The organism is Bradyrhizobium sp. 141 (genome assembly GCF_023074055.1).
Classification (GTDB): Bacteria; Pseudomonadota; Alphaproteobacteria; order Rhizobiales; family Xanthobacteraceae; genus Bradyrhizobium.
The window spans coordinates 1-230686 of sequence record NZ_JADPKR010000082.1 but is presented as its reverse complement, the minus strand read 5'-3'; the positions used below and the strand labels follow the sequence as shown (position 1 = coordinate 230686).

The window sequence follows — 230686 nt, the reverse complement described above, 5'->3', positions numbered from 1 at the left end:
CCCGCACGTAACTGGTTCCCGGCGTAACGTGCCTTGAGGATCGATCGATGACCCACGTCACCTTGCGAAGCGAGTTCGAGACCCTGATCGACCCCTATGCGCCGGTCGCGCAGATCGGCACCGGCTTCGACTTCACGGAGGGGCCGATCTGGCATCCGGTCGATCATTATTTGCTGTTCTCCGACATGCCCGGCGACGTGCGCCGGCGCTGGGATGCGCGGCGCGGCGTCGTGGAGGTCAAGCGCCCCTCCAACAAGTGCAACGGCATGACCTATGATGCCGAGCTCAATCTCATCGTCTGCGAGCACGCGACATCGTCGCTGATCCGCGAGCGGCCGGACGGGCGACGCGAGGTGCTGGCGTCGCATTTTGGGGGACAGGAGCTGAACAGCCCGAACGACGTCTGCGTGCACTCCTCCGGCGCGATCTATTTCTCGGACCCCTGGTACGGCCGCATGCCGGTCTATGGCGTCGAGCGGCCGCGCCAGCTCGGCTTCCAGGGCGTCTATCGCGTCGTGCCCGGCGGCGAGCCGCGACTCGTGGTCGAGCGCAATCTGTTCGACCAGCCCAACGGCCTATGCTTCTCGCCGGACGAGACGCTGCTCTATGTCAACGACACCGTGCAAGCGCTGATCCGCGTCTTCGACGTCAATGCCGACGGTTCGCTGTCGAATGCGCGGGTGTTCGCAAGCGGCATTCGCTCCGAGCTGGAGCCCGGCTTGCCCGACGGCATGAAGTGTGATCAGCACGGCAATATCTGGGTCACCGCGCCCGGCGGCGTCTGGGTCTATTCGCCGCGCGGCGAGCTGCTCGGCAAAGTCCGCGTCCCCGAGATGGTCGCCAACCTCGCCTGGGGCGGGCCGGATTTCCGCACGCTTTACCTGACCTCGACCCATTCGGTGTACGCGATCCCGACCAAGGTCGGCCCGCGGCACGAGCCCTATATGAGCGGCCGGCGAAGCGGCGGCGGCGCGACCGCAAGCGCCGCGCCGGCGGCGCCCATCCTCGCCGATGGCGAGATGCGGCTCGATCCGCAGCGCTGCGCCATGATCATCCAGGACCTGCAGAACGACGTCATCATGGACGGTGGCGCCTTCGCCGATTCCGGCGCGCCCGGCCACGCGAAGCAACAGCATGTCGTCGAGAATGTCCGGCGCCTGGCGGAGACCGCGCGCGCCCGCGGCGTCGCCGTCATCCATGTCTGGTTCGTGGTCGAGCCCGGCGCGCCCGGCGTCACGCTGAATGCGCCGCTGTTCGAGGGCCTGGTCGACAGCAAGGCGATGGTGCGCGGAAGCTGGGGCGCGGCGCCCGTGTCCGGGCTCGAGCCGCGGCCCGGCGATTTCGTCGTCGAGAAGATGCGTATGAGCGCCTGGGAAGGCACGCGGCTGGAGACGATCCTGAAAGCGACCGGGCGCGACATGATCATCAACACCGGTGCGTGGACCAACATGTCGGTCGAGCACACCGCCCGCACCGGCGCGGACAAGGGCTATTTCATGATCGTGCCCGAGGATTGCTGCTCGACCATGAACGCCGACTGGCACAACGCCTCGATCAATTTCGCCATGCAAAACGTCGCGATTGTCACCCGGGCGGATGCCGTGATCCGGGCGTTGGGATGAACGCTGGTGAAGCTCCTGCACCTGTGCTGCTCGCCCCGCGCCGACTCCTTCTCGAGTGCCGGCGCGCGCGTCTTTCTTGACAGCTTTGGCCGGGCCCGGCCGGACTGGGATCTCGACGTCATGGACATCTGGCGCGAGCGGATGCCTGAATTCTCGGGTCCCATCGTCGAGGCCAAATATGCGCGGATGAAGGGGCAAGCCTTCAACGATGCGCAACGCGACGGCTTTGCCGAGGCCGAGCGAATGGCGCTGCGCTTGTCCTTGGCCGATCGCGTGCTGATCTCCACGCCGATGTGGAACTTCAGCATTCCCTACAAGCTCAAGCAATGGTTCGACATCATCGTCCAGCCGGGGCTGACCTTTCGGTTCGACCCGTCACAGGGCTATCTCCCGCTGCTCAAGGACCGACCGACGCTGGTGATTCTCGCCAGCGGCAGCGACTTTGCCACCGGCATGAACCGTGGCCGCATCGACATGGCAACGCCCTACCTGCGGGACATCCTGCGCTTCATCGGTATCGATGACGTCCGTTTCGTGCCGATCGGGCCAACCACCGGACCGCAGCAGCCGATCGAGGCTGCGCGGGAAAGGGCCCATCGACGTCTGGCTGCAATGGCCAGAAATTTCTAAGCTCCCGCAACGCGAGCCCGGTTAGAGAGACCCGGTTTGCGCCGCCGAGCCTTGGGCCTCCCCTGATCGGGCCTGACGATAGACGTGCCCTGGCTCTGCCCACAGGAAGCCATTCGCGAAGGGAACACTGGGATAGGCCGCAGCAAGTCGGCGGCTGCCGCCGTCCGCGTCCTCACGACCGTCCAACACGTCACGAAAGGTCCTGGCGACGACGACCATGTCGCAATCCTGCGGCGACAGGCGCAGCGAGCCAACGCTGCTCTCGTGCAATAGGCCGGCCTCGCCGAGCAAATTGGCGCAGGTGTGAGACAGGGTTTGCACCCCGTTGATGGTCAGGAAATCCTGCTGCTCCAGCGTCTTCAGGAGAAGACCGTCCGGATCCTTCTCGCAGACGAAGCGGCAATTGTCCTTGGCGAGCTTGTGAAGGCGGGCATGATAGCAGCGGGCAGAGATCGCCAGCGGCACCCTGCCGAACGCGAACACCTCGGTCGTGACGTCCGGGATCGCCTTCGCGATCGCCGCCACCGAGGTCAGCGGCAATTCCGGCGGCAGGCAGATGCGCCTCGCCCCGCGCGCGGCGTGAAAGGCCGCGCTCGCCTCGTTGTAGATGTTGACGAAGGGCCCGATGGCGTGCGGCCGACCTGCAAGCGCCCTGAGACAGGTCAGATCATTCACCTCGACCAGCACGCCCTCAGCCGCCGCGAGCTCTTCGGTCTGGCGACGCTCGCGCCGCAGCGAGACCAGGATCAGCGAGCCCAGCAGCACCTGCTTGCCTGCGCTTTGCAGCCGCTCGACCACGGCCGGGATGTGATCTGCGAAGAACGGCGAGCGTTTCGAGCAGACGATCTCGCCGACGGACACGACGTCTACGGGCGCTTCGTCGGCGATACGGAAATAGAAGTCGCGCCAGCGTTCCGGCGCCCAATTGTACAGAACTGGACCGAGGCTGAGTTGCATCGCTGGACCTCACATATTCGAAAAGACTAACGCCAGGCCTTCCGATAGGCGCCGAGCGTGGAGGCCTGCCCTTCGGTGAACGGCTTCAAGCTCGCAATGTCGGTCTCACTCCCGCTCTCGAGCGCCGCGAGCGCATGACGGAAATGGCGCACCACGCTTTCGACATAGGCGCGGCCGCGCTGGCGGCCCTCGATCTTGAGCGCGGTCACCCCGGCATCGCGCAAGCCCCTGAGCAGGGTCGTCGCATCCAGGCTGACGGGATCCTCGAAAATGTAGCCGGCGCCCTGCGCGGTCGAGAAGCGGCCCTTGCACAGCGTCGGATAGCCCGCAGGCTCGCTTGCCGCGAACCGGTTGATGGTGAAGCCGCCGAGGCTGGACTTGGTCCCCTCCGCGGTCTGCTCATAGACTACATGGCTCGGGGGCGAGCAGACGCCCTGCATGTTCGGTGACTTGCCGGTGGCATAGGACGACAGCGAACAGCGCCCTTCGGCCATCACGCAGAGGCCGCCGAACACGAAGACCTCGGTTTCGCAGGCCGACTCCCGGGTGATCTCGGCAATCTCCGGCACGCTCAGGACGCGCGGCAGCACGACGCGCCGCGCTCCGAAATTCTCGGCATAGAAGGCGATGGCATCCGGATTCGCGGCCGCGGCCTGAACCGAGACGTGCAAGCGCTGGTTCGGATGGCGCCTCGCCGCGTAGTCCATCACTCCGATATCGGCGAGGATCAGCGCGTCGGCTCCGGCGTTCACCGCATCGTCCACTGCGCGATGCCAGATATCGACGGCGGAGGCGCGCGGGAAAGTATTGATGGCGACCAGGACTCTGGCGCCGCGGCCATGCGCCAGCGCGATCCCCTTACGCAGCTCGTCGCGGCTGAAATTCAGCCCCGGAAAATTGCGCGCATTGGTCTCATCGTTGAAGCCGCAATAGATCGCGTCGGCGCCGGCATCAATGGCGCTCTTCAGCGCCGCCGGCGTCCCGGCAGGACAGATCAATTCCATCATCTCGATTGCTCGCCTTGGCCTGATGAACCGATCACGCGGCCACGGGCGGCCTCGAAGGCGCGCCTTGCCGGCGCCCCCAACGGGCCAAACAGCGAGGACAGCTCAGTGGCGAGATCGAGCTGGGCGTCGTCGATCGCATTGCGCAGCGCCAGCACCGCTTCGACGTCGCCCTCGACGACGAGCTCGCGCGAGAACATCAAGGCATCGCCATCGAGCCTGCCTTCGAGCAGCGCCAACAGATTGGCGAGCGAGGCCGAGATCCGCGCATCCAGACCGTGCGGCAAACTGCGCACGACGGAAAGGCGCGGCGGCCTGGCCTCGACCACGAAGGCAAACGGCAGATCGATTGGCTTGATACCGAACCGCGCGCGCGCGTGATCGCCAAGCCGGTCGAATATCGCAGGGTTGCGCCGATGGATCCGCTGCAGGACGCCGGCGAGGACGAGCTGCAACGGCGACAGCGGCAGGGGACGCATGGCAAGTGCGACAAGTGGCGGAATCGTCGGCAACGGGCCGGGCGATGCGGCGGACGGATCATTCATGACCACACATCTGAACGGATTGCACGCCGCTGTATTTGAGCCGGAACAATGAAGACCGAAATCAACCCGGCTAGCTGTAATTTTTTGGGAGCTGTTCAGTTGCAACGTGATGTGCCGCGCTTTCGCGACTTGTCCGACTTCCTGCGGTTCATCGAAAGCCGGGGGCAGTTGCGACGCATTCGCGAGAAGATCTCCGTCGTCCACGAGATCACGGAGATCCACCGGCGTGTGCTCGGCACACACGGACCGGCACTATTGTTCGAGCAGCCCGTCAAGGCCGACGGCAGCCCGTCGGAGATGCCGCTCCTCACCAACCTGTTTGGAACGGTCGAGCGGATCGCATGGGGAATGGGCATCACGCCCGACCGTCTCGAAGAGCTCGGCGCGCTGATGACCGAACTGCGCGCGCCACGCCCACCGAACAGCATCAGGGATGCCTTCGGCAAGCTTCCGCTCGCGCGCGCCGCGCTGGCGACGCGCCCGCGCACACGCGCGGCGGCGCCGGTCCAGGACTGCGTCACGATGGGGCCCGACATCGATCTTGCAAGATTGCCGGTCCAGATCTGCTGGCCCGGCGAGCCGGCGCCGCTTATCACCTGGCCACTCGTGATCACCGTGCCGCCGGAATCCGCGACGGCCGACCAGGAGGAAAATGTCGGCGTCTACCGCATGCAGGTGCTCGGTCGCGACCGCGCCATCATCCGCTGGCTCGCGCATCGCGGTGGCGCCCGCCACCACCAGCAATGGAAGGCGATCGGGCGCGATATGCCGGTCGCGATCGTCATCGGAGCCGATCCCGCGACGATCCTTGCCGCGGTGCTGCCGCTGCCGGAGACGCTGTCGGAGCTGCGCTTCGCCGGGATCCTGCGCGGCGAACGGCCCGACCTCGCGCCATGCCTCACCGTCCCGCTCGCGATACCGGCCGAGGCCGAAATCGTCATCGAGGGCTTCGTCTCCGCGACCGAGACCGCGCCCGAGGGGCCGTATGGCGATCACACCGGGTACTATAATTCCGTCGAGGAATTCCCCGTGATGCGCGTGACGGCGATCACCAGCCGGCGTCAGCCCGTCTACCTCTCGACCTTCACGGGCCGGCCGCCGGACGAGCCGTCGCGGATCGGCGAGGCGCTCAATCGCCTGTTCGTGCCGCTCATCCGTCAGCAATTCCCCGAGGTGACGGACTGCTGGCTGCCGCCGGAGGCTTGCTCCTACCGCATCGCGGTCGCTGCGATCAGGAAGCGTTATCCCGGCCAGGCGCGGCGCCTGATGCTGGGCCTGTGGTCGATGCTGCCGCAGTTCAGCTACACGAAACTCCTGATCGTGGTCGACGACGACATCGACATCCGCGACTGGCGCGCCGTGATGTGGGCCGTCTCCACCCGCAGCGACCCCTCGCGCGATCTCGTGACGCTCACCGACACGCCGATCGACTATCTCGACTTCGCCTCGCCGAAATCGGGGCTCGGCGGCAAGCTCGGCATCGACGCCACCGCGAAGATTCCGCCGGAGACGGATCGGGAATGGGGCGTTCCGCTGGCCATGGATCCCGCCGTGGTCGCGCGTGTCGATGCGATGTGGTCGAACTTCGGCCTGCACCAGTCCTGACATGAGCGGGCGCCAAGGCATCATCGTCGGCATCAGCGGTGCCTCGGGCGCCGCGATCGGCATGCGCATCGTCGAGCTGCTGGCCGACAATCCGCACTACGCGGTGCACCTCGTGGTTTCGCCCGCGGCAGAACGTACGCTGAGCGAGGAAGTGGGGAGCGATGCGCTCGCGCGGCTGCGCGCGCTCGCCTTCCGCCACCATCTTCATTCGGACATTGGCGCCGCGATCGCCAGCGGCTCGTATCCGGTCGCGGGCATGATCGTCGCGCCGTGCTCGATCCGTACGCTCTCGGCCATCGCCTGGGGGCAGCTCGACAACCTTCTGACGCGCGCGGCCGACGTGCAGCTCAAGGAACGGCGCCGGCTGGTGTTGCTGGTCCGCGAGAGCCCGCTGCATCTCGGCCATTTGCGAGCAATGCTGCAGGCGACCGAGATCGGCGCGATCATCGCCCCCCCGATGCCGGCCTTCTATCTCAAGCCCCAGTCGTTGGATGAGGTAGTCGACCAGATCGCCGCCCGTGCGATCAACCTGCTCGACCTGACGAAGCTTCGCGCACCCGCAAAGGTCTGGTCCGGCCCAGGCTCCGAAGGCGTCTAGCCGGCGGAGCGGCTTCGGTCACGGCAGCTTCACCGGATCAATTCACCTCGGCAAATCCGAGCGACGACCTGACACCCGGCGAGATCATTGAGGGTTGCCAGGGCGGCTCGAACGTCATGGTGACGTCGACCGATTCCACGCCCGGAACGAGACACGCGCTGCTCGCGACACCCTCCTTGAGAAAGAACGCGGCGGGACAGCCTAGTGTCGTTGCGGTCATGATGATGTGCACGACGCCGTCGTCGACCGACACGTCATAGATAAAGCCGAGGTCGACGATGTTATGCCCGAGCTCCGGGTCGATCACGACCTTCAGCGCCTGCCTTATCCGGGCCACGAGATCATCATCGTCGATCGTCATGCGGGCACCCTCACCGTCAGTTGATAGGCATCCTTCTGCGGCGTGAAGTCGCCACGCCACTGGTGGCCACGCTTGGTCAGCTCCCGAAACAGGAAGACCGGTTCACGGCTGAGCAAGGCGAAGAGGGTTTGGCCCGGTGCGAGCCGCTCCAGGGCTGTCAGAATCCGAACCATCGGCTCCGGCGGATCGAGGTCGCGGTTGTCGAGATGAACCATTGGCTCCGGCCAATCGCCATCGCTCGACGCAGCGGAGGCCGGTTCAGCGGCTTCGACCGCGCCGTCGTTCGGCAAGAACCGGATCTCCCATTCGCCGCCTTCGAGCTCGGCTTCCCGATGCGCAAAGCCCCTGCTCGCCATGACGTCGAACAGAGGAACCGGCTTGAAGGGAGCATAGAGCCGCAGCCCCTCCCCGGGCTCGAGCCGCTCGAGCGCGGCCATGATGATCGAGAACGGCTCGCCGCCTGCACGCAGGATCGGCCGGACATCGACGTCGATAAATTCGGTCATTGCAGTCTCCTTTCAGTTTCGTGAGACCAGGAGATGGGGCATGGCCGCTCCGGTCGGCAGGCGCAGCGGCTCCGCCACATCCGCAAGCCGCCGGGCCCTGATGAACTCCTCGCTCAGGCCGAGCGTCGCAAGCATCACGGCCGCGACAGCGACGCGGAAGCCGAGTGCCGCATCCAACAGGAGCATCAACGTTGCCGCCCAACTTCCGGCAAAGAACACGACGAACCACTTCAACGCGCGGCGCTCGGCAACGAGATCTTGCACGCGAGGCGTCGGCATTCTGCCCATCACCGGACCATAGGTTTCAAGCCAGGTCAGGAACGGGACGATCTTGTAGAGATTCGCGAGCACGAGGCCAGTGAGCCAGCCGAACGCGACGAGAAAGGCGAGCGCGCCGACATGCGATTGGAAAAAGCCGATCGCCAGAAGCGCGGCGCCAAGGATTGCGGCTGCGGCAAGGCTCACCAGCGCAGCAAGGCTCATGCGCGTGTTGAGCTCGAGCGCGCGACGTTTGCGGGTTCTGTACAGGCCGAGCACGTCGCGGCCGTAGGCGGCCAACGATAGCAACGCCGCCGGTCCTGCAAGCAGAAGCGCCAAATTCAACCCGGTCATGCGCCAGAATGTAAGCACGCCGCCGACAAGTCCGACGGCCAGCGCGGTGATACCGGCAAGCCAGGCAAGCCGGCCGAGCCTCACATCGCCGTCGGGCGCGAGCATGAACATCGCAAGCAAGCGATAGCTGACGCCCATGGCAGTGAACGTCAGCCATCCGCCAAGCCCCGCAATCGCGTGGATCGGAACGCCCGAGATCAACAGGTCCGGCCATTGCGCACCGGCGGCGGTTCCGGACAGCACCAGCGAGAACATGCCGCCGAAGGCCGTCGTGACACAGATGCAGGCAAGCCCGCCTGCGACGAACCGCGCCGGCCCCGGCAGCGGACGGGCCGACCAGAGCGTCATGCTGAGATTGACAACGACCAACGCGAAACCGGCAATCAGCAGGACAGCTCCAACGGGAAGCAGCCAGGCCGGTCCGTTGAAGTGCCCGCCCAGAGCCAGAAAGCCTGCGAGCAGGACAGTCAGCCCAAGCGTCAGCAGCGCCAGAGCCGGCAGCGTCCAGCGCTCCGCGTAGAGCGGCCTTGCGACCAGCACCGGCACGAACTGGAACAGCGCGCCACACAGGGCCATGCTCAACCAGCCGACGCAAACCATATGGACGATGACGAGCGTATCCGGGCCGCCGATGTCGTGGTTTGGAAAACCGAACCCGGCGACCATCAGTCCTTCCGCGAGCAGCAACCATGCGATCGCGACCGCGCAGTAGCTGATGGCCCATCTACAGAGGCTGGTTCCGATCACGGCGTACTTCCCATCGCCTGCACACGAAATTTCGTGTCAGCGCTGGAAAACGGTAAGGGGTTGCAGTCACGACCACTTTGTCGAGGCGCAAACTCCGACGCCATTCGCGACAAGGGACAGGATCGCTGCAATGGGCGGCCACCCCTTACCTTTGCCCGGCTGCCCGTGCCGCAATCAGGCGGCGACCGGCTCGTTCTCAGGGACGGCGAGATCGCTTCTCACGCCACGCGGGTCTCACGAATATTTGGCGCTGACGCTGCCGAACGGTCCGAAATCGCCAATGAAGGTCTCACCTGCCTTCGGCCGCAACATGCCCGTCAGCGTGCCCGTGCTGACCATCTGTCCTGCCTTCATGCCGATACCCGTGCGCGAAAGTTCATTGGCAAGCCAAGTCAGCGGCATGACCGGATGATCCAGCAAATCGGCAGCCCTGCCTTTGCGACGCAGAGTGCCGTTGCAAATGAGGCTGACCTCCTGCCCGGCAATGTCGCGCTTTTGCCAGTCCGCAATGGCAGGGCCATAGACGATCGTCCCGGAGCCGGCACCGTCGGCGAGAATCGCCGGCAATGGCGGGAATGCCGCATCATGAACAAAGCGGCACTCTGCCAGTTCGATTCCAGGATGCAGCGACGCGACAGCCGCGGTCACTTCCTGCACCGTATAGGGCTCGGCGCGCGGCGGCAGATCGATGCCGAGGACCGCTTGATACTCCACTTCCGGAATCGGACTACATTGTCTGGCGTGCTCGACGCGCCCGGGCGACTCCATGATGGACGGTGCGAAGACGCGACCATAGATCGGCGAGTCGGTACGGAGCTCCCGTTGCAGCCCTTCCTTCATCGCGGCGATTTTCCACCCCGCGACGGTCCAGCCGAGCTCCTCCTCCACCATGCGCGCGATGCGGTAGGCTGTCGCCTTATCGGGCGGCACGAGACGCTGGTCGAGACCGCTCTGCTGGCGTCCTTCACGGCGCAGGCCAGCGAGCAGACGGGCGAGTTCACGTTGGGTCGACGGATCCATCCAGATTACTCCACCAGCAACGCGGCCGCGCGGGACAATGGCACGGGCGCTTCGCCCAGCAGCAAGTCGATTGCCTCGTCCTCCCAGCGCTGGCTCTCCAGGTTCAGCGCGTTCGGCTCCTGCAAACGGTGCTCGAGCACGAAGCGGGCGAGCAGCAGGCGGCGGGCATCGCCGCCGGATGCCCCCAGGCGAAAACCCTCCTGGATCAGCAGCGCCGCAGTGACGGCATGATAGAGCTTGCCGGCTGCGGCACGGCAGAAGCGCTCGTTCTCCTTGCGTGCGGCGACCTTTTCCGCAAAGCGCAGTGCGCCATTGATCGCATTGTCAAGCCGCGTGCGAAATTGGCCGGGAACACCCTGCGTGTCACCGAGCCGGGTCGCGAGATCGTCGCGCAGGGCAGCATGCGCGCCGACCTTTCCGACGGCGCGCTGCACGGCATCGAGCGCGTTGATGTTGCTGGTGCCCTCCCAGATCAGGCCAAGATGGGCGTCGCGCACCAGCCGCGCGTTCGGCCAGTCCTCGATATAGCCATTGCCGCCGCGCGCCTCCATCGCGCCGGTCGCCACCGTGACGTTGTCGCGGCAAGCGCGGTATTTGACGATCGGCGTCAGCAGCCGCAGCACCTTCTCCGGCGCGGTCGCCGAATAGAGCAGCGCGGACAGCGCCTGCTCGGTCGGCACCATCAGCTTGACGAGCTGCCGGCGCATCAGCGGATGATCGATCACCGCGCAGCCGAAGGCGCTGCGGTGACGCGAGGCCTGGAGTGCCTCGTTCAGGCAGCGGCGCATCATGCCGGCAGCGCGCGCCAAGTGCGAGACGCGGCTCGAATTCACCATCACCAGCATCTGCTTCAGGCCCTGATCGAGCGCGCCGAGCTGGTAGGCCACGGCGCCCTCGAACACGATCTCCCCGCTCGCCATGGTGCGGCTGCCGAGCTTGTCCTTCAGACGTACGATGCGATATGCGTTGCGACTGCCGTCCGGCAGCGTTTTCGGCATCAGGAACAGGCCGAGGCCACGCCCGCCTTCCGGCGCGCCTTCGGGCCGCGCAAGCAATACAGCCAGCTCCGCATCCGCGTTGGAGCAGAACCACTTCTCGCCGTAGAGCCTCCAATGCTCGCCGTCGCGCGCCGCGGTCAGTTCGGCCGCCCCGACATCGGAGCCGCCGGTCTTCTCGGTCATAAACTGCGCGCATTTGAACAGCGTGGCCGGATCCTGGCTCCACATCCGCGACAGATAGCGCTCCCGCAACTCATCAGAGCCGAACCGGCGCACCAGCTCCGAGGAACTGTCGGTGAGGTTCACTGGGCACAGCAGCCCGAACTCGGCCTGCGAGAACAGGTAATGAAACACGTATTTCGCGATCGGCGGCATGGCCGAGGGCCAGCCCAGCACGCCGCTGCGGTTGCACATCGCGTGCATACCGAATTGTCCGAACGCGATCCGCTCCATCTCCCGGTAGGCGGGATGGTACTCGACCCACTCCTCGTCGCGGCCATAGCCATCGCGGAGATGCAACACCGGCTGATGGCGCTCGGCCTGATCGGACAGATCATAAAGCTTGCTTCCAGCGAGCGCGCCGAGCTCGGCAAGATGCGGCTCGAGATGTGCGAGCAGTGGCGCTTCCATGTACAGCGGAAGCAAATCCCGAACGCTCCGGTCGACGGAATAGTAGTTCAGCCCACGACAGGTGGGCGCCAAAGCCTCGGAGCGTCGAGACGACGCTTCGCGACGAGCCAAACCGGCATGAGCGGTCATGAGCTTCCTCTCCAGATTGTCGCTCTTGGGGCCGGGGCGGAGCCGGCCAGACTTCGGGTATGACTTGACAGCGCCTCGCGCAAACGACTTCTTGGGCGGGGGCCTTGAGCGAGAGTCAAGGCTCGGTCATCCCGCGGGGCGTGCCATCATGGCTTCACGACGACTTCCTCCGCTGCATGCCGTACGAGCCTTCGAAGCGGCCGCGCGACATCTGTCGATCACGCGCGCCGCCGACGAGCTGAACGTCACGGTTGGAGCCGTCAGCAGGCACGTCCGCGCCCTCGAGGTGCGGATGGGCACGGCGCTGTTCCTGCGGGGATCGCGGGGCCTGGTTCTGACCTCCGCCGGCAAAGCCTTCGCCGATTCCACGCGCGAAGCGCTGGACCGCATTGCGGACGCGGCCGAAGGCCTGCACCTGCGGCAGTTCCGGCGCCTGTCCGTCGGCGTCTACGGATTTTTCTTGTCGCGTTTTCTGCTGCCGAGGTGGCTCGCGCTCAAGACAGCGCATCCTGAATTGGAGATCGATCTGCACACCAGCGCCAACCCTGTGGACCTTCTTGCCAGCCGCTACGATGCCGTCATTGCCGTCTCGGACGGAGAACCCAGAGCCGGCCTCGTCACCCGGCCGCTGCTGCCGATCGCGACCGTGCCGGTCTGCTCGCCAGCCTTGCTGAAGGATGGCGCGCTGGACTTCACGTCCGTACCATTGCTGCACAACAGGCCGCGACCGGACGATTGGCGGCGCTGGCTCGACCACGCGCAGCTCACCAAGGTGCCCGTTCGCGGCGGGAGCAGCTTTGAAAGCCTCGGTCTGGCCATCGAAGCTGCGACCGCCGGGCTTGGCGCCGCGATCGCAATCGAGAGCCTGCTCGCTCCGGATCTTGCTCACCTCAGTCTTGTCAGAGCGCATCCCATCGTTCGGCCGACGCGGCGTCACTTCGTGCTCGAATACGAGCAACGCATGGCCGACGACCCGGCCGTCGCCGCGTTTGCCGCGTGGTTGTCTGATGCCTGCAAACAGCAGGGTGGCAACAAGGCGGCAGCCGGGACATCCCCCCGGAAGCGTACGGTCGGGACTGAGCGTTGAGTTTCCGGCACGGGCCAAGATGCCGATGGCAGATTTCGCACCAGCGACGTCATCAGGGCTGAATGAGGCAGGCCCTTAGCCGGACTTGCCCAAAGCTTTCAGGATAAAGACAATTTGGGCGCGCATGCTTGCTTCGGTGTCTTCGCCGTGTACAGCGCAGTGCTCGATCAGAATTGGATGGAAGAAGGGCACGAACGCGGACCTGACCGCACGGGCGGCTTCCGCGGCGTCTTCGACGTCGAACTCGCCCGCGTCAGCGCCCTCGCGTATGATCGCCTCCAAGATCATCAGCATCCGCTCGATGTGCACCTGAATGATCGGCCAGTTCTCCTGCATGGCGGCGACGATCAGATCGTGCATGGGCTTTGCCTTGACCAGCATCATCTTGGTGTGGTGGTGAACACTGGTCAGCAGTTGATCGAGTTTCTCCGTCGCCGGCGCGTCCGAGCGTGCGATCGCAAAGGCGCTGTCGGCAACCTCGTTGATGAGACGCCCGCAGATGGACTCGTTGATTGCATTCCTGGAAGGAAAGAAGCGGTAGATATTCGCCGGGCTCATGCCGAGTTCAGCGGCGATGTCGGCCACCGACGTCCTGTGGTGACCGACACGCCGAAAGCGCTCTTCCGCCGCGCCCAGGATCCGGGCGCGGGCCTCGTCGGACTCTCTTCCCGTGCGGACCGGACGATCCATTGGAGCAACAGAGCCTTATTCGGCAGCCAATGCCGGTTGCAATTCCGGCTTCTCGGGCGTCACCTCATGGATCTCATCTGCGGTCGGCTTGATCCGGAACCACGTGGCATAAAGCGCGGGAAGGAACAGCAAGATCAGAACCGTGCCGACCGCCGTGCCGCCGATCAGCGTGTATGCCATCGATCCCCAGAAGACAGAATGCGTGAGAGGGATGAACGCGAGCACGGCAGCCAATGCGGTCAGGATCACGGGCCTGGTGCGTTGCACCGTGGCCTCGATGACGGCGTGATATTCATCCAGGCCAGCGGCAAGGTTCTCCTTGATTTGATCGGTCAAGATCAGAGTGTTGCGCATCAGGATGCCCGCCAGCCCAATCAGGCCCAGGATGGCGTTGAATCCGAAGGGCTGATGAAAGATCAGCAACGTCGGCACGACGCCGGCGAGGCCAAGCGGTCCGGTCAGCACGACCAAGGTCATCATCGAGAACGATCGCACCTGAAGCATGATGACGATCAGCATGGCGGCAATCATGACCGGGAAGATCGTCGCCAGCGCGTCATTGGCCTTGGTTGCCTCCTCGATCGATCCGCCCAGCTCGATACGATAGCCAGCCGGAAGAGATGCGATCAGCGGCTGAAGGGCCGTCTTGATGTCCTTGGAGACCTCCGGAGGCTGGGTCGCCTCATTGATGTCCGAGCGAATCGTGACGACCGGGGTGCGATCGCGCCGCTTCATGATCGGCTCTTCAAGTTGGACTTCCGAATGGCCGACCTGGTCGAGCGGAACCGCGCGGCCATCCCGGCTCATCAATGAGAAATCCGCCAGCCGCGTCGGATCCAGCCGCTCTCCGCCGGCGCTGCGCGCCACGATGGGGACATTGCGAATGTCCTCGCGGACCTGCGTCACGGCGATGCCGGTGAGAAGGAACTGGAGTTGCCTTCCCACCTCCGCCGGTGAAAGACCGATGAGGTTCAGGCGATCCTGATCCGGGATGAAGCGGAGCACGGGCGTGCGATCACCCCAATCACGGTTTGCCTGGCGCACATCTGGAACGCCACGCATGATACCAAGCGCCTTTTCAGAGATGGCGTACAATTCCGCCGGGTCGGGTCCCATGATCCGAAACTCGACAGGGAATGGCGTGTAGGGTCCGAACACAAGCTGCGTCACGCGCACATTGGCCTCAGGCGCAAGCCCGTCCGACACTGCCTGTCGGAGCCGATGCTTCAAGACCTCGCGCGCTTCCGCATCCGGCGTCAGCACGACGATCTTTGCGAAGGCCGGATCGGGCAGCTCCGGCGCCATCGCGAAGAAGAAGCGCGGCGCACCCTGACCGACATAGCTCGTGACGATCTTGGCCTCCGACTGGCCTTCCAGCCAGCGTTCAAGCTTTGCGACAGTGGCGGTCGTCGTCCCGATGCTGGTGCCTTCCGGCAGACGAACCTCCACCAGCACTTCAGGGCGGTCGGACGTCGGGAAGAACTGCTGTTTGAGGCCACCCATGCCGACGACGGAAAGCCCGAAAGCGACGGCGACGATGCCGCAGGTCACGAACTTGTGGCGCACGACGAAGGTGATGATCGCGCGCAGGCGTTGATAATTTGGCGTGCCGTAAATCGCGTGGTGGCCACCTTCGATCGGTTTGATCGCGGGCAGCATCTTGACGCCGAGATAGGGCGTGAACACCACGGCGACGATCCAGGAGACGATAAGAGCGAACCCCACGACCCAGAAGATGTTGCCGGCGTATTCGCCCGCCGTCGAGCGCGCGAAGCCCACCGGCAGGAAGCCTGCGATGGTCACGAGTGTTCCCGACAGCATCGGCGCCGCAGTGTGGCTCCACGCATAGGCCGCCGCCGAGATGCGGTCCATGCCCTCTTCCATTTTCACCACCATCACCTCGATGGCGATGATGGCATCGTCCACGAGAAGGCCAAGCGCCAGGATGAGGGCGCCGAGCGTGATGCGGTCGAAGAAACGGCCGGTTTCCAGCATGATGAGAAACACGACGGCAAGCGTCAGGGGGACGGCCGCCGCGACCACGATGCCGACGCGCCAACCGAGGCTGAGCAGGCTCACCAGCAGCACCACGCCGAGCGCCATCGCGAACTTCATCATGAATTCGTCAACCGATGAGGAAATGTTGACGGCCTGGTCGCTGACCTTGGCCAGCGTCATCCCGAGTGGCAGCGTCTGGGAGATCGTTCCGGACCTCTCCTCTAGCGCCTTGCCGAGCGCGAGACCATTCCAGCCCTCCTGCATGACCGCCGCGAGCATGATGGTGGGCTCCCCCTGGTGCCGGATGAGGTAGGTGGGAGGATCTTCGTAACCGCGACGGACTTCGGCGATGTCGGAAAGCTTCAGCGTTCGCCCGGCTGCGACGATCGGAGTGTCGGCGATCGCCTGGACGCTGTCATAGGCCCCCTCGACCCGGATGAAAACCTGCGGCCCCTTGGTGTCGATCGAACCTGCCGGTGTGACGGTGTTCTGCCGCTGCAAAGCGGCGACGATATCCGTTGCCGATACGCCGAGGGTTGCCAACTTGGGATAGGAGAACTCGACAAATATCTGCTCGGGGCGTTCACCGAGGATGTTGATCTTCTTGACGCCAGGCACGTGCAGAAGATCCTGGCGAATGGTCTCGGCTTGCCTGGCGAGCTCCCGCATCGGCATGCCCTTGGCCTTGAGGGCATAAAGGGCGAAGCTCACGTCCGAATATTCGTCATTGACGAAGGGGCCGAGCACACCAGAGGGCAGCTTGCGCGCTTCATCCCCGAGCTTCTTGCGGGCCTGGTAGAACTCTTCCTGCACGACGGATGGCGGTGTGTTGTCCTTCAGCGTCACGGTCATGTATGCATAACCCGGCCGTGTGGTCGTCTCCACCCGGTCGTACCACGTCAGCTCCTGAATCCGCTTCTCCAGGGGTTCGGCGACCTGGTCTTGCATCTCGCGTGCCGTCGCACCCGGCCACACGGTCGTGACCGTCAGGGTCTTGATGGTGAAGGAGGGATCCTCGGCCCGTCCGAGCATGAGGAAGGCGTAGGCGCCTGCGGCCGCCAGCAAAAGTAAGAAGAACAGCGTTGCGGCCCGTTCACGGACTGCGATCGCGGAAAGATTGAAGCGCATCAGTTGCTCCTGTCTTGAGAGGCTGTCCTGACGTGAGCGCCGTCCTGCAGGAGGTGCGCGCCCAGCGAGACAACCCGATCACCTGAGCTCAGCCCGGAGATCACGGCATTTTCGCTGGTCACACGCACAAGCTTGATGGGCTGAAAGCGTACGGCCGAGGTGCCGCTGTCGAACACCCAAACGCCAGTCTTTCTGCCGTCGTCGAGCACGGCTCCCAGCGGCACCTGGACTTCCGGCTGACTCCCCTGGCTTGCAAGCCGAATGGTGACCGTCGCGCCAAGCGGTGCCGCCGCGGCCTCACCATCGAGCACATAACGAGCCTCGTAAGTGCGGGTCTGGACATCGGCGGAATCTGACAATTGCCGGAGATGCGCAGTAAAGCGCCCATCGCTCCCATACAGGCTTGCATCGGCAGGCGAACCAATCGCCGGCCGGATCGTTTCGGGAAGCGCCACCACGGCTTCGCGAGGACCGGACTGCGCCAGCCGAACGACCGCCTGGCCGGCGGAGACAACTTGTCCCGGCTCACCAAGCGTTTGGGTCACCGTTCCGTCCGCGTCCGCCACCAGGACGGAATAGGTTGCCTGATTCTCGGCGACCCCTGCGTCGGCTTCCGCCGCGGCAAGCTGCGCTTTGGCTGTATCCGACGCGGCCTTCGCCTGCTCGTAGCGCTGCTTGGAAGTCCATCCGTCGCTGACGAGGTTGGCGTATCGCCGCTCATCGGCGTCGGTCTGAACGACAACTGCACGCGCAGCGGCGACGGCGTTGCGCTTCGCTGCGACCGCCAGGCGGAGGTCGGTCTCGTCGATCCGCATCAGCGGCTGCCCGGCTTTGACCTGCTCACCGACATTCACGAGCCGTTCGACGATCTTACCGGCGACGCGGAAACCGAGATTGCTTTCCACTCTCGCGCCGATGGTCCCGGTAAACCCTCGTTCGGATCCACTGACCGGCGCGGCGGTCACGAGACGGACCATCGGGGGCTCTTGCCTGGGGTCGCCGACCGCGGAGGCTTCTCGGGGTGGGATCCCAAGAGCAACGAAGGTCGCCACCCCTGCCGGGATCAGAATACCGGCCAAAACCGCAAAACCCCGCATCTTCATTGTCAGTCTCCGATTTAGATTTCGTGCGAACTCTATATCTCGTTTAGATTTCGAACGCAATCTAAAAAGGAGGAGGAGCAACGAAAATGTGATTATGGCCTTTCGCGAGACCTAAAAGGGGTGAAAGGGCTCCCCGCCCAACGGATTTCTCTTTGGGCCTCTTGATAGATTGCGTTCAGCTTCTATCTGCCGTAATAGAGTTCGAATGAAATCTAAATTTGGAGGGTGCCGATGCGAGTCAGTCGCGTCCAGGCCGCGGAGAACCGCAAAACCGTGATCGATGTGGCAAGTCGCCTCTTCAGGGAGCGCGGCTTTGATGGCATCGGGCTCAAGGACCTGATGGAAGGGGCCGGGCTAACCCAGGGCGCCTTCTACAAGCAATTCGCGTCAAAAGAGGATTTGGCAGTAGAGGCGTCCAGGCGCGCATTGGAGAGCGCGTCCGGCCGATGGTCGGATGCAGCCGCTCAGAATCCTGATGATCCGCTCGGCGCGGTGATCGGGTTTTACCTCAGCGGCGACCATCGCGGAGAAAAGATGGACGGCTGCCCGATCGTGGCGCTCGGCTCAGATGCCGCCCGACAGGGCCCCGACGTGAAGGCGGAGTTCGAAGCAGGAATCAAAGCGCATCTCGATGTGCTCGGCCGCTACATCGCCGGGACCGGCGACGAGGCCTCCCGCGGCAAGGCCATGGCGATTCTCGCGACGATGGTCGGCGCGGTGACGCTCTCGCGCGTCATCAACGACCCCGATCTGGCTCAGGCGCTTTTGGATGCCGCGGCCGAACAGGTTCGCGACGCCGCTGCTGCTGCTTGAAAGGATGGGCCGGCGTTCTGATTGAGAATGTGGCCGAGCCCCACTCGCTGATCAAATAGATGAGGACGAGAACGATGTCGAATGAAGCAATGAACAGCTTCGCCGGAAAATGGGCTCTGATCACGGGGGCCTCGAGCGGCTTCGGCCTTGAATTCGCAGATCTGCTGGCGGCGCAGAAAGTCAATCTCGTCTTGGCGGCTCGACGGCAGGAGCCGATGGAAAAGCTTGCCTCCGATCTCCGTCGCAAATACGGGGTGGATGTGCTGGTCGAAGCGATCGATCTTGCGGCGCCGGGCGCGGCCAGCCGCCTGAAAAGCAATCTCGACGCGAAGTCGGTGGCGATCGACATCTTGCTGAACAATGCCGGATACGGTCTGCACGGCGATTTTTTGGACACGCCAATCGAGCGCACCGCGGACATGATCCAGCTCAACATCACGACCGTCACGGAGCTGACTTATCTGTTCGGCCGCGATATGGCCAAGCGGCGATCTGGACATATCCTTCTCATTGCCAGCCTTCTGGCCTTCCAAGCCGTTCCCAGCTATGCGGCCTATGCGGCGACCAAGGCTTATGTACTCGCCTTTGGCGAGGCCCTGCATGAAGAGCTTCGCCCGCACGGGGTGGTCGTTACCAGCCTCTGCCCGGGGCACACCGCGACGGGTTTCGATGCGGCAGCCGGCGCAACCACGTCGGCCATGCTGCGCCTCCTCACCATGAAGCCGCGTCCGGTCGCCGAGACGGGCATTCGGGCGCTCATGCAAGGAAAAGCCATGGTGATCCCGGGCCTGGCGAACAACATGGCTGCCTTTTCAAATCGCCTGACGCCGCGATCGATGCAAAGGGCCACGATGAAAAGAATAATGGACGCTTGACGCCTGGAGCGGTTGCGTGTGGGCGCCTATCGAAAAAGCGTTAGGCCTCTCGACAATCCGTCGGAGCTGGCTCGCCTGGTATTGGCGGCAGCGCATCCATGAACAGCGATAGCGAACGCCGTTAATCCGGCGACGGCAACTGGCGCGATTTAACTCTTCAGCACGTCGCGGAGACCCAACGTGCTGAGATGCCGACTCGAACTTGAATGATGATCATAATATAATGCCCGATGATCGGGCGGCTTATGGGAGGAAGAAATGCGCAGGACTGGTGTACATAACTTTCCGGCAATTGACCGTGTCATCTATGGCAAACCCGCCTCTGAAGCTATCCGCGACGAGGCGGAGAGACTTGACGCAAAGCGCATCTTCCTCATCGCCAGTCGAACCCTGAACTCCACGACCGACGAGATCGAGAAGATCCGGCGCACGCTTGGCGACAAGCATGCAGCGACCTTCGACGGCATTGCGCAGCATACGACGCGCAAGCAGGCTGCCGAGGTCGCCCTTCACGCAAAGGAGACGCGAGCCGATCTCGTCGTGGCCGTCGGCGGAGGATCTGCGGTCGATCTCGCCAAGATCGTCATCATGGCGATGGAGCACGATATCCGCGATGAAGCTGGCTTCGATCCCTTTCCGATGGGACCGGGCGTCAGCCAATCACCCTTCCGCTCGCCGACAGTTCGGCAAATCGCGGTGCCGTCGACGCTGAATGGCGGCGAATACAATGCCGCAGCGCTCGTCACCGATGAACGCCAGAAGCTGAAGCAGATCTTCTTTCACCCCCAAATGATGCCGGTGGCGATCATTCTCGACCCCGCCCTCACGCTTCATACACCAACAAAGCTCTGGATGGGATCGGGCACACGCTCGATGGATCACGGCATCGAAGCATTGTGCTCGCCGGCCGGCACTCCCTTGGCTGACGAAGTCATCCTGGCGGGCATCCGCACGTTGCGTGAGGGAATGCTCCAGACCCTGCAACAACCTGATGATCTCGAGGCACGCCGAATGTCACAATACGGCTCATGGCTCGCGTCGTTCGGGCTGCAGGCCCGCGTCCCCATGGGCGCAAGTCACGGCATTGGCCACGTGCTTGGCGGGACCTTCGACGTTCCCCACTATTATTGCACGCCCGTCATCATGCCGAGCCTTCTTCGCTACAACAAGCCGTTCACCAAGGATGCGCAGAAGCGTCTGGCGACGGCTTTGGGCGCTCCGGGTGGCGAAGCCGCAGATGCCTTTGCGGAATTCACCAGGAGACTTGGACTGCCTGGGCGGCTCGCCGAGGTCGGCATCGGTGAAGACAAGTTCGATCGGATCAGCAAGATCGCGATCAATCATCGCTTCGTAAAGGCCAACCCGCGCCCCTTCAAAGACGAAGCCGATATCGTCGCTCTGCTGCGAATGGCCGCGTAGCCAGCGGCACTGGGAAGGCAAGGGAAGCGAGGCGATCCCGCCTCGCTCGTGGGGCCTCTAAGCCGGGAAGCGCGCGTTCGTTAGTTCAGACAGGCTCTACGAAGGAAAACGCCAAACATGATCGCCTCCGCTCCAACGGCCGAACAACGACACGCCGATATTCCAGGGCGTTCGCAGGAGAACTCTGTGGCGAGCGGCAATATCCGCAGGCGGACGGTTCACGCCAACGGGCTCGATTTCCCGATTCTGGAGGCTGGACATGGTCCCCTCGTGCTCTGCCTGCATGGCTTTCCCGATCATGCGCAGAGTTGGATCCCCTTTCTCGATCGTCTCGCGCAGGAAGGATATTGGGCGGTGGCGCCGGCGCTCCGCGGATATTGGGTCGGCGGCGCGGCGCCCGACGGGTCGTACCGGGCCTCGGCAACCGGTCGCGACGTATTAGCGCTCATCGAACTGCTTGGAGCTGAGCAAGCCGTTCTCGTCGGCCATGATTTGGGGGCACGTGCAGCCTACGCCGCGGCAAGCCTCGATGCGGGACGCGTCCGCAAGCTCGTCGGGCTGGCGGTGCCCTATGGAAAGGGACCGGCATCGGCATTCGTTGCCGACGGTGATCAGCAGCGACGAAGCTGGTACATGTTCTTCTTCCAGACACGTCTGGCCGAGATGGCCGTTCAGCTGAACGACTTTGCATTCCTCGACCGCCTCTGGCGGGAATGGTCACCGGGGTACGTGCTGCCAGCTCCGGCTCGTTCTGCACTCAACGAGACCTTTGCCCAGCCCGGCGTCCTCGCGCAGGCTCTGGCCTATTATCGACAGTTGTTCACCCCGCCATCCGACGCGTCGGCCCAAGCTCTTGAGGCTCTCGCGAGTGGCCCAATTGCGGTCCCGTCGCTCTATCTTCATGGGGCAGACGACGGCTGCATGTCAGCCCGGCTTAGCGAAGGCATGGAGGCGGCGTTCACGCGCGGACTCGAGCGTGTCGTCATGCCCAAAGCGGGGCATTTTCTGCATCTTGAACAACCCGAAGCAGTCTTCGACCATGTCCTCCGCTTCCTGAGGACCTAACCGGTCTCGCGCGCCGCAATCGCGAGAATCTGATCCGCCCAGAACCACTCAGTCACTCAGCCAAGAGGACGAAGCGATGTCGATGCGGCCCCCAATATTGATCACTGGCGCCGGTGGCGAGGTTGGCTCCGTAAGCAGGACGATGATCAAGATGCTGCTGTCGCAGCAATATCCGGTGCGCGCCTTCGTGAGGAGGAACGACGAGCGGGCTGAGGCGCTTCGACAGGCAGGAGCCGAGGTATTCGTCGGCGATCTTCTCAATGTCGCCGATGTCGCGGCTGCCTTGAAAGGTTGCCGGCGGATCTACTTCAGCATGAGCTTGAACCCCTACTATAGCGACGCAACCATCCTGATGGCCGCCGCTGCGCGTGCGCAAGGCGGCATCGAGGTTTTCGTGAACATCTCGGAGTTCGAGCAGACCTTCATGACGTTCGATCGAATGACCGCAGAGCGGGAGGCGCGAATAGCCTGGCTCGGAGGATCTGTCGCCGAATGGTCGCCGCAACAGCGGGCACATTGGGCGTCGGAGCAGGCGCTGCAATGGTCCGGTCTCCCGGTCGTTAACATCCGAGCGACGATGTTCGCCGAGAACCCGATCCTTTCGTGGTTTCCGCTCAAGCAATTGCTGAGCGCGGGCGAACTTCATCTGCCGTTCGGCACGCAGAAGATCGCGCCAATCGCTGCCTATGACGTTGCGGAGATTTGCGCGAAGGTCCTGATCGACCCGTCGTCACACATATCAATGTCATATGCGCTCACCGGACCGGTGTTGAAGGACATGCACGGCTTTGCGGAGGATTACGGCGCCACCCTCGGGCGCAAGATTTCCTATATACCCCAGGATCTGGATGCCTGGATCGACGCGTACATCAACTCTGCTCTGGCATCTCGCAATCCGCACATTGCGGACCACCTGAACACCATCACCCGCCTGGTCGCAGGCGGACGATACGACGTTGTCAACGACGAACTCGAAAGATTGCTTGGACGCGCTCCGAAGACCGTCCAATGGGCTCTCGAACAAAATCCGCGTATTCGCAAGGCACTAGAGGACGCACGGTCGCAGTAACCGCGGCTCGATCACCAAATCAAACCGAAGCCTCTCACCACACGCACGCGCGGGGATCGGCGCTTGACGCGCCGATCCCGAGCCGTGTCTTCAATCAAGCGACCTTCCGCGCGGCCCCGCTGTCGGCGTCAAGGAATCCGGTCAGCCTGCCCCTGATCAGGCGCTCGGCATCCGCCATGATGCGGTCGATCAGTTCCTTCACGGTTGGAATGTCGTGAATGAGCCCGACGACCATGCCGCAGCTCCAGGCGCCCGCGTCCATGTCGCCGTCGATCATCACCTTGGGATAGACGCCCGCCACCTGGTCGTGAATGTCCTCGATCTTGAGGCTCTTGCCCTTCTCTCGCTCGATCTCGAGCAGGTTCTCGACACCCTTGTTGTTGAGGACCCGTTCGGTGTTGCGGAGCGCGCGCATAACGAGCCTGGTGTCGAGCTCCGACGCCGCGACCAGCGCCTTCTTGACGTTCTCGTGCACCGGCGCTTCCTTGGTGGCGATGAAGCGCGTGCCCATGTTCATGCCCGCAGCGCCCATCGCCAGCGCCGCAACGAGGCTGCGCGCGTCCGCCATGCCGCCCGAGGCGACGAACGGGATCTTCAGCTCCTCGGCCGCGCGCGGCAACAGGATCATGTTCGGCATGTCATCCTCCCCGGGATGACCGCCGCACTCGAAGCCGTCGACGCTGACGGCATCGCAGCCGATCTGCTCCGCCTTCAGCGAGTGCCGGACGGAGGTGCATTTGTGGATCACCTTGATGCCGCCCGCCTTCAGGGCCGACATGTACTGTTCGGGGCTGCGCCCGGCGGTTTCGACGATCCTGACGCCGCCCTCCCTGATGGCAGCGATATATTCCGGATAAGGCGGCGCGCTGAAGGTCGGCAGGAACGTGAGGTTCACGCCGAACGGCTTGTCCGTCATGTCGCGGCAGCGCGCGATCTCCTTGGCCAGCAATTCCGGCGTTCTCTGCGTCAGGCCAGTGATCAAGCCGAGCCCGCCTGCGTTGGAGACGGCCGCCGCCATTTCGGCGAAGCCGACAAAATGCATTCCGCCCTGGATGATCGGGTGCTCGATGCCGAACAGTTCAGTAATCGCTGTCTTCACGAATGATCTCCCCGCGTTTCCGCTCAGTGGATGATTTCAAACAGGCCGGCGGCACCCATGCCGCCGCCGATGCACATGGTCACCACGCCGTATTTCGCCTTGCGCCGCCGGCCCTCGATCAGGATGTGGCCGGTGAGCCGCGCGCCCGTCATGCCATAGGGATGACCGATCGCGATCGAGCCGCCGTTGACGTTGAGCTTTTCCGGGTCGATGCCGAGCTTGTCGCGGCAATAGATCACCTGCACCGCGTAAGCTTCGTTGAGCTCCCAGAGATCGATGTCGTCGATCTTCAGGTTATGGCGCTTGAGCAGGCGCGGGATCGCGGCGACCGGGCCGACGCCCATCTCGTCCGGCTCGACGCCGGCGGCGACGAAGCCGCGGAAGATGCCGAGCGGCTTGAGTCCCTTCCTGGCTGCAATCTTGTCGCTCATGATCACGCAGGCCGAGGCACCGTCCGAAAGCTGGCTGGCATTTCCTGCGCTGATTGTCTTGCCCTCGAACACCGGCTTGATCTTGGCGAGGCCTTCGGCGGTGGTTTCGGGACGTGGGCCTTCGTCTTTTGTGAGCGTCACCTGCTCGTAGGTGACCTCCTTGGTGTCCTTGTTGACCAGCGCCATCCTGGTCGTGAACGGCACGATCTCGTCGTTGAAGCGACCGGCCTGCAACGCAGCGCCGACGCGGCGCTGGGACTCGAGGCTGTATTCGTCCTGCTTGTCGCGGCCGATCTTGTAGCGCTCGGCGACGACCTCCGCCGTATCGAGCATCGACATGTACATTTCCGGCTTCATTGCCATCAGCTCGTCGTCGACGGCGTGGAATCTGTTCATGTGCTCGTTCTGCACGAGACTGATCGACTCTATGCCGCCACCGATCGCGACCTCGACGCCGTCGAGCATCACCGAGCGCGCGGCAACCGCGATGGCCTGGAGGCCGGACGCACATTGCCGATCGATGGTGGTGCCGGCAACTGTCGCTGGCAGGCCGGCGCGGATCGCGCCCTTGCGCGCCACGTTCATCACCATGGTGCCCTGCTGCATCGCGCAGCCCATGACCACATCTTCCACCTCGCCCGGCGCGATGCCGGCGCGTTTCACCGCTTCGGCCATCACGTGCCCGGCCATGGTCGGGCCGTCCGTGTTGTTGAGCGCGCCGCGGTAGGCCTTGCCGACGGCCGTCCTTGCGGTGGAAACGATGACTGCTTCTGTCGTCATGCTGGCCTCTCTGCTTACGCGGCCGCGTCCAGCTGCGCGTAACGCAGCACATGGAACGCGGGATCGCCGAACTGGATGTTGATGGAGGAGATCCGCTTGAAATAGTGCCCGACGTTGAGCTCGTCGGTCATTCCCATGCCGCCGTGAAGCTGCACCGCCTGGTCGGCGACGAACTTGCCGGCATAGCCGATCTTCGACTTGGCGCCGGAGGCGAGCCGCGACAGTGCGGAATCGCCGGCGCTGAGACTGAGGCTCAGATGCTGCATCAGGGAGAGCGCTTCCTGATGGGCGATGAACATGTCGACCATCCGATGCTGCAGCACCTGGAACGAGCCGATGGTGGTGCCGAATTGCTTGCGGGTCTTGGAATAGTCCAGCGTCGCCGCGTTCAGCTCACCAATCGCGCCGACGGTTTCCGCGCAGAGCGCGCCGATGGCGCGGTCGCGGCAGGCTTCCAGCGCGGCGACGCCCTCGCCTTCTGCTCCCAGCAATTGCCCCCGAGCATCGCGCAGGCTGACCTCGGCAGCCCGGCGGCCGTCGATGGTCTTGAAGCTCTGGAGATCAACGCCCGTCGCGCGGCGATCGACCACGAACAGGCTCACGCCGCCGCGGTCACGGTCGTCGCCGGCGGTCCGCGCCGAGACGATGAGATAGTCGGCCCAGGGCGCGGCGATCACCATGGTCTTCGCGCCGGTCAGGACGTAGTCGCTCCCCTCGCGCCGCGCCCTCGTCGTGACATTGGCAAAATCGAAGCGCGACGCCTTCTCCGTCCAGGCCAGCGTCCAGACTTTCGAGCCGTCGACGATTTCAGGGATAAAGCTTTGCTGCTGCTCCGGCGTGCCCACGTGCTCGATCAGTCCGCCGGCCAGCACCACCGTCTCGACGAAAGGCTCGACCACGAGGTGACGGCCGAACTCATGCATGACGATCATGGTCGACAGCGGACCGCCGCCGAGACCGCCGGCGGCCTCGGAGAACGGCGCAGCCAGCAGGCCGAGTTCGGCGAAAGCTGCCCACTGCTTCCGGCTAAAGCCTTCCTCGCTCGCCGCGATCTTGCGCCGCGCCTCGAAATCGTACTGGTCGCGCAGCAGGCGCTGGACGCTCGATCGCAGCAGTTCCTGCTCTTCCGTGAACTGAATATCCATCCGATCCTCCCGATCCGCTTGGCTAGAGCCCGAGCACGGCCTTGGCGATGATGTTTCGCTGGATCTCGTTGGATCCGCCGTAGATGCTGAGCTTGCGCGCGTTCAGATATTTCTCCGACGCGGTATGGCCGTAATCGGGGCCGGGCATGAAGCGATTGGCGCTGACCGGATGCTCGCGGATGGCCAGGCCGTAATTGCCGATCGCGCGATGGGTGAGCTCGGTGATATCCTGAAATATCTCGGTGCCGCGGATCTTGAACAGCGAGGCCGCCGGACCAGGATCTATGCCGCGCGCCATCTGGGCGACGACCCGCAGCTCCGTCGCCTCCAGCGCCAGCACGTCGAGCTCGATGCGGGCAATGTCCCGCAGAAATTCGAGATGCGCGGGATCGTCGGCCGGTATCTCGGCCTTCACGATCTGCTTCAGCCTGGTGATGTAGCGGGTGGACCGACCGATGCCGGCCATGCTGGTGCGCTCGTTGCCGAGCAGGAACTTGGCGTAGGTCCAGCCCTTGTTCTCCTCGCCGACCAGGTTTTCGACGGGGACGCGGACGTCTTCGAGGAAGACGTCGTTGACCTCGTGGCTGCCATCGATCGTGATGATCGGCCGCACGGTGACGCCGGGCGACTTCATGTCGATCAGCAGAAAGGAGATTCCGGATTGCGGCTTCGCGTTCGGGTCGGTGCGCACGAGGCAGAAGATCCAGTCGGCGTGCTGCGCCAGCGTGGTCCAGGTCTTGTGACCGTTGACGATGTAGTGGTCGCCGTCACGCACCGCCTTGGTTCTGACGGTTGCGAGGTCCGAGCCTGAGCCCGGCTCCGAATAGCCCTGGCACCACCAATCCTCGCCGGCCAGAATCCGCGGCAGAAACTTCTTCTTCTGCACCTCGTTGCCGAAGGTGTAGATCACCGGCCCGACCATGGTGACGCTGAACGCGAGCGGCGGCAGCGTGCCGGCGCGAGAGGTTTCCTGCTCGAAGATGAAGCGCTGCGTGACGGACCAGCCCGGGCCGCCATACTCCCTAGGCCAGAGCGGCGCGATCCAACCCCTCTTGTGGAGAATCCGGTGCCAGAGCAGCGACTGCTCCTTGGTCAGGTCGGTCTCCGGATTCGGAACGCGCATTTCCTGCGGATAGTTCTCCGCAATAAAAGTGCGCACCTCGTCACGAAACGCCGCGTCCTCGCGGGAAAGGTTGAGCTCCATCGCAATAGGCTCCGCTACCACTTCTCGCCGAAGGGGCGGATCTCGAGCTCGAAGGTCCAGGCGCTCCGCGGCTGCTGGTACAGCAGCCAATAGGATTCTGCGACCGACGACGGCGGCATCAGCAGGTCAGGATCGTCGAGCGCGTTCGGGCCGAGCGCCTCGATCCGCCGCTGGCGTACCCATTCTGTGTCGACCCCGGAGTCGATGATGAGATGCGCAACGTGAATGTTCTTCGGCCCCAACTCGCGCGCGGTCGCCTGCGCAACAGCCCGCAAACCGAACTTGGCACTGGCGAAGGCTGCATAACCTGCTCCGCCGCGCAGGCTCGCCGTTGCGCCGGTGAAGAAGATATTGCCCTTGCCACGAGGCAGCATCAGCCGCGCGGCTTCGCGGCCGGCAAGAAAGCCGGAATAACAGGCCATTTCCCAGACCTTGCGGAAGACGCGTTCAGTCGTGTCGAGGATGGGAAAGTTCACGTTGGCGCCGATGTTAAAGATGCAGACTTCGAGCGGCGCATGCTTGTCGGCGTCTCCCAGGAAGGAGATGATCTCCTCCTCCTTGCGCGCATCGAGCGAACGCGCGTGAATTTCGCCCCCGGCCGCCTCGATATCCTTGACGAGCGGCTCGAGCTTGGCGCCGTTGCGGCGCCCGGCAAACACCGTGAAGCCCTCGGAGGCAAACTTCTTGGCAATCTCGCCGCCGATATAATCGCCGGCGCCGATCACCGCGACGGTTGCGTTTCTCTTTTGCAAGGCTCGTCTCCCGGTTAGGTTGGATCTGTTAAAGCTATTCCGCCGACGCCGGAGCGCCTAGCCCAATGCGGCATTCGCCGGCGCATGAGCATGCGGCTGCCTGCGATATCGGTTGCGCTTGAAAGGGTCGCCACTGCCAACCTCCCGGGTGAAGAGCGCATGTCCTTTGCCGCAGCGCATTCATGAATCCGATCTAACGTTCTTTTTTAGAACTCGTCAATTGCTAATTTGCTACCCCCGCCATGACACGGAGAAGAGGAAGGGTAGCTGTCATTTCGAGTATTCTTTACAACGCCGTGGAGAACAATTACCAATACGTTCCAAATAAGAACGCACGGGAGGAAAGAGCATGGGCGAGAGCCGCGGCGTGGCGATCCTGGTGGGCGCAGGTGATGCGATCGGCGCTGCCGTCGCGCGGCGTTTTGCCGAGGGCGGCTATACGGTTTGCATCTGCCGGCGCGACGCCGCCAAGTCGCAAGGGCTGGTGGATGAACTGACCGCCGCCGGCCATCGCATCCACGCATTCAGCGTCGATGCGCGCCAGGAGGCCGAGGTCCAGAAGCTCTTTTCCGACGTCGAAAGCAATATCGGACCGATCGAGGTCTGCCTTTTCAATGCCGGCTCGAACGTCAACAAGCCCCTTTTGGACACCACGGAAAAGCTGTTCTTCAAGGCCTGGGAGCTGGCCTGCTACGCCGGATTCCTCGTGGGCCGCGAAGCCGCACGCGTCATGCTGCCGCGCGGGCGCGGCACCATTTTCTTTACCGGCGCGACTGCGAGCATTCGTGGCGGCCAGGGGTTTGCCGCGTTTTCCTCGGCGAAATTCGCACTTCGCGCCGTGGCCCAGGCCATGGCGCGCGAGCTTGGACCGAAGAATATCCATGTCGTCCATCTCATCATCGACGCCGGCGTCGATAGCGAGGCCATCCACCAGCGCATGAAGGCGGCAAAGGGGATCGAGGCTAGCGAGATCCCACCGGACAGCCTGACGAAGACCTCCTCGATCGCGGAAGCCTATTGGTTCGCTCACCAGCAGAGCCGCGACGGCTGGACCCATGAACTCGATCTTCGTCCGTCGGTGGAGAAGTGGTGATGAGCGCGACACCCGATCTCACGCTGTGGGGCGCCGGCACCAGCCGCACCGTCCGTGCACACTGGGCGATGCACGAACTCGGCTTATCCTACCAGGTCAAGCCAATCGGGCCGCGGACAGGCGAGACCAAGACCGCTGAATACACCAGGCTCAATCCCCGCCAGAAGATTCCGCTGTTGCAGGACGGCGACTTCTGCATCGGGGAAAGCGCCGCGATCGTCGCCTATCTATCGCGCATGTATTCCACGCCGGAACGCTCGCTGATTCCTGAAGCTCCCCGCGAATACGCCGCATGGCTCGAATGGTGCTTCTTTGTCGTAGCCGAGCTCGATTCGACCAGCCTTTACGTCATGCGCCGCCACCGCGCGGACGCGCTGGGACATATCTATGGCGTTGCGCCAGAGGTCGTCGCTCAAGCCGCGGAATATTTCCGCGGGCAGTTGCGCCACGTCGAAGTCGCCTTGGCTGATGGCCGGCCGTTTCTCATGGGCGAGCGCTTCAGTAGCGCGGACATCCTCCTGACAACGTGCCTCGACTGGGCCATCGCTTACGGCGTCGGCATTTGCGACAATGCGCTGCCCTATCTCGAACGTATCCATCGGCGGGAGGCCTATCAGCAAGCGGTCGCGGCAAATGCTGCGGTAGCTCCCGTTGCGGCGGTGCCGGCAAAAGCCTGAAAGAGCCGATCGCCGCCGGACCAAGGCCTCGGCCTTAGACGGCCACGCGCAGGGCGCGCTCCGCGACCATCTTGTCGATGGCGCGGTCGTCATACCCGAGATCGCGCAGCACCTCGCGCGAGTGCTCGCCGACCCGGGGAGCCGGCCCGCCGATCTCGGCCTGGTTGACCTCGAAGCGGGCCGCCGGCTTCGGCTGCCGCACCCGGCCGACCTTCGGCTGATCGAATTCGGCGATGATGCCGCGCGCGACGACCTGTTCATTGTGAATGATTTCACCGCGGCGCAGGATCGGCGCGCAAGGCACATCCGCGGCGTCCAGGCGCTCCAGCCACTCGGCTGTCGTATGCTGGCTGATGTAATCCGCCATCTTGTTGATCCGCGCGGTGGCATTGACCGAACGCGCCGCTGGCGTCGCGAAGCGAGGATCCTCGGCGAGCTCGGGATCGCCGCAAGCGCGGCAAAAACCCTGCCATTCGGAATCGGAAATGGTGCCCGCGGTGATGTAGCCGTCGCTCGTCTTGAACACGAGATCCGGCCGATCATTTGGATCGGCCGCGGCCGCCTCGGCGCCGACCACGGTGTACTGCATCATGCCTTCCGGCCAGAGATAGGAGATCATCGCATCCAGCATCGCCACCTGGATGTGGTCGCCCTGCCCCGTCTTCTCGCGCGCATAGAGCGCTGCCGCCACCGCCTGCGCGGTGAACACCGCGGTGGTCTTGTCACAGACGATGGTGCGGATCATCTGGGGCCGGTTCGTCACCGGCTGCGACTGAATATCGGCGAAGCCGGAGAGACCCTGAACGATCGGATCATAGACGCGCTTCTTGACATACGGACCGGTATCGCCGACCCCGCTGATCGAGACGTAGATCAGGCGCGGATGGCGCTGGCGCAATTCCTGAACGCCAAGACCCAGACGTTCCATGGTACCTGGCCGGAAATTCTGCACCAGGACATCGGCCTGCGCGACCAACCGGGTGAGCACCTCGCGCCCGGACGCACTCTTGACGTCGAGCGACAGCGAGCGCTTGCCGCGGTTCGAGGAGATGAACAGCGCGGAGAACTCGCCCTCCTTGTCGATGGTGGCACGGCTGCGGCGGGTAATGTCGCCGCCGATCGGCTCGATCTTCAGCACGTCGGCGCCCTGATCCGCCAGAAACATGGTCGCAAACGGGCCCGACACCACGCCGGTCAAATCGAGCACGCGAACGCCGTGAAGTGGACCGGGCATAGGACTCTCCCTGAATTTTACGTTTGTTTTGGGTCCGAGAATGGCTTTCGCCACTCGACCCGGACAGTCGGCGCCGTCAGGCCCTCTTGGGAACAGGTTGTCTGGTTTGCTCGACGATGGACTCCTCGACGTCGCGGATCTGGTCCTTGCCGAAGAACATTTCCTTTCCAACGAAAAAGGTCGGAGAGCCGAATGCTCCTCGGTTGACTGCGTCGGTGGTCAGATCAATCAGCCGCTTCTTGACGTCATCCTGCTGTGCACGCGCCATCAGCCGATCGATATCGAGGCCCGAGGAAACAAACGCGCTGCGGAAGATTTCGAGATCGTCCATTTTCTTCGGCTCTTCCCACATATGATGATAGGCGGCGCGAAAATAAGGCTCGAACACGCCTTCGAACTGGGCGGCGACAGCGCCGCGCATCAGCATCAGAGTGTTGACTGGAAAGAAGGGATTCTGGCGAAATTTCGTGATGTTGTGGCGTCGGATAAACCGCTGGGTCTCCAGCGCCTGATATTCCGGCTTGTTCTTGATTCCGCGAAGCGATTCGAACGGCGACATGTTGCCGGTCGCCTTGTAAATGCCACCGAGCAGAACCGGGACGTACGCGAATTTAACGCCGGTCCGCTGCTCAATGCCCGGAATGGCCGCTTCCGCCAGATAGGCGTTCGGACTACCGAAATCGAACTGGAATTCAACTTTCAAGGTCATCGCAGCTTCTCCCGGAGATCGCATGGCAGGCACTGGCGATCCACTCGCCAGCCTCATTTCGCATACCTTATAGTTCTAAAATAGAACTGTCAAATGTGACCGCAATCTGCTGGTTTCCCCCGCCTGGAGGGGATTGTTTGGAATTTAGTACCTATCTAGAATGGAACGGACCGCGCCGGCCTCCGCGAAGATTCGGAGCGGCCCATGCCGACACGACTGGAGTGTGTGGATGAAGTGGAAAGAACTCGAGGAAGAGCCGTGTTCGATGGCCCGAACCATCGGCGTGATCGGCGATCGCTGGACGCTTCTGATCCTGCGCGAGTGCTTCCTGCGCACGCGCCGCTTCGAGGGATTTCAGTCGGCGCTGGGAATCACACGGCACTTGCTGGCCGAGCGGCTGAAAAAACTGGTTCGTCAGGGCATCTTGCGCCGCATTCCCTATCAGGAATCGCCCAAGCGCCACGAATATATCCTGACCCAGAAAGGCCTCGACCTCTATCCGATCATGATGGCGATCGTGCATTGGGGTGATACTCATATGGTCGACGAGCGCGGCCGCCCCTTGCTGCACCAGCATCGCAAATGCGGAAAGGACTTCGATCCGGTCATCGTGTGCTCCGAATGCGGCGAACCGCTGTCGGCCAAGGAGGTTCATACTCACCCGGGGCCGGGCGCCCGCGGCCTCCCGGAGAAAAGCGCGCCGGAGGTCCGGAAGACAAAGACGCGCTCACGCGCCGCTTGAGACGGCAGCGCGCACCATGCTGCGGCAACGCTGAATCCGCTCTTACACCAAGACCACATCGGGGTTCGGTTCGTTGGCGTAGAGACGCTCAACCTGTTCGGAGCGAACCTTCAGCACGGCACGTTGGTTGACGTAGGCCTTGTCGGTGATTTCTCCTGCGGCCATTGATGGCGGATCCTTCAGCAGAGAGAAGGAACAGATTCTCTCGCTGCTCCCGACGGTCTCGTTATATTCCCGAAAACGATCCTTCAGAAATTGAATCACGAGAGGATCGCAGGTCAAATCGGCGGCTTGGCCGTTCGAAATTCGTGCCGCCTCGGTCGGATTCAGCCAGCAGAGCAGCGCGCACGCCTCGCGATTTTCGCCCGCAACGACGATGTCGAGCAAGACGCCGCGGGTCGCGGCCAGGATTGCCGCGCGCATATTGCCAATCGAGACCCAGGTGCCGTTTGCGAGCTTGAAGTTCTCGGAAATTCTCCCGGTAAAGCGAAGACCCCGCTCCGGCTTCTGCGGATCCAGAAACGAGACGGTATCGCCGATACGGTAGAAACCCTCTTCATCGAAAGCCTTTTCCGTCAACTCCGGTTGGCCGAGGTAACCAGGGGTGACGTTGGGTCCCTTGACCCTGACCTCGTAAGTATCGGTAACGGGAATCAGCTTGAGCCGAAGTCCCGGCGCGGGAAGACCAATCTCCCCCGGCTGATCCGTTGCCCAGTGGGTCGTACTGATCGTCGGGGCGGTTTCGGTCGTGCCGTAGCCTGACATCACCGGAATTGACCGTCCCGTGATCGACGATGTCAACCGGTACAGTTTTTCAAGCGTGCCTTGCGAAATTGCAGCTCCGGCGTAGCTCAAACGATCCATCCGCTTGAACACGGCGGCGCCGAGGTCGGGGTCTTTCTCGATCGCGTCGCATAAGAGATTGTAGCCGGCGGGTACATTGAACATCGCGGTCGGTGAAATCTCCCTGAGATTGGCAATCGTCTTGTGAAACAGCTGCGGCAGCGGCCGGCCATCGTCGATATAGAGCGTTCCGCCATTCTTGAGGATGCTGTGAAGGATGACATTGCTGCCCATCGTATGATGCCAGGGCAGCCATTCAACCTGCACCGGCGCAGCCGGAGGTGACACGAGCAGGCTCCCCATTTGCAGGGAGCTTGCCATCATCCGGTGGGTGTTGAGCACTCCTTTGGGAAAGCCGGTCGAACCGGAGGTGAAGAGGATCTTCGCGACGGCGTCGCAAGGCACCTCACGCGAGGCGCGCTCGAATCCGTCGCTCCCGGTTCGGGCGGTCAGGGTATGGAAAGGCACCGTCTCCGGCGCCCCATCAACGCTTATCCAGGTCGCGGCTGCCAATTCAGGAATGGCGCGGGCAGCAGAAAAGTCGCGGCCGCTTTGGACGAACACGAAACTCGGGCGCAGCACTTCCGCGATGTCCTTGAGGCGTGCGAGGCCCCCCGGCATCAGCGTGTAGTTTGGCGATATCGGCGCCAGAACGACCCCGATCGACATCGCCGCAAACGAGATCACCGCGTTCTCGATGGAGTTTCCGGACAGGACCGCAAGCTTGTCGGCCGGCTTCGCGCCCATGTCGATCAGGCTTTGGCCGGCCGCCTGGACCTGCGACCATGCATCACCATAGGTGATCTCGTCCCATCCTCCCTTCGCATTGCGCTGCGCCAGGAAAACCCGATCCGGAACGGCATCGGCCCAGCGTGGAAGAAAATCGGTGATGCGCCAGTCGCACGGCTCCCACTCAAGCGGCGAGTTCAAGATAAGCGTGCCATCCGCTCGACGCTCGATGGAAACCTCACGTGGTGCAAACGTCAGTGCCGTCGTCGACATCGAAAATGATCTCCCGAATTGCTGAAAGGCGACCGCACGCGGTGCATTCCTGTGGTGCCCGCCGGCGGCCTGCCGGCGCAAAGCAAGCTCGGACGCAGCTCACGCCGCGTCCGCTGCTCTGGTTGTCGCGAATTCATTCGGACTTGGCGTCCAACACCTCGCTGAAGGCTTCCCAGGTCGAGCCGGTCCACCGCTGCAGCCGCATCTGCGTCCAGATCATGTTCTCGGACTCGCTGGTGTTCACCTTGATGCCCGGCAGCGCGGTCGGGACGATGAAGTCCCTGAGGTTCTTGGCCTGCGCCAGAACGTTCTTGCGGGACAGATCATTGCCGCATTGCTGCAGGATCTGCTCGAGCAGGATGCCTTGCTGGTAGCCGGTGAGATAGCTGCCGTTGGTGATATCGACGCCGGGCAGGTACTTGTCGAGAAACGCCCGATATGCCTGCACGGGGGGATCGTCTTTCCAACTCGGATCCACGACATCCTTGTTGGTCGTCCCGACGATCACGCCGACTGATTTGTCGAGGCCAGCCGGCGCGAGCGTGCCGCCGACAGAACCGGACGGAAAGTTGATGATCACAGTTGCTTTCCAGCCGATCACAGAAGCTTGGCGGATCGCCTGCGCGGCGAATTTCGGCGTTCCCGCGATCATCAGGGCGTCGGCACCGGAGCTTTTCAGAGTTGTGATCTGCGAATCGACGGTCGGCTCCGTGACCTCATAGGACGCGCTGACGACCTTTCGATCGTAGTCCTTGCCCAGAAAGGCCTTGAAGGCATTGACGTAATCTTTGCCGAGATCGTCGTTCTGATAGAGGATCGCGTATTTGGCGTTCGGCAGCGTCTTGGTCAGATACTTGGCGTAGATTTTTCCTTCGGTGTCGTAGCTGACAAGGCCGGTCGTCGTCAGCGGGTAGCTGGCGACGTCAGTGAACTTGGACGAGCCGCTGATGATGGCGATGCTGGGCACCCCCTTCGCCCTCAGGTACTTTGCCGTGGCCGAAAGGCCGGGCGTGCCGAGCTGGCCGAACATGAACGCCACTTCATCGCTCTCGACGAGCTTGCGGACGTGCTCCACCGCTTTAGGAGGGCTGTAGGCGTCGTCATAGGCGATGTAGTTGATCTTGCGGCCGTTGATGCCGCCGCGGTCATTTATCGATTGAATGTAGGCGATAAGGCCCTTGCCTACGAGACCAATCGATGACGCCGGTCCGCTGAACGGAAACACCCCGCCGATCTTGATTTCGGTCGCGGTAACTCCGGGCTCGTCAGCTGCGAGCGCCGGACTGCTCAAAAGCAAAGCCAGAGCCGCAAGACTCTTCCATTTCGCCAACATGGCTCGTTCTCCCTGATGCGCACCCATCCGGGCACGTCATTGTGTTTCGTTGCGTCACCCGGCTGCTCGCCCGGCATTTGTGCCGCGCGAACTGCGCGCCTCGCTGTCCAAGACGTATTGGCCAGTGCGCGCGGTGAGCCCTGCGGCCGTTGAGCTCGGCCATCTCGCTGGTGAAACCTACAGTTCTTTTTCAGAACTAGTCAAGCGCATAGATGCGATCGGTTGACGCGGAGCCGCGCGGCTGCGTTCGGTAAGAAGTGCCACTTTTGGCTTCGCTGGACAAAGCAACATCAGCCGGGAAGCCGCGAGAGAAAAAGCAAGGCGCGGAGCACTCAAATATATCAATTCTATTATTGAACTTATGCGATACCGTTACGGTCCGGCGGGCGCAGGCATCGGAGCGCGAACAGTTACGCACCCGCTGAAGCCGCATTTCAGATCATGGTGCCCCGCATGAAGCAGCGGACCCGGGGATGGCCGTCGATGTAGTATTTCCACACCATGGTCCGTCCGGTCTTGTTCGGCTGTGTGACCACGGCGCCATCAGGCACCATCACCCACTCGCCATCGATGCGCACCCGGTAGTGCCCATGGTCGGATTCCCAATCGATGTCGGCGACCATGTAGCCATCAGCGTCCGAACAGCATGGCCCGAAGTCGCTGGACAGGCTCTCGAACCATTCCTTCAGCGGTGAATTGGCATAGCGCCCATCGTCGCGCGCCGGCGCGGACGTCGCCAGCATGATCAGGGCCAGGGACCAACCGATCCGCTTCATGGCTGGGATTCCTGGCTCCCAGCCCTGTACATAGCGGCGTGTCGCAGGACGAAGTCGTAAACGCCGAGCGGCGGCGTGCCGGTGACTTTCTCCACATCCGACGTCAAGCGGTCATAGCGGTTCTGCTGCTTGAGAAGGGCCATCGTGGCGAGATGGGCGAGTGCATGTGGTGATAACCTCCCGCTAGCCTCGAGCTGCTTACGCCAGGGTTCCCAAGGCACGTTCACGTAGTTGATCGGATGACCGAGGGCCCTGGAAAACTCTTCAGCAACCCCGTTCATGTCCTGCGACCGCGGTCCGGTGAGTTCGTAGATGTTGCCGATGTGTCGGCCGGGGTCTTCGAGGATCGCGGCGATCACCCGCGCGACGTCTTCACTCGCGATCGGCGAGGTCTTTCCGTCGCCGAAGGGTAGTCGAATCTGGCGATGCTCACGGATTGAATTCGCCGACAGCAGGAGGAAGAACGTATCGAGGAAGGACGTCGGGCGGACGTGCACAACTGGCACCCCGGACCAGTTCAGCGCCTGCTCCGCCAGCCAGTGCAGCTTCTGCTGTGGACTGTCGGTGGTCGCGTTGATGCCCATTTGCGACACGGTCATCTGCGAGATGTTGACGAACGCACTCACATTGTGGTGCTTCGCCACGGCGGCGGCATTGACTGTCGCTTCGAGATAGGACGCCGACACCGTCATGCCGAAGTAGACCCGCCCGCAACCTTCGATCGCGCGATGCATCGCGTGCAGGTCGAGAAGATCGCCGACGACGACCTCGGCTCCGAGTTCGGCGAGTTTGGCTGATCGAACGTCCTCGTTGCGAACGAGGGCCCTCACCTTGGATCCCCGTCGAATCAGCAGCTCGCATACGGCATGACCGACGGTTCCCGCGGCACCCGTGATCAAGATGCGAGATTCCATGTCTTCCTCCTCCGCCTGTGCCGGCGACCTGAGCGGCTGCGTTGAAAGCCCGGATCGTCGCCTCGTCCGACAATAGGGGCATATCAAACTATCTCGGATATATAGCAGGAAGCCCTAGCGCGCAACGCTTCCTCGCGCGCGCGGTTTTGGAACTATCGACAGCAGACGGAAGCCGTGTGATATCTTGGGTTTGAGAGGGGTATTGATGCCGAGAGCAGCAGCAAAATCATCCGATCTGGTCGATGACCCAGCGCGCTGTAACTGCAACCAAGTCCGCCGCGCAGCCAGGCGTCTCTCCCGGTACTATGATCTCGCGCTGGCGCCGAGCGGGCTCAAATCGACGCAATATAGTCTGTTGAGTTATCTCGTGACCTCAGCACCGATGACCATGGCCCGGCTCGCCAAGCTGATGTCGATGGATCGTGCGACCACGGGACATAACCTGAGGCCGCTCGTGCGTGACGGTTTCGTTGAGATTTCAGTCGGCGAGAATGACCGGCGGGAGCGCATCGTCACCGTCACAAAACAGGGACATAAGACGCATGCCCGAGCCTTGGCTGCATGGCGGCGCGCGCAAACAGCCTTTGAAGGAGCCATGGGCGAACGGGAAGCCGCCGATCTACGCGATTTGATGAACCGGGTCGTTGACGTCCCTCTCCCCCGCCCTGAGTAGGTCGCATGGCGCAATGTGGCCCAGCATCCAGCGCCCGACTTCGCTTATGCGCCGGCAATGCGGCCTTTGGACAATGAGGCGGCCTCCACTAGCGATCAGGCCTCGCGGATATGAGCTCGCCCGTCTTGGGGTCGGCGTGAAACTTCATCTTCTGACCATCCTTGATGCCTTCGCCCTCCCAACGGCCGTCATCGGCTTCGATCTTGCTGACCAGCGTAAAGCCCGACTTGAGAACCTTCTCGACAACTTGCTGGATGGGCATCCAATCAGCCCCCGGCCGGTCGGCACGCGCGACGCTTACGGCAACTGCCGACAGAACGACTGCGAGAACAACAGGTGCACTCCTATTCATGCGAACCTCCTTGCTGCGGGTGCCGACACCACCGGCTGTGATATAAGCGAAGCGGGCCTCCAATCGCACCGTTGTTCGGCCGGCGGTCTCTCAGGGCGCCACCAATTTCTTGCGGATGGCGTAACGGACCAGTTCAGCGGTCGACGACATCCCCAGCTTGCGCATCGCCGAAGCGCGATGGGTCTCGACGGTCTTCACGCTCAACTGCAAAATGACGCTTATGGACCTGTTGGTATGTCCTTCCGCTATCAATTGGACCACGCTCTGCTCGCGCGAGGTGAGCAGCATATCCGACTTGTTCAGCTTGTTGAGCTGGTAGTCGTGGAGCAATTTCTCCAGCAACACGCTGGTGAAATAAGGTCTGCGATCCAGCAGCGCTTCGACGGCGGACAGCAGGTGCTTCCTTGCATCCGACTTGAACAAGAAGCCACGGACACCCGCCAGAATGGCCTCGGTCAGCAGCTCTTCGTTTTCGTGCATCGTCAGAATCAGAACTTCACTGCGTAGGCGAAGTGACTTCAATCGGCGGCTGACCTCCAACCCATTCATGAGGGGCATCGAATAGTCGACGATCACGACGTCCGGTTTCGTCTCCAAAGCCAATGCGACGGCCTGCTCGCCATTCATTGCTTCGCCGACAACGATCCAGTCGGAGCGCGTGTCGATGATCGCGCGCAGCCCTGAACGCACGACTTCATGATCATCCGCAATCAAGATGCGCTTCACGGCATCGTTCTCCTATCCGACCGCAATCGGCGGAGATAATCGGCAGCAGAACAGTCGAGCGATCATACCGATCGCGGGCCAGAGCATTATCCTGCAAAACCCCGAGATGGCCGGGCGAATGTACCAACGCGGCCGCGACCATCAAACCCCGGCAAGGCATTGTCATGCCTCGACCAGCTGCGCGCGGACGGCGTATCGGACCAGGCCCGCAGTCGAACTCACGTCCAGCTTGCGCATCGCGGCGGCCCGATGAGCCTCAGTGGTCTTGACACTGAGGTTGAGGATCGCACTGATGCCCTTATTGCTGTAGCCTTCTGCAACCAGTTTGACGACGAGTTGCTCGCGCGGAGTGAGCCCCGGGTGCCTGTCTGCATTGCTGCCAGATCCGCCGTTCAGTTCGTTCCGGCACTTTTCGGTACAGAACCGCTTGTGCGCCAGAAGAGAGTCGACGGCCGCCATCAACAACCTGTTTGCGTCCGATTTCACCAGGAAAGCGCTCGCACCGGCCTCAAATGCCTGCTGAGCGAGTAGACCGGAGTTGTGCACCGTGAAAATCAGGACCTCGGTCTGCAGCGGATATTCCCTGATCCGCCGCGCGACCTCCAGTCCGGTCATTCGCGGCATGGAAAAATCGACGATGGCCACGTGAGGTCGGCTTTCGATCGCCGCTGTCAGCGCCTTGCCGCCGTCGTTCGCCTCGGCGACCACTTCCCAATCCGCTCGTTGTTCGAGCACCGCCCGCAAGCCCGACCGTACCGCCTCGTGGTCATCAGCGATGAGAAAACGCTTCATGGCGAGCACTCCAGTGTCCGTACTCGGCGGCTGGGGCCGAACGAACTCGTTTCCACCTGCCGCGGTGATCAGTGTTTTTCTTCCCTCAGTGGGTGCCTGCGGGGACTCCCATGACAGTGGCGTCCTTTCGCCGGTTTCGCCTGTTCGTGACCAAGGCATGCGGAAAGACTGCGCACAGAACGGTGCCGGAGCGATGCGTTGCCGGATCGGAGCGGATCTCCAGCGAACCTCCGATCTGCTCAAGTCTTGCTCTCATGGCTGGAATTCCAACGCCGGTCGATATCGCCCGGTTCGCGCGGCCGGCCTGAAGCCCGCGCCCGTTGTCGCTGACGGTCAGCCGAAAATGGCGGCCGGTCCCGTCAATGACGATGCTCACCTCCGTTGCCTTTGCATGGCGGAATACGTTGGTGAGAGCTTCCTGAACAACCCGAAGCAGCGAGCGCTGCTTCTCGTAGGGCAATCGATCGACGCCGGCCAGGATCCTGGTTGTGACCCGCAACGACGTGCGCGCCGCGAATCCATCGGCATAATGCTCGATCGTGGCCTTGAGCCCTTCCGCTGTCAGATTCTGCGGGTGCAGCAGGTAGGCAAAAGCGCGGATTTCCCTGAGCGCTTCGTCGATCGACGCGTCGATCTCATCGCAGAGGCGCTCGGCCCCGACGGGATCGCCAATGGTCCGCCGGATCCGCATCAGACCGAGGCTCGCGGCGATCAGATGCTGACACGTCGAGTCATGCAGATCGGACGCAATCCGTTGCTGGATATCCTCCTGAATGGACAGCAGATTGACGCTCGCCTGCGCGGCGTCCGATCGTTCAACGCCGTTTTCGAAAAGTCCATTGCGCGCGACGCGATGGCTGCCGATCAACCGGACCGCCCCTCCGGTCGCGGCGTCCATGATCGGAACGATGGTCGTTTCCATGTTCTGGCGCTGGCCGCCAAACGCAAGGCGATGGCGAATCCTGACCTCCGTTCCTTCTGCGAGACACGCGCGGAGAGCTTCGCTGACGGCTCTGGCGTCGTCCCTGCCGAGACAGTTGGAAACGTCCATCTCCCGGATGTCTTCCGACGAGACGCCGAGACGAAGCTCGAACGCCGGATTGATCCCCTCATACAAGAAGTGCCCTCCAAACGAAGGGCGTGCTGCAAAAAGAAGATCGGGTGAGAAGGCCCAGTACAGGCGTTCGCTGGTTTCTTCCGAGCCAAGTCGCAACCACCCTCTGACACTGGTTCCACTCGGCTCACAGGCGGGCGAGCTATGTAACTTCACGGTACGCACTCACTATTGACCGGTGACGCCCGACATCGAAGCTCAACATATTGAAGCTCAATACATTGAAGCTGAACGTCGAGAGCCTCCTCCCTGCCCCGCCGGCGAGGTATCCATCAACGGATCAGGAGACGCGCCGTTGGGGTCTGCGGAGTATACACCGTCAGGTAGGTCACACCACCAGGTAGTGTTGCTGACAGAATAAAATCTTGCATCGGTGAGGCGACATCGGGAGGGATCGGATGTGAAGTTTTTGCCAGATTATCCCGTTGCAATTCAAATATGGTGCAACAGATACTCAAGCGCAGCAAACAGCTTTCAGGATTACGCCGAGGCGATCGCCCCATGGCGGGGACCCAATGTGATCGCGCTGGTACAAGAGGGGTCGGAGCGGCGCTTCGCCCTGACACGCCGGCCTCACGACCGAACCTCGTCGATCCGCATGGTCTAGTAGTCCGCCGGATCCCTGGTGATCGGACAGGTCATGCAATGACCACCTCCCCGGCCCCGCCCGAGCTCTGCCCCGACGATGGTGATCACCTCGATCCCTTCCTTGCGCAGCAGGGTGTTGGTATAGGTATTGCGGTCATAGGCGAACACCACGCCCGGGGAGGCGCAAACCAGATTGGCGCCGCTGTCCCACTGTGTGCGTTCGCGCATATAGGCGTTGCCCCCGGTCTCGATCACACGCAACTTCTTTAGGCCAAGGGCTTGCGCCACGACATCCACGAACGGCTTTTCATCCCTGCGCAGCTCGAGGCCGGCCGAATTGTCGGCTGGCCGGTAGGAAAAGGCCGCGATGTTGTTGACGATGTCGGGATACAGCAGAACACAATCCCTGTCCGCGAACGTGAAGACGGTATCGAGATGCATCGCGGCACGGAGCTTCGGCATCGCAGCCACGATCACGCGCTCCGCCGCCTTCTTCTTGAACAAGGCCGCGGCGACCTGGCTGATCGCCTGCCGCGAGGTGCGCTCGCTCAACCCGATCAGCACGTTGCCCTTGCCGATCGGCATCACGTCGCCGCCTTCCAGCGTCGCAAGACCGTGGTCCCGTGTCGGATCGCCCCACCAGACATTGACCTTGCCGGCGAAATCCGGATGGAACATGTAGATGGCTGTCGCGAGGATCGGCTCTTCGTGCCGCGCCGGCCAGTAGAGCGAGTTCAGCGTGACCCCGCCGTAGATCCAGCAGGTCGTGTCCCGCGTATACAGCGTGTTGGGAAGCGGCGGCAGCAGATACTCGGTCATACCGGCGGCCTCGCGGACGAGCTTGAGCATCTCGCCGCCGTGGGTGTCCGGGAAGTCATGGGTCGAAACGCCCCCAATCAGCGTTTCGGCCAGATCGCGCGGCTTGAGGCTTTCCAAATAGCCCCGCAGCTCATCGACGAGGCCGAGGCCGACCTGATCGGGAACGACCTGGTTGTCGAGAATCCACTTCCTGGCCTCGGGGATCGCGACCGTCTCCGCCAGCAGATTGTGCATCTCGACGACTTCGATACCGCGATCGCGCATCTTCTGCACGAAGTCGAAGTGATCGCGCTTGGCATTTTCGACCCATAGCACGTCGTCGAACAGCAGGGTGTCGCAATTGGACGGCGTGAGACGCTGATGGGCGCGACCGGGTGAGCAGACCATCACCTTCCGGAGTTGACCAACTTCCGAATGGACCCCGAAGGAAACCGAGCTGTCCGACGCCTGCTTTGCCATGGGAATTCTCCCGGGAGTTTTCTTGCCTAGATGGTGATGTAGCCGGTGGCCAAGCCGTGGATCCCGACAGCAGCGCCGATGGCGGCGGCGATGAAGATGACCCACTCGACGGCCGTGAACACCCTCGCCCTCTGTTCCAGGCGCGCCCAGAAGTAGAGTGCCGTACCGGGTGCATAGAGGATCAAGGACAGCAGCAGGAACTTCATTCCGGCGGCGTAGATCAGGAATAGCGTGTAGACGACGGCGATGCCTGCAAAGATCATGTCGCGTGTTCTGACGCGGCTGTCCTTCCCATAGGTCTCGCCCCGCCTGGCAAGGAGGAGCCCATAGGCTGCGACGAGGAAGAACGGAATCAGCGACATCACGCTCGTCAGATTGAGCATCAACGCGAACGCATCCTGCGACCAATAGGTGCTGATGACGAAGAGCTGAACGATCGCATTGGTGAGCCAAAGCGCCGCAGCCGGCACCTTGTTCGCATTTTCCGTGCCGAACAGGGCCGGCATGTCCCTGGTCCGGCCGGCGGCGGAGAGCACTTCGGCGCAGATCAGCGACCAGGCGAGATAGGCCCCCAACACCGAAACCAGAAGCCCGACGCTGACGAAGATCGCGCCCCAATGTCCGACGACCGCCTCAAGCACCGTCGCCATCGACGGCTGCCGCATGCCGGCGATCTCGGCGCGGGGAAGCACGGCATAGGGCAGCATGGTCACGAGCACCATCAGGCTCGTCACGAGCGCAAATCCCAGAATGGTCGCAGCGCCGACATGCGCGCGTTCCTTGGCATAGCGCGAATAGACGCTGGCGCCCTCGATGCCGAGAAAGACAAACACGGTGACCAGCATGGTCGCACGAATCTGCTCGAACAAACCCTTGTCCGGCATGCCCTCTCCGCCCCAGAAATTCGTTCGAAACAGGTCCGCCTTGAACCCAACGATGAGGATGACGATGAAGACGAGGATCGGCACGATCTTCGCGATCGTCACGATCGTGTTGATCGCGGCCGCCTGCTGCACACCGCGCAGGATCATGAAATGGAACAGCCATATGCCAATCGAAGCGACGACGATCGCGATCACGGTGTTCCCGTCCCCGAAGACCGGAAAGAAAGCGCCCAGCGTCGATTTGATCAGCACCCAATAGGAGACGTTGCCGATGCAGCTGCCTATCCAGTATCCGAATGCCGACAGGAAGCCGGGGTAGTCGCCAAACCCCTCCTTTGCATAGGCATAGACGCCGGCATCGAGCTCAGGCTTTCGTTCCGCCAACGCCTGGAATACCCGCGCGAGGGTGTACATGCCGCCGCCGGCGATGCACCAGGCGAAGATGGCTCCGAACGGTCCGGTGGCGATACCGAAGGTTCTCGGCAGCGAAAAGATCCCCGAGCCGACCATCGAGCCGACCACCATCGCGGTCAACGCGAACAGCGAGAGCTTTTGGATTGACGACGTCTCAGCCATGTGAAGACCTCGCGACACGAGAGTTGCATCCCGGTCGATCGACTTGCCCGCCGGCTGCACCATGCGCCTTGCGCCGGGGCTGGAGTATCGGGTGATTACCTAGTCGAGGATCGGGATTCTCCTCGCCGGTGAAGGAGCGCTCACAATGAGACGCTTTTCGCCGCCCTTGGGGGCGTCGCGCTGGCAATCCTGCTCACGCCGTCGTCGCAGCCGCTTGCCTCTTCGCGCTAGGCGCTGCCGTTCAGTGTGTCGATGCCTTTGGCCGTGTGAGGCGGGCAACCATCGGTTGGCAATGGATCGGATCCGTCTCCCTCCATAGGAGATGATCAGGAACATTCATCCCTATGTCCCTAGGGTTTTCTCCGATGCCGCGCCGGGGGGCCGGCAGCTAAACTTTCAGCGTATCCCGCCGGGCCTCACCAGGCTTGGGCCGGCGGAACTCGACCCAGCAGGAGGCTTGCATGTCCGATCTAGTAGCGATCGTGTATCCATCCGAGGCGAAGGCCGAAGAAGTACGTCAACGGCTCCTCAGGCTGCAAAAGGAATATCTGATCACGCTCAGCGACGCGGTGATCGCCGTGAAAACCGATTCCGGCGGCATCAAGCTCAATCAACTCGTCAACACGACGGCGATGGGCGCGATGACCGGAAGTTTCTGGGGCCTCCTGATCGGCGTGATCTTCCTCAATCCGATCCTCGGTGTTGCGGTCGGGGCGGCATCCGGCGCGCTCGGCGGCGCCCTGTCCGATTTCGGCATCGACGACGCCTTCATGAAGGAATTGTCTACCTCGCTCCACACCGGCAACGCCGCCTTGTTCGTCCTGATCAAGAACATGACGGCGGACAAGGTGCTGAAGGAGATCAAGGACGCCGGGGGGACCGTGCTGAAGACGTCCCTGAATGACACCAAGGAACAGGCCCTGCGCGACGCGCTCGCAAGTGCGGCGGAACGGCCGGCGGCCTGAACGGCCGCCATTGGCCCGCTCAGCGCCGACCACCGGCGAGGCGCAGCAGCATCATGAACAGGTTGATGAAGTTGAGGTAGAGCGACAGCGCCGAAATCACCGACTTGCGGCCGGCCGACGTTTCATCATCCCTGCTGTCGTACATCGCCTTAATCCGCTGCGTGTCGTAGGCCGTGAGTCCGGCGAAGACACCGACGCCCACGACCGAGATCAGCCAGTCCAGCCCGGAAGACTGCAGGAAGAGGTTGACCAGGCTGGCAATGATGACGCCGATCAGGCCCATGAACAAGAAGGTGCCGAGACCGGACAGGTCGCGCCGTGTGGTGTAGCCGAATACGCTGAGCGCCCCGAAGGTCGCCGCCGCGATGAAGAAGACGCGTGTGATCGACGCACTGGTGTAGATGTGGAGCAGCGTCGAGAGCGACACGCCGACCAGGGCGGCATAGATGAAGAACAGAAGCCGTGCCGTTGAGACCGACAGCGTATTGATGCGCGAACCGAGGAAGAAGACCAGCCCAAGCGGCGCCAGGATGAACACCCACATCAACGGGCTCTGCAGCAAGGCGGGACCGGTCAGCTGATAGGTCAGCCACGCGACAACGGCGGTCAGGCCGACGCCGGCGGACATGTAATTGTAGATGCGCAGCATGTAGTCACGCAGTCCGGTGTCCACTGCGATTGTGCCACCACCGCCCGCACTCGAGGCTGCCAGGTCCTGGTCGTAATTTGACATTGCTCGTCTCCTCTCAGAGCTTGCTGACGGCGCCTACGCTATCCCTCGGGCTCAGAGGACGGCATCGGACAACCACCCGAATGCCGGCGGGGAAACCACCCTGTTGCCCCTGCAACTTTCCGGCGATCCGCAGCGACCGTCCTGCCCATTACAAAGCGGCAACCTGCAACCGCCGCTCACCCTTCCTCCTTTTGGAGGGGGCGCCTTACGCGTTTGTCACTAGGAGATGATCGCGGCGCGGCCTAATCGGCTGGCATGCGCTTCTATTTCCACATCGTCGACAAATACGGTCTCACTCCCGATGGGACCGGATGCGAATACGCCGATCAGGATACGGCAGTTCTGCATGCCCAACGCATTGCGGCCGAGCTCGCGAAGGCCGGCGAATTCTGCCGTTCCGGCGTCGTGCTTTTGGCTGCCGTTCCCGGGCCATCATCCAGTCCCGGCGAAGGCGCGACCGACCCCACGGCAAAGGCCTGAAGGCGGCGCGCAGAACCGCTTGGCAATTTCCTGCCCCTTCTTCCTACAGAGAATCCCTGATGTGCGACGGGGAAAGCCGCCTCTAAGGTCTTCGCCGGGATTGGCCGGCATCAGTGCCCGCCGATCGCGGATTGGAAGGCCATCTTGCCATGGCTCCGTCAACGAACGAGGTCGATCAAAAACTTTCGCGCAATGCGCTCATCGCACTCGTGGTGGGGTCGATGGTCGGCTCCGGCATCTTCGCCCTCCCCGCATCGTTCGGGCGGACCACGGGTGCGCTCGGCGCGATGATCGCCTGGACGATCGCAGGCACCGGCATGCTGATGCTGGCCTTCGTGTTCCAGACCTTGTCACACCGCAAACCGGACCTCGATGCCGGCATCTATGCCTACGCCAGGGCCGGGTTCGGCGAGTATATAGGCTTTGCTTCCGCCGTAGGATACTGGATCGGATGCTGCCTTGCGGATGTCGCCTGTCTCGTCTTGATCAAGGCAACGCTCGGACAGTTTTTCCCTGTCTTCGGTGACGGCACAACGGCCGTGGCAATCGCTTCGGCCTCCGTCCTGCTGTGGGCGGTGCACGTTCTGCTGCTGCGCGGCATCAAGAATGCCGCCGCGCTCAATACGATCGCGACCTACGCCAAGATCATCCCGATCCTGCTGTTCATTGCAGCCGCCGCCATCGCTTTCGACGGCAGGCTTTTCTCCATGAACTTCGCGGGAACGGAGCAGCCGGAGCATTCAAATGTGCTCACTCAGGTTCGCGGCACGATGCTGCTGACCGTGTTCGTGTTCGTCGGGATAGAAGGCGCCAGCGTCTATTCCCGTTATGCCCTGAACCGCACCGACGTCGGATTCGCAACCATTGCCGGTTTCCTGACGGTGCTCAGCCTGCTCGTCCTCGTGACACTGCTCTCCTATGGCGTGCTGCTGCGACCGGAACTGGCGGATCTGCCGACGCCGTCCATGGCCGGCGTCATGGAAGCGATCGTCGGCCACTGGGGCGGCATGTTCATCAGCGTGGCACTCCTGATCTCGGTCCTCGGCAACTATTTGTCCTGGTCACTGCTGGCGGCTGAAGTGCTGCATTCCGCCGCGGTTCACCGCACCATGCCGTCGTTTCTCGCAACAGTGAACGCGTACAAGGTTCCTGCTGGAGCGCTTTGGCTCACCAACTGCGTGATCCAGACCTTCCTTCTCGTCACCTGGTTTGCGGAATACGCATTCACGCTCGCCTTGAAGATGACGAGCGCGATGACGCTGATCCCGTATTTCTTTGTTGCGGCCTACGGTCTCAAGCTCGCCTGGACCGGCGAGACTTACCACGCCGGCGAGCGGGCCCGCGTTGGCGACTGGATCCGCTCGGCCGTCGCGACAATCTACGCGGCCGCGATGATCTACGCAGGCGGGCCGAAATTTCTCCTGCTGTCGTCGATCCTCTATGCACCCGGCACGCTGCTGTTCCTCCTCGCCAAGCGCGAGCGCAAGGAAGCGCCGTTCAGGCCATTCGAGGCGATCCTCTTCGCGGCGATCACGGTCGCCGCATGTGCCGGCGTCTACGCATTGTCCACCGGAGCCATCTCGATTTGAGTCCTTGTCCTTGGCTGCATGGAGGCGAATATGAGCATTCGAACCATCTGGGGCGCCCTGATCCTGGGCGGGTTGACGGCGGTTGCCGCGTCTCCAACCCCGTCGCTGGCCCAATCGACTGACACGGGGGTGCTGGCGCCGAAGGACTCCGGCGTATCGGCGCCGAAGAACGTGGCGCCCAATACGAATACGAACCCGACCAAGCACCGTTACTGGCGTCATCGCGGCGGAAAGCATCCGCACTTTGGCAGCCGGCGCGTCCGCACCTAGGTGCGGCGAACCATCATCCACCCTCGCGATTGGACCGATCCATGAGCGATTCCAGGACAGGGCCGGAGCGGCTTCGCGAACTCCTTCCACACGACGATTCCACCGACCTGCAGGAGCACGCCGGGCGCGGCGTTCTCGCGACCGGGCTCAGCCTGCTCGCTGCCTGTGTCTTCCTGTTTTTGGCGTGGCAGACAGTGTCCAGTCTCCTGCTCATCTTTGCAGGCGTGTTGTTCGGCGCATTTCTGGATGCCTGCGCAAGGGCGCTGGCCCCGGTCCTTCCGCTCGCTCGCGCCTGGCGGCTGACGCTGGTCCTGCTGCTGTTCTCCGCTCTGTCGGGATTTGGACTGGTATGGGGCGCGGGCAAGCTACCGGAGCAGACACGCCTCCTGCTGAAGGTCATGGACAGCCAGATCGACGTCCTGCAGGAGCACCTCCTGTCATACGGCGTCGACCTGCTCGGCCCGGAATGGGGCCGCGACTTTGCGCAATGGCTGTTCTCGGATCAGGGGCGTTTTCTCAGCCACGCTCAATTCGTGCTCGGCGGAGCATCGAGTCTTCTGACCGGCGCGCTGGTCATCGTGTTCCTCGGAATCCTCTTCGCCTTCGATCCGACCAGCCATCGCGAGAGCCTGGTCATGTTGGTGAAGCGACCCTACCGCGCGCGAACAAGAGCGGTCATGGACGAGATGGGCAGCGTGATGCGGCTGTGGCTGATCGGACAGTTCATCCGGATCATTCTCATGACGCTGTGCGTCTGGGTCGCACTCTATCTAGTTGGACTGCCCGGACCTCTCGTACTCGGGTTGCAGGCAGGCTTGTCGAACTTCATTCCATACCTCGGGCCGATCGTGGCGGCGGTTCCGATCGCGCTGGTCGCAATGCCACTCGGCGGCTCGCTGCTGATCTGGGCCGTGCTCATCTACACAATCATCCAGTCGATCGAAGGCTATGTGATTGGCCCGCTGATCCAACGTCAGGCGGTCGAGATCCCCCCTGCCTGGACGCTGGTCGCGATCGTCATGCTTGGCGCGCTGTTCGGCGTCCTCGGCATCGCGATGGCCATGCCCCTGGTCGCGATCGGCCGTGTCGCAATCATCCGGTTCTACGTCGAGGACTATCTCGGCGACGACCCCAAGCTGACGTTCAGCAGCAACAGATCGTGAGTGGATGGCCCATGAGCGAGACCGATCTACAACGGAACGAGGGTACGGAGCCTCCCCCGTCTCAATTCAGGATGACCCGTTTCCTGTGGCAGCAACTCCCTTATGTGGTGGCGCTGGTGCTCGCCGTCGCAGGCGTCGCCTACACCAACGTCTCCCACCAGCCTCTCGTCGGCTACTGGGAGTTCCTGGCGCTCGCCATCGGCGTGGTCTGCGTCGTCACGAAATGGCCGGAGACGCAAGGCAAGGAGGCCCAGCTCCGATTGATCTGGACCCAGGCGCTGCACTGGATCGCCGTCCTGGTCACGATGAACGTCATGCTGATGTCGGGTGTCCAGCAATTGCTTCCGACACCGGCAACCGGCTTGGTCCTGCTGACGTTGCTCGCGCTCGGCACGTTCCTCGCGGGCGTCAGCCTTCTGTCGCTACAAATCTCGTTTCTCGGCCTTGCGATGGGCGTGACCGTCCCGGCGATATCCTGGCTGAAGCAATCTGTCTTCTTCTTCCTGCTTGGCGCAGTGCTGCTGATCGGCCTCGGCATCACGTTCTGGCTTCGCCAGGACCGCCGGCCGGTGGCCGCGTCCATGAACAACCAGATGGAGGCTTGAATGCCAATGATACGGTTCCTCTGCATTGCCGCATGCGCGTTGCTTTGCACCGCCGCCTCGCCCGCCCGCGCCGACGCATTCCGGGTCGGCAGACTGTCATGCCTCAGCTCCCCGCGCGTGGGCTTGGTCCTTGGATCGGCTCAGTCGCTGCGCTGTACTTTCTTCTATGCACGCAGACCCCCTCGACAATATATCTATGAGGGACGCATAAGGCGCGTTGGGCTCGACTTGGGAGTGACCTCGGCGGGTACTCTCTCCTGGGCCGTCTTCGCCAAGAATTCGCGGATCGGCCCCGGTACGCTGCGCGGAAACTATGTAGGCGCGAGCGGCAGTGTCGCGTTCGGCCCCGGCCTCGGGGCCAATGTCCTGATTGGAGGCTCGCGCCGGAGCGTGATGTTGCAGCCGCTGTCGATCGAGCGATCCATCGGAATCAATCTCGCGGCGGGCGTGACCAACCTGACTCTGGGTCCGCGCGGCAGGCGATAGCGCCGTTCACGGGATCCCTCCCGAGACTCCATGCGAACATTCCCGCCCGGTCGCTCAGGGTTTCGTCGGATGTCGACGCTCCGCCTCCGAAGCTATCGTCGCGTCGGGGCGGCGATCTTTGGTAGATCAGGAGCGTGGCATGACAGTCTATGACAGCCGGTCCGGCATCGCAGCTCTGGGCCCTCCACCCCTGTGGGTCTGCGCTCTCCTTGGCGTCGTCATGATTGCCGCCGGTATCGCAGCTCTCAGCGACGTGGCGTTCGCGACCATCATCAGCGTGAAGTTGATCGGACTGACCGCGATCGCGGCCGGCGCATTCGAGATCGTCCACGCTTTCTGGACCAAAGGATGGGGCGGCTTTCTGTGGCAGATCCTGCTCGGCGCCCTCTACGTCGCCTTCGGGCTCGTGCTGCTGACTCAGCCCGCCTCCGGCGCCCTGATCCTCACTTATTTCCTCGGCGCGATCCTGATCGCCTCAGGCGTGATCCGCTGCATGCTGAGCTTCGCCCATTGGCGCCAGAACGGATGGATGATGCTGATCTCCGGTGTGTTCGGGTTGGTCGCTGGCGCGCTGATCCTGTTCAGCTTCCCCACCATGAGCCTGTGGGTCCTCGGATTCCTGCTTGGGGTCGACCTGATCTCGCACGGCCTCGCGTGGCTGCTTTACGCGCTTCAGGCCGTGCGGCGGACTGCGTAACTTAAGGAGAAGAAGATGATGGACACCCCCAACCGTCGCGCTTTCCTTGGCCTTGCCAAAAATGCCGTAGCTGCCGCGGCGATCGGCACCATCGGCGTCCGGTTCATTGCGGTCGCGGAAGCAATGCCGATCGCACCCAAGCTCGGCCAGACCGACCGGCCGTCGGATCTCCTGACGCAGGCCCAATGGGGACCGCCGCCTCATCCTGGCTGGCGCCGTCGGCGACCGCGCAGCCGCCGCTGGGTTTGCTGGTGGCATCGCGGTCGTCGCCACTGCGGATGGCGGTGGCGCTAGGCCCGCCCTTGCGCAATCCGCAAGGCGGCCGAGGGGTGCGAAGGCCATGCACCCCCAATCAGACGATGGAGGAGATCGTGCGCCACACCAACCTATGGCTTCTCGGAGCGATTCTCACAGCGCTTCTTGTTGTGGCGACTTGGTACTCCGTGGCGGTATGGCAGGAAACACCATCAATGCCGTTTTACCGCAACGCTATCCTGGCGGGGGCTGCAATCCTGATGCTGGTGTCCGGCTGTGGCCTGATCGCACTGATGTTCTATAGCCGTCGCAAGGGTTACGATGAGCCCCTGCGCAGCGATCGAACACCGCGGGAGTAACGAGGCGCCGGTGAACCACCGGCCCGATCTCAAGCCCGGTGCAAGGAGCGGACAATGAACCTTGCTGGCATCTCGATCAGGCTGCTGGCGGCAACTCTCCTGACGATCATCGCCGGCGGGGTGGCCCGCACCCAACCCGCCGCGCCGGGCCCACCCGCGGTCGGCGTCGTGGAGGCGGCAAGGCGACCGATCACCGAAAGCAGTGAATTTCTCGGGCGGATCGAGGCGATCAACCGGGTCGGTGTCATCGCGCGCGTCACCGCATTTCTGGAACGGCGCCTGTTCGAGGAAGGCGCCGAAATCAGCAAAGGTGATGAGCTTTACCGGCTGGAGCGCGGTCCGTTCGAAGCGGATCTGGCATCGAAACAGGCGCAGGTGGCGCAGCTTCAGGCGACACTCGAGAATGCCAAACAGACGACGGAACGTGCGCGGACCCTGCTCGGAGGCCCTGCCGGGCAACAGTCCAATTACGACGCCGCCATCGCGAACCAGCTCGGCCTCGAAGCCCAGGTCCAAGCCGCGCAAGCCCAGGTCCAGGCCTCCCGGATCAACCTCGACTACACCAGGATCAGCGCACCGATCGCCGGCAAGATCGGACGCACGGCATTGACGGAAGGCAACGTCGTCGGCCCAAGCTCGGGCGTGCTGACCACCATCGTTAGCCAGGACCCGATGCACGTCACATTCCCCGTGCCGCTGCGCCAAGGACTGGAACTGCGAGAACGATACGGGGCGCAAGGCGGCCTGGAAGCCGTCGTCATCAGGCTGCGACTGCCCGACGGCCGCATGTACGGCCAGTCCGGTAAACTGAATTTCGTCGACAACACCATTGCCCAGAACACCGACACGATCACCGTGCGCGGCGAGATCGGCAATCCTATCCTGGGGGCGTCCTCGGCGGCCGGCGTCACCGTTCACGAACTGACCGACGGCGAGTTCGTGACGGTCGTGCTGGAGGGCGTCCAGCCGATCGAGGTGCTGGCGATCCCGCGCTCCGCCGTGCTCTCCGATCAGCAGGGCGATTATGTTCTCGCCGTCGGCGCCGACGACAAGGCCGAGCAGCGCCGCATCCAGCTCGGGCAATCGACCCCGACCATCGCGGCGGTCATCGCCGGACTCGCGGCCGGCGACAGGGTGATCGTCGAAGGCCTGCAGCGGGTTCGCTCCGGCCAGGTCGTTGCGCCGGGGCCGGCAAGTCCACTGATCCTGTCGAGCATGAAGGCTGCGGATGGTGCGGCTCCGCAAGCAGCTCCCAGCACCTCCGGCAAGGCCGGCCGGGCGGACGACAAGCCATGATGTCCGCGGTCTTCATCGATCGTCCCCGGCTCGCGATGGTGATCGCCTTCATCATCACCATTGCCGGTGCGCTCGCGCTGATGCAGATCCCGGTGGCGCAATTTCCGGACATCGTGCCGCCACAAGTCACGGTCTCAGGTACCTTCCCGGGCGCGTCCGCCGAAGTCGTCGAGAGCAGCGTCGCCCAGCCCTTGGAGGCACAGATCGTCGGCGTCGACCGCGCGCTCTACATGAAATCGACCAGCGCCAGCGACGGTAGCTACACACTGACGGTTTCGTTCGCGCTCGGCACGAACCCCGACATCAACACCGTCAATGTCAACAACCGCGTGCAGAGCGCGCTGTCGCAATTGCCGACCGAAGTGCAGCAGCAGGGGGTGACGGTCCGCAAGCGGTCCTCGTCGATCCTGCAATTCCTCGTGCTCTACAGCGCCAATGGCGAGCAGGATCCGCTGTTCATCACGAACTACGCCATCATCAACGTGCTCGATGCGATCGCGAGCACCCCGGGGGTCGGCCAGGCCAATTTGTTCGCCAAGATGAACTACTCGATGCGGATCTGGTTCGACACGCAGCGACTCACGAGCCTCAATCTCACGCCGTCGGACGTCATTGCCGCCATTCGCACGCAAAGCGTCCAGGCACCGGTCGGCCGCATCGGCGCGCGCCCGATCAGCGAGGACCAGCAATTCCAGTTCAACGTGCAGACCCTGGGCAGGCTCGCCACCGTCGATCAATTCGCCAATATCGTGCTGCGCGCCAACCCGGACGGCTCGTCGCTGCTGGTGAAGGACGTTGCCCGTGTCGAGATGGGCGCGCAAAACCTCGACAGCGAAGCGCGGATCGACGGACGCGCGGCCGTTCCGGTCGCGATCTATCTGGCGCCGGGCGCCAATGCGGTGACCACCGCACAGGCCGTAGCGGCGACGATGCAGCGGCTGTCGCAGCACTTCCCCACCGGGCTGAGCTACCTCGTGCAATACGATTCCACGAGCTTCGTGCGCGACACCATCGCGGAGGTGTTGAAGACGCTGGGCGAGGCCTTCGTGCTGGTCGTGATCGTGGTGTACCTCTTCCTCGGCAATCTCCGGGCCACGGTGATCCCGGCGGTCGCGGTTCCGGTGAGCCTGATCGGCACTTTCGCCGTCCTGCTCGTGCTGGGTTATTCGGCGAATACGGTGTCCCTGCTGGCGATGGTGCTCGCCATCGGCATTGTCGTGGACGATGCCATCGTCGTCGTCGAGAACGTCGAACGGGTCATGCAGGATGAGCCGGACCTTTCCCCCACCGAGGCCAGCAAGAAGGCCATGACCCAGATCACCGCGCCGATCATCGCGATCACCCTGGTGCTGCTGTCGGTCTTCGTACCCATCGCATTCATTCCCGGCGTTTCCGGAACGCTGTTCCGCCAGTTCGCGGTGACGATCAGCGCCGCGATGATCATTTCCGCGTTGAACGCCCTGACGCTGTCGCCCGCTCTGTGCGCGCTGCTCCTGCGCCACACCGGGCCCAGGCGCGGCATCATGGGGCGCGTCCTCGGCTCCATCGACTGGATTCGTGACCGCTACAGCGGCGGCGTCCGCCGCCTGGTGCGCGTGGCCGGCGTCTCCGTGCTGCTCGTCGCGCTCCTGGCCGCCGGCATCTTCGGCATGTCGCTGATCACGCCGACGGGTTTCCTGCCCGAGGAAGATCAGGGCGCCTTCTTCACCTCGGTCCAACTGCCGGACGGCGCGTCGGTGGCGCGAACCAGCGAGGTCACCCAGCAGGTCGAAGACATCCTGAAGCAGATGCCGGCTGTGGACCACGTTCTTGCTATCGTCGGTTTCTCCCTGCTCGACGGCGCCTCGGAATCGAACAGCGCGCTGGTCGTCACGCGTCTGAAGCCATTTGCCAATCGCAAGGCAGCAACGGAGTCTGCACAAGCGCTGATCCGGCAGACTTTCGCGGCCGGCGCGCAGATCCGGCAGGCCAATGTGCTGCCGTTCAACCTGCCACCGATCATCGGACTCTCCACCGGCGGCGGATTCGAATACCAGCTCCAGGCATTGGAAGGACAGAGCCCGGCCGAAATCTCGAGCGTCACAAACGCGCTGATCGGCGCCGCCAACGCCGATCCGCGTTTGGCGCGCGTCTTTTCTACCTTCACTGCGACCAATCCGTCGATCCATCTCGACATCGACCGCGGCAAGGCGCAGGCGCTTGGAGTGACGGTCAGCGACATCTTCACCGCCCTGCAGGCGACGCTCGGCGGCATCTACGTCAACAACTTCAACCGGTTTGGCCGCACCTGGCAGGTCAACGTCCAGGGCGAAGCGTTCGATCGCAGCGATATCTCGGACATCTGGCGCATCTATCTGCGCAACGCCACCGGGCAGATGGTACCGATCAGATCACTCGCCGGGATCAGGATCGTGACCGGGCCCCAGGTGATCACCCGCTACAACAATTACCGCTCGGTGACGGTGAACGGCAGCCCGGCGCCCGGAATCTCGTCAGGCACCGCGATGGCCGCGATGGCCGATGTCTCAAACGCCGTACTGCCTGCGGGTTATAGTTTTGCGTGGACCGGCACCGCCTATCAGGAGCAGCAGGCCGCCGGCCAGACCGGTACCGTGCTGATGCTTGCGGTGCTGTTTGCCTATCTGTTCCTGGTGGCGCTCTATGAGAGCACGGTGATCCCGATCCCGGTGCTGCTGTCCGTCATCGTCGGCGTGCTGGGCTCCTATGTCGGCATCAAGCTCGCCGGCCTCAATCTCGACCTCTACGGCCAGATCGGGCTGGTGGTTCTGATTGCGCTCGCCGCCAAGAACGGAATTCTGATCGTCGAATTCGCCAAGGAGCAGCGCGAAGCTGGCGTGGCGCTCGAGGACGCCGCGGTCCAGGGCGCCCATATGCGCTTCCGCGCGGTCATGATGACCTCCGTCGCCTTCATCCTTGGTCTCGTGCCGCTCGTGATCGCGACCGGCGCTGCGGAGCTCAGCCGCAGGGCTGTCGGTACAGCCGTGTTCGCGGGCATGCTCGCCGCGAGCTCGATCGGAATCTTCCTGGTGCCGATGCTCTACGTGACGTTCCAGCGTCTGCGGGAACTGATGAAGGGCAAGCCATTGCCTGCCCATTGAGTTGACCCGGCGAAAGTCCGGAAAGGCCGGGCAAGCGCCCCAGGCTCTTCGCCGCCTCGCCGCGCCCCAATCTCCTGAAGCTATCCTTAGAACGGCTCACGCCCGCGGCCCGGCGCCTTTTCCGTTCCGATTGATCGAATCCTCGGGTACCCTATTCCATCCGCGTCGGCAGAACTGCTGAAGTTGACAGATGGCTCCATGGAGAACGGGGATGAGCCGGCTCGATAAGCAGATGGATCCCTTCCACCCTGCCGCTCATCTGACTACGGGGGATCGCGTCCCCGAGGACCTGGAGCTTGAGCAAGTCGACACGGCGTCGTTAGTTGATCCGGCCCGAGAGGAAGCCGCCTCGTCGCCCGCGCATTTTGGGTCGGGCCGGGCGGCGGCCGGCGTAACGGGCTCTACAGACTGGATGGACCGAGCACGCCGCATCTGGCGGAGCCATCTCCAGCGCGATCAACTCCCCCGGACAGCCGGAGGGTCGATGGGAAACTTTGAGCGGTGGTTGATCGCATTGCTGAGCGTCGGCTTTGTCGTGAGCAGCGTTTGCGCGATCATTGTCTTCATGCAGGTCAACTCGCGCAAATTGGAGATCGCAACACTGCAACGTGACATCATAGCGCTCAAGCTACGCGTAGCCAGCCTCGATCAGATCGCAAGCGCCAATGAGACAAAGGCAAGCAGTGAAACATCCAAGCCGCCGTCGGAGACCCGTCCTGACCAGGCTCCGCTCATCCTGTCACGTGAAGAGATTCAGCTTGTCCGAGACTATATCAAGCCTGCACCAGTTGCAGGCTCCGCGACTGAGACGATCAAGGTCGGCGATCCCGTCGCAGGAGAAGCCGTGCCCTTTCCTTTTCCGATCACGGAGAAGGTGCGGAAACTGCTCGGCGCGCGATTTACCGTTCGCAATGGCATCATTGTCATCATCCGCAGCGGCAGCCGTCACGCTGATGCCGTGATCGGGCCAAATTGACGAGAACTGGCCGTGATCGCAGTATCCGGTCGACTACTTATGGCTGGTTGTTTGGTGGTCTTTCAATGAACCGCCGGCTGCCATTGAGAAGCTCGAGGTTATTGGCGATGACCGGATTGCCTGGGTCCAGCGAATAGGCCTTCTCGAACTTCCGTCGCGCCGCACTCAGGTTGCCGCGCAGCATGTACGAATATCCCTGGTCATTCAGGATCTGAACGGTTTCGCCTCCCAGCCGGATCGCTTGCGCATAGGCCTGATCGGCCAGGTCGAAACGACGCAGCTTGTCGTAGCTCGCTGCGAGACCAATCCAGGCCGTGACGTCCTTGGGTGATTTCTCGACGGCGTCCTTGAAATAGCGCTGTGAGAGCCCGTAACTGCCGCGATTGTAATGCTCCAGGCCCAGCCGCACAGGCTCGTCCGACGGGTAGTACTTGACGTCGGTCGGCTCCTGCACCGGGTCCCCACCCGGTGGCTCGACCGGAGCCACGATGGCAGCCTCCCTCGTGGTATAGTCACATCCCGCAAGGCCTGGCGCCAGCCAGCAACAGGTCAGCAGTAGAATGGCACGTCGCATAATCTTTGTCCCCCGCCCGGCCCAGCGGACTCACTGCACCGCACGCAAATGTCCCTCGTAAACTCAACTACCAAAAGCCGCTACCTGCCCGCTGCCCCGCCCACTGGCACCGATACTCCCGCCGATGCTCCCGCACCCAATCCAGTTACGTTGACATTCTGCGTGACCGGAGGCCGCTGGCCCATGAGTTTCGTCGGATCGCCCATGTCGGGAAGCTGATCCACCGGCTGTTGCTGGTTGCCGTATCGCGTTACGGCGGCACCCACGCGCCGCGCGTCGTATGCAATCCGGCGATCGCCGACGTATCGCGGCCATGGATGGATTGTATGGGTGACGGCGTTGACCTGCTTGGCATCGCCGGCGGTCATCGTGATGGTGTCGGAACGCTGAAAGTAGCGGTCCACCTCGTCATGACCGGCGACGCCGTAACATCCCCCGAGCAGGATGGGCGCAAACAGAACCAGATACCTGATCGTCATTTCGCGCGTCCTCTAGTTTAGAGTTTTGACGACCGTCTGATCGGCACTAGCGGCCGGGACGACGACGGGGGCCCGGACTTCAGGCGCGATGATGTGGCCATACGGTCCCTTCACCTCGCCTCCGGAATTGACGTAGTCATGGTACCGCTTGCGGACTTCCATCTGGCCATTGAGGAAGAAATCGACGTCGTTGGCCGGCAGGCGGGAGTCGAGTGGCGAGGCCAGTTGCTGACCGGGTGCCGCCGGCGCGACCAGGCGCGGCGTCACGATGATCACCAGATCGGTTTCTTCCTGCTGATACGATTTGCTGCTGAACAGGCTTCCAATCACCGGCACCGAGCCGATCCAAGGCAGTTGCGAGACGTCCTGGCGATTACGGGTCTGCAACAGGCCGGCGATGGCAAAGCTCTGGCCATCGCGCAACTCAACCGTGGTTCGCGCGTCGCGACGGGTCAGCGCGGGAACGGTCGTCCCCTGGATCGTCACCGCGTTGGCGAAATCAAGTTCGCTGACCGACGGCTCGACCCGAAGATTGATCACACCGCGCGAGAGCACAGTGGGGACGAAGGCGAGCTCAACACCGAACTTCTTGTAGTCAATGGTGATGGTGGGAAAGCCGTTTGTCGTCTGGGTCGGTATCGGTACTGGAAACTCACCGCCGGCAAGAAAGCGGGCGGCATCGCCGGACAGCGTGGTCAGGTTTGGCTCCGCCAGCCGGCGTGCCAATCCTTTGGTTTCCAGCGCCGAGATCAATAGGTCCACCGAGCCGCCGCTGCTGGTCCTGACAATGCTGGTCAACAAGCTTCCGAACGGGGCCGGCGCGATGCCTCCTGCTGTACCGGCGAGCGTTCCCAAAGTTCCGAGTATCGGAAGGCTCCCCGTCGGGGGCGCGCCGACAGCCCCTCCTCCAGCACCGAGGGGACCATTGCTGGTATTGATACCACCAATCGGTGATCGACCCGCGGCGGTCACACGACCCAGCCCGGTATTGCCGACGTTGGTCCCATTTGCGTTCGCTCCATAGAGGTTGACGCCCAGGTTGCGTCCAGCCTCCCGGCTTACCTCGAGAAAGCGCACCTCGAGCATCACCTGTTGCGGCGCCGCGACGCTCATCGCATTGACGACGACGCCACCTTTCGCGACCGTGCTGGTGGCGATCGCCATGGCCCGCTCCGCCGTAACTGCGTCGGCAGCGGTTCCGCTGAGCACCACCTGGCCCTCGGAAGCCGACACGCGGATACCCTGCCCGCCGGTGCTGGTCCGGATGTTCTGCTGCAGATTGCCGGTATCGATCACGACCTCGACGTCGAGGATCCCGATCTGCTTCATCGAGCTGTCGAACAGGATCACGTTGGTGGTGCCGGTCTGCTTGCCCTGCACGTAGATGAGGTGATCGCTCAACGACTTCACGTCGACGATGTCAGACGATCCCGCCACGATCGTCGCAAAGGCCGTGTCGACCTTGAAGGTACGTGACTTGTTGACGACGAGCTTGACCCGCTGAACGTCGTTCATTTCGCTGACGATGACGCCGCTGGAGGAGCCCCGCCGGTCTGCAGCCGCCGCGCGGTCAGTGAACCCAGACGAGGCGAGCGCCGCGCCCAAACTCATCACGCCGAAGGCGAGAAGCCTCCCGACCTTGTTTCCCGAAACGCGACCGCCACTCATCCGAGTCCCCCCACCGCGATCCACGGAGATCCCCGCAAATCTACGTGCTCGATGTCCTCAACATTTCCCCTCTGCGCAACACGTCGCAGAGCTTACATTCTGTCCCACTACAATTCGTTACTTCGTGTCTCCAAGATCATCCTCCCTCATGCAGGCAGGTTGCAAGACGTGATACTTACCGCACCGCCGCAAGCAGAAAGAAAACTCTTCAATGTTGCCAACGCGCATCATTCCCACTGGCTGTGGGGAACTATCCCGCAGCACGACCGCCGTTGGCGCGCGCTCGCGTCGCGGCTTTGCTATCGAAGGACATTCGGTCGCACGCTTGGAGATTCGCCTGGGCGATCGCAAATCACTCTGATGCAACTCCGCACCCGCGCGTTTGGCCAGACTCGACCAAGTTAGTTCTCGATCGAAACGTGTCAGGCATGCTGCCATATTCGCGCTAGAAGGGGATCTGGTTGGAGGCGCTCGGCGCATTGAGCGTTGTGCCCCATATCGGCATCAGCATCGTAAAGTTTGCCTGGGAAGCTGTAACACTCAAGCTGTTGCTGTTGGCCCCCACGGTAAGCGTTGGCGTGAGTCCTCCGAAAAACAGGAAGGGGGCCGCGTTCTGCTTGGCGGAGGTGGACAGGGGATCCCCGGTGCAGCCGGCCGGCGACTGCGGCGGACTTTGAAGCAAGGCAGGCGTATAGCAGCTGATCATGACCGCACGGGCGCCAGCACTCGCGAGCGTCCGCAAGGATTGCATCGTGATGGCATAGCGCCCAAGATCGAAGATGACGAACATCAATGTGAAAAGCGCCACGGCCACCATTATAAATTCAAACGGCGCCATACCGCGATTGTCGAGCTTTCTCATCATTGCACCAAAGCGACAACTTGGGTGTAGACGATGGTGGCCGGATCACAGCCTTGCGTGCTGAGGTAGCCGCCACCGCTCATGTCGATCGTTTTCGCGATCACTTGCGAACAGGTCGTATTCGCACTTGAAGTCGTACCGGCCCAGCTAACGTCGACCTTTGGGAAGTAGATAGCCCCGCCAAGGCTAACCTGACCGCCACCGTTTATGGTGACCTTGTTGCTGGTCTTGCTCGGAGCCTGATCATCAATCAGGACGCCATTCAGATCAGAAGAGAACGTGTTAGTGGCAGGTGCGGAGAGATCAGCCGTACCCCCGTTTATGGTAAGCTGCGAGTCTCCGAGCAACACCAGGGTTACGCCTGTACCTTTCAGTTGTCCGCCGGTCATCTTTATATTTGCTTTGTAGAAGAAATATGTTCCCGGGTCCAAAACGTACTTGTCCCCGTTCTGCACCGTGAAACTGCCGTAAGCTCCAGTCCCGGCGCTATTTGGCGCGCAATGTTTCCACCCGTCCGCCTGAAGGGTGCATGGCATATTTGTATTGCCCGTCCTGCTGTTGAACGATGCGGTGTCCAGTTTGCTGAGCGGATTGCTAGCGTACGTCATAAAATAATTGTGCGGCACGCCAATATTACTGCAACTGCCTGAGGGGGTGCAGCCACTTACACCATAAACCGCCCATCCCGAGCCGGTGAACGTTGGAGTGCTGGCAAGTTGAACACTGGTATCCGACATCAGAGCGCAGCCGGTTCCGTTGTTGCTGAGGTTACCAGCAAGCTTGAGTGCGCCTGAGTCAGGTCCAAGTGCCAGGACGCAGGCCTTGGTCGGCTGCTGGACCATTGCAATGGCTTGGGCGGGGATGTTGACGGTGGTCAAGCCAAGCACGGCCGCCAGGTACGCCGGTTGTTGCTGGCTGACTCTGGCGCGAACGGCGTTGCCCGTGCCCGCAACGGGCGTTGTAAACGTGCCCGCACTGTAGTTGCCGATATCGATCTGCACGGCCCGCGAGACTCTGCTGGGAAGACTAGGTAAACACGTGGTGCCAGGATAGGGCGTGCTGTCATTCGGGCTGGAGTTGCAGAACCCATTTTGTGCCGCGAATTCCTTGCCGCGATAATCCACTGACTGCGCGTCGCAGGCCGCACCCGCCATCGTACATGAAAGCCGCAATGCGCCCGAATAGGCCGCTGAGTCGGCGGCGTTCTGCGCGTGCTGGCGGGTGACGTACCACGATCCCGCCTCGGCCCCGAGTGCGACTACTCCGATCAGTGGCACGAGAGCGATGACTGTTGCGAATGCGACGGAGCCTCGTTGGGAATGAAGCAGACTACGCATGGAAGCCCCCTACTGGAAGCGCTCTGAGAAAGGCAGCGTGTAGGTACACGTGGTCGGACACAGCACCCCTCTCCACACAATTGGAGCCAAAGTGATGGTTGTAGAAAATGTAATGTACTTGGGAGAAGCTAGATTGCCCGGCGAACAGGCGGCCCCTGCGTCTCCGCACAAAACCTGAATGTTGCTGATCGCATGACCAGCGACTGTCGTCTGTAGCCCTGTGTTCCAGCTCACCGTGCCGTCAGGGGCGAGCGGATTAGCGTACTGCACATACTGCCCGAAGGAGCGCAACGCGCTCCATGCGGAGATATACTGGAAGCCCGCAGCAGCCAGGTCGGCGAGCGGCATGAGCAGGAACGCCACCAAAACCGGGTAGACGATCAATGTCTCAAACGCGACGGCGCCGCGTTGATCCACGATGAACGACTTCTTGTGTCTCATGAGTTGACCTCGACCGACACTCACCCTTCCGGTCGTCGACCGGAACAGCACTCACCAAACGTAAGGGATCACTCTCCAGCGCGATGCTTCGTAAGCGGAATATTCCGGGCAGTTGCGCCGAAGCAGATCCTCTTCGTAATAAATTCGGCAAACCTGAACGCCGATATGCAAGACGAGCAAGACCGCTGTCAGCGGTGTCGGGCTTCTCAGCACCACACCCAACACCGCGATTTCTTCCGCGAGGTAGAGCGGGTGCTTGATCCACCGATACGGACCCGTTTGCACCACGTTGCGCGCCTGTGGCACCAGACTGAACGACCTGCCAAGATGTCGGATGGTGACCAGCATCATGATCATGCCGATCAACACGCACGCGGTGGACGCCAGGTTCGGCAACGCCTTATTGGTTTCGCCGAAGAAGGCGATCGTCCACGGCATATAGGTGCCGACGAACGCCGCGATCCTTGGGAGACGACCCTTCGCTTGCGCCTTCGCCGGAGGCCGCGTGATGATCAACACCGCCAGGAGCACATAGAAGACAGCGAGGCAAACACTCGACAGGATCGACGGCCAGGGATCGTGAGCCGATGATCCGATCTTGATGGCCACGCCAACCGCCAGCAACATGAACCACATGCCGCCGAATAGTTGCATTGTTCGATCGTAAGAGGACGGTTTCGAAAGGGCAATCGTGCTCATGGCTACTTACCGAAGCTGGCGAACGAACGCATGAGGTGCAGAATGGGACTTCCTCCCAAAATGACGAACATGGCTGGAAGCAGGAACAACACCATCGGAATGGTCAGCTTGGCGCCCAACTTGTGTGCTCTTTCTTCAAGCTTGGTAATACGTTCGCGCCGGAGGTCGACAGCGACACTCCGCAGAGCCTGGCCCACGGGCGTTCCGTATTGCAGGCTTTGGCCGACCATGATTCCGAATCGGCGAAGCCCATCCGAAGTAGCTCCCAGTTTCTCGAATGTGTCGCTGCGGCTTGGCAGGATCCGGAGATCATCAAGAAGGCTGCTCATGACCCGGGCTATGGCGGGATTGGTCTCCTGCATTTCCTGCGCTACACGTGCCAGCCCGCTTTCCAGACCCATTCCCGCTTCGCTGCACACAACCAGCAAATCGATCATGTCCGGCGTGCCCAGCCGAATGGCGGCATCAAACCGCCGCTTCAGCACCGCCAGTATCAATCGCGGCGCCAAAATCCCGATCGCCACGCCGATAAGCGTGAAGACCAGCACATCCAGCAGTGCCTTCCCGAACAGCTGAGCGACACCCCCGGCGATGATCGGGCATAGGGCCATGCTGACGGCTTTGATACCGATCCAGGTCGGCAGGGCTCGATGATGATTGAAACCTGACGATTGAAGGATGGTTCGCAGCTGATCCAGGTTTTCCTCAGCATAGAAGCGACGATACCGCATGCCGAGTGACGAAAACCATCCGGTCACGTCCTGGAAGGGTGCGGACCGGCCAGCAACGCCCATCACGGCGTTCGACACCCGGGCGTCCAATGCACGAACGTGTATCTCGCGGATAATCAACATGCAGGACGCAGTCCCAGCTGCCATCGCGAGGGCCACCAGACCAAGACCAAACGTCATAGCTCCGTTTCCCTTCTGACCATCCAACTTATGACCAGGGCTCCGACAAGCACCGAAAGGACTGCGTAAGCCAGCAGCTTGTTTCCAACCGGATCGGTGAACAACAGATCAACCGTTTGCGGATTGGATGCGTATAGGACCCCACCTGCAATCAAGGGCGAGACTGTCAGCGCTCGTGAGGAAAAGATCACCTCTCCCGCGAGCGCCTTGGCGCGAGCAGCCAGCGCAACACGTTGCCTGACAGTGTCTCCCAGGTTCTGCAAGGTCTCGGCCAGACTGCCACCGGACTTCAACTGCACGGCAAGTGTCACCGCAAAGATCGCATACTCCGCCACCTGCGTTCGCCGATAGACAGCTTGGACAGCTTCCTCTGGAGGCCTACCCAGATTCACTTCGCTGCATACGATGGCGAACTGCCCGGCCGTTGGCTGCGGCATATCGCGCGCGAGCGCACGAAATGCCTCGTGCACAGGCAGACCCGATCGCACGGTACTCGTCACCAGTTGGATCGCATCAGGCAGCTGTCGAAAAAGCTGAAGAGCGAAGCGACGTTGCTGCCAGCCGAACAGGCCTCGTATCACAATGAGGGCCGCGATTGCGGCGACAATGGACATGTAGACAATGGAATATTCCAGCTGGCTGTTCGCATAAAGGACCGCTGCTGCTCCGAATGCACCGGCAAGCAGCACATAGGCCGGACGCAACGTGTAAGGTACATCGGGATTGTAGTTGGAGAGCCGATTGAGAAACTGATCCTGAGACCCGCCCTCCAAGCGGCGAATGGATGGCAAGTTAGCCGGATGCGACGTTGGCAGAGCAACCGCCAATTGGCGATTGATGCGTCTTTCCCGAGCGTCAAGCCACAACGAGACGGCTGCTGCGCACGTCGCGAGCGCCAGAACACTGACGATCACGGACTCCAGCATCATATTTGCCTCATGGCCTCGGCCCAAGCACCATCCAGCCCGAAATAGACAAGACGGCTCTTGAACTTCGGAGTTGCAAGGTTGGACTTATAGCTGCCCGATATCCGTCCGTTCACATCCTCCTCTTGATACTCGAAGGCTGCGATGTCATTGGTGGTGATCACCTCCCCTTCAAGGCCGATCACCTCGCTGATCTGAACGATGCGGCGCTGTCCGTCCCGCATGCGTTCGACCTGCACAATGAGATCCAGCGCAGCGACGATCTGACTTCGAATGGCGCGCGACGGTAGATTGACCTGTCCCATCTGCACCATGTTCTCGATGCGGGTCAGGGCATCCCGGGTACTATTCGCGTGTACCGTGGAGATCGAGCCATCATGGCCGGTGTTCATCGCCTGCAGCATGTCGAATGCTTCGGAACTGCGCACCTCGCCAACGACGATCCGGTCGGGACGCATGCGCAGGGCATTCACCAGCAGATCGCGCTGTGTCACCTGCCCTGTGCCCTCGAGGCTGGGAGGCCGGGTCTCCAGGCTGATCACGTGCGGCTGCTGAAGCTGCAGCTCAGCCGCGTCCTCGATCGTGACAATGCGTTCGGTGTGATCGATGAACTGACTCATCGCGTTCAGGAGCGTCGTCTTGCCGGATCCGGTGCCGCCGGAGACCAGAACATTGAGCCGCGAGCGGGCGGCGATCTCCAGCAATTGTCCGATGGCCGCGGTCATCGAGCCGTTCTCGATCAATCCGGCGATGTCCAAACGATGGCTTGGAAATTTCCGGATGGAAATGCACGGACTATGGATCGCCAGCGGCGGGAGGATGATGTTGACCCGGCTGCCATCCAGCAGGCGACAATCCACCATCGGACTGGATTCGTCGACGCGCCGACCAACCTGCGCGGCAATCTTCTGAGCGACGGAGGCGATGTGATCATTGTCGCGGAATCGCACCGCAACTCGTTCCAGCTTGCCGCTTCGCTCCACGTAGATATTGCTTGGACCGTTCACCATGATATCGCTGATCGACTGGTCCAGCAGCAGCGGACGGAGCGGCCCGTAACCCGTCATGTCGTCGGCAATTTCGTCCGCGAGCTGCAGCTGCTCGCGGCCCGACAGCTCGAGCCGTTCCTGGTTGGCAATGTGATGGATGATCTCTTCAATCTGCCGCCGGAGAACCTCCCGCGAGACGGTTGCGGCCACCGCGGGTTCGATCTGCTCAATCACCCGTTCGCGCAACGAAGGCGGGATGATGGGTTGGTGGATTGCTGGTTCGTCGCGCCTTGGCGCAGGTGACGGCACGCTCGGTGCGGATGCAGCCGCGCTGGCCGACGGCAACGGCAAGCCTATCGCGGATGCAGGGAGGCCTGCCGCCAATACGTGAGCTGGTGCGTCGTCTTCACGTCTACCGAACTTTTTCATCGCAGATGTGCTGTGAGCACCCTCCTCCACCAGCCACTTCGCTCGGCAGCGACACCGCTGATCTCCCGTACGATCGGTGCCAGGTGACGCCGCAATTTTCTGACGTGCTTCAGGGCTGGAATTCCCAGATTGAGCGCCTCGGTCATGCCCTTGCCGAGATCGGGAACGACGATGTCGGGCTCTGCACCCAACGCCTTGACAACCGCTGCCCTCGGAAGGCCCCCGGGACGACCGGCCCGATTGAGCAAGGTAAAGACCCGGTCCTTGCCCGCGATGTTGATCACGGCGGTGCGTAGCGCATGGGCATTGCGAAGTCCGGTCACCTCGGATTCGAGCAGCACCATCACATGACGGGAAAGCGTAATCACGGGATAGATCGACGGCGGAAACGGGACGGGTACATCGACGACGATGTAGTTGAACCGTTGACGCAGCAGACCCAGCACGTGTCGTATGCCAGCTTCCGTAATTTCGAGCTGCGCATCGAGGTCCTCGTCGGCCGAAACCAGGCAAACCCTTTCGTTGACTTCGATTGCCGCGCGCTCGAGGAAGAGTGTGTCCGCCCGCATCGGATTCTCCAGAGCGATACGCAGCCCCGGCCCGGGACGAACACCCAGCATCACGGCGGCCTCGCCGCCCTGCAAATGAAGATCAAGCAGCGCCACCTTGGCCTTGGTCGTCTCGGCAAGCTGCAGCGCCAGATTGATCGCGATGCTCGTGGCGCCGGCGCCGCCCTGCGCCCCGCAGATCGAGACCACATGCCCGCCACGATCGATCTGGTTGGCTGCCACGTCGCCGAGCAGCTTGGGGCGCAACTTGTCCAGCACCATATCGCGCGTGAGCGGCCGCGGCAGATACTCGGTCAAGCCGAGCTCCAGGAGCTCACGGTAGAAGGTGATCTCCCTGTTATCGCCGATCACGGCTACGCGGACATCGGGTGGACAGACGCCGGCCAGCCTTTCCAGTTCGGTAAATGGATCATCGATGCCACTGATGTCTACCACCAGCGCAAACAGGTCGGTGTCGGTTTCAAGCATCCGTATGGCATTGCGGATCGTGCCGCGCCTGATCGAGAGGTTGGCGCCTTCGAGCCCCTTGCGCAACGCCGCGGCGCTGAGCTCATCATTTACGTAACCGACGATGCGGTTACGCGTGACGATCGACGTCGATTCTTCAGGCGGAGTGGCTATGGCGATGTTCATCAACGTTTCTCCGACAACCTGTTATCGTAACCCACCGCCGTTGCAGTCGGGCGTACGGCTTCCGATGCACCGTCGCAGCTGACGAGAGCGTCTTCCTCTTGCTTCCTGACCGTGTATTGCTTGACCTCACCGCCCGAATGAACGACCACGGCCGTTCTCTGTGCGGAAATTGCATACTGGCGGGCAAGTTCAGGCGACACATCACAGCTCGACATCGCGCCGGTGTCTGCCTTGTCCCACTGATCGACTGCTGCGCGTACGGCCATGGAGAGCGTCCCGAGCTGCTTTGCGACGGTGACCTTCTTGACCTGGACCGGCGTAAGCTCCAGTGACACGGTCTGCGTTAGCTTGCCTGCCATCCCGCTAATGGGTCGCGCGCCCTGCACGATCTCCTGATCAATCGCGATGACTCGGACATTGCGCAGAACGGTTTCGCTCAGGGCGCGACGGGCGGTATCGACTTTCTCGAAGACCTGGGTCAGCACGACGTCCACGTGATCGCCCGGTCTGATGAGGCCCGAGACACCGGCCTCCTCGTCAACCTTGATGCTGATGGCACGGCTGTCTGGCGCCAGGACACTGGCGAGAAAACCCCGGTCCCGCGGACGCAGGATATCCTGCAACGTAACGGGACTGCCCGCTTCGACGAAGTTGCGGATGAGAGAACCCGGAAGTCCGGCCTTGGACTCGGGTGCGTCAAGGATAGCCCCCGGGGGAACGCGCTCCGGCGGCACCGTGCGCACGGTGAAATCCTCTTCGCGGGCCAACGTCCCCCTCGGCAATGGCCGTGCCGCGACAAAGTATCCGGCGGTCGCGGGCGCCGCCGGCGCCAGGGGCATCGCTGTCACTTGTACCGGGACCGGAGGCTGCGCCTTCGGCAGGTTCATGCTGTAGGCAATCAGTCCAAACGCTGTGGTTGCAAGCAAAAGCACCACGATGATCGACAGACGCAGCGCGGATGACATTTCACGATCCTTTGCTCAAAATGGTCCAGATGCCGCCACACGCGATAGCAACTCCGTAAGGCAGCGGGGCGTGTCGCAAATGGCGCCAACGCTCGATCGCGTAGATCCGCCGTGCGAGCGACGATCCGGCGGGTGCCAACCTGGGATACGGCAGGTGACGCATCATCAGATGCACCAAGGCAAGAACGCCGCCCGCCAGCACGGTGACCGTCAGCAACTGCATGACGTCGCTCGGCGAGAGACCGACCGCCAGGGCAACCAGCAGCTTGACGTCACCGCCACCAATTCCTCCGCGCGCATAGAGGACAAAGAGCAGCAGGAAGAGGATCGCGGCTGTGATCAGCGACACAGCGACTTCTATCGAGCCGGGCAATTGACCGGCGATCCCAAGGAGCGCCAGCGCGAGACAAAATTCGTTTGGGATCGAGCGCGTCGCGATATCTATCGTTGCGACATAGAGCAACAACAAGATTTGCAGGACCGAGATTGTGGGAGCAATCCAACTCATGAAATGCACGTTTCAAAAAAGTGGAAGGCAAACTAGCGGGGCACTCCTGCACGAGGGGGGCAGCTTGGGTTGCCCCCCTCTGGAGTCAAAATGGCTGTATCAACCAGCGAGGGCCGTAGTGAAAGCGTCGGTGATCTTTGAGATCCCGTCGGTCAGCGCTGCCCCGATCTTACCACCAGCTCCACCCCCGAACACAGCACCGACTGCGCCAACGATGCAAACCGCGACGATGATGTACTCGAATGACACCACGCCATCCTGGTCCGTTCGCAAACGCTTCAACGCTTCCCTGGTCTCGATGTAATATTGCAACATTGCAAGAATCCTTCTTTTAAGATGAATTTGCAGACACCTCGGCAACTTCCAGCGGCTGCGGATTTATGTCCGGCCCCGCCAGCGATAAACTATCCATTAAATGTTTATTATCGTCAACATTTAATATATAATGTCTTTTGGATTAACCTTACCCGGAACGAGAGCTCGGCGAAAATTAAAGACGGGCGAAAATCGGCAAAAACGTTGTAATACAAGGACGATAGCAGACCTCACAATTGAAGCTTGGGCAGAGCGCCGGCTGAGAGCCGATATTGAATTCACCGGAATAGTACGGGTGATCGCGGTAAATTTTATTATTCCGGGATTCAATAATTATGTGATGACAAAATGAACTGGCAACCGGTCAATCCACTCGCAGAATCGAGCGGATGCTGCGACCAGGCCGGCGCGCATAGAGCAGATTTCGCGACATGCGGAGGGCGCGAAGCGAGACATCTTTCCACGACGATTGAGGCGATCCCTCCCAGCACCTTGAGCCATCGCCTCGCAGCGCGTCAGACCAGATACTCGTGGTAGCTGATAAGCGTTCCCATGTTCTTGTCTGCCTCAGTCTGGAAGCTCGCGGGATCGTATTGGCCCAACAGGCTGATATTGGCGGTATGAACGCCGTCAGTCACTGAAAGGATTCCTCCAGTGCCGGCCTGATTTGCGACATAACTAGCGGTCGTGCCGTCCCCGAATGCGACGTCGAGGAGATCCAGGTGGTCATTTCCGTCAAACCCCGACACGACTCCGCTGAAGTCGAAGGAGTCATGGAGCACGATTGTCCCGGTCGCTGCGGCATCGAGCGCGACATGCGCAGATGATGCCGCTCCGAACTCGATCGTTGCCACGCCATCCATCAGTGCCGTGCCGCTGCCGCTTACACTGCCATTGAGAGTGATGTTGGCTCCATGCGCCCACAGCAGCCCTGAATTATCCACGTTGCTGTCGATGACCAGACCGCCGCTGCCGCTGGCCGCAATCGTCCCGGAATTGACGACGGTGTTGTCGCCGGTGTCAATCTCGAGTGCGTTGGTGCCCGTCGCGATGATTGTACCTTGGTTGACAAGGATCAATGTCCCTTCGCCGAGCTGTCCGGCTCCGGAAATGGTGTTGTCGACGTTGGTCAGCGTGACATCGGAAACAGCTCCACTGACGGTGTTCTCGCTATTGTCGGACAACAGCACCTGACCGCCACCTTCAAGCAAAACGCCGTGCTCGACAAGTTGGAGGTCGGTCTCCGCGCCAGTCGAATTCAACGAGATCGTGCCTGTATTGTGGATGTTACCGGACAACGGCAGCAATGCGCCGTTGCCGATTGTCATTGTGGCGGCATTGTCGACTATGGGCTTGAAGTCGAACACGAAGTCGTCCGCTGCGAGCGAGCCGGCATCGACGCCATCTAAAGTGATCGTTTGACCGTCGGCCAGCGCAATGACGGCATTACCGTCATAGTCGGTAGACAGATGCGTCTGGACGTCGGCGAAGGTCTTGAAGCTGTCGTAGCCAATCAGGTCGATCTGATCATGCGCAATCTCGAAATTGTAGACGACGTCATGGCCGATCGGCTGTGAGAAGACAAGCAGATCACTGCCACTTGACGCTGTGAGATAGTCGTCGCCGGAAATGGCGATGATGGCGGAGCCCGCTGCAAAAGCTTCAACATTGTCGGCGAATGTCTCGATTACGGCCGAGCCATCCGGCTGCATCCGAGTGACGGTCACGTCGAGGTGCAAAGCTCCGGCGAAACTGACTGGCGATGTCACCGTTAGCGAGCTGACGTCGGTCGTCTCGATCGTCCACTTGCCATCGGGGAGCAGCGTCCCACCATTTAGTGTCCAGCCGGCGGGCATGCTGGCAACAGTGACCGTGGCGAATTGCCCCTCGTTGGCGGGCGAGTCGGTCAGACCCAGATTGATGGGCTGCCCCGATACGCCCGCAGGAGCAAGCGCCGTTCCAAACGCAAAGTCCGCCGCGCTAAAAGCACCGGTTATGCTAGCCAGAGTGGTCAGGTTGTCCAAATCGGCAACGAGTATCGCGCCGCCTGCGACGCTCGGATTGGGATCGTAGTAAACTTGCGCGTGGCCCACCGTCGAATTGTGGAATACGAACAGAGCTCCTGTGGTGATATTGGAATAACCGTTGATCGTTGATTGAACTGTCGCCGTCGTCACGGATGCGTCTGTTTTGACGCCGACCTCCGTGTTGGCGAGATTTATCGCAGCGTTGTTGCCCGTTCTGACGTTTTCAACGCTTGTATCGACATCACCAATGACGAATCGCCCAGCGGTTACCGTAAATTCCAGCTTATCCCCGGACGTGCTGAAGTCGGTGATGTGGTCACCCGCGTCGGTGACAGCAAGATAGGCGAATGTATCGTTCCCGCCACCACCAGTAAGCGCGTCTGCGCCACCACCGCCCACGATCCTGTCCGCGCCAGTGCCTGCGCCACCGTTGATCGTGTCGTTACTTGAACCGCCCTTGAGGGTATCATCACCACCGTTTCCTGAGCTGCCGATGATGACAAACGATCCAGACGTGACTGCGCTAGCATCTACGACCAGGTCGCCGTTACCAGTGATGCCGGATCCGTCAATCGTGAGCGTTCCTCCGTTTTGGAATGTCGAAAGGAATGTCAGGGCGTCGGTGTGATTTCCGCTGTTGGCGTCACTGAGACTTATTGTTTCGAAGTTTGTCAGGCCAATGCTTCCTGCACCATCGCCGAAGGTGAATGGCCCCAGACCACCGCCACTGAGGGCGAGAGTGTCCGAACCGCTTCCCCCAGTCAGCATGTCACCGTTGTTTAGCGTTAGGGGAGATTGCGTCCCGGTCACGGTATTGGTGCCCGATACATAGAAGACAGTATCGGTGCCAGTCGTGAGAGCGAAGGGGCTGGGGCTCGTGACCGAAATGGTCACCGTATCGACATCGGTCAATGCCCCACCCGCTCCGGTGTGGCCATTGTCGTTTGTCGTCATGGTCAGAGTGCTAGTTCCGGCAAAGTTCGATGTCGGAACGTAGTTGACCGTCGAGGCCAGGGTAGAATTGATGGCGCTGACTGTTCCGGTCAGCGTCACCGTCGACGTTCCGCTGCCGCTGATCCCTGCGGTACCTCCTGAAACGGTCAAGGTGCCGTTGGTTACCGACAACGTGATCGTTTCGCTGGCGCCGTCCGAGTCGGCATCGATGATGCTAAGTCCAGTGATCGCCTTTGTCGTGTTGACGTTTGTCGTCTGTGCTCCCGGAACCGTATTCACCGGCGCGTCGTTGGCCGGGATGACCGCGACTGTCGAGCTCACGATATTGCTGGCGTGGCTGGCCGTCTGCCCGTCGTCAACCTGGTAGCTGATGGTGCGGGTCGCGCCCGACGGATTGTCACTCGAGTTCGAATATGTCACGGAGCGCAGAGCCGCCTGGTAGTTCGCCGCACTTGACGAACCCGTCAGGGTCAGCACCCCAGTGCTGGCGTTATAGCTGCCGGTGATGCCGTTCTGATTGGTAAAACCGAGCACATCCTGGCCGGAGGCGAAATTGCCTGTGATCGAGACCGTCGCGCCGGTCAGATTCGTGCTGTCAACGTCCGACACGATCAGCGCCGTATCGATCGCGGTCGCCACCTGACCCTCGGTATAGGACAGTGAACCGCCATTGGCGTTCAGCACCGGCGCATCGTTGCTGCCGGTGATGGTGACCGTAACGATGCCAGAGGCGGTGCCGTCCTGGCTGGTGACCGTGAACTGGTCCTGCACCTGCTGGCCAGCGGTGAGCTCATCGTGGGCGCCGTTGCCGGTGTAGCTCCAGGCCCCGTTGGCATCGATCGTGAAGTCGCCATAGGTCCCGTGGACGTTCGATTGCGCCACGACGTGGGCTTCGCCGCTGTCGGGATCCACAATCGTCAGCTGGCCGGAGGCGTTCAATGCGGCGGCGGTATCGCCTTCGGTGACGGACTTCGAGTCCGAACTGACGGTCGCCGCGTCGTTGCTGCCGGTGATGGTGACCGTGACGATGCCAGAGGCGGTGCCGTCCTGGCTGGTGACCGTGAACTGGTCCTGGACCTGCTGGCCGGCAGTGAGCTCATCGTGGGCGCCGTTGCCGGTGTAGCTCCAGGCGCCATTGGCATCGATCGTGAAGTCGCCGTAGGTCCCGTGGACGTTGGTCTGGGCCACGACATGGGCTTCGCCGCTGTCGGGATCCACAATCGTCAAGAGGCCGCTGGTGTTGAGGGCGGCGGAGGTGTCGCCTTCCGTGACGGACTTCGAGTCCGACGAGACCGTGGCCGCATCGTTGCTGCCGGTGATGGTCACCGTAACGATGCCGCTCGCGGTGCCGTCCTGGCTGGTGACCGTGAACTGATCCTGCACCTGCTGGCCGGCAGTGAGCTCATCGTGGGCGCCGTTGCCGGTGTAGCTCCAGGCCCCGTTGGCATCGATCGTGAAGTCGCCGTAGGTCCCGTGGACGTTCGATTGCGCCACGACATGGGCTTCGCCGCTGTCGGGATCCACGATCGTCAGCTGGCCGGAGGCGTTCAATGCGGCGGCAGTGTCGCCTTCCGTGACGGACTTCGAGTCCGACGAGACCGTGGCCGCGTCGTTGCTGCCGGTGATCGTGACCGTGACGATGCCGGAGGCGGTGCCGTCCTGGCTGGTGACCGTGAACTGATCCTGCACCTGCTGGCCGGCGGTGAGCTCGTCGTGGGCGCCATTGCCGGTGTAGCTCCAGGCGCCGTTGGCATCGATCGTGAAGTCGCCATAGGCGCCGTGGACGTTGGTCTGCGCCACGACATGGGCTTCACCCGTATCCGGGTCGGTGATGGTGAGCTGGCCGCTGGTGTTGAGCGCCGCCGCGATGTCGCCCTCGCTGACAGACTTCGAGTCCGACGAGACCGTGGCCGCATCATTGGTGCCGGTGATGGTCACCGTCACGATGCCGCTCGCGGTGCCGTCCTGGCTGATCACCGTGAACTGGTCCTGCACCTGCTGGCCGGCGGTGAGCTCGTCGTGAGCGCCGTCGCCGGTGTAGCTCCAGGCCCCGTTGGCATCGATCGTGAAGTCGCCGTAGCTCCCGTGGACGTTCGATTGCGCCACGACATGGGCTTCACCCGTGTCCGCGTCGGTGATGCTGAGCTGGCCGCTGGTGTTGAGCGCGGAGGCGGCATTCCCCTCAGTGACGGACTTCGCCTCGGAAGAGACCGTGGCCGCATCATTGGTGCCGGTGATGGTGACCGTGACGATGCCAGAGGCGGTGCCGTCCTGGCTGGCCACGGTGAACTGGTCCTGCACCTGCTGGCCGGCGGTGAGCTCGTCGTGAGCGCCGTTGCCGGTGTAGCTCCAGGCCCCGTTGGCATCGATCGTGAAGTCGCCGTAGGTCCCGTGGACGTTCGATTGCGCCACGACATGGGCCTGGCCCGTATCCGGGTCGGTGATGCTGAGCTGGCCGCTCGTGTTGAGCGCGGAGGCGGCATTACCCTCGGTGACGGACTTCGCCTCGGAAGAGACCGTGGCCGCATCGTTGCTGCCGGTGATGGTCACCGTCACGGTACCGGTGGCGGTGCCGTCCTGGCTGGTCACCGTGAACTGATCCTGGACCTGCTGGCCGGCGGTGAGCTCGTCATGCGTGCCGTTGCCGGTGTAGGTCCAGGCGCCGTTGGCATCGATCGTGAAGTCGCCGTAGGTCCCGTGGACGTTCGATTGCGCCACGACATGGGCTTCGCCGCTGTCGGGATCCTCGATCGTCAGCTGACCGCTGGTGTTGAGCGCCGCCGCGGTATCGCCTTCGGTGACGGACTTCGAGTCCGACGAGACCGTGGCCGCATCATTGCTGCCGGTGATGGTGACCGTAACGATGCCAGAGGCGGTGCCGTCCTGGCTGGTCACCGTGAACTGGTCCTGCACCTGCTGGCCGGCGGTGAGCTCATCGTGGGCGCCATTGCCGGTGTAGCTCCAGGCCCCATTGGCATCGATCGAGAAATCGCCGTAGGTCCCGTGGACGTTCGATTGCGCCACGACATGGGCTTCACCCGTATCCGGGTCGGTGATGGTGAGCTGGCCGCTGGTGTTGAGCGCCGCCGCGATGTCGCCCTCGCTGACAGACTTCGAGTCCGACGAGACCGTGGCCGCATCATTGGTGCCGGTGATGGTCACCGTCACGATGCCGCTCGCGGTGCCGTCCTGGCTGATCACCGTGAACTGGTCCTGCACCTGCTGGCCGGCGGTGAGCTCGTCGTGAGCGCCGTCGCCGGTGTAGCTCCAGGCCCCGTTGGCATCGATCGTGAAGTCGCCGTAGCTCCCGTGGACGTTCGATTGCGCCACGACATGGGCTTCACCCGTGTCCGCGTCGGTGATGCTGAGCTGGCCGCTGGTGTTGAGCGCGGAGGCGGCATTCCCCTCAGTGACGGACTTCGCCTCGGAAGAGACCGTGGCCGCATCATTGGTGCCGGTGATGGTGACCGTGACGATGCCAGAGGCGGTGCCGTCCTGGCTGGCCACGGTGAACTGGTCCTGCACCTGCTGGCCGGCGGTGAGCTCGTCGTGAGCGCCGTTGCCGGTGTAGCTCCAGGCCCCGTTGGCATCGATCGTGAAGTCGCCGTAGGTCCCGTGGACGTTCGATTGCGCCACGACATGGGCCTGGCCCGTATCCGGGTCGGTGATGCTGAGCTGGCCGCTCGTGTTGAGCGCGGAGGCGGCATTACCCTCGGTGACGGACTTCGCCTCGGAAGAGACCGTGGCCGCATCGTTGCTGCCGGTGATGGTCACCGTCACGGTACCGGTGGCGGTGCCGTCCTGGCTGGTCACCGTGAACTGATCCTGGACCTGCTGGCCGGCGGTGAGCTCGTCATGCGTGCCGTTGCCGGTGTAGGTCCAGGCGCCGTTGGCATCGATCGTGAAGTCGCCGTAGGTCCCGTGGACGTTCGATTGCGCCACGACATGGGCTTCGCCGCTGTCGGGATCCTCGATCGTCAGCTGACCGCTGGTGTTGAGCGCCGCCGCGGTATCGCCTTCGGTGACGGACTTCGAGTCCGACGAGACCGTGGCCGCATCATTGCTGCCGGTGATGGTGACCGTAACGATGCCAGAGGCGGTGCCGTCCTGGCTGGTCACCGTGAACTGGTCCTGCACCTGCTGGCCGGCGGTGAGCTCATCGTGGGCGCCATTGCCGGTGTAGCTCCAGGCCCCATTGGCATCGATCGAGAAATCGCCGTAGGTCCCGTGGACGTTCGATTGCGCCACGACATGGGCCTGGCCCGTATCCGGGTCGGTGATGGTGAGCTGGCCGCTCGTGTTGAGCGCGGAGGCGGCATTGCCCTCGGTGACCGACTTCGCCTCGGAAGAGACCGTGGCCGCATCATTGGTGCCGGTGATGGTGACCGTGACGATGCCAGAGGCGGTGCCGTCCTGGCTGGTCACGGTGAACTGATCCTGCACCTGCTGGCCGGCGGTGAGCTCGTCGTGAGCGCCGTTGCCGGTGTAGCTCCAGGCCCCGTTGGCATCGATCGTGAAGTCGCCATAGGTCCCGTGCGCGTTGCTCTGGGCCACGACATGGGCTTCGCCCGTATCCGGGTCGGTGATGCTGAGCTGGCCGCTCGTGTTGAGCGCCGCCGCGGTATCGCCTTCGGTGACGGACTTCGAGTCCGAACTGACGGTCGCCGCGTCGTTGCTGCCGGTGATGGTGACCGTGACGATGCCAGAGGCGGTGCCGTCCTGGCTGGTGACCGTGAACTGGTCCTGCACCTGCTGGCCGGCGGTGAGCTCGTCGTGGGCGCCGTTGCCGGTGTAGCTCCAGGCCCCGTTGGCATCGATCGTGAAGTCGCCATAGGTCCCGTGGACGTTCGATTGCGCCACGACATGGGCTTCGCCAGTGTCGGGATCCACAATCGTCAGCTGGCCGGAGGCGTTCAATGCGGCGGCGGTATCGCCTTCGGTGACGGACTTCGAGTCCGAACTGACGATCGCCGCGTCGTTGGTGCCGGTGATCGTGACCGTCACGATGCCGCTCGCGGTGCCGTCCTGGCTGGTCACCGTGAACTGATCCTGCACCTGCTGCCCGGCGGTGAGCTCATCGTGGGCGCCATTACCGCTGTAGCTCCAGGCGCCGTTGGCATCGATGCTGAAGTCGCCATAGGCGCCGTGGACGTTCGATTGCGCCACGACATGGGCCTGGCCCGTATCCGGGTCGGTGATGATGAGCTGACCGCTGGTGTTGAGCGCCGACGCGGTATCGCCTTCGGTGACGGACTTCGAGTCCGAAGAGACCGTGGCCGCATCGTTGCTGCCGGTGATTGTCACCGTGACGATGCCGCTCGCGGTGCCGTCCTGGCTGATCACCGTGAACTGGTCCTGCACCTGCTGGCCAGCGGTGAGCTCATCGTGGGCGCCGTTGCCGGTGTAGCTCCAGGCCCCGTTGGCATCGATCGTGAAGTCGCCATAGGCGCCGTGGACGTTGGTCTGGGCCACGACATGGGCTTCGCCGCTGTCGGGATCCACGATCGTCAGCTGGCCGGAGGCGTTCAATGCGGCGGCAGTGTCGCCTTCGGTGACAGACTTCGAGTCCGACGAGACCGTGGCCGCATCATTGCTGCCGGTGATGGTGACCGTGACGATGCCGCTGGCGGTGCCATCCTGGCTGGTCACGGTGAACTGATCCTGCACCTGCTGGCCGGCAGTGAGCTCGTCATGGGCACCGTTGCCGGTGTAGCTCCAGGCCCCGTTGGCATCGATCGTGAAGTCGCCGTAGGTCCCGTGGGCATTGGTCTGGGCCACGACATGGGCTTCGCCCGTATCCGGGTCGGTGATGCTGAGCTGGCCGCTGGTGTTGAGCGCCGCCGCGGTGTCGCCTTCCGTGACGGACTTCGAGTCCGACGAGACCGTGGCCGCATCATTGGTGCCGGTGATGGTGACCGTGACGATGCCAGAGGCGGTGCCGTCCTGGCTGGCCACCGTGAACTGATCCTGCACCTGCTGGCCGGCAGTGAGCTCGTCGTGAGCGCCGTTGCCGGTGTAGCTCCAGGCGCCGTTGGCATCGATGCTGAAGTCGCCATAGGTCCCGTGGACGTTCGATTGCGCCACGACATGGGCTTCGCCCGTATCCGGGTCGGTGATGCTGAGCTGGCCGCTGGTGTTGAGCGCGGAGGCGGCATCGCCTTCGGTGACGGACTTCGAGTCCGACGAGACCGTGGCCGCATCATTGGTGCCGGTGATCGTGACCGTGACGATGCCGGAGGCGGTGCCGTCCTGGCTGGTCACGGTGAACTGGTCCTGGACCTGCTGGCCGGCAGTGAGCTCATCGTGGGCGCCGTTGCCGGTGTAGCTCCAGGCCCCGTTGGCATCGATCGTGAAGTCGCCGTAGGTCCCGTGAACGTTCGGTTGCGCCACGACGTGGGCCTCGCCCGTATCCGGGTCGGTGATGGTGAGCTGGCCGCTGGTGTTGAGCGCGGAGGCGGCATTGCCCTCAGTGACGGACTTCGAGTCCGAGCTCACGGTCGCCGCGTCGTTGCTGCCGGTGATGGTGACCGTGACGATGCCGGAGGCGGTGCCGTCCTGGCTGGTGACCGTGAACTGGTCCTGGACCTGCTGGCCGGCAGTGAGCTCATCGTGGGCGCCGTTGCCGGTGTAGCTCCAGGCCCCGTTGGCATCGATCGAGAAATCGCCGTAGGTCCCGTGGACGTTCGATTGCGCCACGACATGGGCCTGGCCCGTATCCGGGTCGGTGATGGTGAGCTGGCCGCTCGTGTTGAGCGCGGAGGCGGCATTGCCCTCGGTGACGGCCTTCGCCTCGGAAGAGACCGTGGCCGCATCATTGGTGCCGGTGATCGTGACCGTCACCGTCTGGGTAGCTGTCGAGCCGTGGCCGTCATTGATCGTCACCACGAAGCTCTCGGTGACGGTCTGGCCCGCAGCGAGGTATTGCGCAGCCGCGTTGTTCAAATTGTAGTGCCACTGCACCGCGCCGTTGGCGGCATTGGCCGCCTCGTTGACAGGATCGAGCGAGAAGGCGCCGAGCGAAGTAGTGTTGGAAGAGGCTGCCGCGAACGAGGCCGAATGCGTGTCGCTGAGATCGGCGTCGTTAAAACTGATAGTGCCGGCCGCGCCCTGCGAATCCGAGAGATCGGGCGTAGCATTCGCGTCTTCTACCACCGAGCCGCTCTGCGGACTTGATGTAATGAAGACCGAATCGTTTGCGCCATTGAACTGGAGTGTCACGGTCGCCCAACTGAGCGTACCATTGCCCAGCTGGATAGCGTAGGTGAATGTGTCAGTCAGCGTTTGCCCGGTCGCCAGCGCCTGAAGCTGAACGTTGATGTCGCCCTTGTCGTAATGAACGGTGCCGTCCGCTTCGATCCAGATGCGTGCTCCGAGGGCGCTGCGGTCACCGGTTGCGGCCATTCCGGCGGCATCACTGCTGTACGCTACATCTTTGACCAGCAAGTCCGCCGGTGCGTAGTTCTTGGTGGACGCGGAGGAGCTCGTTCCATTGTCCAGGGAGAACAGCGTCTTGGCCGCGCCCCCAAGGTCATTTGCCAGCACGTTCAAGATGAGAATGTTGCCGGCGTCTTCCGTAAACGAGAAAATGTCCGTGTTGGCTTGCGGAGTATTGCCGAACGAAACCGTGCTGCCGCCGCCCGTTGTCTGCGTCGCCATAGCTTAAATCCTCTGGGTGATGCGCCGTCCGCATTCACGGACCGGCACAAATTGCACAATGGCGCGGGGATGATCGGCCGTTGCCTTGCCTATGCTGCTGAAGAAAAATGCCGAGCTGCTCAGCATGCCTACCGTCCTGCTCAGCGCTTCGAAAATGTGCAAAGGGAACACGTGCCGCTCAAGCCTGTTTGGGGCTAGAGTCGCTCCGAGCTCGCGAGCGGATGTCGTGTGCACGGTCGCGCGCCTGACGGCCGCCATGTTTGCAAACCGCAAACTTGGCTGGATCGAAAGATCGCAAATTGACGGAGAAGAATTCGAAATTGCCCGAGCCCGAGTGAACATTGCTACAAAATGCGTGCACGTCATTCGCAACCCTCGTCTGCCAATGCAGAGCAGAGAGCGTCGCCGCAAATTCAATTCACGCAAATTGGTAGCGCGCGCTCGGACGGCGATAGGTCCGCCAGCGACAATCCCTGCCAAGTTACGCGAAAGAACTAGCGGTATCCCCTGCCCATCGTGGCCGGTGCTTGGCCGCCCACGTTTTGGCAATTATTGATTCTGCAATATCGCGGCTCAGAAGCGACAACCGTGATCAAGAAGCGCCACGTTCATTCACTCCTGATTAAATCAAACCTATTTTAAATTAAAGCGCACGTCCATTTATTTATTCATGCGCTCGATTTAATCATTAATACATCGAAATCAACAACAAAGAGGCTCTTGCGCCCCTCCTTGCCAGGCGACACCGGAATTTTACGGCTTGTCTCCCAGATGCACTCGGTCCTCGAGATGATCTTTGCTTCGCGTGGATCGGCAGTCGCAGGGAGCCAACTGGAGCCGAAACTCAGCCCTATCTGCGAAGACGAGGCATGAAAGCAGGTCTCGCAATACTTTGCGCCACCCCTGTGATTGTTGATTTGCGCACCCGACGCGATCCAGGCCCACCCGCCGTGAAGCGGCGAACGTGGCTTTCAATGTGTTGCTGGTCATCCTCATCAGGTCAGTGTAGCCGTCCTTGTCGAGCCATACCCAGCCATTGGATTGCATCAGCGGCCTGGCTACGCGCCTCACTCTTGGAGCGCACCACCATTAGTCCCGCGATGGTCTCACGCTCTGGAGCGTGCGCCCGGTCCGTGCCCTGGAGTGCGACGAGAAGAGTCCTCACGATGCTCGCGCACGAAGCTTCGCATCCCGTGCTGCTGTCCGCGCACGTTTCTCGTTCGCTTTACCGCGCAACCGGGCCCCGGCGAGCAAGCATTCGAAATCGATGTGAAGCTTGAACCGAAACCAGTTCCCGGTTGGCTCGCGAAGGGAACCAAATTGACCGCCATTAAATGGTAAATTTGATTATTGCATATAATCATGATGACTCCATCGCAAAATTGAAAAATATGTTGGGGAAAAGAAAACATGGGAGGTTGAAATGGAAGCTGCCCGCCGCTTTCGCGCAATGGCGTTGCTTTGCCGACAGACTGCCGCACTCCAACCTGAGAGAAGCTGGAAACTGCTTGCAGAGGCAGAGTACTGGGAGCATCTGGCGGCTGCGGCTTCAGCTCATTGAGCTTCGGTCGAGCGGTCTTTGTCTTTCGCTCTTCGTCGACTTCTCAATCATTTTCTGAGGCATGTGATGTCGAGTACGCGTCAGATTTTTTCTAGTGCTGTTCTGAGCGAACGGCACCAGGCGCTTCTGGAGGAGCTTAGAGAGGTGGAGAAGCTTCGAAGTAAGCTCCGACATGTAGAAGCAAGAACAATCGGCAGAAGACGGCGTACCAAAGCGAGCGGCAAAGCAAGAGCCGTTTAGAGAGCCGCCGGGTCCGAAGGTTGACCCGCGTTGGCTCACTCGCGCGATTCGATGCACGGATTGCCCGCGTTCCTCGCATCTGCCATTATCGGTAGCGAGCCTCGGCGACGTCGCTGCGACGCGTTAACTGCGACTTTCATTCGACGTTGTTGCTTCGGAACACAGCAACGAGTCGATCGCCTTCCCAAAGCTCAACGTCATGCTCGTCATGCATTTGCTCGGCTCGGCGTCTCGCCGCCTGCTCGTCAATGCAGTCGAGCTTTGCAGCGCAGATCACTTGCCGGCTGCCGTCCACCACGAACACCTTGTACCGCATAATGCAGTCCGATCCCAAAGGCGACCGTCATCGTACTCTAATGTCCGTCTAAGGCAGTGCCAAACTAGGTGTGGCGCACGGAAACCTTTGTACGTGTGGCAATTCGGCTATACCAGTTCGAGAAATCCACCGATCGCGCGGCGGCTGTACCTCGCATCTAAGCTACCTCAGTGGCGTAATCTCCACGCGTGCCGAAGCGTGCGGCTCGAGCTTAAGAGCGAGAGGCCACCAAGCGTCATCAGCAGCACACCGAACCAGGCCGTCCAGCTGCGCGCTTCGTCGTGCGCCTCTGCAGTGCGTACGCCCAGCGGCATATCTTGAGGTGAGTCGGCGGGCGCGGCGGCGAGAAGCTGCCCAACGTCGACTTGGCCCGGCACGGAGTGTTCGGGCGTGAGCTGGTTGGGAAGGTCGACAATGGGGGCTGCCGACATCAGGGCGGGGCCCGTGCCGAGATTGGAAGTGGCGTCAGCTACCTTCATTTCCGGTACAGGCGGCAGAGATTGCTCGGGCGGTGCGGAGCGCGGCAACTCCGCGCGCGCATCAACGACCGCGCTCCGCTTCGTCCCGTTCTCGTCCAAACTGGCGCTGCGGTCTTTGGCCACGCGAGCCCGAACGGGCTTCTTCACCGTCGCGATGCCCTCGGCCAGGAACCAGCATTTGCGGCGACCGTCCCTTCGGTAGACCCAATGCTGTCCACCAGTGGTCGAGGTACCGGGACGCGGCACGCATTCGGCTTGCGGCGGAGAGGTTACCGTAGGTTGGGACGTAGCAGTATTGAAGAAGTCGGCAAGAGGATTGGAAGACGCGGGCGCCGCCGAAAAACCTCCGACAAGGACCAAACTGGCGAAGTACAATCGCAAATGACCGGACATCGAAAACTCCCGGGTGCGCCCCACCCCCGCTCGAGCCTTAGCGGCGACAACGGCTCCCATGCGGCTTAAATCGGGCAGCGCGATGAATTAATTGTACTCCGGGCCACCTAATTAATATGCCGCTCCAGCACTCCAGGGCTGCAACACGAGGCAGCGCAATCGATTCATCGAGCCACCTGAGCTGCGCCGGGCCTCGCTCCCGCCCGCGATCCACGGCGCCGCCGCCCGGTCGATCGCCATCGTTGCGCTCGTCCCCGAACACGAAAGCGCAACTGGCCGAGGGGTGAGTTTGTGGATGTCACGATACGTGGATACCCCTCGCAGCGGATTAAATACTCTGCCACGATATTACCTCTGTCGCGCCTTTCTCCCTGCTCCTCTCGCATTTAAATGTGGATTGCACGATCAATATTTAACTGACGGCTTGTCTGCTCCCGGATTCCCGACTTGTCTGCCTGGGCCTTTTGCCCAAGATTCGGATGAAGCCATGAACACCGCGCATTTCAATTCGCTCTCCGTTGACGAGCTCTGGATACTTCACCAAGAGGTCGCCGCCAAACTCACTCAGAAAATGTTGGTGCAAAAAGCACATTTGGAGGAAAGGCTCCACAGGATTGGACTGGCCAACGAGGCCACGCGGTTTAATCGTAAGCGCCGTCCATACCCGCCCGTTCGTCCCAAATATCGCAATCCGAAGAACCCAGCGGAGACATGGTCGGGTCGCGGCAGGCTGCCGCGATGGCTGCGGCCGCAGCTTCGAGGCGGCCGAGATTTGGACGATTTCCTGATCGATCGGGCTTCAGCCCAAAAGCGGTAGACAACTTGAGCGCCGATCGCGGCATTTTGGGATGGGAATGCTGGCGCCGGCTGTTACCCTGGGGCTCTGGGCTATTCACATCATCATTCAAACGCGGGTCATAACCATGCTTGGCGGCATCGCCATAGCGAGCGCGCTGGCGATCTGGCTGATGGTCTCGCTGAATCGCTCGGGGGGCCCGCAGCGCAGTGAAGGCATCGACGAGAATCTCAAGCGCGCGATGGCCCGCGTCTAGTCGTGGTTCCCTCTGAAGTGCCGCCTAACCGCATTCCACGCTCGAAGGACTGGAAAGAGGAGGACGACGAAAAGGCCTCTGATTGCAACCGGCGTCATCCCGCGCCGCAGGAGTGGTGGGTCGTGATCGTCCGATCGACGGGCCGTCGTGTTGATCATCACCGGAGATGGAGTTTCTGCGCGCCGAGTAGGTGCCGGTCTGCGCGAGGGCAGGACAACTACAACGAACAGAACGTTCACCAGTAGCCATATTCCCACAATGAGAAGGAAAGTACGCACGAGAACGACCATCGTTTGATCTGAAATCTGCCGAGCTTACTCCAGCCTCATACCCGGCGCGCAACCGGCAACACTGCGTTCGCGGACGGAGCCGCTTCAGCGCAGCCGTCACATTGGCATCCCCCGAGGCCGTTGGGCCCCGAGCGCTTCGCGAGCGCCCAGGATCGCTCGCAGCCTAGTCCGGCGCAATACTCGCGTCTGTGCGCTTTCGAACATTCATGCTCCTTCAGATATGCTAATCCTATGCATCATCCGGCGAGAGCCGGACAGGGATGGCTCATCAGAGCGTGGCTAGATATCGCAGCAGATGAGCGGCGAATTTGGCGATCCGCATAGAACCAATATCCAGTTTCGGCAGTTGACTCCCGGGGGATCCGGACAAGCAAACTGATTGTTCGGGCCGAGGACAAGTTTAAAAGCTGAGCCGGCACATGAAGGACCTCCGACGACGTTTGGAAAAGGTCCGCGCTGACGCCAGAGAGTTTGCGCTGATGAGTCAGCGGGCGACGGACATAGAAAAGCGCGAGCTGTTTCAGCGCATGGCGGATGAGCTCGCCTTCGAGGCTCTCGAGCTTGAGCTAATCGTGAAGAAAAATGAGCCACCTGATCCGTGCGACCAGCACGAGGTCGTGGATTTTAAACCACCCTCTCAGCGAAAGCGCGGCTGACGCGGAAGAGGTTCCTTGCCAGCGAACCAAGCGATTGTAGCAGGTCGTGTACGACTGAAGCCTGTCCGGCAAGTCGGGCACATTGATCGCAAGACGAAGAAGAGACCATTGAGGACACGACGGTCATTGGCGGCCCAGGCCGCGCTTGAAGCGCGCAGACCATCGTGAAGCACTTACCGCGCCCACAATGCGGCTCATGCCGATTCCGGCATCGACAGGCTTGAATTACAGGTGCGGAAGGAAGAGTCATTCCTAGAACGAGCCCAGCGCTTCGGCACGAGGCATCTGTGAACGCGCGGGGTGCCCATCGGCGATCGCCGCGCCCGATGAACAACGCTCCCGAATTATCCAACTCGTCGCACGGGGTGCGACCACTAAAAGCGTCGCACGACACCCGGTTTGTTCTGCCGAGGAAATTAAAAAAGCCCTTGCGGGCCAATCTCTTAAGGGTGGTGGGCGCACCAGGGCTCGAACCTGGGACCCGCTGATTAAGAGTCAGCTGCTCTACCAACTGAGCTATGCGCCCGAAAGGCGGTTAATGCCTTGCGAGGCCGGTCGTTTAGCAAAGCGATCCGGGTCTGGCAAGCGATCGTACGCAAGTTTTCCAAGGTTCTTCCACAGGTCCGGAAAAGCAAAAAGCCGCTGGATTCCAGCGGCTTCGCCAAGGTCAATCCAGGGGCAAGTCCCCCGCCAAAACCCGCCTCGTTCAGAGCCGGCCCTCGCGGTCCCGGTCCGAGCCACCGTCGCGGTCGAAACGGTCATGGTGGAAATGGTCCATGCCGCGCTCCATCATGCGGTCCATGCCGCGTTCCATGAAGTGGCGGTGCCGCGGGCCGTCCTCGCCGCCGCCGAACGGGCCGCGGTGGCGGGTCAGCACGGCGAGGCGCCGCTTTTGGCCCTCGTCCAGGGTCTTGTAGAGCGGGTCGGCGGCATCGGCGATCTTCTTCAGGGCCGCGGAGCTGGCGCCCATGTCCTCGGCGCGCTGGCGCAGGCGGGCGATCGGATCCTCGGGCTTGTCGGCGTTGCCCGGTCCGGCATTCATCCGCGCATTGGCGCGGTCGATGCGCAGCTTGGCGAAATCGCGCACGGCGGCCTCGACCGGCGGCCACAGCTTCTCCTGATCGGCGTTGAGCTTCAGGCCGGCATGGACGGCGGCGATCCGCGCGTCGACGAAGGCGGCGCGGTCTTCCGGATTCATGCGGATGTGGCGCATGTGCTCCATCCACGGGCGATGATATTGGGCATAGACCGCGCCCGAGCCGGCAATGCTGAGCACGGCGATGGCGGCGATGGTGAACTTCCTCATCCGAACCTCCTCTGGAAGGATGTCCATCAAGATGGGCGCCGGACGGCTGACACGCAAATTACAACTTGGACAGGGAGCGCGGCCTTACCAGGATGTAACGCCCGATTTTACCTCCAGCCGCAATCGGAAATCATTCGCAACAAAAAGGCTTCCGCGCAGACCGCACGGAAGCCTTTCGTTGATCGTTCGGATGGATCAGTTCGTCGTGCTCTTGGCTTCCTTGAGGAATTCGTCGATCAGCGGCTGGCCGATACGGCCCGCGGCGTCCTTGTAGACCGGCTCCATCGCCTTGCGCAGCATCTCGTCCTGCTCCGGCGTGAGCTTGATGATCTCGCTCTTGCCGCTCTTCTTGATCTCGGCCAGAGCGTCGTCGTTTTCCTTCTGCGACTGCGTGTTGCTGAAGTCGGTCGCTTCCTTCATCGCCTTGGTAAGCGGGTCGCGGATGTCGGCCGGCAGATCGTCCCAGAACTTCTTGTTCACGATCACGACGTAGCCGATGTAGCCGTGATTGGTCTCGGTGATATACTTCTGCACCTCGTGCATCTTCTGGGTATAGATGTTCGACCAGGTGTTCTCCTGGCCGTCGACCACGCCGGTCTGGAGTGCCTGGTAGACTTCCGAGAACGCCATGACCTGCGGCAGCGAGCTGAGCGCCTTGAACTGGGCCTGGATCACGCGCGAGGACTGGATGCGGAATTTGACGCCCTGATAGTCGGCGGGCGTCACCAGCTTCTTGTTGGCGCTCATCTGCTTGAAGCCGTTGTCCCAATAGGCAAGTCCGGTGATGCCCTTGGCGTCCAGCAGCTTGAGCAGCCGTGCGCCGAGCGGTCCTTCCGTCACCTTCCGCAGCGTCTTCAGGTCCGGAAGGATATAGGGCAGATCGAACACCTCGAACTCGCGGATGCCGAGCGGTCCGAATTTCGAATTGGACGGCGCTAGCATTTGCACGCTGCCAAGCTGGAGCGCCTCGAGCTCTTCCTTGTCCTTGTAGAGCGTCGAGTTCGGATAGACTTCGACCTTGACCTTGCCGGCGGTGTACTTCTCGGCGAGCTCCTTGAACTTCTCCGCGCCCTTGCCCTTCGGCGTGTCGGTAGCGACGACGTGGCTGAACTTGATGATGATCGGCGATTGGGCCGACGCCGGCCCGACCAGCCCGAGTGCCAATGCCGCGATGGACGCAGCGATCGCGAAGTTGCGCATATTCTCTCCCTGTCATTATCTAAGCCGCCCGGCGCGCGGGCGGCCAATCCTTATGCCGGCAGCATCAATAGCGGCTGGGAGACGGAGCCGCTATTGGCCCTTAGCAGGGCTGGTATTCACGCTCACCGCGAACGCAACTGCACTCCCTCGCCCGCTTGCGGGAGAGGGTTGGGGAGAGGGTGTTTCCGCATCGGGACAGCCCCCGTGAGGGAAGAACCCTCACCCGGCGCTGCGCGCCGACCTCTCCCGCAAGCGGGAGAGGTGCAACAACCCGCAGCTTCGCTCGTCAGCTCGCCGCCGCGGCGGTCACCGTGTCGCGCTGGCGCTTCATGACGATCTTGTTGAGCGCGCCGAGATAGGCCTTGGCCGAGGCCACCAGCGTATCCGGATCCGCCGCGCGTGCCGTCATCGAGCGGCCGTCCTGCGACAGCCGCACCGAGACTTCGGCCTGCGCGTCGGTACCCTCGGTGACGGCGTGGACCTGATACAGCTCCAGCTTGGCCTCGTGCGGGACCAGGCGCTTGATGCAGTTGAACACTGCGTCCACCGGACCGTTGCCCTCGGCCTCCTCGATCTTGATCTGGCCGTCGACGTCGAGCTTCATGGTCGCGCGCTGCGGGCCATGGGTGCCGGCGATCACGGTCAGCGAGGTCAGCTTGATGCGGTCGTGGGAGGCCGCCATCTTCTCGTCGACCAGCGCCTCGATGTCCTCGTCGTAGATGTCCTTCTTGCGGTCGGCCAGAGCCTTCATCCGCGTGAATGCATCTTCCAGCTGGTTCGGGCCGAGCTTGTAGCCCATCTCCTCCAGCTTGTGCACGAAGGCATGGCGGCCGGAGTGCTTGCCGAGCACCAGCGAGGACTGCTTCAGGCCGACCATTTCGGGCCGCATGATCTCGTAGGTGGAGGCGTCCTTCAGCACGCCGTCCTGGTGGATGCCGCTCTCGTGGGCGAACGCGTTCCGGCCCACGATCGCCTTGTTGTACTGCACCGGGAATGAGGTTGCCGCCGAGACCACCTTCGAGGCGCGGGTGAGCTGGGTGGTGTCGATCTTGTTCCAGTAGGGGAATTTGTCGTTGCGCACGTTGATCGCCATCACGATCTCTTCGAGCGCAGCGTTGCCGGCGCGCTCGCCGATGCCGTTGACGGTGCACTCGACCTGGCGCGCACCGCCGACGATGCCGGCCAGCGAGTTCGCGACCGCCATGCCGAGATCGTTATGGCAGTGCACGGAGAACACCGCTTTATCTGAATTCGGCACACGCTCGATCAGCGTCTTCATGAAGTGGGTGTATTCCTCCGGCACCGTGTAGCCGACGGTGTCGGGGATGTTCACCGTGGTGGCGCCGGCCTTGATCACGGCCTCGACGATGCGGCACAGAAAATCCATCTCGCTGCGAGTGCCGTCCTCGGCCGACCATTCGACGTCGTCGATCTGGTTGCGGGCGCGCGCGACCATGGCGACCGAGGTCTCGAGCACTTCTTCCGGCGTCTTGTTCAACTTCACCCGCATGTGCAGCGGCGAGGTCGCGATCACGGTGTGGACGCGGCCGCGTTTTGCAAATTTGACCGCCTCGGCGCAGCGGTCGATATCGGCCGGGTGCGCACGGGACAGGCCCGCAATGACCGCATTCTTGGAACGGCGGGCGATCTCGCTCACCGCTTCGAAGTCACCCTGCGAGGTGATGGGGAAGCCGGCCTCGATGACGTCGACGCCCATATCGTCCAGCAGCTCGGCGACCTCGAGCTTTTCCTCGAAGGTCATGGTGGCGCCGGGGCATTGCTCGCCGTCGCGCAGCGTGGTGTCGAAAATGATGACGCGGTCCTTGTCGGACTTGTTCGCGGTGGCCATTTCAAATTCCTTTTGAGCTTTTGCGCCGTTCAATCGTCTGGGCGCTTGAGGTGTCCGGTGATCTCGACCAACCCCTGAGCGCCCAGGCGCATGGCGCCCAGCCGGCCCTCAGGGGCAAGTAAGAAGAAGGCCGCCAATAAGGAGGGTGGGCAGCAGCGCGGCCGGGATCGTGGCGGCGGCCAGAGCCACCTCCCCCGAAATCCCCTCGATTTGGCCGCGAATCAACATTGCCAGACCCTTTTGAGCCCACAAATCCTCGGCCAAAACCGTTGACGGTTGGTTGCCGGGAGGCTCAATGGCCTGTTTCTAGACGAAAAATGGCAGCAACTGCAACGCCAAAAGATGGTCAAGGGGGCTGACCTGATTGCTCGCCCCCCTCCTCCTTGTGTCCCGGACGCGCTGCAACGCCCTTCGCGTGACGGCGCAGAGCGGGGACCACGCGATTTGGCCGTACGCATCAGGCGCCGTTCGTCCGCACGCCGCCGGGACCTCAAGGGGTTCATCCCGCCCTGCTCCCGCATCTCGTGCACGACGCTGCTGCGTCCACCGCGACCCGATCCGCGGCTCGTGACGACGTACGACCGCCCCTTTTGCCGGATCAGGATGGACAACACATACGCCGAAACCGAATTTCGGTAAAGTGGAATATTTTGATCGCATTGATTGACCCAGCGCTGGCGTGTGTTGCCCGTCGGGCAACGCAAGCTCTTGTAGCGCTTGTAGCCCGGGTGAGCGAAGCGATACCAGGGACGGCGTCCACGAAGCTCCCGGATGCGCTTCGCTCATCCGGGCTACGAGCACTCATCCGAGCTACGAGCACAACGAAGACCGCGACCTATCCCGCGCGGCGGGCGCGGGCCCTCGTCTCCCAGCGGTTCAGCATCTGGCCGAGCTCACCGTTGACCACGGGTATGGCCGGGATGGCGCTCGCGATCTCGTTGGTGTTGGCGGGCGCGTTGGCGGGGAGCCAATCCGGCTCGTTATACTCGCGCCAGCGGCGTGCTTCCGCACGTCGTTTGTTGGAGATGAATTCACGCGTGAAATAGCCGGCCGCAAACGCGATCCCCAGCAATACGATCAATACGACGACGCCAGCCACAATCAACTCCGTCCACCGCCCCCGGGACGGTTTCTGCGCGGCAATGCGTGCGAAATCAAGGCTTGAACTGGGCCGAACGCGTTGCGTGCCGCGCTTTGTCGCAAGCAAATTTTTGCTCAAGCCGGCGGAACATTTTCGAGCCTAGCAAATGGCGCAAGTCGGACGCCTGGCGCATTCATTCCGAACGCATCCGAATATGTCGGGATTGCGACCCGACACCGCTTGAACGACGCGATTCCACCCCTCGCAACCGGCTGCGGACCGCATTAACCTCCGCTCTTGCTCGGCCGGATCAACCGGCCAGCGAACATGATCGGGAGGACGCGATGACACGCCAAGAGGCTCGTGACAAAGAGCAGCGTGACCAGGATGCTGCGCTTTCACGACGAATGCTCGTACAGGGACTTGCAATCGGTGCGGCCACCATAGCGGGAGCCGGCGCCGCGTTGGCCCAGACCGGACCCGCCGCACCGCCGACCACCATCACCACCCCGCCGCGCGATTTCAGCCCGCGTGGCGCGCCGACGACTTACTTCTGGGATCCTGACATCATCGCGGTCGATCCGTCCTTCAACGATCTCGCGCAGCCCAACACCGCGATCAAGCGCCTGCACACCGGCTTGCTGTGGGCGGAAGGCCCGGCGTGGAGCGCGCAGGGCCGCTATCTGCTCTGGAGCGACATTCCCAACAACCGGCAGATGCGCTGGACCGAGGACGACGGCCGCGTCAGCGTGTTCCGCTCGCCCTCGAACAATTCCAACGGCAACTCCTTCGACTTCCAGGGCCGCCAGCTCTCCTGCGAACACCTGACGCGGCGGGTGACGCGCTATGAGCATGACGGCACCGCCACCGTGCTGGCGGACGCCTATCAAGGCAAGCGGCTGAACTCGCCGAACGACATCGCTGCGCATCCCGACGGCAGCTACTGGTTCACCGATCCGCCCTATGGCGGTCAGCTCTACGAAGGCGAGCCGGATGCCGAGGGCGGCCCGAGCAATCCGGGCGGCAAGCTCAATCCGCGGATCGGACAGCCGGCCGGTTTCACACCGGGCAAACGCGAGCTGCCGACCAATTGTTATCGCATCGATCCCTCGGGCCGCATCGACCTCGTCGTCACCGAGGACCAGGTGCCGGATCCGAACGGGCTGTGCTTCTCGCCCGATTACAAGAAGCTCTACATCGCCTCCACCGGCAAAGGCCCGGGCGACACGGGGCCGGGCGGCAAGGGCGAGATCTTCGTGTTCGACGTCGGCAGCGACAACAAGCTGTCCAACCCCAAGAAGTTCAGCGATTGCGTGATCGACGGCGTGAAGTGCGGGCCGGACGGCCTGCGCTGCGACGTCAACGGCAATGTCTGGGCCTCCAGCAATGCCGGACGCGCGGTCGGCTACAGCGGCGTGACCGTGTGGTCGCCGGAGGGCAAGCTACTCGGCCGCATCCGCCTGCCGGAAGTGTGTGGCAACGTCTGCTTCGGTGGCCCCAAACGCAATCGCCTGTTCATGGCGGCGAGCCAATCGCTCTACGCGGTGTACACGGCGACGCAAGGCGCGGGGCCCGGTTGAGACAAGCACCGCTATCGTAGGGTGGGCAAAGCGACTTGTCCGCCGTAGCTCGAAGAGCGAAGGCGGAAGCGTGCCCACGATTCCTTGACGCGGAACGAGATGGTGGGCACGGCGCTCTGCGCCTTTGCCCACCCTACGGCACTGAGCCAAGCACGATCAAGCAGGGCGCCGCGAAGCCGCCGGCGCCCGCTGCTTTCTACAGCACTCCCCCATGGCATGATGGGACCCATCCTGCGATCCTGCGGTTGATCCCTCACGGGAGCCGGAGGAGGCGAGATGGACGATCGACCAAGACAAACCGACAGCCTGATGCAGGATGACGGCTTCGTGCGGGTGCGCGGCGCGCGCGAGCACAATCTCAGGAACGTCGACGTTCGCATTCCTCGCAACGCGCTCGTCGTGTTCACGGGCGTGTCGGGCTCCGGGAAATCCTCGCTTGCCTTCGGGACGATCTACGCCGAGGCCCAGCGGCGCTATCTGGAGTCGGTATCGCCCTACGCGCGGCGGCTCTTCCACCAGATGCAAGTCCCTGAAGTCGACGACATCGAGGGCCTGCCGCCCGCGGTCGCGCTCCAGCAGCAGCGTGGCGCGCCGACGACGCGGTCATCCGTCGGCAGCGTGACCACCATCTCGAACCTGCTCAGGATGCTCTATTCCCGCGCCGGCGATTATCCGCGGGGACAATCGATGCTCTATGCGGAAGCGTTCTCGCCGAACACGCCCGAGGGGGCCTGCCCGACCTGCCACGGCATTGGCAGGATGCTCGACGTCACCGAGAAGTCGATGGTGCCCGACGACACCAAGACGATTCGCGAACGCGCCGTCGCGGCCTGGCCGAGCGCCTGGCAGGGGCAGAACCTCCGCGACATCCTGACCACGCTCGGCTACGACGTGGACAAGCCCTGGCGGGAGCTGCCCAAAAAGGATCGCGACTGGATCCTGTTCACCGACGAGCAGCCGACCGTTCCGGTCTATGCCGGTTACGACGCCATCGAAGTCAAACGCGCCCTGCGCCGCAAGGAAGAGCCGAGCTATCAGGGCACGTTCACCGGCGCCAAACGCTACGTGATGCAGACCTACGCCAAGTCCGAGAGCGCGATGATGAAGCGCCGCGTCGCGCAATTCATGATCACGCGGGATTGCCCGACCTGCCATGGCACCCGGCTGAAGCCCGAGGCGCTCAAGGTCAAGTTCGCCGGCCTCGACATCGCCGAGATGTCGCACCTGCCGCTCAAGCAATTGCAGGAACTGGTCAAGCCGTTCGCAACTGCCTCGACGGACAGGTCGGAGAAGACCGTCGTTGCCAGGCGGATCTGCGAGGATCTGTCGGCGCGGCTGACCGTCCTGCTCGACCTCGGTCTTGGCTATCTCGCCTGCGAACGCAGCACGCCCACGCTGTCGCCGGGCGAGTTGCAACGGTTGCGTCTTGCGACCCAGGTCCGCTCCAACCTGTTCGGCGTCGTCTACGTGCTCGACGAGCCGTCCGCAGGCCTGCATCCCGCCGACACCGAGGCGCTGCTGCGCTTACTGGACCGGTTGAAGCACGCAGGCAATTCGATTTTCGTGGTCGAGCACGAAATCGAGGTGATCAGTCACGCCGACTGGCTGGTGGATGTCGGGCCTGACGCCGGCGAAGGCGGTGGACTCATTCTCTATAGCGGGCCGCCGGCAGGGCTCGGTCAAATCGAGCAGTCGCGAACCGCCCGCTATCTCGCTTATCCACGACCGCCGCTGCCGACGGTCCGCCGCGAGCCGAAGGGACATCTGAAGCTCAGGGGCGTGGCCCGCAATAATCTGCGCGGCCTCGACGTCGACATTCCGCTCGGAATCATCGCCAGCATCACCGGCGTGTCGGGCTCGGGTAAATCGAGCTTGATCAGCCAATTCCTCGTCGATACCGTGGCCGCGCATCTCGGCCATGCACTTCCCGCCGAAGCCGACGACGACAGCCTCGCCCCCTCGGTCGAGACATTGGGCGGCAAGATTATCGCGGGCCTCGACCTGATCAATCGCCTCGTCGTGGTGGACCAGAAGCCGATCGGCCGTACGCCGCGCTCCAACCTTGCGACCTATACCGGCCTGTTCGACCATGTACGGCGGATGTTCGCGGCGACGCCGCAGGCAAAGTCCCGCCGATACGATGCCGGTCGCTTCTCGTTCAATGTCGCGAAAGGCCGATGCGCGACCTGCGAGGGCGAAGGCTTCGTCTGCGTCGAGCTGCTGTTCCTGCCCAGCGTCTACGCGCCCTGCCCGACCTGCAAGGGCGCCCGCTACAACGACAAGACGCTCGAGGTGAAGATCCGCGGGAAATCCATCGCAGACGTGCTGGCGATGCGGGTCGACGAGGCCTTCGACTTCTTCCGCGACGATGCGGCACTGAACCGGTCGCTGTCGGTGGTCCGCGAGGTCGGCCTCGGTTATATCCGCCTCGGCCAGTCCGCCACCGAATTGTCCGGTGGCGAGGCCCAGCGGATCAAGCTGGCGACCGAACTCATGCGCCCGCAACGGGGTCATACGCTCTATGTCCTGGACGAGCCAACGACTGGGCTGCATCCACGGGATGTCGAGCGGCTGATCGCCCAGCTCGAGCGGATCGTGGACGCCGGCAACAGCGTGGTCGTGGTCGAGCATGACATGGACGTCGTCTGTCAGAGCGACTGGGTCATCGATCTCGGCCCCGGCGCCGGTGACGAGGGCGGCCGTATCGTGGCATCGGGAACGCCGCATCAAATCGCCGGAGCCGGCGGAAAGACCGCGCGCTACCTCGCCCGCCGCTTGAAGCTGTGACGCGCGGCATCGCGTCCCTGTATCATCCCGAGCGGGTCCGTTGGCGGCTCATTTCGCATTTGCGTTCTATTCGTGGACGACAGACCTCGACTTTCGCCATGTTGACTTTCCGTCGTCGCGCTCCCCATACTTCGCAAAAAAATAACAACCAATGATAAGACGGTTTTGAGGGAGGATAGGATGCCGACTTCACGCAGGCAGCTGCTGAAGAGCTCGGCGGCTGCCGCCGCCGCACTCAGCCTCGATTGGACCAGGGCCCAGGCGCAGGCCGAGAATTTGCGCATCGGCCTGATCTACGACCTCACCGGCCCGTTCGCGGCCGGCGGCTCGGTCGCTTCTTCGGTCGGCGCACAGATCGCCATCGACCTCGTCAACGAGAAGGGCGGCATCGGCGGCAAGACCAAGATCGTGCCTGTTGCGGCGGACTCGCAGAGCAAGGCCGATGTGGCGATCAACGAGGCCGAGCGGCTGATCAGCCAGGAAAAGATCGACATCATCAACGGCGTCTATTCCAGCGCGCATGCGGTGCCGATGGCGGCGAAGGTCGAGCAGCAGAAGAAGATCCTCTGGATCACGACCGCGGTCTCGACCGCCGTGTTCAAGGACAAGAACCTGCAATATGTGTTTCGCGCGCAGATCCATTCCGACCAGTACGGCCAGGCCTTTGCCGGCTTCATCGCCGAGCATGCGCAAGGCAAGCTCGGCATGGACGCCAAGGACGTCAAGGTCGCGCTGATCCATGAGGACGGTCCCTACGGCGTCGGCGTCGCCGCAGCCGATGAGGCCTACGCCAAGCAAGCCGGCATCCAGGTCGTGCTGCGCGAAGGCTATTCGGCTTCCGCACCCGACCTCTCGGTGCTCGTCACCAAGATCAAGCGCGCCAAGGCCGACGTGATCTCGCATGCCGGCTACAATCCGGACATCACCCTGTTCCTGCGCCAGGCGCGCGAGAGCGGCCTGCGCTTCAAGATGCTGTTCGGGGCCGGCGCCGGCTACAGCCAGCTTGACAAGCTGCGCGCCACCTTCGGCCCCGACATCGACAATTTCTGCAACATCGATCCGGTGCCGGCGCAATTGCTCGATCCGGCCAAACTCGCGCCGGGCATGGGCGAGCTGATCAAGACCATGGTCTCGCGCTACCAGGCCAAGACCGGCGCCACCGACGTGCCGCCGCACTGCTCGATGGGCTTCAACCAGACCTGGGTGCTGCTCAACAACGTGCTGCCGGTCGCCAAGGAGAAGTACGGCAGCTTCGAGCCCGAGGCCATTCGCAAGGCAGCGCTCGACGTTGACATCCCCGCCGGCGGCACCATCCAGGGCTATGGCGTGAAATTCTTCCCGCCGGGCACGCCGCTCTCCGGCCAGAACGAGCGCTCGACGCCGGTGGTGATGCAGAACGCCGGCGAGCACATTTCAGTGGTGTGGCCGACCAACATCAGGACGCAGGACCCGGTGTTTCCGTTGCCGAAGGGGTCGACCTACGGGACGTGAAGAATTCTTCGCCTCTCTCCGCAAGCGGGAGGGGAATCGCATATGGACCGTCAGAAGAGGTCATCATGCCCGGGCTTGTCCCGGGCATCCACGTTCTTTGCGCTGCGTCGCAAGGCGTGGATGGCCGGGACAAGCCCGGCCATGACGATGTCGAGACTATCGCACCCCAGGTGCAAAGCTCATTTGCGATGCCCTGCCGCAAGCGAGGCGAGGTCACACTGCGGCTCCGCCGATCCCTTTACAACACCACCCTTCGTCCCTCCTCCGCCGCCCAATAGCCCGCGTAATTCACCTTGATCGTCTCGTAGGCCAGCGCGAGGTCTGACAGCGGCTGCCGGCCCGTCGCCACGCATTCCATGAAGTCCTGGATCTCCTGCAGATAGCCGCGCGTCCATTCCTCCTCGAGGCAGACATATTGCCAGCCGGTTTTGCGATCGACCTTTTCGGTGATGTAGACAGAGGCGAGCTTCTCCTCGCTGGTCTGGTAGCTCATCAGATGCGTGTTGGGGGTGATGTTGGCGAACAGCGAGCCGCCGCTGGTGTAGGTCTCGATCAGGTTGCGCACGCCGCCCATGATCATGTCGCCGGAGAACACGGTCGCCTTGGTGCCGTCTGAGAAAGTGGCGGTGAGCGTGCCCCAGTCTTCGACGTCGACGGGATTGGCCTTGATGTAGGTGCGCTCTTCGGGCTTGAGGCCGGCGGTGACGTTGCCGACATCGCAGGTGACGCTGGCGACGCGGATGGCCTCGCCGCGCGCCTTGGCCTCGACCTGCTTGAGATAGAGCACGGCCGAGAGCGGGTGACAGCCCATGCGGATCAGCGAGCCGCCGCCGGTCATCGCCCATTGCGCGGCGTGGGCCGCATGCGAGCCGGAATGGCTCTCCTCGCCCTTCATGAACAGGACCTTGTCCCTGGTCGCTCTCAGGATCTCCGCAGTCTTGGTCACCGCCGGCGCGTAGATCCAGTCCTCGGCATACATGAAGAGTTTGCCGGTGCGCTCGATCGCGGCGCGGGTGGCGTCCATCTCCTCGATAACGCGCTCATACATCAGCGCCTTCGGCACATGCTTGCCGATCGGCTGCGCATCGCCGTCACGGCCGAAATAGCCGGCGAACGGCTTTTCGCAGATCACATGCTTGCCGGCTCGCATCGCCACGACGATCATCTCCGCATGAAGATTGGGCGGCGTGCAGATGTCGATGACGTCGAGCTCGCCGTCTGCGATCAGCTCGGGAAAGCTGCGATAGACGCGCGGGATGTTATGGCGATCAGCGAATGCGACGACGTGATCGCCGCGCGCAGCGACCGCCCCCACCTCGACGTCCACGCCATAGACGCGCCGGAACGCATACATGTGCAGCTCCGACACGAAGCCGCAGCCGACGAGTCCCACCCTGATCCTGGCCATAGCGCCCCCTAGCTTTCGAGGGCACTATAGCGCGCTGGCCGGCCTATTCCACGGAGACTGGCACCACGCCGGCGCTCATTATGCCGAGCGCGCGGGCGGCCGGCACCGAGAGATCGACGATGCGGCCGCGAATGAAGGGGCCGCGATCGTTGACGCGGCACTGGATCGAACGGCTGCCATAGGACACCCTGAGCACGGTCCCGAACGGGCGGGTCCGGTGCGCGCAGGTCAGCTCGCCGCCCTTGCCGGCTTTCGCGTAGCTGTAATAGGAGGCCAGCCCGCTTTCGGCATGGGCAACAGAAAATGCAAAAAGCGAAAAACTCGCAAAAGAGAAGAATAAGGTGGTCTGCGCGCGCACGGCACCGCTCCCGGTTTGCCCTGCCCGGCTGCAAACGTGGAGTTGTTCCCTAAGGTTCCAAACGCTGCCGGGCGGCACCCGGCAGCGCCATCACACATTGTTACTGTTTGTGAAAAACCAGCGTTCGAGCCTCGATACTTTCGCGCGGCGCGGCGTCTGGCGGCGTAGTCGGATCGACGAACGCGGTGTGCGGCCCGAAGCGGGTGCGGCCGTCGGTGGCGGAATCATAGCATTTGAGCAGCAGGGCTTCGTCCGGCGTCATCTCGGGGAAATAGAACCAGCGATGGTTCGGGTTGTATGTCACCGAATAGGTCTCGCCGCGGCGGTTGGGATAGATCAGGTCGGAGGCGACGAGATCATCCGGCGCAACCGTCGTGCCGTCGGCCATCGCCAGCGGTGAATCGCGCAAGGGGCCGCGGATCGGCCGCCACAGATTGATCACCTGCACCCGGCCTCTCAGCAGCTCTTCGGCTTCGTCAGGCAGATGCTCGCGCACGCGGTTGGCGCCGGAAACCGCCGTCTGGTCGACATGGACGCGCGTTGCGGGCTGGCGCGGGCCGCCGCCGCGAATGTCGGCGGCACCGTCGACGCGCTTGCGCACGGTATGGTCGAAGATGACGACGCGGTCGGCCTGCAGCGTCGCCCGCAGGAACGCCTCGACGGCGGGATAGTAGACCGCCCTCACCTCGTCGTCGTCATAGAAATCCTTCACCCGGGTCGGATGGCGCACCAGCGCAAAACCTTCGCGATCGAGCGAGACATTCTGGGCGATCAGCCGCGCGTCGAAGATCGGAACCTGATGCGGCTCGGCGAGCGCCGTGCTCTTCGGCTCGCCCGGCGGCGGATCGAAGGCATAGGTGCGCGGCTTGGCCGTAACAGGTGCGAGATAGTTGAGCTCGGCAGTGACGAAGGGAAGCGATTCGATTTTTGTTTCTTGCAGGCCCATGGCCGGTCTCCCGATGTGGTCGTCGGTTTGATTTTTGAAGGGATGCGGCGGGGTGCAAGGGAGGCGGTGCAAATAGCAATGGAGGTGTTGTCGAGGGTGAGGAGCGAGGAAGGAATATTTCGAGGGAGACAGGTGCGCGCTACTCCCCTTCTCCCCTTGCGGGAGAAGGTGGCGCGTAGCGCCGGATGAGGGGTATCTCTCCGCGAGTCGGATGCCAGAGACGTGATCGCGGAGAGAGATCCCTCACCCGTCTCGCCGCTTGCGCGGCGAGCCACCCTCTCCCGCAAGGGGAGAGAGCGCCTGGCGGCTACAACCCCGCCTTCGCAATCGCATCGGTAAACGAACGATCCACGATCTCGGCGGCATCCAGCTTCTGCTTGATCAGGCCCCAGCGGAAATAGAGGTCGATCGTGCTCTGCTCGTCCGCGACTACGCTGTCGTCGATCGGCGCGATGCGGATCTTTGCGCGCGATAGCCAGTTCTGCGGCACAGCGGTCGGGATGTTCATCAGCCTGCCCCAGGTCGCGGCATAGCTGTCGATATTGTTCAGCGACCACGCCCGCGCGGTGGTGAGGCGGCGGATGAAGTCCGTCAGCTCCGCGCGCTTGTCCCTGATAGCGTCGGGCCGCGCCACCTGGAAGCTCAGCCCCGGCGTCAGCCCTTCCGAGGTGATGATGCGACGCGACTTGAACAGCACCTCCTCCTGGCTGACATACGGCTCCCAGGTCGACCACGCATCGACGGAGCCTTGCGTGTAGGCGATCTTGGCATCCGAGGGCGCCAGGAACGCGATCTGCACGTCGCTCGCACTCCAGCCGTTCTTCTCGAGCGCGGCGAGGATCAGCTGATGACCGATCGAGCCGCGGCCGGTCGCGATCTTCTTCCCGCGCAGATCGGCAAAGCTCTTGATCGGCGAATTCTCCGGCACGAGGATCGCGAGGCCCTCGCGGGTCTGCCGGATCGCGGCAATCGCCTTGACCGGCGCGCCGGAAGCCGCGGCGAAGGTGAAGGGCGCGTCCCCAACGAGCCCGGTCTCGATCGCGCCGGCACTGAGCGCTTCCAGCAAGGGAGCTGCCGCCGGAAACTCCTTCCACTCGATCTTGTAGGGAACGTCCTTGAGCACGCCTGCCGCTTCCATCACGGCCTGCGCATTGCCCTTCTGGTCGCCGACGCGCAAGGTGGTTTGCGCCGCTGCGAGCTCAAACGAGCCGAACAGCAGCGCGCCGGCCAGCATGAGGCGGATCATTCCGCGGCCTCCCCGCGAACGGCCTGGCGCTTGGCGATCAGCTCGCGCGTCAGCGGGATCAGCTCGCGGCCATATTCGATCGCATCGATCAGCGGGTCGAAGCCGCGGATCAGGAAATGGCTGATGCCGAGGTCGTAATAGTCGCCGAAGACTTCGGCGACCTGCTCGGGCGTACCGACCAGCGCGGTGGTGTTGCTGTTGGCGCCGGTGAGCTTTGCGATCTCGGTCCAGAGCCGCTTGTCGATGCGGCTGCCCTGGTCGGCGAGCGCGAGCAGGCGTCGCGCGCCGGCCGTGGCGTGGCCGTCGGCGGGCTTGCGATAGCCGGTCTTGTCCTGAAGCGCGGTGGCGCGCGCCAGAATCTGTTCCGCCTTCTCCCACGCTTGCTTCTCGGTGGGGGCAGTGATCGGCCGCACCGACAGGCTGAAGCGCGGCGTCGGCCGCCCCTGGCGGACTGCGGCGTTATGCACGCGAGAGGTGACGTCACGCACTTGCGCGTAGGATTCTCCCCACAGCGCAAACGTGTCGGCGTGCTTGCCGGCGACGTCGATCGCCGCGTCCGAGGCGCCGCCGAAATAGATACGGATGCCCTCGGGACGATACGGCTTTACCTGTGAGAAGGCATTCTCGACCTGGTAGTACCTGCCCTTGTAGGTGAACGGCTTGTCGCTGGCCCATTCCAGCTTGAGCACATCGAGGAATTCGGAGGTGCGGGCGTAACGCTCGTCCTTGTCGTCGAGCGTGTTGCCGTCCTGCCTGAGTTCGGTGGCATTGCCGCCGGTGATGACGTGCAGAGCGACCCTGCCGCGCGAAAACTGGTCCAGCGCCGCGAACTGCCGCGCCAGCAGCGTCGGGGCGGTGAAGCCCGGCCGCTGCGCGATCAGCACGTTGAGGCGGGAGGTCGTGTTGAGGACGTGCTGGGCCACCTGGAGCGCGTCGGGCGAGGTCGAATGAAATGCCAACAGCGCACGATCGAAGCCGGCGTTCTCGTGTGCCTTCGCTACCGTCTCGATGTGGGTGGGGTCGAGCACCGGTCCTTGGCGGACGACGGTTTCGGACGAATTGTTGTTGCTGATGAAGCCGATGAACTCGATCGACATGTCCGTCTCCTGATTGTTTTCCGGGAAAAGCTAGAGGCCCAATGCAGCTCGGCCGAGGCCGATGTGCGTGGAATCGTCCTGCGGCGTGTGCACGCGCCCGCACAGCACGTTGCGATAGTGCCGCTCCAGCGGATTGGCGCGGGACAGGCCGTGATTGCCGGTGAGCGACAGCGCGTCCTCCACCGCGGCAACGGCGTTGTTGGTCACGGTGAGCTTGAGGACGTTGGACTCGCCCGCGGAGAGCTGCACGCCGTCATCGAAGTCACGCGAAAACGTGTCGATGAGCCGCGCATTGACCGCAAGCCGCGCCTCGATGGCGCCGAGGGTCTCCTGAGCCCGCGGCAAGGTTGCGAGCGGCGCGCCGAGGCTGGCGGGAACGCGCTGCTTCAGGAACGAGATCAGCCAGTCCCGCGCGGCGCGGGCGACGCCATCATAGATCGCAGCGACGAACACCGTGTGAATGGTCGCCTGCGTGACATCGGGCGTGCGCCAGTCCGCGGGTTTACGCACGTCGACCTCGGCGTCGAGCGGGATCACGACGTCGTCGAAGATCACGTCGTGGCTGCCGCTGGCGCGCAGGCCGTGATGGTCCCAGGTCTCGACGATGCTTGTGCCCGGCAGGCCCGACGGCACCAGGAACTGACCGACGCGCGGCTCGGCCTCGTCCGTCCCTGCCCAGACCAGATACCATTTCAGGATCGGCGATCCGGTCGAATAGATCTTGTGACCGGAGAGGCGCCAGCCGGTCTCGGTGCGCCGCGCGATCGTGGCCGGTAGGCCGCCCCGGGCCGGTGAGCCGAGCTCCGGCTCGACACGTAGCGCGTTGACGAGCGCGAGGCCCTCGACGCTTTCGCGCGCGAGCTTGCGCGACAGCCGCGCCGGCCAGGTCGGGCTGCGCGCCATCACCAGATGATTGATGATGTGCATCGACAGCACCAGCGCCGTCGACGGGTCGGCCTTGCCGATGATGCCGACGACGCGCGCGGAATATCTTGCGCCTGCTCCGGCACCGCCATGTATGGCCGGCACCGTCAGCGACAACAGGCCGGCTTCCGATAGTTCGCGAAAATTCTCGAACGGAAAGCTGCCGGTGCGGTCATGCTCGGCCGCACGCGCGGCAAAGCCCGTCGCCAGCGCCTCAGCGCGCGCGATGTAGTCGGGCTCGCTATGGGGCGTCCGCCCTTTGGCTGCGGGAGTCACCATGTTGCATCCAGTCCCAGCAGGCCGAGGATCTGGCGGCGCAGATCGGCCAGATATGGATCGCCGCGATGCCTTGGATAGGGCCGGTCGACCCGGATGTCGGCCTTCACGCGAGCTGGCCGATCGCTGAAGACGATGACGCGGTTGGCGAGCACCAGCGCCTCTTCGGCGTCGTGCGTCACCAGCAACGTGGTGAAGCCCTTGCGCTGCCACAACGCGACGAGCTCGGCCTGCATGGTGATGCGGGTCAGCGAGTCCAGCTTTCCGAGCGGCTCATCGAGGATCAGGATTTTTGGATCGTTGACCAGCGCCCGCGCCAGCGCGACGCGCTGCGCCATGCCGCCGGAGAGCTGGTGCGGATAGGCGTTGCGGAACGACGCCAACCCAACGAGATCGAGCGCGGCGTCGACGCGGTGACGCTGGCTCTTCAAAACGCCCTGGGCCTCGAGGCCCAGGGCGACGTTGTCCCAGACCGACCGCCAGGGAAACAGGGTCGGATCCTGGAACACGACCACGCGGGAGGGATGCGGGCTTCTGATGCGCTCCTCGTCCTCCCGCAGCCTCCCCGCCTTGGGCTTGTCGAGGCCGGCGACCAGCCGCAGCAAGGTCGACTTGCCGCAGCCGGAGGGCCCGAGCAGCGCCACGAACTCGCCTGGCTCCACGGAGATGCTGACGTCGCTGAGCACCGGAAGCTCGGTGCCGTCGATGTCGAAGGCGTGGCTGAGCTGCTCGATGTCGAGCGCGGCGCCGGCGGCAGAATGCGTGACCGCTTCAGCCAGAGCTACCATTTCACAGTCCCCTTCTGCCAGACCAGCAGCCGGTCGCGGATCGCAAACAGCAGCGTGATCGCGCCGGAGCAGAGCAGCGACATCACGATCAGCGCCGCATACATGTTGGCGTAGGCGGCCCAGCCCTGCGCCCATTGCAGGTACCAGCCGAGCCCGGCCTTGACGCCGACCATCTCGGCGACGACGAGCACGGCGAAGGACGAGCCCAGCCCCATGAACAGGCCGACGAAAACGTGCGGCAATGCTGCGGGGATCGCCACCTTCAGCACCAGGAAGGACGGCTTGGCGCCCAGCGTGCGCGCAACGTCGTAATAGGCGTTGCTGACGCTCGCGACACCGGACCAGGTCAGCACGGTGACCGGAAAGCCGGTCGCGAGCGCGATCAGGAAGGTCGAGGCGCTCCAGCTCGACGGGAACGTGAAGAACGCGATCGGCAGCCAGGCGGTCGCCGGCAGCGGGCCGATGAAGCGCAGCACCGGATGCACCCAATAGCCGACCGCGCGCGACCAGCCGATCGATACGCCGGTCAGAAAGCCCACTGTCGCGCCGATCAGATAGCCGCCGAGCTGAAGCTTGACCGAGGCGAAGACGCTGTCGAGCAGCTTTGGCAGATCATCGGTATAGACCTCGATGATCGCCTGCGGCGGCGGAAAGAACGGCAGCGGCAGCCAAGCCAATTTGGCGGTCGCAACCTCCCACAAGGTCAGGAAAGCGCCGAGCGTGAGGAGCCAAGGCGCGCGCTTGTGCAATGCCCGTCCTGCCGACCCCAGATAATCGGCTCCGACGGTTCCGAACAGCGCGATCGCCGCAATGACGAAGGCGGCAATGCCGAGCGAATGCGTGCGCGACCAGTCGCCGACATCCTGCCACCACAGGCAGGACAGGCCGAAGGCGATCCAGGCAATGCTGGCAAGCACGCCGACGCCGGACTCCCGGATCCAGCCCGCAAGCAGCGGCGCCCTGGAGAGACGCGGCGCGCCGGAGGCGAGGCCGTCAGACAGCGAATACGTCGACATAGATGCGCTCCGCGAATTTGGCCGTGTCGGTGCTCGCCTTGAAGACCTGCACGCTCTTGAGGTCGTCGGCATAGGCCTTGAGCTCGCGCTTGAGCACGTCGCCGACGGGATGATGATGATGGGTGTGGTAACGCACCATGCCCTCGATGTCGGCGAGCGATGCCGCCTTGGGCGCGTAAGGCTGGAACGATTTCGCCGCGACGGTCGAATTCTGCGCGGTGAACATCGCGGCATCGAGCAGCGCCTGCGTGATGGCACGAGCGACCTGCGGCTCCTCGCGCACCAGGCTGCCGCGCAGGCCGAGGATGCAGCAGCTCTTTTCGCGGAATTCGCCGTCGAGATTGGACGCGACCTCCTTGTACTGGCTGTCCTTGAGCCAGAGATAGGCGAGCGGATCGGACGACAGGAACGCCTGCACCTCGCCCTTCTCCACGGCGACGTTGAGCAGATTGCCGGGATAAGCGCGCCAGTCGACGTCCTTCACCGGATCGATGCCGAGTTTCGCCAACTGGATCGAGAAGAAATTCTTGTCGGGGCCGGCGAGATCGCCGACCGCGACGATCTTGCCCTTGAGATCGGCGAGCTTGCTCACGCTGGAGTCAGTGCGCGACAGCACGCGCATGCAGCCGCCATGGGTGCCTGCGGCGATCTTCACGTCAAAACCCTGCTCCAGCGGCTTCAGCCAGCGCAGCGCCATGCCGAGGCCGGCGTCGCTCTTCCCCGTCGCGATCGCCTCGAGCAGCTGGTCGGTCGAGCCGGAATAGTTGACGAGCTCGACGTCGAGATTGTGCTTCTGGAAGAAGCCGTGCTCGATCGCGACGGGCACGGGCGCGAGGCAGACCGCGCCGGCGTTCCACGACAATTTCAGCTTGCGCGGCGCGCCGGTGAGCGCCGGCGCATCCGATGCCGTCCGGCACAGCGGAAACTCCGAGAAGTCGACGCCGGTCGCAATCCCGCCCGGCGCGAAGGCCTGCGCCGCACCAAGGGCGCCGAGCGGCGCGGCGAAGGCAGCAGCCAGTCCCGCCTGAAGCAGATGGCGCCGGTCGAGCCCCAGGCCGCCGCGCTTGTTGTCGTTGTTCATCAGTCCCCGCTCCTGCGCTGGCACGGCTCCGCCGCTTACGCAACGTGTCGCGTTGCGCATGTTCCGTGCGGAGCTGCGTTGAGAGAATCTCGTTCTGCGGCGGTCACGCGCCGCGTTGATGCGATGCGTAAATCATGCGGCGCACGCGACGTATCGTCAATGAAATGGAATTTCGAATGTTGCGCGAAGCAAAGTCATTCTCTCCATCGCCGCAGGCGGGAACGATGAAAGGATTTTCGCGAAGGCGACTGTCTACTCCGCGCGAGGCGGACACACATGTGCATCATTCCTGTGCACCTTTCCCTCGCAAGCATGCCGTCTTCTCGCGTGCCGCCATTCGATGAAATGTCCTTGCCCGACGCACGCGCAATACGGACGGCCATTTCATTGACTGCGCATAGCGCGATCATAGACTTGATCGTCTCGCCGCATCGTTCGCTCACGCGTCGTGAGCAAAGCAACAAGACAGGCCACATGCGCATCAACCACCGTCATCATCCCATCACCCGCCGTCTCGCAGCATCGCTGCTCGCCGCCGCCGTCACCTTTTCGATGGCCGCCGCGTCGTTCGCAGCCGACGCCGTCGTGCTGCGCGTCGGCGACCAGAAGGGCGGCAACCGGTCGCTGCTCGAGATCTCCGGCTACGCGAAAGACCTGCCCTACAAAATCGAATGGTCGGAATTTCCCGCGGCCGCGCCGATCCTCGAAGCGCTCAACGCCGGTGCGCTCGACGTCGGCTATACCGGCGACCTCTCGTTCCTGTCGGTCTATGCGGCCGGCGCGCCGATCAAGGCGATCGGCGGCACCAGGTCGGACGCGAAGACGCAGGCCATTCTGGTGCGCCAGGATTCGCCGATCAAATCGGCTGCCGATCTCAGGGGCAAACGGCTCGCCGGCACGCGCGGCGGCTGGGGCCAGTTCCTGATCGACGCCACGCTGGAGAAAGCAGAGATCAAGCTGGAGGATGCGACCTTCGCACCGCTCGGGCCGGTCGACGCCAAGATCGCGCTGCTCGCCGGCTCGATCGATGCTTGGGCGGTGTGGGAGCCCTACGTGTCGTTCGCGACACTGAAGGACAAGGCCCGCGTGATCGCCGACGGCGAAGGGCTGACGCCGACCATCACCTTCATCGTCGCATCCGACAACGCCATCGCCACCAAGCGCGCGGCGGTGCAGGACCTGGTGCAGCGGCTCAACAAGGCGCGGCTATGGTCGCTTGATCACCTCGGCGAATATGCCAAGAACACGGCCGAGTTGACCAAGCTGCCGGAGGACGTGCTGCTTTCGGCCTACACCGCTCAGCGCACCAGCCCGATCGTGATCGATGAGAACGTGGTGAAGGAGGTGCAGGCAGCCTCCGACCGCTCGACTCGCTATGGCATCCTGCCGAAGACGCTCGACGTGAATAAAGCCGTCGACCGCAGCTTCACCGCCGCGGCCGCCGGATCGAACTAAGCGGAAGCGGCGGGATGCGGTGGCCTGGTCTCAAAGCCGGCCCGCTGCATCTCGCCGCGATCGTGCTCATGCATTTCGCATGCATGAGCCTGATCGTCTGGCTTTCGCTCTAGCTTCGCGCGATCACCAATATCCGCGATAGTAGGGCCGGTAGTACGCGCGAGGCCGATAATAGCCATAGCGGTAGCCGTAGTACGGACGGGGACGGTAATAGGAACGATATCCATAGCCGTAACCCGGACCATAGGCGTAACCCGGTCCATAGCCGCCATAGTAGGCGGGCGCATAACCATAGGCCGGTCCCGGATATCCATAGCCGCCGTAATACGGGCCGCCGCCGTAATAGCCGTAGCCATAAGGCGCGCTGCTGGCGATGGCGCCGCCGATGATCGCACCGGCGAGGAGGCCACCTCCGCCCCATCCCCAACCACGACCGCGCCAATGCACCGGCGTGACGTCGTCGCCGACCGCGGCCTTCATGGTCGCGACGTTGGTCGGCAGCGGGGCCGCCGCCGTCTGCTGGATTTCGCCGGCGACGACCGCGCCGGCCAGGCCACAGGCAATTGCCGTTCTCCAGATCCTCATCGTCTTACTCCCTGTCTGACGTTTCACTCGGAAAAGGATCGCAACACCATGATCGGGCATCCCGACGCCGAGTCAAAGCCGGATTTTGCGTGCGGCGCACAAGTCCCGCCCACGGCGCGCTACTGGATGGCCACGGCGAAAGCATTAAGCTTGCCGCGGTCGCAACCAACAACCTACTTCCTGATTTACTATGCGTGCCGTTACTATCGGTTCCAGTGGGCGCGGGACCGCGGGGCCTTCTCGCGACAAAAAGCCCCGAAATGCCAGAGTGGGAGGATGACATGAGTGCCGTCGGTAATGAGCCGCTTGCCCGTCAGGCGCTGGCGTTCGTCCTGGCCGGGGGACGCGGCAGCCGGCTTTTGGAGCTGACCGACCGGCGCGCCAAGCCCGCGGTCTATTTCGGCGGAAAATCCCGCATCATCGATTTCGCGCTGTCGAATGCCGTCAATTCAGGCATCCGGCGGATCGCGGTGGCGACCCAGTACAAGGCGCATAGCCTGATCCGGCATCTTCAGATGGGCTGGAACTTCTTCCGTCCGGAGCGCAACGAGAGCTTCGACATCCTCCCCGCGAGCCAGCGCGTCTCCGAGAACATGTGGTATGTCGGCACGGCGGACGCGGTCTACCAGAACATCGACATCATCGAATCCCACGCCTGCCGCTTCATCGTGGTGCTGGCCGGCGATCACATCTACAAGATGGACTACGAGGTGATGCTGCGCCAGCACGTCGAGAGCGGCGCCGACGTCACGGTCGGCTGCCTGGAGATGCCGCGCGCGGAATCTTCCGGCTTCGGCATCATGCATGTCGACGAGAACGGATGGATTCAGGAGTTCCTGGAGAAGCCGAAAGATCCGCCGCCGATGCCGGGCAAGCCGGACGTCTCGCTCGCCAGCATGGGCATCTACGTCTTCAACGCCAAATTCCTGTTCGACCAGCTCAAGCGCGACGCCGAGGACCCGAACTCCAACCACGATTTCGGCAAGGACATCATTCCATACCTCGTCAAGAACGGCCGCGCGATCGCGCACCAATTCTCGACCTCCTGCGTGCGCTCCAACGGCCACAACGGCGCCTATTGGCGTGATGTCGGCACCGTCGATGCCTACTGGTCCGCCAATATCGATCTCACCGACGTCGTGCCGGAGCTCGACCTGTTCGACCGCGCCTGGCCGATCTGGTCCTATGCGGAGATCACGCCGCCGGCCAAATTCGTCCATGACGAGGAAAGCCGGCGCGGCCAGGCCGTGAGCTCGCTGGTCTCGGGCGGCTGCATCATCTCCGGCGCCTCGCTGCGCCGCTCGCTGCTGTTCACCGGCGTCCGCATCAACTCCTACGCCAATGTCGAGAACGCCGTGATCATGCCCTATGTGAGTGTCGGACGCGGCGCGCGACTGAAGAACGTCGTGATCGACCGCGGCGTCGAGATTCCGGAAGGGCTCGTCGTCGGCGAAGACCCCGAGCTCGACGCGAAGCGATTCCGCACCACCGAGCAGGGCATCTCGCTGGTCACCCAGCCGATGATCGACGGGCTCAATAAATGACGCCTGTTCGCGTCCTCGCGGTCGCTTCTGAAGTCTATCCCATCGTCAAGACCGGCGGCCTCGCGGATGTCGCCGGCGCGCTGCCGATCGCGCTGAAGGCGCATGGCGTCGAGATGCGGACCTTGATGCCGGGCTATCCCGACGTGATGCGGCTCGTATCGAACGCTGAGGAGATCCGGCACTGGCCGGATTATTTCGGCGGCCCCGGACGGCTGCTCGCCGGCTCCCACGAGGGGCTCGATTTGTTCGTGCTCGACGTGCCGCATCTCTATGCGAGGCCGGGCAACCCCTACGTCACCAGCGAGGGCGTCGACTGGCCGGACAATGGCGTGCGCTTCGCGGCGCTGTCGCGCATCGCCGCCGATATCGGCCACGGTCTCGTCCCGGCCTTCGTGCCCGATGTCGTGCACGCCCACGACTGGCAGGCCGGGCTCGCGCCGGCCTATCTGCACTACGACAATCGCCCGCGGCCCGCGACCGTGATGACCATCCACAACATGGCCTATCAAGGCAAGTTCGCGCCTGCGCTGATCGCATCAATCGGCCTGCCCTGGCATTCCTTCAACGTCAATGAGCTCGAATATTTCGGCGGCATCAGCTTCCTGAAAGCCGGCCTGCAATTCGCCGATCGCATCACCACGGTGTCGCCGACCTATGCGCGGGAGATCCAGAGCGACGAAGGCGGCATGGGGTTCGGCGGCCTCTTGCGCGCACGCGCCGGCGTGCTCAGCGGCATCCTCAACGGCATCGACATCTCGGTGTGGAATCCGCAGGACGATCCGCACATCGCCTACCGCTACGGCGCGGAGGACCTGACGTTCCGGGCTGCGAACAAGGCGGTGCTACAGCAGCAGTTCAACCTCGATTCCTCGGACGAAACGCCGCTGCTCGGCGTCATCAGCCGGCTATCGTGGCAGAAGGGGCTCGATCTCCTGCTCGACGTCATTCCGACCATTTTGGGCGAAGGCATGCAGCTCGCGCTGCTCGGCAGCGGCGACCGCGATCTCCAGGATCGCTACCAGGCCGCGGCCCGCGCAAATCCCGGCCGGATCGGGGTCGTGATCGGCTATGACGAGATCCTGGCGCACCTGCTGCAGGCCGGCTCGGACGCGCTTCTCGTGCCCTCGCGCTTCGAGCCATGCGGCCTGACCCAGCTGTGCGCTCTGCGCTACGGTGCCGTCCCGATCGTGTCGCGCGTCGGCGGGCTCGAGGACACCATCGTCGATATCGGCGAAGCCGACACCTCCGGCCGCGATGCCACCGGTTTCAAGTTCTCACCCGTGACAGCGGATGCCTTCGCCGGCACGCTGCGCAAGGCCAACATCGCCTTCCACGACAAGCAGACCTGGCGCCGGCTGCAACGAAACGGCCTTGCGACCGACGTGTCCTGGCGCAACCGCGCCGGCGACTATGCCGCGCTCTACCGCGATCTCATGACGTCCCGCGCGTGAGGCGTGGCCGTCATCGAATCCATGCTATAGAGCCGCCATGGACCCCTTCGTGATCAAGCTGATCGGCTTTGCCGCCGCTACCTGCACCACCGTGGCCTATGCGCCGCAAGTCATCAAAGTGTGGAAGACCCGCTCCACCGGAGACATCTCGCTCGGCATGTTCCTGGTCATGGTGCTGGGGCTGGCGCTCTGGCTCGTCTACGGTTTGCTCTCCGGCGACGCCCCGCTGGTCACCGCCAACGCCATCACCATGGTGCTCGCCGGCGGCATCCTGTTCATGAAGCTGAAATACGGGTGACGTCAGGCTCTCGCTCAAGCGAGGTGCGCATTGATGCGCCCTCTCCCCTTGTGGGAGAGGGCAACGACGCCGGTAGATGCAAGCTCGCTTGGGTGAGGGGTCCTTCTCCGCGAGTCCAATTCGCAATCTGAATACGCGGAGAGATACCCCTCATCCGGCGCTTCGCGCCACCTTCTCCCACAAGGGGAGAAGGAAAGAGTCATCCGCCAAACACATACGACGCCATCGCCACACTCGCGACCTCGTCGACGAAGACGCGCTTACCCACGTCGCTGCCGGCGGCGCCGGCGGCCACCATCAGCGGCAGCAGATGGTCCTCGCGCGGATGCGCCAGGCGCGCGCTCGGTGCGTTCTCCCAATCAACCAGCATCGCGTTGCGGCGTGCCGGATCCGGGTTGCTGATCGCCTCGTTCAGATAGGCCTCGAAGTCGTAGGAGACAGGCTTGGACTCCGGCCGATTGAAGCCACGCATGTTGTGATAGGTCAGCCCGCTGCCGACGATCAGGATGCCTTCATCGCGGAGCGACGCAATCGCCTGCCCGACCTTGACGTGCTCGGCCGCATCGTAAGCAGACTTCAGCGAGAGCAGCACGATCGGCACGTCGGCGTCCGGATACATCAGTCCGAGCGGCACAAAGGTGCCGTGATCAAAACCTTGATTGGGATCTTCCCGGCAATCGAGGCCTGCGCGCGCAAGCAGCGCCTTCACGCCAGCTGCGAGCTCGGGCTGGCCCGGCGCCGGATATTTGAGGTGGTAGGTATGCTCGGGGAAACCGTAATAGTCGTACACCATCGGCGGATGCGCCGAGGTCGACACGGTGAAGGCATCGGCCTCCCAATGGCCGGTGATGACGAGCACGGCCTTCGGCCTCGCCGGCAACAGCTGCGGCAGCCGGCCGAACTCCGCGGCGGTCTTGGCATATTGCACCCGCCTGTCCTCCATGAACGGCCAAGGGCCGCCGCCATGCGACAGGAAGAGGGTTGGAAATCGCGTCATGGGGCTCGTCTCGTCGGCAACATGCGCGTGCAACTGCCCGCGCGACCGGCGGCGAGCATAGGCAAACCGGCATGGTTAGCAAGTCGTTAACGATTTGCCGCCCAAAATCCTGATGTGGCCGAAGCAGTCGGCCTGAAGACAAGTGAGACGTGAGATGAAGAAGTTTGCGCTGGGGGACGTCGTCAACAGTGACAAGGGCCGCCGCGGCATTGTTCGCGCCGCCTTCAAGTCGCGGGATGGGCAGCAGTTCTACGCCGTCGAGAAGGACGGTGCGATGGACTATCTGGAGGAAGACCGGCTGAGCCCGGCGCCGCGCGTCGAGCTCGCGGCTTAAGTCCAACTCAATTTTTGCTCTGGCCTGTGAGCCGGTCGAGACGCTCCGCGAAGGGATCGTCCCCGCTCGCGATGCCATCGTTCGTGATCAGCAGCAGGCGATCGCGGCCTGCCGCGGCGTCCCAACGCGGCAGATCGGAACCGTTGGGATCGCCGCTCCTGGCGAAGTTGATCCAATAGGACCGCATGCGGCTTGCGACCTCGCGATCACCTCGCGAGAAGATGCCCGCTCCTGGCACACCTTCCACACCGAAGATGAACTGCAATTCCCGCCCGTGCCCGCCCTCGGTATTCGCGCGCCGGGACTCGGGCACATAGCCGAAGCGATAGCGAAAGGTCGCAGCGCCGCGTGCGGCATGCAGCCGGGCCAGCAATCTTGCGGGCTCGGAAAAGACCTTGTCGGTATAGAACCGTGCCGCAAGCTCCGAAGGCGTGGCGCCAGGATAGAGCCTGCGCAGCTCATCGCTTGTGATGCCTGAGGATGCGACCTCCTCCTTGATCTCGAACTCACTGTCGAAACCTGTCTCGTCATCGTTGGAGCCGATGATCAGGGGAATGCGGCTTTGATGTCCGGCCGCAAAGCCGGCGGCAATCTCCTCGGTCACCAGATGTCCGTCCATCATTGGCGCGAAGCCGCGCCGCGATGTCTCGAACAGATGCCTTTCGGCGGCAAGCAGGCGTCGTGGTTCGGCGGCGCGCACATCCGTCTGTGGTCCAAGCGCCGCCACGAACTGCCGGCCGATGGCCTCCGCCTCCTGCGCCGAGCTCAGCCGCGCGCGACCGGGCGCCGATTGCAGAATGGCCTTCTGGAAGAGACCCTGCGCTTGCGCAGACAGCATCAGAAGCGCGATCGACGTCGCACCTGCATCGCTGCCAAACAAGGTGACGTTATCACGATCGCCGCCGAAGGCCGCGATGTTGTCGTGAACCCAATGCAGCGCGGCGACCTGGTCCATCAGCCCGTAATTGCCGGAGCCTTGCGACAGCGCCGGGTAAGCGAGCCAGCCGAGCGCGCCAAGGCGATAGTTCACGGTGACCACGATGAGGCCGGCCTGCGCGAGCTTGGCACCGTCGAACAGCCGCTCATTCGCAGTGCCGCCGACAAGGCCGCCGCCGTGGATGAACATCATCACCGGCAGCGGGCCGTCGACCCCGAAGGGACGGAACACGTTCAGCGTAAGACAATCCTCGCTCGAGGCCTGTAGCGCCGGCTGAAGGCACGGCGCGCCGTACTCGTAGGCGGTGTGCATCTCCGAACTTTCGGGCGTCGGCTGCGGCGGGCGCCAACGCAGCGCGCCGACCGGCGGCGAGGCGTAAGCCAATCCCTTGAAGGACGCCACCTCGCCTTCGACGGCGCCGAGCATCTGTCCTTCACGTGTCAGCGCGAATGGAAATTGTCCGACCGGCTGAGCCACGGCCGAGCCGGCGCAGCACAGGGCAATGGAAACCGCAACAAGCGCAAGCACGGATCGCATCTTCGGAGCATCTCGATGCGCGGAACGGTTCGGTAGGTTACGTCCGCGGCCGTCGGCGACGCAAGCCTGGCGCGACCTAACCGCCCTTGGCAATGAGCTCCGCCAGAGCGCGCCGCGCGACGATGCCGAGCTCGCCGAGCGTGGAGTGCCCCGCCGCGGCCGCCTCGATCAGGCGCTCGGCGATGAACCTGCGGCTGTCGTGATCGCCACCATGCGGCAGTTGGCGGCACGTCTGCTCCAGGACGACGTCCATGTTCGCTTTGGTCCGCTCACTCAACTCTGGCATGACGCTCGGTCGCTACGCGTGGCTTGTAACCGCAAGCATACACAGACGGATCGGACATGATTACCCCGGGTGATCACGGCCATTGTGCATCGCGATGCGTGTAGCGCCGCAAGATTCACGTGGCCATGATGCCGCCCCAAACGACCACCGAAGATTGCACCTGCTCTGATGACAAGCTGAACCTGCGGCGATAGCCTGCCGGCGCAACAAAACATACGGGAGGAATGGGATGCCTGACGCAATGGTTGCTACACGTGCCTCCGACGAACGCGGAACTGCCCAGCAAGTCGACGTTGCCGTGGTCGGCGCCGGATTTGCCGGCCTTTATCTCCTGCATCGCCTGCGCAAGGCCGGCTTCAAGGCGGTCGCCCTCGAAGAGGCCGGCGATGTTGGCGGCACCTGGTACTGGAACCGCTATCCGGGCGCCCGCTGCGACATCCAGACCATCGACTACAGCTACACCTTCGATCCCGAGCTCGAGACCGCCTGGACCTGGTCGGAGAAATACGCGACCCAGCCCGAGATCCTGCGCTATCTCGGCTTCGTTGCCGACCGCTACGACCTCAGGCGCGACATCCGCTTCGGGACCAAGGTCACCGAAGCCAAATGGGACGAGGCAGCCGAGCGCTGGCTCATTACCACCGACAACGGCGCGCCGGTCTCCTGCCGTCACTACATCATGGCGACCGGCTGCCTTTCGGCGCCAAAGCCGCCGGAGATCGACGGCGTCAGGGATTTCAAAGGCGAGGTCTATTTCACCGGGCGCTGGCCGCATGACGGCGTCAACCTCGCCGGCAAGCGCGTCGCGGTGATCGGCACCGGCTCGTCGGCCATCCAGTCGATCCCGCTGATCGCCGAGCAGGCCGCGCATTTGACCGTGTTCCAGCGCACGCCGAACTTCGCACTGCCCGCGCAGAACGGCCCGGCGCCATCGGACCGCATGAGCCTGCTGCAAGGCGATCGCGCTGCCTATCGCGAGCAGGCACGCCAGTCGATGACCGGCGTGCCCTATCCGCAGCAGACGGTCGTGAGCTGGCAATTGAGCGATGCCGAGCGTCGTGAGCGGTTCGAACGTGCCTGGGCGGCCGGCGACCTCATCCACATCCTGACGCAGCTCTGGGCCGACCAGGCTGTCGACATCGACGGCAACAAGATCGTCCAGGACCTGATCCGCGAGAAGATCCGCGCCGCCGTCAGGGATCCCGAGACCGCTGCGGCGCTCACGCCGCACGATCATCCCTTCGGCGCCAAGCGACCCTGCCTCGATACCAATTACTACGCCACCTACAACCGGCCGAACGTCACGCTGGTCAATCTGCGCCAGGAGCCGATCAAGGCGATCACCGCAAGCGGGATCTCCACGAACGGCCGCAGCTTCGACATCGACGTCATCGTGTTTGCGACCGGGTTCGACGCCATGACCGGCGCGATCCGCGCCGTGCATCCGATCACCGGGCGCGGCGGCAAGTCGCTCTCAGACGTCTGGGCGCACGGACCGCAGACCTATCTCGGGCTCACGGTCGAGGGCTTCCCCAACTTCTTCATGATTACCGGGCCCGGCAGCCCGTCGGTATTGTCGAACATGGCGGTGTCGATCGAGCAGCATGTCGACTGGGTGGTCGACCGCCTGGCCGCGCTGCGCGATGCCGGCTTCACCACGATGGAGCCGACCGAGACGGCGCAGGCGGGCTGGGGCCAGCACATGGCCGACTGTTCGATGTTGACGCTGCACCGGCTCGCCAACACCTGGTACACAGGCGCCAACGTGCCCGGCAAGGTGCAGGGTCTGATGCCCTATACCGGCGGCGTCGGCCCCTATCGCAGCATCTGCGACGAGGTGGTCAGCCGCGGCATGTTGGGCTTCAAGCTCACCGGCCCCAACGTCACAGCGCAATGCAATGACGGCGAGGTGGTGCGCCTGCAGCCGGACGTGCGGCTGGTGCTCAACCTGCTGGCGTCGCTGAACCTGCCGCCGATCGAGTCGATGGGCGCGCTCGGCGCCCGCGCCTTCGTGGACGAGTTCAACAAGGGCCGGCCCGCCGGGCGGCCGATCGGCGACATTGCCGACGGCACCCTGCCCGTCACCGACGGCGCGCTGCCCTACCGCGTCTACAAGCCGGCAACGCCGGGACCGCATCCGGTGGTGGTCTATTTCCACGGCGGCGGCTGGGTGCTCGGCGACGAGCAGTCGGACGAGCCGTTCTGCCGCGACATGGTGCGGCGGACCGGCATGATCTTCGTCAGCGTCGGCTATCGTCATGCGCCGGAGCATCGTTTTCCGACTGCGGCTGAAGACGGCTATGCGGCAACGCGCTGGATCGCCGAGCACGCCACTGAACTCGGCGGCAAACCAGGCCCGGTGCTGGTTGCGGGCTGGAGCGCCGGCGGCAACATCGCCGCCGTCACCTGCCAACTCGCGCGCGACCGTGGCGGGCCCGAGATCGCCGGCCAGCTCCTGATCTGCCCGGTCACCGACTGCACCTTCGACCGTCCCTCCTACAACGACAATGCGACAGGCTATTTCCTGACGCGCTCGCTGATGTACTGGTTTTGGGACCTCTACTGCTCCCCGGCGGACCGCACCGATCCGCGCGTCTCGCCACTCCGCGGCAAGGTCGCTGGCCTGCCGCCGGCTCTCGTGGCGACCTGCGAGTTCGATCCCTTGCGCGACGAAGGTATCGCTTATGCCGAGGCCATGGCGGCCGCCGGCGTCCCGGTCGAGCAGCTCAGGGCGCACGGCCATTTCCACTCGTCCTTCACCATGGTCGATGTGGTGATCACCAGCGCGCCGGGCCGGGGACAGATGGCGGAAGCCTTGCGGCGCTTCGCCGGGCTCCCGCTCGAAGTCAGCAGTGACGAGCACAGCCAAGGTCAGGCCAGCCCGGGGCACAGGATCGCGGCGGCCGCAAGCTGACAACGACAGGTCGGCCGGGAACCTTTTCCCGGCTGCCGCGTTGAAGGTCCGTGGCATTGAGATGCAGCGAGGTGTAGGCCCCGGCACGTAGATCCGCGTGTCGGGGCATTTTGCGTGAGGCGAAGCGATGGGGGACGGTGTTGCGGATTCAAAGGTCGATTTCAGTGCGCTTGCCGCCCTGCATAAATGGCCATCGCTGGCGAACCAGCGCCGGTTGGACCGGGAGCCGTATCAGATAAGCGAAGGCACTCTTGATGAGTGCATCTCGGTCTTCATGGAGAAGCCGGCGACGACCCGGCATCTCTATGAGATCCGAACAGTGGCGCAGCCGCCGCTCGTGACCGGCATTCTCTCGTCCGAGCACATCATCGAGCTGTCGCGCTGGAGAGAATTTCTCCGATAGTCCCGGAAGGCGATTGAGCGCAGGAACCTTTGTCCGGTTTTTCCCGTTGTCGGAAGATCGGAAGCTAAGGCGTGAGTGCCTCACATGCTCGAAGTCGGCGTACCATCCCCTGTCGTGCCCTATGGCGCAGATCAGACCCTGTTCGTGGTCGTCGATCGCCTTGACGAGGCAACCGAGATTCGCATCGAACGGAGCGATCTCGAAGCCACGATCGGCGAGCTCGTCGCCGGCTGCTTCAACGACCCCATCAAGGTGATTTCGTTCAATACGCTCGAACATTGGATGAAGGACATCTCGACCGATGTCGCCGGCGAGATCCGGGCGCGCTGCGATATCGACGGCATGACGATGCCCGACTATCTCAGCGACTTCGTCGAGAGCCACAGCTGATCGCGCGTCGTCGCGCTGACGGCCTTCAGCTCGCAAGCAACAAAAAAGCGCCGCTTCCGCGGCGCGTTTCGTGTGACACTCACTTAATGCTCAATGGTGCCAGAACAATGCCAGCAGCAAAACGATCGGCAGCGGCACGCCAAGTAACCAAAGCAAAGCACCTCGTCCAAAGCCCATGATGTCCTCCTCTCGTATCGCCGGGAATACGCCCGGAGAAAAGAGAAGTTCCGCGCCTCGCAGCGAGGGCGAATGCAGTCGGAGCATGGAACGCGGGGTTATGCGCTGCGGTGCTTGCCGGCGATGACCTCGATCTCGCGGCGGCGCTCGCCGGCGAAGCTCAGGAGCTTTTCGATCGTCAGCGTATCCGTGATCCGTTTGGCGAGCCGCTCGGCGCGCGCCGCCTGATCTTCGAGATACTTGATCGTGTTCAAGCGCCACCTCCCCGAAAGCCCAGAATTGTTGGACAGCTATGGTGCGACAGAGCAACTAACAGCCGGTTAAGCGCCGCGATGGCGCGAGCTCATTGCACGACGTCCAACCTGACATTGGTGATGCCCTTGTCGACCATGCCGAGCGCCTCGGCCGCGGAAGGAGAAATATCGACCACACGCCCGCGAACATAGGGACCACGATCGTTGACCCTGACCGTGACGAAGCGACCGGAGTTGGTATCGGTGACGCGCAACTTGGTGCCGAACGGCAGGGTGGGATGCGCCGCGGTCAACTCGTTCTTGTCGAACCGCTCGCCGCTCGCGGTCTCCGTATCGGAATAGAAGCTGGCGACGCCATGCGAAGCGGTCTGCTTTGCGTCACCGGCGGGGACGCGCGCCCGGCTGATCGGACGTGGATGCAGCGCCGCCACACGGTGCGGGCGCTCGGCCGCGGCCTGCCGGCTGGCGCCGGCGAGATCGGCCTTCTGGCGGCCGACCGGCGATTGCGCGCACGCCGCAAGCGAGGCGGCACCGGCGATGGCCAGCAACAGCCGGCACGAGGTTGCGAAGGAAATCCGGGCAGTTTCGGCACGTGCAATGCGAGACATGGTACGCCCTCCGAACGACCCGATTTTCGGTGGGCAATGAGGGCAGAACCTTGTCGGAACAAAAGCAGGCCTGGGGCCGCCGCCGTTTCACGTCAGCTGTGACGATTCCACCACAGTGACGCGTCCTGAATCGGGACAGACTCGCGGAGAAATCAGCGCGATACGGTGCGCCAGATGACCTGGCGCGTGTCCGACTGGTTCTCGTCCGGCTCCGCATCACCCTTCAGAAGCCGCGCCAACTCACGCCGATAGAGCCGCCGCCAGCCGGTTTTCAGACCAGCGAGAAAGTCGAGCTCCAATTGTGTCAGTGTGCACATCACGAACCCGATCCGGTTGCGAGGGCTTCGTCAGCCGACGAGGCCACCCATCGGCTTGATATCTGCGCTGCCGGGGAAGATCACATCGGCCAGTACCCTCTCCTCGACGCGCAAATGATCCCGCAGCAGACCCTTCAGCACGGCGCGCAGATCAGTGGTCGGCTTGAGATCGCGATCTTCGAACAGCTGCGCCGGCTTCAAGCCTGGCCAGTCCGCAATGACGCGACCACCCGCGAGCCCGCCGCCGATCAGGAAGGCGACCGTGCCGGTGCCGTGATCGGTGCCCTGCGTGCCGTTGATGCGCGCGGTGCGTCCGAACTCGGTGACCACTGCCACCGCCGTCTCGCGCCATGCCTCACCCATGTTGCTCTCGATCGCGGCGAAGGCACCGTCGAGCGCTCCGAGCAGATTGTAGAGCTGGCCCGAGGCCACGCCTTCCGCGATATGCGTGTCCCAGCCGACGAAGCCCATGGCACCGACGCGCGGACCGTCGGGCTTGGCGAGATAGCGCGCGGCGGTGCCCGCGGCTTCCGCAAAGTAGGCGCGCACGCGCGCTATGCCCGGCGGCGCCAAGGTCGGATCGTCCGACATCGGATCGCCCCTGCCCGGTGCCCCGCTGAGCGAGGCGAGCTTCATGCGCGCCTGCAGCACGGTGGCGAGCTTCGGGTCGGTGTGCTGATAGAGATCGAGCAGGCGGCTCTGCGTGTCCTCGCTCGCCGGCAGCAGCTTCTGCGGCACCCATGTCATCACAGGCGCGGAGCCGCGCACCACCAGCGGCGTCACCGAGCCGATACCGAGCGCGCGGCTGCCGCGCGGATCGACGCGGCCGCCCCCTTCCAGCGAGAGCAGCGCGCGGTTGAGCCAGCCGGAAGCGGTCGCCCCGGGCTTGGTGAAGCCGCTCTCCAGCACGTCCTGGCCGTCGAAATGCGAGCGCTCCCGATAGGGCGTCGCGACGGCATGGACGATCGCGGCCTTGCCGCTCTTGTAGAGCCGGTGCAGGTTCGGCATCGCCGGATTGAGCGCGAAGAAGGCATCGAGCGGCAGCGCCGGCGGCTTGCCGTCCAGCACCAGCGCGCGATCGCCGCGCAATGAGATCCAGTCGGGATCGCCGACCGGCGCGACGGCGCCAAGGCCGTCGAGCGCGCCGCGCAGGACGATGACGAGCAGGCGCGGATCGCGTCCTTCGGCGCGCGCGATCCGCGGCATCTGGCTCCATGCGAACAGCGCGCCGGAACCGACCAGAAGCTCACGCCGCGTCGGCGGGTGATTGACGACGCCCATGCTCACCTCCTCTGAAAATCCGCCGACATGAACAGCAGTGCCAACGCCTGCTGCCGGCTCTCGGCGCGGCCGACCGCCTGCTTCACCTCGCTCGCGATCTGCGATGCGAAGACATCCTCGATGATGGCTTGCGGATCGGCCATGCCGCTGATGCGCTCGGCAAAGTTGTTGGCGACGTCGAGCCGCCGGCCGACGCCGTCGATCCAGCTCGCTTCATCATCCGGATAGCCTTTTGGCGCAGATGGACGCCACAGCGCCTCGCCGAGCAACTCCTGGCCGCCGGTGTAGCGGACCGGATCGACCGCCGTGATGCCGGTTGCGCGCACCATGCCGATCACCCATTCGCCGGGACGCTTGAGCTTCAGCGGTGGCGCGCGCCAGGCGTCGTCCGACGACACCATCACAATCGCGACCTGCTTGAGATCGCCGTCGGTATCGCGGAAGGCCTTCGCCATCTGCTCGACCAGGACCGGCGGCGGTTCGTCGGCCACGAAATGGCGCGCGAGCTTGGTCGCGACATGGGTCGCGGTTGCCGGATGCGCGGCGAGGTCGCGCAGTACGGCACGGCCCTGTTCGGCGTCGTCCTGCTCATAGCGCTTGCCGAGCACGGTCTGTCCGCCGGGCTCATGCAGCCGCGGATTGAAGGTGAACTCGCCGCCATGCTGGGGATTGGCACCCGGCGGCACCAGCGTCCAGCCGGTCATGACGTTGGCGAAGCTGATGACGTCGTCCTGGGAGTAGCCCGTGCGCACACCGAGCGTATGCAGCTCCATGATCTCGCGCGCGATGTTCTCGTTGAGGCCGCGGTTGCGGTTGATGCCTGCGGTCGAGTTGGCGCCCATCGATTCCAGATTGTCGAGATAGAACAGCATGGCCGGATGGCTCTCGACGGTCTGCAACAGGTCGACGAAGCGGCCGAGCGCGTTGGCACGAACCGCTTCGCGCTCATAGGCGCCGGACATGCTCTGGATCTTGTTGGCCGAGATGCAGAAATGATTGGACCAGAACCAGACCAGCCGCTCGGCAAAGCCGATATCGGCGGAAAGCGCCGCCTCGGTGCGCAGCTTGGCTTCCTGCAAATAGATCGGACGTCCGGGATCGGGAATGGCGTCAGCCGCCTGCTTGGCCGCCATCTCGACAGCATCCTTCTCCTGGGCATAGCCCTGCGCTTGCCCCTCGGGCTGCGCCTGGGCTTGATCGCCCGATGCACCCGACGCCGACGCCATCTGCTGCTTCTTGGCCTGCTGCTGTGCCTGCTTGGCCCGCGCGGTTCGCCGGGCATTGGCATCGGCCACAGTGCGATAGGCTTTCGCACTGGAGGGCAGGCTGCTTGCCGCGGGAAGCGCAAGCGGCCGGTCGAGCTCGGCGATCAGTGCGCTGCGCGGGTCGCCGCCGATGGCGGCAATCGAGCCTGGCCGCGGCCCCATCCCGAAGCGATGCAGCGCCAGCACGGCGTCGGCCTTTGCGGAATTGCTCATGGCGAATGCCCAATTCTTCAAGCCTGCCCGACCGGACCGGTTTAGGCTACGAACTGTAATGCTACATACTGTAGCATTCAGAAGACCGCCAGACAAGCAGAGATTGCGACACCTCCGTCACGACATCGGGAGCCACGTCTCTAGAAATTCGGCCCGAGCGCAATCTTCGTGATCGTGCCGTTCCTGACACCGATGCGCCATTCCGCCGAGCCGTTGGCGAACTGCGCGACGTAGATGTCGCTGTCGAGCGCGGTGACACCGCGGAAGGAGACCGCACGCAACGCACCGAGCCGCGCCAGGATCGCCTGGTCGAACGGCAGTTGCTGGCGCGTGATATCGGCGACTTCCGACGTCATCTGCTCGTAGTCCGGCTGTCCTCTGCCGACGCCCTCGATATAGCGGCGCAGCATCTCTTCGCCATTGGCGATCGGAACGGCGCGGCGCGCGGCGCGACCCGGACGCGCGCCGAGGTTTGCGGCTTCGACATTGTGGAAGCGGGTCTGCCGCCCCGGCACCAGGATCTCCAGGCACCGTCCCGACTTGTCGGCAATCATCCAGGGATTGTTCACGGTGGTGGTGGTGGCCCAGGTCATGTTGGGCCTGACGATCTGAGTCTTGCGACTGCCGTCCGCATCGAGATTGGACACCTGGATGTCGTCGCCCATCTCGTTATAGAGCATGATCCTGATCGGCGAGGTGCCGGCCCGGCCGCGAACGCTCGCCTCCTCCCCGCAAGGCACTATGCCGCCGAGCTCGTCATTGCCGTCTGCCCGGAAGATAACGTCGCCGACCTTGCCGTCGGGCTCCAGTAGAAGACGGAATTCCGCCGTGCCGTTCTCGAATTTGGCACCATAGATGTCGTAGCCGCCCGGGCCGACGCCGCGGAAGAAGATCGACTCGAGAGCGCCGAGCGCCACGAACGTGGCCTGCGTCTCGTTGAGCTGGCGGTGAATCTTTGCAGCCAGTGGCGCGCTCATGCGCTCGTAGTTCGGCGTGCCGTGGCGCAGATCCTCGATCCCACGCAGGATCATCTCCTTGCCGCCGGCAACCGGAACCTGCTCGCGGAAACGATCCGGGACTTCCGCAACACGGCGCGCGAAGTCGGCCTCGATCGCCTGCGCCACCGCCGCGTCGATCCGTGGGGCGAGGCGCGCGCCGGAAACTGCGTTCTGAACCAGCACGCGCGAGACCTTGCCCTGCTCGTCGCGCAGGAAGATCAGGAGATTGCGGCCATGGATCGAGAAGGCGTCCACCCCCTCAGCGAGAAGGGGCGCCGGGCCTTGCATGGTTTCCTGCACATGGAGGCGATCCCCATCACGGCGCACGGTGAGCACGCGGTTCGGCGCAACCCTGTACCAGCCGACATATTGATCGAACGCGGCGGAATCGGCTGCCGTCGTCGGCATCTCAGCGACGCGAACCGCGCGCACGTCGCGACCGTTCATGTGCAGCTTCAGCTCGGACGAGCGGCGCTCCGCATCCAGCGCGAACGTGATCTCGCCGGACGTGGCCGCATAAGACGCCGTGCCGTCGCTCCCAACCATCAGGCGTAATTTGCGTTGCCCGGTCAGCTGGCCGTAGAGATCGTCGCCCTCATGGAAGATGGCGAACACCGAGACCGGGCCCATGGCGTAGAAATTGACGAAGGGGCGGTAGTGCTGGACCGGTACTTCGCCAGCATCCGCCCCGACAGGCGCTGGGTCCGGCGTGCGATAGGCGATCATGCCGGCGGACACGATCACCACCGGAACGATCGCAGCCGCGATCCACACTCGCTTGCGCCAGCTGACTGCGACGGGCATTGCGGCAGCCGCGATGATGCGCTCGACGCGCGCACGCACGGTCGAGGCCCGCGCCATCGCGAGTTCAACCGGTCTCGGGCTCACGGTGCTGGCAAAGTCGAGCAGGATTTCCGCATAGGAGAGCCGGTCGTCGATGACCTCGATCGCCTCGGCGTCGCTGATGATCTCGGCGAGCTCGGCGAGGCGCGCCAGCTGCCACCACGAGAACGGGCTGAACCAGAACACCGCGCGGTTGAGCGACGCCAGCAGGAGGACGTAGAAATCGCGATTTGCGACATGCGCACCTTCATGCGCGAGTACCGCGAGGCGCTTCTTCGCATCCCAGCCGGCAAACTGCGGCGGCACCAGAATGGTCGAGCCGAACGTGACGGGGCCGCCGACATCGTGGCTGACGCGCACGTCGGCCTCGAGCATCTGCGGGCCCTTCATCGGCTTTGCCGCGCGCGCAAGGCGCCATGTCAGGCAGAGACCGATCGCGAGCCGCAGCAACAACAGGCCAGCGATGCCGGCATAGACGATGGTGGCGATCAGCAACCAATTGATCGACAGCCCAGTTTTGGGCAGCGGCGGTGCGACGACGACCCCGGGCGGGACGGGCAGCGCGGGCTGCGGCATCTCCAGCATCGAGATGTCGGCCGGCAGAAAATCATTCGGCATGGAGACCGGCAAAGGCAGCCGGCTGATCGTGAGCGTCGGCCAATGCATCACGAAGGGCATGGCCAGCGAGGCCAGCAGCACGACGACCCAGGCCGTCATGTGAACGTGCGGATTGCGCACGCGAAAGACATTGAGACCGAACCAGACGACGCCTCCCAGCACAAGGGAGCGCAGTGCCGCCTCCGCCAGAGTTGCGATCATTCTTTCTTCACTCCCCTCACCTTCTTCGCCTTGGCCACCTGGTCGGCCAGCTCGCGCAATTGCTGCTGGTCGAGCATCTTGTTGTCCACCATGCCGACGAGGACCTCCTCGATCGAGCCGTTGCAGAACCAGTCGACGATGCGCTGCACCGCCTTGGCCGCCACCTTCGCGCGCTCCTCGGCGGCGTGATAGACATAGGTGCGGCCGTCCACGGTGTGGCGAGCATAGCCCTTTTCCTCGAGCCGGCGCAGCACCGTGCGGACCGTCGATTCCTTCAGACGCCGCGGCAGACGTTCACGCACGATCTCGGCCGTGACGGGACCATGGGCCCAAACCAATTGCATGACCTCGCGCTCGAGGTCGCCCAGCTCGGGCAAACGATCGTCCATGGCACCAGACCTTGCGGCTTGAGTTCTTCCTGTAACGCTACAGACTGTCGCATATGGGGGCGCGCGGTACAATGGCGATTCCACCTCAGATGGTGGCGGTGGGCTGACCTATTGTCGGCTTGGCTTGAAATAGTTGACAGTACACGAGGCCGTCATGCCCGGGCTTGTCCCGGGCATCCACGTCCGTTTCGTACCGCGCGGCAAGACGTGGATGGCCGGGACAAGCCCGGCCATGACGATGCCGATACGTGGCGCCCCTATCGCGCCGTTCGACCGCTCAGTAATGCGGCTCGTACATCTGGGACTGGACCAGGGCCTTGACGTCGTTGGGCGCCGGTCCGTCCGCGAGCCCGCGCTGATAGGCGACGTCCGCAACGGCCGCGGCGATGCGGATGGAGACCTCGCGAATGCGCGGCAGGGCCGGATAGAGACTGCCCTGCGCGAGGTCGTCCTTGCCGACGCAATCGGCAAGCGTGTGGGCGGCCGCCATGAACATCTCGTCGGTCACGAGCCGCGAGCCGCTGGCGATGACTCCGAGGCCGACGCCGGGGAAGATGTAGGAATTGTTGCCCTGGCGCGGGACAAAGCTGCGGCCGTTGAGCTTGACCGGGTCATACGGACTGCCGCAGGCAAACAGCGCGCGACCCTCGGTGTAGCGATAGGCATCTTCCGCCGAGCATTCGGCCTTCGAGGTCGGGTTGGAGAGCGCGAACACGATCGGCTGCGCGTTGAGCTCGGCCATCGTCTTGAGCACCTCTGGCGTGAAGGCGCCGCCGACCGCGGCGACGCCGATGATCGCCGTCGGCTTCAGCGTCTTGATCGCGGTGAGGAAGTCGGCGATCGGCGCCTGGTCGGTGTGGGCGTAGCGGAGCTTGTGGCCGGAGAGGCCTTCGCGGCCGCTGACGACGAGGCCGCGGGAATCCACCAGCCAGTTGCGCCGGAGCGCTTCGGCTTCCGAAGCGCCCTCCGCCATCATCGCGGACACCAGGAGATCGGCGATGCCGGTTGCCGCCTCGCCCGCACCGAGGAACAGGATGCGCTGGTCCCTGAGCTTGCCGCCGGAGACGCGCAAGGCCGAGAACAGGCCGGCGAGCGCCACTGCCGCGGTGCCCTGGATGTCGTCGTTGAAGACGCAGGCTTCATCCCGATATTTGTGCAGCAGCTTGAACGCCGAATGGTTGGCGAAATCCTCGAACTGGATCAGCACGCCGGGAAAGGTCTGTCGCGCAGCTTGCATGAACTCGTCGACGAAGCTGTCATAGGCCTCGCCGGTCAGCCGCCGCTCGCGCAGGCCGAGATAATAGGGGTCGTTCAGGAGCTCTTCGTTGTTGGTGCCGACGTCGAGCACAATAGGCAGGCACGATTCCGGATGCACACCGGCACAGGCGGAATAGAGCGACAGCTTGCCGACGGGAATACCCATGCCGTTGGCACCGAGATCGCCAAGTCCCAAAATGCGCTCGCCGTCGGTGACGACGATCAGCTTGGCCGGATAGGGCCAGTTTTTCAGTAGCTCGGCGATCTGGCCGCGGTCGCGCGAGGAGATGAACATGCCGCGCGGCCGCTGGAAGATCAGGCCGTATTTCTGGCAGGCGAGCCCGACCGTCGGCGTGTAGATGATCGGCTGGATCTCGTCGATATTGTCGACGACGACGCGGAAGAACAGCGCCTCGTTGCGATCATGCAGCGCGTTCAGCGCGACATATTTTTCCAGATCGGTCGGCAGCGTGCGCAAATTGGTGAGGACGCGCTGAGCCTGCGTCTCCATCGTCAGCACGCAAGGCGGCAAGAGACCACGCAGGCCGAGTGCGTCGCGCTCGGATTCCGTGAAGGCGGTGCCCTTGTTGAGCAGGGGATCGCGCAGCAGCGCCATGCCTTGCGGCGGATTGGACGACGTCGATTGGGCAATGACCCGGGCAGGTCTATTCACGAATTCCCCCAAGAAGCTTCACATTGAACCGCGGACATTGTCGGCCAGCGCTCCAACGAGATCAAGGACGTAGAGACCGAAGCGCCGATTGTGATCTCGCACCGCAGCGAGATTGTCGCGAACGACGGGCAGTTGCGCGAGAGAAGGTTAATGTGGCAGGGCTCGTGCTCCTCATGGTGAGGATGAGCGCCGTCTCGAACCATGCAGGCCCTCACTGTCGCCCGCGGCACATCCTTCGAGACGGCCGCTACGCGGCCTCCTCAGAATGAGGAGCGCTGCTTGCGGCGCGATTACTCCGGCCTGATGTTCGCCGCCTTCACGATCGGCCACCATTTCTCGGTCTCGGCCTTCTGGAAAACGGCGAGCGCTGCGGGTGTCTGCTGCTCCGGCGGCGGAATCTCCTGGCCCAGTTCGGCAAAGCGCTGCTTGACCGCGGCATTGGCGAGCACGGCGACGATAGCCGCGTTGAGCTTGGCGACGATGTCCTTCGGCGTGTTCTTCGGTGCCCAGATGCCGTGCCAGTAGGAAATATAGAGCCCGGGCAAGCCCGCTTCGTCGACGGTCGGGATATCCGGGGCGGACGCAAGCCGCGTCGGCGAGGTCACTGCGAACGCCTTGATCGCACCGCTCCTGGCATGTGCCAGCGAGTTCGCCGCCTGGTCGAACATGATGTCGATCTGCCCTGCCACGAGATCGATCATGGCGGGCCCGGCGCCACGATAGGGCACGAACTGGAAGTCGGTGCCGGTCTTGTCCTTGAAGAAGACGGCGGCGACATGCGCACCCGTGCCCGCCCCTGAGGTCCCCGCTGTGGCCTTGCCGGGATTGGCCTTCAGCCAGGCAATCAGCTCCTTGAGATTGCCCGCCTCGAGCGACTTGCGGCCGACGATGAGCTGCGTGCCCATCGCGATCATCGCGACCGGCTCGAAATCACTTACGACGTATAAGGCAGGTTGAGGATCGCACCGTTCAGCACATGGGTGCCCCAATGGCCGATCGTGATGGTGGTTCCATCCGGCGTTGCGCGTGCGACGCGGGCGCCGGCGATGCTGCCGGAGGCGCCGGCGACGTTCTCGACCACGACCGTGGTGCGCAGCTCGGCGGCGATCCGCTCGGACAGGATCCGCGCCAGCGTATCGGTCGGGCCGCCCGCCGCGAACGGTACGATGAGGGTGATTGGACGCGAGGGAAACGGCTGCGCATGACCCGGAATCGTCCACACCGCAGATCCGGCCAACGCGCACAAGACGATCACATGACCGCGCAAGACGGCCCACAGCCCTCGTATCATTCCACCCACCCATTGTCGTCGCCCGCATTTTGGCAGCGAGCTGGAGGCAGAGTGAACGCTGCCGGGTCGATGGAGGCAAGCCGGAAATGTCCGGCGGGCGACTATCCGGCCGCCCGCCGCGGCGCCAGGTGGGCCGAGCCATCTGCCGGCGGGACGATATGCATCAAGATGGTCTGGGTGGCGGATGCGACGTCGATGCCGTTCTGCTGGAAGCGCAGCTTCATGCGGCGGTTGAATTCGCGCTGGACCGGCCAGCGGCCGGCCTCGGTGCAGCGGATCTGGCCGACGATCGACACCATCGCGCCGTCGACCTTGTCGATGCCCCACAAATCGAGGTCGCCGCGGATCAGCGCGCGGAATTCGGGTTCGCGGCGCATCTCGTCGACGATGTCCTTGAGGATCTGGCCCGCGCGGTCGGTGTCTTCCTTGTAGGCGACGTTGACGCTGACCGAGGCGTTGCCGGCGCCGCGGCTGGCATTGGTGATGGTCGTGACCGCGCTGAACGGCACGATGTGCACGGCACCGTCGCCGGCGCGCAGCCGGATGGTGCGGATCGAGACGTTCTCGACCACGCCCGAGAGCCCAGAAACGCTGACATTGTCGCCGACCTGCACGGTGTTCTCCAACAGCAGGAACAGGCCGGTGATGAGGTCCTGCACCAGCTTCTGCGAGCCGAAGCCGATGGCGATGCCGACGATGCCGGCACCCGCGAGCAGCGGCGCGACGTTGACGCCGATCTCGCTCAGCGTCGTGAGGCCGACCACGGTGGCGATCAGGCAGAGCAGCGCGGTGCGCAGCATCGGCTGGAAGGTGCGCAGGCGCGCGGCACGGGCGTAGTGCCCGTCCCGCGAGAGCGTGTTGATCTGGCGGTCCAGCAGCGCGTTGCTGGCTTCCCAGATCGCCGCAGCGACGAGGACGGCGACGCCGATCGTCACCACGGCCGAGATCAGCCGGCTGCCGATTTGGCCGCCGTAGAACCAGACGATGGCGTCCACGCCCCAGACTTCGAGCACGGCCACGAAGCCGATGAAGACGATCACGCCGGATACGATCTTGCGCAGCAGCGGCAGATAGCGGTTGGCGCGGATTTCGAGGCCTGGAAAGCGCTGCAGGATCTCCGGCTTGATGCGGAAGCCGCGGTCGATCAGGCTCAGCGTCAGCATGATGGCGACGCGCGTGATCACTGCGAGCACGATGGTGCCGACGAAATATTGCAGCAGCAGCGAATAGCCGTTGCGGATGTTGAGCGCCCATACCGCCCAGAGTGCAAGATCGAGCGCGATCGCAAGATAATGCCAGCCGCCGGCGACGCGGTTGCGCAGCCGCGCCGCGATTCCGGCCTGTTCGGCGGGCGCGCGAATGGCGTCTGCGACCTGGCGGCGACACTGCAGGATGATGACGACGATGAAGAGATGCACGACCAGCATCACCATGCGGAGCAGCGCGGCGTAACCGGCACGATGCAGACCCAGCAGCAGCGCCACATTGGCGAAGGCGATGCCGGATACGCCGACGCCGACGATGCGGCGGGCCCAGATCTCGACATAGGCCGCGGTCTCGGCCCTGACAGGAAACAGGCCGAACGGCCCCGCCAGCGCACGAACCACGCAGATGAGCCCGCGCGAGAACGCATAGGCGTTGGCAACCGCGAGGATCACGAGGCGGACGGTCGTGGGCTCGCCGATCTCGGTGCCGAGCAGCGCGGTGGCAACGCCCATGAAGACGAACACCGGAAGCAGTTCGAGCACAAGGCGCCCAAACACGAAGGGCAGCCGCAGCAGGACCTGCCAGATCCGCGCCAGGCTGTGGCGGCGCTTTTGCAATTCAGGTGCCGGCGTGACGTCGGCGACCGACGACGGCGGATCGGCGACGGGCAGCGCCTGCGCCGGCAGGCGCGCGGCATACGGCACGCGTCCTTCCAGAAATGCGACCGGACGCCGGATCAGCCGGAAGAGCACCCATTCGGCCGCGAGCGCGCAACCGAGCACCAGTGCGAGCTTCCAGGCGATCTCGATCAGGAGATTGTAGGCCGCAGGATCGTTCGCGGTCCGCACGATCCAGTAATAGAACGCCGGGAAATGCGTAAGTGTCCGCGCCACGCTGGCGATCTCGCTCGAGATCGCGCCGATCTCCTCCGACACGGTGAGCAGGAGCTGCGCACCGAGGCCGTCGGCAGCGAGCGGGATCGGCGACTTCTGCTCGGGCGCTGGGGCTTGCGGACCAGACGCATTGGCGATCGTGCGCAGCGTGTCGATCATCTGCGCACGTTTTTTGTCGTCCTGGAGCGTCTCCAGCGCACGCTTGGCTTCCTCGGGCGACAACGCGGCAGCACTGTTCGCGGCCGGCGTCTCGGCGCGGGCGCCGGAGAGAGATGAGATCGCGAGGAAGAGAGTGGCGAGGAGCGCCGGGGCAAGCTTATGCGACACGCTGATTCCCTGAAAAAAATGAATGCGCCCGCGGTGTCGTGGCCGTCACCGCCGAAGCACATGCGTCATGTCGGATGGCTGCTATTCGCCCGTGGCCTGTGTCGGAAGTGGGCCTCTGAGGCGACATTCTCTTGGCATTTGCCGCAATGCAGGATGAGGGAACCGGGCGTCAGTGGGGCTCAAACGCCAACAGAACGCGATCCGTCTTTCTGTAGAATTCTCGCAGCTCGACTCACAAGAGGGCGTGGCGACACACGTGCCCTGCATGCAATTACTCCGTCATTCCGGGCGTTGGCCCGGAATGACGGCGAGGAGGAAGGAGGACAAAAGCAGGATGTGAAAGACGCGTGTCACGGGGCCGCATCACGGCCACCCGACACGATCAACGTGATGCAAAATACAGCGCCGGGACGGTAGGGGCTTTGCCTCACTGATGCAGCCCGCTAAACCTTGTCCCGGCGTGCCGTTCGCGGTTTCTGCCGCTATGCGATAGTCCGAACGAGCTCCATCGCACTTAACGCGGCTGGATTTGCGGAGGTGGAGTCATAGACCTCCCCTTGCTCATGAGGTGGACGTTGCGCGTCGCTTGTTGGCGACCATCGGCATGCTCCTCCCGTGCCACAAAACTGTCAAGCGGGATCGATGATCACGGGGATCACATTTGAACGGGCGAGTTCCGCAAGCCAGGGCATGGTGACATCATGCCCCTGCTTTGCCCGACACGTCAATTCGATTTCGCAAAATCAGCAGCCAATGACGCCACCAGCAAGCCATTGATTTCGCTACGCCCGGCTACTGTGCATGGGGTTGTTTTCGCAATTATTGTCTCCGGCCTAGAGAAACATGTCGGCCAGGTCGACCGTCGAGGACGTCCCGACCCGGTCGAAGTTGCGCGCCAGCCAGCTTCGCGCCGCCGCGCGGCCCTCGTCGCGCAGGCGGCACAACAGGCTCCATTCGGGATGGAATTGCGTGGCCGTGCCGAGCTGCGACATCAGCTGGTCGTTGCCGATCCAATGCATGTACATGCGGCTGTGTCTTGCGCTGTCGAGCTCACCATCGTCGATCAGCCGCGTGGCGAAGGCGATCGCGCGCATCTCGCGCATCAGAGACGAATTGAAGCTGATCTCGTTGATGCGGTGGAGGACGTCGGCGGCACTGGTCGGCAGCTCGTCGCGTCGGATCGCGGTGACCTGCACGATGACGACGTCATGACTGCCCTTGCGGTAGATCAGCGGATAGATCGCGGGATTGCCGAGATAGCCGCCATCCCAGTAATGCTCGCCGTCGATCTCGACGGCCTGGAAATAGGGCGGCAGGCAGGCCGAGGCCAGCACGGTTTCCGCAGTGAGATGCGGGCTCTGGAACACCTTGATCTTGCCGTTGCGGACATTGGTGGCGTTGAGAAACAGCGCTGGCGCCTCGGGCGAGGAATTGAGCCGGTCGAAATCGACCACGCGCTGCAAGAGCGAGCGCAGCGGATTGAAATGGAAGGGATTGAGCAGGTTCGGCGGCAGCGTATGCGTCAGCGTATGGATGAAGGCGTGAACCGGATGATATTCCGGCGGCAGCTTGAGGGCCTGGATCCACTGGTTGAGCGGCGAGAGCAGATCGTACGCCATGTCCATGCGCGACACTTCGTACCAGAATGCGTGCAGGTTCTGCCGCGCGGCCTCCGTACCTCCCCTGGCCATGCCGGAGGCCATCGCCACCGCATTCATCGCGCCGGCGCTGGTGGCGCTGATTGCCTCGATCGCGAGCCTGCCGTCCTCCAGCACCTGGTCGAGCACGCCCCAGACGAAGGCACCGTGCGCGCCGCCGCCCTGGAGCGCGAAGCTGACGTTCTTCCGGTCCGCGGTCCCGCTGACTGTCACTTTGCTCGCTTATTGCCCCCTTTTTCTTCCTTCTCCAGCGCCTTGCGCACCGCGTCGAACTCCCGCAGCGAGCCCTTGTCGGCGCGCGGGAAGCGCAGGTCGAGCTTTTCGAGCGCCGCATTGATCACCGAGCCGATCACGACGCGGGCGAACCATTTGTGGTCGGCGGGCACGACATACCAGGGCGCGTGAGACGTGGCGGTGTGCCGGACGATGTCCTGATAGACCGCCTGGTAGCGCGGCCAGAGCGCGCGCTCCTTGATGTCGTCCATCGAGAACTTCCACTGCTTGGCTGGCTGCTCCAGCCGGTCGAGGAAACGCTCGCGCTGCTCGTCCTTGGACACGTTGAGGAAGAATTTCAGCACCACGGTGCCGTTGCGGCAAAGGTAGCGTTCGAAGGCCGAGATATCCTCGAACCGCTCCTTCCAGATGTTCTTCGTCACGACCCTGGACGGAAGTTTCTCCTTGGCGAGGATCTCCGGGTGCACGCGCGTCACCAGGCATTCCTCGTAATGGGAGCGGTTGAAGATGCCGATATGGCCGCGCTCGGGCAGCGCGATCACGTGGCGCCAGAGGAAATCGTGGTCGAGCTCCTTGCTGCTCGGCGCCTTGAAGGCATGAACCTCGCAGCCCTGCGGGTTGATGCCTTCGAAGATCGCCTTGATCGCGCTATCCTTGCCGCCGGCATCCATGGCCTGGAACACGATCAGGAGCGACCAGCGGTCCTGGGCGTAGAGCTTCTCCTGAAACTGGATCAGCCGCTTCTTGTTGGCATCGAGGATCGCTTGCGCCTTCTCCTTGTCGAGATCGCCCTTCTCGTCGGTCTTGTGCGCCTTGAGATGAAACTTGCCGGAGCCGTCATAGCGGAACGGCGTGACGTAGCGGTCAAGTTCCTGGGCGAGCGATTTGGACGGCTTCTTGCTCATGAGCGCGGGGCACCTTGCGTTGCGGCTTCAATCGGTCGAGCACGCTACCAAGGATGCCCTTGGGAAGGAATATGATGAAAAGCACGAGCAGCACGCCGTAGACGAGATTGTCCCAGCCGACCGCCTTGGTGCCGAAGCCGATGCGAAGGGTTTCCGCCAGCAGGATGGTGATCACGGCGCCGAAGGTCGGGCCGAGCGAGACGAACAGGCCGCCCACGATGGCCGCGAACACCATCTGGAGCGACACCGCAATGCCGCTGACCGTGTCCGGCGTGATGAACATCTGGTACTGGCAGTAGATCGCGCCCGCGAGCGCCGTCATCACCGCACTGAGCAGCGTGATCTTCAGCTTCTCCGCGGTGACGTCGACGCCGGCGGCGGCCGCGGCGTCCTCGTCCTCCGAAATCGCCTCCAGCGCGTAGCGTGCCATGCTGCGGTCGACCCAATGCCAGACCACGATGCCGAACAGCCAGACCCCGAGCGCGATCAGGTACCAGGTGATCTTGTCGTCGAACTGCAGCGCCAGCAGCTTGTTTCCCGAGGTCCGGTTCGGCGTATAGCCCAGCGAGCCGCCGGTATAGTCGCGCGTCGCCGTGATGACCTGGAGCACGATGCCGGAGAGCGCCAGCGTCACCAGCACGAAATAGTGCCCGGTGATGCGGAAACGGAAGCAGGGATAGCCGACGATTAGCGCCAACGCGCCGGCCGCGACCATGCCGACGGGAATGCCGATCCAGGGCGACCAGCCCAGATGATTCCAGAGCAGCGCGGTGACATAGGCGCCGATCCCCATGAAGCCGCCATGGCCCAGCGAGACGAGGCCGAACCGCCCCATCATCGACCAGGAGGTGTAGGCGAACGACCAGATCAGGATCAGCACCAGGATGTGCAGATGATAGGGATCACGATAGACGAAAGGCAGCGCGACCAGCGCCGCCAATCCTATCCCCCAGGCTGCAAGCCGCCCCTGCCCCATCATCGGCGCCTCGCGAGCAGGCCCGCAGGCCGGATGAACATCATGACAATGAAGAAGGCAAAGGCGAGCACATAACCCCATTCGAGATCGGAGAACAGGCCGCCGAGCGAGATGATCTCGGCGAAGACGAAGGCGGCGATAAAGCCGCCGATGAAATTGCCGAGGCCGCCGAGCACGCAGATCAGGAAGGTGATCGGCCCGAAGGACAGGCCGACGAAGGGATGCACGTCGTATTGCAGCACCAGGAGGCAGGCGGCGAGCCCGGCCAGCGCGCCGCCGAGCGCCGAGGTGATGAGATAGATCCGCCTGGTGTCGACGCCCATCAGCGCCATGATCTGGCGGTCCTGCGAGATGGCGCGGATCGCGGTGCCGGTGAAGGTGCGGGTCATGAACAGGTAGACGGCGACCATGCCGACCAGCGCAGCCAAGAATGACAGAAGTCGCGCGTAGCTAAAGTTCATGTCGCCGAAGGCGAGCACCGGCAGGCGGATGCCGAGATTGCGAAAGTCGATGCCGAAAGCGACGGTGGCAAAGCTCTGCAGCACGAACAGAACTCCGCCGGTCGCGAGCAACTGGTTGATCGGCGGCGCGGTCAGCAACGGCGCGATCACGAGGTAATGCAGCGCCGCGCCCAGAACAGCGACCAGCAGAATAGTGAGGGGCGCCGCAACGAAGTAGCTGATGCCGTAATACTGCACCATGAAATACATGGCGTACATGCCGATCATCACGAGCTCGGCATAGCAGATCCAGGTCACGTCGATGACGCCGAAGATCAGATTGAGCCCGAGCGCGAGCAGCGCCAGCACGCCGCCGAGCAGGATGCCGTTGATCACGGCCTCCAGCAGGTAGATGTCGAATATGTCCAGGAACGCCTGCATGCCCATCACACCCCGAGATACGCTTCCTTGACGGTGTCGCTTGCGAGCATCTCGGCCGAGGTGCCGGACGCCCTGATCGTGCCCGCCTCGATCAGATAGGCGCGATCGACCACTTTCAGCACCTGCTGCACGTTCTGCTCGACGATCAGCACCGTCAGCCCGCTGGCGCGAATCCGCTTCACCAGCTCGAACACCTGCTGCACCACGACCGGCGCCAGCCCCGCCGACGGCTCGTCGAGCAGCAGCAGTTTTGGATTCGACATCAGCGCACGGCCGATCGCGCACATCTGCTGCTCGCCGCCGGACATGGTGCCGGCCATCTGGTGGCGCCGTTCCTTCAGGCGCGGAAACAGGTCGAAAACGACCTCGACTCGCTCGGCATAGTGACCACGCGCCTCCTTCATGAAGGCGCCCATCTTGAGATTATCGTCGACCGAGAGCTGCGGAAACAACCGCCGGTTTTCCGGCACATGCGCAATGCCGAGGCTGACGATCTTGTGCGGCGGCGTTGCCACGACGTCGGCGCCCTCCATCCGGATCGATCCGCGCGAAGGCCGGATCAGGCCGGAGATGACGCGCATCAGCGTGGTCTTGCCGGCGCCATTGGGGCCGATGACGCCGACGGCCTCGCCGGCCTTCACGTCGAGATTGACATCGAACAGCGCCTGGAACGTGCCATAGCCGGCATTGACGGCGCGGAGATCCAGCATGCCTAGCCTCCCGCGCGGCGGCGCGCTTCGGCGGCCGCGGCCTGCGTGGTCTCGGCATCGGTGCCGAGATAGACCTCGATCACGCGCGGATCGCCCGCGACCGCGCTCGGCAGGCCTTCCGAGATCTTCTCGCCGTGATCGAGCACCATGACGCGATCGACGACGCGCATCAAGACGCCCATGATGTGCTCGACCCAGATGATGGTGATGCCGAGCTCGTCGCGGATGTTGCGCAGCATGTCGGCGGCCTGATCCATCTCGGCCTCGTCGAGGCCGCCGAGGCTCTCATCGGCGAGCAGCAGCTTCGGCGAAGTGGCGAGCGCCTTGGCCAGCTCGAGCTTCTTCAAGCCGGCCGCGCCGAGGCCATCGACGCTGGCATGGCGATCGGTCGGCAAGCCGACCATCGCCAGCGATCGTTCGGCCGCCTCCTCCGCCCTGGCACGGCTGTGGCGGCCCTGGCCGTAAAAGCCGGCGAGCGCGACGTTCTCGAAGATGGTCAGGCGGCGGAAGGGGCGCGGTATCTGGAAGGTGCGGCCGACGCCGCTGTTGATGATCCGGTGCGGCGCAAGGCCCGCGATCTCGGAGCCACCGAACATGATCGAGCCCGATGTCGGCGCCAGCGTGCCGGAAAGCATGTTGAAGATCGTGCTCTTGCCCGAACCGTTGGGGCCGATCAGGCCGAGGATCTCGCCCTGATCGACCCGAAACGACACGTTGTTGACGGCGGTGAAGCCGCCGAACCGCTTCACCAGCCCGCTGACTTCCAGCACCAAAGCCCTCCGCTGCTACTGGTTGCTGTAGGTGGTGCCTTTCGGCAGCGGCAGCACGGCCTCGCGCTGCGCCTGGCTCTTCGGCCACACCACATGAGACTTGTCCTCGAGATACTGGATCACGACGGGGAACGAGCGCTCGTTCTGCCCGGCCATGGGCGTGCCCTCGCCGTAGAACTTCACGCCGAAGCCGAGCATGGTGCCGCCCTCGGGGATGTCGGTGTCGAGCGCCGCCTTGCGCAGCGCATCGGGATCGACGCCACCGTACTTCTTGATCGCCCGCGGCAGCACATCCGCCATGAACACGTAGCTGTTGGACGCGCCGATGCCGACATGGGCGGAGCGGATGGCAACGCCGGGCCTGATCTTGTCGAACTCCTCGCCGACCATCTTGATGACGGGCGAGAGCTTCGGATCCATGGTCTTCTGGTTGGCCAGCCAGATCGAGATCGGGTCGGCGTTGAAGATATAGGTGGCGTCGGCCCCCATACCTTCCTTCAGCTTCTCATAGACGCCATAGCCCGCGCCATGCCCCATCAGCGCGCCGAACTTCAGGCCCTGCTCGCGGGCCTGGCGCAACAGCAGGGTGATGTCCGGATTGTAGCCGGTGTGAAAGATCACGTCGGGCTTGGCGCGTTTCAGCTTGGTCACCAGCGGGGACAGATCGGGCGCGGTGGCCGAATAGCCCTCCTTGAGCACGACGTTGAAGCCGGCTTTCTTCGCGCCGGCCTCGTTGCCCTTGGAAACGTCGACGCCATAGGCGCCGTCCTCGTGGATGATGGCGACGCGCAGATCCTTTGGTTCCTTGCCGAACTTCTCCTTGGCGTTCTGCGCGATGAAATCCATCGTCATCATGCCGAACTGGTCGCCGCTCGCCTGCGGCCGGAACACGTATTTGTAGCCCCTCTCGTTGAACACGGCCGACGAGATGCAGGTCGTCATCCACATGAACTTCTTGAGCTGCTCGACGCGGGCGGCAACGGGTACGCACTGCGCCGAGGAGAAGAAGCCGAGCACCATGTCGACCTTCTCCTGCTCGAGCAGGCGGACGGATTCGTTGATGGCGATGTCGGGCTTGCTCTGCGCGTCGGCATAGACCGCCTCGATCTTGTAGCCCTCGACGCCGGTCTTGGCGAAATGGTCGAGAATGATCTTTGTGCCGACATAATTGAGCTCGGAACCGCCGCCGGCAAGAGGTCCGGTCAAATCAAAAACGACGCCGATCTTGATCTTCTTGTCTTGAGCCTGGGCGGACACCGCCAAGCCCGTCGCTGATATCGCGACCACCAGCCCACGTACCAACCGGGCAGCCATGCGCAGGCGCATCAAAACCTCCCTGGACGATTGTGCATTGCATTCGTCTTGCTTTTCGTTGCCCCATCACATGGGCTGAGCGCAGCGATGTCAAGCCTTGCGCATCAGCGCGAAGCGAACTGCTGCTCGATAAAGGCCGTGACAAATCGCGGCATGGTCGGCGTGAGATCACTCATCCCGCGCACGAGATGAATGGCCGACAATTCAGGCTCGTCCTCACGGGCGAGATTGGCTTCGATCAGAGCCCGAGCCTGATCGCCGGGCATGTCCAGGTTGAGCACCTGCATCATCGCAATCGCGGGGCCGCTGACGATGCAGTGCCAGTCCGGCTCGGCCCGATAGTCCGCCGCGGTCAGGCCGGTCTCCTCCTCGATTTCGCGGACAACGCTGCCGGGAATGTCGAGCGCACCCTCCATGACGTCGTCGAGGTCGGGCGTGCCCGAAGGGAAATAGATGCGGCCCGCATTGGCGGTGTGCTGCGCCATTTCGCCCATGATGAAGGCGCCGTCGGACGCGCGCAGCGCGCCCATGCCAAATCCGTTGAACACCGCCTTGTCGGGAAAGCCCCAGTCACGCCAGGCGAGGAAGCTGGCAAAATCGGTCTCGAAATAGGTCGCGGAGAGATGGCCATCCGCAAACACCGCGTCCCGCCCGAGCAGGACGCGGCCATTCCAGATCTTCGGCCGCTCGCGCTGTTTCTCGGCGAAATGCGCTGCGATCTCGGCGCGCCGCTCCTCCGCGAACGGCCAGACGATCGGCCGCACGGCAAGACCAAGCGTCGTGACGCGATGAATGATTGGTGACGTCATGAGGGACGATTACCACATCTTCGCGTCAGCTATTTGGCATTCCCCGTCGTCTTCTTGGCCTGCTCGACGAACTTGTTGGTGAAGGTCTTGCTGACATCGATCTTGGCATTGGCCACATCGGGCGAGCCGACGCTGAACACCGAAAGCACGGCGTCCGCACCCTTCGGATCCATCTTCCCGGTCTCGGAGTACATCGGGATCGTGTTCTTCAGCGCGGCGAGATAGAGCTCCTTGTTCTTGCCGACCGTCTCTTCCGGCATCTTCGCCATGATCTCCTCAGGGCTGTGCGAATGGATCCAGGCGAGCGTGGCGAGGATCGCGTTGGTGAGCCCCTGCGTCTCCTTCTCGTGGCTATTGACCCAGGCCGTCGTCGAGTACAGCGCCCCGCCGGGATATTCGCCGCCGAACGTCTCCAGCGTGTCCTTCTGCGTGCGGGTGTCGGAGAGGATGCGCAGATCCTTGTGGCTGCCCTGGAGCACGGTGACGGAGGGATCGAGCATCACGGCCGCATCGATCTGGCCCTGCTCCATGGCGGCGACGGCGGTGGCACCGAGGCCGACCCCGATCACGGCGGCGCTGGTGGGATCGATGCCGTTCTTCTTGAGCATGTACTTCAGGAAGAAGTCGGTGGAGGAGCCGGGCGCGCTGACGCCGACCTTCTTGCCGGCGAGATCCTTGACCGACTTGATGTCGTTGGTTCGCGAGGGCGCGACCACGAGCACGAGGCCGGGATAGCGGTCATAGACCACGAAAGCCTGCAGCTCCTGCTTCTTGGCGGCCAGATTGACGCAATGGTCGAAATAGCCGGACACCACGTCGGCGCTGCCGCCGAGCACGGCCTTGAGCGCGTCCGAACCGCCCTTGAGGTCGACCAGCTCGACATTGAGACCGGCCTTCTCGTATTCGCCGAGCTGCTTGGCCAGCACGGTCGGCAGATAGCACAGGCAGGAGCCGCCGCCGATCGCGATGGTGACCTTGCTTTGCGCCGCGGCAAAACCGGTGGTGAGCGTCAGCGCGAGCAGCGCGCCGGCGAGCCTGGCAATCGTGTTCTTCATTGGTTTCCTCCGTTCGGCCGGCAAAACCATAAAGCAGCAGGGCTGGCTTGAGAAGCGCTGCCGGGGGCACTGGTCATCGGCCATTCGGCGCAATAGCATACCCAGACAAGAATAATTCTCGATGGGGAGGATCATCCATGAATCGCTTTACGGCCGGGCTGTCGATCGCCGCCGCCTTTGCCGCCGGATGCGGCGCAACCCACCTGCTCCGGCCGGCACTCGCCGCCGAGAACATCACCGCTCAGATCATCCACACCGGCGAGATGGAGGGCGATGCGCTCGGGTCCGCCAACGCTGTGGGGTACCGCTCCAAGATGTTCGCGAGCGCGGACGGCGCCACCATCTCCATCCAGGTCGGCAACGTACCCAAGCACATGCATCCCAACACCAACGAGATCCAGTACATTCTGGACGGCACCGGCACGATCTGGCTCGGCGACAAGGAGGTGACGGTGAAGCCCGGCGACCTCGTCATCATTCCCAAGGGCACGCCGCACGGCGGCACCAAGCCGATCAGCGGCCAGGTCAAGGCGATCGCGATCAAGACGCCGCCGCAGGCGCCCGACGACACCAAGCTGCTGGATTGAGCTTCCTTCACCTCTCCCGCTTGCGGGAGAGGTCGCGCCGAAGGCGCGGGTGAGGGCTCTTTCCTCTTGGGGGCTCTCGCAAGTGGAGACACCCTCTCCCCAACCCTCCCCCGCAAGCGGGGGAGGGAGCGCACCTTGGGTGCGGCTCGCAATCCGAAACTAACTTGCGCCCCTACCCGCGCCCATCCGAGGCCGTCGGCCGCCACACCAGGAGGCGGCGCTCGACCAGCGTGACGCCATAGTCGATCAGGATCACGAACGCCGACAGCACGAACATGCCGGCGAACACGCCGGCGACGTCGAACACGCCCTCGGCCTGCTGGATCAGATAGCCGAGCCCGGCCGCCGACCCCAGATATTCGCCGACGACCGCACCAACCACGGCGAAGCCGACCGAGGTGTGCAGCGAGGAGAACATCCAGGACAGCGCCGAGGGCCAATAGACGTGCCGCATCAACTGCCGCTCGCTCATGCCGAGCATGCGGCCGTTGTCGAGCACGGTGCGGCTGACCTCCTTCACGCCCTGATAGACGTTGAAGAACACGATGAAGAACACCAGGGTCACGCCGAGCGCGACCTTGGACCAGATGCCAAGCCCAAGCCACAGCGCGAAGATCGGTGCCAGCACGACGCGCGGCAGCGCGTTGACCATCTTGACGTAGGGGTCGAACACGGCGGCCACCAGCGGCTGGCGCGCGAACCAGAAGCCGACCAGCACGCCGCCGGCCGATCCGATCACAAAGGCCAGGATCGATTCCGTCAGCGTGATGCCGAGATGCTTCCAGATCACGCCGGACGAGAACCACTTCACGATCTGGCTGAACACGTCGAACGGATTGGAGAAGAAGAACGGCGGCAGCAGGATCTTGCCGAACACGGGGACGGTCGACAGCACCTGCCACAGCACGATGCAGACGACCGCGACCAGGATTTGCAGCGCAAGCAGCGTCGGGCGCGACATCAGACCGCCTCCGCCGCGTGCGTGGACTGGGCGTAGCCCTTCATCACCTCGTCCTTGAGCACGCTCCAGATCTCGCGATGCAGCGCATGGAACTCCTTGTCGAGCCGCACCTCGAAGATGTCGCGCGGGCGCGGCAAGCTCACCCTCCAGTCGCCGATGATGCGCGAGGACGGCCCCGCCGACATGATCACGACGCGGTCGGCGAGCGCGATCGCCTCTTCGAGATCATGGGTGACGAACAGCACGGCCTTGCGGTCGGCATTCCAGAGCTCGAGCAGCAGATTGCCCATCACCTGGCGCGTCTGCGCATCGAGCGGCCCGAACGGCTCGTCCATCAGCAGGATCTTCGGGTCGCGGATCAGGACCTGCGCCAGCGCAACGCGCTTGCGCTGGCCGCCGGAGAGCATGTGCGGATAGCGACCCGCGAACGCGCCGAGGCCGACGGAGGTTAGCCATTTCTGTGCGCGCGGCAGCGCCTCGGCGCGCGGCGTGCCCTTGATCTCGAGCCCGATCGCGACGTTGTCGAGCGCGGTCTTCCACGGGAACAGCGCGTCGGCCTGGAACAGGTAGCCGGCGTCCCGATTCAGCCCCGCGAGCGGCCGGTCGAATATCTTGACGCTGCCGGCCGCCGGCTTGAGCAGGCCCGCGGCAACGTTGAGCAGCGTGGATTTCCCGCAACCGGTGGGGCCGACAATGGCCACGAACTCGCCCTGCGCAACCGCGAGATGAGCTTTCTCCACCGCCGTATAGACCCGCCCGTCCCCGAGCCGGAACGCGACCTTGGCATCTTCCAGCGCCACTGCCGTGGGCGTTGTCATGTATTTCCTCCGAATTTGGCCCGATGCCTTAGCCGCTCGCGCGGCCAAGTTCAATCAAGGCGCCAAGCGTGCTACGCATGGCTAAGGAAAAAATGAGCCGCATCCAATGCCCTCGAAGCTGGCGATCAGCTACCACCTCGTCACCAAGAGCTTTGGCCCGCTTAGGGCCGTCGACGATGTGTCGCTCGACATTGCCGAGGGCGAATTTGTGGCCATCGTCGGCGGCTCGGGCTCCGGCAAGACCACGCTGCTACGGCTGGCCAACCGGCTGATCGAGGCGGATAGGGGCGCGATCACGATCGAGGGCCACGAGGTGCAAAGCGTTGATCCGGTCGCGCTGCGGCGCCGGATCGGCTACGTGTTCCAGGCCGGCGGGCTGTTTCCCCATTTGAGCGTCGCCGACAATATCGGGATCACACCAAGGCTGCTGGGCACGCCGACAGCCGACATCGCGACACGTGTCGACGAGCTGCTGGAGCTCGTTCAGCTCGATCGTGATGCGCATCGCGACCGGCTGCCGGAGGCACTCTCCGGCGGCCAGCGTCAGCGCGTCGGCGTGGCGCGGGCACTGGCGGCGAGGCCTCGCATCGTTCTGATGGACGAGCCCTTCGGCGCACTCGATCCCCTCACCCGCGATGCGCTCGGCGACGACTATCGTTCGCTGCATCGCAAGCTCGGCCTGACCACCGTGATGATCACCCATGACATGACTGAGGCGATCCTGCTCGCCGACCGCATCGCCGTGATGCGTGGCGGCAAGCTGCTGGCGCAGGGTACGCCGGCGGAACTTTCGAAGAGCGAGGACGCCTATGTGCTGGAGCTGCTGCGTACGCCCCGGCGCCAGGTCGAGCGGTTGAACGCGTTGCTGCCAACGAGCGGTGCGGCATGAGCTTGCTCGCCGATCCGCGCTGGGGCGAGGCGCTGGCGCATTTGCCCGACTATCTCGGCAACCATGTGCGGGTAAGTCTCGCCGCGCTCGCGCTCGGTCTCGCCGTCAGCCTGCCGCTGGCGATCCTGACGCGCAACCGCCCGGCGCCGCGAGCCATCCTGCTCGCAATCGCCAGCATCGTGCAGACGGTGCCGGGTCTGGCGTTGCTCGCGCTGTTCTATCCGCTGCTGCTGCTGGCCGCGTCCGTCACGCTGGCCTGGTTCGGCGTTTCCTTCTCGGCGTTCGGCTTCCTGCCGGCGATGCTGGCGCTGGCGCTCTATTCGATGCTGCCGGTGCTGCGCAACGGCATCACCGGGCTCAACGGCATTGATCCCGCGCTGATCGAGGCCGCCAAGGGCGTCGGCATGACCGCGCGGCAGTCGTTGCTGATGGTCGAGCTGCCGCTGGCACTGCCGGTGATGATGGCGGGCATCCGCACTGCCGCGGTGTGGGTGATCGGTACCGCGACGCTGTCGACGCCGATCGGGCAGACCAGCCTCGGCAATTACATCTTTGCCGGGCTCCAGACCCAGAACTGGGTGTTCGTGCTGTTCGGCTGCTTTGCCTCGGCCCTGCTGGCGCTTGCCGTCGATCAGCTGCTCGGCCTGATCGAGGCCGGCCTGCGTCACCGCAGCCACGCCCGCTCCGCGCTGGGCGCAGCCGGCATCGCAGCGCTGGTCGCCGCAACGCTGGTCCCGTCGATGGGACGCTCGTCGCAGGGCTATGTCGTCGGTGCCAAGACATTCGCCGAGCAATATGTGCTCTCGGCCCTGCTCAGGGACCGGCTTCAGACGGCAGGCCTCTCCGCCACCGCACGATCCGGCCTCGGCTCCAGCGTGATCTTCCAGGCGCTGAAGGCCGGCGATATCGATCTCTATGTCGATTATTCCGGAACGCTTTGGGCCAACCAGCTGCATCGCACCGATATCAAGCCACGCGCCGAGCTGGTCGCCGAGCTGAAGACGGCGCTCGCCAAGGACAACATCACTTTGCTCGGCGAGCTCGGCTTCGAGAATGCCTATGCGCTGGTGATGCCGAAAAAGCGCGCCGAGGCGCTTGGCATCCGTACCATCGCCGATCTCGCGGCACATGCGGCGAGCCTGTCGATCGCGGGCGACTATGAATTCTTCTCACGACCGGAATGGGCTGCGCTGCAAAAGGCCTATGGCCTCACCTTCCGCGCCCAGCGCCAGATGCAGCCCGACTTCATGTATGCGGCGGTCGCCAGCGGCGAGGTCGACGTGATCGCCGGCTACACCAGCGACGGGCTGATCGCGAAATACGATCTCGTCGCGCTCGAGGATCCCAGGCACGCGATCCCGCCCTATGATGCCATCCTGCTGCTCGCGCCGAAGCGCGCCGGTGACGAGCGGCTGCAAGCCGCACTCGAGCCACTGCTCGGCAAGATCGATATCGCCACCATGCGCGAAGCGAATTTGCGCGCCAGCGGCAACGACGCGAACTCGTCGCCGGATGCGGTGGCGCGATGGCTGTGGGAGAAGGTGGGCGGGCGGTAGGCTTGGCTCCGCTCAAGCTCCGTCATCCTGAGGCGCGAGTGATGGGGCGCAGAGCGCCCCATCGGGAGCCTCGAAGGATGAACGGCCACGATGCAGATGCAGCCGGGCTGTCGCCCTTCGAGGCTCGCCGAAGAGGCGAGCACCTCAGGGTGACGGTCGAAGAGTATCGCTTGTAGTCAAAACAGGAGTTACAATCCCCTGATCATCCCCGCGTCGATCAGCAGGCGGTTCAGCCGCCGCGCTTCGGCGCCGTCCTTGCAGCTGTAGAACATGCCCTTGCAGCGGAGCATGATCTCCCTCTGCTCGGCAAAGGATGGGTCGAGCGGGATGCCGGCGGCCTCCTGGATGACCAGCGGCAGATAGGGGCCGTCGATCGTGTCCATCACGGCGTCGCTCTTCACCGGCTCGAAATTGACGGCGTCGATCGCATAGTAAGTCGCATAGAGACGCGGATCGTAGGCGTCGAGCTTCTTGCCGATCGCGCCCTCGTCGAGCCCGGGCTCGAGAATAGCAGGCGCGAACTCCGGCTGATGATCGCCGTAACGCACGATCAGGAAGGGCTCACCGGGAAACGTCTTCTTCAGCCCCGCGACGAACGCCTTGTAATGCTCGGCGCTCATCGCCTGCCGGCGCAGATATTCGTCGATGGACGGCACGTTGCCTGGCGCGCGCCAGTTCGGCAGCAGGTCGGGACGGAAGCGCGTCTCCCAGGGGAAATGATTGGCGCCGAGATAGATGAAGGTGAACAACGGCTTGTTCGGCGGCTGCTGGCCGATCAGCTGGAGCGCCTTGTCGTAGAAGAAGCTGTCGGGCTCGACGTCCTTGGCACCGAGGTCCTTCGAATCGAGGAAGCGTTCGATGCCGGTGGTCATCTGGAAGCTGCGGGCGGCCATGAAGCCGCCATGGGCGGGATAGAGCGACATCGTGTCGTAGCCGCAGCGGCGCAGCGCCAGCGGCAGGCCGCGCTCGACCCGGCTCGAGGCGATGCGCGTCACGAAATAGGCGAAGCGGCCGAACGAGCGCGAGGAAAGCCCCGCCAGCACGTTGTATTCGGTGAACCAGCTCGGTCCGCCGTTGCTCTCGGCGAGGAACGTGCGCTGCTTGCCGTCCCACGACTTGAAGTGATCGCCATAGCGCGGCGGCACCTTGATGCCCCGTGCGGCGCGGATGTCGAAGCTGGATTCATCATGGATCATGATGATGTTCGGCCGGCGGCCGGCGGGATGGCAGGAATCGAGCAGCGGCATGTTGAGCCGCTCATTGGTCGAAGCGGCCGATTCCATGAAGCCGTATTGCACGAAGTCGGAGACCGAGCTGACGCCGGAGCGGAAAAATTTAGACAGATAGCCGTCGTCGTAATAGCCGCGCCAGGCCTCGTCCGGATGATAGAGCGAATAACCGACCAGTGCGGCAAGGCAGGCGAGCTTGCAGGCGAACGCCGGCAGGCGGCGGATACGGAATGGATCGAGCCACCACAGCGCATACATCAGCGGCAGCGTGACGAAGCCGGCCAGGATCACCGACCAGCGCAAATTCGGGAAGATCGTGAACAGGAATGCGACGGTGTCGCGGTCGATCATCATCAGATCGATGAAGTTGACCGTCATCTGCACCACGTCGTGCTTGAGCCGCGACAGCAGCACCAGCACGACGACCATGGTCAGCGACAGCGCGCCTGATAGCGCCGGCCGGCGCAGCAGCGTGATCCAGAAGAAATTGAGGATGCCCCAGGCGAGCGCAAAGGAGAGGCGCGAGCCGAAATCGGTCTCGGTCTCATACATCAGCGCCAGCGCGGCCAGATGCGGCGCGGCAACGGCAAGCAGCCGCCAGATGCCGAGCGCGGCGACGCTGGCGAGGGCGGCGGTGGCGGCAGAGGGACCTGGATTAGGCGCGGACGCCATCGACGACACGCAACAGCTGGTCCGGCGCGATGATACCCAGCCGTCTGGCCGGCCCAAGGGCTGAATAAGGGCGGCTAGGGCTTCCGGCGCAGCCGGAAGCCTGCACCATGTCATAAAACTGTAACGGAACGATCAAGGACAGGCAACGCGCGTCGTGACCGACCTTCGCTTAATGTTAGTGAGCGGCGAACTGCCGCACGGCGGCGGGCAAGGCCGCTCGCCGTGCTAGGGCTTTGCGATCCCGGCAATGAACAGGTCGAGCACCCCTTCCGCCATCCGCTCGATCTCCCCCGCCTCGACGCCCCAGCGCGGAAGGTGGCCGTCGAGATTCATCCGGGCAAAACCGTAAACCAGGGCCCGGCCGGCGATCTGAATGCGCTTGAGGTCCGCCGAGCGCAGCAGGCCCTGCCCCGCCGCCTCGGCCAGGATCCCTTCGGTCAGCGCGATCAACTCGGCATTGTCGCGCGTCAGTTCAGCGGAGCTGCCATGGACGAAATAACGCCCGGTGGAGATGATCTCGAAATGGGCGGGGTTGCGCATCGCCCAACGCAGGTAAGCGAGGCCGAAGGCACGGAAACGGGCGAGCGGGTTGGTGGCGGGAGCCTCGCTCAACGCGGCCTCGATCTCGGCACGAAAACGCCGCTGCGCCTCCTCGGCCGCCGCCGCCATCAGCGCATCCCGGTTCGGAAAGTGCCGGAACGGCGCGCCCGGCGACACCGCTGCCCGGCGCGCGGCCTCACGGACAGAGACCTCCGCCCCCTCCGCCGCCAATTGCAGCGCAGCATCGATCAGGACACGGCGAAGGTCGCCGTGGTGATACGGCCGCGCCTGGCTTCTGGGGCGGCGGGCACGGGGCTTGGACGGCTGACGGGCGGGCATGGCGGCTCCTAGCATCACCCGAACGTGAATGTAAGCGACGATTACACCATTGACCAATCGGCGGCATCGAAATGTAATCGATGATTACATAACGGAGGAACGTCACCATGTCGCAACGTCAAGGCTGGTTCGAAGGCTGGCGGCTGCTTGCCGCGCTCGCGTTGAGCCTGGTCGTCCTTAGCCTGTGGATCGCCTCGATGCGGCAATTCGAGGTCGAGGGCGTGCGGATGGTGATCCGTTTCACGGCGCGAAGCTCGCTGCTGCTGTTCTGCCTCGCCTTCAGCGCGGCGGCACTGGCGCGGCTGTGGCCCAACGCCTGGACGCGCTGGCAGCGGCGCAACCGTCGCTATCTCGGCCTGAGTTTTGCTGCTTCCCACGCCATCCACGCGGTCGCGATTGTTGTTTTCGCGTGGATGGATCCTGCCAGCTTTGCCGAGGCCACCTCGGCCGTTTCCTACATCTTCGGCGGCATCGGCTATGCCTGCATCATCGCCATGAGCGCGACCTCGTTCGACCGCGCCGCCGCGCTGATCGGGCCGCGCACCTGGCGTACGCTGCACCTTGCCGGCGGCTATTATCTCTGGTTCCAGTTCATGGTCTCGTTCGGCAAGCGCGTCCCGGCGATGCCGCTCTACACCGCGTTCCTCGTTCCGCTCCTGGTCGTGATGACGCTGCGCATGATCGCGATGGCCCGTCGCCCGCGTGGGCAGACCGTTGTGGCGGGCTGAAGCGCCTGCCTTATTGCGGCAGCAGCCCAAGCCGCTTGGCGATGATGCGGTCGAGCGTCCGTTTCGGCAGCACGGCGCCGATCAGATGGCGAACCGGATCGGGCGTAACCTGGTAGCGCACCTTGGGGCTTGCCGCAGTCAGCGCCTCGAACACGATTTCGGCGATCCGCTCGGCCGGCAGGCCCTTGGCGCCGAGGTCCATCATGAAGGCCATGACCTTGTTCAGCGCCGGCAGATAGGGCGAGTTCTGGTAGACGGACAGATCGATCTGTTCGGCCTTGCTCCAGATCGGCGTCTTCACCGCGCCGGGGGCGACGATGATGACGTCGACGCCGAACAGCATCAATTCGCGGCGCAGGCTCTCGGACAATCCTTCGATGGCGTGCTTTGAGGTGCAGTAGGGCGCCGACAGCGGATTGCCGTTCTTGCCCGCGACCGAGCTGATCATCACGATCCGCCCCTTCGGCCCCTTCAACGACGGGTCGGCCCCGAGCAAGGGCCCGAACGCCTGCGTCGCGATCACAGGCCCGATGACGTTGATGTCCATCTGGCGGCGGAAATCGTCCGCCGACAATTCGAGCACGGGACCGGCGACCGCGATGCCGGCATTGTTGACGAGGCCGGCCAGCGTCTCGCCGCCCAGCGCCTCGCGAACCGTTCGCGCGGCAGCAAGAACGGCAGCCTCGTCGGTGACGTCGAACAGCAGTGGCGTGAAATTGGCGCCGAACTCAGCCTTGAGCCGCTCCGCATCCGCCTGCTTGCGGACGCTACCGAAGACGCGGAAGCCGCGCCCGAGCAAGACTTTTGCAGTGGCCCAGCCGATGCCGGTGGACGCGCCGGTGACGACGACAGATCGCATGGTGCCCTCCCCTCAAGGTTCCCGCGATCATGTCGGAAAACGGCGATGGTGCGAAGGGGGGAGCGCAAAGCCTGGACCCAGGAGCTGCGATGGCCGCCGGATCAGCAGCGCACCACTTGCGTGATGCGCTGCGTCCGGGAGACGGCGACTTTAGTTCTTCGACTTGTCGACCAGCGCGCCCTTCTTGATCCAGGGCATCATGTCGCGCAGCTTCGCGCCAACTTCCTCGATCGGGTGCTGAGCGAGCTTGGCGCGGGTCGCCTTAAACGAGGTCTGGTTGACCTTGTTCTCGAGCATCCAGTCGCGGGCAAACTTGCCGCCCTGGATGTCGGCGAGAACGCGCTTCATCTCGGCCTTGGTCTCGGCGGTGACGATGCGCGGGCCCGTGACGTACTCGCCGTACTCGGCGGTGTTGGAGATCGAGTAGTTCATGTTGGCGATGCCGCCTTCATAGATCAGGTCGACGATCAGCTTCACTTCGTGCAGACACTCGAAATAGGCCATCTCCGGCGCGTAGCCGGCTTCGACCAGGGTCTCGTAGCCGCCCTTGATCAGCTCGACCAGGCCGCCGCAGAGCACGACCTGCTCGCCGAACAGGTCGGTCTCGCACTCTTCCTTGAAGGTGGTCTCGATGATGCCGGCGCGGCCGCCGCCGACAGCCGAAGCGTAGGACAGGCCGAGGTCATGGGCGTTGCCCGAGACGTCCTTGGCGATCGCGATCAGGCAGGGCACGCCGCCGCCGCGCTGATATTCGGAGCGCACGGTGTGGCCGGGGCCCTTCGGCGCGATCATCAGCACGTCGAGGTCGGCGCGCGGGTCTAGCAGGTTGAAGTGGACGTTGAGGCCGTGCGCGAACACCAGGGCGGCGCCCTTCTTCATGTTGTCGTGCAGGTGCTCGCGATAGATGTCGCCCTGGAGCTCGTCCGGGGTCAGCATCATGACGAGGTCGGCCCATTTGGCGGCTTCGGCGACTTCCATCACCTTGAAGCCGGCGGCTTCCGCCTTCTTGACCGAGCCCGAGTCCTTGCGCAGCGCAATGGCGACTTCCTTGACGCCGGAATCCTTCAGGTTGAGCGCATGGGCGTGGCCCTGGCTGCCATAGCCGACGATGGCGACCTTCTTGCCCTTGATCAGGTTCAGGTCGGCGTCGCGATCGTAATAAACACGCATGGTCGTTTCCTCGTTCAGGGCCGAAAATCGGCCATTGGTCAGTGTCCGAAGGGTGAAATTTGCGGATTTCGGGGGCTGTCTAGAGCATTTTCAGCCCTTAGGGAAACCCGTTTCTGCATGGAAATCCGCGACATCATGCATCCATGAAAACGGGGTAGAGGGAGGCCAGCAGCAGGATCGCCATCAAGATATTGAAGGCGCGGACCAGCCGCTCCGAGGTCAGGACCGGCCGCAATGCGGAGCCGAACAGGGCCCAGACCACGGTCGAGACCGTGCCGACGATCAGGCTGATCAGGGTCTGGATCGCGATGTTGAGCGGGAATTGGGCGATCGCCGCATAGGCGGTGATGGTGCCGATCACGATCACCCAGCCCTTGGCGTTGATCCATTGGAACATCGCCGCGCCCCAGAAGGTCATCGGGCCGCGGCCGTCCCCCTCCCCCGACTTGGTCGGGCCGGACATGGCGATCGCGGCGGCAAGATAGATCAGATAGGCCGCACCGGCATATTTCAGGATGGTCTGGAGGATCGGATAGGCCAGGAACACCGAGCCGAGCCCGAGACCGACAGCGGCGACCATGAAGGCAAAGCCGAGGACGATACCGACGATGTGAGGGATGGTGCGCCGGAAGCCGTAGGTCAGGCCCGAGGACAGCAGCATGATGTTGTTCGGCCCGGGCGTGAAGTACATCACGATCATGAAGATGAGGAAGGCGTAGAACAGCGACTGGGACATGTTCACCTCACGCCGTCTTCGGCAGCGGTTTGGCTAGCGCCTTGGGCCGGTTCGCCAGAACCATCACCGCGATACCAACGATCACGGTGAGCATGCCGGCGAGCCGCAAGGGTCCAAACCGCTCGCCGAACACGATGCTTGAGGCAGCCGAGCCGACGAACGGCACGAGCAGCGCGAACGGCACCACTTGCGCGGCGGGATAGTCGCGCAGCAGCCTGCCCCACAGCCAATAGGCGATGCTGGTGGAGATGGCGCCGATTGCCAACAGGCAGATGAGGCCGGTGAGCGACATGTGGATCAGCGATTGGAAGGTCGGCGCCGGCCCATCGACGATCAGCGCGAGCGCGAATAGCGGCACCGCGGCGGTGAGGCAGAGCCAGGCAAACAAGTCGAACATCGGCGCACCGCGGGCCCCGCGCAGCAGGAGATTGCCGATCGCAAAGCAGATCGGAGCGATCATCAGCACCGCGAACGCACCGACGCTGAAGTCATAACCGACGGTGCCGCAGATCATGAGAAGTCCCACCGCCGCGATGACGATGCCGAGCGTCTGCACCGGCGTCGGCCGCTCGCCGAATGCGATCGCGGCAAAGCCTATGGTGAACAGCGCCTGGCTCTGCACCACGACGCTGGTCAGCCCCACGGGTACGCCATGGGCGATGCCGTAAGCTTGCGACAGGAACTGGCCGAGGAACAGCGTGAAGCTGATCGCGACCAGAAGCGACCAGGCGACCTTCGGCTTGGGAATGAACAGGCACGGCACCGCGGCGATGGCAAAACGCATCGCCGTCATCAACTCCGGCGAGAATTCGTCGAGCGCGATCCGACTCGCCACAAAGGCAAGCGCCCAGATGATCGCCACCAGGATGGCGATGAGGATGTCGGCCGGCTTCATTCCAAACTCCCTAACCTCTCCCGCTTGCGGGAGAGGTCGCGCCGAAGGCGCGGGTGAGGGCTTTCTCCTCTTGGGGGTTCTCGCTTGTGGAGACACCCTCTCCCCGACCCTCCCCCGCAAGCGGGGGAGGGAGTGCAGCGACGTTGTCGTTGCAGCTTGCTCTCACAGCTCTAGCCTTGCTCGCCGGCTTTCGGTTTCCGCAGCAGATAAGTGCCGTGCATTGGTGCGTGGTAATCGGCCGAGACCAGCGTGAAGCCGACGTCGGTCAGCATCCGCTCCATCACCCAGCCGAAGGTGGAATATTCGTCGCGCATATGCGTGACGACGCTGTCGCGCGCAAAATCGTGGTTCTTGATCTGGAAGTCGGCCCATTGCTCGACGTCGCGCTCGATGGCGTCGGGCATCGAGGCGTAGACGATGTCGCGCAGGTAGAAGCTCGCGCCGGGCTTGAGCGCACGATAGATCCGCGACATCGCCACCGCCTTCCAGAAATCCGGCAGATGATGCAGCGTGAACTCGCTGACGATCAGGTCGTAGGATTCCGGGCGGTAGGCGAAACTGAGCAGGCCGGCCGATTGCGTGCGCACCGGCGCCTTGCGGTCGCGGGCGTAGATCTCGGCAAGCGCCAGCATCGCCGGCGAGATGTCGATGGCGTCGACCTCGGCGCCCATCAGGGCCGCTTCAGTCGCCAGCACGCCGTTGCCGCAGCCGATGTCGGCGATGCGCCAGCCGCGCTGCACCCCGAGCATTTTCAGCGCGGCGCGCGCCCGCAGGTCCGCATCGTCATGATTGTCGTAGATCGACGCCACTGCGGGCCCGATCCCCATCCGGTTCCGCTCATTATAGTACCAGTCGCGCGCCAGCATGGTTCACATCCCTTCAGGCCCGCGGCCGATCGCGGCAACGCCGGTGCGCGACACCTCGACAAGACCGAGCGGGCGCATCAGGTCGATATATTGATTGATCTTGTCCGTATTGCCTGTGATCTCGAACACAAAACTCTCGGTCGTGGCGTCGATCACCCGGGCGCGGAACGCATCCGCGAGCCTGAGCGCCTCGACCCGATGCTCGCCCTGACCGCGCACCTTCACCATCGCCAGCTCCCGCTCGATCGAGCGCCTGGTCAGGGTCATGTCAACGACCCGGTAGACCGGGATCATGCGATCGAGCTGGTGCTTGATCTGCTCGATCACCATCGGTGTACCCGTGGTGACGATGGTGATGCGCGACAGATGTTTCTGGCTCTCGGTCTCCGAGACCGTGAGGCTTTCGATGTTGTAGCCGCGGCCCGAGAACAGGCCGATGACGCGCGCGAGCACGCCCGGCTCGTTCTGCACGAGCACCGAGAGCGTATGCGTCTCGTTCGGATCGTGGCGCTCCTCGATGAAATAGGCGGATGCGGGCTGGTTCATTGTCGTCCCCTCTTGTCTCTCCGTCACGCCATCGCTGGCGCGTCTGTTCCAACCCAACGGCGGAACAGATCGAAATCGATGTTGCCGCCGGACAGCACGAGACCGACGCGCTTGCCCGACAGCTTTGGCTTTTCCTGAAGCGCCGCGGCGAGCGCGCCGGCGCCGGCGCCTTCGGCAAGGTTGTGCGTATCGGTCCAGTAGGCGCGGATCGCTGCGGCGACTTCGTCGTCGGTGACCTGCACGATGCGGGCGGCTCCCTTGCGGATCAGCGCAAACGCGTTTGCATCGGGAATGCGCGTCGCCATGCCATCGGCGAGCGTGTTGCTGGTTTCGGTCGTCACGATCTTGCCGGCCGCAAACGACAGCGCGTAGGACGGCGCTTGTGTCGACTGCACGCCGACGATCTCGGTCTTCAGGTCCAGAAGGTCGCGCGCCATGATGCAGCCGCAGATGCCGGAGCCCTGCCCGATCGGGACATAGAGGATGTCGAGGTCCGGCGCGTTCCTGAACAGTTCGAGCGCATAGGTCGCGACCCCGAGCACGAGATCCGGATGGAACGACTGCACCATGTGCAGGCCAGTAAACTGGGCGCGCCGCTGGGCCTCTTCGGCGGCTGCTTGAAAGTCCTCGCCATGCTCGACGAGCTCGGCGCCAAAGGCCTTCATCGCGCGGTTCTTCTCGACCGAGTTACCGCGGGGCACGTAGATCACGGCCGGAATGCCGTGACGGCTCGCGGCAAAGGCCAGGCTCTGGCCATGATTGCCGCGCGTCGCCGAGATGATGCCCGGAATGTTCGGCCGCTCGCGCTTAAGGCGGTCAAGATAGACCAGACCGCCGCGCACCTTGAAGGCGCCGATCGGCGTGTGGTTCTCGTGCTTGACGACAACTTCGGTGCCGAGCCGTGCTGCGAGCAGCGGCCAGGCATGCGCCGGCGTTGCCGGCACCGCCTGCCCCACGATCGCATGTGCGCGCTCGAGGTCCGTCAGGTCGAACATCGCGCTCACACCAGCGCCTTGCCGCCGGCGAAGGCCTTGGCGGTGGCTTCGTCGTTGGCCTGCTCCGGCAACAGCATCTCGTTGTGAGCCTTGCCGGACGGAATCATCGGGAAGCAGTTTTCGAGCGCCGCGACGCGGCAGTCGAACAGCACGGGCCGCTTGACCGAGATCATCTCCTGGATGGCGCCGTCGAGATCGCCGGGCTTGTGCACCTGGATGCCGACGCCGCCATAGGCTTCAGCGAGCTTGACGAAATCCGGCAGCGCCTCCGAATAGGAATGTGACAGGCGGTTGCCGTGCAGCAACTGCTGCCACTGCCGCACCATGCCCATGTACTGATTGTTCAGGATGAAGATCTTGATCGGCAGCTCGTACTGCACCGCCGTCGACATCTCCTGCATCGTCATCTGCACCGAGGCATCGCCCGCGATGTCGATGACGAGGCTGTCGGGATGGGCAACCTGCACGCCCACCGCGGCCGGCAGGCCGTAGCCCATGGTGCCGAGACCGCCCGACGTCATCCAGCGATGCGGCTCCTCGAAGCCGAAGAACTGTGCCGCCCACATCTGGTGCTGGCCGACCTCGGTGGTGATGTAGGTGTCCTTGCCGCGCGTCGCCTCGAACAGGCTCTGGATCGCGTGCTGCGGCAGGATGACATCGTTGCTCTTCCGGTAATAGAGCGAGTTGCGCGCGCGCCACTGCGCGATCTGCTGCCACCACGCCTTGATGTCGGGCTTCTTCGCCTCCGCCTTGAACACCTGGAGGATGTCGCCGAGGATGTTGCCGCAATCGCCGATGATCGGCACGTCGACGCGGATATTCTTGTTGATCGAGGACGGGTCGATGTCGATGTGGATCTTCTTCGAGCCCGGCGAGAACGCATCGACGCGGCCGGTGATGCGGTCGTCGAAACGCGCACCGACGCACAGCATGACGTCGCAATCATGCATCGTCATGTTGGCTTCGTAAGTGCCGTGCATGCCGAGCATGCCGAGCCAGTTCTTGCCCGACGCAGGGTACGCGCCGAGGCCCATCAGCGTGGAGGTGATCGGAAAACCGGTGACCTCGACCAGCTCGCGCAAGAGCCTGGTCGCCTCGGGGCCGGAATTGATGACGCCGCCGCCGCTGTAGATCACCGGGCGCTTGGCATTGGCGAGCAGCGCCACGGCTTTGCGGATCTGCGTCGCATCGCCCTTCACGCGCGGGGCATAGGAGCGGTGCACGTCGGATTTGCGCGGCGGATGATAGGTTCCGGTCGCGAACTGCACGTCTTTGGGAACGTCGACGAGCACCGGGCCCGGACGGCCGGAGGTCGCGACATAGAAAGCTTCGTGCAGGACCTTTGCGAGATCGTTGACGTCGCGCACCAGCCAGTTGTGCTTGGTGCAGGGGCGCGTGATGCCGACGGTGTCGCACTCCTGGAACGCGTCGTTGCCGATCAGATGCGTCGGCACCTGGCCGGAGATGCAGACCAGCGGGATCGAGTCCATCAGCGCGTCCGTCAACGGCGTCACCATGTTGGTGGCACCGGGGCCGGAGGTGACCAGCGCAACGCCCGGTTTGCCGGTCGAGCGCGCATAGCCCTCGGCGGCGTGGCCTGCGCCCTGCTCGTGGCGAACCAGGATGTGCTGGACTTCGCTTTGCTGGAAAATCTCGTCATAGATCGGAAGCACGGCGCCGCCGGGATAGCCGAAAATGTCGGTCACGCCGTGATCGATGAGCGCGCGGACGATCATCGCGGCGCCGGTCATCTGGTTCGGATCGTGGCTCTTGTCGCTCATTGGCTTGCTCCGGATGCGCTGTTGTCAGCGGCTTCGTTCGTGTCAGGTTCGGGAAATAAAAAAGGCCCCGAAGAGGGCCCATGCACACCGCCTGTCATGTGGATGGCAGCTAGCCACCCCCGGCGGTGTGCCTGGGTACGACGGCGATGAGGAGTTTGGTAATAATGTTACGCATGGCGGGCGCTCGGCTTCCCAAAGGTTGCGCGAAACATAGCGGCCAAAGCCTGGATGTCAAGGCAATGCGGCCGTTCCCACGCGATTTAGGCAGTGTAGCGGTGTTCCCGGGGTTCGGCGAGAGGTAAATTCGGGAACCTGGACAGAAAAGCGGGTCAGCCGGGGTCTCGGTCGGCGTTCACGATGGCAGCGAGCCATCCCCTCGCCGCCTCCGGCTTCACCCATTCGAACTCCGGCAATTGATGCCGGAACCAGGTGAACTGCCGCTTGGCGTAGTGGCGGGTGTCGGCACGCCCGATGGTGGCGGCCTGCTCCAGGCTGAGTTCACCGCGCAGATGCCGGATCAGGGCCGGCACGCCGTGAGCTTTCATCGCCGGCAGCAGCGGATCGAGATGTCTTGCGGCGAGCCGCTCGACCTCCCTCAACGCGCCAGCACCCAACATGGCATCGAAACGGGCATCGATCCGTGCATAGAGCTCGTCACGGTCGGGAGCGAGAAATACCGCGCGAAAACTGTCCTTCGGCAGCAGCGGCGGCTGGCCCTGCCCATGCCAGTCGAGCAGCGAACGGCCGGTCGCCTCGATCACTTCGAGCGCGCGCGCGATCCGGGTGCGGTCACGCAGGTTCAATCGCTCGGCGGCGCGCGGATCGCGACGCGCCAGTTCCGCATGCAGCGCTTCCGCGCCGTTCCGCTCCAGCCGCGCGCGCACGGCCTCGCGCACCTCGGCAGGAATGGGCGGCACCACGGAGAGCCCCGCCGTCAGCGCCTTGAAATAGAGCCCGGTGCCGCCGATGAAGATCGGCAGGCGGGCTTCCGCCTTCGCCTCGTCGAGCGCCTTTGCCGCGTCAGCCACCCAGGCGCCCGCCGAGAAGTTCACGGCCGCATCGACATGGCCATAGAGACGATGTGGAGCGCGGGCCTCCTCGCCATCTGTCGGCCGTGCCGTGATGATGCGGAGGTCACGATAGACCTGCATGGAATCGGCATTGATGACGATACCGCCGGTGGCGAGCGCAAGCTCCAGCGCCAGCGCCGACTTGCCGCTGGCGGTCGGGCCTGCGATAAGCACGGCCTCGCCAATAGGCCTTCTGCTGACCTGCTCCTCGCTCACGAAAACCTCAAATGTCCCTCGTCGCCACGCTGATCTGCAACCCTGACAATTCCGCGCTCGACTCGACCATCGTCGATGGCGCCCGCGCCGTGCTGCCGCAGGCGGCTCCCGCGCACTGGCTGTTCGACGGGGTCGCGGTCGACATCCCCTTCGGCGCCGACAGTAACCTCGAAGGCGACCGTCACGCCATCGAGCAGCGGCTCCGCGAGCTGCGCGGCGACCTGCCCATCGACATTGTCGTGCAGCCAGTCGGCGTCCGGCGCAAGAAGCTTTTTCTTGCCGACATGGATTCCACCATGATCGGCCAGGAATGCATCGACGAGCTCGCCGATCTCGTCGGGGTGAAGGCGCATGTGGCCGCCATTACCGAACGCGCCATGCGCGGCGAGATCGAGTTCGAACCGGCGCTGCGCGAGCGCGTCGCGCTGCTGAAGGACCTGCCCGCCAGTGCGGTCGACGAGGTGCTGGCCAAGCGCATCACACTGACCCCGGGCGGCAGCACACTGGTCGCGACCATGCGCGCCCACGGCGCCTACACCTGCCTCGTCTCCGGCGGCTTCACGCTGTTCACGACCGCGGTCGCCGCAAAGATCGGCTTTCAGGAGAACCGCGCCAACGAGCTCGTCGTGCGCGACGGCAAATTCACCGGCGAAGTGAAGGAGCCGATCCTGGGCCGGGCCGCCAAGCTCGCGACGCTGGTGGATTTGATGGAGTCGTTCGATCTCGACGACATCGACTCGGTCGTGGTCGGCGACGGCGCCAACGATCTCGCCATGATCCAGGCGGCGGGGCTCGGCGTCGCCTATCACGCCAAGCCGGCAGTCGCCGCCGCGGCAGCCGCGCGGATCGATCACGGCGATCTCACCGCGCTGCTCTATGCGCAGGGATATCGGCGCGAGGAGTTCGTGGAGGGGTGAGTCTCTCGCCGCTTGCACGGCAGCCGTAGGGTGGGCAAAGCGAAGCGTGCCCACCATCCTGTCCATTAAAGGAAGAGAGCGTGGGCACGGCGCAAGAGCGCCTTTGCCCACCCTACGGGACTGCCCAGGATTTATTGCACGCTCAGCGCCACGAAGCGCAGCTCGCCGTCGGCATTCGAGACCAGCAGCAGCACCGACTTCTTGCCATCTTTCTTGAGCTGATCGACCCGCTTCTGGATGTCGGCGCCGCTGGAAACGGCCTCCTGTGCGACCTCGACGATGACGTCCCCGGCGGAGAGCCGCTTCTCGGCGGCGTCGGAATTGGCGTCGACATTGGTGACGACCACGCCCTTGACGCTCTCCTTGATCTTGTAGCGCGTCCGCAGATCCTTGCTCAGCGCTGCCAGATCAAGGCCGAGCGCCTTCTGCGTCACCGGCTTCTCGGGCGCCGGCTCGTCGGTCTTCACTGCGGCCTGCACCTTTTCGGGATCCTGGAGGCGGCCGAGCGTGACCTTCTTGGTTTCTTCCTGACCCTTGCGGATGATGATGACGTCGACCTCCTTGCCGACCGCCGTGTCGGCGACGACGCGGGACAGGTCCTTCGGGTCCTTGACGTCCTTGCCGTCGAACTTGACGACGACGTCGCCGGGCTCGATGCCGGCCGGCTTGGCCGGCCCCTTGTCGTCGACGCCGGCAACCAGCGCACCGCGCGGCGGCTTGATGTTGAGGCTTTCGGCGATCTCGTCGGTGACGCTCTGGATGCGCACGCCGAGCCAGCCGCGGCGCAGCTCGCCGAACTGACGGAGCTGGTCGACGACGCCCACCACCGTCTTCGACGGCACGGCGAAGCCGATGCCGATCGAGCCACCGGAGGGCGAGATGATCAGCGTGTTGACGCCGATGACGTCGCCGTCGAGGTTGAACAGCGGACCGCCGGAATTGCCGCGATTGATGGAGGCGTCGGTCTGGATATAGCTGTCGTAGGGCCCTGAGGAGATGTCGCGGTTCTTGGCCGAGACGATGCCGGCCGTCACCGTGCCTCCCAGGCTGAACGGGTTGCCGATCGCGACCACCCAGTCGCCGAGGCGCAGCTTGTCGCTATCGCCGAACTTCACCGCGACCAGCGGCTTCGTCGGCTTGATCTTGAGCACGGCGAGATCGGTCTTCTTGTCGACCCCGACCAGCTCGGCCTTGATCTTGGTGCCGTCATTGAGGATGACGTGGATCTCGTCGGCGTCTGCAATGACATGGTTGTTGGTGACGACCACGCCTGCGGTGTCGATGATAAAGCCGCTTCCGAGCGAATTGGTCTTCCGCGGCGCCGGACTATTTTCACCGCCCTTGCTGCCGCCGGGGCCCTTCCGGTTCTTGAAGAAGTCGTCGAAGAACTCCTCGAAGGGCGAGCCGGGCGGCAGTTGCGGCATGGTATTGCCGCCCCCGCCTTTGGCTTCGACGGTCTGCGAGGTCGAGATGTTGACGACCGCGTCGATCACCTTCTCGGCAACGTCGGCGATGCCATCCGGTCCACGCGCATGAGCCGGCGTGCCGAACACACCGAATGCACTGACGGCGAGCGCGGCCAGCCCTAAACGCAAGCGGGTCGGGGCAACGGTGGCAGCGGGCATTGGTATCTCCAGGAAAGGGGTTCGGCGTCCAGACTGCGCTCGAACGGGGGGACGGCGCAAGCACGGAGCTTAACGAGCCTCAAGACCCCGACAATACGGCGAAAACCGGTCTTTCGCCTTCACTTTGGCGTTGGCGCGAGGTCTAAACCGGACGTCGCATAACCCAGATCAGGATCAGGCCGGCGACGGCCGAACCGATCCCGACCACCCGCAGGACGTTGTCCGGCGTGGCGATGGCGCTCTTCATGGCCTTGCGCATCCAGTTTGGACTGGCCGCGAACATCAGGCCTTCCAGCACGAACAAGATGCCCAGGCCGATGAGGAAGTCGGCGAACGCAATGGACCTCATCGGATTGGAACCTCCCGTGTGCTGTTCTTGTCTGGACGAAGGGCGGCAGACCTGCCGCCCTTCGTCTAGCTTACGGTTTCGCCGGCGTCTCGGTTGCCGACTTGCCGGACGGGTTGCCGAAATACCGGAAGAAATCCGAGTCCGGTTGCAGCAGGAAGCGGGTATCGCTCGACTTCAGCCCGTTCTCATAGGCCGTCATCGACCGGTAGAACGCGAAGAAGTCGGCGTCCTTGCTGTAGGCTTCCGCGAACAGGCGGTTGCGCTCGGCGTCGCCCGCACCGCGGGTCTGCTCCGCCTGCGAGTTGGCTTCCGCGATGATCACGGTCGCCTCGCGGTCAGCCTTGGAGCGGATCTCCTGGGCCTTCTGGCCGCCCTGCGCGCGGAACTCGGCGGCTTCGCGCTCGCGCTCGGTCTTCATGCGCAGATAGACCGCCTGGCTGTTCTGCTCCGGCAGGTCGGCGCGCCGGATCCGGACGTCGACGACCTGGATGCCGTAGCCGTCCGCCTCACGATCGAGCTGCTCGCGGATGCGCTGCATCAGCTTCTCACGATCGTCGCGCACCACGTTGATGAAGGTCACCTCGCCGAGCACGCGGCGCAACGCCGCGTTCAGGAGCGTGGTGAGCTGGATGTTCGCAGCCTGGATCGAGCCGACGCTCTGATAGAAGCGCAGCGCGTCCTTGATGCGATAGCGCGCGAAGGCATCGACCACGAGCCGCTTCTGGTCGGACGCGATCGCTTCCTGCGACGGGTTCTCGAGGTCGAGAATCCGCTTGTCGATGTTGATCACCGAATTCCACGGCGCCTTGAAGTGCATGCCGGGCGCGGTGACGACGTCGACGGGCCGGCCGAACTGCAGCACGATGGTCTGCTCGGTCTGCTGCACCGTGAACAGCGACATGTAGCCGACGACCACGACGAGCAGGAGGGCGAGCAGCGTGACGATACCTGTGACCGGAGACCTCATCGGTTGCCTCCGCTCGACTGCGGACCGGTGGTAGGTGGCCGCTTGGTGGTCAATTCGTTCAGCGGCAGATAGGGAACGATGCCCTGGCCCGAGCGGCCGCCGTCATAGACGAGCTTGTCGGCGCCGCCGAGCACGCGCTCCATTGTCTCCAGATAGATCCGTTCACGCGTCACACCGGGCGCCTTCTTGTATTCCTCGTAAACCTTCAGGAAGCGCGCGCTCTGGCCCTTGGCCTCGGCGACGGCCTGCTCCTTGTAGCCTTCGGCATCCTGCTGGATCTTCGCCGCACGTCCGCGCGCCTGCGGCACGATCTGGTTGGCGTAGGTCTGCGCTTCATTCTGCAACTGCTCGAGATTGGCGCGCGCAGCCTGGACGTCGCGGAAGGCGTCGATCACCTGGGCCGGCGGATCGACCTTCTGCATCTGCACCTGGCTGATCTGAATGCCGGCGCCGTAGCTGTCCAGAGTCTTCTGGATCAGTTCCTGCACGCCCTGCTCCGTCACGTTGCGCGCACCGGTCAGGATCGGCTGGATCTGCGAGCGGCCGATCACCTCGCGCATCGCGCTCTCGGCAACCGCCTTCACCGTGCCCTCGGGATTCTGGATGTTGAAGAGGAAGTCGCCGACACCATCCGGCTTGATACGCCAGAGCACGGTGAAGTCGACGTCGACGATATTCTCGTCGCCGGTCAACATCAGGCTCTCTTCCGGGACGTCACGAATGGAGCGGCCGCGCCGTGCCGGATCGTCGATCAGCGTCATGCCGATGGAGATGGTGGAGACGCGCAGCGCCTTGGGCAGCAGCACTGTCTCGATCGGATAGGGCAGATGATAGTTCAGGCCGGGCTGCACGGTGCGAACATGCTTGCCGAAGCGCAGCACGACGCCGAGCTCTTCGGACTGCACGCGGAAGAAGCCCGACAGCAGCCAGAACGCGACGATCAGCAGCACGATCAGCGTGATGCCGATGCCGGAGAAATAGCCGCCCGGCATGATCTGCTGGAGGCGGTCCTGGCCGCGCCGCAGAAGGTCTTCCAGATCCGGCGGCCTCGGCCCGACCGGTTGCGGGCCGGAGCCCCATGGTCCCTTTGGACCCGAGCCCCATGGGCCACCGCCCTGATTCTTCCACGGCATTCGACGCTCTCCTCGGCAGGGTGGAATTGCCCCCGCCCGCTTTGTCCGGTCCGCTTTATAGGGGACAGGCAGGTCCCTTACAACGCGGCCCCGACCGTCTTTGGAGCTATGCTCGGGCACGAAAAAGTCAATGTAAACATTGACGAATGCAGTTAATGGCGCGGCCGCCGACGATATGTCACATAGGAGAAATCGGCGCTGTCGGCGCCTCCGGCAGGATGGCGGACACGCGCGACCTCGTCCCACTCCGCCCTGTCGATATCGAAATGCGTATCGCCTTCCGGCCGCGCATGTACTTCGGTGATTTCGAGGCGATCGGCGCGATCGAGCCATTGCCGAAAGATCTCGGCACCGCCGATCACCGCGATCTCAGTGACCGAACGCCGCAGGGCATCGCCGCGCGCAACCGCGTCCGCATCCGCCGCCGATGTCGTGACGATGGCACCTGCGGCGCGATAGTCCGCATCCCGCGTGATCACGATATTGGTGCGGCCCGGCAGGGGACGGCGGGGCAACGATTCGAAGGTCTTGCGGCCCATGACCACGGGCTTGCCGATCGTGAGGGCCCTGAAGCGCGCCATGTCGGATTTCAATCGCCACGGGATCGCGTTGCCCGCGCCGATCACGCCGTTCTCCGCGATCGCGACGACGAAGACGATCTCCATCAGGGCGCACTCCTGGCAAGCTGCGTCAGCGCTGGCCCGGTGACGCGGCACAGCGTCCAGTCGTCCATCATGACGGCGCCGAGCGATTTGTAGAACGCGATCGACGGCGCGTTCCAGTCGAGCACCGCCCATTGCAGGCGCGCCCAGCCGTTGTCGACGCACTCCTTCGCGAGATAGACCAGCAACGCCTTGCCGAGACCCCTGCCCCGATGCGACGGCCGCACGTAGAGATCCTCGAGATATATGCCGTGGCGGCCGCTGAAGGTGGAGAAATTCGTAAACCAGACCGCGAAGCCGACGCCCTCACCGTTCCACTCGGCGATCGCGCAATAGAGTTGCGGCCTGTCGCCGAACAGCGCGTCCGCGATGTCAGCCTCGGTCGCCTCGACCTCGTGCGAAAGCCTTTCGTACGCGGCAAGCTCACGGATGAAGGAGAGAACGAGCCCGGCTTCACCCGTGCGCGCACGGCGGATGTTGAGCGACATGGGCGCTAGACCGCGACTTCCGCCTTGATGTGCGGATGCGGGTCGTAGCCGACGAGCTCGAAATCCTCAAAGCGGAAGGAGAAGATGTCCTTCACGTCAGGATTGATCCGCATCACCGGCAGCGCACGCGGCGCACGGGTGAGCTGAAGCTTTGCCTGCTCCAGATGGTTGGAATAGAGATGGGTGTCGCCGAACGAATGCACGAAGTCGCCGGGCTTCAGGCCGGTAACCTGCGCCACCATCATCGTCAGCAATGCGTAGGAGGCGATGTTGAAGGGCACACCGAGGAAGACGTCGGCCGAGCGCTGGTAGAGCTGGCAGGACAGCTTGCCGCCTGCGACGTAGAACTGGAACAGGCAATGGCACGGCGGCAGCGCCATCTTGTCGACCTCGGCCGGATTCCACGCCGAGACGATCAGACGACGCGAGTCCGGATTGCGCTTGATCATGTCGACCACGTTCGCAATCTGGTCGATGCTGCGGCCGTCAGGCGCCGGCCAGGAGCGCCATTGATGGCCGTAGACCGGGCCGAGATCGCCATTGGCATCCGCCCATTCGTCCCAGATGGTGACGCCGTTGTCGCGCAGATATTTGATGTTGGTGTCGCCCTTCAGGAACCACAACAGCTCATGCACGATCGCCTTCAGCGGCAGCCGCTTGGTGGTCAGCATCGGGAAGCCGGCGGACAGATTGAAGCGCATCTGATGGCCGAACACCGAGAGCGTGCCGGTGCCGGTCCGATCGGTCTTCTCGGCGCCGTCTGAAAGAATCCGCTCGAGCAGGTCCTGATACTGGTGCATGTGCGACTGAGCCTTTGGGGAGGCGGCGAACTTAGCGGCCGCCCCCGCGCTGCAACAGCGGCGATTCGCTGTCCGCTCCGATTATACCCGGAAAAATGAGAGCTCCCGGCGCAAACGACAAGGGGCGGAACTTGATGTCCCGCCCCTTGCCTATCGGCTTGATAGCATTGCCTAAGTCGCCGGCTTGAGCACCGGGGTCCACTTCGTGATCTCGTTCTTGACGAGGCTGGCCAGCGCCTCCGGCGTCCGCTCCGCAGGGCCCGGGATGACGCTGCCGAGCTCGAGCAGGCGCTTGCGCACGGTCTCGTCGTCGAGCGCCTTGCTGGCCGCAGCGTTCAGGCTGGCCACGATCGCAGGCGAAGTTCCCTTGGGCGCGAATATCGCATTCCAGGCCTGGGCCTGGAATTTCGGCAGGCCGGCTTCCGCTGTCGTCGGCACGTTCGGCAGCGACGGATTGCGTTCGGGCGTTGCGATCGCATAGGCCTTGATGGTGCCGGCATTGATCTGCGGCACGGCGTTGACGATCTGATCGCACATGTAGTCGACCTGCCCCGCCACCAGCGCATTCATCGCGGGTCCCGTGCCGTTGAAGGGCACGCCGACCGGCTTGATGCCGAGGATCGAGTGCAGCAGCTCGCAGGAGACGTGCGAGACCGAGCCGACGCCGGCATGCGCAGCGTTCACCTTCTCGGCATTGGCCTTCACATAGGCGACGAACTCGTTCAAATCCTTCGGCGGAAAGTCCTTGCGCGCCAGGATCAGGATCGGCGTGCCCGCCAGCAGCGCGATCGGCTCGAAGTCCTTCTCGGGATGATAGGCGAGCTTGGGATAGAGCGGCACGGAGGCGGCATGCGTGCCCATATGCCCGGTGATGAGCGTATAGCCGTCATTGGGCGCGCGCGCGGCGCGCGTTGTGGCGGTAGTGCCGCCGGCGCCGACCACGTTCTCGATGATGATGCTCTGCCCCAGCGTCTGCGCCATGTGGGCGGTGACGATACGCGCGACGACGTCGGTCGGGCCGCCGGCCGCAAACGGCACGACCATGGTGATGCTGCGCGTCGGATAGGTCTGCGCCTCAGCCGGCGCGATGAAGGTGCACAGCGACGCGAGCGCTGCGGCACATGCGCCCGTGAGCGCGCGGATAACGGTCATGTCGATCCCCGTGTCGGCCCCTTGGACACAAACAAAAATGCCGGCCCAAAGGCCGGCATTTTCATTTCACGAAGCCGTCACACATGTCGATTCGACTTCCGAATGCGGCGCGCCGACGCAGGCGCGCGGCGCTCAGTTCTCGGATTCGGTGAACACCTCGTCGCGCTTCGATCGCAACACAGGCAGCACCGTGAGCAACAGGAGGGCTGCCGCGACCGCAAGCAGCACCGCCGACAGCGGCCGCGTCAGGAACACGCTCCAGTCGCCGCGCGAAATCAGCAGCGCACGGCGCAGGTTCTCTTCCATCAGCGGCCCGAGCACCATGCCGAGCAGCAACGGCGCCGGCTCGAAATCGTGCTTGATCAGCCAGTAGCCGACGAGACCGAACACGCCGGCGAGGATCACGTCGACCGGTGCGTTGTTCACCGAGTAGATGCCGATCGCGCAGAAAATCACGATCGATGGGAACATCAGCCGGTACGGCACGCGGAGCAGACGGACCCAGATGCCGACCAGCGGCAGGTTGATGATGATCAGCATCAGATTGCCGATCCACATCGAGGCGATCATGCCCCAGACGAGGTCGGGCTGCTTCTGCATCACCTGCGGTCCTGGCACGATGCCGTGGATGGTCATCGCGCCAACCATCAGCGCCATCACCGCGTTCGGCGGGATGCCGAGCGTCAGCAGCGGGATGAAGGAGGTCTGCGCCGCAGCGTTGTTGGCGCTCTCCGGCCCCGCCACGCCTTCGATTGCGCCGCGACCGAACCGCGACGGGTTCTTGGCGAGCTTCTTCTCGAGCGTATAGGCGCCGAATGATGCGATCGTCGCACCGCCGCCGGGCAGGATGCCGAGGATCGAGCCGAGCACAGTGCCGCGCAGAATGGCGGGCGTCGAGTCGATCAGATCCTTCTTGGTCGGCATCAGGCCGGTGATTTTCTGCTGCACGAGATCGCGGCTCATCTCGGCGCCGGCATCGAGATTGCGGATGATCTCGGCAAAGCCGAACACGCCCATCGCCACAGTCGCAAAGCCGAGGCCGTCAGCAAGCTCCGGAATGTTGAAGGCCATGCGCGAGGCGCCGGTCTCGATGTCCGAACCGACCATCGAGAGCAACAGGCCGAACACGATCATCGCGATCGCCTTCAGCACGGAGCCCTTGGCCAGCACGACTGCGAAGATCAGGCCGAGCACCATCAGCGAGAAATATTCGGCCGGGCCGAAAGCCAGCGCGAGTTTTGTGAGCGGCGCGCCGAGGACGGCAATCAGGACGGTCGCGACGCAGCCGGCGAAGAACGAGCCGATCGCGGCGATCGCCAGCGCAGGGCCGGCGCGGCCTTGCCTCGCCATCTGGTGGCCGTCGATGGCGGTGACGACCGATGTCGCCTCGCCTGGTATGTTGACCAGGATCGACGTTGTCGAGCCGCCATATTGGGCACCGTAGTAGATGCCGGCGAGCATGATCAGCGCGCCGACCGGCGGCAGTCCGAAGGTGATCGGCAGCAGCATCGCGACCGTTGCGATGGTGCCGATGCCCGGGAGCACGCCGACCAGCGTGCCCACGAGGGCGCCGATCAGGCACATCAGGAGGTTGATCGGAGTGAGCGCGACGGCAAAACCGTGAGCGAGGTTGGCAAAGATATCCATCACACCCTCACTGGATCAGAAAACGCGGATACATCGGCATCGGCAGCCCGAGCACGTATGGAAACAGGATTGCGCAACCGACCGTCAAGCAGGCGCCCACGATGGCTGCCTCCAGCCAGCGCGTTTCCTGCGACCCTGTCGCCGCGATCATGAAGCTCGCAAAGGCCGTGACCACGAGGCCGAGCGGCCGGATCGCCAGCGCGAAGAACAGGATCGCCGCCACCACGAACAATGGCCCCCGCCATGAATAATGGGCCATTGCCGGCCCATCGGTCAGAAGACCGGTCAAGGCGATGCCGGCGGACAAGGCGACCAGCAGTCCGCCGAACATCCGCGGCGCGGTGCCCGCGCCGAAGGAGAAGCCTCGCATCCCCTGCAAGTCGCTCCCTGCCCACAGCGCGAACAGGGCAACGGCCATCAGGACGACGCCGCCGACATAATCTTGGGCCGACCTGATGGACATGAACAGCGTGAGGATCGCCACCACAAACAGCGGATAGGAATAGATCAGCGCCAGCAGGACCTCGGACGACAGCTTCTTGGTGCCGCCGCCGAACGATCCGAAGATCGCACTGGGCGCGCCTGCGAGCAGCGCCGTCACGTGGCTGGTGGCCACCGTCGCCGGGCCGCGGCCGGCCCCCCAGCCGAAGATCGTCCCGATCGACCAGATCAATTCGAAGATCTGCGGCGCAATCGCCAGCAGACAAAAGCCGAGCGCCAACCGGGTATTTCGGGTGGCCGTCGCTGAGTGGCCCATCGTGTCGGCCATGAATGTCTCCTCCGCGACCCGTAAGTCACGAGCACTGTTGTTCTAAATCGGCTGGAACTGGATCCCCCGCCCGGATCACTGCCTAGCGATTTTCATTACACAATGCCAGCAAAACCCAACAGCCCGCCGGCGAGCAGGAGCCAGAGTGGATTGATGCGCGAGACGGATGCGATCACCGCAACCATTGCGGTCAGGAGCACTGCAACAATTGTGCGATCGGTCGACTGCGCCAGGATCAGGGCACTCGCCGCCATCAATCCGATCGAGAGAGGAACCAGTGCAGCCTGAATCAGGCCGGGCCAGCGCGATTGGCTGGGCCGATTCAGGAGCCGGCTGACATAATAGGCAAGCAGCGCCGTCGGCAGGCACATCGCCAGCGTTGCCGCCAGCGCCCCGGGGATCCCGGCGACGGCATAGCCGATTAACGTCACGATAAGCACGTTCGGACCTGGCGAGAGCTGCGCGATCGCATAGGCATCAGTGAACTGCTTCTCGGTCATCCAGTGATGCACCTCGACCGCGATGCGGTGCATCTCGGGCACCGCCGCCGCGGCGCCGCCGACCGCGAACAGCGACATCAGGCCGAAGGTGGAGATCAGCACCCAGATTGGGTTCTCGGCGTTCATGCTGCTACTTTCCGCCGCAGGAAATAAGTGGCGCCGATACTGACGGGGATTGCGACCAGCAGCACCGTCTGGAGCGGCAGACGGAACACTCCGATGGCGGCGAACACGCCGAGCATCAGGGTGAGCGCGACGGCGTCCACCCGCTTCAACAGCGGGGTCATCATGCGGAAGACCACCGCGATCAACAGGCCTACCGCCGCGCAGGAGATGCCGGCGAGGCTGCGGCTCAGCAGCTCCAATTCGCCGAACTGGGCGTAGATGATCGCGAGAACGGTCATGATCAATGTCGGCGGCAGCAGCAGCCCGGCAAAGGCGGCAACCCCGCCGGCAATCCCGCGCAGCCGCGCGCCGAACACCATCGACAGATTGACGATGTTGGGCCCCGGCAGGAAATGGCAGAGCGCGAAGGTCTCGTTGAACTCGTCCGCGGTCATCCAGCGGTGCTGCTCGACGATGGCCCGCCGGGCAAACACCAGCACGCCGCCGAAACCGGCCAGCGAGATCCGGGCGAATGCCAGGAACAGCGCGGCCAGGTCCGGCGGCGCGGTGACTGGATCCGGCTCTTGATCTGATTCTTGGACGGCCGGTACTGAATCCGAGGACATGTCAGGAGCTTAGAACGAGGGTCGCGCCGCGGCCAAGACAGTCCAGAACCTATCCAAAGGGAACCTTGCGAGGGACGCGCGAAACCTCTGTTTTTCGAAACCTTTGCGCCCTATATTGGGGGTGCCGGTTCGCCGGCTATGGAAATAAACGGTCGTCGCAATAAACCATTCGGACCCGGGGGCGGTACCCGGCGCCTCCACCAAAGCCCACTCGGGGCATGCCCAAGAAGCGGGTTTTGGCGGGGGCGAAATAGGATCGACGAGGGCGTAAAGGGCGTACTTTTTCCCGGTATTGTTCCGCCGTTATCGGGCTACTGCAATAGTTGCCAACGACAACTTTGCTCCGGTTGCTCAGGCTGCGTAACGCAGTTTGAAAGACCATCTTAAAGTCCTAACGGGTTAAGCTCCGTTAGGCGGGGTTCGGAGGCACCTGGCAACAGAAGCCTCCACTTTACTCTTGATTTCTTCCCCGGCGGGGACTCCTGCTGACCCGTCAGGCGCGGTACTATTGCCGCTTGGCGAGTCGGGCCGGCACGGTCCGGCTTCGGGGATGCAACAGGACCACCATGGCGACCGATCATATCCGATACGATGTGCTGGCCCGCGACGCGCTGCGCGGCGTGCTGCGGAAGGTGCTGACCGATGCCGCCGCCCAAGGCCTGCCGGGCGAGCACCATTTCTTCATCACCTTCGTGTCGAAGGCCGAGGGCGTGAAGCTGTCGTCGCGGCTGCTCGCGCAATATCCGGAAGAGATGACGATCATCCTACAGCACCAGTTCTGGGATCTGACCGTGCTCGAGGACCGCTTCGAGGTCGGCCTGTCCTTCGGCGGCATTCCGGAGCGGCTGATCGTGCCGTTCAGCGCCATCAAGAGCTTCCTCGACCCGTCCGTGAAGTTCGGCCTGCAGTTCGACACGTCCGACGTCGCCGAGGTCGCGCCCGAGACGCTGCCGACAGCTCCCGCGCCCTCGGCCGTCGCGGTGCAGACGCCTGCCCCTGAAACGGCGGAAAGCACGGAGGAGCCGGCGGCTCCGAACCAGGGCGGCGCCGAAGTCGTGCGGCTCGATCGTTTCCGCAAGAAATGATCTAGGTTGGGCGCCAAGCCGTCGCGCCCGGCCAGACTGCCTATATAGAAGAGCGCATGAAGAGGCCGCGCGGCGTTTCGCGCGGCAAAATGGATGTGCTCATGGCCAAAGCTTCCCGCTCGAAGACCGCCCGCCCCGCAACCCGCATCGAGACCGACAGCTTCGGTCCCATCGAGGTTGCCGCCGACCGCTATTGGGGCGCGCAGACTGAACGCTCGCGCCAGAATTTTCGTATCGGCACTGATCGCATGCCGATCGCGCTCGTGCACGCGCTTGGCATCGTCAAGCTCGCCGCGGCGCAGTCCAACCTCGAGCTCGGCCTGCTCGACCAGCGCCGCGCGGGCGCCATCATCCGCGCCGCGCGCGAGGTGATCGAAGGCAGACTGGACGATCATTTTCCGCTCGTCGTGTGGCAGACCGGCTCCGGCACGCAGAGCAACATGAACCTCAACGAGGTGATCGCCAACCGCGCCAACGAGCTCTTGGGCGGCGAGCTCGGCGCCAAGAAGCCGGTGCATCCCAACGACCACGTCAACATGAGCCAGTCGTCGAACGACTCTTTCCCGACCGCGATGCACATCGCGGCCGCAAGCCGCATCAATGCCGACCTCGTCCCTGCGCTCGGTGAGCTGCTGCGCGCGCTGCGCAAGAAGGAGAAGGCGTTCGCAAAGATCGTCAAGATCGGCCGCACCCACACCCAGGATGCGACGCCGCTGACGCTCGGCCAGGAATTTTCCGGTTATGCCGCGCAGGTCGAAAGCGGCATCGCCCGGCTCAACGTCGCGGTGAAGGACCTCCATCCGCTGGCGCAGGGCGGCACCGCGGTCGGCACCGGCCTCAACTCCAAGCCGCGCTTTGCAAAGCTGTTCGCAAGGCACGTTGCCGGGATCACGAAACTCCCCTTCACCAGCGCCGCCAACAAATTCGAGGCGCTGGCCTCGAACGATGCCTATGTGCTGGTGCATGGCGCCATCAATTCAGTGGCGACCGGCCTGTTCAAGATCGCCAACGACATCCGCCTGTTGGGATCGGGCCCGCGCTCGGGGCTAGGCGAGCTGATCCTGCCGGAGAACGAGCCGGGCTCCTCGATCATGCCCGGCAAGGTGAATCCGACCCAGTGCGAGGCGATGACCATGGTGTGCTGCCAGGTGTTCGGCAATCACACCGCGATCACGGTGGCCGGCAGCCAGGGCCATTTCGAGCTCAACGTCTACAAGCCCGTGCTCGCCTACAACATGCTGCATTCGATCCGTCTGATGGCGGATGCCGCGCGATCCTTCACCGAGCACTGCGTCAGCGGCATCCGCGCTGACGAAAAGCGCATAAGTGAGCTGATGCAGCGTTCGCTGATGCTGGTGACGGCGCTCGCCCCGAAGATCGGCTACGACAACGCCGCCAAGGTGGCCAAGACGGCCCATGCCAACGGCACCACGCTGAAGGAGGAGGCGCTGCGGCTCGGCTTCGTCTCGGCGGACGAGTTTGATCGCCTGGTGCGCCCCGAGAAGATGACCAGCCCGGGATAGAACTCCGAATTCCGACAGCCATCCGTAATGATACGGACGCTCGATGCCTCAGAAATGTGCGGCTTTGGGGGCGGGATTTGATTACCGTCAATGTTCCGGCGGGACGGCGTGCTACGCAGCCTTTCCGCCCCCCACGACGGGGCGAAATTCATCGTTTGATGGCCCGAGGGCCGATTGACGAGGACGAGCGAATGGCGATCAAGTCTTGTGGGGCGCAAAGCGGCACCCTGTTTCTGAATGTTTCATCCAGCCTGAAGAGGAGCGGATGATGGAGACGCGGCATGGGGAACGTCATCAACCTGAATCGCTTCAGGAAGCGCGCCGAGCGGGAAACCTCGGCGAAACAGGCGGACGCCAACCGGACGAAGTTCGGCCGCACGAAGGCGGAACGGTCGGCGGAGGAGACGCGCGCGGACAAGGCGAAGGCGCACCTGGATCAGCATCAGATCGATCGCGAGGAGCAGCCATGAAGTCGCCCGTCGTGAAACGGTCGATCGTCGTCGCCGGGCACAAGACCAGCGTCAGCCTGGAGGAGGCATTCTGGAACGGCATGAAGGAGATTTCCGGCTTGCGCAACATGACGTTGTCCGAGCTGGTCGGCGAGATCGACAACAATCGCCAGCAGGGCAATCTGTCGTCGGCGATCCGTCTGTTCGTTCTGGACTACTTCAGGAGCCGGGCCATGGCCGCCCAGCCGGACAAGGTCCCGGCCCAGTAGCCAACCCTCGGGGGCGCCTTCGAGGGCGCTCCGCGACCCGCACTTTAAAATCACTCTAAGGTGCGGTTTCAGCGAGCGCGCGCGCTTGACCTCACTGCCCTGCGTTGAAAATACAGGGTATGACCGACACCAATGACACGCGCCCGCACATGCCGCTGGGTCTGGCCCAGCGCGGCTATACCGGCGTCATCCAGCATCTTTCGGTTCGCGAGGCGGGCTCGGCGCTCTCGGACATCGAGCTCGAGAGCCGCCTGATCGAGCTCGGCTTCGTCGAGGGCGCCCGGGTCGAGGTCCTGCACGAGGGGCTGGTCGGGCGCGACCCGATCGCCGTGCGGGTCGACAGCATCACGATCGCGGTCCGCCGCCGCGAAGCCATGGCCATCATCGTCGCCTAGACCGCGACCGGACCTCTGATCCCGGACCAGTGATTCCATGGAATTACCCCTGCTGCATCTCGCCCTGGTGGGCACGCCGAACAGCGGCAAGACCTCGCTGTTCAACGCCCTGACCGGCAGCCGACAGAAGGTCGCGAACTATCCCGGCGTCACCGTCGAGCGCAAGGAAGGCTTCTTCGTCACGCCCCTGGGACGCCAGGTCTCGGTGGTCGACCTGCCCGGCACCTATTCGCTGCGCGGCCGCAGCCCGGACGAGGAGATCACCCGCGACTTCGTGCTCGGCAAGGCCTCCGGCGAGACCGTACCCGATCTCGTGCTGTGCGTGGCCGATTCGACCAATCTGCGGCTGACCATCCGCCTGCTGCTCGAGCTCAAGCGCACGGGACGGCCGATGGTCCTCGTGCTCAACATGTTCGACATCGCCGCCCGCCGCGGCATCACCGTCGACGTCGAGCGGCTCGCCAAGGAGCTCGGCCTGCCCGTGGTCACCTCGATTGCGGTGCGCAAGGGCGGCACCGCCGACCTCTTGAAGCTGACCGACGAGATCTCGGCAAAACTGGCCGCCGAGGCGGACAGCTGGCGCGCACTCAGCGTGTCCGAATTGCGCGCGACCCAGCGCGAGGCCGACCGCATCATCGCCGACTGCGTCAGCCTGCCGAGCCGTCCCGACACCTGGACCGGGCGGATCGATCGGGTCGTGCTGCATCCCGTCGGCGGCCTCATCGTGCTGATGCTGATCCTGTTCGTGATGTTCCAGGCGGTGTTCGCTTGGGCGCAACCGGCAATGGACCTGCTCAAATCCGGCTTCGACGCGCTCGGGGAGCTCGTGCAGGCCACCCTGCCCGACGGCCTGTTGCAGAGCTTCCTGCAGAACGGCGTGATCTCGGGCGTCGGCAGCGTCATCGTGTTCCTGCCGCAAATCATCCTCATCTTCCTGTTCATCCTGCTCCTAGAAGATTTCGGCTACATGGCGCGCGCCGCGTTCCTGATGGACCGCATCATGGGCGGCGCGGGGCTGCACGGCCGTGCCTTCATTCCGCTGCTGTCGAGCTTTGCCTGCGCCATTCCCGGCATCATGGCGACGCGCGTGATCGACAACAAGCGCGACCGGCTGACCACGATCCTGATCGCGCCGCTGATGACCTGCTCGGCGCGCATTCCGGTCTACACGCTGATCATCTCCGCCTTCATTCCGGCGAAGGACGTCTGGGGCTTCATCAACCTGCAGGGCCTCGTGATGTTCGGCCTCTACGCGGCCGGCATCATCAGCGCGCTTGCCGTCTCGTTCCTCATCAAGTTCTTCATGCTGCGCGACTATGCGCCGGCGCCGTTCATGCTGGAGCTGCCGGACTACAAGATGCCGCGGCTGAAATCGATCGCGATCGGCATCTACACCCGCGCCAAGATGTTCCTGGTGCGCGCCGGCACCACGATCTTCTCGATGATGGTGCTGATCTGGTTCCTGGCCTCGTTCCCGCAGCCGCCGGCGGGCGCCACCGAGCCCGCCATCGACTTCAGCCTGGCTGCGATCATCGGCAAGGCGCTTGAGCCGCTGCTCGCCCCCGTCGGCTTCAACTGGCAGATCGCGGTCGCGCTGATCCCGGGCATGGCAGCGCGCGAGGTCGCGGTCGCGGCGCTCGGCACCGTCTACGCGATCGAAGGCGGCAAGGAAGCGGCCGAGCAGATCGGCCAGGTGCTGGCGACGAAATGGTCGCTCGCAACCGCCCTGTCGATGCTGGCCTGGTACATCTTCGCCCCGCAATGCGCCTCGACGCTGGCCGTGATCCGGCGCGAGACCGGAAGCTGGACCTGGATGGCCGTGACCTTCACCTACATGCTGGTGCTGGCCTATGCGGCGAGCCTTCTGACCTACAACGTCGCTGTGGCGCTCGGCGCGGGCTAGCGTCCCTCGCAAAACTAAAACTGCGAAAACAACCCCATGCACAGTAGACGGGGGTTGCGAAATCAATGGCTTACGTGCGGGCAAGAAACCATCCGGCAATAGCCCGGACCGAGCGCAGCAGGCGTCGCGCTCCAAATGCAGTGTTTCCCAGATTGCGCCGAACTCCATCCACGAGACCGCTCTTGCCTGAATTCGGAAAATCAGTTGACCCGTCGGGCAAAACACCGGCACAATGGCATTGTGGAAAGAAAGGCAGGATGCGCCCACGGCGCGATGCTTGCGATCCCTGGCGATTCATCCTGATCTCATCGCGCTTTAGGCCGCGCCGAAGCTGCGCCAGGTCGAACTCGTCAACTTCCTGCACCATCCGCCGGGCGCGCAAAGCCATTGAGCTGGATCAATACCGGTCGTGTCTGCGGCGGCAGCCTCGGGGCCTGACCGCGAAGGACGGACCATGAATGCGCTGTTCAAGGAAATCCGGCACAGCCCGCTTCTGTGGACGCTGGTCTTCGTGCCGGTGGTGATCGCGCTCGCGCACATCATGCCGGAGGCGCATACGCTGCTGTTCGTGCTGGCCGTGGTTGCCATCGTGCCGCTCGCGAGCCTGCTCAGTCACGCAACGGAGGCTGTGGCCGAGAAGACCGGCGATGCGGTCGGCGGGCTGTTGAATGCCACGCTTGGCAATCTCACGGAGCTCATCATCGCCGTCACGGCGTTGCAGGCCGGTCAATACATGCTGGTCAAAGCCTCAATCGCCGGTGCGATCGTGACCAACTCGCTCTTCATGCTGGGCGCTTCGCTGTTTCTGGGCGGATTGAGACATCGCGTGCAGGAGTACAACCGGGCTGGCGGCAGGCTCCATTCCGCGCTGCTGCTGATGGCCACGATTGCCCTGTTGTCGCCCTCGGCCGTGGCCGACCTCAACTTTGCCGGACACGAGGCGACGGTGCAGCGCTTGAGCGCCGCTTTGTCGGTCCTGCTGATTGCGGCTTACGCTCTCAGCCTGCTGTTCTCGCTGAAGACGCACAAGGAGCTGTTTGCGAGCGGCGATCATGGCGAGGCAGGCGGCCCGGTGCTGCCGGTTGCGGTCGCCGTTCCGACACTGGGGGTCGTCACCGTGCTGGTTGCGCTCGTGAGCGAGATCTTCGTCGAGTCGGTGCAGAAGGCCGCCGAAACGCTCGGCATGACCCCGGCATTCGTCGGGTTCATCGTCGTTGCCCTGGTCGGCGCTGCGGCCGAGATGGCCGTGGCGTTTTCCGCCGCACGCCGGAACCGGCTCGACATGAGCGTGAGCATCGCGCTCGGAAGCGCAAGCCAGATCGCTTTGTTCGTCGCACCCGTTCTCGTGCTGCTGAGCTACGTTGTCGGGCCGCACCCCATGGACCTTCAGTTCTGGCCGGGAGCGGTGACCATGGTCACGATCGCCGCCGTGGTGACGAGCTTCATCACCAACGGCGGACGATCGGCCTGGTTCATCGGCGCGCTCCTGCTCTGCATCTACGCGATCTTCGCGATGACGCTCTACATGGTCCCGCCCGGCTCGCACGGTCCGGTCTAGGCTACGGGCTGCGAGCCGGTTGACCCGCCGGGCAAAACGGGAGCACGATAACATCATTGCCCTCAACGACGTCCAGATCGCGACCAACTCTCCTGGCGACACCCTACATGGATCACTTCAGCACCAAAAGGCTGACAGCCGAGAGGCTGAACGAGAGTCACCTCGCCGACCTCGTCGCGCTGCATCTCGATGCCGAGGTGTCCCGTTATCTCGGCGGTGTGCGCCCGGCGGAGACGACGAAGGCTTACCTCGACGTCAACATGGCGCATTGGGACCAGCACGGCTTCGGGCTGTGGGCACTGCGAGCGAGCGACGGCGCATTCGCCGGGCGGGCGGGAATTCGGCACATTCTCGTCGACGACGTCGACGAGATCGAGATCTTCTACGCGTTCACGCGCAGCCTCTGGGGCCGGGGATTTGCCGGCGAGATCGCAACCGCGCTGACGGACGTCGGGCTGGCGCAGCTCGGGCTGCCGTCCCTCATCGGCATCGTCTACGTCGGGAACGGCGCATCGCGCCGCGTACTCGAGAAGTCGAACTACCTCCTCGAGCGGAGCACCAACCGTCGCGGCGAAGACGTCGTGATCTACCGCAAGGCGAAGGCCGCGGGTCCTCCTCTGCGGTGACGGCGACAGCACGCCACCGCGCAAGAAGTTGAGCCGCCCAGCCCCTTAGAGCGGCCCGATCCGCGCCGCGATCACCAGGCGTAGCGCAGCCGCGCGGTGCCGGCATAAGTCGTCGACCGCTCGGCGAACTCGCCGTCGAACTTCGCCATCACCGAGATCCCGCTACGGAACTTCCATTCCGCACCGGCGGTGACCAGCGCGAGGTCACGGGCCGGCGTCGCGCCGTTGACCGCGAAGCTCGCCACCGGAAGGCCGACGAAGCTGACTTTCAGGCGGGGATCGCTGATCTCGTCATGGGCCCATGCCGCTTTGCCGAACAGGTCCAGCACGCTGCCGTCGGGGACGTGCCACGACTTTCCGATCCGGCTGCCGAGCTCGGTGCGCACCGCCGTCACCGTGCCTGCGTCGTAGTTGAGCGCGAACTGCGCCGAACCCGCGGTCGCCGTTTCGCCGTAGGACGGCGTGCGGAAGCCCTGCACCTGAACCGCCGCATAGGGCGTCAGGTCGAGCGCGGTCCACAGCGGAATGCGGTAGCCGCCTTCGATACGCGCACCGAGGTCGTGGGCGTTGAAATCGGCGCGCAGCGTGTCGGCGCCCGCGACGCGCACGATCCGAAACGCGGACGTCCCGTAATTGCCGTAGGAGACCGCGCCAGAGACGTAGGCCGCACCGAACTTGTGCGCGCCGTAGACACCGGCCAGCAAACGGTATCCGGCCGCCAAACACGCCGGATTGGCCGGTCAACGATCCGGATGCTTGGTCCAATTTTGGACCGACACGGCTCGACTGACGTCGCATCCTCAAACATTGGCCACGAGCCGGGCAATCCGCAGGGTCGAGTGCGGTAAGCCATTGCCACTCCCGGCCCCGACGGTCTCCTTCGTTCAACCCGCCCCGGCCGGGTGCGCTGACGGAACTCAATCCGAGTGTGTGAGTTCCATAGACGGACTTTGTCCGGTCCAGGGGGCAGCTCAGCCCAAGACGGGCCTTCTTTTTGGAATGCGTAAAGGGGGTGCAATGACCGGTACGTCCACGGGTGCTTCCGACAGCAGCCCCAAAGATTTGCCAAGAGTTTCGACCGGTAGCGACGGTTTGGATGACATTCTGGGCGGCGGCTTGGATGCCAACCGGATGTATCTCTATGAGGGACGGCCGGGCACCGGCAAGACTACGATATCGCTTCAGTTTCTGCTGCAGGGCGTGCGTGACGGCGAACGCGTGCTCTACATTTCCCTCTCCGAGACCAGGCGTGAGCTGAACCTGGTCGCGCATCGGCATGGCTGGTCGCTCGACGGCGTCGACATCTTCGAGCTGGTCCCGCCGGAGACGACGCTCGATCCCGACCGGGAGCTGACGGTCTTCCATCCCGCCGAGATGGAGCTGAGCGAAACCACCAATCTGATCTTCAAGGAAGTCGAGCGGATCAATCCCGCGCGCATCGTGCTGGACAGCCTCTCAGAATTGCGCCTGCTCGCCCAGAACCCGCTGCGCTACAGGCGCCAGGTGCTGGCCCTGAAGCATTTCTTCACCAACCGCAACTGCACGGTCGTCCTGCTTGACGACCTTTCATCGTCTCAGGACGACCTGCAGCTGCATTCCATCGCGCATGGCGTGGTCATGCTGGAGCAGCTCGCCATCGACTACGGCGCGGAGCGGCGACGGCTTCGCGTCATCAAGATGCGCGGCATTCGGTTTCGCGGCGGCTTCCACGACTTCATGATCGAGCAGGGTGGCCTGCGGATATTCCCTCGCCTCGTGGCGGCCGAACATCACAGGTCCTTTGTCGGAGAGTTCACGCGGAGCGGCAACGCCGAACTCGACCAGCTCCTCGGAGGGGGCCTCGAGCGCGGCACCAATGCGCTTTTCATCGGTGCGGCCGGCGTAGGCAAATCGTCGCTTGCGCTGACCTACGCGATAGCAGCGGCAGAGCGCGGCGAGCACGCCGTGTTCTTCGCCTTCGACGAGGGCCGCGGCACGGTTGAGGCACGCGCGCGGACACTTGGTCTGCCCCTGCAAAAACACCTCGACTCCGGTAGTGTCCGGTTTCAACAGATCGATCCAGCCGAGCTTTCACCGGGCGAGTTCGCCGCCAACGTGCGCCGGAGCGTCGATGATGACAACGCCCGCGTCGTCATCATCGACAGCCTCAACGGCTATCTGAGCGCGATGCCGGACGAACGGTTTCTCGTCCTGCAAATGCACGAGCTGTTGACCTATCTGGGACAGCAGGGGGTGCTGACCATCCTGGTCCTCGCTCAACATGGGCTCGTCGGCCCGATGGATACGCCTCTGGACATCAGCTATTTGAGCGACGCGGTGCTGATGTTGCGCTATTTCGAGGTGGGCGGCACCGTCCGGCGCGCCCTGTCGGTCGTCAAGAAGCGCAGCGGCCAGCACGAGCATACCATCCGTGAGTTTCGCCTCAGCAGCGAGGGCATCAAGCTCGGTCCCCCACTCAGGCACTTCAGCGGCATCTTTTCCGGCAATCCGCATTATACCGGCATGGAAATCCCGGAAGGATCAGCCGAATGAGCGCCGACCGGGACCATCGTGTCCTCATCTTTGCTCCGATCGGGCGCGACGGAGCGGCATCGGCCGAGCTTTTCCGCAACTCGAACCTCGACGCGATCAGCTGCCGAAGCCTGCCCGAGCTCGTCAGCGAGATGACATCCGGCGTGGGTACCGTCTTCCTGGCGGAGGAAGGACTGTTCGGGAGAGACACGACGCCGCTGGCACAATGGATCGAGCGCCAGCCGCCATGGTCCGACCTCCCTTTCGTCGTTCTCACCAGCCATCGAGAGCAACCGGCCGTCGTGGCGTGGCGACGCAGCATCGTCGAGCTTCTCCGTAACGTTTCGCTGCTCGAACGGCCGGTTCAGCCGATCACGCTGACCAGCGCCATCCAATCCGCGATGCGGGCACGCCGGCGTCAATACGAGATTCGGGCGCTGCTCGCGGCACGCGAGCAGACCGCGCAGGAGCTCGAACAGCTGGTGGTCGAGCGGACGCGAGAGCTGGAAGAAGCCAACACGCAGCTTCGCCTCGAGATGGAGGAGCGTGCGCGCGTCGAGGAGACGCTTCGCCAGGCCCAGAAAATCGAGGCCATCGGCCAGCTCACCGGCGGTGTCGCTCATGATTTCAACAATCTGCTGATGGTGATTTCCGGCGGCCTCGACATGCTCGACCGCCAGACGGATCCGAACCGCCGCCGCCGCTTGATGGAGGGGATGATTCAGGCGGCGCAGCGCGGCGCCAGCCTGACCAGGCAGCTTCTGGCGTTTTCCCGCCGGCAGAAGCTTCGGCCGCAGCCCGTCGACGTCGCCGCGCAGATCGGCGGAATGCGTGAACTGCTCGATCGTAGCTTGCGGGGCGACGTTCACGTCGAGTTCGACTTTCCGGACTCGCTGTGGCCGGTGGAAGTCGACCCCGGAGAGCTCGAGCTCGTCATGCTCAATCTGGCCGTCAATGCCCGCGACGCCATGCCCAATGGCGGCACGATCGTTGTGCGCGGGGAAAACCTGCCCGGTTTCAACGGCGAGCAGATCGCGGGCGACTACGTCCGGCTGTCCGTCATCGACACCGGTGTCGGCATGTCTCCGGAGATTCTGGCGCGCGTGTTCGAGCCGTTCTTCACGACCAAGGACGTGGGAAAGGGGTCGGGGCTCGGGCTCGCGCAGGTCCACGGATTTGCGACCCAGTCCCGCGGCACCGTGCGAATTCGATCGGAGGTCGGCCGAGGCACGAGCATCGAGCTGTACTTGCCGCGATCGCACGATCTTCCTTCCAGCGAGCGACATCTGATCGATCTCACCCGGGTGCGGCCGAAAAGAAGCAACCAGGGCCAGGTCCTGCTGGTGGAAGACGACGACGAAGTTGCCGCGCTGGTCAGCGAGATGCTCGGCCAGCTCGGTTTCGAAGTCACGCGCGCCGCCAGCGCTGCCGCGGCTCTCGGCGCTTTGGCCGATGGCCGCTCGGTCGATGTTGTTTTTTCGGACATCATGATGCCGGGCGGCATGAACGGCGTCGAGCTCGCACGCGAGATCAGAAAACGGCGAAGCGACATCCCGGTATTATTGACCAGCGGATATGCCGAAGCCTCAGCCCACGACGCCCACGCAGCGGGCATCCAGATCCTCGCGAAGCCCTACCACATCGACGAGCTGGCGGCAGCGCTGAGCGCGGCAAGATCCAGTCTACAGCCCGATGCAGGATCCAAGCGCTCCAATTCCTGCTGAGAGCGGTCCAGGATTCGCTGCGTCCATCCAGGTACGAAGTCTTACCGGAAATAGCCCAGCACGAGATCGATGTCCGGGCCGCCGGCGACCGTGCCGTTCAGCTCGGCGTCGATGACGCGGCGGCAGGCTTCGATCGCGGCGTGGTCGCCGAGATCATTTGCGGCTTCCAGCACGAGCCAGGCCGCGTCCACCGACGCCTTGTCAGGTGCTCCGCCGCCGATCTCGGCGGTAACGGCACTGTTGAGGTTCTTCTTGCGAACGGCGGTGCCGAATTGAGGCAACATTGCAAATACTCCCCTGTCGAATTCCCGCTCAGTGGACCTGAAGCTCGGGCTGACGGCCCGTAGCGGAATCGGCACCCGCGCTATTCTTGCGCGACTGGTAGAACTTCAGAACGCTGCGCGAGGTCTCGATCTTGAGCCGGCCGAAATCGCGTTCGTTGTCGTGGAGCTCGCGCGCCGTGATCAGATGATCCTTGGCGCCGAGGAACAACAACGACATGGTCGTGTCCCAGGAGAAGTCGAGCGCCTTGCACAGCACCAGAATCATCTCGCGGTTGCGGTCCATCATCGCGCGCTCGATCACGTCGACCGGCAGCGACGAGAGCAGCGACAGGCCGATCTGCACCTCATCGAAGCGATGCTGGCGCGCGTAGTTCGAGATCGAATCCTGATTGAGGTTGCCCTGGCGATGCTGCGTCGTCACCACGCGCTTGGCGACGAAATAGCTGCGCGAGGACGGGCCGAACTTGGACTGAAGATCGCCGGTGACCTCGGTCACCGAGCTCTGGATCTGCGCCATCATTTCGGGCCGCTCGGTCTCGAGGCGGCGGCGGACGTCTTCCGACGCCTTCGAGATCAGCTGCTGAAAGATGTGGCGCGGCACGTCCTTGCGCAGGCCAAGCTGCTCGGCGAGGATCGAATCGCCCTCGGCGCGCCGCACCATGTGCAACAGGCCAGAGCCCGAGAAGCGCGCGCCCTCGTTCCTGGCCACCGACGTCACGACCTCCTGATCGCCGCGCTTGACCAGCACGTCAGTCACGGCCTCGCCGATCGACTTGCGCTGGGCGATCGCGAGCAGATGCGACTGTCCCTTGGTCATGGCGCTCTCGATCAGCATCTTCTCGTCGAGACGATTGGAGTCGCGCAGCACGGGACCGGCGACCTCGATCTCGTCGTCGAGGGCGAGCTTTTCGATGACGTTCAGGGGAGCGTGATCGCATGCCGACATCAGCTCCGAGAGCTGCGCCCGCGCGGCGACCTCGATCTCTTCGGCGAGCCGGCCGATGACCTCGCCGAACATGCTGATCTCGTCGTCGCTGTAGCGGCCGGTAATCAGAATGTCAGTCGCATGCCACAGCGCCTTCGCCCGGCTTTCGTCGGTGCCGCGCGCGATCGCGTCGTCCAGATCCTGTAGAAGCGATTTCGCCCCGTTCATCTCGATTACCCCAGTTCTTGGTCGTTCTTTTGCGAACCGTTGCGCCTCAGTTGACGCGACGCCGAATTCCTCTGGAAACCGACGCTAGCGATGAAACGCGAGAATTCAGTAAAATCGGCAAATCAGTTTTGCCGGGCAAAATTCATTCAAATGCGAGGGAATGGATTTACCGATGTGCAGGGCTGCAAGTGTCGAGAAGCTTGAGGCACCGAAGCCTCTCCGGCGTCATGGCCGGGCTTGTCCCGGCCATCCACGCCTTGCCCACGACGAAGAACGTGGATGCCCGGGACAAGCCCGGGCATGACGAAGCACCTCACGGATTCTGCGGCGTCAGCACCAGCGGCGGTTTTGGCCTGGGCTTTGCGGGCGGCGGGCCCGGGGCCGGCCTCACGTCGATTGGCGGCGGCAGCGGTGCGAGCTGTTGGCTCGCAAGCGGCGGGCTTGGCGCGGCGGGCGCTGCCTGCGGAGCCTTCGGCGTCGGCGCGGCCCTGGGTTCAACTTTAGACTTCGACGGCGCGCGGCGCGGGTCCTGGCCCGGCAGCGGTACATTGGCGGGCGCCTGCTCGGGCGCTGCGTCCGGAGACACCAGCGTCGGCAGCGCCGCGGTCGCCGGTGGCGGCTCGCCGCGCTCGATAGCATCGAGCCGGCGCGTCTCGCGGTCGATCGTGCGCACTGCAAGCCACGAGGACAGCGGAGCAAGATCGATCGTGCGGCTCAGCCTGTCGGGAGGTCCCGCCGCGAACATCTGGATCTCCGGCGGGGCGCCGGAGAGGCCGGTCATGATCGGCGTCAGGCTGGCGCGGATGTCGGCCTGGTCGGCGGGAATGTCGTAGCCGCCGGAGACGATGGCGCGGGCGTTCTTCGCCTCGAGCGGCGTCGCGCCGACGCGCAGCCGCCCGTCGCGGATCGTGAACGGGATTTGCGCCGAGGCCACCGCGATCGGTGCGGCGGCAAGCGCGGGCTCGACGAGCTGCCGCAAGCGGTTGTCGTCGGAGACCTGGCCGCCGTCGCTGGCGCGGATGGCGATCTCGAATGCGCGCGGATTGAGGCCGCTGATTTCCGCGGAGTCCAGCGTCACCGTGCCGTTGCCGGCGAGCGCGCCGGTGAGGGCCGCGACGCTGCGGCCCTGGCTGGTCAGCGCCATCTGCACCGAGACGCGCCCCTTCGGCAGCGCAAGATCGCGGTAGCGCAGCGTCGCCGCATCGACATTGCCGAGCTCGATACGCGCGTTCAACGCGAGACCACCCGCGCCATTGCGCGCGTCAAAACTCGCCGACATCTCGCCGCCGCCAACGCCGCCTTTCAGCGCATCGAACGCGAGCGACTGGCCGTCGCTGCGGATCGTGCCGCCGAAGGGGCGGAGCTCGATGCCGCCTGGCAACGTCCCGCGCAACGCCTGGAAGGCGATCCGGCCGCGCCAGCCCGTGATGAGCCCTGCGCTCAGCGGTTCGCCCGTATCGTGCCCGGCCGCGCCGATCGCCATCGCGAGCGCCGGCGCCAGATCGAGCGTATCGAGACCGACTTCGCCATCGACGCTCTTCTCCGGATCCAGCGTCACCGCGAGATGGCCGCGCAGATGCGAGCCGGCCGCATTGCCGTCGAGATCGTCGAAGGTCAGGCGATTGCCCGTCAGCGTGAGGCGGGAGGACAGGCTGACGTTCTGCGCCGATGTGTCAGTCGGGCTGATTCCGAGCAGCGGTGCCAGATTGGCGTTGCGCACGCGCAGATTCACGCTGCCTTTCGGCTCCGACAATTCGACGCTGCCCTGCGCATCGGCATCCAGACCGCCGCCGCTGAGCTTTGCATTCAATTGCAACGGCCGCCGCCAGGCGCCGGTCAGCTTGCCCTCGAATTGCGAAGCACCCTCGCCTGCGGCCACCACGCGATCGAGTCCGAGCAGCGCCAGCAGTGCGCCGGCCTGCGGCGTCGAGACTTTCGAATCCAGCGTGAAGTCGCTGCTGCGCAGGCGGTCGAGATCGATGCCGCCGATGGCGGCTGCCGGCATCTGCGCGGCCAGCGTCGCGGTCGCCTTGAGCTGCGGCGCGTCGAGCTCGAGCACGGCGCGGGCATTGCTGCGATCGGCATGCTCGGCATTCTTGTCGAGGCTGAGATCGAGCTTGAGGCGGGTCGCCCCTGGCAGCGCCGGGATGGCATCGAAGCGCGCGCGCACCGCGGGCGCAAACGGCTCGATCAGCGCGGCGAGCTCGCGCAGCGAATTGGCCGAGGATTTCAGCGCGAGCTTGCCGGTGGCCTTGGTGCGATCGAAGCTGCCGCTCGCCTCGGTGGTCACGCCGCTGGCCTGGCCGAAGCGCAGCTGCTCCAGCGACAGCGATGCGGGGCCGTAGCCGAGCCTTGCCGCGAACGGGCGCAGCTCCTGGCCGGCGGAGATCGCGCGGCCGATATCGAGCGAGAGTTTTGCCTCTTCCGGCCACTCGCCTTGCGGTCCCGCCAGCGCGCGCACGAAGCTTGCGGCGGCGTCGAGGTCGAGCCGGTCGGCCTTCAGCTCGGCGTCGATCCGCGAGCCCTTGCTCGCGCCTGTTTGCACGAAGGCGATGCGGCCTTGCACAGTGCCGCCTTCGATGTCGGCCTTGAGCCTGTCGATGGCGAGATGGTTGGCGGCGATCGTCACGTCGCCGGCAAGGCGCAGCGGCCGCGTGCTGCGGCGGTTGATCTCGCTGCGGCCCTGGAGCCAGGCCATCAGCGTATCCGGGTCGGACGATTCGACGCTGAGACGGCCGCTGAAACTGTCGGCGCCGGGCGTCGCCCCGTTGAGCGAGAGCCGCGTCATGCCGGGGGCGCGCAGCTCGAGCCGCTGGAAGGTCCAGGATCGTCCGTCGGTCTGAAGCTCGGCTGAGATGTTCTGCAGCGGACGGCCGCCGAGCATGATCTGGTCGGAGTTGAACTCGATTTGCGCCGGGATCGGCGCCTGCGGAATTGCGGCGAGCCCTGCGCGCAGCGCCGGCAGGATGCGGAGCGGCTCGGCATCGCCCTTGGCCGTCAGCCTGTCGGCATCGACCTGGCGCGCCGACAGCACCGCGCGCAGCAGCGGCGAGGCACCCCATTTGAGGTCGCCGACGCCGCCGAGCTTCAGCGCGGAGTCTTCAGTGCCGAAGCTCGCGTCGATCTGCTCGAACTTCGCGCCAGCCGGGTCCGCTTTGAGCTTGGTCGTGAGCTTCCATGGTGTCGGCCCCGCCTCGGCTCCCTTCTTGACCGTCGGCACGGCCAGCGTCAGCGCACCGTCGAATTTCGGCAGGCGGTTGTCGAAGGCGAGCACGCCTTCGAGATCGGCGAGGATGGCGCGCTCGCCGGGATCGATGTTGAGGTGCAGACGGGTGGCGTTGCCGTCGGCGCTCGGGCCGGAGGAGACGCGGAACGGATAGCGCACCCCCGCGGCGGTGAAACTGCCATCGCCGCGCACCGAGCCGGCGAGCGAGCGGACGTCGCCGGAGAAAGCGATGTCGTTCAGCTCCAGCGTCGAGCGGCTGGCGGCATCGTGCAGGGCAATGCGGCCGGTGAGATTGAGCCGCTCGATGGCGAGGGATGCCAGATTGAAGGTGCCGCTCGCGGTGGAGGGCAAATCGACCCGTCCCCTCGCATCGAGGCCGAGATCGACCGCCATGCCGCCCACCGAAAGCTCGGTGGCGCGCCATTCCCCGCGCATCAGGGAGCTGAGGCTGAACTCGACGTCGAGCTTGTCGGCGCGGAGGCGGCCGAGATCGTTGTTGCCGCCGAAGGTGACGGAGCGCAGCCGCAGCGTCGGCGCCGGCAACAGCCGCGCGTCGAGCTCGCCCGCGACCCGCACCGGCACGCCGATGATCTTGCCAGCCTCCGCCTCGAACTGGGGCCTGAACTGGTTCCAGTCGACGTAGTAAGGCCCGATCAGCGCGGCCAGCAGCGCAATGATGAAGGCAATCGCCAATCCGAGCAGCGTCGTCTGCACGGGTCTCCCCTCGGCCAAACCGGCAACCGGACCAAACCCTGGCCTTAGTGGACTTCAGGCGTGCCGGAACAGTCCCTTATATAGGGGGAAGTGTGGCGAAGTCACAGCGACTGTTGCGCGCGGAGGTTAACGCTGGGACGCGAAACCCTCGCCCTAAGGAGGCCACGGAACGCGGCCGTCTCGAAGGGCGAGGCCCGGCTATCGCCGCGTGGATGCAACAGGGCCTTTCATCCTTCGAGACGCCCGCTTCGCGGGCTCCTCAGGATGAGGGTCAACGCTGGCAGAACCAGCGCCGACGCCTCACCAGCTCGCCGGCAGCCTCTTGAGGCCGCGCAGCACGAAGGTCGGCCGCCATTCCGGGTTTTCGACGTCGTCGATGCGCAAATCCGGCAGCCGCCGCAGCAGCGTGGCAATGGCGATCTCGGCCTCGATGCGCGCCAATTGGGCGCCCAGGCAGAAATGGATGCCGCCGCCGAACGACAGCGGCTTCACGTTCTGGCGGGTGACATCAAGCCGGTCCGGCCTGTCAGGGTAGACCGCCGGATCGCGGTTGGCCGAGCCGAGCAGGCACAGCACGGTCTCGCCCTTGGGGATCCTCTTGCCGCCGAGATCCTCGATATCCTCCAGCGTGACGCGTCCGGTCATCTGCACCGAGGAATCGTAGCGCAGGAATTCTTCGATCGCGCCTTCCATCAGTTCGGGGCGCGCCTTGAGCAGCGCAAGCTGGTCCGGATTGCGGTGAAGCGCCAAAAGGCCGTTACCGATCAGGTTGACGGTGGTCTCGTGGCCGGCGCCGAACAGCAGGATGATGTTGGCGGTCAACTCCTCGTTGGTGAGCTTGTTGCCGTCCTCCTCGGCCTGCACGAGCTGGGTGGTGAGATCGTCCCCGGGATTGCGCCGGCGCAGCTCGAACAGCTGCTGGAAATACATCTGCGCCATCAGGTTGCCCTCGTTGCCCTTCTTGATCTCCTCCGGAGTAAGGGGCACGGGATCGAGCAGCCGCCCGCCGTCGCGCGAGCTCTTGTAGAAGACCTCGCGATGATCCTCGGGGATGCCGAGCATCTCACAGATGATGGTGACGGGCAGGCGAAAGGCGAAATCCTCGATCAGGTCCATGTGGCCGCGGTCGATCACGGCGTCGATGGCCTGGTCGACAATTTGCTGGATGCGCGGCCGCATGTCCTCGACCCGGCGCGCGGTGAAGGCCTTCACGACGAGGCCGCGCAGGCGGGTGTGGTCGGGCGGATCGGCCTGCAGCATCCAATGGCTCATGCTGCGGAACACCGGCTCGTCCATGATCTTGTCGCTGTAGCGGCGCGTGGAGCGCTCGACGAAATCCTTGCCGAAGCGCTTATCGCGCATCACGAGGCTGACATCGGCGTGGCGGCTGGTGACGAACTGGCCGAACGGCGTCACGTGGACCGGATCGATCGTGCGCAACCGGTCGTAATGCGGATAGGGATCGCGGATGAAGTCCGGCGACAGCGGGTTGAACAGCGGTGCGCCGCCGGCGCCTTGCACGTGCTCGTTCATGGTGACCTCAAATCGGTTGCCGCATGACACGAATACGCCGTTCGCAGCCCCACTGCCCGGCGTAACCATCCCTGAATTTATCAACTCGATACATTGTTGTATCGAGTTGCATTCTGCCCTAACCTCCTCCGATGTCAAGGGCGAGAACCAGGCCGACCAGGGACGATACGCGCGACAAGCTGTTCGAGGCGGCTGCGCGCGTGTTCGAGGAGGACGGCATCGGCGGCGCCAGCATCGAGGCGATCGCGGCGGCGGCAGGCTTCACCCGCGGCGCGTTCTATTCGAACTTCAAGAGCAAGGACGAGCTGATCATCGCCATGCTCGAGGATCATGTCGAGCAGTCGATCCGTCGCAACCTCGACATCCTCGCCGAGCACGACAATCTCGACGATTTCATCGCGGCGCTGAAGACGATGGACCGCAGCCGGCAGGACCCGCTCGGCCGCTCGCCGCTGCTGCACATGGAGATGATCCTGTTCGTCGCGCGCGCCGAGAAGCGCCGCCCCGAACTTGCAAAGCGCCTGCGTGCGCGGCGCAAGCTGGTCGCCGACATCGTCGAGGCGACCTTGAAGAGCAACGGCAAGAACGACAAGCTGAACCCGCCCTGGATGGCCTCAATCGTGCTCGCGCTCGAAGATGGCTTCCGCCTGCACCGGCTCATCGATCCGGAGACGACGCCGGCCGACAGTTTTCTGCGCGCGATTACGGATTTGCGGCGCAGGACGGGATTGGCGTCGGACCAGAGAGAGTCCTGATGCATCGCCAAGCCGGCTCGCGGACGACTATTGCGCTGTGACATCGTCGTTGCCGACGCGGCGACGATAGTGCTGGCTATGGCCGTGCCAAAGGCGCATGGTCTCGGACGCTGGCACCTGTTGGGGCTTCACTTGCGAAAGGCAGGCGTGCATGACTATCCGCTCGCGGCGAGTCGATCGGCTCTGTGGATCTGGCGAATGCGCAAGCCGCGGACGGGAGCATCGCCAATGACTGACCAGCCGGTCGATCTCGACAAGCACCGCGGCATGGCCGCGCAAAAGGCGACCGACCTGCGCCGCGCGCTGGCCGACGTCGAAGCCCAGGTCAGGGAGCTGCGCGAGCGCGAGGCCGATCTCGAGCATCGCATGATGACGGTGCCTGCCGCGTCCTGGGCGGAGGCCGCGGTGAAGGCGCGTCATTTGCTCAACCTCTATGCCGCGGCCCTGCCCGCCGAGGACACGCGGCACCGCGCGCTCGTGTCAGCGCTGTTCGACGATTTCGCCCGGCTGTCGGGGGAGAGCTGAGGTGAACGACCGCCGCCTGCATTCTCAACACGTGCCACCGCGCGACGGGAAAGCAGGCGGCCGGTCGCCGGCGGTGATTTGAGGGCGTGAAGGTGCCTGGCAATCACGTAACGGAGCAAGCCATGACATTGACCAGCGGCCGCTTTATCAGCCACGAACACGACCGGATGATCGTGCGGTTCTCGATGCATGACGGCACCAGGGAGATTCCTTGCGCGATCTCGACCTCCGCGATGGACTATCTCGAGCGCGGCCCGCAAGTCAGGCCCGAGCAGCGGGAGGCCCAGTTCACCCGCCTGCGGGATCGCATCGAAGCACGCGCGGCGAGCAAATATCGCGCGACGGAGTTCGAAGGCACGCCGCCGGGCATCGTGTTACGCGGCATCGATTTCAGGCCATAGGGGACAGCAGCACCGCGACAGCCGGATGCATGGCAGAAGGACCTGACATCGTTGCGGTCCCGTGATCGCAGCCAATCCCAACGTTTTCTCTACTCCGTCCGAGCTTTAACCTCCGGCAAGGGCGGTTTACGTTCAAAGGGCTTCTTTTTCGGCGGCGCGGGCAGCAACCCCTCCCTGATCGCCTGCTTCCTGGCAAGCTTGCGGGCGCGACGAATAGCATCAGATTTCTCGCGGGTCTTTCTCTCCGACGGCTTTTCATAAGAACGCCGTTGCTTCATTTCCCGGAAGACGCCCTCGCGCTGCATCTTCTTCTTGAGAACGCGGAGTGCCTGCTCGATATTGTTGTCTCTGACGAGTACGTGCAATTGATCCTCCGAGCTGGGGGCTGCGAATGCGACACGTCCTGCAGGGCAGCCAATTGCGCAGGAGCTTCATTGCGGTTTTTGAGGATGGTAGCGGCGACACTTGTCGCGGCCTCGGACGAGCCGATCTGCTTGTCACAGCGATGCAGCTTGGCGGCGTGAACGTGACCACCGTCGTGCAGCGCTGTCAATCGCTAACGTCCCGCTTGCAGGTCGATGGACACAAAGCGCCTCGATCGGAACAGGAGAACTGCCTCGCAGAAGACAAACTGGCTTAGCGCCTTGCAAAATCGTGGAAATCGTGTATATTGAACTCGTTCGATTAGCCGCTGTGCCTTGTTGAATGCGCCCGCGGGCTCCTTTTCCAGAGACATCGACGAAGTTGAAGATGGCCGCGTGGTTGTCACGCGGGACGCGCTTGCGCGCTTTGGAGAAGAAGATGACGACAGGTACTGTCAAGTGGTTCAATGGCCAAAAGGGCTTCGGTTTCATCCAGCCGAACGACGGTGGCAACGATGTGTTCGTTCACATCAGCGCCGTTGAAAGGGCTGGTCTTGCAGGTCTCGGAGAGGGCCAAAAGGTCAATTTCGAGGTCAAGACCGATAAGATGCGAGGTAAAGTCAGCGCCGAGAACCTCTCGCTGGCTTGATATCGTGGCGCCGTTTCACGGATGTACTGAAACGGCCGCCCTGCCCGCTCAATCCCAGGATTGAGCGGGTTTAGTCGTTTTCGGAGCCGGGGGAACGATGAGCACCAAGAAACCGGCAGAGCCGTCACCCGAAAGCGTCGCGCGGTCCGATCGTCGGCGCTTGGCCGCTGAAGACGGAGCGCAGGCATTGGCCGATGCCGAAAGGCAGGCCGTCGAGGTTCGCAAGAACATGGCGCGGCTCCGAGCGGCGCGCGAGGCCAAGGAAGCGGCTGACGAAGCTCTTCGGCTCGCTTTGCCGGCGCCGGCGCCCAAGAAGCGTTCACGGAAGCCGGCGCGATAGTCGTCTTCAGACCGCCGCCGAAATTTGGGGGGCCGATCACATGCCGGAGAGTGCAGATCGTGCCTAGAATTAAACCAGACCACGGAACCATCACTTTCTTTCTCGCGTCCGGCGCAGATCGCCAGATGTGCCGGCTTGCCACGACATTCAACACGCAGAAACAGGCCTTCAGCTATTTACAGAAGCATCGAACGGAGTTCGAGCGCATGGCGCGGGCGCGCCTTGCTTCAGGGGAGCTCGAAGACGGGATTGTCGTGCTTTCGATGCTCTAGTCGGAGCGTGGACGTGAGCATGAGCACTTTCGGCGATCTCAATTGACCGGTCGAACTCTCTCGCAGACGAGCATCGCTCTCAAGACAGAGGCCGCTCGCACCTCGAACATTGATGGCCAGACCGTGTCTGCTGGCGAAAGGCTCAAGCTGTTGGCAGCATTGGCAAGAGACCGCCGGTCTCCGCAGCCCGCCAACTGGTTAAATCCGGACCTCTGGTGATAGTTGGCGGCGGAGTGAGGGCGACCAACGATGGAATCCGTTCCCGCCGAAGCGGACTCCCGCTCGATCGCGGAACGGCTTGTCTATCGACTACATCCCGAGAACCGACTTGACCGATCCAGCTTCGCTGAAGGACCAATCAATGGGCCTGTTCTCCGTCAGGAAGACGATTGAATTGGCCGGATCAAAGCCAATCTCGGCCAGTCGACCGCGAACATCCTTGTACAAAGCTTCCTTTTGCACGTCGGAGCGGCCCGCAAGCAACGTGATTTCAATGATGATGGTCGAGCTCGGATCGCGTCGTCCCAAGAACGTCGGATGACAGATCATCTCGCCTGGGGGATACCGCGAGATCAAGCAAAAGTCGTCGTCCGGATTGACGCCGCAGGTGGCCACGAGACTTGCATGGAGGCACGCATTGATGGCCTGGCATGTCTCAGTTGCCAGTTCCTGCGGGACGTGAAGTCGGTTGAACGGCATTTGTCTTGTTCAGCCCAATAGGCATCATTTGATGCGCGGAGATATCCGATCTCTGGTTCCCGAGCAACACATCCCCAAAGACTACGCCGACCGCCTCGCCGCGCCCCCACCTGCCGGCTTGACATCAAGCCGCCCCAGCATCGCCCTCGCCTGCCGGCGCAGTGCTCGATCAGCCATCGCTCGAAGGCGACGGGGGGAAGCGCGGGGGCGTAGAGGAAGCCTTGCAAGACGTCGCAGCCGAGCTCGGCCAGTGTCTTGCGCTGGCCCTCGGTCTCGACGCCCTCGGCGACGACGGTCATGCCGAGGCCCTGGCCGACGCGCACCACGGCGGTTGCGATCGCGAGCGCGCCCGCGTCTTTCTCGATGTCGCGCATGAAGCTGCGGTCGATCTTCAATTCGCGGATCGGCAGATGCGCGAGCCGGCTGAGGCTCGAATAACCGGTGCCGAAATCGTCCACGGCGAGGCCGACGCCGAGCTCACGGATCGCGTTCATCGTCTCCAGCGCCGCGACGCTGTCCTGCATGAACGCGCCTTCGGTGATCTCCAGCATCAAGGCGTCCGCCGGCAGATCGTATTCGGCGAGGATGTCCTTGAGCCGCGCGGCCAGCGTGACGCTACGGAAATTGATCGGCGACAGGTTCACCGAGACGCAGGGAATGTTGAGTCCGGCGCGGCGCCAGCTCGCCATTTGGCGGCACGCCTCGCGCACCGACCACAGGCCGATCTGCTCGATCAGGCCGCACTCCTCGGCGAGCGGGATGAACTTTGCCGGCGAGACGTCGCCGAGCACGGCATCACGCCAGCGCGACAGCGCCTCGACGCCGTGGACAGCGCCGTCGCAGCTGCGGATCTGCGGCTGGTAACTCAGGCTCAGCGCTCCTTCCGCGATGGCGCGGCGGAGCGCTGCGATCAGCGCCAGCCGCTGCTCGGTAAGCCCATTCATCTGCGCGCTGAAAATGCGATGGGTCGAGCGTCCGGCCTGCTTGGCCATGTACATGGCGGCATCGGCCTGCTGCATCAGGGTATCGATGTCGGTGGCATGGTCGGGATAGAGGCTGATGCCGATGCTTGCCGACATCTGCAACTGCCGGGAGCCAAGCCGCAGCGGCGCGGCGAGCGCTTCGGTGATTGCGGCCGCGACGCGCTCGGCGCCCTCGGCGTTGCGCTGCGGCAGCAGGATGACGAACTCGTCGCCGCCGAGCCGTCCCAGCATGTCTTCGGGCCCGATCTGCTCGCGCAGGCGCTGGGCGAGCTGGATCAGCAGCTCGTCGCCGGCGGCGTGACCCAGCGTGTCATTGACGTCCTTGAAATGATCGACGTCGAGGAAGGCCAACGCCACATGGCTGCCGGTCGGGCAGGCATCGATCGCGGTGGTGATCAGGTGCCGCAGCTGCGCGCGGTTCGGCAGGCCGGTGAGGATGTCGTGATAGGCGAGCCGCGCGATCTCGGCGCGCGCTTCCTTGCGCTCGATCGCGAAGGCACCGAGATTGACGCAGGCCTCGACGATGCGTCGGTGCCAATTGCTCGGCGCGCGGGGCTCCCGATAGTAGAAGGCGAAGGTCGCGATGACGCGGCCGTCCTTGGCCTTGACCGGGGTCGACCAGCAGGCGCGCAGGCCGATCGAAAGCGGCATCGCCTTGTAAGGCTGCCAGCGGGGATCGGTCTCGAGATCGGTTGCCAGCACCGGTTCGCCATAGAAGGCGGCGGTGCCGCAGGAGCCGACATTGGGGCCAATCGCAACACCGTCCAATGCGCGGGAATAGTCCTCAGGCAGGCTGGGACCGCCGAGCGGGTGGATCAGGCCCGCGGCATCGACGTGAAGCAGCGAACAGACCACGTCGGGCGCGATCTCCTCGACACGGCCACAGAGCCGGTCGGCGATCTCACCGATCGGCACCTCGTCGGCGAGTGCACCCATGATGAGCTGTTGGAGCGAGCGCAGCTGCTTGGTCTCGGTGATGTCATCGAGCAGCGCGAAGATGTGCTTGACCCGGCCCTTCCTGTCGCGGAAGGCATCGATCCGGGCGCTGGCCCAGATCTCTGCGCCGTCCTTGGTATAGATCAGGACCTCGGCTTCACCGCCCGGACCGCCCTCGATGAGGCGCCGTCCGATCCTCGTCAGCACTTTGCGGTTGGTGTGGCGGCCAGCCAGCAGGTCGGTCGCCCGCCGCCCCTCAGCTTCCGCGGCGGAATAGCCGAATAGCGAGGTGAACGCCGCATTGGTGTAGCGGATGTCGAGCTCGGTGTCGGTGATGAGCACGGCGCGGTTGGTCTGATCCGAGACGGCGTCGAGCAGCGCGATCCGCGCGCGGCGTTCCGCTTCGATGGTAACGTCGCGCGCGAACACGACGCGATGGGTCACGCCGCCGCTCGCGAAGGACGAAAGCGAGACGGCCGCCCGGATCCGGCTGCCGTCGGGCCGTGTGAGGCTGATCTCGTCGCGGAACTCCGCGATCGAATCGTCCTGAAGACATTTCAAGGTGAGAATGTCAGCATCGCGGCCGAGCACGTCGGTGCGCACAAGCTTCCAGATCCGCTCGGCACCGGCGTTGAAATGCGTGACGCGCCGCGCGCTGTCGACAATGACAATGGCATCGTCGACGCGTTCCAGCGCGGCCAACAGCACGTCCGGCATTTCCGTCACAAGGCAATCGGAGGCAGACATCATTTGGACCGAGGAGGCATCGGGAAGAAGCGGCAATCGACCCGAGGCTAACGCTCCGATGGTGTCCAAGACGTTTTTGCAATCCCCGTCCGCCCTTGCCAAGCCGCGACATACTTAACATTCGGCGAAAGAAGCGCAGGTAATGCGGCGTGTCCGGAACTCACTCCGCCGTTCGGCCCTGGAGCTCGTGCAGCCGGCCGGCCACGGCCCGCACCTTGCGCGGCGCAGCCTGCCAGATCGAGAGCGCCGACAATCCGCTCACGACCATCGCGATGCCGAAGGCGAGCGTGTAGTCGCCAGCGCGATCGTAGAGGAAGCCGGTCACCCACGGTCCGGCCGCACCGCCCGCCAGCGCCGCCAGCATGATCGTGCCGAAAATACTGCCCTGGTGCCTGCCCTGGAAAATCTCGAACACCACCGCACCCATGATCGAGGTGAGGCCGTAGCCGAGCGCGCCTTGCGCGAACACCATTACATAGACCAGCCACAGCGACGGCTGGAGCTTCAGTGCCATCAGCGCCGCAAAGCAGATTGCAAAGCCCGCGCAGCTGATCGCCCACACCCATTCCCGCCCGATCCGGTCGGAGACATGACCGAGCAGGATCTGGCCGGGAATGCCGAGCAGGCTGACGATGCCGAGCGCCCACACCGCGACGCCGGAGCTGAAGCCGATGTCGAGCAGGAATTTGGTCTGGTGCACCTGCACCGCGTACCAGATGTACAGACCGCAGAAATAGCCGAGCGCGATCCACCAGAACCGCGCGGTCGCGACGGCGCGCTTCAGCGTCCATTCGGTGCCGACCCAGACGGGATCGACGACGTTGGAGACGGGCTTCGCCGCTCCCGCGGCTGGAGCGGCATCGCCGTCCGGCTGCAGGCCGATATCCTCGGGGCGCTTGTGCAGCAACAAATTGATCGGCGCCAGCACGATCAGGATGAGTAGCCCCATCGCGGTGCAGGCGGTGCGCCAGCCGGTCTGTTCGATCATGTGCTGCACCCACGGCAGCAGCGTCACCGAACCGATGCCGACGCCGGCAAAGGCGATGCCGATGGCGAAGCCGCGTTTGCGGATGAACCAGTTCGGCAGGAACAGCGACTGGCCGGAATAGCCGAGGCACACCGAGCCGGCACCGACCATGACGCCGATGGTGACATAGAGATGCCAGGGCGTGCTGGTGAGAGGGGCAAGCAGCAACCCGCCGCCCATCAGCACGACACCAAGCTCCATCACCGCGCGCGGGCCGGCGCGATCCATCAGGCGGCCGATCAGCGGACTGACCACACCCGACACCACGAAGCCGAACGAGAAGGCGCCGGCAGTGACGCCACGCTCCCAGCCGAATTCGGAGATGATGGGAGGAAAGAACAGTGAAAAGGCGGTACGCGCGTTGACGCCGATGGCCATGGTGACGAAGGTCACGACGACCACGACCCAGCCGTAGAAGAACGGAAGCCGCATGTTTGTGCTTATTTCATCCCTAGACGATCCTACCGATCATCCGGGACCGCCGGGGTCAAGCGCTTTTCGCGCATGCCCCTTGAGCGCGATGCTTCAGCGCGCGCTCAGGCGGCGTCGCGGCGTGACGATTTGACGGGCGCATCGAACAGGATCCGCTCGATCGGCTGCGGACGGCCGAACAGATAACCTTGCGCGAAATTGACGCCGAGCGCCTTCAGCCGGTCGAACTCCTCGCGGGTTTCGACGCCCTCCGCGGTGACCGACATGTCCAGCCCCCGCGCCAGCGTCACGATCGCGGAGATGATGGCGGAGCTGCGCGGCTGATGTGTGAGGTTGCGGATGAACGACTTGTCGATCTTGATCTTGTCGAACGGGAACGCCGTCAAATAGCTGAGCGAGGAATAGCCGGTGCCGAAATCGTCGAGCGCGAGCTCGATGCCGAGTTGCTTCAACCGCTGCATGAAGGCGTGGTTCTCGGTGCCGCGCTCCAGCAGCACGGATTCCGTGATCTCGATCTCGAGCCGCTGGGGCGGCAGGCCGGAATCGGCGAGCGCCGCGCAGATCATTTCGAACAGCTCGGCCTCCTTGAACTGGATCGGCGACAGGTTGACGGCGACCGCGAGCTCAGAAGGCCAGCCGGCCGCGTCCGCGCAGGCGCGCCGCAGCACGAATTCCCCGAGTGGCACGATCAGCCCGGTCTCCTCCGCAAGCGAAATGAACTGGTCCGGCGGGATCAGGCCCCGTGTCGGATGCCGCCAGCGCACCAGCGCCTCGAAGCCGCGCCGCTCGCCGCTGAGGGCGTCGACGAACGGCTGGTAGTGCACCTCCAGCTGGCAGCGCGCGATGGCATCGCGCAGATCGCCTTCCAGCGTGTTGCGGGCCTCCAGCTCGGCGGACATCGCCTCGTCGTAGATGGTGAAGCAGTTGCGGCCGGCCGATTTCGAACGATAGAGCGCAAGGTCCGCCTTCTTCAGGAGCTGCTCCTGGTCGCGGCCGTGATCCGGCGCGACGGCGATGCCGATGCTGGTGCCGATCTCGACGCGGTGACCGGGCAGGAGGAACGGTTCGGTCAAGAGCTTGGCGATCCGTCCCGCCAGCTCGGTCGAGCAGGCGCGCTGGTCCTGGCACCGCTCCTGGATGATGGCGAATTCGTCGCCGCCGAGCCGTGCCAGCACGTCGCTGGCGCGCACGGCCGATTTCAACCGCTGCGCCACCTGGCGTAACAGCGCGTCGCCGGCGCCGTGACCGAGGGAGTCGTTGACGTTCTTGAAGCGGTCGAGGTCGAGCATCAGGATCGAGAAGGTCGGCCCGCTGTCCTCCAGCCGGCCATTGAGCTCGTCGAGCCGGGCGAGGAAGAAGGCGCGGTTCGGCAGGCCAGTCAGGATGTCGGTCTGGGCGAGCTCGAGCACCCGCCGATTGGCCAGCGACAGCCGCCGCGAATTGCGGCTCGCGAGCATGAGATAGGTCGACAGCGACAGCGTCAGCAGCATGCCGACGATCAGCACCGTGCCCGCGCGATCATAAGTCGTCTCCAGCGGACCGCCGGCAGTCGGCACCGCCCGCACCTGCCAATCGGTATCGCCGATCTTGAGACTTCCCGACCAGTGCAGCGCCCGCGCGACGTCCCGCATCGACTGCGGCCCCGTGGCCGCCGACGAATAGTCCGGCAGCATCTGCTCCAGGCTGACGATCTGCGCGGTGAAGGGCGGATAGACGTTCATGCTGACCGCCGGGCTTGCTCCGGTGGTCACGCGAATGGTCTGGATCAGTAGCGGCAGGTCGAAGACGCCGACCACGAAGCCGGCGAGATTGCGGCGCCGGTCCGCGTCCGTCTCGCGCGACGTTCCCTTGGCGTAGACGGGAACGGCAACGAGGACATCGGGCAGCCGGCCCCCTTCCCTCGGCTCGAACAGGCGCGTGCGAATGGCTGCGACCTTGTCGTTGTCGCGCGCACGCTCCAGGAGCGCGCGGCGCTCCGGAACGGTGGCGTAGTCCATGCCATAGACCGGCGACGTCTTCGGCTGGGTCGAGTAGAACACCGGAAAATATTCATCGCTCTGCGGCGCAGTCGCGAAGCCCTCGCCCTGAAGCGACTTGATGCGATAACCGGAAACGCCCTCCGCGATCGCCGCGGCCTCGTATTCCGAGCGCTCCTTGCGGTTGACACGCGGCAGCCAGGCGATGCGCAGCATGCCGGGATGGCGCTCGAACAGGCGGGCGCTGAAGGTCTCGAATTCACTGCGGGTGACTTCGTCGTTGGTCGATTCGAACAGCGTACGCAGCGCGAGAAGCCTGGAGATGTATTCGCCCATGCCGTGCTGCATGACGATCGCTTCGGTTTCGGCCGCGTTCTCGAACTCGATCCTGTTGACGCGATCTTCCCACCGCGCCACGGCGGCCGCGCCCACGAGCGAGAACAGAAGACCGACGCCGGCCGCGACGAGCGCAGGGCGATAGAGTCCGAGCAGCGGCGCGGCACGCCACCATCCGGTCATGCGCCTCCGGTCCTGATCGTTCTGGTCGCGATCGCCCATCTTGAAGCCGCCGTCCCCCATCTGCGACGAGCCGAACCTCTGGTTGAAGCATCGGCGCTGCTATCGGAACAAGACCGCGGTTAAGAACTGCACAATTTCGGAACTGGATCGTACCGCAACGCGTGGATTAGTTAATGAAGTGCGCGAATGACCCGGCATTGTGGAAACAACTTGCCGGTTTTGCCCGGAGTACTACGGCCTGCCGACACGCCGGCGGTTAGCGAGCTATTCAGGCTGCGGGGGATATCTTGCAAAGCTCTTCCTCCATCCATCCGGCAAGACCTCACGATGTATCGATTTCGATCAGCGACATCCGTCGTCCTGACCATCATGCTCCTGACCGCGACCATGCTTCCGGCGAAAGCCGATGAGGCCGGCGTCAGCGAGGATGCGATCCTGTTCGGCCAGGCCGCCGCGCTGGAAGGCCCCTCCTCCGCGCTCGGACAGCGCCTGCGGCAAGGCATCGTCGCGGCGTTCACCGAGATCAACGCCAAGGGCGGCGTTTACGGCCGCAAGCTCCAGCTCATCAGCCGCGATGACGGCTACGACCCCGACCGCTCGGCGGCCCAGACGCTGCACCTGATCGAGGACGACAAGGTGTTCGCGCTGATCGGCGCGGTCGGCACGCCGACCGCGATGGCGACAATTCCGATCACCAGCGCCAGGAACGTTCCTTTCATCGGCCCATTCAGCGGCGCCGAATTCCTGCGCGACCTCGAACTTGCAAACGTCGTCAACATCCGCGCGAGCTATGGTGCGGAGGCCGAAGCGTGGATCAAGCACCTCACCGAGGATCGCAAGTTCACCCGCATCGGCATCTTCTACCAGGACGATTCCTTCGGCCGCGACGGTCTGACCGGTGTGAAGCGTGCGCTCGCCAGGCGCGGCCTGGAGCTTGCCGCCGAAGGCACCTTCGAGCGCAACACCCGCGCGGTCACGGCCGCCTGGCGAATGATCAAGCGCGCCGAACCCGAGGCCATCGTGATGGTCGGGACCTATGGTCCCTGCGCGGAGTTCATCAAGCTCGCGCACCGCCGCGGCTTCTATCCGACTTTCGTCAACATCTCTTTCGTCGGTGCCAACGCGCTTGCCAAGGAGCTCGGCCCTGAGGGCGAAGGCGTCATCGTCTCGCAGGTCGTGCCGTTTCCGTGGGATCGCTCGCTCAAGCTCGTCGCCGACTACCAGGCGGCGCAGAAGGCATTCGATCCGACGCTGACACCGGACTTCGTGTCGCTGGAAGGCTATCTCTCCGGCCGCCTCGCGGCCGCGGCGCTGGAGAAGGCCGGGCCGAAGCCGACGCGCGCAAGCTTGCTCCGCGCCATCAACGATGTCGGCCAATTCGACATCAGCGGCAGCATCGTCAGCGTCGGCCTGCACATGATCGACACGCCGCCGAAGGTGTTCTTGACCGTGATCCAGAAGGACGGGACGTTCCGGGCGGTGGATCGGCTTTAGGGCCGCCGCGTCCAGCGCTCGGCGTTGACGGCGCCCGGCGGGACCTCGCCTTTGACGATCGCTTCCACCTGCCGCACGGTTTCCAGCGACTGATATTCGATCGCCTGCGGCGTCAGCCCGCCGACATGCGGCGTGGCGACGACGTTGGGAAGCTTCGCCAGCTCCGGCGTCGGCATCTGGTCGGGGGCGCGGCCGACGTCCATCGCGGCGCCGGCGATGCGGTTTTCGCGCAGCGCCTTCGCAAGCGCCGCTTCGTCGACGAGATTGCCGCGCGAGAGATTGATGAACATTGCGTGCCTCTGCATGCGCGCCAGCGCCGCCTCGCCGATCAGGTTCTCGGTCTGCTCGTTGGCAATCGCAAGGCAGACGACATAGTCCGATGCGGCGAGCAGCTCGTCGAGACCGACCTGCCGGATCGCGGCATCGCTGACGGTGGCGAAAGGATCGGCGACCAGCACCTCCATGCGTAGCACCTTTGCCACCTCGGCGAGATAGCGCCCGATGCTGCCATAGCCGATGATGCCAATCCGGCTGCCCGCGAGCTGGCGGCCCATCCGCGCCTCGGGTTTGCGGCCGGCCTGATAGTCCGCCGTGCTCCGCGACACGCCGCGGGACAGATCGACCATGAAGCCGAGCGCGAGCTCGGCGACGGCCTGAACGAAGCCGGGCCCGGCGCGGGTCACCAGCACGCCAGCCCTTGATGCCGCTTCCACGTTGACGTTACGGATATCGACAGCACAGCGGACGAAGGCCCGCAGATGCGGCAGCTGCGCAAAGATCTCCTCGCGTCCTTCCGTCATGCGATCGGCAACGATGATGTCGACGTCTTTCGCGGCGCGCACGAGGCCGGCGGCGTCCAGGGGCGCGTCGCCCTCGTGCAGGATCACCTCGGCGGCCGCGCGCAGGCCATTCAGGCTGCGATCGCCGTAATAGTTCCGCCGCATCTCCGGCGTGTGAGCCAACAGAACCTTCACGACTGGACTCCTTCAGTAGCCAAATGCCCGCGGCAGCGCGGTGCTCAGCCAGGGCACGAAGGCGATGACGAGCAGGCAGAGGAACAACAGGCCGAGATAGCCCATGATCGGCTTCACCGTCTGCTCGATCGGCACGTTGCCGATCAGACAGGCGCCGTAGAGCCCGAGCCCGAGCGGAGGCGCGAACAGGCCGATGCCCATCGCGATGACCAGAACGACGCCGAAATGCAGGGGATCGACGCCGAGCTGCACCGCGACCGGCAACAGCAGCGGCCCGAAGATGATCAGCGCGGCCGCGCCTTCCAGCACCGAGCCCATCACGATCAGCACAGCGATCGCCAAGAGAATGAACAGCCAGACGCCTGAGGTCTTTGACAATCCGAGCATGAAATCGCCGACCGCGTGCGGCACCTGCTGCAAGGTCAGTGTGAACGCAAGCGACTGCGCGGCGGCGACGATGAACAGCACGAGACCCGCGCGCGTCGCGGCCTGCACGAAACTGTGTGTTGCCGACTTGAAGCTGAGCTCGCGGAACACCACGCTGCCGACGACGAGCGCATAGGCCACGGCGAAGGCCGAGATTTCGGTCGCGGTGGCAAAGCCGCTCTTGAAGCCGAAGAAGATCATGAAGATCAGGCCGAACGAGGCGATCGCGCCGCTCCACAGGCCCGACACCGGCATCTGCGGCTCGACCTCCTCGACCTGCGCCGGCCGCTTGCCGAAAATGATGGACACCGCGATCAGGACGGCCGCCATCAGCGCCGACGGCAGCAGGCCTGCGACGAACAGGCCACCGATCGACAGATTGGCCACAAACCCGAGGATGATCAGGTTGATGCAGGGCGGGATGGTCTCTGCCATCACCGCGGAGGCCGCGAGCAGCGCCACCGCGCCGCCCGGATTCTGCTTGGAGCGGCGCGCCGCCGGAATCAGCACCGAGCCGACCGCGGCGACGTCGGCCATCTTCGAGCCGGAGATGCCGGAGAATAGCACCATGGAAGCGACCATCACGACGTTGAGCCCGCCGCGCATGCGGCCCACGGCGCGCTGCAGCAGCTCGATCAACCGCACCGACATGCCGTTGGCTTCCATGAGGTAGCCGACGAGGATGAAGAAAGGAATTGCCAGCAGCACGAAATTGTCGATGCCGCGCGCCATCTGCTGGGCGAAGATGACGCCGGGCAGCGCGCCCTCGACCCAGATGAAAATGAGCGCAGCGAGCGCCAGCGCAAAGCCGATCGGCAAGCCGCCGAACAGGGTGGCGAAGAAGCCGATCAGCATCAACGTGCCCGCCGAGGGCACCGAGGACGGCGACAGGTAATCCCAGGCGAGATAGAAGCCGGCGACGACGACGATCGCAACGAGGCCCCTGACGATGTCGGGGAGCGGCCGCGCACAGAGATGATCGATCGCGAACACCGTCATGAACAGCGCGCCGACGCCCATGGGATAGAAGGTCAGCTCCAGCGGCAGGCCGGAGCCGGTGGTTTGGCCCGCGGTCAATGAGCCCAGCTTGATGGCGTTGTAGGCGACGTAGCCGGAGATCAGCACGACCAGCAGGGCGCTCGCGGCATCGACCAACGCACGCAACCGCAGCGGCAGCAGATCGCGGAAGAAGGACACGCCGACATTCTCGCCGCGCGCGAGCGCACTCGCCGCCCCGAAGAAGGCCGAGCCGACCATCAGCCCGCGCGCAACGTCGTCCGACCATTCGACCGGCGCATTGAAGAAGAAGCGCAGCAGCACGGAGGCGCAGACCACCACGAGATCGGCGGCGAGCAGGACGGCCGCAATCGTGTCGCTGGCACGCAGCAGCACGGCGATGCTCCCGCGGCGGCCGCTCGAGACGGGCACGGCGGCTGTCATCGCCAGCTCAGATTTGGTCATCTCAGGCTTGCGTCGCGCGGATGATGTCGATGACGGCCTTCGATTCAGGCCGCGCCTTGATGAAGTTCTCGGTCTGCGGTGCCACGCGCTTCCTAAAGGCCTCGCGATCGCATTCGGCAATCGTCACGCCCTTCTCGGTCAAAGCCGCCAGCGCCTCCTTCTCGACCGCAAGCCCATGGGTACGGGTGTCGGCCGCGGCCTTCCTGGCGGCATCGAGAAACCCCTCGCGCAGCTTCGGATCCATGCGATTGTAGGTCACGTCGCTGAAATAGATCGCGAGCGGCGAGAAATTGTGCTGCGTCAGCGCGTAGGACTTCGACGTTTCAAAGAACTTGCTGGCCAGGATCGTCGGCGGATCGTGCTCCAGGCCGTCAAGCACGCCGGCCTGCAACGCCGTGTAGATCTCGCCGAACGCCAGCGGCGTCGCGGCGGCGCCCATCAGGCGCAAGCATTCGGTGATGACGGGGTTCGGCAGGGTGCGGATCTTGAGGCCGGCGAGATCCTCGGGGGTCTTCACCGGCTTCTTCGCCAGCACGCTGCGCGAGCCGAAATTATAGGCCCAGGCGATGATGCGGATGTTACCGCCCTTGAGCAGGGCGTCTTCGATCGGCTTTGCGGCGCCGGCATCGAAGGCCTTGGTCTGCTGCGGAAAGCTCGAGAACAGGAAGCCGAGATCGAAAGTGCCGACCAGCGGCACCAGATTGGCCGAGATCGACGAGCCCGACACCATGAGATCGATGACGCCGAGCTTCACCGAGTTGATGACGTCGATCTCCTGGCCGAGCTGGTTGTCGGGAAAGAAGGCGACCTCGATCTGCTCACCAAGCCCGTTCGCCTTCAGGCTCTTGACCAGATTGTCATAGTAGACACGGCCGTTGGCGAATTTGGGATCGTTCGGCAGCGAGGAGGAGCATTTCAGCTTCAACGTCGCGGCTTCGGCGCGGCCAATGATGGCGGGGGAGAGGACGAGACCGGCGGTGACCGCCGCCGATGACTTGATGAACGCGCGACGGTTCACGGGCACGATGGTCATGGTGCGGTCTCTCCCACATTATCTTTTTTGTTCGCCGCGGTCGTTGCCGCAGCCTGTTGCGTGAACTGTATGGCCAAAGCGACGCCACAGGCAAGCGCGGCTGCCGCCGTCACTGAGCTGCGCGAGGCGCGCAGCGGCAGTCCGCAAGCGCGACGAAACCATCTGAATTCCTGCGGATTTGCGAGGAGGATCAGTCTGCAGCCTCCTCCGTGCAAGGAGCGCGTTCGCGCAAAGCGGGCATCAATCCAATTGGAGCATGGATCAATGCGCAGTTCACATGGATGAGCCCCGAACGATGCCCTTCCGGGTCCGGCAGACACCTGCCCCATTTTGCCGCACGGCGAACGTGATCCAGTGCACAGACGGACTTCTGGCGGCCCTCTAGAAAAAGTGACATCATCGCACGCATTGCCGATGGAGGTGACATCATGCGCCGTCCAGCCTTTTCCAATTTGCTGCTTGCATCCGGTTTTCTTGCGCTCACGCAAATGATGGTACCGACGGACGCCGCCGCCGAAGCGCGGCTCGCGCTGGTGATCGGTCAGTCCGCCTATCGCACGGTGCCGGAACTGCCCAACGCTGCCAACGACGCCAAGGGCATGACCGAGCTGCTCGGCAATGCCGGCTTCACCGTCACCACGGCCGCCAATCTGGCGCAGAACGAGATGCGGGCGGCGATCTCGGATTTCGCCGGCAAGGTCAGCGCCAGCGGCGCCGATACCGTGGCGCTGGTGTTCTATGCCGGCCATGGCCTGCAGATCGACGGCGAGAACTATCTCGTTCCCGTCGATCTCGATCCCAAGCGTGAGGCCGACATTCCGCTCCAGGGCGTGCGGCTGAACGACCTGCTCAACACGCTCGGCGCGCTGCCGACGCGGGCACGCATCTTCATGCTCGATGCCTGTCGCAACAATCCATTCCCCGCGCTGAGCGGCGCCGGCCACGGGCTTGCGATCGTCGACACCAAGGCCGGTGCACCCGGCTCGTTCATCTCCTATTCGACCTCACCGGGCGCCGAAGCCGAGGACGGCTCCGGCATCGACAGCCCCTACACCACCGCAGCACTCACGGTCGCCAAGCAACCGAACCTTCCGATCGAGGAGGTGTTCAAGCGCATCCGCGTCGCCGTCGCGCAATCGACCGACGGACGGCAGATCCCCTGGGAAAGCTCCTCGCTGACCACCGACTTCAGGTTCTTCGGCGAGAGCAGCGGCCAGCAGCCTTCCCTTCCGGGCGCAAATTCGATGGCGCTCGCCAGCGGCACGCGCAGCGTCGAGGACTGGCGCAGGGACTTGCAGGGCAAGCCGGCCATGGTCGCCTATGAACTCGTCATCACAGACGACACCGTGCCGGCCTATCAGGCGTATATCGAGCTGTACGCTCAGGACACCCGTACGCCGCGCCTCCGCACGGTGCTTGAACGGCGGCGCCAGATGCTGGCCTGGGAGCGCGCGACCGCGATCAACACCCGCGCCTCGTTCGAGGCCTATCTTGCGAATTGGGACAACAGCGACCTCGCTGCAACCGCACGCAGGCTGCTGCTTCGGGTCCAGAACCGCAATTATGGCCTGCCCGTTGCTGCCGCTGCGAGCCCTGCCCCGGTCGCCGTCGCAATGGCCCCGACCTGCCCGTGCTCGACGCCGTCACCGCCGGCAACGCCGGTCAATCCAAGCGTCGCGCCCATCATCAAGAAGCGCGTCGACGACACGCCGCCCAAGCGCAAGGTGGTCGAGACGCCGCCGAAGCGTCGCCCGCCGTCTGACCAAGTGGTCTACGAGCGCGCGCCACCGCCGGATCGCGGTCCGCCGCCCGAGGCTGTCATGCAAGGCATTGGCATCGGTGTTGGTATCGGCCTCGGCATGGGAATGGGCGGCCGCGGCGGCGGCGACCATTATCGCGGCGACCGCAGATACTGAGCCGCTTCCAGGTCCATAATCCCATTGGAGGATTACACGAGGTCGTCATGCCCGGGCTTGTCCCGGGCATCCACGCTCTTTGGACCCGTGGCAAGGCGTGGATGGCCGGGACGAGCCCGGCCATGACGCTGTGGAGATGCCGGTGCCCAAAGCATGCCTCTCACATGCTGCAGTCCTGGTTTCTATTGCGCTAGCGCAGGATAATCGCGCTGCACGGCCTCGCGAACCCAGCTGGCCTGGATTGCGCGCGACAGGATCTGAGCGGTCTTGACGTCGTCGGCCTTCATGCAGAGATCGACGATGCGGCGGACGGCGTCGTCGCGCATCAGATCGTCTGAAATCTTCATCGCGATTTCCATCGCGGCGCGTGCCGCGCGTTCATAGCGTTCGCGTTCGCCGGACTGCGCGGAAGCACTGGCGACCTCGGCGCACGCCCTTGCCTCCGCGCAGATGTTGCGGATGCGGTCGGCTGCTTCGATGTCGCCGATCGGCCCCTGGACCGGCTCGTCCCAGATGTCCGCCGAGCGCGGCCTTGCAAACCACCTCATCCCGTCCCCCGGTCGCGTCTCGTTCAGCTTCAAGGCAGCATAATCGCAGCGTGTTCAGGAGATGCGGCGCGGCCCGATCGCTTCGAACTGCGCCTTCTGCTCATCGTTCAGCGTGGCGTAAAAATCATCGAGCGCCGCGCGCACCGACTTGATCCCGTCCAGCATCACGTCGAGGCGTTTGCGGATCGCGGCCATGCGTGCCGGCGGTGTCATCACCTCGTTGGGCTCGCAGGCCGCCTTGAGGGATGCGCTGACCTTGGCGCTGGTATCCTGGAGCACCTGGAGCGCCGCGCGCTGGGTGTCGTTCGGACGAAGCCTCTCCTCGATCGTGGCGCCGGGCCAATCAAACGCGGCGGACGCGCTGCAAGTCTGCACCGACGGGCTCGCATTGTTCGACGCCGTCGCACGACGCTGATCGTCAGCCAGCGCATTGAAGCGCGCTTTCTGTTCGTCCGTGAGCGAATCATAGAACTTGTCGAGCGCAGGCTGGACCAGATCGACGGCCTTCTGCATCGCTTCGACGCGCAGCTGCATCGCCGCGAGCCGGCCGGGGGCCGTCGCTGCGGGCTGCGTCGGGCAGGACGTGCGGATCAGCGCCGCGGCGTCGATCGAGGCGTTGCCGAGCGCATCGAGAGCGGCGCCCTGCATATCCGTCGGCTGCACAGCGGATGCGATCTGGTCGATCGGCAGGCCAACGATGGCACGGCGGTCGCTGCCGCAGAGCTGTTCGAGCGGCGCGCTACGGGCCCGCCGCCGTCCCTGCGGCTGCTGCGGCAGATAGGCCGACAGGCGATCATAGCCATAGGGGCCGAATATGCCGGCATAGATGTCCGGATAGCCGTAACCCCAGAAGCCGAGCCCGTCGCCCCAGATCGTGTAGTCGTAGAGGTCGTTGTAGGCGAACGGCCAGAACAGCGGCCCGACCCAGCCGTAGCCGCCACCCGCATGTTGCCACCATCCGCTGCTTGCGCCGCTCCAGCCGGCCAGTGCGGCCGCGGCCACGAGCTGCGCGCGCGCCGCCGGATTACTGATCAGCCGGCCATTACGGAATGCGCTGGAGTTCAGGGCATTGCGGAAGCTCGCGGGGCGGATCGCCGCGTTGCGGATCTGACCGAAGTTGGGCCCGCCGCGCCGGGCACCGGCCGTGAACCGCATGCCGCGATGATGTCCTCCCCCATGCACATGCCCACCGCCGTGGCCACGGAAATGTCCGCCGCCGTGATGGCCGCCGCCATGTCCGCCACCATGGCCGCCGCCATGTCCACCCCCATGGCCACCACCATGCCCGCCCTTCGCCAGCGCAGCGCCCGCCAGCATGCAGGCAAATGCCACCGCGGCTATTCCTATGACCGGTCGCACCATCGCACCCTCCCGCCAAAGCCCTGCCATTGAGGCATCGGAACTTGGCGGGATGGGAACCGACAGGATTGCCGAAAGTTCCCGGTCCGAGTTCCGTGGGCGCTAGGCCTCCGGTACGATCTTGCCGGGGTTGAAGATATTAAGCGGGTCGAGCGCCTTTTTGAGCGCCCGCATCGCATCCAGCGCTTCAGGGCCGAGTTCCGCCCGGAGATATTTCTGCTTGCCCTGGCCGATGCCGTGCTCGCCGGTGCAGGTGCCGTCCATCGCCTGCGCGCGCTCGACCAGGCGGTGCATGAACTCCTCGCCGCGCGCCATCTCACCGGCATCGTTGGTGTCGCAGACCAGCGAGCAGTGGAAATTGCCGTCGCCGACATGGCCGACGATCGGCGACAACAGATTGAGGCGCCTCAGATCCTCCTCGGTCTCGCTGACGCACTCGGCGAGCCGCGAGATCGGCACGCAGACGTCGGTCGCGACGACGCCGATGCTGTCACCGGGACGCAGCGCCTTTACCGACCAATAGGCGTCGTGCCGCGCCTGCCACAGTTTGGTGCGGTCCTCCGGCTTGGTGGTCCAGGAGAAATCACCGCCGCCGCAGTCCTTCGCGATCTCGCCGAAGGCCTTGGACTGCTCGGCGACTTCGATCTCACTGCCGTGGAATTCCATCAGCAGCAGCGGTGTCTCCGGCAAGGTCAGCTTCGAATAGGCGTTGCAGGCCTGCACCTGCGCGGCATTGAGCAACTCGATGCGCGCCACGGGAATGCCGGTCTGGATCGCCAGGATGACGGCCTGACAGGCCCCGTGGACGCTCTCGAACGACACCGCGCCGGCCGCGATCGTCTCGGGGATGCCGCGCAGACGGATGGTCAGCTCCGAGATGATGCCGAGCGTGCCTTCGGCGCCGACGAACAGATGCGTCAGGTCGTAGCCCGCGGAGGACTTCTTCGCGCGCGTGCCTGTCGTGATAATCTCGCCGTCGCCGCGTACCACCTTCAGCGCCAGCACGCTCTCGCGGATGGTGCCGTAGCGCACCGCATTGGTGCCGGAGGCGCGGGTCGAGGCCATGCCGCCGAGCGAGGCATCCGCGCCGGGATCGATCGGAAAGAACAGGCCCTGGTCGCGCAGATGCTCGTTGAGCGCCTTGCGGGTGACGCCGGGCTGGATCACGCAGTCGAGGTCCTCGGCGTGCACCGCCAGCACCTTGTTCATGTCGCGCAAGTCGATCGAGATGCCGCCGGCGGGTGCGTTGACCTGGCCTTCGAGCGAGGTGCCGGTGCCGAAGGGAATGACGGGGACGCGATTTTTGGCGCAGATCCGCACCACGTCCTGGATGTCGGCGGTCTCCTGCGCCATCACCACCCCATCGGGCGGCTGGTTGGGGAGCCAGGTGGTGGTATGGCCGTGCTGTTCGCGGACGGCCTGCGAGGTGATGAGGCGGTTGCCGAAGCGTGCGGCAAGCTGTTCCAGCGCGCTCGCAAGGGCTTTCGGCTCCGGCCGCGGCGGATTATTGGTGATGGTGGTGCCCACGGAATTCCTCCCGAAAGAAGAACCGTGGCAAAGGACATAAAACCGGTCAAGTCAAGCGACCGGACGCATGGCTAGGGAAGAACATATGCCGGAGACTGCCGCCTCAGCGCCCCAAGCGGAGCCGTTCCGCGCCGCGATCATGCAGATCGAGCCGCAATGGATCGACTATAACGGCCATCTCAACATGGCCTATTACAACGTGATGTTCGACCGCGCGATCGACCAGCTCTGGCTCGAGCTCGGGATGGGGCCGGCCTACATGAAGGAGCGAGGCGGCTCGAGCTTCACCGCCGAGTGCCACGTGCGCTATTTGCGCGAAATCCACCTCGGCGATCCCGTGCAGATCTTCGTCTGGTTGCTGGAGGCCGACGACAAGCGGCTGCACACGTTCGAGGAGATGCGGCATGCCAGTGAAGGCTGGCTATCGGCGACGTCCGAGAACATGTCGCTGCACATGGACATGAATGCGCGGCGCGTCGCGCCGTTGCCGCCCGATATCCGTGAGCGTATCGCTGCGGTGACAAGGGCCCACAGCGCCGTACCGCGGCCCGAGGGCATCGGCCGGAACGTAGCGATGCCCTCGAAGCGGTAGTGCACGATCCGGAAAAAGTGTGAAGCGGTTTTCCGGCAGATCATGCACCAAATCAGACCGCGCTATATCCTGTTGCGGCCGCGCGCCAAGCCGACAACGGCCGAGACCAGGAACAGAACGACCGCGATGAAGAAGATGATCTTGGCGATCTCGATCGAAGCGCCGGCGATGCCGCCGAAGCCGAGAATGCCGGCGATCAGTGCGATAACCAGAAACGTCACAACCCAGCCAAGCATGGTCAAACCCTCGTCTTGATGTCTGTCTGCGTCTAGCGCGGCTGGCCGCGCCACCTGCCCAGACAATCTCGACGCGGGAACGATGGTTCCGGACGCCACAGGGTGGAAATTCGCAGGGCCCGCAGGAACAAATTGACTTGCCGCGCACGTGGAAAACCTCGTTCGGCCGCCCCATATAGCCACCAATCCCTGTTAAGAAGGCTCCCTTCCGCCACCCCGCGGTGCCATCGTGGGGCCGATGATTCGCATGACCGAGCCGAGCAAGATCACTGGCGTACCCGACCACCAGCCCGCAGCCGGCGGCATCGCCGCGCGTGCGCGCGCCTCCGTGGGCCCGAAATACCTCTCCGGCCTCAATCCGGAGCAGCGCGAGGCGGTGGAGACGCTCGACGGCCCGGTCCTGGTGCTGGCCGGCGCCGGCACCGGCAAGACCCGCGTGCTGACGACGCGTATCGCCCATATCCTGAGCCAGGGCCGCGCCCGTCCCGCCGAGATCCTGTCGGTGACCTTCACCAACAAGGCCGCGCGCGAGATGAAGCACCGGCTCGGCCAGATGCTCGGCCACGCCGTCGAGGGCATGCCGTGGCTCGGCACCTTCCATTCCATCGGCGGCCGCATCCTGCGCACCCATGCCGAGCTGGCGCAGCTCAAGTCGAACTTCACCGTGCTCGACACCGATGATCAGGTTCGTCTGCTCAAGCAGCTGCTGCAAGCCGACAACATCGACGACAAGCGCTGGCCGGCGCGCATGCTCGCCGGCCTGATCGACGGCTGGAAGAACCGCGGCCTGACGCCGTCGCAGGTGCCGTCGGGCGAAGCCGCCGTCTTCGCCAACGGCAAGGGCGGCAAGCTCTACGCGAGCTACCAGGAGCGGCTGAAGATTCTGAATGCCGCCGATTTCGGCGATCTGCTGCTCGAGGACATCCGCATCTTCCGCGAGCACCCGGACATCCTGCGGCAGTACCAGCAGCGCTTCAAATATATCCTGGTCGACGAATATCAGGACACCAACGTCGCGCAATATCTGTGGCTGCGGCTGCTGTCGCAGGCGCCGGCGACCACCAAAGCTGTCATTCCGGGGCGCGTCGAAGACGCGAACTACGACGCGCAATCGCGCGTCGGAGAATCTGGAGATGGGTCCTCAGCTCCAGATTCCGGGTCTGCGCCTGCGGCGCATCCCGGAATGACGGAGCGCGCGGCGATCGCGGCTGCTGCTGCGTCCCCCACCAAAAACATCTGCTGCGTCGGCGACGACGACCAGTCGATCTATGGCTGGCGCGGCGCCGAGGTCGACAACATCCTGCGCTTCGACCACGATTTCCCCGGCGCCAAGGTCATTCGCCTCGAGCGCAACTACCGCTCGACCGGCCACATCCTCGCCGCCGCCTCGCATCTGATCGCCCACAACGAAGGCCGGCTCGGCAAGACGCTGCGTACCGAGGACCAGGACGGCGAGAAGGTTACCGTCACGGGCTGCTGGGATTCGAAAGAGGAAGCTCGCGGCATCGGCGAGGAGATCGAGCAGATCCAGCGCCAGGGCGACAAACTCAACGAAATCGCCATTCTCGTGCGCGCCTCTTACCAGATGCGCGAATTCGAAGAACGCTTCGTCACGCTCGACCTGCCCTATCGCGTCATCGGCGGCCCGCGCTTCTACGAGCGCGCCGAAATCCGCGATGCGCTGGCGTACTTGCGCGTCATCAACTCGCCCGCCGACGATCTCGCCTTCGAGCGCATCATCAATGTGCCCAAGCGCGGCCTGGGCGAAGCCACCATGCAGATGCTGCACGACCACGCCCGCAAGCGCCGTATTCCCCTGTTCGAAGCGGCTCGCGCGGTGGTCGAGACCGACGAGCTAAAGCCGAAGGCACGCGGCTCGCTGCGTGAGGTCATTACCCAATTCGACCGCTGGCGCGCCCAGCGTGAGGTCACGACGCATACGGATCTTGCCCAGATCGTGCTCGACGAGAGCGGCTATACCGAGATGTGGCAGAAGGATCGCTCCGCCGATGCCGCGGGCCGGCTCGAGAACCTGAAAGAACTCGTGCGCTCGATGGAGGAGTTCGAGAACCTGCAAGGATTTCTCGAGCACATCTCGCTGGTGATGGACCGCGACGGCGGGGCCGACGAGGACGCGGTGTCACTGATGACATTGCACTCGGCCAAGGGCCTCGAATTCGACAACGTGTTCCTACCCGGCTGGGAGGAAGGCCTGTTCCCAAGCCAGCGCACGCTGGACGAACAGGGCCGCGCGGGGCTCGAGGAGGAGCGCCGCCTCGGCCATGTCGGCCTGACCCGCGCCCGCCGCCGCGCCAAAATCTATTTCGCGACCAATCGCATGATCCATGGCACCTGGTCGACCACGATCCCCTCGCGCTTCCTCGACGAACTGCCGGCGGCAAACGTCGAGATCACCGAATCCAAGGGCGGCTCGGCCTGGGGCGGCACCGGCGGCTACGGCGCCTCCCGCTTCGACGACATGGAGGCGTTCGGCTCCACCTATTCGACCCCGGGCTGGCAGCGCGCCCAGGCCAACCGCAATCGCGGCGGCGGCCGAAGCGGCGGCTTCGAGGAAGAAGCCGCGACGTTCTCCTCCTCCTCGTCATCGGGCCCCGATTTCGGCAGCTTCTCCTCGCGCCGTCGCGGTCCCCTGACGATCGAGGGCGAGCTGGTCGCCAAATCCACCGGCACTACCTCGGAGTTCTCGCTCGAAGACCGCGTCTTCCACCAGAAATTCGGCTACGGCCACGTCACCAAGATCGACGGCAACAAGCTCACCATCCATTTCGACAAGGCCGGCGAGAAGAAAGTCGTGGACAGTTTCGTGCAGCGGGCGTGAGGCCCGTCGTGGCTCACTACATCGCCATCATCGAGGACGCCGGCCCGGACGAAGCTGTCAGCTTGTGGTTTCCCGACCTGCCGGGCTGCATTTCCGGCGGCGACGACGTCGACGAGGCCCTGGAGAGCGCGCCCGAGGCGCTCGCGTTCTATGCGCAGGAACTGATTGAGGACGGCCGCCAGCTTCCCCCGCCGCGGACGTTGGACCAGCTCAAGGCCGACCCTGGCGTGGCCGACGACCTCAGAAACCACACGGTCGCCCTGATCGAATGGCCGCCCGTTACTGACGCCACGGAGTGAGGACTGTTCGCCGCACTGCGCAACTCTCGACAGTTCTGGTCCGAACGCCCCTTGACCATCACGAACTTCCCCGTATCAGATGCAGCCATGGTCCGGGGCTCCGTCACACTGATCGTGCTTGCATTGGGGATGCCGTCGCTCAGCGCGGCGGAGACCATGAGCTTCGGCGATTCGATCGGGCTCTTGGCCAAGAGCTGCGGTGCGGAGATCGTCGCCAATTGCCGCGGCGTCAACCCGGACTCGACCCGCCTGAAGGAGTGCCTGTCGCGCAACCGCGACGTGCTGTCTCCGCAATGCGCGAGCGACTATCTCGGTGCCTTCGACGCCATCCAGAAGCGAGTCGCCGCGCGCGTCACGGTGGCGAACGCCTGCCAGCGCGAGATCGTCAAGGTCTGCGGCGGCTCGACCAAGGAGACCAGCAAGTCGATCCCCTGCCTGGTCTCGACGCCCAAGGGCATCAGCAACAATTGCCTGAAGGCGGTCGACGACGCGGGGTATCGCTGATGCGCGCCAACAGGCTCTCCACTGCCGGACTAGGCATCGCGCTGGGCTTCGCTCTGCTCGCGGGCGCTGCACGCGCGCAGACGGCGGCGCCGACCCGCGACGACATCGTCGGCAAGCTCAACCACTTCGAAGAAGCCGCCGAGGTCGATCTTCCCGCGCTGAAGCAGCAGGTGATGGAGCGTGCCAAGGCCAGGATCAAGAACGATCCGGGCCCGGTGAACCGGCCGCCGATCGCGCCTGACCTCGCCAAGCTGCCCGCCTTCAACGCGCAGATCCAGTTCGATGCCGACACGCCGATCATCCAGCCGGCCTCCTACCAAACCGTCGGCCGCATCGCCGACGCGATGGTTCATTCCTCGCTGCTGCCCTACACGTTCCTGATCGTCGGTCACGTCGAATCCAATTCGAAGACGCGCGAGGCCAACGCGATCCTGAGCCAGCGCCGCGCCGACGCGATCCGCGACGTGCTGGTGAACACGTTCAAGATCTCGACCAAGCGGCTGCATCCGATCGGCCTCGGAGAGGAGCAGTTTCTCGACCGGGCCAAGCCGACCTCGGCCGTCAACGGCCAGTTGCAAATCCTGACCTATGCCAAGCTGCCTGAAGAGGCGCATCCAGCTGCGGCGCCTGCGCCTGCGGCGAAAAAGCCCGCCAAGAAGCGCTGAGCGAACGCGGCTTCACACCTGACGGAACCCTTTGAAGTCCTGATCGTTTTGTAGCCTGCCCGGGGCGCAACAATACGGTTTTGCGCGACAAAAGCGCCGGTTTGTGCACCGCCCGGTCCAGTGCTATAGCCTCTGTTCGCCCTTCCCAACCCCGTGCTGCATGAGACCGAAATGGGTGGCTATTTTCAGCGCCAACTTGCCGTTTATGTCGAGTACCATCGCGACCCCCGGAACACGGCGATGCATGTGGTGGGTATTCTTCTGTTGTTCACCGGCGCCGTGCTGCCGCTGACGCTGGTCAGGCTTCCGCTGTTCGGTTTCGATGTCAGCCTGGCGGTGATCCTGGCCTTGCCGGTTCTGATCTATTGGCTGCTGCTCGACATGGCGCTCGGGATCGGCATTCTGGCCGTCTCGATCGTGCTGTTTTCGGTTGCGACGACCATTGCGGCGCAAGTCGGCACCGCGACGATGTGGGCGATTTTCGCCGCGCTGGTGGCGCTCGGCTTCGCCGCGCAGGCCATCGGCCACAAGGTTTTTGAGGGCCGCGAAGCCTCGTTGTTCACTTTTCCTTCGCATCTTTTGCTTGGACCGATGTTCGTGATGGCAAAATTATTCATTGCATTGGGCTTCCGTCGCGACCTTGCCGCGATTCTGGCGCCTCTTCCGACCAATTCTCTTTCAACCCGATAGCTCTAGAAGCGAAACAGCAACCTTCTGCATGGCTCTCGTACTGGTTACCGGTGGCAGTGGCTTCATCGGACATCATCTCGTAGAAGTGCTCCGCGCCCGTGGGCAGCGGGTGCGTGTGCTCGATGTCCGTCCGCCGGCCGCGGCGAACGCGGACGTTGAACATGTCCACGGCTCGGTGCTGGACAGCGCCGCGGTCGATGCTGCGATCTCCGGGGTCGATCAGGTCTATCACCTCGCCGGACTGCCCGGCATGTGGGTCGCCAACAAACAGGACTTTCACGACGTCAACTGTCGCGGCACCGAAATCGTGCTCGCGGCTGCAATGAAGCGCGGCGTGTCCCGCTTTTTGCATTGCTCGACGGAATCGATCCTGTTCCCCTATTCCGACCTCAATGGCGTTCCCGCTGAAGAGGCGCTGCAGCCGGCCGACGCGATGCCGGGCGCCTATACGCGGTCGAAGTCGCTCGCCGAACAACATGCCGCCAAGGCAGCGGCCAATGGCTTTCCGCTGGTGATCGGCACGCCGACCATGCCGATCGGCGCCGCCGATCACAATCTGACGCCGCCGACGGCGATGCTATGGTACTTCCTCCAGAAGAAGGTGCAGCCGCATCTCAACTTCCTGGTCAACCTCGTCGATGTCCGCGACGTGGCCATGGGCCTGGTGCTGACCATGGAGCGCGGCCGCCTCGGCCAGCGCTACATCCTCGGCGGCGACTGCGTTCCGCTCGGCAACATCCTGCGGATGATGTCGGCGATGAGCGGCCGCCGTCAGTATCCGGTCGTCGTCCCCGGCAGGATCGCCGAGCTCTCCGCGATCATGCTCGAATACATCTCCGATCATGTCACGCGCCGGCCGCCCAACGGCACCGCCGAGGGCGTGCGCATCGCGCTCGCCGCCAGCGACCTCTCGATCGGCAAGGCACGCACCGAGCTCGGCTATTCGCCGCGTCCGATCGAGCCAGTGCTGCGCGAAACCATCACCCATCTGCTCGCCCGTAACGGCCAGCCGGCCTCTGGCGCCATCAAGCATCACGCGCTCTCCTCGCGCGCGAGCTGAGCTGTCCGCCCAACGCAAAGAACCTTCATGTCCTTCGATTTCAGCAAGCTTCTCTCTGTCGCCTGGGGTGGCTGGACCACGACCTGGCCGACCGAACTCCTCGCCCTGATCTGGCTTGCCTTTCTCGCCAGCTGGGTTGGCGCATCGTTCTGGCAGGGACAGACCAAGAAGCAGGTCATGACGCTGGAGTCGCAGCGCTATCGCCTGCCGATCCTGGTCGGCGGCATCCTGTACACGCCGTGGGTTGCACAGCTCATGGGCTGGAAGCCGCTCTGGGTGCTCGGCAACACCGGCATCACCATCGCCGCGGTCCTCTCGGCCGCCGGCATCGCCTTCGCCTGGTGGGGCCGGCTGCACCTCGGAAAGTTCTGGTCCAACACCATCACCCACAAGGAAGATCATCGCGTCATCGACACCGGCCCCTACGGCGTCGTGCGTCACCCGATCTACACCGGTCTGATCTTCGGCATGCTCGTGACCGGCATCGCGATCGGCCTCGTCACGACGATCCTTGGTGCGATCCTGATCTCGCTCGGCATGTGGCAGAAGGGCCGGATGGAAGAGGTGTTCCTGTCCAAGGAGCTCGGCGAAGACGCCTACGGCGCCTATTGCCGCCGCGTTCCGATGATCATCCCGTTCCTGTCGCCGCGGTGAGGCGCGCCTCTTCCCTCTACCCCTTTCTCCGCGCAACGCTGCTGTTAGTCCCGTCATCCTGAGGTGCGAGGTTTGCGATGCGAACGCATCGCGAGCCGAGCCTCGAAGGATGTACGGCCGAGATGCAGCCGGGCCGTACATCCTTCGAGGGCCGCTGAAGGAGCGGCCACCTCAGGATGACGGTGACAGAGCCGCATCCTTGCCATGCAAATTCGGCGTGACGCCATTGCGCAGGCCATAAACGGCCCGATACAGGCCGGCACATGTTGACCTTTTTACCGCCAACCAGTTGGATGCGCGCGCAAAGAGGCACGACGACATCCATCGTGGATCTGGAGAGGTCGACGATCAGGCCTGAGCCCGCGCGGGGCTTTGGGCGATCCGGCGTTGAACTGTGCCTCAAGGGTTCGACAGGGGCTTCTCATGACCTTTTCCAGCATCTTCGCGCAGTTCGTCGCAGTCCTCGGCGGCGTCGCGCTGCAATGGCGGAAGCTGACCGGCACCGAGCCCGCGCCGGCCTGGGGAGAGAGGCCCGCCATTCCCGAAGCGAAGCCGCAGGGTGCGATCCCGACGCTGAAGATGCCGTCCGCGCGCGGCTGGAGCGAAGGACAGAAGCCGACGGTCGCGTCCGGGCTCAAGGTCAATACGTTCGCGAGCGGTCTCGATCATCCGCGCTGGATCGAGGTGCTGCCCAATGGCGACGTGCTGATCGCGGAGGCGACGCAGATCGCAGGCGCACCGAGATCCGTGTTTCATTACGCGATGCAGGCAACGATGCGGCGCGCCGCCGCGCTCGGCGTTTCCGCCAACCGCATCACGCTGCTGCGCGACAAGGACGGCGACGGCGTCGCCGAACATCGCGGCGCCTTCATGGAAAACCTCAGCCAACCCTTCGGCATGGCGCTGGTCGGCGACACTTTCTATGTCGGCAACACCGACGGCGTGATGGCGTTTCCCTATGTCGCGGGCGCCGACCGCATCACCGCGGCGGGCAAGCGGCTCACGACTTTCAAGCCGGGCGGGCACTGGACGCGCAGCCTGCTCGCAAGCCCCGACGGCAAGAAACTCTATGCCGGTGTCGGCTCGCTCAGCAACATCGCCGAGATGGGCATGGAGGTCGAGCAGGGCCGCGCCGCGGTGTACGAGCTCGACCTCGTCGCCGGCACGCATCGCATTTTCGGCGCAGGCCTGCGTAATCCCGTGGGCCTTGCCTGGGAGCCGAATACGAATGTGCTCTGGACCGTCGTCAACGAGCGCGACGGCCTCGGCGATGAGACACCGCCGGATTATCTCACCTCGGTGCGCGACGGCGGTTTCTACGGCTGGCCCTATTGCTACTGGGGCAAGACGGTGGACGATCGCGTGCCGCAGGATCCGGCGCTGGTCGCCAAGGCGATTCAACCGGACTACGCGCTCGGCGGTCACACCGCTTCGCTCGGCCTGTGCTGGATGCCGGCAGGCACCCTACCCGGCTTCCCCGACGGCATGGTGATCGGCCAGCACGGCTCGTGGAATCGCAGCAAACTCTCAGGCTACAAGCTGGTGTTCATTCCGTTCGAGAACGGCAAGCCCTCCGGCCCCGGCCGCGACATCCTGTCGGGCTTCCTGTCCCCGGACGAGAAGGAATCCTACGGCCGCCCGGTCGGCGTCGTGATCGGCCCCGACAAGAAGTCGCTGCTGATGGCCGACGACGTCGGCAACGTGATCTGGCGCGTGACGGGCGCTTAAGAGTTCACGTCCCGACGCAGAGCGTCGCGCGCTGCTTGCGCAGGAGCGCGATCACCGAGAGCGCGGTGATAAGGCCGGTCTTGGGATTCTCGGACGGGATGTTCTCGATCGACATCGAGAAGCGCGCCGAATCCGCCTCGACCTCGATGCGGTGAACGTTGCGCGTCACGGTCGGATCGGCCCAGATCTGCACCTGCGTGCGATCCGGTCCGACGCCCGCGAGCGACAGCGCCACCGCGACATTCAGATTGGCCGGAAAGCCCTTGGCGGCCTCGCGCGCGGTGCCCTCGAACAGTTTTAGCGGCTCGCTCAGCTTGTCGATGTCGATGTTGTTCGCGACGATGAACGGCGCGCCCTTCAGCCCGTCGATCGGCTTGCGCGTCACCATCTTCACGGAATTGATGGTACCGACCGCGGCGGCATTGACGGCATCGAGCCCGATCAGGGCGCCTGTCGGCACGAGGATGCGGCCGCCATTGGCGCGGGCGAGATCGACGAGATCGAAATTATCGAGCAGCCCGCCGACGCTGACGACGACCGCGGCCTTGCCGCGCTTCACTGCGGGCTCGACGATCGCGCGCAACTGGCTGCTCGGCGCGCATTCGACCACGATGTCGGCGGCTTCGCCGAGCTGGCCGATCGGCAGGACCTGCGGCGGGCGGCGGAGGCTATCGAGGAACGCCCGATGCTTTGCGGGATCGCGCACCGCCACGGCGGATAGCGCTAGCCCTTCGATGCCCTGATCGAGCGCTGTGGCGATCTTGGTGCCGATCGAGCCCAGGCCCGCGATGGCAACCCGCAAGTCGTTTCGTTCGGTCATCGCATCCCACCCTCTCGTCACGCCAACGTCATAGCCTCTCAAGCCTCCCGCGCATAGCTGCGCAGGCGGGCATCGAGCACCGCCAGCATCGCATCGCGGGCCGGATCGCGCGAGCCGCGCAGCCATGCGGCAGCCAGCGGCAGCCGGCCGACCGGGCCGCTCTGCTTCGGCCGTAGCGACACGAAGCGCACCCCCGTCACCGCCATCCGCGCGGTCCAGCGCGGCACGATCGCGACCCCGAGCTTCGTTGCGACAAGATTGATGATGGTCTGCTTCTCGTCGGCGACCTGCACGATGCGTGGCGTGAGGCCCGCCTGCTCGAAGAGTTTCATGGTGAGGTCGTGGCTGTGCGGCCGCGAGCGGCGGTCCGGTACCAGCATCGCCTCGTCGGCGATCTCGGCCAGCGTGATCGAGGTCCTCTTGGCCAGCGCATGCCGCTGCGGGAATGCCACGATCGCGGTCTCCTGGAGCAGATCGCGGAATTCGAGCCGCTTGTCCGCACTGGCGGGCGGGCGAACAAAGGCGAGATCGAGCGCGCCGGTCAAGATCTTTGGCAGCAGCCGGACGGTCTTGTCCTCGAGAAGCTGCACCGCGATGTCAGGATATTTTGCGCGGAAGTCGCGCAAGAGCGCCGGCAACAGCCCGGCCGCGGCACTGTCGATGGCGCCGACCCGGAGTTTTCGAGCAGCCCCCGCGCGCGAGCGGTTGCGCAGATTGCTCGCGACCACCTCGACGCGGGCGAGGATGGCGCGCGCATCGCGCAATAGCGTCGCGCCATCTTCCGTCAGCGACACCGCACGCGTCGTCCGCGCAAACAGCCGCGTGCCCAGATCTTCCTCCAGCAGCCTGATCTGGCGGCCGAGCGCGGAGGGCAGCATCTGGAGATGCTGCGCCGCGCGGCCAAAATGCAACTGCTCGGCCGCCGCCACGAAGCATCGAAGCTGTTGCAATTCCATTCCGTATCCTCTCGTCCGGCCCCGAGACGATTATATCATTTTTTTGTATAAACCAGTGCCAATTGAGTCCCCAGCCGTCCCCCGCCTAGGCTCCTTGTCGGCATGGACCTCCGGGTCTGCCGATAACGAGAAACCAGGACAGGGAGGCCAGGGTGGCGAGCGAGATTCAGACGCGCGTGCTGCGCAAGATCACATGGCGCATCGTTCCCTTCATCATGCTGCTCTACTTCGTGGCCTTCATCGACCGCGTCAACATCGGCTTCGCCTCGCTGACGATGAACAAGGACATAGGCCTGTCGCCGACGGTCTACGGCTTCGGCGCCGGAATCTTCTTCTGGGGCTATTTCCTGTTCGAGGTGCCCTCCAACATCATCCTGCACAAGGTCGGCGCGCGGATCTGGATCGCGCGGGTGATGATCAGCTGGGGCATCGTTTCAGCCGCAATGGCCTTCGTGCAGGGCCCGACCAGCTTCTATGTGCTGCGCTTCCTGCTCGGCGTGGCCGAGGCCGGGTTCTTTCCCGGCATCATCCTCTATCTCTCCTACTGGTTCCCGGCGCGCCAGCGTGCGGCGGTGACCGCGCTGTTCATGGCGGCGGCGCCGCTCTCGACCGTGCTGGGATCGCCAGTCTCCGGCGCGCTGCTGGAGATGGACGGAATGCTCGGCTTCAAGGGCTGGCAATGGCTGTTCGTGCTGGAGGCGCTGCCGGCCGTGCTGCTCGGCTTCGTCGTGCTGGCATTCCTCACCGACCGCCCGGAGAAAGCAAAGTGGCTCGCCGACGATGAGCGGAGATGGCTGGTCGAGACCATGAACGTAGAGACGACCAGCAAAGCTGCCACCGCGAAGCACAGCATCTGGCGCGGGCTCGCCGATCCGCGCGTGCTGGCCCTGGCGCTGATCTATTTCGGCACTTCGGCTGGCCTCTACACGCTCGGCGTCTGGGCGCCGCAGATCATCAAGCAATTCGGCTTGTCCTCGCTCCAGGTTGGCTTCCTCAACGCACTGCCGGCAACCGCCGCCGTCGTCGCCATGGTGCTGTGGGCCCGGCATTCGGACCGCACCGGCGAGCGCACCTGGCACGTCGTGCTGGCCTGCCTGCTTGCCGCCGCGGGGCTCGCCTTTGCCGGCCTTGCGACCGGCGTCGTGACCGTGCTGATCGCGCTGACACTCGTCAACATCGGCATCTCCTCGGCAAAACCGCCGCTCTGGAGCATGCCGACGCTGTTCCTGTCCGGCCCTGCGGCCGCAGCCGGCATCGCCACCATCAACTCGATCGGCAATCTCGGCGGTTTCGTCGGTCCCGCCATGATCGGGTGGATCAAGGGCCAGACCGGCAGCTTTGTCGGCGGGCTCTACTTCGTCGCCGGCCTGCTCGTTCTCTCCGCGGTCCTGACCCTGCTATTGTCGCGCGCGCAGACCGCGCCCGTCGAACCCGTCCCACAAACCTACTGACATCTCAAACGGAGCATATTCATGCGCACCCATTCGATCGCAGCAATCCCCGCCGACGGGATCGGCCCCGAGGTGATCTCGGCCGGTGTCCGCGTGCTGGAGGCGCTGGCAAAGCGCAGCGGCGACCTCGCCTTCAACATCAAGACCTTCGACTGGGGCTCGGACTATTACAAGAAGCACGGCGTCATGATGCCGGCTGACGGCCTCGACGAACTGAAGAAGTTCGACGCGATCTATTTCGGCGCGGTCGGCGCGCCCGACGTGCCCGATCACATCACCCTGTGGGGCCTGCGGCTGCCGATCTGCCAGGGCTTTGACCAATACGCCAATGTGCGCCCGACCAAGATATTGCCGGGTGTCGCCTCGCCGCTGCGCAATGTCGGCGTCGGCGATCTCGACTGGGTGATCGTGCGCGAGAACTCGGAGGGCGAATATGCCGGCATGGGCGGCCGCGCGCACAAGGGCCTGCCGGAAGAGGTTGGCACCGAAGTGGCGGTGTTCACCCGCGTCGGCGTGACGCGCATCATGCGCTATGCGTTCCAGCTCGCGCAGTCGCGTCCGCGCAAATTCCTGACCGTCGTGACCAAGTCGAACGCACAGCGCCACGGCATGGTGATGTGGGACGAGATCGCGGCCGAGGTCGCGACCGAGTTCCCCGACGTCACCTGGGACAAGATGCTGGTCGACGCCATGACGGTGCGCATGACGCTGCATCCGAAGAGCCTCGACACCATCGTCGCGACCAATCTGCACGCCGACATCCTGTCCGACCTCGCCGGTGCGCTGGCCGGCAGCCTTGGCGTCGCGCCGACCGGCAATATCGATCCGCAGCGCCGCTTCCCCTCGATGTTCGAGCCGATCCACGGCTCGGCCTTCGACATCACCGGCAAGGGTATCGCCAACCCGGTCGCGACCTTCTGGACCGGCGCGCAGATGCTCGAGCATCTCGGCGAGATGGATGCCGCCTCGAGGCTGATGACCGCCGTCGAGCGCGTCTGCGCCGCCGGCGTGCTGACGCCGGACGTCGGCGGCAAGGCGACGACGAAGGAAGTGACGGATGCCGTGATCGACGCGATCCTGGGGTCGAACGTGTGAGAACGCCCTGCGTCATGGCCGGGCTTGTCCCGGCCATCCACGATTTTTCGCGCGGCGCCGAGAACGTGGATGCCCGGGACAAGCCCGGGCATGACGAATTCGTGGAATGATCGCCCGCTCAACAAGCACCGACTTGCGGCAGCGCGCCCTATTTCCGCCCCGCCGGCGGAGACGGCGGCGTCGCCATCGCGGCGGCCGGCTCGGGCGGTGTCAGATGGCGCGGCACGATGATGGTCTGGCCCGGGGTGAGCTGCGCGTTTTCCGGCAGCGAATTGCTCTGCGCGAGCGTCCACAGCGGCACGCGATTGGCGGCGGCGATGCTCTCCATGGTGTCGCCGCGGCGCACCGGCAGCCGCACGCCGCTATCCCACAACTCGACCAGGGTATCCGCTGGCACGAGATAGCGCAGCGGCACGGCATTGGCCTGGGTCTGCGGCGGAATGCGCGGCAACTGCGTCACCATCTCGACGATCTGGCGATGGATGTCGTCGGACTTCTCGATGTTGATGTGCGAGACGCGCGCGTTTTCCTTCAAGTCGTAACTCGCATAGTGGCCGCGAAAGCCGGGGACCGCGACGACGTCCCCGCCGCCGAGCACGCTGTCGGACAGGAAGATGTTGATGAAGCGCTCGACATTGAGCGGCACGTCGCCAGTCGCGTGCGCGGGATCGATGGCGATGACGAGGCTGATCGGGATTTTCTCCTTGGCCGCCATCTCGGAGATGACGATCGAGCACAGCCCGCCCATGGAGTGGCCGATCAGCACGATCGGCGCCGCCTTCTCCTTGTAACTGGCGATGACGCGGTTGCCGATGAACCGGCACAGAGTGAATTCATAGACGTCGGCGGCGAAGCCGGCCTGTGTCAGTTTCTCGCCGAGCCGGTCCATGCCGGTCGAGAAGATCGGGCCCATGGCACCGCGGAACAGGTAGATATTCGGCGGCGGCAACGGCTCGAACGGCGGCGGCGGCGGCGCGGCAGGTACGGCCGCAGCGGGCTTCGACTTGGCGGGTGAGGCAGCGGCCACGCCGGGGCCCAAGGCGAGCAGTGCAACGGCTGCCAGCGCGACTAGTCGCCTCAGATCAATCATCAGTCCAGCAGTCCCACCACGGGAGGCAAAGTCCCCCTCCGGGGGTTAGTGACCACCGATTGGGTGGATTTTGGGGCACGGAACCGGCGGCCCCCTCCAGCAGCCCGTCGGCCTGCTGCCCATCGCGGGACATGACGGAGTTTGCGACGATCGGCCTCAGGCCGGCTTGGCCGAGGGCTCGAGCGGCAGAATCCGATTCAGCAGTTCGAGCAGCGTGCGTTGCTCGGCCTCGCAGAGTGGCGCCAGCATCCGTTCATTATAGGGCTGCGTCAGCCTTGCCCCGTCCTGAATGAGCTTTGCGCCCCTTGGCGTGAGCAACAGCTCGACGGCGCGGCGATCGGACTTCGAGCGATGGCGCTTGATGAAGCCGGATGATTCGAGCTCGTTCAGGATCTTGATCAGGTTCGGCAGGCGCAGCCGGAGCACGCTGGCGAGGCTGCTGGGGGGAACGCCGGGATTGTCGCGAACGATCGCCAAGATCGCATAGGTCGCGGGAGTCAGGCCCAAGGCGGCGAACTCCTCGTAGAAGCCCTCGAAGAACTTCAGCTGCGCGAGTCGCAGCATGAAGCCGGGCGTCCGCTGCAGCGCGCGCAGATCCAGCGACGTCTCCGATGGCTGAGCGGACTTGGCTCCGGGTCTCGATGCTTTCGCGCTCATGATCCTCGATCCGCGGCGGCGGCCATAAGCCGGCCGAATTGACACTCTCGAAAATAGCTATAAAATATAACTATTATATAGCGGCACCAAGACCGCTCATGGGAGGGAACAATGAACAGCAAATTCCTGCATAAACTATGCATGTTGACGGCAATGCTGACGGCCGCGCCGGCATTCGCCCAGGATGTGGTGAAGATCGGCATTCTGAACGACCAATCGGGTCCGTTCGCCAGCTATCAGGGCATCGGCTCGGTCGTCGCCGCCAAAATGGCGGTCGAAGACTATGGCGGAAAGGCCGCCGGCAAGCCGGTCGAGGTCGTCGCCGCCGACCATCAGAACAAGACCGATATCGGCATCGGCATCGCCCGGCGCTGGTACGAGAACGAGGGTGTCGATGCGATCTTCGACCTTCCGAACTCGTCGATCGCGCTTGCGGTGGCCGGCATGAGCGCCGAGAAGAACAAGGCCTTCGTCGGATCGGGCGCCGGAACGGTGCTCCTGACCGGCGAGAAGTGCACCCCGAACACCGTGCACTGGACCTACGACACCTATTCCTACGGGCGCGGCCTCGGCAAGGCGATCGTGCAGCAGGGCGGCAAGAAATGGTTCTTCATCACCGCGGACTACGCCTTCGGCCATGATCTGGAGAAGCAGGCGGCGGAGGCCGTGAAGGCATCCGGCGGCGAGGTGCTCGGCAGCGTGCGCCACCCGCTGGGAACGGCTGATTATGCCTCGTTCCTGCTCCAGGCCCAGGCGTCGGGCGCGAACGTCGTCGGCTTCGCCAATGCCGGTGACGATACCATCACGTCGATGAAGCAGGCCGCCGAGTTCGGGCTGACCAAGGACCGCAAGCTGGTCGGATTGATCCTCGGCATGAACGGCCTGCCCGCGCTCGGCCTGAAGTTTGCGCAAGGCGCCCAGATCATGAACCCGTTCTATTGGGATCTGAACGACGGCACGCGTGCTTTCGCCAAACGCTTCGCCGAACGCATTCCCTCGAAGGCCTATCCGAACGACATGCAGGCCGGTGTCTACGCCTCGGTCATTCACTATCTCAAGGCCGTCGACAAGGCCGGTGGCGCCAAGGACGGCAAGGCAGTGGTCGCGGCGATGAAGGACTTGCCGACCGACGATCCCCTGTTCGGCAAGGGCTATATTCGCAAGGACGGACGCAAGATCCATCCGCTCTATCTCTTGCAGGTCAAGGCTCCCGACGAGTCGACCTCGAGCTGGGATCTCTTGAAGGTCGTCGCCACGATCAAGGGCGAGGACGCGTTCCGCTCCGAGAGCGACGGTCAATGCCCGCTGGCCAAGCAATAGCCGCTGGGAGCTGACCATGAGCGGCATTGCATCCAGTCCGGTCGACCCGTTCGCAACCGACTTCCTGATGGATCCCTATCCTGCCTATGAGGCGTTGCGCGCGCTTGGGCCTGCGTTCGCGCTGGAGCGTTACGGCGTGTGGGCCATGGCAGGCTATGCCGAGGTCGAGCCGGCCCTGAAGGACTGGAAAACCTTCATCAGTGGCGAGGGCGTCGGGCTGCACGGGATGAACCCTGCGCTGCCAAAGCCCCTGACGCTGCAGATCGATCCGCCGGACCATGACAAGGGCCGACGGGTGCTCGGCCGCACGCTGTCTCCGGGCGTTGCAAGGAAGCTGCGCGAGACGTTTCAGACGGAAGCGGAGAAGAAGGTTTCGGAGCTGATCGAGAAAGGCACGTTCGATGCCGTGACCGATCTCGCCGAGGCCTATCCGATGAAGGTGTTTCCGGATGCGATCGGCATCCGGCCGGACGGCCGCGAGAAGCTGCTGGCCTGGAGCACCTTCGTGTTCGACAGCTTCGGCCCTGACAACGAGATCCAGGCCGCGTCGCGCAAGGCGGGCCTGGCGGCGCAGAGCTGGATCATGGATTGTTGCGCGCGAGATGCGCTACAGCCCGACAGCCTCGGCATGATGATCTACCAGGCCGCCGACGACGGCGAGATCACCGAGCACGAGGCGACGCATCTGGTACGGCCGTTCCTCACGGCCGGGATCGACACCACGGTCAACGGCATCGGCAACACCCTGCTCGCGCTCGCGACCAATCCGGAGGAATACCGCAAGCTGCATCACAAGCCGGAGCTGGCGCGCAACGCCTTCGAGGAAGGCCTGCGCTACGATTCACCGATACAGACGTTCTTTCGCACCACCTCGCGCGACGTCGAGATCGGCGGCGGCGTGATCCCGGCACATCGCAAGGTGCTGCTGTTCATGGCCTCCGCCAACCGCGATCCCGCGCGTTGGAACAAGCCGGACCGTTTCGAGGTGGAACGCGGCGCGACCGGCCACGTCGGCTTCGGCGCAGGCATCCACGCTTGCGTGGGTCAGATGATCGCGCGCCTGGAAGGCGAATTGATCTTCAGCGAGCTCGCAAGGCGCGTGAAGACCATCGAGCTCACGGCGGAGCCGAAGCGCAGGCTCAATAACTCGCTGCGCGGGCTGGAGAGCATGCCCGTTCGGGTGACGGCTTCCTAATTCCTTGCCGGAGCCGTCGCGGCGGCTGCCCGCGCGGGACGCGGTGCGCCGGGTTCGGCAACCGGCGCCGGGGCGCGCGAGCGCATGATCGCGGCGTCGATCTCGGCGATGACGCGGCGCTGGATCGCCTCGTTCTTGTCGATCGAGATATGGCCGACGCCGGTGCCGCGCACGTCGACATTGTCGAGCTTGCCGCGGAAACCGTCGGCGCGCTTCACCGGCTCGCCGGGACCGTCGCCGATATAGATGTTGATGTAACGCTCCGCCCCGGTCGAGAGCCTGGTCTTGAACACGGAGTCGAGGCCGATCGCGAGCTTCACGGGCACGCCGAGCCGGTTGAGTTTCGCGATCATGTCGGGCAGTGCGGTCGCGCCGGAGGAATGGCCGACCAGGACGATGGTCTTGAGCCGGCCGGCCTTGTAGGCGGTCGCGGCTTCATCGGCGAGCGAGGACCAGGAGACGAAGTTGGCGACGGTCACCGGGACGCCCTGCGCCTGGAGCCGGGCGCCGATCGTGTCGAGCCCGAGCGAGAAGATGTTGAGCACGCCGCGAAGCAGGTAAACATGCGTGGTCGCGGCCGCGGCCTGGCTGGGCGCGGCCTTGGCGGTGGTCGGGCTGAAGGCAACAGCTGACAGCAGGAGCAGGCACATCGCCCACACGCGGAGGGCGGACAACTGGCTGGCGCCGGCGGTGTGACGGCCGTTCGGTCTCATCGATCTATTCCCTGGGGACAATACGCTTTGCGATTGGCCGGAATCGTAGCCACGGCCTGCTCGCAGACGCAACAAAGAGGCACGTGAACGACCAATCTTACCCACAACCCGTGACCATCGCGCAACACTTGCCCGAAACTGGCCACCGAAGGGCCTGTTTTGAGACCATTTTTCTCCGGGCAATTGCGGCCCGGCAAAGGCATTCCTATCTCAGGGCTCCGCTGACCGCCCCTCCGGCAGGTTCCAGCCTCCCTCCCCAGCTTTTGCCCTCAGCCGTACGGCCATCCATGTCCTCCATCATCTCCGTCGCCAATCTGTCGAAGACCTATGGGTCCGGCTTCAGGGCGCTCAAGAACGTCAATCTCGACATCAGGCGCGGCGAAATCTTCGCGCTGCTCGGCCCGAACGGCGCCGGGAAGACCACGCTGATCTCGATCATCTGCGGCATCGCCAACCCGAGCGAAGGCACGGTCCTGGTCGGCGGCGAGAACATCCAGACCTCCTACCGCAAGGCGCGCTCGCTGATCGGCCTCGTGCCGCAGGAATTGCACACCGACGCCTTCGAAAGCGTGTGGGCGACCGTGAGCTTCTCCCGCGGCCTGTTCGGCAAGCCGAAGAATCCCGCCCACATCGAGAAGGTGCTGAAGGACCTCTCGCTCTGGGACAAGAAGGACAACAAGATCATCACGCTCTCCGGCGGCATGAAGCGCCGCGTGATGATCGCGAAAGCGCTGTCGCACGAGCCGCAGATCCTGTTTCTTGACGAGCCGACCGCCGGCGTCGACGTCGAGCTGCGCAAGGGCATGTGGGAGGTGGTGCGCACGCTGCAGCAGTCCGGCGTCACCATCATCCTCACCACGCATTACATCGAGGAAGCCGAGGAGATGGCCGACCGCATCGGCGTCATCAACAAGGGCGAGATCGTCCTGATCGAGGACAAGGCGACCTTGATGCAGAAGCTCGGCAAGAAGCGGCTGACGCTGCATCTGCAGGGCAAGCTCGATGCGCTGCCGGAGAGCCTCGGGCACTACGAGCTGGAGCTCTGCGATGCCGGCGCGACGCTGGTCTACGATTACGACACCAAGGGCGAGCGTACCGGCATCACCAGCCTGCTCGGCGATCTCCGCACCGCCGGCATCCGCTTCAATGATCTCGACACGACGCAGTCGTCGCTCGAGGACATCTTCGTCGATCTCGTGAGGACGTCATGAACCACCGCGCCATCCGCGCCATCTATCTGTTCGAAATGGCGCGTACCTGGCGCACGCTGCTGCAAAGCATCGTCTCGCCTGTGGTCTCGACCTCGCTCTATTTCGTGGTGTTCGGCGCCGCGATCGGCTCGCGCATCAGCCAGGTCGAGGGCGTCAGCTACGGCACCTTCATCGTGCCGGGCCTGATCATGCTCTCCGTCCTTACCCAGAGCATCGCCAACGCCTCGTTCGGCATCTACTTTCCGAAATTCACCGGCACGATCTACGAGATCCTGTCGGCGCCGATCTCCTATTTCGAGATCGTGCTCGGCTATGTCGGTGCCGCCGCGACCAAATCGATCATTTTGGGCCTCATCATCCTGGCAACAGCCGGTCTGTTCGTGCCGCTGCACATCCAGCACCCGGTCTGGATGCTGACCTTCCTGGTGCTGACGGCGGTGACGTTCAGCCTGTTCGGTTTCATCATCGGCATCTGGGCCGACGGATTCGAAAAGCTGCAGATGATCCCGATGCTGGTGGTGACGCCGCTGACCTTCCTCGGCGGCAGCTTCTATTCCATCGACATGCTGCCGCCCACCTGGCGCACGGTGGCGCTGCTCAACCCGGTCGTCTATCTGATCTCCGGCTTCCGCTGGAGCTTCTATGAGATCGCTGACGTCAGCGTGTCCGTCAGCATCGGCATGACGGTGGCGTTCCTGGTGATCTGCCTCATCGTGATCTGGTGGATTTTCAAGACGGGTTATCGGCTGAAGAATTGATGGGCGCGCCGTAGATGGGGTAACGGGCCGGCCGCCCGCTCGCTACGGCGCGATTTGGAAGCGCGCTCGCGAGCGGCCTGTTGGTTGGAAGGCGGTCGTCCCTCAAAC

209 protein-coding genes, 1 tRNA gene, 1 other RNA gene and 1 pseudogene (1 of these 212 cut by a window edge) are annotated in these 230686 nt (G+C 64.0%); 81 read left to right on the top strand and 131 right to left on the bottom strand.

All coding sequences use genetic code 11. From position 1 onward, the window contains the following. The 3 genes in view from IVA81_RS24435 to IVA81_RS24425 are tightly spaced (at most 20 nt apart) and all read left to right on the top strand, a layout consistent with a single transcriptional unit that may run on beyond the window. Positions 1-27 carry the end of an MBL fold metallo-hydrolase gene (locus IVA81_RS24435; RefSeq protein WP_247322686.1) on the top strand. 822 nt of this gene lie to the left of the window's left edge, so only the last 27 of its 849 coding nucleotides appear in the window; its start codon lies beyond the left edge, outside the window; the stop codon is at positions 25-27. A 20-nt stretch (positions 28-47) separates the two neighbouring features. Beyond that, a complete protein-coding gene (locus IVA81_RS24430; protein ID WP_247322685.1) occupies positions 48-1622 on the top strand; it encodes an isochorismatase family protein in 1575 nt (524 codons plus the stop codon). Between the two features lie 3 nt (positions 1623-1625). Beyond that, a complete protein-coding gene (locus IVA81_RS24425) occupies positions 1626-2252 on the top strand; it encodes an NAD(P)H-dependent oxidoreductase (RefSeq protein ID WP_247323202.1) in 627 nt (208 codons plus the stop codon). A 21-nt stretch (positions 2253-2273) separates the two neighbouring features. Here the strand turns inward: IVA81_RS24425 and IVA81_RS24420 are convergent, their stop codons facing one another. From IVA81_RS24420 to IVA81_RS40725, 3 genes are read right to left on the bottom strand one after another with little or no spacing between them, the layout of a single operon-like run. Then, the gene (locus IVA81_RS24420) at positions 2274-3209 is read right to left on the bottom strand and encodes a U32 family peptidase (RefSeq protein ID WP_247322683.1); all 936 of its coding nucleotides are present in this window, start codon (positions 3207-3209) and stop codon (positions 2274-2276) included. Positions 3210-3235: 26 nt separating this feature from the next. Beyond that, positions 3236-4213, bottom strand: coding sequence for a peptidase U32 family protein (locus IVA81_RS24415; RefSeq protein ID WP_247323200.1), 978 nt, complete (start codon positions 4211-4213; stop codon positions 3236-3238). Then, positions 4213-4962 carry an SCP2 sterol-binding domain-containing protein gene (locus tag IVA81_RS40725; RefSeq protein WP_247322682.1) on the bottom strand — a complete coding sequence of 250 codons (750 nt, stop codon included), beginning with the start codon at positions 4960-4962 and terminating at the stop codon, positions 4213-4215. The genes IVA81_RS24415 and IVA81_RS40725 overlap by 1 nt, the downstream gene beginning before the upstream one ends. Here IVA81_RS40725 and IVA81_RS24405 point away from each other — a divergent pair. Both IVA81_RS24405 and IVA81_RS24400 read left to right on the top strand, forming a co-directional pair. Further along, positions 4927-6363 carry a UbiD family decarboxylase gene (locus IVA81_RS24405; protein ID WP_247322681.1) on the top strand — a complete coding sequence of 479 codons (1437 nt, stop codon included), beginning with the start codon at positions 4927-4929 and terminating at the stop codon, positions 6361-6363. The genes IVA81_RS40725 and IVA81_RS24405 overlap by 36 nt on opposite strands. Before the next feature lies 1 nt (position 6364). Continuing rightward, positions 6365-6961: a UbiX family flavin prenyltransferase gene (locus IVA81_RS24400; RefSeq protein ID WP_247322680.1), complete on the top strand. Its 597-nt coding sequence runs from the start codon at positions 6365-6367 to the stop codon at positions 6959-6961. 37 nt (positions 6962-6998) lie between these two features. Here the strand turns inward: IVA81_RS24400 and IVA81_RS24395 are convergent, their stop codons facing one another. The 5 genes from IVA81_RS24395 to IVA81_RS24375 form a co-directional block, all read right to left on the bottom strand. Next, positions 6999-7322: a metal-sulfur cluster assembly factor gene (locus IVA81_RS24395; protein ID WP_247322679.1), complete on the bottom strand. Its 324-nt coding sequence runs from the start codon at positions 7320-7322 to the stop codon at positions 6999-7001. Then, positions 7319-7828, bottom strand: coding sequence for a DUF2249 domain-containing protein (locus tag IVA81_RS24390; RefSeq protein ID WP_247322677.1), 510 nt, complete (start codon positions 7826-7828; stop codon positions 7319-7321). Before IVA81_RS24390 ends, IVA81_RS24395 begins: the two co-directional genes overlap by 4 nt. 12 nt (positions 7829-7840) lie before the next feature. Continuing rightward, positions 7841-9187 (bottom strand): hypothetical protein, encoded by a 1347-nt coding sequence (locus IVA81_RS24385; RefSeq protein WP_247322675.1) that lies wholly within the window; start codon positions 9185-9187, stop codon positions 7841-7843. Between the two features lie 234 nt (positions 9188-9421). Beyond that, a complete protein-coding gene (locus IVA81_RS24380) occupies positions 9422-10207 on the bottom strand; it encodes a fumarylacetoacetate hydrolase family protein (protein WP_247322673.1) in 786 nt (261 codons plus the stop codon). Positions 10208-10212: 5 nt separating this feature from the next. Then, positions 10213-11964, bottom strand: a complete 1752-nt coding sequence (locus IVA81_RS24375) for an acyl-CoA dehydrogenase family protein (RefSeq protein ID WP_247322670.1) — start codon at positions 11962-11964, stop codon at positions 10213-10215. Between IVA81_RS24375 and IVA81_RS24370 the strand changes: the two genes are divergently transcribed. Next, the gene (locus IVA81_RS24370) at positions 11963-13051 is read left to right on the top strand and encodes a LysR substrate-binding domain-containing protein (RefSeq protein WP_346659417.1); all 1089 of its coding nucleotides are present in this window, start codon (positions 11963-11965) and stop codon (positions 13049-13051) included. The genes IVA81_RS24375 and IVA81_RS24370 overlap by 2 nt on opposite strands. A gap of 75 nt (positions 13052-13126) precedes the next feature. On the opposite strand, the gene IVA81_RS24365 is transcribed toward IVA81_RS24370, so the two are convergent. From IVA81_RS24365 to IVA81_RS24355, 3 genes are read right to left on the bottom strand one after another with little or no spacing between them, the layout of a single operon-like run. Further along, the gene (locus IVA81_RS24365; protein WP_247322666.1) at positions 13127-13741 is read right to left on the bottom strand and encodes a TetR family transcriptional regulator; all 615 of its coding nucleotides are present in this window, start codon (positions 13739-13741) and stop codon (positions 13127-13129) included. 15 nt (positions 13742-13756) lie between these two features. Further along, positions 13757-16867: an efflux RND transporter permease subunit gene (locus IVA81_RS24360; RefSeq protein ID WP_247322665.1), complete on the bottom strand. Its 3111-nt coding sequence runs from the start codon at positions 16865-16867 to the stop codon at positions 13757-13759. Further along, positions 16867-17970, bottom strand: coding sequence for an efflux RND transporter periplasmic adaptor subunit (locus IVA81_RS24355; RefSeq protein ID WP_247322663.1), 1104 nt, complete (start codon positions 17968-17970; stop codon positions 16867-16869). Before IVA81_RS24355 ends, IVA81_RS24360 begins: the two co-directional genes overlap by 1 nt. A gap of 231 nt (positions 17971-18201) precedes the next feature. On the opposite strand from IVA81_RS24355, the gene IVA81_RS24350 reads away from it, so the two are divergent. The 5 genes from IVA81_RS24350 to IVA81_RS24330 all read left to right on the top strand — a co-directional run bounded on the left by IVA81_RS24350 (position 18202) and on the right by IVA81_RS24330 (position 23211). Next, positions 18202-18783: a TetR/AcrR family transcriptional regulator gene (locus IVA81_RS24350; protein ID WP_247323197.1), complete on the top strand. Its 582-nt coding sequence runs from the start codon at positions 18202-18204 to the stop codon at positions 18781-18783. 74 nt (positions 18784-18857) lie between these two features. Then, entirely contained in the window at positions 18858-19658 is an 801-nt protein-coding gene (locus IVA81_RS24345; protein ID WP_247322660.1) for an SDR family oxidoreductase, read from the top strand. A gap of 258 nt (positions 19659-19916) precedes the next feature. Beyond that, a complete protein-coding gene (locus IVA81_RS24340) occupies positions 19917-21077 on the top strand; it encodes an iron-containing alcohol dehydrogenase (RefSeq protein WP_247322659.1) in 1161 nt (386 codons plus the stop codon). Between the two features lie 117 nt (positions 21078-21194). Beyond that, the gene (locus tag IVA81_RS24335) at positions 21195-22142 is read left to right on the top strand and encodes an alpha/beta hydrolase (RefSeq protein WP_247322658.1); all 948 of its coding nucleotides are present in this window, start codon (positions 21195-21197) and stop codon (positions 22140-22142) included. Positions 22143-22218: 76 nt separating this feature from the next. Next, complete coding sequence (locus IVA81_RS24330) at positions 22219-23211, top strand: NAD(P)H-binding protein (RefSeq protein WP_346659416.1); 993 nt, start codon at positions 22219-22221, stop codon at positions 23209-23211. A 94-nt stretch (positions 23212-23305) separates the two neighbouring features. On the opposite strand, the gene IVA81_RS24325 is transcribed toward IVA81_RS24330, so the two are convergent. From IVA81_RS24325 to IVA81_RS24305, 5 genes are read right to left on the bottom strand one after another with little or no spacing between them, the layout of a single operon-like run. Beyond that, positions 23306-24310, bottom strand: coding sequence for a nitronate monooxygenase family protein (locus tag IVA81_RS24325; protein ID WP_247322654.1), 1005 nt, complete (start codon positions 24308-24310; stop codon positions 23306-23308). 23 nt (positions 24311-24333) lie between these two features. Continuing rightward, positions 24334-25521, bottom strand: a complete 1188-nt coding sequence (locus IVA81_RS24320) for an acetyl-CoA C-acyltransferase (RefSeq protein WP_247322652.1) — start codon at positions 25519-25521, stop codon at positions 24334-24336. A gap of 14 nt (positions 25522-25535) precedes the next feature. After that, the gene (locus IVA81_RS24315) at positions 25536-26666 is read right to left on the bottom strand and encodes an acyl-CoA dehydrogenase family protein (protein ID WP_247322650.1); all 1131 of its coding nucleotides are present in this window, start codon (positions 26664-26666) and stop codon (positions 25536-25538) included. 22 nt (positions 26667-26688) lie between these two features. Next, complete coding sequence (locus IVA81_RS24310; protein WP_247322649.1) at positions 26689-27870, bottom strand: acyl-CoA dehydrogenase family protein; 1182 nt, start codon at positions 27868-27870, stop codon at positions 26689-26691. Positions 27871-27884: 14 nt separating this feature from the next. Further along, positions 27885-28622 carry an SDR family oxidoreductase gene (locus IVA81_RS24305; RefSeq protein ID WP_247322647.1) on the bottom strand — a complete coding sequence of 246 codons (738 nt, stop codon included), beginning with the start codon at positions 28620-28622 and terminating at the stop codon, positions 27885-27887. A 349-nt stretch (positions 28623-28971) separates the two neighbouring features. On the opposite strand from IVA81_RS24305, the gene IVA81_RS24300 reads away from it, so the two are divergent. Next, entirely contained in the window at positions 28972-29715 is a 744-nt protein-coding gene (locus IVA81_RS24300) for an SDR family NAD(P)-dependent oxidoreductase (protein WP_247322645.1), read from the top strand. After that, entirely contained in the window at positions 29715-30392 is a 678-nt protein-coding gene (locus IVA81_RS24295) for a glutathione S-transferase family protein (RefSeq protein ID WP_247322643.1), read from the top strand. Before IVA81_RS24300 ends, IVA81_RS24295 begins: the two co-directional genes overlap by 1 nt. Before the next feature lie 34 nt (positions 30393-30426). Here the strand turns inward: IVA81_RS24295 and IVA81_RS24290 are convergent, their stop codons facing one another. Together IVA81_RS24290 and IVA81_RS24285 are read right to left on the bottom strand one after the other, a co-directional pair. Then, positions 30427-31626: a CoA transferase gene (locus tag IVA81_RS24290; protein ID WP_247322641.1), complete on the bottom strand. Its 1200-nt coding sequence runs from the start codon at positions 31624-31626 to the stop codon at positions 30427-30429. Between the two features lie 76 nt (positions 31627-31702). Then, positions 31703-32335 carry a 2-hydroxychromene-2-carboxylate isomerase gene (locus IVA81_RS24285; RefSeq protein ID WP_247323196.1) on the bottom strand — a complete coding sequence of 211 codons (633 nt, stop codon included), beginning with the start codon at positions 32333-32335 and terminating at the stop codon, positions 31703-31705. Positions 32336-32564: 229 nt separating this feature from the next. Here IVA81_RS24285 and IVA81_RS24280 point away from each other — a divergent pair, with 229 nt between their 5' ends. Continuing rightward, a complete protein-coding gene (locus tag IVA81_RS24280; protein WP_247323194.1) occupies positions 32565-33077 on the top strand; it encodes a helix-turn-helix domain-containing protein in 513 nt (170 codons plus the stop codon). Positions 33078-33119: 42 nt separating this feature from the next. Here the strand turns inward: IVA81_RS24280 and IVA81_RS24275 are convergent, their stop codons facing one another. The 4 genes from IVA81_RS24275 to IVA81_RS24260 form a co-directional block, all read right to left on the bottom strand. Next, positions 33120-34922, bottom strand: a complete 1803-nt coding sequence (locus tag IVA81_RS24275) for an AMP-binding protein (protein ID WP_247322639.1) — start codon at positions 34920-34922, stop codon at positions 33120-33122. A 133-nt stretch (positions 34923-35055) separates the two neighbouring features. Beyond that, entirely contained in the window at positions 35056-36255 is a 1200-nt protein-coding gene (locus IVA81_RS24270) for an ABC transporter substrate-binding protein (RefSeq protein ID WP_247322637.1), read from the bottom strand. 434 nt (positions 36256-36689) lie between these two features. Further along, a complete protein-coding gene (locus tag IVA81_RS24265) occupies positions 36690-37031 on the bottom strand; it encodes a hypothetical protein (protein WP_247322635.1) in 342 nt (113 codons plus the stop codon). After that, on the bottom strand, positions 37028-37945 hold the full coding sequence (locus IVA81_RS24260) for an NAD(P)H-binding protein (RefSeq protein ID WP_247322633.1): 918 nt from the start codon (positions 37943-37945) through the stop codon (positions 37028-37030). Before IVA81_RS24260 ends, IVA81_RS24265 begins: the two co-directional genes overlap by 4 nt. 205 nt (positions 37946-38150) lie before the next feature. On the opposite strand from IVA81_RS24260, the gene IVA81_RS24255 reads away from it, so the two are divergent. Next, positions 38151-38618, top strand: coding sequence for a MarR family transcriptional regulator (locus IVA81_RS24255; RefSeq protein ID WP_247322631.1), 468 nt, complete (start codon positions 38151-38153; stop codon positions 38616-38618). A gap of 88 nt (positions 38619-38706) precedes the next feature. Here the strand turns inward: IVA81_RS24255 and IVA81_RS24250 are convergent, their stop codons facing one another. The 6 genes from IVA81_RS24250 to IVA81_RS24225 form a co-directional block, all read right to left on the bottom strand. Continuing rightward, positions 38707-38970, bottom strand: coding sequence for a PepSY domain-containing protein (locus IVA81_RS24250; RefSeq protein WP_247322629.1), 264 nt, complete (start codon positions 38968-38970; stop codon positions 38707-38709). Between the two features lie 90 nt (positions 38971-39060). After that, positions 39061-39696, bottom strand: a complete 636-nt coding sequence (locus tag IVA81_RS24245; protein ID WP_247322627.1) for a response regulator transcription factor — start codon at positions 39694-39696, stop codon at positions 39061-39063. A 162-nt stretch (positions 39697-39858) separates the two neighbouring features. Beyond that, the gene (locus tag IVA81_RS24240) at positions 39859-40488 is read right to left on the bottom strand and encodes a response regulator transcription factor (protein ID WP_247322625.1); all 630 of its coding nucleotides are present in this window, start codon (positions 40486-40488) and stop codon (positions 39859-39861) included. An 85-nt stretch (positions 40489-40573) separates the two neighbouring features. Then, a complete protein-coding gene (locus IVA81_RS24235; protein WP_247322623.1) occupies positions 40574-41701 on the bottom strand; it encodes a PAS domain-containing sensor histidine kinase in 1128 nt (375 codons plus the stop codon). A gap of 504 nt (positions 41702-42205) precedes the next feature. Further along, a complete protein-coding gene (arcA, locus tag IVA81_RS24230; RefSeq protein ID WP_247322622.1) occupies positions 42206-43468 on the bottom strand; it encodes an arginine deiminase in 1263 nt (420 codons plus the stop codon). Positions 43469-43494: 26 nt separating this feature from the next. Further along, on the bottom strand, positions 43495-44928 hold the full coding sequence (locus IVA81_RS24225) for a basic amino acid/polyamine antiporter (protein WP_247322621.1): 1434 nt from the start codon (positions 44926-44928) through the stop codon (positions 43495-43497). Between the two features lie 461 nt (positions 44929-45389). On the opposite strand from IVA81_RS24225, the gene IVA81_RS24220 reads away from it, so the two are divergent. Next, positions 45390-45893, top strand: coding sequence for a DUF1269 domain-containing protein (locus IVA81_RS24220; protein WP_247322620.1), 504 nt, complete (start codon positions 45390-45392; stop codon positions 45891-45893). Between the two features lie 19 nt (positions 45894-45912). Here IVA81_RS24220 and IVA81_RS24215 read toward each other — a convergent pair whose 3' ends face one another. Then, entirely contained in the window at positions 45913-46626 is a 714-nt protein-coding gene (locus tag IVA81_RS24215) for a Bax inhibitor-1/YccA family protein (RefSeq protein WP_247322619.1), read from the bottom strand. Between the two features lie 255 nt (positions 46627-46881). Here IVA81_RS24215 and IVA81_RS24210 point away from each other — a divergent pair, with 255 nt between their 5' ends. The 12 genes from IVA81_RS24210 to IVA81_RS24155 all read left to right on the top strand — a co-directional run bounded on the left by IVA81_RS24210 (position 46882) and on the right by IVA81_RS24155 (position 57921). Then, entirely contained in the window at positions 46882-47106 is a 225-nt protein-coding gene (locus tag IVA81_RS24210) for a hypothetical protein (protein WP_247322618.1), read from the top strand. Between the two features lie 149 nt (positions 47107-47255). After that, entirely contained in the window at positions 47256-48695 is a 1440-nt protein-coding gene (locus IVA81_RS24205) for a basic amino acid/polyamine antiporter (protein ID WP_247322617.1), read from the top strand. A gap of 30 nt (positions 48696-48725) precedes the next feature. Next, the gene (locus tag IVA81_RS24200) at positions 48726-48965 is read left to right on the top strand and encodes a hypothetical protein (protein WP_247322616.1); all 240 of its coding nucleotides are present in this window, start codon (positions 48726-48728) and stop codon (positions 48963-48965) included. A 41-nt stretch (positions 48966-49006) separates the two neighbouring features. Further along, positions 49007-50128, top strand: a complete 1122-nt coding sequence (locus tag IVA81_RS24195) for an AI-2E family transporter (RefSeq protein ID WP_247322615.1) — start codon at positions 49007-49009, stop codon at positions 50126-50128. Between the two features lie 11 nt (positions 50129-50139). Beyond that, positions 50140-50733 (top strand): hypothetical protein, encoded by a 594-nt coding sequence (locus IVA81_RS24190; RefSeq protein ID WP_247322614.1) that lies wholly within the window; start codon positions 50140-50142, stop codon positions 50731-50733. Further along, positions 50734-51219 carry a DUF992 domain-containing protein gene (locus IVA81_RS24185; RefSeq protein WP_247322613.1) on the top strand — a complete coding sequence of 162 codons (486 nt, stop codon included), beginning with the start codon at positions 50734-50736 and terminating at the stop codon, positions 51217-51219. 139 nt (positions 51220-51358) lie between these two features. Next, entirely contained in the window at positions 51359-51916 is a 558-nt protein-coding gene (locus IVA81_RS24180) for an HdeD family acid-resistance protein (RefSeq protein WP_246919273.1), read from the top strand. Between the two features lie 15 nt (positions 51917-51931). Continuing rightward, the gene (locus tag IVA81_RS24175) at positions 51932-52210 is read left to right on the top strand and encodes a twin-arginine translocation signal domain-containing protein (protein ID WP_247322611.1); all 279 of its coding nucleotides are present in this window, start codon (positions 51932-51934) and stop codon (positions 52208-52210) included. Between the two features lie 77 nt (positions 52211-52287). After that, positions 52288-52530 (top strand): alkaline shock response membrane anchor protein AmaP, encoded by a 243-nt coding sequence (locus IVA81_RS24170; protein ID WP_247322609.1) that lies wholly within the window; start codon positions 52288-52290, stop codon positions 52528-52530. A gap of 54 nt (positions 52531-52584) precedes the next feature. Continuing rightward, positions 52585-53826 (top strand): efflux RND transporter periplasmic adaptor subunit, encoded by a 1242-nt coding sequence (locus IVA81_RS24165; protein ID WP_247322608.1) that lies wholly within the window; start codon positions 52585-52587, stop codon positions 53824-53826. Next, positions 53823-56945, top strand: a complete 3123-nt coding sequence (locus tag IVA81_RS24160) for a multidrug efflux RND transporter permease subunit (RefSeq protein ID WP_247322606.1) — start codon at positions 53823-53825, stop codon at positions 56943-56945. The genes IVA81_RS24165 and IVA81_RS24160 overlap by 4 nt, the downstream gene beginning before the upstream one ends. Positions 56946-57156: 211 nt before the next feature. Then, a complete protein-coding gene (locus tag IVA81_RS24155) occupies positions 57157-57921 on the top strand; it encodes a hypothetical protein (protein WP_247322604.1) in 765 nt (254 codons plus the stop codon). 37 nt (positions 57922-57958) lie between these two features. On the opposite strand, the gene IVA81_RS24150 is transcribed toward IVA81_RS24155, so the two are convergent. The 17 genes from IVA81_RS24150 to IVA81_RS24070 form a co-directional block, all read right to left on the bottom strand. After that, positions 57959-58408 (bottom strand): tetratricopeptide repeat protein, encoded by a 450-nt coding sequence (locus tag IVA81_RS24150; RefSeq protein WP_246919628.1) that lies wholly within the window; start codon positions 58406-58408, stop codon positions 57959-57961. Between the two features lie 167 nt (positions 58409-58575). Beyond that, a complete protein-coding gene (locus tag IVA81_RS24145) occupies positions 58576-58974 on the bottom strand; it encodes a hypothetical protein (protein WP_247322603.1) in 399 nt (132 codons plus the stop codon). Between the two features lie 12 nt (positions 58975-58986). Then, a complete protein-coding gene (locus IVA81_RS24140) occupies positions 58987-60642 on the bottom strand; it encodes a type II and III secretion system protein family protein (protein WP_247322601.1) in 1656 nt (551 codons plus the stop codon). Between the two features lie 445 nt (positions 60643-61087). Continuing rightward, the gene (locus IVA81_RS24135; RefSeq protein ID WP_346659415.1) at positions 61088-61507 is read right to left on the bottom strand and encodes a TadE family protein; all 420 of its coding nucleotides are present in this window, start codon (positions 61505-61507) and stop codon (positions 61088-61090) included. Then, on the bottom strand, positions 61504-62841 hold the full coding sequence (locus IVA81_RS24130; RefSeq protein ID WP_247322597.1) for a TadG family pilus assembly protein: 1338 nt from the start codon (positions 62839-62841) through the stop codon (positions 61504-61506). Before IVA81_RS24130 ends, IVA81_RS24135 begins: the two co-directional genes overlap by 4 nt. Before the next feature lie 9 nt (positions 62842-62850). Then, positions 62851-63282: a hypothetical protein gene (locus tag IVA81_RS24125; RefSeq protein ID WP_247322595.1), complete on the bottom strand. Its 432-nt coding sequence runs from the start codon at positions 63280-63282 to the stop codon at positions 62851-62853. Positions 63283-63333: 51 nt separating this feature from the next. Next, positions 63334-63981, bottom strand: a complete 648-nt coding sequence (locus tag IVA81_RS24120; protein WP_247322593.1) for a methyltransferase — start codon at positions 63979-63981, stop codon at positions 63334-63336. Positions 63982-63983: 2 nt separating this feature from the next. Then, positions 63984-64892, bottom strand: coding sequence for a type II secretion system F family protein (locus tag IVA81_RS24115; RefSeq protein WP_247322591.1), 909 nt, complete (start codon positions 64890-64892; stop codon positions 63984-63986). Continuing rightward, on the bottom strand, positions 64889-65821 hold the full coding sequence (locus IVA81_RS24110) for a type II secretion system F family protein (protein ID WP_247322589.1): 933 nt from the start codon (positions 65819-65821) through the stop codon (positions 64889-64891). Before IVA81_RS24110 ends, IVA81_RS24115 begins: the two co-directional genes overlap by 4 nt. Continuing rightward, positions 65818-67236, bottom strand: coding sequence for a CpaF family protein (locus IVA81_RS24105; RefSeq protein ID WP_247322587.1), 1419 nt, complete (start codon positions 67234-67236; stop codon positions 65818-65820). The genes IVA81_RS24110 and IVA81_RS24105 overlap by 4 nt, the downstream gene beginning before the upstream one ends. After that, a complete protein-coding gene (locus IVA81_RS24100; RefSeq protein ID WP_247322585.1) occupies positions 67233-68438 on the bottom strand; it encodes a pilus assembly protein CpaE in 1206 nt (401 codons plus the stop codon). The genes IVA81_RS24105 and IVA81_RS24100 overlap by 4 nt, the downstream gene beginning before the upstream one ends. Then, positions 68438-69403 carry a Flp pilus assembly protein CpaB gene (gene cpaB / locus IVA81_RS24095; protein WP_247322584.1) on the bottom strand — a complete coding sequence of 322 codons (966 nt, stop codon included), beginning with the start codon at positions 69401-69403 and terminating at the stop codon, positions 68438-68440. Before cpaB ends, IVA81_RS24100 begins: the two co-directional genes overlap by 1 nt. Position 69404: 1 nt before the next feature. Next, positions 69405-69911, bottom strand: coding sequence for a prepilin peptidase (locus IVA81_RS24090; RefSeq protein WP_247323191.1), 507 nt, complete (start codon positions 69909-69911; stop codon positions 69405-69407). A 99-nt stretch (positions 69912-70010) separates the two neighbouring features. Then, positions 70011-70226: a hypothetical protein gene (locus tag IVA81_RS24085; protein WP_247322583.1), complete on the bottom strand. Its 216-nt coding sequence runs from the start codon at positions 70224-70226 to the stop codon at positions 70011-70013. 515 nt (positions 70227-70741) lie between these two features. Next, positions 70742-80863, bottom strand: coding sequence for a VCBS domain-containing protein (locus IVA81_RS24080; RefSeq protein ID WP_247322582.1), 10122 nt, complete (start codon positions 80861-80863; stop codon positions 70742-70744). 1937 nt (positions 80864-82800) lie between these two features. Continuing rightward, entirely contained in the window at positions 82801-82980 is a 180-nt protein-coding gene (locus IVA81_RS24075) for a hypothetical protein (RefSeq protein ID WP_247322581.1), read from the bottom strand. Between the two features lie 167 nt (positions 82981-83147). Next, positions 83148-83852, bottom strand: a complete 705-nt coding sequence (locus tag IVA81_RS24070) for a hypothetical protein (protein ID WP_247322580.1) — start codon at positions 83850-83852, stop codon at positions 83148-83150. A gap of 487 nt (positions 83853-84339) precedes the next feature. On the opposite strand from IVA81_RS24070, the gene IVA81_RS24065 reads away from it, so the two are divergent. The 3 genes from IVA81_RS24065 to IVA81_RS24055 all read left to right on the top strand — a co-directional run bounded on the left by IVA81_RS24065 (position 84340) and on the right by IVA81_RS24055 (position 85850). Beyond that, positions 84340-84669, top strand: coding sequence for an H-NS histone family protein (locus IVA81_RS24065; protein ID WP_247322579.1), 330 nt, complete (start codon positions 84340-84342; stop codon positions 84667-84669). 37 nt (positions 84670-84706) lie between these two features. Next, the gene (locus tag IVA81_RS24060; protein WP_247322578.1) at positions 84707-84904 is read left to right on the top strand and encodes a hypothetical protein; all 198 of its coding nucleotides are present in this window, start codon (positions 84707-84709) and stop codon (positions 84902-84904) included. Positions 84905-85613: 709 nt separating this feature from the next. Beyond that, on the top strand, positions 85614-85850 hold the full coding sequence (locus tag IVA81_RS24055; protein ID WP_247322577.1) for a hypothetical protein: 237 nt from the start codon (positions 85614-85616) through the stop codon (positions 85848-85850). A gap of 450 nt (positions 85851-86300) precedes the next feature. On the opposite strand, the gene IVA81_RS24050 is transcribed toward IVA81_RS24055, so the two are convergent. The 5 genes from IVA81_RS24050 to IVA81_RS24030 form a co-directional block, all read right to left on the bottom strand. Next, a tRNA-Lys gene (locus tag IVA81_RS24050) sits at positions 86301-86376 on the bottom strand. Positions 86377-86556: 180 nt separating this feature from the next. Continuing rightward, on the bottom strand, positions 86557-87156 hold the full coding sequence (locus tag IVA81_RS24045) for a Spy/CpxP family protein refolding chaperone (RefSeq protein WP_247322576.1): 600 nt from the start codon (positions 87154-87156) through the stop codon (positions 86557-86559). 195 nt (positions 87157-87351) lie between these two features. Next, complete coding sequence (locus tag IVA81_RS24040) at positions 87352-88356, bottom strand: TRAP transporter substrate-binding protein (RefSeq protein WP_247322575.1); 1005 nt, start codon at positions 88354-88356, stop codon at positions 87352-87354. A 286-nt stretch (positions 88357-88642) separates the two neighbouring features. Further along, positions 88643-90205 carry a 2-isopropylmalate synthase gene (locus tag IVA81_RS24035; RefSeq protein WP_247322573.1) on the bottom strand — a complete coding sequence of 521 codons (1563 nt, stop codon included), beginning with the start codon at positions 90203-90205 and terminating at the stop codon, positions 88643-88645. Between the two features lie 835 nt (positions 90206-91040). Beyond that, entirely contained in the window at positions 91041-91304 is a 264-nt protein-coding gene (locus tag IVA81_RS24030; protein ID WP_247322571.1) for a hypothetical protein, read from the bottom strand. 326 nt (positions 91305-91630) lie between these two features. Here IVA81_RS24030 and IVA81_RS24025 point away from each other — a divergent pair, with 326 nt between their 5' ends. The 3 genes from IVA81_RS24025 to IVA81_RS24015 all read left to right on the top strand — a co-directional run bounded on the left by IVA81_RS24025 (position 91631) and on the right by IVA81_RS24015 (position 97144). Beyond that, positions 91631-92866 carry an SMP-30/gluconolactonase/LRE family protein gene (locus IVA81_RS24025; protein WP_247322569.1) on the top strand — a complete coding sequence of 412 codons (1236 nt, stop codon included), beginning with the start codon at positions 91631-91633 and terminating at the stop codon, positions 92864-92866. 276 nt (positions 92867-93142) lie between these two features. Beyond that, on the top strand, positions 93143-95653 hold the full coding sequence (gene uvrA / locus IVA81_RS24020; RefSeq protein ID WP_247322567.1) for an excinuclease ABC subunit UvrA: 2511 nt from the start codon (positions 93143-93145) through the stop codon (positions 95651-95653). 180 nt (positions 95654-95833) lie between these two features. Next, positions 95834-97144, top strand: a complete 1311-nt coding sequence (locus tag IVA81_RS24015) for an ABC transporter substrate-binding protein (protein WP_247322566.1) — start codon at positions 95834-95836, stop codon at positions 97142-97144. A 238-nt stretch (positions 97145-97382) separates the two neighbouring features. Here IVA81_RS24015 and IVA81_RS24010 read toward each other — a convergent pair whose 3' ends face one another. From IVA81_RS24010 to IVA81_RS23970, 9 genes are all read right to left on the bottom strand, one after another. Beyond that, positions 97383-98552, bottom strand: coding sequence for a Gfo/Idh/MocA family oxidoreductase (locus tag IVA81_RS24010; RefSeq protein ID WP_247322564.1), 1170 nt, complete (start codon positions 98550-98552; stop codon positions 97383-97385). Between the two features lie 43 nt (positions 98553-98595). After that, complete coding sequence (locus IVA81_RS24005) at positions 98596-98910, bottom strand: septal ring lytic transglycosylase RlpA family protein (RefSeq protein WP_247322552.1); 315 nt, start codon at positions 98908-98910, stop codon at positions 98596-98598. 100 nt (positions 98911-99010) lie between these two features. Further along, the gene (locus tag IVA81_RS24000) at positions 99011-99856 is read right to left on the bottom strand and encodes a CmcJ/NvfI family oxidoreductase (protein WP_247322550.1); all 846 of its coding nucleotides are present in this window, start codon (positions 99854-99856) and stop codon (positions 99011-99013) included. A gap of 307 nt (positions 99857-100163) precedes the next feature. Further along, positions 100164-101102 carry an ABC transporter substrate-binding protein gene (locus IVA81_RS23995; protein ID WP_247322548.1) on the bottom strand — a complete coding sequence of 313 codons (939 nt, stop codon included), beginning with the start codon at positions 101100-101102 and terminating at the stop codon, positions 100164-100166. After that, positions 101099-102199, bottom strand: coding sequence for an LLM class flavin-dependent oxidoreductase (locus IVA81_RS23990; protein WP_247322546.1), 1101 nt, complete (start codon positions 102197-102199; stop codon positions 101099-101101). The genes IVA81_RS23995 and IVA81_RS23990 overlap by 4 nt, the downstream gene beginning before the upstream one ends. Before the next feature lie 30 nt (positions 102200-102229). After that, a complete protein-coding gene (locus tag IVA81_RS23985; RefSeq protein ID WP_247322544.1) occupies positions 102230-103402 on the bottom strand; it encodes an acyl-CoA dehydrogenase family protein in 1173 nt (390 codons plus the stop codon). Continuing rightward, positions 103396-104187 (bottom strand): ABC transporter ATP-binding protein, encoded by a 792-nt coding sequence (locus tag IVA81_RS23980; RefSeq protein WP_247322542.1) that lies wholly within the window; start codon positions 104185-104187, stop codon positions 103396-103398. Before IVA81_RS23980 ends, IVA81_RS23985 begins: the two co-directional genes overlap by 7 nt. After that, positions 104181-105203 (bottom strand): ABC transporter permease subunit, encoded by a 1023-nt coding sequence (locus IVA81_RS23975; RefSeq protein WP_247322540.1) that lies wholly within the window; start codon positions 105201-105203, stop codon positions 104181-104183. Before IVA81_RS23975 ends, IVA81_RS23980 begins: the two co-directional genes overlap by 7 nt. Next, positions 105181-106284: an ABC transporter substrate-binding protein gene (locus IVA81_RS23970; protein WP_247322539.1), complete on the bottom strand. Its 1104-nt coding sequence runs from the start codon at positions 106282-106284 to the stop codon at positions 105181-105183. Before IVA81_RS23970 ends, IVA81_RS23975 begins: the two co-directional genes overlap by 23 nt. A gap of 474 nt (positions 106285-106758) precedes the next feature. Between IVA81_RS23970 and IVA81_RS23965 the strand changes: the two genes are divergently transcribed. Further along, positions 106759-107739 (top strand): ABC transporter substrate-binding protein, encoded by a 981-nt coding sequence (locus IVA81_RS23965; protein ID WP_247322537.1) that lies wholly within the window; start codon positions 106759-106761, stop codon positions 107737-107739. A 123-nt stretch (positions 107740-107862) separates the two neighbouring features. On the opposite strand, the gene IVA81_RS23960 is transcribed toward IVA81_RS23965, so the two are convergent. After that, positions 107863-108324, bottom strand: a complete 462-nt coding sequence (locus tag IVA81_RS23960; protein WP_247322535.1) for a hypothetical protein — start codon at positions 108322-108324, stop codon at positions 107863-107865. A gap of 281 nt (positions 108325-108605) precedes the next feature. On the opposite strand from IVA81_RS23960, the gene glgC reads away from it, so the two are divergent. Genes glgC through IVA81_RS23945 form a run of 3 tightly spaced genes read left to right on the top strand, consistent with a single transcriptional unit; the run spans position 108606 to position 111617 of the window. Continuing rightward, a complete protein-coding gene (gene glgC, locus IVA81_RS23955; protein ID WP_247322534.1) occupies positions 108606-109868 on the top strand; it encodes a glucose-1-phosphate adenylyltransferase in 1263 nt (420 codons plus the stop codon). After that, on the top strand, positions 109865-111319 hold the full coding sequence (gene glgA, locus IVA81_RS23950) for a glycogen synthase GlgA (RefSeq protein WP_247322532.1): 1455 nt from the start codon (positions 109865-109867) through the stop codon (positions 111317-111319). Before glgC ends, glgA begins: the two co-directional genes overlap by 4 nt. A gap of 37 nt (positions 111320-111356) precedes the next feature. Continuing rightward, positions 111357-111617, top strand: a complete 261-nt coding sequence (locus IVA81_RS23945) for a SemiSWEET transporter (protein ID WP_247322530.1) — start codon at positions 111357-111359, stop codon at positions 111615-111617. 199 nt (positions 111618-111816) lie between these two features. Here IVA81_RS23945 and IVA81_RS23940 read toward each other — a convergent pair whose 3' ends face one another. Then, positions 111817-112614 (bottom strand): class III extradiol ring-cleavage dioxygenase, encoded by a 798-nt coding sequence (locus IVA81_RS23940; RefSeq protein WP_247322528.1) that lies wholly within the window; start codon positions 112612-112614, stop codon positions 111817-111819. A 154-nt stretch (positions 112615-112768) separates the two neighbouring features. Between IVA81_RS23940 and IVA81_RS23935 the strand changes: the two genes are divergently transcribed. After that, positions 112769-112948, top strand: coding sequence for a hypothetical protein (locus IVA81_RS23935; protein ID WP_246930086.1), 180 nt, complete (start codon positions 112769-112771; stop codon positions 112946-112948). Positions 112949-112955: 7 nt separating this feature from the next. Here IVA81_RS23935 and IVA81_RS23930 read toward each other — a convergent pair whose 3' ends face one another. Together IVA81_RS23930 and IVA81_RS23925 are read right to left on the bottom strand one after the other, a co-directional pair. Further along, positions 112956-114422, bottom strand: coding sequence for a carboxylesterase family protein (locus IVA81_RS23930; RefSeq protein WP_247322526.1), 1467 nt, complete (start codon positions 114420-114422; stop codon positions 112956-112958). 76 nt (positions 114423-114498) lie between these two features. Beyond that, positions 114499-114708 (bottom strand): hypothetical protein, encoded by a 210-nt coding sequence (locus tag IVA81_RS23925; protein WP_247322525.1) that lies wholly within the window; start codon positions 114706-114708, stop codon positions 114499-114501. A gap of 229 nt (positions 114709-114937) precedes the next feature. Between IVA81_RS23925 and IVA81_RS23920 the strand changes: the two genes are divergently transcribed. The 3 genes from IVA81_RS23920 (at position 114938) to IVA81_RS23910 (ending at position 118415) form a co-directional block, all read left to right on the top strand. Continuing rightward, on the top strand, positions 114938-117622 hold the full coding sequence (locus IVA81_RS23920; protein WP_247322523.1) for an alpha/beta hydrolase fold domain-containing protein: 2685 nt from the start codon (positions 114938-114940) through the stop codon (positions 117620-117622). Between the two features lie 127 nt (positions 117623-117749). Then, entirely contained in the window at positions 117750-118025 is a 276-nt protein-coding gene (locus tag IVA81_RS23915) for a hypothetical protein (protein WP_247322521.1), read from the top strand. Between the two features lie 84 nt (positions 118026-118109). Further along, positions 118110-118415: a hypothetical protein gene (locus tag IVA81_RS23910; protein ID WP_247322519.1), complete on the top strand. Its 306-nt coding sequence runs from the start codon at positions 118110-118112 to the stop codon at positions 118413-118415. Between the two features lie 275 nt (positions 118416-118690). Here the strand turns inward: IVA81_RS23910 and IVA81_RS23905 are convergent, their stop codons facing one another. The 19 genes and pseudogenes from IVA81_RS23905 to IVA81_RS23815 form a co-directional block, all read right to left on the bottom strand. Then, complete coding sequence (locus IVA81_RS23905; RefSeq protein WP_247322517.1) at positions 118691-118846, bottom strand: hypothetical protein; 156 nt, start codon at positions 118844-118846, stop codon at positions 118691-118693. Between the two features lie 89 nt (positions 118847-118935). Further along, positions 118936-119454, bottom strand: a complete 519-nt coding sequence (locus IVA81_RS23900) for a septal ring lytic transglycosylase RlpA family protein (protein WP_247322515.1) — start codon at positions 119452-119454, stop codon at positions 118936-118938. Positions 119455-119606: 152 nt separating this feature from the next. After that, positions 119607-119771 (bottom strand): hypothetical protein, encoded by a 165-nt coding sequence (locus IVA81_RS23895; RefSeq protein ID WP_247322513.1) that lies wholly within the window; start codon positions 119769-119771, stop codon positions 119607-119609. Between the two features lie 30 nt (positions 119772-119801). After that, entirely contained in the window at positions 119802-121052 is a 1251-nt protein-coding gene (locus tag IVA81_RS23890) for a DUF1501 domain-containing protein (protein ID WP_247322511.1), read from the bottom strand. A 2-nt stretch (positions 121053-121054) separates the two neighbouring features. Further along, the gene (locus IVA81_RS23885) at positions 121055-122530 is read right to left on the bottom strand and encodes a DUF1800 domain-containing protein (protein WP_247322509.1); all 1476 of its coding nucleotides are present in this window, start codon (positions 122528-122530) and stop codon (positions 121055-121057) included. A 140-nt stretch (positions 122531-122670) separates the two neighbouring features. Beyond that, positions 122671-125190: a M56 family metallopeptidase gene (locus IVA81_RS23880; RefSeq protein ID WP_247322507.1), complete on the bottom strand. Its 2520-nt coding sequence runs from the start codon at positions 125188-125190 to the stop codon at positions 122671-122673. Then, positions 125187-125579, bottom strand: a complete 393-nt coding sequence (locus IVA81_RS23875; RefSeq protein ID WP_247322505.1) for a BlaI/MecI/CopY family transcriptional regulator — start codon at positions 125577-125579, stop codon at positions 125187-125189. The genes IVA81_RS23880 and IVA81_RS23875 overlap by 4 nt, the downstream gene beginning before the upstream one ends. Before the next feature lie 277 nt (positions 125580-125856). Beyond that, the gene (locus IVA81_RS23870; RefSeq protein WP_346659414.1) at positions 125857-127509 is read right to left on the bottom strand and encodes an NAD-dependent malic enzyme; all 1653 of its coding nucleotides are present in this window, start codon (positions 127507-127509) and stop codon (positions 125857-125859) included. Between the two features lie 290 nt (positions 127510-127799). Continuing rightward, positions 127800-128797: pseudogene (locus IVA81_RS23865) on the bottom strand (tripartite tricarboxylate transporter substrate-binding protein). Between the two features lie 104 nt (positions 128798-128901). Then, entirely contained in the window at positions 128902-131226 is a 2325-nt protein-coding gene (locus IVA81_RS23860; RefSeq protein ID WP_247322503.1) for a mechanosensitive ion channel domain-containing protein, read from the bottom strand. 833 nt (positions 131227-132059) lie between these two features. Continuing rightward, complete coding sequence (locus IVA81_RS23855; protein ID WP_247322501.1) at positions 132060-133097, bottom strand: patatin-like phospholipase family protein; 1038 nt, start codon at positions 133095-133097, stop codon at positions 132060-132062. After that, the gene (locus IVA81_RS23850) at positions 133094-134023 is read right to left on the bottom strand and encodes a polyphosphate kinase 2 family protein (protein ID WP_247322499.1); all 930 of its coding nucleotides are present in this window, start codon (positions 134021-134023) and stop codon (positions 133094-133096) included. The genes IVA81_RS23855 and IVA81_RS23850 overlap by 4 nt, the downstream gene beginning before the upstream one ends. After that, positions 133983-135002 carry a branched-chain amino acid ABC transporter permease gene (locus IVA81_RS23845; protein WP_247322497.1) on the bottom strand — a complete coding sequence of 340 codons (1020 nt, stop codon included), beginning with the start codon at positions 135000-135002 and terminating at the stop codon, positions 133983-133985. The genes IVA81_RS23850 and IVA81_RS23845 overlap by 41 nt, the downstream gene beginning before the upstream one ends. Beyond that, positions 134999-135880, bottom strand: a complete 882-nt coding sequence (locus tag IVA81_RS23840) for a branched-chain amino acid ABC transporter permease (RefSeq protein ID WP_246929923.1) — start codon at positions 135878-135880, stop codon at positions 134999-135001. The genes IVA81_RS23845 and IVA81_RS23840 overlap by 4 nt, the downstream gene beginning before the upstream one ends. A 5-nt stretch (positions 135881-135885) precedes the next feature. Beyond that, complete coding sequence (locus IVA81_RS23835; protein WP_247322495.1) at positions 135886-136590, bottom strand: ABC transporter ATP-binding protein; 705 nt, start codon at positions 136588-136590, stop codon at positions 135886-135888. A 2-nt stretch (positions 136591-136592) separates the two neighbouring features. Then, positions 136593-137360: an ABC transporter ATP-binding protein gene (locus tag IVA81_RS23830; RefSeq protein ID WP_247322494.1), complete on the bottom strand. Its 768-nt coding sequence runs from the start codon at positions 137358-137360 to the stop codon at positions 136593-136595. Between the two features lie 15 nt (positions 137361-137375). Beyond that, positions 137376-138686: an ABC transporter substrate-binding protein gene (locus tag IVA81_RS23825; protein WP_247322493.1), complete on the bottom strand. Its 1311-nt coding sequence runs from the start codon at positions 138684-138686 to the stop codon at positions 137376-137378. 92 nt (positions 138687-138778) lie between these two features. Next, positions 138779-139483, bottom strand: a complete 705-nt coding sequence (locus IVA81_RS23820; RefSeq protein WP_247322492.1) for an NUDIX hydrolase — start codon at positions 139481-139483, stop codon at positions 138779-138781. A 29-nt stretch (positions 139484-139512) separates the two neighbouring features. Next, positions 139513-140538 (bottom strand): ABC transporter substrate-binding protein, encoded by a 1026-nt coding sequence (locus tag IVA81_RS23815; protein WP_247322491.1) that lies wholly within the window; start codon positions 140536-140538, stop codon positions 139513-139515. Between the two features lie 137 nt (positions 140539-140675). Here IVA81_RS23815 and IVA81_RS23810 point away from each other — a divergent pair, with 137 nt between their 5' ends. Continuing rightward, positions 140676-141125 (top strand): cupin domain-containing protein, encoded by a 450-nt coding sequence (locus tag IVA81_RS23810; RefSeq protein ID WP_247322490.1) that lies wholly within the window; start codon positions 140676-140678, stop codon positions 141123-141125. Between the two features lie 172 nt (positions 141126-141297). On the opposite strand, the gene IVA81_RS23805 is transcribed toward IVA81_RS23810, so the two are convergent. Further along, positions 141298-142086, bottom strand: a complete 789-nt coding sequence (locus tag IVA81_RS23805; RefSeq protein WP_247322489.1) for an ABC transporter permease — start codon at positions 142084-142086, stop codon at positions 141298-141300. After that, positions 142086-142904, bottom strand: a complete 819-nt coding sequence (locus IVA81_RS23800) for an ABC transporter ATP-binding protein (RefSeq protein WP_247322488.1) — start codon at positions 142902-142904, stop codon at positions 142086-142088. The genes IVA81_RS23805 and IVA81_RS23800 overlap by 1 nt, the downstream gene beginning before the upstream one ends. Positions 142905-143010: 106 nt before the next feature. Here IVA81_RS23800 and IVA81_RS23795 point away from each other — a divergent pair, with 106 nt between their 5' ends. Continuing rightward, positions 143011-143793 (top strand): ABC transporter ATP-binding protein, encoded by a 783-nt coding sequence (locus IVA81_RS23795; RefSeq protein ID WP_247322487.1) that lies wholly within the window; start codon positions 143011-143013, stop codon positions 143791-143793. Then, positions 143790-145349 carry a glycine betaine ABC transporter substrate-binding protein gene (locus IVA81_RS23790; protein ID WP_247322486.1) on the top strand — a complete coding sequence of 520 codons (1560 nt, stop codon included), beginning with the start codon at positions 143790-143792 and terminating at the stop codon, positions 145347-145349. The genes IVA81_RS23795 and IVA81_RS23790 overlap by 4 nt, the downstream gene beginning before the upstream one ends. A gap of 188 nt (positions 145350-145537) precedes the next feature. Here the strand turns inward: IVA81_RS23790 and IVA81_RS23785 are convergent, their stop codons facing one another. Then, positions 145538-147250, bottom strand: a complete 1713-nt coding sequence (locus IVA81_RS23785) for a sulfatase-like hydrolase/transferase (protein WP_247322484.1) — start codon at positions 147248-147250, stop codon at positions 145538-145540. A 225-nt stretch (positions 147251-147475) separates the two neighbouring features. Continuing rightward, positions 147476-148129 (bottom strand): TetR/AcrR family transcriptional regulator, encoded by a 654-nt coding sequence (locus tag IVA81_RS23780; RefSeq protein WP_247322482.1) that lies wholly within the window; start codon positions 148127-148129, stop codon positions 147476-147478. A 107-nt stretch (positions 148130-148236) separates the two neighbouring features. On the opposite strand from IVA81_RS23780, the gene IVA81_RS23775 reads away from it, so the two are divergent. Next, the gene (locus IVA81_RS23775) at positions 148237-148857 is read left to right on the top strand and encodes a ferric reductase-like transmembrane domain-containing protein (protein WP_247322480.1); all 621 of its coding nucleotides are present in this window, start codon (positions 148237-148239) and stop codon (positions 148855-148857) included. Positions 148858-148867: 10 nt separating this feature from the next. On the opposite strand, the gene IVA81_RS23770 is transcribed toward IVA81_RS23775, so the two are convergent. The 9 genes from IVA81_RS23770 to miaA all read right to left on the bottom strand — a co-directional run bounded on the left by IVA81_RS23770 (position 148868) and on the right by miaA (position 157991). Next, complete coding sequence (locus tag IVA81_RS23770) at positions 148868-149716, bottom strand: SDR family oxidoreductase (RefSeq protein WP_247322478.1); 849 nt, start codon at positions 149714-149716, stop codon at positions 148868-148870. Positions 149717-149866: 150 nt separating this feature from the next. Continuing rightward, positions 149867-150886: a ketol-acid reductoisomerase gene (ilvC, locus tag IVA81_RS23765; protein WP_027529584.1), complete on the bottom strand. Its 1020-nt coding sequence runs from the start codon at positions 150884-150886 to the stop codon at positions 149867-149869. Positions 150887-151019: 133 nt separating this feature from the next. Continuing rightward, a complete protein-coding gene (locus tag IVA81_RS23760; protein ID WP_247322477.1) occupies positions 151020-151622 on the bottom strand; it encodes a LysE family translocator in 603 nt (200 codons plus the stop codon). A gap of 7 nt (positions 151623-151629) precedes the next feature. Then, entirely contained in the window at positions 151630-152517 is an 888-nt protein-coding gene (locus tag IVA81_RS23755; protein WP_247322476.1) for an EamA family transporter, read from the bottom strand. A gap of 170 nt (positions 152518-152687) precedes the next feature. Further along, positions 152688-153383 carry a class I SAM-dependent methyltransferase gene (locus tag IVA81_RS23750; RefSeq protein ID WP_247322474.1) on the bottom strand — a complete coding sequence of 232 codons (696 nt, stop codon included), beginning with the start codon at positions 153381-153383 and terminating at the stop codon, positions 152688-152690. Positions 153384-153386: 3 nt separating this feature from the next. Continuing rightward, positions 153387-153929, bottom strand: a complete 543-nt coding sequence (ilvN, locus tag IVA81_RS23745) for an acetolactate synthase small subunit (protein WP_246925109.1) — start codon at positions 153927-153929, stop codon at positions 153387-153389. Between the two features lie 23 nt (positions 153930-153952). Continuing rightward, positions 153953-154924, bottom strand: a complete 972-nt coding sequence (locus tag IVA81_RS23740) for a threonine dehydratase (protein WP_247322472.1) — start codon at positions 154922-154924, stop codon at positions 153953-153955. Between the two features lie 5 nt (positions 154925-154929). Further along, positions 154930-156705, bottom strand: coding sequence for an acetolactate synthase 3 large subunit (locus IVA81_RS23735; protein WP_247322471.1), 1776 nt, complete (start codon positions 156703-156705; stop codon positions 154930-154932). A 329-nt stretch (positions 156706-157034) separates the two neighbouring features. Next, a complete protein-coding gene (gene miaA, locus IVA81_RS23730; protein WP_247322470.1) occupies positions 157035-157991 on the bottom strand; it encodes a tRNA (adenosine(37)-N6)-dimethylallyltransferase MiaA in 957 nt (318 codons plus the stop codon). 11 nt (positions 157992-158002) lie between these two features. Between miaA and serB the strand changes: the two genes are divergently transcribed. Then, positions 158003-158908, top strand: coding sequence for a phosphoserine phosphatase SerB (serB, locus tag IVA81_RS23725; protein ID WP_247322460.1), 906 nt, complete (start codon positions 158003-158005; stop codon positions 158906-158908). Between the two features lie 131 nt (positions 158909-159039). On the opposite strand, the gene IVA81_RS23720 is transcribed toward serB, so the two are convergent. The 12 genes from IVA81_RS23720 to IVA81_RS23665 form a co-directional block, all read right to left on the bottom strand. Continuing rightward, complete coding sequence (locus IVA81_RS23720; protein WP_247322457.1) at positions 159040-160533, bottom strand: Do family serine endopeptidase; 1494 nt, start codon at positions 160531-160533, stop codon at positions 159040-159042. Between the two features lie 142 nt (positions 160534-160675). After that, positions 160676-160882: a DUF2065 domain-containing protein gene (locus tag IVA81_RS23715; RefSeq protein WP_097663030.1), complete on the bottom strand. Its 207-nt coding sequence runs from the start codon at positions 160880-160882 to the stop codon at positions 160676-160678. 70 nt (positions 160883-160952) lie between these two features. Continuing rightward, entirely contained in the window at positions 160953-161849 is an 897-nt protein-coding gene (locus IVA81_RS23710) for a protease modulator HflC (RefSeq protein ID WP_247322454.1), read from the bottom strand. Beyond that, positions 161846-162982 carry an FtsH protease activity modulator HflK gene (gene hflK / locus IVA81_RS23705; protein ID WP_247322451.1) on the bottom strand — a complete coding sequence of 379 codons (1137 nt, stop codon included), beginning with the start codon at positions 162980-162982 and terminating at the stop codon, positions 161846-161848. Before hflK ends, IVA81_RS23710 begins: the two co-directional genes overlap by 4 nt. 152 nt (positions 162983-163134) lie before the next feature. Then, positions 163135-163647 carry a dihydrofolate reductase gene (locus tag IVA81_RS23700; RefSeq protein ID WP_247322448.1) on the bottom strand — a complete coding sequence of 171 codons (513 nt, stop codon included), beginning with the start codon at positions 163645-163647 and terminating at the stop codon, positions 163135-163137. Further along, complete coding sequence (locus IVA81_RS23695) at positions 163647-164132, bottom strand: GNAT family N-acetyltransferase (RefSeq protein ID WP_247322447.1); 486 nt, start codon at positions 164130-164132, stop codon at positions 163647-163649. Before IVA81_RS23695 ends, IVA81_RS23700 begins: the two co-directional genes overlap by 1 nt. A 5-nt stretch (positions 164133-164137) precedes the next feature. Next, positions 164138-164932, bottom strand: a complete 795-nt coding sequence (locus tag IVA81_RS23690; RefSeq protein ID WP_247322446.1) for a thymidylate synthase — start codon at positions 164930-164932, stop codon at positions 164138-164140. A 171-nt stretch (positions 164933-165103) separates the two neighbouring features. Continuing rightward, a complete protein-coding gene (locus IVA81_RS23685) occupies positions 165104-166084 on the bottom strand; it encodes a tripartite tricarboxylate transporter substrate binding protein BugD (RefSeq protein WP_247322445.1) in 981 nt (326 codons plus the stop codon). A 132-nt stretch (positions 166085-166216) separates the two neighbouring features. Continuing rightward, entirely contained in the window at positions 166217-167731 is a 1515-nt protein-coding gene (locus IVA81_RS23680; RefSeq protein ID WP_247322444.1) for a tripartite tricarboxylate transporter permease, read from the bottom strand. 7 nt (positions 167732-167738) lie between these two features. Further along, positions 167739-168500, bottom strand: a complete 762-nt coding sequence (locus tag IVA81_RS23675; protein WP_247322443.1) for a tripartite tricarboxylate transporter TctB family protein — start codon at positions 168498-168500, stop codon at positions 167739-167741. Positions 168501-168595: 95 nt separating this feature from the next. Next, the gene (locus IVA81_RS23670) at positions 168596-169126 is read right to left on the bottom strand and encodes a chromate transporter (RefSeq protein WP_247322442.1); all 531 of its coding nucleotides are present in this window, start codon (positions 169124-169126) and stop codon (positions 168596-168598) included. Next, the gene (locus IVA81_RS23665; RefSeq protein ID WP_247322441.1) at positions 169123-169731 is read right to left on the bottom strand and encodes a chromate transporter; all 609 of its coding nucleotides are present in this window, start codon (positions 169729-169731) and stop codon (positions 169123-169125) included. Before IVA81_RS23665 ends, IVA81_RS23670 begins: the two co-directional genes overlap by 4 nt. 84 nt (positions 169732-169815) lie before the next feature. On the opposite strand from IVA81_RS23665, the gene ssrA reads away from it, so the two are divergent. The 7 genes from ssrA to IVA81_RS23630 all read left to right on the top strand — a co-directional run bounded on the left by ssrA (position 169816) and on the right by IVA81_RS23630 (position 175355). After that, positions 169816-170182: a transfer-messenger RNA gene (gene ssrA, locus IVA81_RS23660) on the top strand. Between the two features lie 115 nt (positions 170183-170297). Further along, entirely contained in the window at positions 170298-170816 is a 519-nt protein-coding gene (locus IVA81_RS23655) for a ClpXP protease specificity-enhancing factor SspB (protein WP_028145462.1), read from the top strand. An 89-nt stretch (positions 170817-170905) separates the two neighbouring features. Further along, complete coding sequence (gene fumC / locus IVA81_RS23650) at positions 170906-172339, top strand: class II fumarate hydratase (protein ID WP_247323187.1); 1434 nt, start codon at positions 170906-170908, stop codon at positions 172337-172339. Between the two features lie 281 nt (positions 172340-172620). After that, the gene (locus tag IVA81_RS23645) at positions 172621-172809 is read left to right on the top strand and encodes a DUF4169 family protein (protein WP_247322440.1); all 189 of its coding nucleotides are present in this window, start codon (positions 172621-172623) and stop codon (positions 172807-172809) included. Continuing rightward, positions 172806-173057 carry a ribbon-helix-helix domain-containing protein gene (locus IVA81_RS23640; protein ID WP_247322436.1) on the top strand — a complete coding sequence of 84 codons (252 nt, stop codon included), beginning with the start codon at positions 172806-172808 and terminating at the stop codon, positions 173055-173057. Before IVA81_RS23645 ends, IVA81_RS23640 begins: the two co-directional genes overlap by 4 nt. Positions 173058-173176: 119 nt before the next feature. Next, entirely contained in the window at positions 173177-173452 is a 276-nt protein-coding gene (locus IVA81_RS23635; RefSeq protein ID WP_247322433.1) for a FeoA family protein, read from the top strand. A 37-nt stretch (positions 173453-173489) separates the two neighbouring features. Beyond that, positions 173490-175355, top strand: coding sequence for a ferrous iron transporter B (locus IVA81_RS23630; RefSeq protein ID WP_247322431.1), 1866 nt, complete (start codon positions 173490-173492; stop codon positions 175353-175355). A gap of 70 nt (positions 175356-175425) precedes the next feature. On the opposite strand, the gene IVA81_RS23625 is transcribed toward IVA81_RS23630, so the two are convergent. Further along, entirely contained in the window at positions 175426-175743 is a 318-nt protein-coding gene (locus IVA81_RS23625; RefSeq protein WP_247322428.1) for a hypothetical protein, read from the bottom strand. 66 nt (positions 175744-175809) lie between these two features. On the opposite strand from IVA81_RS23625, the gene cax reads away from it, so the two are divergent. Both cax and IVA81_RS23615 read left to right on the top strand, forming a co-directional pair. Beyond that, positions 175810-176913, top strand: a complete 1104-nt coding sequence (gene cax / locus IVA81_RS23620; protein WP_247322424.1) for a calcium/proton exchanger — start codon at positions 175810-175812, stop codon at positions 176911-176913. 107 nt (positions 176914-177020) lie between these two features. Next, entirely contained in the window at positions 177021-177539 is a 519-nt protein-coding gene (locus IVA81_RS23615; RefSeq protein WP_247322423.1) for a GNAT family N-acetyltransferase, read from the top strand. Positions 177540-177610: 71 nt separating this feature from the next. Here IVA81_RS23615 and IVA81_RS23610 read toward each other — a convergent pair whose 3' ends face one another. Beyond that, entirely contained in the window at positions 177611-178243 is a 633-nt protein-coding gene (locus IVA81_RS23610) for an autotransporter outer membrane beta-barrel domain-containing protein (RefSeq protein WP_247322420.1), read from the bottom strand. Positions 178244-178556: 313 nt separating this feature from the next. Between IVA81_RS23610 and IVA81_RS23605 the strand changes: the two genes are divergently transcribed. Both IVA81_RS23605 and IVA81_RS23600 read left to right on the top strand, forming a co-directional pair. Beyond that, complete coding sequence (locus tag IVA81_RS23605; RefSeq protein WP_247323185.1) at positions 178557-180071, top strand: ATPase domain-containing protein; 1515 nt, start codon at positions 178557-178559, stop codon at positions 180069-180071. Then, positions 180068-181774, top strand: a complete 1707-nt coding sequence (locus IVA81_RS23600) for an ATP-binding protein (RefSeq protein ID WP_247322418.1) — start codon at positions 180068-180070, stop codon at positions 181772-181774. The genes IVA81_RS23605 and IVA81_RS23600 overlap by 4 nt, the downstream gene beginning before the upstream one ends. Positions 181775-181815: 41 nt before the next feature. On the opposite strand, the gene IVA81_RS23595 is transcribed toward IVA81_RS23600, so the two are convergent. From IVA81_RS23595 to IVA81_RS23580, 4 genes are all read right to left on the bottom strand, one after another. Further along, positions 181816-182058: a hypothetical protein gene (locus IVA81_RS23595; protein WP_247322417.1), complete on the bottom strand. Its 243-nt coding sequence runs from the start codon at positions 182056-182058 to the stop codon at positions 181816-181818. Positions 182059-182086: 28 nt separating this feature from the next. Then, entirely contained in the window at positions 182087-183211 is a 1125-nt protein-coding gene (locus tag IVA81_RS23590) for a DUF2336 domain-containing protein (RefSeq protein ID WP_247322416.1), read from the bottom strand. 313 nt (positions 183212-183524) lie between these two features. Continuing rightward, positions 183525-187151: an AsmA-like C-terminal region-containing protein gene (locus IVA81_RS23585; protein WP_247322414.1), complete on the bottom strand. Its 3627-nt coding sequence runs from the start codon at positions 187149-187151 to the stop codon at positions 183525-183527. A gap of 300 nt (positions 187152-187451) precedes the next feature. Next, a complete protein-coding gene (locus tag IVA81_RS23580; RefSeq protein ID WP_247322412.1) occupies positions 187452-188684 on the bottom strand; it encodes a cytochrome P450 in 1233 nt (410 codons plus the stop codon). 131 nt (positions 188685-188815) lie between these two features. On the opposite strand from IVA81_RS23580, the gene IVA81_RS23575 reads away from it, so the two are divergent. From IVA81_RS23575 to IVA81_RS23565, 3 genes are all read left to right on the top strand, one after another. After that, positions 188816-189439, top strand: coding sequence for a TetR/AcrR family transcriptional regulator (locus IVA81_RS23575; RefSeq protein WP_247322411.1), 624 nt, complete (start codon positions 188816-188818; stop codon positions 189437-189439). 228 nt (positions 189440-189667) lie between these two features. Then, positions 189668-189964: a hypothetical protein gene (locus tag IVA81_RS23570; protein ID WP_247322408.1), complete on the top strand. Its 297-nt coding sequence runs from the start codon at positions 189668-189670 to the stop codon at positions 189962-189964. Positions 189965-190086: 122 nt separating this feature from the next. Next, positions 190087-190365 carry a DUF1488 domain-containing protein gene (locus tag IVA81_RS23565; protein WP_247322406.1) on the top strand — a complete coding sequence of 93 codons (279 nt, stop codon included), beginning with the start codon at positions 190087-190089 and terminating at the stop codon, positions 190363-190365. A gap of 89 nt (positions 190366-190454) precedes the next feature. Here the strand turns inward: IVA81_RS23565 and rpsU are convergent, their stop codons facing one another. Beyond that, the gene (rpsU, locus tag IVA81_RS23560; protein WP_247322405.1) at positions 190455-190730 is read right to left on the bottom strand and encodes a 30S ribosomal protein S21; all 276 of its coding nucleotides are present in this window, start codon (positions 190728-190730) and stop codon (positions 190455-190457) included. A 436-nt stretch (positions 190731-191166) separates the two neighbouring features. Here rpsU and IVA81_RS23555 point away from each other — a divergent pair, with 436 nt between their 5' ends. The 3 genes from IVA81_RS23555 to IVA81_RS23545 all read left to right on the top strand — a co-directional run bounded on the left by IVA81_RS23555 (position 191167) and on the right by IVA81_RS23545 (position 191988). Further along, complete coding sequence (locus IVA81_RS23555; RefSeq protein WP_247323183.1) at positions 191167-191376, top strand: cold-shock protein; 210 nt, start codon at positions 191167-191169, stop codon at positions 191374-191376. 97 nt (positions 191377-191473) lie between these two features. Beyond that, on the top strand, positions 191474-191716 hold the full coding sequence (locus IVA81_RS23550; RefSeq protein ID WP_247322403.1) for a transcriptional regulator: 243 nt from the start codon (positions 191474-191476) through the stop codon (positions 191714-191716). Between the two features lie 50 nt (positions 191717-191766). After that, positions 191767-191988: a hypothetical protein gene (locus tag IVA81_RS23545; RefSeq protein ID WP_247322401.1), complete on the top strand. Its 222-nt coding sequence runs from the start codon at positions 191767-191769 to the stop codon at positions 191986-191988. 309 nt (positions 191989-192297) lie between these two features. On the opposite strand, the gene IVA81_RS23540 is transcribed toward IVA81_RS23545, so the two are convergent. The 4 genes from IVA81_RS23540 to IVA81_RS23525 form a co-directional block, all read right to left on the bottom strand. Further along, positions 192298-192537, bottom strand: a complete 240-nt coding sequence (locus IVA81_RS23540) for a tautomerase family protein (protein WP_247322399.1) — start codon at positions 192535-192537, stop codon at positions 192298-192300. A 23-nt stretch (positions 192538-192560) separates the two neighbouring features. Next, positions 192561-195356: an EAL domain-containing protein gene (locus IVA81_RS23535; protein ID WP_247322397.1), complete on the bottom strand. Its 2796-nt coding sequence runs from the start codon at positions 195354-195356 to the stop codon at positions 192561-192563. Between the two features lie 157 nt (positions 195357-195513). After that, positions 195514-196812, bottom strand: a complete 1299-nt coding sequence (locus tag IVA81_RS23530) for an MFS transporter (RefSeq protein WP_247322395.1) — start codon at positions 196810-196812, stop codon at positions 195514-195516. Positions 196813-196916: 104 nt separating this feature from the next. Next, a complete protein-coding gene (locus IVA81_RS23525) occupies positions 196917-199346 on the bottom strand; it encodes an EAL domain-containing protein (protein WP_247322394.1) in 2430 nt (809 codons plus the stop codon). 288 nt (positions 199347-199634) lie between these two features. Between IVA81_RS23525 and IVA81_RS23520 the strand changes: the two genes are divergently transcribed. Continuing rightward, entirely contained in the window at positions 199635-200801 is a 1167-nt protein-coding gene (locus IVA81_RS23520; protein ID WP_247322393.1) for an ABC transporter substrate-binding protein, read from the top strand. Here the strand turns inward: IVA81_RS23520 and IVA81_RS23515 are convergent. Genes IVA81_RS23515 through IVA81_RS23505 form a run of 3 tightly spaced genes read right to left on the bottom strand, consistent with a single transcriptional unit; the run spans position 200798 to position 204695 of the window. After that, positions 200798-201775 (bottom strand): hydroxyacid dehydrogenase, encoded by a 978-nt coding sequence (locus IVA81_RS23515; RefSeq protein ID WP_247322392.1) that lies wholly within the window; start codon positions 201773-201775, stop codon positions 200798-200800. The genes IVA81_RS23520 and IVA81_RS23515 overlap by 4 nt on opposite strands. A 12-nt stretch (positions 201776-201787) precedes the next feature. Beyond that, positions 201788-203662: a TRAP transporter large permease subunit gene (locus IVA81_RS23510; RefSeq protein WP_247322391.1), complete on the bottom strand. Its 1875-nt coding sequence runs from the start codon at positions 203660-203662 to the stop codon at positions 201788-201790. Position 203663: 1 nt separating this feature from the next. Beyond that, positions 203664-204695, bottom strand: coding sequence for a TRAP transporter substrate-binding protein (locus tag IVA81_RS23505; RefSeq protein ID WP_247322388.1), 1032 nt, complete (start codon positions 204693-204695; stop codon positions 203664-203666). Between the two features lie 428 nt (positions 204696-205123). On the opposite strand from IVA81_RS23505, the gene IVA81_RS23500 reads away from it, so the two are divergent. Beyond that, entirely contained in the window at positions 205124-206611 is a 1488-nt protein-coding gene (locus IVA81_RS23500) for a caspase family protein (protein WP_247322386.1), read from the top strand. Between the two features lie 182 nt (positions 206612-206793). Here IVA81_RS23500 and IVA81_RS23495 read toward each other — a convergent pair whose 3' ends face one another. The 3 genes from IVA81_RS23495 to IVA81_RS23485 form a co-directional block, all read right to left on the bottom strand. Then, positions 206794-207159, bottom strand: a complete 366-nt coding sequence (locus IVA81_RS23495) for a hypothetical protein (RefSeq protein ID WP_247322385.1) — start codon at positions 207157-207159, stop codon at positions 206794-206796. A gap of 54 nt (positions 207160-207213) precedes the next feature. Further along, positions 207214-208521 carry a Spy/CpxP family protein refolding chaperone gene (locus IVA81_RS23490; protein WP_247322383.1) on the bottom strand — a complete coding sequence of 436 codons (1308 nt, stop codon included), beginning with the start codon at positions 208519-208521 and terminating at the stop codon, positions 207214-207216. Between the two features lie 99 nt (positions 208522-208620). Continuing rightward, a complete protein-coding gene (locus IVA81_RS23485) occupies positions 208621-210045 on the bottom strand; it encodes an FAD-linked oxidase C-terminal domain-containing protein (RefSeq protein WP_247322381.1) in 1425 nt (474 codons plus the stop codon). 85 nt (positions 210046-210130) lie between these two features. On the opposite strand from IVA81_RS23485, the gene IVA81_RS23480 reads away from it, so the two are divergent. Beyond that, positions 210131-210637, top strand: coding sequence for a thioesterase family protein (locus tag IVA81_RS23480; RefSeq protein WP_247322379.1), 507 nt, complete (start codon positions 210131-210133; stop codon positions 210635-210637). A 62-nt stretch (positions 210638-210699) separates the two neighbouring features. On the opposite strand, the gene IVA81_RS23475 is transcribed toward IVA81_RS23480, so the two are convergent. After that, positions 210700-210873: a DUF1328 domain-containing protein gene (locus tag IVA81_RS23475; protein ID WP_008556598.1), complete on the bottom strand. Its 174-nt coding sequence runs from the start codon at positions 210871-210873 to the stop codon at positions 210700-210702. Positions 210874-211111: 238 nt separating this feature from the next. Between IVA81_RS23475 and IVA81_RS23470 the strand changes: the two genes are divergently transcribed. From IVA81_RS23470 to IVA81_RS23435, 8 genes are all read left to right on the top strand, one after another. Then, positions 211112-213712 (top strand): UvrD-helicase domain-containing protein, encoded by a 2601-nt coding sequence (locus tag IVA81_RS23470; protein ID WP_247322377.1) that lies wholly within the window; start codon positions 211112-211114, stop codon positions 213710-213712. 8 nt (positions 213713-213720) lie between these two features. Beyond that, positions 213721-214011, top strand: a complete 291-nt coding sequence (locus IVA81_RS23465) for a type II toxin-antitoxin system HicB family antitoxin (RefSeq protein ID WP_247322375.1) — start codon at positions 213721-213723, stop codon at positions 214009-214011. 87 nt (positions 214012-214098) lie between these two features. Next, on the top strand, positions 214099-214515 hold the full coding sequence (locus IVA81_RS23460; protein WP_247322373.1) for a hypothetical protein: 417 nt from the start codon (positions 214099-214101) through the stop codon (positions 214513-214515). Beyond that, on the top strand, positions 214515-215180 hold the full coding sequence (locus IVA81_RS23455; protein ID WP_247322371.1) for an OmpA family protein: 666 nt from the start codon (positions 214515-214517) through the stop codon (positions 215178-215180). Before IVA81_RS23460 ends, IVA81_RS23455 begins: the two co-directional genes overlap by 1 nt. A gap of 171 nt (positions 215181-215351) precedes the next feature. Continuing rightward, the gene (locus IVA81_RS23450; RefSeq protein ID WP_247322369.1) at positions 215352-215870 is read left to right on the top strand and encodes an Mpo1-like protein; all 519 of its coding nucleotides are present in this window, start codon (positions 215352-215354) and stop codon (positions 215868-215870) included. A 28-nt stretch (positions 215871-215898) separates the two neighbouring features. Next, on the top strand, positions 215899-216930 hold the full coding sequence (locus IVA81_RS23445) for an NAD-dependent epimerase/dehydratase family protein (protein ID WP_247322367.1): 1032 nt from the start codon (positions 215899-215901) through the stop codon (positions 216928-216930). A 27-nt stretch (positions 216931-216957) separates the two neighbouring features. After that, the gene (locus tag IVA81_RS23440) at positions 216958-217584 is read left to right on the top strand and encodes an isoprenylcysteine carboxylmethyltransferase family protein (RefSeq protein ID WP_247322365.1); all 627 of its coding nucleotides are present in this window, start codon (positions 216958-216960) and stop codon (positions 217582-217584) included. 423 nt (positions 217585-218007) lie between these two features. Beyond that, complete coding sequence (locus tag IVA81_RS23435; RefSeq protein ID WP_247322363.1) at positions 218008-219312, top strand: sorbosone dehydrogenase family protein; 1305 nt, start codon at positions 218008-218010, stop codon at positions 219310-219312. Positions 219313-219316: 4 nt separating this feature from the next. On the opposite strand, the gene IVA81_RS23430 is transcribed toward IVA81_RS23435, so the two are convergent. Next, positions 219317-220132: an aspartate dehydrogenase gene (locus IVA81_RS23430; protein ID WP_247322361.1), complete on the bottom strand. Its 816-nt coding sequence runs from the start codon at positions 220130-220132 to the stop codon at positions 219317-219319. A gap of 38 nt (positions 220133-220170) precedes the next feature. Beyond that, positions 220171-221088, bottom strand: coding sequence for a LysR substrate-binding domain-containing protein (locus tag IVA81_RS23425; protein ID WP_247322360.1), 918 nt, complete (start codon positions 221086-221088; stop codon positions 220171-220173). 152 nt (positions 221089-221240) lie between these two features. Between IVA81_RS23425 and IVA81_RS23420 the strand changes: the two genes are divergently transcribed. Together IVA81_RS23420 and IVA81_RS23415 are read left to right on the top strand one after the other, a co-directional pair. Continuing rightward, positions 221241-222539, top strand: coding sequence for an MFS transporter (locus IVA81_RS23420; RefSeq protein WP_247322358.1), 1299 nt, complete (start codon positions 221241-221243; stop codon positions 222537-222539). A gap of 21 nt (positions 222540-222560) precedes the next feature. Then, positions 222561-223634 (top strand): tartrate dehydrogenase, encoded by a 1074-nt coding sequence (locus tag IVA81_RS23415; protein WP_247322356.1) that lies wholly within the window; start codon positions 222561-222563, stop codon positions 223632-223634. A 148-nt stretch (positions 223635-223782) separates the two neighbouring features. Here the strand turns inward: IVA81_RS23415 and IVA81_RS23410 are convergent, their stop codons facing one another. Then, complete coding sequence (locus IVA81_RS23410) at positions 223783-224724, bottom strand: LysM peptidoglycan-binding domain-containing protein (protein ID WP_247322354.1); 942 nt, start codon at positions 224722-224724, stop codon at positions 223783-223785. Positions 224725-224880: 156 nt separating this feature from the next. Further along, positions 224881-225381 carry a MarR family transcriptional regulator gene (locus IVA81_RS23405; RefSeq protein ID WP_247322352.1) on the bottom strand — a complete coding sequence of 167 codons (501 nt, stop codon included), beginning with the start codon at positions 225379-225381 and terminating at the stop codon, positions 224881-224883. Positions 225382-225492: 111 nt separating this feature from the next. Here IVA81_RS23405 and IVA81_RS23400 point away from each other — a divergent pair, with 111 nt between their 5' ends. Together IVA81_RS23400 and IVA81_RS23395 are read left to right on the top strand one after the other, a co-directional pair. Further along, on the top strand, positions 225493-226701 hold the full coding sequence (locus tag IVA81_RS23400; RefSeq protein WP_247322351.1) for an ABC transporter substrate-binding protein: 1209 nt from the start codon (positions 225493-225495) through the stop codon (positions 226699-226701). 16 nt (positions 226702-226717) lie between these two features. Next, on the top strand, positions 226718-227896 hold the full coding sequence (locus tag IVA81_RS23395) for a cytochrome P450 (protein ID WP_247322349.1): 1179 nt from the start codon (positions 226718-226720) through the stop codon (positions 227894-227896). On the opposite strand, the gene IVA81_RS23390 is transcribed toward IVA81_RS23395, so the two are convergent. Next, positions 227893-228609 carry a hypothetical protein gene (locus IVA81_RS23390; RefSeq protein ID WP_247322348.1) on the bottom strand — a complete coding sequence of 239 codons (717 nt, stop codon included), beginning with the start codon at positions 228607-228609 and terminating at the stop codon, positions 227893-227895. The genes IVA81_RS23395 and IVA81_RS23390 overlap by 4 nt on opposite strands. Before the next feature lie 287 nt (positions 228610-228896). On the opposite strand from IVA81_RS23390, the gene IVA81_RS23385 reads away from it, so the two are divergent. Together IVA81_RS23385 and IVA81_RS23380 are read left to right on the top strand one after the other, a co-directional pair. Next, positions 228897-229820 carry an ABC transporter ATP-binding protein gene (locus tag IVA81_RS23385; RefSeq protein ID WP_247322347.1) on the top strand — a complete coding sequence of 308 codons (924 nt, stop codon included), beginning with the start codon at positions 228897-228899 and terminating at the stop codon, positions 229818-229820. Beyond that, a complete protein-coding gene (locus IVA81_RS23380; RefSeq protein ID WP_247322346.1) occupies positions 229817-230578 on the top strand; it encodes an ABC transporter permease in 762 nt (253 codons plus the stop codon). Before IVA81_RS23385 ends, IVA81_RS23380 begins: the two co-directional genes overlap by 4 nt. The last annotated feature ends 108 nt before the right edge of the window (positions 230579-230686 follow it).

Coding starts and splice junctions, on each gene's coding strand:
- IVA81_RS24430 (WP_247322685.1), top strand. CDS start 48: ATGACCCACGTCACCTTGCGAAGCGAGTTCGAGACCCTGATCGACCCC.
- IVA81_RS24420 (WP_247322683.1), bottom strand. CDS start 3,209: ATGCAACTCAGCCTCGGTCCAGTTCTGTACAATTGGGCGCCGGAACGC.
- IVA81_RS24415 (WP_247323200.1), bottom strand. CDS start 4,213: ATGGAATTGATCTGTCCTGCCGGGACGCCGGCGGCGCTGAAGAGCGCC.
- IVA81_RS24400 (WP_247322680.1), top strand. CDS start 6,365: ATGAGCGGGCGCCAAGGCATCATCGTCGGCATCAGCGGTGCCTCGGGC.
- IVA81_RS24395 (WP_247322679.1), bottom strand. CDS start 7,322: ATGACGATCGACGATGATGATCTCGTGGCCCGGATAAGGCAGGCGCTG.
- IVA81_RS24390 (WP_247322677.1), bottom strand. CDS start 7,828: ATGACCGAATTTATCGACGTCGATGTCCGGCCGATCCTGCGTGCAGGC.
- IVA81_RS24380 (WP_247322673.1), bottom strand. CDS start 10,207: ATGGATCCGTCGACCCAACGTGAACTCGCCCGTCTGCTCGCTGGCCTG.
- IVA81_RS24370 (WP_346659417.1), top strand. CDS start 11,963: ATGAGCTTCCTCTCCAGATTGTCGCTCTTGGGGCCGGGGCGGAGCCGG.
- IVA81_RS24375 (WP_247322670.1), bottom strand. CDS start 11,964: ATGACCGCTCATGCCGGTTTGGCTCGTCGCGAAGCGTCGTCTCGACGC.
- IVA81_RS24365 (WP_247322666.1), bottom strand. CDS start 13,741: ATGGATCGTCCGGTCCGCACGGGAAGAGAGTCCGACGAGGCCCGCGCC.
- IVA81_RS24360 (WP_247322665.1), bottom strand. CDS start 16,867: ATGCGCTTCAATCTTTCCGCGATCGCAGTCCGTGAACGGGCCGCAACG.
- IVA81_RS24355 (WP_247322663.1), bottom strand. CDS start 17,970: ATGAAGATGCGGGGTTTTGCGGTTTTGGCCGGTATTCTGATCCCGGCA.
- IVA81_RS24350 (WP_247323197.1), top strand. CDS start 18,202: ATGCGAGTCAGTCGCGTCCAGGCCGCGGAGAACCGCAAAACCGTGATC.
- IVA81_RS24345 (WP_247322660.1), top strand. CDS start 18,858: ATGTCGAATGAAGCAATGAACAGCTTCGCCGGAAAATGGGCTCTGATC.
- IVA81_RS24340 (WP_247322659.1), top strand. CDS start 19,917: ATGCGCAGGACTGGTGTACATAACTTTCCGGCAATTGACCGTGTCATC.
- IVA81_RS24335 (WP_247322658.1), top strand. CDS start 21,195: ATGATCGCCTCCGCTCCAACGGCCGAACAACGACACGCCGATATTCCA.
- IVA81_RS24330 (WP_346659416.1), top strand. CDS start 22,219: ATGTCGATGCGGCCCCCAATATTGATCACTGGCGCCGGTGGCGAGGTT.
- IVA81_RS24320 (WP_247322652.1), bottom strand. CDS start 25,521: ATGACGACAGAAGCAGTCATCGTTTCCACCGCAAGGACGGCCGTCGGC.
- IVA81_RS24315 (WP_247322650.1), bottom strand. CDS start 26,666: ATGGATATTCAGTTCACGGAAGAGCAGGAACTGCTGCGATCGAGCGTC.
- IVA81_RS24310 (WP_247322649.1), bottom strand. CDS start 27,870: ATGGAGCTCAACCTTTCCCGCGAGGACGCGGCGTTTCGTGACGAGGTG.
- IVA81_RS24300 (WP_247322645.1), top strand. CDS start 28,972: ATGGGCGAGAGCCGCGGCGTGGCGATCCTGGTGGGCGCAGGTGATGCG.
- IVA81_RS24295 (WP_247322643.1), top strand. CDS start 29,715: ATGAGCGCGACACCCGATCTCACGCTGTGGGGCGCCGGCACCAGCCGC.
- IVA81_RS24290 (WP_247322641.1), bottom strand. CDS start 31,626: ATGCCCGGTCCACTTCACGGCGTTCGCGTGCTCGATTTGACCGGCGTG.
- IVA81_RS24285 (WP_247323196.1), bottom strand. CDS start 32,335: ATGACCTTGAAAGTTGAATTCCAGTTCGATTTCGGTAGTCCGAACGCC.
- IVA81_RS24280 (WP_247323194.1), top strand. CDS start 32,565: ATGAAGTGGAAAGAACTCGAGGAAGAGCCGTGTTCGATGGCCCGAACC.
- IVA81_RS24275 (WP_247322639.1), bottom strand. CDS start 34,922: ATGTCGACGACGGCACTGACGTTTGCACCACGTGAGGTTTCCATCGAG.
- IVA81_RS24270 (WP_247322637.1), bottom strand. CDS start 36,255: ATGTTGGCGAAATGGAAGAGTCTTGCGGCTCTGGCTTTGCTTTTGAGC.
- IVA81_RS24265 (WP_247322635.1), bottom strand. CDS start 37,031: ATGAAGCGGATCGGTTGGTCCCTGGCCCTGATCATGCTGGCGACGTCC.
- IVA81_RS24260 (WP_247322633.1), bottom strand. CDS start 37,945: ATGGAATCTCGCATCTTGATCACGGGTGCCGCGGGAACCGTCGGTCAT.
- IVA81_RS24255 (WP_247322631.1), top strand. CDS start 38,151: ATGCCGAGAGCAGCAGCAAAATCATCCGATCTGGTCGATGACCCAGCG.
- IVA81_RS24250 (WP_247322629.1), bottom strand. CDS start 38,970: ATGAATAGGAGTGCACCTGTTGTTCTCGCAGTCGTTCTGTCGGCAGTT.
- IVA81_RS24240 (WP_247322625.1), bottom strand. CDS start 40,488: ATGAAGCGTTTTCTCATCGCTGATGACCACGAGGCGGTACGGTCGGGC.
- arcA (WP_247322622.1), bottom strand. CDS start 43,468: ATGGCAAAGCAGGCGTCGGACAGCTCGGTTTCCTTCGGGGTCCATTCG.
- IVA81_RS24225 (WP_247322621.1), bottom strand. CDS start 44,928: ATGGCTGAGACGTCGTCAATCCAAAAGCTCTCGCTGTTCGCGTTGACC.
- IVA81_RS24220 (WP_247322620.1), top strand. CDS start 45,390: ATGTCCGATCTAGTAGCGATCGTGTATCCATCCGAGGCGAAGGCCGAA.
- IVA81_RS24215 (WP_247322619.1), bottom strand. CDS start 46,626: ATGTCAAATTACGACCAGGACCTGGCAGCCTCGAGTGCGGGCGGTGGT.
- IVA81_RS24210 (WP_247322618.1), top strand. CDS start 46,882: ATGCGCTTCTATTTCCACATCGTCGACAAATACGGTCTCACTCCCGAT.
- IVA81_RS24205 (WP_247322617.1), top strand. CDS start 47,256: ATGGCTCCGTCAACGAACGAGGTCGATCAAAAACTTTCGCGCAATGCG.
- IVA81_RS24200 (WP_247322616.1), top strand. CDS start 48,726: ATGAGCATTCGAACCATCTGGGGCGCCCTGATCCTGGGCGGGTTGACG.
- IVA81_RS24195 (WP_247322615.1), top strand. CDS start 49,007: ATGAGCGATTCCAGGACAGGGCCGGAGCGGCTTCGCGAACTCCTTCCA.
- IVA81_RS24190 (WP_247322614.1), top strand. CDS start 50,140: ATGAGCGAGACCGATCTACAACGGAACGAGGGTACGGAGCCTCCCCCG.
- IVA81_RS24185 (WP_247322613.1), top strand. CDS start 50,734: ATGCCAATGATACGGTTCCTCTGCATTGCCGCATGCGCGTTGCTTTGC.
- IVA81_RS24180 (WP_246919273.1), top strand. CDS start 51,359: ATGACAGTCTATGACAGCCGGTCCGGCATCGCAGCTCTGGGCCCTCCA.
- IVA81_RS24175 (WP_247322611.1), top strand. CDS start 51,932: ATGATGGACACCCCCAACCGTCGCGCTTTCCTTGGCCTTGCCAAAAAT.
- IVA81_RS24165 (WP_247322608.1), top strand. CDS start 52,585: ATGAACCTTGCTGGCATCTCGATCAGGCTGCTGGCGGCAACTCTCCTG.
- IVA81_RS24160 (WP_247322606.1), top strand. CDS start 53,823: ATGATGTCCGCGGTCTTCATCGATCGTCCCCGGCTCGCGATGGTGATC.
- IVA81_RS24155 (WP_247322604.1), top strand. CDS start 57,157: ATGAGCCGGCTCGATAAGCAGATGGATCCCTTCCACCCTGCCGCTCAT.
- IVA81_RS24145 (WP_247322603.1), bottom strand. CDS start 58,974: ATGACGATCAGGTATCTGGTTCTGTTTGCGCCCATCCTGCTCGGGGGA.
- IVA81_RS24140 (WP_247322601.1), bottom strand. CDS start 60,642: ATGAGTGGCGGTCGCGTTTCGGGAAACAAGGTCGGGAGGCTTCTCGCC.
- IVA81_RS24135 (WP_346659415.1), bottom strand. CDS start 61,507: ATGATGAGAAAGCTCGACAATCGCGGTATGGCGCCGTTTGAATTTATA.
- IVA81_RS24130 (WP_247322597.1), bottom strand. CDS start 62,841: ATGCGTAGTCTGCTTCATTCCCAACGAGGCTCCGTCGCATTCGCAACA.
- IVA81_RS24125 (WP_247322595.1), bottom strand. CDS start 63,282: ATGAGACACAAGAAGTCGTTCATCGTGGATCAACGCGGCGCCGTCGCG.
- IVA81_RS24120 (WP_247322593.1), bottom strand. CDS start 63,981: ATGAGCACGATTGCCCTTTCGAAACCGTCCTCTTACGATCGAACAATG.
- IVA81_RS24115 (WP_247322591.1), bottom strand. CDS start 64,892: ATGACGTTTGGTCTTGGTCTGGTGGCCCTCGCGATGGCAGCTGGGACT.
- IVA81_RS24110 (WP_247322589.1), bottom strand. CDS start 65,821: ATGATGCTGGAGTCCGTGATCGTCAGTGTTCTGGCGCTCGCGACGTGC.
- IVA81_RS24105 (WP_247322587.1), bottom strand. CDS start 67,236: ATGAAAAAGTTCGGTAGACGTGAAGACGACGCACCAGCTCACGTATTG.
- IVA81_RS24100 (WP_247322585.1), bottom strand. CDS start 68,438: ATGAACATCGCCATAGCCACTCCGCCTGAAGAATCGACGTCGATCGTC.
- cpaB (WP_247322584.1), bottom strand. CDS start 69,403: ATGTCATCCGCGCTGCGTCTGTCGATCATCGTGGTGCTTTTGCTTGCA.
- IVA81_RS24090 (WP_247323191.1), bottom strand. CDS start 69,911: ATGAGTTGGATTGCTCCCACAATCTCGGTCCTGCAAATCTTGTTGTTG.
- IVA81_RS24085 (WP_247322583.1), bottom strand. CDS start 70,226: ATGTTGCAATATTACATCGAGACCAGGGAAGCGTTGAAGCGTTTGCGA.
- IVA81_RS24080 (WP_247322582.1), bottom strand. CDS start 80,863: ATGGCGACGCAGACAACGGGCGGCGGCAGCACGGTTTCGTTCGGCAAT.
- IVA81_RS24075 (WP_247322581.1), bottom strand. CDS start 82,980: ATGCGGTACAAGGTGTTCGTGGTGGACGGCAGCCGGCAAGTGATCTGC.
- IVA81_RS24070 (WP_247322580.1), bottom strand. CDS start 83,852: ATGTCCGGTCATTTGCGATTGTACTTCGCCAGTTTGGTCCTTGTCGGA.
- IVA81_RS24065 (WP_247322579.1), top strand. CDS start 84,340: ATGAACACCGCGCATTTCAATTCGCTCTCCGTTGACGAGCTCTGGATA.
- IVA81_RS24060 (WP_247322578.1), top strand. CDS start 84,707: ATGCTGGCGCCGGCTGTTACCCTGGGGCTCTGGGCTATTCACATCATC.
- IVA81_RS24055 (WP_247322577.1), top strand. CDS start 85,614: ATGAAGGACCTCCGACGACGTTTGGAAAAGGTCCGCGCTGACGCCAGA.
- IVA81_RS24045 (WP_247322576.1), bottom strand. CDS start 87,156: ATGAGGAAGTTCACCATCGCCGCCATCGCCGTGCTCAGCATTGCCGGC.
- IVA81_RS24040 (WP_247322575.1), bottom strand. CDS start 88,356: ATGCGCAACTTCGCGATCGCTGCGTCCATCGCGGCATTGGCACTCGGG.
- IVA81_RS24035 (WP_247322573.1), bottom strand. CDS start 90,205: ATGGCCACCGCGAACAAGTCCGACAAGGACCGCGTCATCATTTTCGAC.
- IVA81_RS24025 (WP_247322569.1), top strand. CDS start 91,631: ATGACACGCCAAGAGGCTCGTGACAAAGAGCAGCGTGACCAGGATGCT.
- uvrA (WP_247322567.1), top strand. CDS start 93,143: ATGGACGATCGACCAAGACAAACCGACAGCCTGATGCAGGATGACGGC.
- IVA81_RS24015 (WP_247322566.1), top strand. CDS start 95,834: ATGCCGACTTCACGCAGGCAGCTGCTGAAGAGCTCGGCGGCTGCCGCC.
- IVA81_RS24010 (WP_247322564.1), bottom strand. CDS start 98,552: ATGGCCAGGATCAGGGTGGGACTCGTCGGCTGCGGCTTCGTGTCGGAG.
- IVA81_RS24000 (WP_247322550.1), bottom strand. CDS start 99,856: ATGGGCCTGCAAGAAACAAAAATCGAATCGCTTCCCTTCGTCACTGCC.
- IVA81_RS23995 (WP_247322548.1), bottom strand. CDS start 101,102: ATGATCCGCCTCATGCTGGCCGGCGCGCTGCTGTTCGGCTCGTTTGAG.
- IVA81_RS23990 (WP_247322546.1), bottom strand. CDS start 102,199: ATGTCGATCGAGTTCATCGGCTTCATCAGCAACAACAATTCGTCCGAA.
- IVA81_RS23985 (WP_247322544.1), bottom strand. CDS start 103,402: ATGGTGACTCCCGCAGCCAAAGGGCGGACGCCCCATAGCGAGCCCGAC.
- IVA81_RS23980 (WP_247322542.1), bottom strand. CDS start 104,187: ATGGTAGCTCTGGCTGAAGCGGTCACGCATTCTGCCGCCGGCGCCGCG.
- IVA81_RS23975 (WP_247322540.1), bottom strand. CDS start 105,203: ATGTCGACGTATTCGCTGTCTGACGGCCTCGCCTCCGGCGCGCCGCGT.
- IVA81_RS23970 (WP_247322539.1), bottom strand. CDS start 106,284: ATGAACAACGACAACAAGCGCGGCGGCCTGGGGCTCGACCGGCGCCAT.
- IVA81_RS23965 (WP_247322537.1), top strand. CDS start 106,759: ATGCGCATCAACCACCGTCATCATCCCATCACCCGCCGTCTCGCAGCA.
- IVA81_RS23960 (WP_247322535.1), bottom strand. CDS start 108,324: ATGAGGATCTGGAGAACGGCAATTGCCTGTGGCCTGGCCGGCGCGGTC.
- glgC (WP_247322534.1), top strand. CDS start 108,606: ATGAGTGCCGTCGGTAATGAGCCGCTTGCCCGTCAGGCGCTGGCGTTC.
- glgA (WP_247322532.1), top strand. CDS start 109,865: ATGACGCCTGTTCGCGTCCTCGCGGTCGCTTCTGAAGTCTATCCCATC.
- IVA81_RS23945 (WP_247322530.1), top strand. CDS start 111,357: ATGGACCCCTTCGTGATCAAGCTGATCGGCTTTGCCGCCGCTACCTGC.
- IVA81_RS23940 (WP_247322528.1), bottom strand. CDS start 112,614: ATGACGCGATTTCCAACCCTCTTCCTGTCGCATGGCGGCGGCCCTTGG.
- IVA81_RS23935 (WP_246930086.1), top strand. CDS start 112,769: ATGAAGAAGTTTGCGCTGGGGGACGTCGTCAACAGTGACAAGGGCCGC.
- IVA81_RS23930 (WP_247322526.1), bottom strand. CDS start 114,422: ATGCGATCCGTGCTTGCGCTTGTTGCGGTTTCCATTGCCCTGTGCTGC.
- IVA81_RS23925 (WP_247322525.1), bottom strand. CDS start 114,708: ATGCCAGAGTTGAGTGAGCGGACCAAAGCGAACATGGACGTCGTCCTG.
- IVA81_RS23920 (WP_247322523.1), top strand. CDS start 114,938: ATGCCTGACGCAATGGTTGCTACACGTGCCTCCGACGAACGCGGAACT.
- IVA81_RS23915 (WP_247322521.1), top strand. CDS start 117,750: ATGGGGGACGGTGTTGCGGATTCAAAGGTCGATTTCAGTGCGCTTGCC.
- IVA81_RS23910 (WP_247322519.1), top strand. CDS start 118,110: ATGCTCGAAGTCGGCGTACCATCCCCTGTCGTGCCCTATGGCGCAGAT.
- IVA81_RS23900 (WP_247322515.1), bottom strand. CDS start 119,454: ATGTCTCGCATTGCACGTGCCGAAACTGCCCGGATTTCCTTCGCAACC.
- IVA81_RS23895 (WP_247322513.1), bottom strand. CDS start 119,771: ATGTGCACACTGACACAATTGGAGCTCGACTTTCTCGCTGGTCTGAAA.
- IVA81_RS23890 (WP_247322511.1), bottom strand. CDS start 121,052: ATGGGCGTCGTCAATCACCCGCCGACGCGGCGTGAGCTTCTGGTCGGT.
- IVA81_RS23885 (WP_247322509.1), bottom strand. CDS start 122,530: ATGAGCAATTCCGCAAAGGCCGACGCCGTGCTGGCGCTGCATCGCTTC.
- IVA81_RS23880 (WP_247322507.1), bottom strand. CDS start 125,190: ATGATCGCAACTCTGGCGGAGGCGGCACTGCGCTCCCTTGTGCTGGGA.
- IVA81_RS23875 (WP_247322505.1), bottom strand. CDS start 125,579: ATGGACGATCGTTTGCCCGAGCTGGGCGACCTCGAGCGCGAGGTCATG.
- IVA81_RS23850 (WP_247322499.1), bottom strand. CDS start 134,023: ATGAGCAAGAAGCCGTCCAAATCGCTCGCCCAGGAACTTGACCGCTAC.
- IVA81_RS23845 (WP_247322497.1), bottom strand. CDS start 135,002: ATGATGGGGCAGGGGCGGCTTGCAGCCTGGGGGATAGGATTGGCGGCG.
- IVA81_RS23840 (WP_246929923.1), bottom strand. CDS start 135,880: ATGCAGGCGTTCCTGGACATATTCGACATCTACCTGCTGGAGGCCGTG.
- IVA81_RS23835 (WP_247322495.1), bottom strand. CDS start 136,590: ATGCTGGATCTCCGCGCCGTCAATGCCGGCTATGGCACGTTCCAGGCG.
- IVA81_RS23825 (WP_247322493.1), bottom strand. CDS start 138,686: ATGCGCCTGCGCATGGCTGCCCGGTTGGTACGTGGGCTGGTGGTCGCG.
- IVA81_RS23820 (WP_247322492.1), bottom strand. CDS start 139,483: ATGACGTCACCAATCATTCATCGCGTCACGACGCTTGGTCTTGCCGTG.
- IVA81_RS23815 (WP_247322491.1), bottom strand. CDS start 140,538: ATGAAGAACACGATTGCCAGGCTCGCCGGCGCGCTGCTCGCGCTGACG.
- IVA81_RS23810 (WP_247322490.1), top strand. CDS start 140,676: ATGAATCGCTTTACGGCCGGGCTGTCGATCGCCGCCGCCTTTGCCGCC.
- IVA81_RS23805 (WP_247322489.1), bottom strand. CDS start 142,086: ATGTCGCGCCCGACGCTGCTTGCGCTGCAAATCCTGGTCGCGGTCGTC.
- IVA81_RS23800 (WP_247322488.1), bottom strand. CDS start 142,904: ATGACAACGCCCACGGCAGTGGCGCTGGAAGATGCCAAGGTCGCGTTC.
- IVA81_RS23795 (WP_247322487.1), top strand. CDS start 143,011: ATGCCCTCGAAGCTGGCGATCAGCTACCACCTCGTCACCAAGAGCTTT.
- IVA81_RS23790 (WP_247322486.1), top strand. CDS start 143,790: ATGAGCTTGCTCGCCGATCCGCGCTGGGGCGAGGCGCTGGCGCATTTG.
- IVA81_RS23785 (WP_247322484.1), bottom strand. CDS start 147,250: ATGGCGTCCGCGCCTAATCCAGGTCCCTCTGCCGCCACCGCCGCCCTC.
- IVA81_RS23780 (WP_247322482.1), bottom strand. CDS start 148,129: ATGCCCGCCCGTCAGCCGTCCAAGCCCCGTGCCCGCCGCCCCAGAAGC.
- IVA81_RS23775 (WP_247322480.1), top strand. CDS start 148,237: ATGTCGCAACGTCAAGGCTGGTTCGAAGGCTGGCGGCTGCTTGCCGCG.
- IVA81_RS23770 (WP_247322478.1), bottom strand. CDS start 149,716: ATGCGATCTGTCGTCGTCACCGGCGCGTCCACCGGCATCGGCTGGGCC.
- ilvC (WP_027529584.1), bottom strand. CDS start 150,886: ATGCGTGTTTATTACGATCGCGACGCCGACCTGAACCTGATCAAGGGC.
- IVA81_RS23760 (WP_247322477.1), bottom strand. CDS start 151,622: ATGTCCCAGTCGCTGTTCTACGCCTTCCTCATCTTCATGATCGTGATG.
- IVA81_RS23755 (WP_247322476.1), bottom strand. CDS start 152,517: ATGAAGCCGGCCGACATCCTCATCGCCATCCTGGTGGCGATCATCTGG.
- IVA81_RS23750 (WP_247322474.1), bottom strand. CDS start 153,383: ATGCTGGCGCGCGACTGGTACTATAATGAGCGGAACCGGATGGGGATC.
- ilvN (WP_246925109.1), bottom strand. CDS start 153,929: ATGAACCAGCCCGCATCCGCCTATTTCATCGAGGAGCGCCACGATCCG.
- IVA81_RS23740 (WP_247322472.1), bottom strand. CDS start 154,924: ATGTTCGACCTGACGGACCTCGAGCGCGCACATGCGATCGTGGGGCAG.
- IVA81_RS23735 (WP_247322471.1), bottom strand. CDS start 156,705: ATGAGCGACAAGAGCCACGATCCGAACCAGATGACCGGCGCCGCGATG.
- serB (WP_247322460.1), top strand. CDS start 158,003: ATGTCCCTCGTCGCCACGCTGATCTGCAACCCTGACAATTCCGCGCTC.
- IVA81_RS23720 (WP_247322457.1), bottom strand. CDS start 160,533: ATGCCCGCTGCCACCGTTGCCCCGACCCGCTTGCGTTTAGGGCTGGCC.
- IVA81_RS23715 (WP_097663030.1), bottom strand. CDS start 160,882: ATGAGGTCCATTGCGTTCGCCGACTTCCTCATCGGCCTGGGCATCTTG.
- IVA81_RS23710 (WP_247322454.1), bottom strand. CDS start 161,849: ATGAGGTCTCCGGTCACAGGTATCGTCACGCTGCTCGCCCTCCTGCTC.
- hflK (WP_247322451.1), bottom strand. CDS start 162,982: ATGCCGTGGAAGAATCAGGGCGGTGGCCCATGGGGCTCGGGTCCAAAG.
- IVA81_RS23700 (WP_247322448.1), bottom strand. CDS start 163,647: ATGGAGATCGTCTTCGTCGTCGCGATCGCGGAGAACGGCGTGATCGGC.
- IVA81_RS23695 (WP_247322447.1), bottom strand. CDS start 164,132: ATGTCGCTCAACATCCGCCGTGCGCGCACGGGTGAAGCCGGGCTCGTT.
- IVA81_RS23690 (WP_247322446.1), bottom strand. CDS start 164,932: ATGCACCAGTATCAGGACCTGCTCGAGCGGATTCTTTCAGACGGCGCC.
- IVA81_RS23685 (WP_247322445.1), bottom strand. CDS start 166,084: ATGACCGTTATCCGCGCGCTCACGGGCGCATGTGCCGCAGCGCTCGCG.
- IVA81_RS23680 (WP_247322444.1), bottom strand. CDS start 167,731: ATGGATATCTTTGCCAACCTCGCTCACGGTTTTGCCGTCGCGCTCACT.
- IVA81_RS23675 (WP_247322443.1), bottom strand. CDS start 168,500: ATGGCCGACACGATGGGCCACTCAGCGACGGCCACCCGAAATACCCGG.
- IVA81_RS23670 (WP_247322442.1), bottom strand. CDS start 169,126: ATGAACGCCGAGAACCCAATCTGGGTGCTGATCTCCACCTTCGGCCTG.
- IVA81_RS23665 (WP_247322441.1), bottom strand. CDS start 169,731: ATGTCCTCGGATTCAGTACCGGCCGTCCAAGAATCAGATCAAGAGCCG.
- IVA81_RS23655 (WP_028145462.1), top strand. CDS start 170,298: ATGGCGACCGATCATATCCGATACGATGTGCTGGCCCGCGACGCGCTG.
- fumC (WP_247323187.1), top strand. CDS start 170,906: ATGGATGTGCTCATGGCCAAAGCTTCCCGCTCGAAGACCGCCCGCCCC.
- IVA81_RS23645 (WP_247322440.1), top strand. CDS start 172,621: ATGGGGAACGTCATCAACCTGAATCGCTTCAGGAAGCGCGCCGAGCGG.
- IVA81_RS23640 (WP_247322436.1), top strand. CDS start 172,806: ATGAAGTCGCCCGTCGTGAAACGGTCGATCGTCGTCGCCGGGCACAAG.
- IVA81_RS23635 (WP_247322433.1), top strand. CDS start 173,177: ATGACCGACACCAATGACACGCGCCCGCACATGCCGCTGGGTCTGGCC.
- IVA81_RS23630 (WP_247322431.1), top strand. CDS start 173,490: ATGGAATTACCCCTGCTGCATCTCGCCCTGGTGGGCACGCCGAACAGC.
- IVA81_RS23625 (WP_247322428.1), bottom strand. CDS start 175,743: ATGGCTTTGCGCGCCCGGCGGATGGTGCAGGAAGTTGACGAGTTCGAC.
- cax (WP_247322424.1), top strand. CDS start 175,810: ATGAATGCGCTGTTCAAGGAAATCCGGCACAGCCCGCTTCTGTGGACG.
- IVA81_RS23615 (WP_247322423.1), top strand. CDS start 177,021: ATGGATCACTTCAGCACCAAAAGGCTGACAGCCGAGAGGCTGAACGAG.
- IVA81_RS23605 (WP_247323185.1), top strand. CDS start 178,557: ATGACCGGTACGTCCACGGGTGCTTCCGACAGCAGCCCCAAAGATTTG.
- IVA81_RS23600 (WP_247322418.1), top strand. CDS start 180,068: ATGAGCGCCGACCGGGACCATCGTGTCCTCATCTTTGCTCCGATCGGG.
- IVA81_RS23595 (WP_247322417.1), bottom strand. CDS start 182,058: ATGTTGCCTCAATTCGGCACCGCCGTTCGCAAGAAGAACCTCAACAGT.
- IVA81_RS23590 (WP_247322416.1), bottom strand. CDS start 183,211: ATGAACGGGGCGAAATCGCTTCTACAGGATCTGGACGACGCGATCGCG.
- IVA81_RS23580 (WP_247322412.1), bottom strand. CDS start 188,684: ATGAACGAGCACGTGCAAGGCGCCGGCGGCGCACCGCTGTTCAACCCG.
- IVA81_RS23575 (WP_247322411.1), top strand. CDS start 188,816: ATGTCAAGGGCGAGAACCAGGCCGACCAGGGACGATACGCGCGACAAG.
- IVA81_RS23570 (WP_247322408.1), top strand. CDS start 189,668: ATGACTGACCAGCCGGTCGATCTCGACAAGCACCGCGGCATGGCCGCG.
- IVA81_RS23565 (WP_247322406.1), top strand. CDS start 190,087: ATGACATTGACCAGCGGCCGCTTTATCAGCCACGAACACGACCGGATG.
- IVA81_RS23555 (WP_247323183.1), top strand. CDS start 191,167: ATGACGACAGGTACTGTCAAGTGGTTCAATGGCCAAAAGGGCTTCGGT.
- IVA81_RS23550 (WP_247322403.1), top strand. CDS start 191,474: ATGAGCACCAAGAAACCGGCAGAGCCGTCACCCGAAAGCGTCGCGCGG.
- IVA81_RS23540 (WP_247322399.1), bottom strand. CDS start 192,537: ATGATCTGTCATCCGACGTTCTTGGGACGACGCGATCCGAGCTCGACC.
- IVA81_RS23535 (WP_247322397.1), bottom strand. CDS start 195,356: ATGATGTCTGCCTCCGATTGCCTTGTGACGGAAATGCCGGACGTGCTG.
- IVA81_RS23530 (WP_247322395.1), bottom strand. CDS start 196,812: ATGCGGCTTCCGTTCTTCTACGGCTGGGTCGTGGTCGTCGTGACCTTC.
- IVA81_RS23525 (WP_247322394.1), bottom strand. CDS start 199,346: ATGGGCGATCGCGACCAGAACGATCAGGACCGGAGGCGCATGACCGGA.
- IVA81_RS23520 (WP_247322393.1), top strand. CDS start 199,635: ATGTATCGATTTCGATCAGCGACATCCGTCGTCCTGACCATCATGCTC.
- IVA81_RS23510 (WP_247322391.1), bottom strand. CDS start 203,662: ATGACCAAATCTGAGCTGGCGATGACAGCCGCCGTGCCCGTCTCGAGC.
- IVA81_RS23505 (WP_247322388.1), bottom strand. CDS start 204,695: ATGACCATCGTGCCCGTGAACCGTCGCGCGTTCATCAAGTCATCGGCG.
- IVA81_RS23500 (WP_247322386.1), top strand. CDS start 205,124: ATGCGCCGTCCAGCCTTTTCCAATTTGCTGCTTGCATCCGGTTTTCTT.
- IVA81_RS23495 (WP_247322385.1), bottom strand. CDS start 207,159: ATGAGGTGGTTTGCAAGGCCGCGCTCGGCGGACATCTGGGACGAGCCG.
- IVA81_RS23490 (WP_247322383.1), bottom strand. CDS start 208,521: ATGGTGCGACCGGTCATAGGAATAGCCGCGGTGGCATTTGCCTGCATG.
- IVA81_RS23480 (WP_247322379.1), top strand. CDS start 210,131: ATGCCGGAGACTGCCGCCTCAGCGCCCCAAGCGGAGCCGTTCCGCGCC.
- IVA81_RS23475 (WP_008556598.1), bottom strand. CDS start 210,873: ATGCTTGGCTGGGTTGTGACGTTTCTGGTTATCGCACTGATCGCCGGC.
- IVA81_RS23470 (WP_247322377.1), top strand. CDS start 211,112: ATGATTCGCATGACCGAGCCGAGCAAGATCACTGGCGTACCCGACCAC.
- IVA81_RS23460 (WP_247322373.1), top strand. CDS start 214,099: ATGGTCCGGGGCTCCGTCACACTGATCGTGCTTGCATTGGGGATGCCG.
- IVA81_RS23455 (WP_247322371.1), top strand. CDS start 214,515: ATGCGCGCCAACAGGCTCTCCACTGCCGGACTAGGCATCGCGCTGGGC.
- IVA81_RS23450 (WP_247322369.1), top strand. CDS start 215,352: ATGGGTGGCTATTTTCAGCGCCAACTTGCCGTTTATGTCGAGTACCAT.
- IVA81_RS23445 (WP_247322367.1), top strand. CDS start 215,899: ATGGCTCTCGTACTGGTTACCGGTGGCAGTGGCTTCATCGGACATCAT.
- IVA81_RS23440 (WP_247322365.1), top strand. CDS start 216,958: ATGTCCTTCGATTTCAGCAAGCTTCTCTCTGTCGCCTGGGGTGGCTGG.
- IVA81_RS23435 (WP_247322363.1), top strand. CDS start 218,008: ATGACCTTTTCCAGCATCTTCGCGCAGTTCGTCGCAGTCCTCGGCGGC.
- IVA81_RS23430 (WP_247322361.1), bottom strand. CDS start 220,132: ATGACCGAACGAAACGACTTGCGGGTTGCCATCGCGGGCCTGGGCTCG.
- IVA81_RS23425 (WP_247322360.1), bottom strand. CDS start 221,088: ATGGAATTGCAACAGCTTCGATGCTTCGTGGCGGCGGCCGAGCAGTTG.
- IVA81_RS23415 (WP_247322356.1), top strand. CDS start 222,561: ATGCGCACCCATTCGATCGCAGCAATCCCCGCCGACGGGATCGGCCCC.
- IVA81_RS23410 (WP_247322354.1), bottom strand. CDS start 224,724: ATGATTGATCTGAGGCGACTAGTCGCGCTGGCAGCCGTTGCACTGCTC.
- IVA81_RS23405 (WP_247322352.1), bottom strand. CDS start 225,381: ATGAGCGCGAAAGCATCGAGACCCGGAGCCAAGTCCGCTCAGCCATCG.
- IVA81_RS23400 (WP_247322351.1), top strand. CDS start 225,493: ATGAACAGCAAATTCCTGCATAAACTATGCATGTTGACGGCAATGCTG.
- IVA81_RS23395 (WP_247322349.1), top strand. CDS start 226,718: ATGAGCGGCATTGCATCCAGTCCGGTCGACCCGTTCGCAACCGACTTC.
- IVA81_RS23390 (WP_247322348.1), bottom strand. CDS start 228,609: ATGAGACCGAACGGCCGTCACACCGCCGGCGCCAGCCAGTTGTCCGCC.
- IVA81_RS23385 (WP_247322347.1), top strand. CDS start 228,897: ATGTCCTCCATCATCTCCGTCGCCAATCTGTCGAAGACCTATGGGTCC.
- IVA81_RS23380 (WP_247322346.1), top strand. CDS start 229,817: ATGAACCACCGCGCCATCCGCGCCATCTATCTGTTCGAAATGGCGCGT.